At 73.3% G+C, this 225,284-nt stretch carries 202 protein-coding genes, 1 tRNA gene, 1 pseudogene and 1 riboswitch (2 of these 205 cut by a window edge); of the genes and pseudogenes, 97 read left to right on the top strand and 107 right to left on the bottom strand.

Features of this window, described 5'->3' with window-relative positions:
* The 3 genes in view from yicI to phsA are tightly spaced (at most 59 nt apart) and all read left to right on the top strand, a layout consistent with a single transcriptional unit that may run on beyond the window.
* A protein-coding gene (gene yicI, locus ACZ42X_RS16080) for an alpha-xylosidase (RefSeq protein WP_468289603.1) crosses the window boundary here: on the top strand, positions 1-1,455 show its 3' portion. 834 nt of this gene lie to the left of the window's left edge; only the last 1,455 of its 2,289 coding nucleotides appear in the window; the start codon falls outside the window, past its left edge; the stop codon is at positions 1,453-1,455.
* The gene (locus tag ACZ42X_RS16075) at positions 1,452-2,423 is read left to right on the top strand and encodes an RluA family pseudouridine synthase (RefSeq protein WP_468289601.1); all 972 of its coding nucleotides are present in this window, start codon (positions 1,452-1,454) and stop codon (positions 2,421-2,423) included. Before yicI ends, ACZ42X_RS16075 begins: the two co-directional genes overlap by 4 nt.
* A gap of 59 nt (positions 2,424-2,482) precedes the next feature.
* Positions 2,483-4,351 carry an O-aminophenol oxidase PhsA gene (gene phsA / locus ACZ42X_RS16070; RefSeq protein WP_468289598.1) on the top strand — a complete coding sequence of 623 codons (1,869 nt, stop codon included), beginning with the start codon at positions 2,483-2,485 and terminating at the stop codon, positions 4,349-4,351.
* Between the two features lie 68 nt (positions 4,352-4,419).
* Here phsA and ACZ42X_RS16065 read toward each other — a convergent pair whose 3' ends face one another.
* Complete coding sequence (locus ACZ42X_RS16065; RefSeq protein WP_468289595.1) at positions 4,420-5,886, bottom strand: amino acid permease; 1,467 nt, start codon at positions 5,884-5,886, stop codon at positions 4,420-4,422.
* Positions 5,887-6,100: 214 nt separating this feature from the next.
* Positions 6,101-6,802 (bottom strand): FadR/GntR family transcriptional regulator, encoded by a 702-nt coding sequence (locus tag ACZ42X_RS16060; protein WP_361422071.1) that lies wholly within the window; start codon positions 6,800-6,802, stop codon positions 6,101-6,103.
* 137 nt (positions 6,803-6,939) lie between these two features.
* Here ACZ42X_RS16060 and ACZ42X_RS16055 point away from each other — a divergent pair, with 137 nt between their 5' ends.
* From ACZ42X_RS16055 to ACZ42X_RS16040, 4 genes are all read left to right on the top strand, one after another.
* Positions 6,940-7,455: a gluconokinase gene (locus ACZ42X_RS16055; protein WP_468289591.1), complete on the top strand. Its 516-nt coding sequence runs from the start codon at positions 6,940-6,942 to the stop codon at positions 7,453-7,455.
* A 93-nt stretch (positions 7,456-7,548) separates the two neighbouring features.
* The gene (locus tag ACZ42X_RS16050; protein WP_468289588.1) at positions 7,549-9,000 is read left to right on the top strand and encodes a GntT/GntP/DsdX family permease; all 1,452 of its coding nucleotides are present in this window, start codon (positions 7,549-7,551) and stop codon (positions 8,998-9,000) included.
* A 54-nt stretch (positions 9,001-9,054) separates the two neighbouring features.
* Entirely contained in the window at positions 9,055-9,483 is a 429-nt protein-coding gene (locus tag ACZ42X_RS16045) for an ASCH domain-containing protein (RefSeq protein ID WP_468289585.1), read from the top strand.
* A gap of 56 nt (positions 9,484-9,539) precedes the next feature.
* Positions 9,540-9,926: a VOC family protein gene (locus ACZ42X_RS16040; protein ID WP_361422062.1), complete on the top strand. Its 387-nt coding sequence runs from the start codon at positions 9,540-9,542 to the stop codon at positions 9,924-9,926.
* Positions 9,927-9,947: 21 nt separating this feature from the next.
* Here the strand turns inward: ACZ42X_RS16040 and ACZ42X_RS16035 are convergent, their stop codons facing one another.
* Together ACZ42X_RS16035 and ACZ42X_RS16030 are read right to left on the bottom strand one after the other, a co-directional pair.
* Positions 9,948-10,553: a hypothetical protein gene (locus ACZ42X_RS16035; RefSeq protein ID WP_468289581.1), complete on the bottom strand. Its 606-nt coding sequence runs from the start codon at positions 10,551-10,553 to the stop codon at positions 9,948-9,950.
* 106 nt (positions 10,554-10,659) lie between these two features.
* Positions 10,660-12,315 (bottom strand): FAD-binding dehydrogenase, encoded by a 1,656-nt coding sequence (locus ACZ42X_RS16030; RefSeq protein WP_468289578.1) that lies wholly within the window; start codon positions 12,313-12,315, stop codon positions 10,660-10,662.
* An 87-nt stretch (positions 12,316-12,402) separates the two neighbouring features.
* Between ACZ42X_RS16030 and ACZ42X_RS16025 the strand changes: the two genes are divergently transcribed.
* Genes ACZ42X_RS16025 through ACZ42X_RS16015 form a run of 3 tightly spaced genes read left to right on the top strand, consistent with a single transcriptional unit; the run spans position 12,403 to position 13,760 of the window.
* On the top strand, positions 12,403-13,023 hold the full coding sequence (locus tag ACZ42X_RS16025) for an NUDIX domain-containing protein (RefSeq protein ID WP_468289576.1): 621 nt from the start codon (positions 12,403-12,405) through the stop codon (positions 13,021-13,023).
* 9 nt (positions 13,024-13,032) lie between these two features.
* Complete coding sequence (locus ACZ42X_RS16020) at positions 13,033-13,425, top strand: YidH family protein (RefSeq protein WP_468289573.1); 393 nt, start codon at positions 13,033-13,035, stop codon at positions 13,423-13,425.
* Positions 13,425-13,760, top strand: a complete 336-nt coding sequence (locus tag ACZ42X_RS16015) for a DUF202 domain-containing protein (RefSeq protein WP_361422047.1) — start codon at positions 13,425-13,427, stop codon at positions 13,758-13,760. Before ACZ42X_RS16020 ends, ACZ42X_RS16015 begins: the two co-directional genes overlap by 1 nt.
* A gap of 31 nt (positions 13,761-13,791) precedes the next feature.
* Here the strand turns inward: ACZ42X_RS16015 and ACZ42X_RS16010 are convergent, their stop codons facing one another.
* A complete protein-coding gene (locus tag ACZ42X_RS16010) occupies positions 13,792-14,727 on the bottom strand; it encodes an NADP-dependent oxidoreductase (RefSeq protein ID WP_468289569.1) in 936 nt (311 codons plus the stop codon).
* A gap of 117 nt (positions 14,728-14,844) precedes the next feature.
* On the opposite strand from ACZ42X_RS16010, the gene ACZ42X_RS16005 reads away from it, so the two are divergent.
* Complete coding sequence (locus ACZ42X_RS16005) at positions 14,845-15,144, top strand: hypothetical protein (RefSeq protein ID WP_468289566.1); 300 nt, start codon at positions 14,845-14,847, stop codon at positions 15,142-15,144.
* A 42-nt stretch (positions 15,145-15,186) separates the two neighbouring features.
* Here ACZ42X_RS16005 and ACZ42X_RS16000 read toward each other — a convergent pair whose 3' ends face one another.
* Entirely contained in the window at positions 15,187-15,687 is a 501-nt protein-coding gene (locus ACZ42X_RS16000) for a hypothetical protein (RefSeq protein WP_468289563.1), read from the bottom strand.
* 128 nt (positions 15,688-15,815) lie between these two features.
* Here ACZ42X_RS16000 and ACZ42X_RS15995 point away from each other — a divergent pair, with 128 nt between their 5' ends.
* The 3 genes from ACZ42X_RS15995 to ACZ42X_RS15985 all read left to right on the top strand — a co-directional run bounded on the left by ACZ42X_RS15995 (position 15,816) and on the right by ACZ42X_RS15985 (position 19,239).
* A complete protein-coding gene (locus ACZ42X_RS15995) occupies positions 15,816-16,727 on the top strand; it encodes an MBL fold metallo-hydrolase (RefSeq protein WP_468289561.1) in 912 nt (303 codons plus the stop codon).
* Positions 16,728-16,978: 251 nt separating this feature from the next.
* Entirely contained in the window at positions 16,979-18,007 is a 1,029-nt protein-coding gene (locus ACZ42X_RS15990) for a phosphotransferase family protein (protein WP_468289558.1), read from the top strand.
* Between the two features lie 8 nt (positions 18,008-18,015).
* Positions 18,016-19,239 (top strand): acyl-CoA dehydrogenase family protein, encoded by a 1,224-nt coding sequence (locus ACZ42X_RS15985; protein WP_468289555.1) that lies wholly within the window; start codon positions 18,016-18,018, stop codon positions 19,237-19,239.
* A gap of 10 nt (positions 19,240-19,249) precedes the next feature.
* Here the strand turns inward: ACZ42X_RS15985 and ACZ42X_RS15980 are convergent, their stop codons facing one another.
* The 3 genes from ACZ42X_RS15980 to ACZ42X_RS15970 all read right to left on the bottom strand — a co-directional run bounded on the left by ACZ42X_RS15980 (position 19,250) and on the right by ACZ42X_RS15970 (position 22,345).
* Positions 19,250-19,843: a TetR/AcrR family transcriptional regulator gene (locus ACZ42X_RS15980; protein ID WP_361422023.1), complete on the bottom strand. Its 594-nt coding sequence runs from the start codon at positions 19,841-19,843 to the stop codon at positions 19,250-19,252.
* Positions 19,844-19,922: 79 nt separating this feature from the next.
* Positions 19,923-21,581, bottom strand: a complete 1,659-nt coding sequence (locus ACZ42X_RS15975) for a class I adenylate-forming enzyme family protein (protein WP_468289551.1) — start codon at positions 21,579-21,581, stop codon at positions 19,923-19,925.
* Complete coding sequence (locus ACZ42X_RS15970; protein WP_468289548.1) at positions 21,578-22,345, bottom strand: SDR family oxidoreductase; 768 nt, start codon at positions 22,343-22,345, stop codon at positions 21,578-21,580. Before ACZ42X_RS15970 ends, ACZ42X_RS15975 begins: the two co-directional genes overlap by 4 nt.
* 161 nt (positions 22,346-22,506) lie before the next feature.
* Between ACZ42X_RS15970 and ACZ42X_RS15965 the strand changes: the two genes are divergently transcribed.
* The 6 genes from ACZ42X_RS15965 (at position 22,507) to ACZ42X_RS15940 (ending at position 27,802) form a co-directional block, all read left to right on the top strand.
* A complete protein-coding gene (locus ACZ42X_RS15965; RefSeq protein ID WP_468289545.1) occupies positions 22,507-23,754 on the top strand; it encodes an exo-beta-N-acetylmuramidase NamZ family protein in 1,248 nt (415 codons plus the stop codon).
* Positions 23,755-24,011: 257 nt separating this feature from the next.
* Positions 24,012-24,653 carry a hypothetical protein gene (locus tag ACZ42X_RS15960; RefSeq protein ID WP_468289542.1) on the top strand — a complete coding sequence of 214 codons (642 nt, stop codon included), beginning with the start codon at positions 24,012-24,014 and terminating at the stop codon, positions 24,651-24,653.
* A 153-nt stretch (positions 24,654-24,806) separates the two neighbouring features.
* Positions 24,807-25,535 (top strand): 3-keto-5-aminohexanoate cleavage protein, encoded by a 729-nt coding sequence (locus tag ACZ42X_RS15955; RefSeq protein WP_468289538.1) that lies wholly within the window; start codon positions 24,807-24,809, stop codon positions 25,533-25,535.
* A 106-nt stretch (positions 25,536-25,641) separates the two neighbouring features.
* Positions 25,642-26,712, top strand: a complete 1,071-nt coding sequence (locus tag ACZ42X_RS15950) for an RNA ligase (ATP) (RefSeq protein WP_468289536.1) — start codon at positions 25,642-25,644, stop codon at positions 26,710-26,712.
* 105 nt (positions 26,713-26,817) lie between these two features.
* Entirely contained in the window at positions 26,818-27,243 is a 426-nt protein-coding gene (locus ACZ42X_RS15945) for an Hsp20/alpha crystallin family protein (RefSeq protein ID WP_468290148.1), read from the top strand.
* 94 nt (positions 27,244-27,337) lie between these two features.
* Complete coding sequence (locus tag ACZ42X_RS15940; protein WP_468289533.1) at positions 27,338-27,802, top strand: DUF2267 domain-containing protein; 465 nt, start codon at positions 27,338-27,340, stop codon at positions 27,800-27,802.
* Between the two features lie 62 nt (positions 27,803-27,864).
* Here the strand turns inward: ACZ42X_RS15940 and soxR are convergent, their stop codons facing one another.
* Positions 27,865-28,356 (bottom strand): redox-sensitive transcriptional activator SoxR, encoded by a 492-nt coding sequence (gene soxR / locus ACZ42X_RS15935; protein WP_468289530.1) that lies wholly within the window; start codon positions 28,354-28,356, stop codon positions 27,865-27,867.
* Between the two features lie 108 nt (positions 28,357-28,464).
* Here soxR and ACZ42X_RS15930 point away from each other — a divergent pair, with 108 nt between their 5' ends.
* A complete protein-coding gene (locus ACZ42X_RS15930; protein WP_468289527.1) occupies positions 28,465-28,926 on the top strand; it encodes a MaoC family dehydratase in 462 nt (153 codons plus the stop codon).
* Here ACZ42X_RS15930 and ACZ42X_RS15925 read toward each other — a convergent pair.
* From ACZ42X_RS15925 to ACZ42X_RS15915, 3 genes are all read right to left on the bottom strand, one after another.
* Positions 28,917-29,561 (bottom strand): TetR/AcrR family transcriptional regulator, encoded by a 645-nt coding sequence (locus tag ACZ42X_RS15925; protein ID WP_468290146.1) that lies wholly within the window; start codon positions 29,559-29,561, stop codon positions 28,917-28,919. The two genes, ACZ42X_RS15930 and ACZ42X_RS15925, sit on opposite strands and share 10 nt — an antisense overlap.
* Positions 29,562-29,633: 72 nt before the next feature.
* Positions 29,634-29,921 (bottom strand): YiaA/YiaB family inner membrane protein, encoded by a 288-nt coding sequence (locus ACZ42X_RS15920; RefSeq protein WP_468289524.1) that lies wholly within the window; start codon positions 29,919-29,921, stop codon positions 29,634-29,636.
* Between the two features lie 75 nt (positions 29,922-29,996).
* Entirely contained in the window at positions 29,997-31,148 is a 1,152-nt protein-coding gene (locus ACZ42X_RS15915; protein ID WP_468289521.1) for an acyl-CoA dehydrogenase family protein, read from the bottom strand.
* A gap of 65 nt (positions 31,149-31,213) precedes the next feature.
* Here ACZ42X_RS15915 and ACZ42X_RS15910 point away from each other — a divergent pair, with 65 nt between their 5' ends.
* Genes ACZ42X_RS15910 through ACZ42X_RS15895 form a run of 4 tightly spaced genes read left to right on the top strand, consistent with a single transcriptional unit; the run spans position 31,214 to position 34,886 of the window.
* Positions 31,214-31,858 (top strand): TetR/AcrR family transcriptional regulator, encoded by a 645-nt coding sequence (locus ACZ42X_RS15910; protein WP_468289518.1) that lies wholly within the window; start codon positions 31,214-31,216, stop codon positions 31,856-31,858.
* Complete coding sequence (locus ACZ42X_RS15905; protein ID WP_468289515.1) at positions 31,855-33,201, top strand: HEAT repeat domain-containing protein; 1,347 nt, start codon at positions 31,855-31,857, stop codon at positions 33,199-33,201. The genes ACZ42X_RS15910 and ACZ42X_RS15905 overlap by 4 nt, the downstream gene beginning before the upstream one ends.
* 18 nt (positions 33,202-33,219) lie before the next feature.
* Positions 33,220-33,918 (top strand): ArsR/SmtB family transcription factor, encoded by a 699-nt coding sequence (locus tag ACZ42X_RS15900; RefSeq protein WP_468289512.1) that lies wholly within the window; start codon positions 33,220-33,222, stop codon positions 33,916-33,918.
* 32 nt (positions 33,919-33,950) lie between these two features.
* Complete coding sequence (locus ACZ42X_RS15895) at positions 33,951-34,886, top strand: DMT family transporter (RefSeq protein ID WP_468289509.1); 936 nt, start codon at positions 33,951-33,953, stop codon at positions 34,884-34,886.
* Here ACZ42X_RS15895 and ACZ42X_RS15890 read toward each other — a convergent pair.
* The 5 genes from ACZ42X_RS15890 to ACZ42X_RS15870 all read right to left on the bottom strand — a co-directional run bounded on the left by ACZ42X_RS15890 (position 34,883) and on the right by ACZ42X_RS15870 (position 41,195).
* A complete protein-coding gene (locus tag ACZ42X_RS15890; RefSeq protein WP_468289506.1) occupies positions 34,883-35,962 on the bottom strand; it encodes a Zn-dependent alcohol dehydrogenase in 1,080 nt (359 codons plus the stop codon). The genes ACZ42X_RS15895 and ACZ42X_RS15890 overlap by 4 nt on opposite strands.
* A 20-nt stretch (positions 35,963-35,982) precedes the next feature.
* The gene (locus ACZ42X_RS15885; protein ID WP_468289503.1) at positions 35,983-37,377 is read right to left on the bottom strand and encodes an aldehyde dehydrogenase family protein; all 1,395 of its coding nucleotides are present in this window, start codon (positions 37,375-37,377) and stop codon (positions 35,983-35,985) included.
* Between the two features lie 122 nt (positions 37,378-37,499).
* Entirely contained in the window at positions 37,500-37,979 is a 480-nt protein-coding gene (locus tag ACZ42X_RS15880; protein WP_468289500.1) for a DUF3574 domain-containing protein, read from the bottom strand.
* Between the two features lie 112 nt (positions 37,980-38,091).
* The gene (locus ACZ42X_RS15875; RefSeq protein ID WP_468289499.1) at positions 38,092-39,672 is read right to left on the bottom strand and encodes an amidohydrolase; all 1,581 of its coding nucleotides are present in this window, start codon (positions 39,670-39,672) and stop codon (positions 38,092-38,094) included.
* Positions 39,669-41,195: an APC family permease gene (locus tag ACZ42X_RS15870; RefSeq protein WP_468289497.1), complete on the bottom strand. Its 1,527-nt coding sequence runs from the start codon at positions 41,193-41,195 to the stop codon at positions 39,669-39,671. The genes ACZ42X_RS15875 and ACZ42X_RS15870 overlap by 4 nt, the downstream gene beginning before the upstream one ends.
* A gap of 133 nt (positions 41,196-41,328) precedes the next feature.
* On the opposite strand from ACZ42X_RS15870, the gene ACZ42X_RS15865 reads away from it, so the two are divergent.
* Entirely contained in the window at positions 41,329-41,967 is a 639-nt protein-coding gene (locus tag ACZ42X_RS15865) for a TetR/AcrR family transcriptional regulator (protein ID WP_468289495.1), read from the top strand.
* 145 nt (positions 41,968-42,112) lie between these two features.
* Here ACZ42X_RS15865 and ACZ42X_RS15860 read toward each other — a convergent pair whose 3' ends face one another.
* From ACZ42X_RS15860 to ACZ42X_RS15850, 3 genes are all read right to left on the bottom strand, one after another.
* On the bottom strand, positions 42,113-43,381 hold the full coding sequence (locus ACZ42X_RS15860; protein WP_468289493.1) for an MFS transporter: 1,269 nt from the start codon (positions 43,379-43,381) through the stop codon (positions 42,113-42,115).
* Positions 43,381-44,790: a CitMHS family transporter gene (locus ACZ42X_RS15855; protein WP_468289491.1), complete on the bottom strand. Its 1,410-nt coding sequence runs from the start codon at positions 44,788-44,790 to the stop codon at positions 43,381-43,383. The genes ACZ42X_RS15860 and ACZ42X_RS15855 overlap by 1 nt, the downstream gene beginning before the upstream one ends.
* A 123-nt stretch (positions 44,791-44,913) precedes the next feature.
* Positions 44,914-47,112: a molybdopterin oxidoreductase family protein gene (locus tag ACZ42X_RS15850; RefSeq protein WP_468289489.1), complete on the bottom strand. Its 2,199-nt coding sequence runs from the start codon at positions 47,110-47,112 to the stop codon at positions 44,914-44,916.
* A 407-nt stretch (positions 47,113-47,519) separates the two neighbouring features.
* Between ACZ42X_RS15850 and hmgA the strand changes: the two genes are divergently transcribed.
* From hmgA to ACZ42X_RS15835, 3 genes are read left to right on the top strand one after another with little or no spacing between them, the layout of a single operon-like run.
* A complete protein-coding gene (gene hmgA / locus ACZ42X_RS15845) occupies positions 47,520-48,851 on the top strand; it encodes a homogentisate 1,2-dioxygenase (RefSeq protein WP_468289487.1) in 1,332 nt (443 codons plus the stop codon).
* A 12-nt stretch (positions 48,852-48,863) separates the two neighbouring features.
* On the top strand, positions 48,864-49,613 hold the full coding sequence (locus ACZ42X_RS15840; protein WP_468289485.1) for a GntR family transcriptional regulator: 750 nt from the start codon (positions 48,864-48,866) through the stop codon (positions 49,611-49,613).
* A gap of 14 nt (positions 49,614-49,627) precedes the next feature.
* The gene (locus tag ACZ42X_RS15835; RefSeq protein WP_468289483.1) at positions 49,628-50,845 is read left to right on the top strand and encodes a type ISP restriction/modification enzyme; all 1,218 of its coding nucleotides are present in this window, start codon (positions 49,628-49,630) and stop codon (positions 50,843-50,845) included.
* A 10-nt stretch (positions 50,846-50,855) separates the two neighbouring features.
* Here ACZ42X_RS15835 and ACZ42X_RS15830 read toward each other — a convergent pair whose 3' ends face one another.
* Positions 50,856-51,563 carry a TetR/AcrR family transcriptional regulator gene (locus tag ACZ42X_RS15830; RefSeq protein WP_468289480.1) on the bottom strand — a complete coding sequence of 236 codons (708 nt, stop codon included), beginning with the start codon at positions 51,561-51,563 and terminating at the stop codon, positions 50,856-50,858.
* 62 nt (positions 51,564-51,625) lie between these two features.
* Between ACZ42X_RS15830 and ACZ42X_RS15825 the strand changes: the two genes are divergently transcribed.
* From ACZ42X_RS15825 to ACZ42X_RS15815, 3 genes are read left to right on the top strand one after another with little or no spacing between them, the layout of a single operon-like run.
* Positions 51,626-52,564, top strand: coding sequence for an ATP-binding cassette domain-containing protein (locus ACZ42X_RS15825; protein ID WP_468289477.1), 939 nt, complete (start codon positions 51,626-51,628; stop codon positions 52,562-52,564).
* Positions 52,561-53,343, top strand: a complete 783-nt coding sequence (locus ACZ42X_RS15820; protein WP_468289474.1) for an ABC transporter permease — start codon at positions 52,561-52,563, stop codon at positions 53,341-53,343. Before ACZ42X_RS15825 ends, ACZ42X_RS15820 begins: the two co-directional genes overlap by 4 nt.
* Positions 53,344-53,377: 34 nt before the next feature.
* On the top strand, positions 53,378-54,580 hold the full coding sequence (locus ACZ42X_RS15815) for a CaiB/BaiF CoA transferase family protein (RefSeq protein ID WP_468289471.1): 1,203 nt from the start codon (positions 53,378-53,380) through the stop codon (positions 54,578-54,580).
* A gap of 179 nt (positions 54,581-54,759) precedes the next feature.
* Here the strand turns inward: ACZ42X_RS15815 and ACZ42X_RS15810 are convergent, their stop codons facing one another.
* The gene (locus ACZ42X_RS15810) at positions 54,760-55,023 is read right to left on the bottom strand and encodes a hypothetical protein (protein ID WP_468289468.1); all 264 of its coding nucleotides are present in this window, start codon (positions 55,021-55,023) and stop codon (positions 54,760-54,762) included.
* 223 nt (positions 55,024-55,246) lie between these two features.
* Here ACZ42X_RS15810 and ACZ42X_RS15805 point away from each other — a divergent pair, with 223 nt between their 5' ends.
* On the top strand, positions 55,247-56,890 hold the full coding sequence (locus ACZ42X_RS15805) for a serine/threonine-protein kinase (RefSeq protein WP_468289466.1): 1,644 nt from the start codon (positions 55,247-55,249) through the stop codon (positions 56,888-56,890).
* Here ACZ42X_RS15805 and ACZ42X_RS15800 read toward each other — a convergent pair.
* Complete coding sequence (locus ACZ42X_RS15800) at positions 56,874-57,680, bottom strand: SGNH/GDSL hydrolase family protein (protein ID WP_468289463.1); 807 nt, start codon at positions 57,678-57,680, stop codon at positions 56,874-56,876. The two genes, ACZ42X_RS15805 and ACZ42X_RS15800, sit on opposite strands and share 17 nt — an antisense overlap.
* A gap of 611 nt (positions 57,681-58,291) precedes the next feature.
* Between ACZ42X_RS15800 and ACZ42X_RS15795 the strand changes: the two genes are divergently transcribed.
* From ACZ42X_RS15795 to ACZ42X_RS15775, 5 genes and pseudogenes are all read left to right on the top strand, one after another.
* Positions 58,292-59,119, top strand: a complete 828-nt coding sequence (locus tag ACZ42X_RS15795) for a glycosyltransferase family 2 protein (protein ID WP_468289460.1) — start codon at positions 58,292-58,294, stop codon at positions 59,117-59,119.
* Positions 59,116-60,135, top strand: a pseudogene (locus ACZ42X_RS15790) (glycosyltransferase family 2 protein); the annotation flags it as partial. The gene ACZ42X_RS15795 and the pseudogene ACZ42X_RS15790, both read left to right, overlap by 4 nt.
* 185 nt (positions 60,136-60,320) lie before the next feature.
* A complete protein-coding gene (locus ACZ42X_RS15785) occupies positions 60,321-61,121 on the top strand; it encodes a polysaccharide deacetylase family protein (RefSeq protein WP_468290143.1) in 801 nt (266 codons plus the stop codon).
* A gap of 41 nt (positions 61,122-61,162) precedes the next feature.
* The gene (locus ACZ42X_RS15780) at positions 61,163-62,257 is read left to right on the top strand and encodes a DUF5925 domain-containing protein (protein ID WP_468289457.1); all 1,095 of its coding nucleotides are present in this window, start codon (positions 61,163-61,165) and stop codon (positions 62,255-62,257) included.
* A gap of 21 nt (positions 62,258-62,278) precedes the next feature.
* Positions 62,279-62,746 (top strand): hypothetical protein, encoded by a 468-nt coding sequence (locus tag ACZ42X_RS15775; protein WP_468289454.1) that lies wholly within the window; start codon positions 62,279-62,281, stop codon positions 62,744-62,746.
* 17 nt (positions 62,747-62,763) lie between these two features.
* Here the strand turns inward: ACZ42X_RS15775 and ACZ42X_RS15770 are convergent, their stop codons facing one another.
* Positions 62,764-63,153 (bottom strand): GntR family transcriptional regulator, encoded by a 390-nt coding sequence (locus tag ACZ42X_RS15770; RefSeq protein WP_468289452.1) that lies wholly within the window; start codon positions 63,151-63,153, stop codon positions 62,764-62,766.
* Between the two features lie 82 nt (positions 63,154-63,235).
* On the opposite strand from ACZ42X_RS15770, the gene ACZ42X_RS15765 reads away from it, so the two are divergent.
* Positions 63,236-64,159: a GNAT family N-acetyltransferase gene (locus tag ACZ42X_RS15765; RefSeq protein WP_468289450.1), complete on the top strand. Its 924-nt coding sequence runs from the start codon at positions 63,236-63,238 to the stop codon at positions 64,157-64,159.
* A complete protein-coding gene (locus ACZ42X_RS15760) occupies positions 64,140-64,652 on the top strand; it encodes a ribonuclease FAU-1 family protein (protein WP_468289447.1) in 513 nt (170 codons plus the stop codon). Before ACZ42X_RS15765 ends, ACZ42X_RS15760 begins: the two co-directional genes overlap by 20 nt.
* A gap of 1 nt (position 64,653) precedes the next feature.
* On the opposite strand, the gene ACZ42X_RS15755 is transcribed toward ACZ42X_RS15760, so the two are convergent.
* From ACZ42X_RS15755 to ACZ42X_RS15740, 4 genes are read right to left on the bottom strand one after another with little or no spacing between them, the layout of a single operon-like run.
* On the bottom strand, positions 64,654-65,103 hold the full coding sequence (locus ACZ42X_RS15755; RefSeq protein ID WP_468289445.1) for a GNAT family N-acetyltransferase: 450 nt from the start codon (positions 65,101-65,103) through the stop codon (positions 64,654-64,656).
* Positions 65,100-66,596: a tripartite tricarboxylate transporter permease gene (locus ACZ42X_RS15750; RefSeq protein WP_468289443.1), complete on the bottom strand. Its 1,497-nt coding sequence runs from the start codon at positions 66,594-66,596 to the stop codon at positions 65,100-65,102. Before ACZ42X_RS15750 ends, ACZ42X_RS15755 begins: the two co-directional genes overlap by 4 nt.
* On the bottom strand, positions 66,596-67,108 hold the full coding sequence (locus ACZ42X_RS15745; RefSeq protein ID WP_468289440.1) for a tripartite tricarboxylate transporter TctB family protein: 513 nt from the start codon (positions 67,106-67,108) through the stop codon (positions 66,596-66,598). Before ACZ42X_RS15745 ends, ACZ42X_RS15750 begins: the two co-directional genes overlap by 1 nt.
* A complete protein-coding gene (locus ACZ42X_RS15740) occupies positions 67,105-68,088 on the bottom strand; it encodes a Bug family tripartite tricarboxylate transporter substrate binding protein (RefSeq protein ID WP_468289437.1) in 984 nt (327 codons plus the stop codon). The genes ACZ42X_RS15745 and ACZ42X_RS15740 overlap by 4 nt, the downstream gene beginning before the upstream one ends.
* 125 nt (positions 68,089-68,213) lie before the next feature.
* On the opposite strand from ACZ42X_RS15740, the gene ACZ42X_RS15735 reads away from it, so the two are divergent.
* The gene (locus ACZ42X_RS15735; protein WP_468289434.1) at positions 68,214-68,882 is read left to right on the top strand and encodes a response regulator; all 669 of its coding nucleotides are present in this window, start codon (positions 68,214-68,216) and stop codon (positions 68,880-68,882) included.
* A gap of 83 nt (positions 68,883-68,965) precedes the next feature.
* Here the strand turns inward: ACZ42X_RS15735 and ACZ42X_RS15730 are convergent, their stop codons facing one another.
* Complete coding sequence (locus ACZ42X_RS15730) at positions 68,966-69,760, bottom strand: hypothetical protein (protein ID WP_468289432.1); 795 nt, start codon at positions 69,758-69,760, stop codon at positions 68,966-68,968.
* Positions 69,761-70,129: 369 nt separating this feature from the next.
* Between ACZ42X_RS15730 and ACZ42X_RS15725 the strand changes: the two genes are divergently transcribed.
* Positions 70,130-71,173: a lytic polysaccharide monooxygenase auxiliary activity family 9 protein gene (locus ACZ42X_RS15725; RefSeq protein ID WP_468289429.1), complete on the top strand. Its 1,044-nt coding sequence runs from the start codon at positions 70,130-70,132 to the stop codon at positions 71,171-71,173.
* 67 nt (positions 71,174-71,240) lie between these two features.
* Here the strand turns inward: ACZ42X_RS15725 and ACZ42X_RS15720 are convergent, their stop codons facing one another.
* The 4 genes from ACZ42X_RS15720 to ACZ42X_RS15705 all read right to left on the bottom strand — a co-directional run bounded on the left by ACZ42X_RS15720 (position 71,241) and on the right by ACZ42X_RS15705 (position 77,888).
* Positions 71,241-72,290, bottom strand: coding sequence for an LLM class flavin-dependent oxidoreductase (locus ACZ42X_RS15720; protein WP_468289426.1), 1,050 nt, complete (start codon positions 72,288-72,290; stop codon positions 71,241-71,243).
* 10 nt (positions 72,291-72,300) lie between these two features.
* Positions 72,301-73,173, bottom strand: coding sequence for an esterase/lipase family protein (locus ACZ42X_RS15715; protein ID WP_468289424.1), 873 nt, complete (start codon positions 73,171-73,173; stop codon positions 72,301-72,303).
* A gap of 300 nt (positions 73,174-73,473) precedes the next feature.
* A complete protein-coding gene (locus ACZ42X_RS15710; RefSeq protein WP_468289421.1) occupies positions 73,474-74,433 on the bottom strand; it encodes a DNA polymerase Y family protein in 960 nt (319 codons plus the stop codon).
* The gene (locus ACZ42X_RS15705) at positions 74,430-77,888 is read right to left on the bottom strand and encodes a DNA polymerase III subunit alpha (RefSeq protein WP_468289418.1); all 3,459 of its coding nucleotides are present in this window, start codon (positions 77,886-77,888) and stop codon (positions 74,430-74,432) included. Before ACZ42X_RS15705 ends, ACZ42X_RS15710 begins: the two co-directional genes overlap by 4 nt.
* A 186-nt stretch (positions 77,889-78,074) precedes the next feature.
* On the opposite strand from ACZ42X_RS15705, the gene ACZ42X_RS15700 reads away from it, so the two are divergent.
* Positions 78,075-79,082, top strand: coding sequence for a DUF3533 domain-containing protein (locus tag ACZ42X_RS15700; protein ID WP_468289415.1), 1,008 nt, complete (start codon positions 78,075-78,077; stop codon positions 79,080-79,082).
* Between the two features lie 84 nt (positions 79,083-79,166).
* Here ACZ42X_RS15700 and ACZ42X_RS15695 read toward each other — a convergent pair whose 3' ends face one another.
* Entirely contained in the window at positions 79,167-80,240 is a 1,074-nt protein-coding gene (locus ACZ42X_RS15695) for a S1 family peptidase (protein ID WP_468289412.1), read from the bottom strand.
* Positions 80,241-80,486: 246 nt separating this feature from the next.
* Here ACZ42X_RS15695 and ACZ42X_RS15690 point away from each other — a divergent pair, with 246 nt between their 5' ends.
* Complete coding sequence (locus ACZ42X_RS15690; RefSeq protein ID WP_468290140.1) at positions 80,487-81,362, top strand: alpha/beta fold hydrolase; 876 nt, start codon at positions 80,487-80,489, stop codon at positions 81,360-81,362.
* Between the two features lie 11 nt (positions 81,363-81,373).
* Here the strand turns inward: ACZ42X_RS15690 and ACZ42X_RS15685 are convergent, their stop codons facing one another.
* The 6 genes from ACZ42X_RS15685 to ACZ42X_RS15660 form a co-directional block, all read right to left on the bottom strand.
* Positions 81,374-82,816 (bottom strand): MFS transporter, encoded by a 1,443-nt coding sequence (locus tag ACZ42X_RS15685; RefSeq protein ID WP_468289409.1) that lies wholly within the window; start codon positions 82,814-82,816, stop codon positions 81,374-81,376.
* A gap of 51 nt (positions 82,817-82,867) precedes the next feature.
* Positions 82,868-83,710 (bottom strand): SAM-dependent methyltransferase, encoded by an 843-nt coding sequence (locus tag ACZ42X_RS15680; protein ID WP_468289406.1) that lies wholly within the window; start codon positions 83,708-83,710, stop codon positions 82,868-82,870.
* Between the two features lie 54 nt (positions 83,711-83,764).
* Positions 83,765-85,360: a serine hydrolase domain-containing protein gene (locus ACZ42X_RS15675; protein ID WP_468289402.1), complete on the bottom strand. Its 1,596-nt coding sequence runs from the start codon at positions 85,358-85,360 to the stop codon at positions 83,765-83,767.
* A gap of 2 nt (positions 85,361-85,362) precedes the next feature.
* Positions 85,363-86,388 (bottom strand): LLM class flavin-dependent oxidoreductase, encoded by a 1,026-nt coding sequence (locus ACZ42X_RS15670; RefSeq protein WP_468289399.1) that lies wholly within the window; start codon positions 86,386-86,388, stop codon positions 85,363-85,365.
* On the bottom strand, positions 86,385-87,041 hold the full coding sequence (locus ACZ42X_RS15665) for an HAD-IA family hydrolase (RefSeq protein WP_468289396.1): 657 nt from the start codon (positions 87,039-87,041) through the stop codon (positions 86,385-86,387). Before ACZ42X_RS15665 ends, ACZ42X_RS15670 begins: the two co-directional genes overlap by 4 nt.
* 67 nt (positions 87,042-87,108) lie before the next feature.
* Positions 87,109-88,275 carry a DegT/DnrJ/EryC1/StrS aminotransferase family protein gene (locus ACZ42X_RS15660; RefSeq protein ID WP_468289393.1) on the bottom strand — a complete coding sequence of 389 codons (1,167 nt, stop codon included), beginning with the start codon at positions 88,273-88,275 and terminating at the stop codon, positions 87,109-87,111.
* Positions 88,276-88,948: 673 nt separating this feature from the next.
* On the opposite strand from ACZ42X_RS15660, the gene ACZ42X_RS15655 reads away from it, so the two are divergent.
* From ACZ42X_RS15655 to ACZ42X_RS15640, 4 genes are read left to right on the top strand one after another with little or no spacing between them, the layout of a single operon-like run.
* A complete protein-coding gene (locus tag ACZ42X_RS15655; protein ID WP_468289390.1) occupies positions 88,949-89,215 on the top strand; it encodes a phosphopantetheine-binding protein in 267 nt (88 codons plus the stop codon).
* Positions 89,216-89,233: 18 nt separating this feature from the next.
* Positions 89,234-90,616, top strand: a complete 1,383-nt coding sequence (locus ACZ42X_RS15650) for an alkaline phosphatase family protein (RefSeq protein ID WP_468289387.1) — start codon at positions 89,234-89,236, stop codon at positions 90,614-90,616.
* Positions 90,613-91,062 (top strand): type II 3-dehydroquinate dehydratase, encoded by a 450-nt coding sequence (locus tag ACZ42X_RS15645; protein WP_468289384.1) that lies wholly within the window; start codon positions 90,613-90,615, stop codon positions 91,060-91,062. The genes ACZ42X_RS15650 and ACZ42X_RS15645 overlap by 4 nt, the downstream gene beginning before the upstream one ends.
* A 46-nt stretch (positions 91,063-91,108) precedes the next feature.
* Complete coding sequence (locus tag ACZ42X_RS15640) at positions 91,109-92,482, top strand: alkaline phosphatase family protein (protein WP_468289381.1); 1,374 nt, start codon at positions 91,109-91,111, stop codon at positions 92,480-92,482.
* A 36-nt stretch (positions 92,483-92,518) separates the two neighbouring features.
* On the opposite strand, the gene ACZ42X_RS15635 is transcribed toward ACZ42X_RS15640, so the two are convergent.
* The 12 genes from ACZ42X_RS15635 to ACZ42X_RS15580 form a co-directional block, all read right to left on the bottom strand.
* Positions 92,519-93,460, bottom strand: coding sequence for an ROK family protein (locus ACZ42X_RS15635; RefSeq protein WP_468289379.1), 942 nt, complete (start codon positions 93,458-93,460; stop codon positions 92,519-92,521).
* Between the two features lie 26 nt (positions 93,461-93,486).
* Entirely contained in the window at positions 93,487-93,885 is a 399-nt protein-coding gene (locus tag ACZ42X_RS15630) for a VOC family protein (RefSeq protein WP_468289376.1), read from the bottom strand.
* A gap of 58 nt (positions 93,886-93,943) precedes the next feature.
* Positions 93,944-94,312, bottom strand: a complete 369-nt coding sequence (locus tag ACZ42X_RS15625) for an MmcQ/YjbR family DNA-binding protein (RefSeq protein ID WP_468289373.1) — start codon at positions 94,310-94,312, stop codon at positions 93,944-93,946.
* A gap of 210 nt (positions 94,313-94,522) precedes the next feature.
* A complete protein-coding gene (locus ACZ42X_RS15620) occupies positions 94,523-95,455 on the bottom strand; it encodes a transglutaminase-like domain-containing protein (protein ID WP_468289370.1) in 933 nt (310 codons plus the stop codon).
* A gap of 13 nt (positions 95,456-95,468) precedes the next feature.
* Positions 95,469-95,840, bottom strand: a complete 372-nt coding sequence (locus tag ACZ42X_RS15615; protein WP_468289367.1) for a hypothetical protein — start codon at positions 95,838-95,840, stop codon at positions 95,469-95,471.
* A gap of 25 nt (positions 95,841-95,865) precedes the next feature.
* Positions 95,866-96,969, bottom strand: a complete 1,104-nt coding sequence (locus tag ACZ42X_RS15610) for an LLM class flavin-dependent oxidoreductase (RefSeq protein ID WP_468289364.1) — start codon at positions 96,967-96,969, stop codon at positions 95,866-95,868.
* Positions 96,966-98,159: a Gfo/Idh/MocA family protein gene (locus tag ACZ42X_RS15605; RefSeq protein WP_468289362.1), complete on the bottom strand. Its 1,194-nt coding sequence runs from the start codon at positions 98,157-98,159 to the stop codon at positions 96,966-96,968. Before ACZ42X_RS15605 ends, ACZ42X_RS15610 begins: the two co-directional genes overlap by 4 nt.
* On the bottom strand, positions 98,159-98,932 hold the full coding sequence (locus ACZ42X_RS15600) for an SDR family NAD(P)-dependent oxidoreductase (RefSeq protein WP_468289359.1): 774 nt from the start codon (positions 98,930-98,932) through the stop codon (positions 98,159-98,161). The genes ACZ42X_RS15605 and ACZ42X_RS15600 overlap by 1 nt, the downstream gene beginning before the upstream one ends.
* The gene (locus tag ACZ42X_RS15595; RefSeq protein ID WP_468289356.1) at positions 98,932-101,238 is read right to left on the bottom strand and encodes an AMP-binding protein; all 2,307 of its coding nucleotides are present in this window, start codon (positions 101,236-101,238) and stop codon (positions 98,932-98,934) included. The genes ACZ42X_RS15600 and ACZ42X_RS15595 overlap by 1 nt, the downstream gene beginning before the upstream one ends.
* On the bottom strand, positions 101,231-102,343 hold the full coding sequence (locus ACZ42X_RS15590; RefSeq protein WP_468289353.1) for a radical SAM protein: 1,113 nt from the start codon (positions 102,341-102,343) through the stop codon (positions 101,231-101,233). The genes ACZ42X_RS15595 and ACZ42X_RS15590 overlap by 8 nt, the downstream gene beginning before the upstream one ends.
* A gap of 88 nt (positions 102,344-102,431) precedes the next feature.
* Positions 102,432-103,337, bottom strand: coding sequence for a PIG-L deacetylase family protein (locus tag ACZ42X_RS15585; RefSeq protein ID WP_468289350.1), 906 nt, complete (start codon positions 103,335-103,337; stop codon positions 102,432-102,434).
* The gene (locus tag ACZ42X_RS15580) at positions 103,334-104,230 is read right to left on the bottom strand and encodes a glycosyltransferase family 2 protein (RefSeq protein ID WP_468289347.1); all 897 of its coding nucleotides are present in this window, start codon (positions 104,228-104,230) and stop codon (positions 103,334-103,336) included. The genes ACZ42X_RS15585 and ACZ42X_RS15580 overlap by 4 nt, the downstream gene beginning before the upstream one ends.
* A gap of 537 nt (positions 104,231-104,767) precedes the next feature.
* Between ACZ42X_RS15580 and ACZ42X_RS15575 the strand changes: the two genes are divergently transcribed.
* From ACZ42X_RS15575 to ACZ42X_RS15555, 5 genes are read left to right on the top strand one after another with little or no spacing between them, the layout of a single operon-like run.
* Positions 104,768-106,312 carry an alkaline phosphatase family protein gene (locus ACZ42X_RS15575; RefSeq protein ID WP_468289344.1) on the top strand — a complete coding sequence of 515 codons (1,545 nt, stop codon included), beginning with the start codon at positions 104,768-104,770 and terminating at the stop codon, positions 106,310-106,312.
* A gap of 29 nt (positions 106,313-106,341) precedes the next feature.
* Positions 106,342-106,620: an acyl carrier protein gene (locus tag ACZ42X_RS15570; protein ID WP_468289342.1), complete on the top strand. Its 279-nt coding sequence runs from the start codon at positions 106,342-106,344 to the stop codon at positions 106,618-106,620.
* Positions 106,621-106,650: 30 nt separating this feature from the next.
* Positions 106,651-108,492, top strand: a complete 1,842-nt coding sequence (locus tag ACZ42X_RS15565; protein WP_468289339.1) for a B12-binding domain-containing radical SAM protein — start codon at positions 106,651-106,653, stop codon at positions 108,490-108,492.
* A complete protein-coding gene (locus ACZ42X_RS15560; RefSeq protein ID WP_468289336.1) occupies positions 108,479-109,369 on the top strand; it encodes a DUF4346 domain-containing protein in 891 nt (296 codons plus the stop codon). Before ACZ42X_RS15565 ends, ACZ42X_RS15560 begins: the two co-directional genes overlap by 14 nt.
* Positions 109,366-109,611, top strand: coding sequence for a phosphopantetheine-binding protein (locus ACZ42X_RS15555; RefSeq protein ID WP_468289333.1), 246 nt, complete (start codon positions 109,366-109,368; stop codon positions 109,609-109,611). Before ACZ42X_RS15560 ends, ACZ42X_RS15555 begins: the two co-directional genes overlap by 4 nt.
* Positions 109,612-109,641: 30 nt before the next feature.
* Here ACZ42X_RS15555 and ACZ42X_RS15550 read toward each other — a convergent pair whose 3' ends face one another.
* The 9 genes from ACZ42X_RS15550 to ACZ42X_RS15510 all read right to left on the bottom strand — a co-directional run bounded on the left by ACZ42X_RS15550 (position 109,642) and on the right by ACZ42X_RS15510 (position 118,603).
* Positions 109,642-110,193 carry a hypothetical protein gene (locus tag ACZ42X_RS15550; RefSeq protein WP_468289330.1) on the bottom strand — a complete coding sequence of 184 codons (552 nt, stop codon included), beginning with the start codon at positions 110,191-110,193 and terminating at the stop codon, positions 109,642-109,644.
* On the bottom strand, positions 110,190-110,918 hold the full coding sequence (locus ACZ42X_RS15545; RefSeq protein WP_468289328.1) for a phytanoyl-CoA dioxygenase family protein: 729 nt from the start codon (positions 110,916-110,918) through the stop codon (positions 110,190-110,192). Before ACZ42X_RS15545 ends, ACZ42X_RS15550 begins: the two co-directional genes overlap by 4 nt.
* Before the next feature lie 88 nt (positions 110,919-111,006).
* Entirely contained in the window at positions 111,007-111,846 is an 840-nt protein-coding gene (locus ACZ42X_RS15540) for an LLM class flavin-dependent oxidoreductase (RefSeq protein ID WP_468289325.1), read from the bottom strand.
* Positions 111,843-113,399, bottom strand: coding sequence for an aldehyde dehydrogenase family protein (locus ACZ42X_RS15535; protein WP_468289322.1), 1,557 nt, complete (start codon positions 113,397-113,399; stop codon positions 111,843-111,845). The genes ACZ42X_RS15540 and ACZ42X_RS15535 overlap by 4 nt, the downstream gene beginning before the upstream one ends.
* A gap of 39 nt (positions 113,400-113,438) precedes the next feature.
* Positions 113,439-114,197, bottom strand: coding sequence for a 4'-phosphopantetheinyl transferase superfamily protein (locus tag ACZ42X_RS15530; RefSeq protein ID WP_468289319.1), 759 nt, complete (start codon positions 114,195-114,197; stop codon positions 113,439-113,441).
* Complete coding sequence (locus tag ACZ42X_RS15525) at positions 114,194-115,402, bottom strand: cytochrome P450 (protein ID WP_468289316.1); 1,209 nt, start codon at positions 115,400-115,402, stop codon at positions 114,194-114,196. Before ACZ42X_RS15525 ends, ACZ42X_RS15530 begins: the two co-directional genes overlap by 4 nt.
* Positions 115,399-116,841, bottom strand: a complete 1,443-nt coding sequence (locus ACZ42X_RS15520) for a M78 family metallopeptidase domain-containing protein (RefSeq protein WP_468289313.1) — start codon at positions 116,839-116,841, stop codon at positions 115,399-115,401. Before ACZ42X_RS15520 ends, ACZ42X_RS15525 begins: the two co-directional genes overlap by 4 nt.
* A complete protein-coding gene (locus tag ACZ42X_RS15515; RefSeq protein WP_468289311.1) occupies positions 116,838-117,143 on the bottom strand; it encodes a hypothetical protein in 306 nt (101 codons plus the stop codon). Before ACZ42X_RS15515 ends, ACZ42X_RS15520 begins: the two co-directional genes overlap by 4 nt.
* A gap of 119 nt (positions 117,144-117,262) precedes the next feature.
* Positions 117,263-118,603: an alkaline phosphatase family protein gene (locus ACZ42X_RS15510; protein ID WP_468289308.1), complete on the bottom strand. Its 1,341-nt coding sequence runs from the start codon at positions 118,601-118,603 to the stop codon at positions 117,263-117,265.
* 709 nt (positions 118,604-119,312) lie between these two features.
* On the opposite strand from ACZ42X_RS15510, the gene ACZ42X_RS15505 reads away from it, so the two are divergent.
* From ACZ42X_RS15505 to ACZ42X_RS15475, 7 genes are all read left to right on the top strand, one after another.
* A complete protein-coding gene (locus ACZ42X_RS15505) occupies positions 119,313-120,860 on the top strand; it encodes a carbamoyltransferase family protein (protein WP_468289305.1) in 1,548 nt (515 codons plus the stop codon).
* A gap of 17 nt (positions 120,861-120,877) precedes the next feature.
* On the top strand, positions 120,878-122,542 hold the full coding sequence (locus ACZ42X_RS15500; protein ID WP_468289303.1) for an FAD-dependent oxidoreductase: 1,665 nt from the start codon (positions 120,878-120,880) through the stop codon (positions 122,540-122,542).
* A complete protein-coding gene (gene cysC, locus ACZ42X_RS15495) occupies positions 122,539-123,102 on the top strand; it encodes an adenylyl-sulfate kinase (protein ID WP_468289300.1) in 564 nt (187 codons plus the stop codon). The genes ACZ42X_RS15500 and cysC overlap by 4 nt, the downstream gene beginning before the upstream one ends.
* Positions 123,099-123,986 carry a sulfate adenylyltransferase subunit CysD gene (gene cysD, locus ACZ42X_RS15490; protein WP_468289297.1) on the top strand — a complete coding sequence of 296 codons (888 nt, stop codon included), beginning with the start codon at positions 123,099-123,101 and terminating at the stop codon, positions 123,984-123,986. Before cysC ends, cysD begins: the two co-directional genes overlap by 4 nt.
* Before the next feature lie 32 nt (positions 123,987-124,018).
* On the top strand, positions 124,019-125,341 hold the full coding sequence (locus tag ACZ42X_RS15485) for a sulfate adenylyltransferase subunit 1 (protein ID WP_468289294.1): 1,323 nt from the start codon (positions 124,019-124,021) through the stop codon (positions 125,339-125,341).
* Positions 125,338-126,762: an FAD-binding oxidoreductase gene (locus ACZ42X_RS15480; RefSeq protein WP_468289291.1), complete on the top strand. Its 1,425-nt coding sequence runs from the start codon at positions 125,338-125,340 to the stop codon at positions 126,760-126,762. The genes ACZ42X_RS15485 and ACZ42X_RS15480 overlap by 4 nt, the downstream gene beginning before the upstream one ends.
* A 100-nt stretch (positions 126,763-126,862) precedes the next feature.
* Entirely contained in the window at positions 126,863-127,891 is a 1,029-nt protein-coding gene (locus ACZ42X_RS15475; protein WP_468289288.1) for a methyltransferase, read from the top strand.
* Positions 127,892-128,016: 125 nt separating this feature from the next.
* Here ACZ42X_RS15475 and ACZ42X_RS15470 read toward each other — a convergent pair whose 3' ends face one another.
* From ACZ42X_RS15470 to ACZ42X_RS15460, 3 genes are all read right to left on the bottom strand, one after another.
* Positions 128,017-129,066: an aldo/keto reductase gene (locus ACZ42X_RS15470; RefSeq protein WP_468289285.1), complete on the bottom strand. Its 1,050-nt coding sequence runs from the start codon at positions 129,064-129,066 to the stop codon at positions 128,017-128,019.
* A gap of 45 nt (positions 129,067-129,111) precedes the next feature.
* Positions 129,112-130,173 (bottom strand): 3-dehydroquinate synthase family protein, encoded by a 1,062-nt coding sequence (locus tag ACZ42X_RS15465; protein ID WP_468289282.1) that lies wholly within the window; start codon positions 130,171-130,173, stop codon positions 129,112-129,114.
* A gap of 103 nt (positions 130,174-130,276) precedes the next feature.
* Complete coding sequence (locus tag ACZ42X_RS15460) at positions 130,277-130,966, bottom strand: siderophore-interacting protein (RefSeq protein ID WP_468289279.1); 690 nt, start codon at positions 130,964-130,966, stop codon at positions 130,277-130,279.
* A gap of 218 nt (positions 130,967-131,184) precedes the next feature.
* On the opposite strand from ACZ42X_RS15460, the gene ACZ42X_RS15455 reads away from it, so the two are divergent.
* On the top strand, positions 131,185-131,994 hold the full coding sequence (locus tag ACZ42X_RS15455; RefSeq protein WP_468289276.1) for a shikimate dehydrogenase family protein: 810 nt from the start codon (positions 131,185-131,187) through the stop codon (positions 131,992-131,994).
* Positions 131,995-132,421: 427 nt separating this feature from the next.
* Here the strand turns inward: ACZ42X_RS15455 and fxsT are convergent, their stop codons facing one another.
* The 4 genes from fxsT to fxsA form a co-directional block, all read right to left on the bottom strand.
* On the bottom strand, positions 132,422-136,366 hold the full coding sequence (fxsT, locus tag ACZ42X_RS15450) for an FxSxx-COOH system tetratricopeptide repeat protein (protein WP_468289272.1): 3,945 nt from the start codon (positions 136,364-136,366) through the stop codon (positions 132,422-132,424).
* Positions 136,350-137,681, bottom strand: coding sequence for an FxsC protein (gene fsxC / locus ACZ42X_RS15445; protein ID WP_468289269.1), 1,332 nt, complete (start codon positions 137,679-137,681; stop codon positions 136,350-136,352). Before fsxC ends, fxsT begins: the two co-directional genes overlap by 17 nt.
* 121 nt (positions 137,682-137,802) lie before the next feature.
* On the bottom strand, positions 137,803-140,010 hold the full coding sequence (gene fxsBH, locus ACZ42X_RS15440) for a radical SAM/SPASM protein FxsBH, inactivated beta-hydroxylase extension form (RefSeq protein ID WP_468289266.1): 2,208 nt from the start codon (positions 140,008-140,010) through the stop codon (positions 137,803-137,805).
* 41 nt (positions 140,011-140,051) lie between these two features.
* Positions 140,052-140,198, bottom strand: a complete 147-nt coding sequence (fxsA, locus tag ACZ42X_RS15435; RefSeq protein WP_403552487.1) for an FxSxx-COOH cyclophane-containing RiPP peptide — start codon at positions 140,196-140,198, stop codon at positions 140,052-140,054.
* 249 nt (positions 140,199-140,447) lie between these two features.
* On the opposite strand from fxsA, the gene ACZ42X_RS15430 reads away from it, so the two are divergent.
* Positions 140,448-141,347 (top strand): DUF4231 domain-containing protein, encoded by a 900-nt coding sequence (locus ACZ42X_RS15430; protein WP_468290137.1) that lies wholly within the window; start codon positions 140,448-140,450, stop codon positions 141,345-141,347.
* A gap of 9 nt (positions 141,348-141,356) precedes the next feature.
* Here the strand turns inward: ACZ42X_RS15430 and ACZ42X_RS15425 are convergent, their stop codons facing one another.
* From ACZ42X_RS15425 to ACZ42X_RS15415, 3 genes are all read right to left on the bottom strand, one after another.
* Positions 141,357-141,836: a hypothetical protein gene (locus ACZ42X_RS15425; RefSeq protein WP_468289264.1), complete on the bottom strand. Its 480-nt coding sequence runs from the start codon at positions 141,834-141,836 to the stop codon at positions 141,357-141,359.
* Positions 141,837-141,975: 139 nt separating this feature from the next.
* Positions 141,976-142,878: a S1 family peptidase gene (locus ACZ42X_RS15420; protein WP_361421835.1), complete on the bottom strand. Its 903-nt coding sequence runs from the start codon at positions 142,876-142,878 to the stop codon at positions 141,976-141,978.
* A 630-nt stretch (positions 142,879-143,508) separates the two neighbouring features.
* Positions 143,509-144,780 carry a DUF5685 family protein gene (locus tag ACZ42X_RS15415; RefSeq protein ID WP_468289261.1) on the bottom strand — a complete coding sequence of 424 codons (1,272 nt, stop codon included), beginning with the start codon at positions 144,778-144,780 and terminating at the stop codon, positions 143,509-143,511.
* 296 nt (positions 144,781-145,076) lie between these two features.
* Between ACZ42X_RS15415 and ACZ42X_RS15410 the strand changes: the two genes are divergently transcribed.
* Positions 145,077-145,511 carry a cell division protein SepF gene (locus ACZ42X_RS15410; RefSeq protein WP_355357055.1) on the top strand — a complete coding sequence of 145 codons (435 nt, stop codon included), beginning with the start codon at positions 145,077-145,079 and terminating at the stop codon, positions 145,509-145,511.
* A gap of 12 nt (positions 145,512-145,523) precedes the next feature.
* Here the strand turns inward: ACZ42X_RS15410 and ACZ42X_RS15405 are convergent, their stop codons facing one another.
* Both ACZ42X_RS15405 and ACZ42X_RS15400 read right to left on the bottom strand, forming a co-directional pair.
* On the bottom strand, positions 145,524-146,714 hold the full coding sequence (locus tag ACZ42X_RS15405; RefSeq protein WP_468289258.1) for an acyl-CoA dehydrogenase family protein: 1,191 nt from the start codon (positions 146,712-146,714) through the stop codon (positions 145,524-145,526).
* A 113-nt stretch (positions 146,715-146,827) separates the two neighbouring features.
* On the bottom strand, positions 146,828-148,540 hold the full coding sequence (locus ACZ42X_RS15400) for an MFS transporter (RefSeq protein WP_468289255.1): 1,713 nt from the start codon (positions 148,538-148,540) through the stop codon (positions 146,828-146,830).
* Positions 148,541-148,951: 411 nt separating this feature from the next.
* Between ACZ42X_RS15400 and ACZ42X_RS15395 the strand changes: the two genes are divergently transcribed.
* Complete coding sequence (locus ACZ42X_RS15395; protein ID WP_468289252.1) at positions 148,952-150,031, top strand: phosphatase PAP2 family protein; 1,080 nt, start codon at positions 148,952-148,954, stop codon at positions 150,029-150,031.
* Positions 150,032-150,105: 74 nt separating this feature from the next.
* Here ACZ42X_RS15395 and ACZ42X_RS15390 read toward each other — a convergent pair whose 3' ends face one another.
* The 5 genes from ACZ42X_RS15390 to ACZ42X_RS15370 form a co-directional block, all read right to left on the bottom strand.
* Positions 150,106-150,321: an I78 family peptidase inhibitor gene (locus ACZ42X_RS15390; protein ID WP_361421817.1), complete on the bottom strand. Its 216-nt coding sequence runs from the start codon at positions 150,319-150,321 to the stop codon at positions 150,106-150,108.
* Between the two features lie 273 nt (positions 150,322-150,594).
* A complete protein-coding gene (locus ACZ42X_RS15385) occupies positions 150,595-151,389 on the bottom strand; it encodes a hypothetical protein (protein ID WP_468289249.1) in 795 nt (264 codons plus the stop codon).
* Complete coding sequence (locus tag ACZ42X_RS15380; RefSeq protein WP_468289246.1) at positions 151,386-152,669, bottom strand: glycosyltransferase family 4 protein; 1,284 nt, start codon at positions 152,667-152,669, stop codon at positions 151,386-151,388. The genes ACZ42X_RS15385 and ACZ42X_RS15380 overlap by 4 nt, the downstream gene beginning before the upstream one ends.
* Positions 152,670-152,833: 164 nt before the next feature.
* Positions 152,834-154,129: an ABC transporter substrate-binding protein gene (locus ACZ42X_RS15375; protein ID WP_468289243.1), complete on the bottom strand. Its 1,296-nt coding sequence runs from the start codon at positions 154,127-154,129 to the stop codon at positions 152,834-152,836.
* Positions 154,104-154,643, bottom strand: a complete 540-nt coding sequence (locus ACZ42X_RS15370; RefSeq protein ID WP_468289240.1) for an MTB12 C-terminal domain-containing protein — start codon at positions 154,641-154,643, stop codon at positions 154,104-154,106. The genes ACZ42X_RS15375 and ACZ42X_RS15370 overlap by 26 nt, the downstream gene beginning before the upstream one ends.
* A gap of 93 nt (positions 154,644-154,736) precedes the next feature.
* Here ACZ42X_RS15370 and ACZ42X_RS15365 point away from each other — a divergent pair, with 93 nt between their 5' ends.
* Genes ACZ42X_RS15365 through ACZ42X_RS15355 form a run of 3 tightly spaced genes read left to right on the top strand, consistent with a single transcriptional unit; the run spans position 154,737 to position 158,668 of the window.
* Complete coding sequence (locus ACZ42X_RS15365) at positions 154,737-155,153, top strand: hypothetical protein (protein WP_468289237.1); 417 nt, start codon at positions 154,737-154,739, stop codon at positions 155,151-155,153.
* A 3-nt stretch (positions 155,154-155,156) separates the two neighbouring features.
* The gene (locus ACZ42X_RS15360; RefSeq protein WP_468289234.1) at positions 155,157-157,970 is read left to right on the top strand and encodes an ABC transporter permease subunit; all 2,814 of its coding nucleotides are present in this window, start codon (positions 155,157-155,159) and stop codon (positions 157,968-157,970) included.
* Positions 157,967-158,668 carry an ATP-binding cassette domain-containing protein gene (locus ACZ42X_RS15355; RefSeq protein WP_468289230.1) on the top strand — a complete coding sequence of 234 codons (702 nt, stop codon included), beginning with the start codon at positions 157,967-157,969 and terminating at the stop codon, positions 158,666-158,668. Before ACZ42X_RS15360 ends, ACZ42X_RS15355 begins: the two co-directional genes overlap by 4 nt.
* Here ACZ42X_RS15355 and ACZ42X_RS15350 read toward each other — a convergent pair.
* The gene (locus ACZ42X_RS15350) at positions 158,610-159,179 is read right to left on the bottom strand and encodes a transglycosylase family protein (protein WP_361421793.1); all 570 of its coding nucleotides are present in this window, start codon (positions 159,177-159,179) and stop codon (positions 158,610-158,612) included. The two genes, ACZ42X_RS15355 and ACZ42X_RS15350, sit on opposite strands and share 59 nt — an antisense overlap.
* Positions 159,180-159,320: 141 nt before the next feature.
* Between ACZ42X_RS15350 and ACZ42X_RS15345 the strand changes: the two genes are divergently transcribed.
* Together ACZ42X_RS15345 and ACZ42X_RS15340 are read left to right on the top strand one after the other, a co-directional pair.
* Positions 159,321-160,127 (top strand): hypothetical protein, encoded by an 807-nt coding sequence (locus tag ACZ42X_RS15345; RefSeq protein WP_468289227.1) that lies wholly within the window; start codon positions 159,321-159,323, stop codon positions 160,125-160,127.
* A 59-nt stretch (positions 160,128-160,186) separates the two neighbouring features.
* Positions 160,187-160,537: a hypothetical protein gene (locus ACZ42X_RS15340; RefSeq protein ID WP_468289224.1), complete on the top strand. Its 351-nt coding sequence runs from the start codon at positions 160,187-160,189 to the stop codon at positions 160,535-160,537.
* Between the two features lie 113 nt (positions 160,538-160,650).
* Here ACZ42X_RS15340 and ACZ42X_RS15335 read toward each other — a convergent pair whose 3' ends face one another.
* On the bottom strand, positions 160,651-161,478 hold the full coding sequence (locus tag ACZ42X_RS15335) for a trans-aconitate 2-methyltransferase (RefSeq protein WP_468289222.1): 828 nt from the start codon (positions 161,476-161,478) through the stop codon (positions 160,651-160,653).
* Positions 161,479-161,609: 131 nt separating this feature from the next.
* On the opposite strand from ACZ42X_RS15335, the gene tamR reads away from it, so the two are divergent.
* Positions 161,610-162,104: a MarR family transcriptional regulator TamR gene (gene tamR / locus ACZ42X_RS15330; RefSeq protein WP_355361846.1), complete on the top strand. Its 495-nt coding sequence runs from the start codon at positions 161,610-161,612 to the stop codon at positions 162,102-162,104.
* On the opposite strand, the gene ACZ42X_RS15325 is transcribed toward tamR, so the two are convergent.
* From ACZ42X_RS15325 to ACZ42X_RS15295, 7 genes are all read right to left on the bottom strand, one after another.
* Positions 162,066-162,959 carry a LuxR C-terminal-related transcriptional regulator gene (locus tag ACZ42X_RS15325; protein WP_468289219.1) on the bottom strand — a complete coding sequence of 298 codons (894 nt, stop codon included), beginning with the start codon at positions 162,957-162,959 and terminating at the stop codon, positions 162,066-162,068. The two genes, tamR and ACZ42X_RS15325, sit on opposite strands and share 39 nt — an antisense overlap.
* Positions 162,960-163,180: 221 nt before the next feature.
* Positions 163,181-164,335, bottom strand: a complete 1,155-nt coding sequence (galK, locus tag ACZ42X_RS15320; protein ID WP_468289216.1) for a galactokinase — start codon at positions 164,333-164,335, stop codon at positions 163,181-163,183.
* A complete protein-coding gene (gene galE, locus ACZ42X_RS15315; protein WP_468289213.1) occupies positions 164,332-165,297 on the bottom strand; it encodes a UDP-glucose 4-epimerase GalE in 966 nt (321 codons plus the stop codon). The genes galK and galE overlap by 4 nt, the downstream gene beginning before the upstream one ends.
* A complete protein-coding gene (gene galT, locus ACZ42X_RS15310) occupies positions 165,294-166,337 on the bottom strand; it encodes a galactose-1-phosphate uridylyltransferase (RefSeq protein WP_468289210.1) in 1,044 nt (347 codons plus the stop codon). Before galT ends, galE begins: the two co-directional genes overlap by 4 nt.
* A 113-nt stretch (positions 166,338-166,450) precedes the next feature.
* Positions 166,451-167,140, bottom strand: a complete 690-nt coding sequence (locus ACZ42X_RS15305) for a helix-turn-helix transcriptional regulator (RefSeq protein WP_468289208.1) — start codon at positions 167,138-167,140, stop codon at positions 166,451-166,453.
* Positions 167,141-167,514: 374 nt separating this feature from the next.
* A complete protein-coding gene (locus tag ACZ42X_RS15300; RefSeq protein WP_084899105.1) occupies positions 167,515-168,192 on the bottom strand; it encodes a TetR/AcrR family transcriptional regulator in 678 nt (225 codons plus the stop codon).
* Positions 168,189-169,181, bottom strand: a complete 993-nt coding sequence (locus tag ACZ42X_RS15295) for an acyl-CoA desaturase (protein WP_468289205.1) — start codon at positions 169,179-169,181, stop codon at positions 168,189-168,191. The genes ACZ42X_RS15300 and ACZ42X_RS15295 overlap by 4 nt, the downstream gene beginning before the upstream one ends.
* 230 nt (positions 169,182-169,411) lie before the next feature.
* On the opposite strand from ACZ42X_RS15295, the gene ppc reads away from it, so the two are divergent.
* Positions 169,412-172,141 (top strand): phosphoenolpyruvate carboxylase, encoded by a 2,730-nt coding sequence (ppc, locus tag ACZ42X_RS15290; RefSeq protein WP_468289202.1) that lies wholly within the window; start codon positions 169,412-169,414, stop codon positions 172,139-172,141.
* 68 nt (positions 172,142-172,209) lie between these two features.
* Here ppc and ACZ42X_RS15285 read toward each other — a convergent pair whose 3' ends face one another.
* From ACZ42X_RS15285 to ACZ42X_RS15255, 7 genes are all read right to left on the bottom strand, one after another.
* Positions 172,210-172,692, bottom strand: a complete 483-nt coding sequence (locus tag ACZ42X_RS15285; protein ID WP_468289199.1) for a hypothetical protein — start codon at positions 172,690-172,692, stop codon at positions 172,210-172,212.
* A gap of 78 nt (positions 172,693-172,770) precedes the next feature.
* Positions 172,771-173,367: an aminoacyl-tRNA hydrolase gene (pth, locus tag ACZ42X_RS15280; RefSeq protein WP_468289196.1), complete on the bottom strand. Its 597-nt coding sequence runs from the start codon at positions 173,365-173,367 to the stop codon at positions 172,771-172,773.
* A gap of 90 nt (positions 173,368-173,457) precedes the next feature.
* Positions 173,458-174,051, bottom strand: a complete 594-nt coding sequence (locus tag ACZ42X_RS15275; RefSeq protein ID WP_468289193.1) for a 50S ribosomal protein L25/general stress protein Ctc — start codon at positions 174,049-174,051, stop codon at positions 173,458-173,460.
* 205 nt (positions 174,052-174,256) lie between these two features.
* A complete protein-coding gene (locus ACZ42X_RS15270) occupies positions 174,257-175,234 on the bottom strand; it encodes a ribose-phosphate diphosphokinase (RefSeq protein ID WP_031068797.1) in 978 nt (325 codons plus the stop codon).
* 109 nt (positions 175,235-175,343) lie between these two features.
* Positions 175,344-176,795, bottom strand: a complete 1,452-nt coding sequence (gene glmU, locus ACZ42X_RS15265; RefSeq protein ID WP_468289190.1) for a bifunctional UDP-N-acetylglucosamine diphosphorylase/glucosamine-1-phosphate N-acetyltransferase GlmU — start codon at positions 176,793-176,795, stop codon at positions 175,344-175,346.
* A 112-nt stretch (positions 176,796-176,907) separates the two neighbouring features.
* Positions 176,908-176,980 (bottom strand) — tRNA-Gln (locus tag ACZ42X_RS15260).
* A 27-nt stretch (positions 176,981-177,007) separates the two neighbouring features.
* Complete coding sequence (locus ACZ42X_RS15255) at positions 177,008-177,865, bottom strand: hypothetical protein (protein ID WP_468289187.1); 858 nt, start codon at positions 177,863-177,865, stop codon at positions 177,008-177,010.
* 155 nt (positions 177,866-178,020) lie between these two features.
* Between ACZ42X_RS15255 and ACZ42X_RS15250 the strand changes: the two genes are divergently transcribed.
* The gene (locus ACZ42X_RS15250) at positions 178,021-179,334 is read left to right on the top strand and encodes a sensor histidine kinase (RefSeq protein ID WP_468289184.1); all 1,314 of its coding nucleotides are present in this window, start codon (positions 178,021-178,023) and stop codon (positions 179,332-179,334) included.
* A 127-nt stretch (positions 179,335-179,461) separates the two neighbouring features.
* A complete protein-coding gene (locus tag ACZ42X_RS15245; protein WP_468289181.1) occupies positions 179,462-179,947 on the top strand; it encodes a DUF1877 family protein in 486 nt (161 codons plus the stop codon).
* A gap of 153 nt (positions 179,948-180,100) precedes the next feature.
* Here ACZ42X_RS15245 and ACZ42X_RS15240 read toward each other — a convergent pair whose 3' ends face one another.
* Entirely contained in the window at positions 180,101-180,589 is a 489-nt protein-coding gene (locus tag ACZ42X_RS15240) for an SUKH-3 domain-containing protein (RefSeq protein ID WP_468289178.1), read from the bottom strand.
* A gap of 9 nt (positions 180,590-180,598) precedes the next feature.
* Positions 180,599-181,198 (bottom strand): YwqJ-related putative deaminase, encoded by a 600-nt coding sequence (locus tag ACZ42X_RS15235; RefSeq protein WP_468289175.1) that lies wholly within the window; start codon positions 181,196-181,198, stop codon positions 180,599-180,601.
* A gap of 228 nt (positions 181,199-181,426) precedes the next feature.
* On the opposite strand from ACZ42X_RS15235, the gene ACZ42X_RS15230 reads away from it, so the two are divergent.
* The 3 genes from ACZ42X_RS15230 to ACZ42X_RS15220 all read left to right on the top strand — a co-directional run bounded on the left by ACZ42X_RS15230 (position 181,427) and on the right by ACZ42X_RS15220 (position 185,901).
* Positions 181,427-182,413 carry an SMI1/KNR4 family protein gene (locus tag ACZ42X_RS15230; RefSeq protein ID WP_468289172.1) on the top strand — a complete coding sequence of 329 codons (987 nt, stop codon included), beginning with the start codon at positions 181,427-181,429 and terminating at the stop codon, positions 182,411-182,413.
* Between the two features lie 7 nt (positions 182,414-182,420).
* On the top strand, positions 182,421-184,898 hold the full coding sequence (locus tag ACZ42X_RS15225; protein WP_468289169.1) for an SUKH-4 family immunity protein: 2,478 nt from the start codon (positions 182,421-182,423) through the stop codon (positions 184,896-184,898).
* A gap of 136 nt (positions 184,899-185,034) precedes the next feature.
* Entirely contained in the window at positions 185,035-185,901 is an 867-nt protein-coding gene (locus ACZ42X_RS15220) for a cellulose-binding protein (RefSeq protein ID WP_468289166.1), read from the top strand.
* Positions 185,902-186,259: 358 nt separating this feature from the next.
* Here the strand turns inward: ACZ42X_RS15220 and ACZ42X_RS15215 are convergent, their stop codons facing one another.
* From ACZ42X_RS15215 to ACZ42X_RS15195, 5 genes are all read right to left on the bottom strand, one after another.
* The gene (locus ACZ42X_RS15215; protein WP_468289163.1) at positions 186,260-186,904 is read right to left on the bottom strand and encodes a hypothetical protein; all 645 of its coding nucleotides are present in this window, start codon (positions 186,902-186,904) and stop codon (positions 186,260-186,262) included.
* A 32-nt stretch (positions 186,905-186,936) separates the two neighbouring features.
* Entirely contained in the window at positions 186,937-188,448 is a 1,512-nt protein-coding gene (locus ACZ42X_RS15210) for an MFS transporter (RefSeq protein WP_468290135.1), read from the bottom strand.
* Between the two features lie 71 nt (positions 188,449-188,519).
* Positions 188,520-189,965 (bottom strand): DUF2079 domain-containing protein, encoded by a 1,446-nt coding sequence (locus tag ACZ42X_RS15205; RefSeq protein WP_468289160.1) that lies wholly within the window; start codon positions 189,963-189,965, stop codon positions 188,520-188,522.
* Positions 189,966-189,989: 24 nt separating this feature from the next.
* A complete protein-coding gene (locus tag ACZ42X_RS15200; RefSeq protein ID WP_468289157.1) occupies positions 189,990-190,406 on the bottom strand; it encodes a hypothetical protein in 417 nt (138 codons plus the stop codon).
* On the bottom strand, positions 190,399-190,902 hold the full coding sequence (locus ACZ42X_RS15195; protein ID WP_468289154.1) for a SigE family RNA polymerase sigma factor: 504 nt from the start codon (positions 190,900-190,902) through the stop codon (positions 190,399-190,401). The genes ACZ42X_RS15200 and ACZ42X_RS15195 overlap by 8 nt, the downstream gene beginning before the upstream one ends.
* Before the next feature lie 242 nt (positions 190,903-191,144).
* On the opposite strand from ACZ42X_RS15195, the gene mfd reads away from it, so the two are divergent.
* Positions 191,145-194,675 carry a transcription-repair coupling factor gene (mfd, locus tag ACZ42X_RS15190; protein ID WP_468289151.1) on the top strand — a complete coding sequence of 1,177 codons (3,531 nt, stop codon included), beginning with the start codon at positions 191,145-191,147 and terminating at the stop codon, positions 194,673-194,675.
* A gap of 69 nt (positions 194,676-194,744) precedes the next feature.
* Here the strand turns inward: mfd and ACZ42X_RS15185 are convergent, their stop codons facing one another.
* Both ACZ42X_RS15185 and ACZ42X_RS15180 read right to left on the bottom strand, forming a co-directional pair.
* The gene (locus ACZ42X_RS15185) at positions 194,745-195,218 is read right to left on the bottom strand and encodes a carboxymuconolactone decarboxylase family protein (RefSeq protein ID WP_468289148.1); all 474 of its coding nucleotides are present in this window, start codon (positions 195,216-195,218) and stop codon (positions 194,745-194,747) included.
* Between the two features lie 95 nt (positions 195,219-195,313).
* A complete protein-coding gene (locus ACZ42X_RS15180) occupies positions 195,314-195,970 on the bottom strand; it encodes a TetR/AcrR family transcriptional regulator (RefSeq protein ID WP_468289144.1) in 657 nt (218 codons plus the stop codon).
* A 279-nt stretch (positions 195,971-196,249) separates the two neighbouring features.
* Between ACZ42X_RS15180 and ACZ42X_RS15175 the strand changes: the two genes are divergently transcribed.
* The 3 genes from ACZ42X_RS15175 (at position 196,250) to ACZ42X_RS15165 (ending at position 201,459) form a co-directional block, all read left to right on the top strand.
* Positions 196,250-197,086 (top strand): SCO6745 family protein, encoded by an 837-nt coding sequence (locus ACZ42X_RS15175; RefSeq protein ID WP_468290132.1) that lies wholly within the window; start codon positions 196,250-196,252, stop codon positions 197,084-197,086.
* Between the two features lie 99 nt (positions 197,087-197,185).
* Complete coding sequence (locus ACZ42X_RS15170) at positions 197,186-197,950, top strand: HNH endonuclease family protein (RefSeq protein ID WP_468289141.1); 765 nt, start codon at positions 197,186-197,188, stop codon at positions 197,948-197,950.
* Between the two features lie 71 nt (positions 197,951-198,021).
* The gene (locus ACZ42X_RS15165; RefSeq protein ID WP_468289138.1) at positions 198,022-201,459 is read left to right on the top strand and encodes a hypothetical protein; all 3,438 of its coding nucleotides are present in this window, start codon (positions 198,022-198,024) and stop codon (positions 201,457-201,459) included.
* Positions 201,460-201,701: 242 nt separating this feature from the next.
* Here ACZ42X_RS15165 and ACZ42X_RS15160 read toward each other — a convergent pair whose 3' ends face one another.
* Entirely contained in the window at positions 201,702-202,439 is a 738-nt protein-coding gene (locus ACZ42X_RS15160; protein WP_468289135.1) for a hypothetical protein, read from the bottom strand.
* A gap of 252 nt (positions 202,440-202,691) precedes the next feature.
* Between ACZ42X_RS15160 and ACZ42X_RS15155 the strand changes: the two genes are divergently transcribed.
* The 3 genes from ACZ42X_RS15155 to ACZ42X_RS15145 all read left to right on the top strand — a co-directional run bounded on the left by ACZ42X_RS15155 (position 202,692) and on the right by ACZ42X_RS15145 (position 207,014).
* Positions 202,692-204,761: an N-6 DNA methylase gene (locus tag ACZ42X_RS15155; RefSeq protein ID WP_468290129.1), complete on the top strand. Its 2,070-nt coding sequence runs from the start codon at positions 202,692-202,694 to the stop codon at positions 204,759-204,761.
* A 130-nt stretch (positions 204,762-204,891) separates the two neighbouring features.
* A complete protein-coding gene (locus ACZ42X_RS15150) occupies positions 204,892-205,479 on the top strand; it encodes a hypothetical protein (RefSeq protein ID WP_468289132.1) in 588 nt (195 codons plus the stop codon).
* On the top strand, positions 205,476-207,014 hold the full coding sequence (locus tag ACZ42X_RS15145) for a protein kinase domain-containing protein (RefSeq protein WP_468289129.1): 1,539 nt from the start codon (positions 205,476-205,478) through the stop codon (positions 207,012-207,014). The genes ACZ42X_RS15150 and ACZ42X_RS15145 overlap by 4 nt, the downstream gene beginning before the upstream one ends.
* Positions 207,015-207,048: 34 nt before the next feature.
* On the opposite strand, the gene ACZ42X_RS15140 is transcribed toward ACZ42X_RS15145, so the two are convergent.
* Together ACZ42X_RS15140 and ACZ42X_RS15135 are read right to left on the bottom strand one after the other, a co-directional pair.
* Entirely contained in the window at positions 207,049-207,861 is an 813-nt protein-coding gene (locus ACZ42X_RS15140) for a class I SAM-dependent methyltransferase (protein WP_468289126.1), read from the bottom strand.
* A 10-nt stretch (positions 207,862-207,871) separates the two neighbouring features.
* The gene (locus tag ACZ42X_RS15135; RefSeq protein WP_468289123.1) at positions 207,872-210,346 is read right to left on the bottom strand and encodes a YfhO family protein; all 2,475 of its coding nucleotides are present in this window, start codon (positions 210,344-210,346) and stop codon (positions 207,872-207,874) included.
* A gap of 126 nt (positions 210,347-210,472) precedes the next feature.
* On the opposite strand from ACZ42X_RS15135, the gene ACZ42X_RS15130 reads away from it, so the two are divergent.
* The 14 genes from ACZ42X_RS15130 to ACZ42X_RS15065 all read left to right on the top strand — a co-directional run.
* Positions 210,473-211,456: a glycosyltransferase family 2 protein gene (locus tag ACZ42X_RS15130; protein WP_468289120.1), complete on the top strand. Its 984-nt coding sequence runs from the start codon at positions 210,473-210,475 to the stop codon at positions 211,454-211,456.
* Positions 211,453-211,908, top strand: coding sequence for a GtrA family protein (locus ACZ42X_RS15125; RefSeq protein WP_468289117.1), 456 nt, complete (start codon positions 211,453-211,455; stop codon positions 211,906-211,908). The genes ACZ42X_RS15130 and ACZ42X_RS15125 overlap by 4 nt, the downstream gene beginning before the upstream one ends.
* A gap of 90 nt (positions 211,909-211,998) precedes the next feature.
* On the top strand, positions 211,999-212,634 hold the full coding sequence (locus tag ACZ42X_RS15120; protein ID WP_468290127.1) for a SurA N-terminal domain-containing protein: 636 nt from the start codon (positions 211,999-212,001) through the stop codon (positions 212,632-212,634).
* Positions 212,635-212,643: 9 nt separating this feature from the next.
* A complete protein-coding gene (locus ACZ42X_RS15115) occupies positions 212,644-213,603 on the top strand; it encodes a nucleoside triphosphate pyrophosphohydrolase (RefSeq protein ID WP_468289114.1) in 960 nt (319 codons plus the stop codon).
* A gap of 30 nt (positions 213,604-213,633) precedes the next feature.
* A complete protein-coding gene (locus ACZ42X_RS15110) occupies positions 213,634-215,508 on the top strand; it encodes a tetratricopeptide repeat protein (RefSeq protein ID WP_468289112.1) in 1,875 nt (624 codons plus the stop codon).
* A complete protein-coding gene (locus ACZ42X_RS15105; RefSeq protein WP_468289109.1) occupies positions 215,505-216,782 on the top strand; it encodes a cytochrome P450 family protein in 1,278 nt (425 codons plus the stop codon). The genes ACZ42X_RS15110 and ACZ42X_RS15105 overlap by 4 nt, the downstream gene beginning before the upstream one ends.
* 165 nt (positions 216,783-216,947) lie before the next feature.
* Positions 216,948-217,889 (top strand): transglycosylase family protein, encoded by a 942-nt coding sequence (locus tag ACZ42X_RS15100; RefSeq protein ID WP_468289106.1) that lies wholly within the window; start codon positions 216,948-216,950, stop codon positions 217,887-217,889.
* A gap of 284 nt (positions 217,890-218,173) precedes the next feature.
* A riboswitch (cyclic di-AMP (ydaO/yuaA leader) is annotated at positions 218,174-218,343 on the top strand.
* A gap of 3 nt (positions 218,344-218,346) precedes the next feature.
* A complete protein-coding gene (locus tag ACZ42X_RS15095; RefSeq protein WP_361418291.1) occupies positions 218,347-219,054 on the top strand; it encodes a transglycosylase family protein in 708 nt (235 codons plus the stop codon).
* A 249-nt stretch (positions 219,055-219,303) separates the two neighbouring features.
* Complete coding sequence (eno, locus tag ACZ42X_RS15090) at positions 219,304-220,593, top strand: phosphopyruvate hydratase (protein WP_355361930.1); 1,290 nt, start codon at positions 219,304-219,306, stop codon at positions 220,591-220,593.
* Between the two features lie 103 nt (positions 220,594-220,696).
* Positions 220,697-221,194 carry an FtsB family cell division protein gene (locus ACZ42X_RS15085; RefSeq protein WP_468289103.1) on the top strand — a complete coding sequence of 166 codons (498 nt, stop codon included), beginning with the start codon at positions 220,697-220,699 and terminating at the stop codon, positions 221,192-221,194.
* A 14-nt stretch (positions 221,195-221,208) separates the two neighbouring features.
* Positions 221,209-221,739, top strand: a complete 531-nt coding sequence (locus ACZ42X_RS15080) for a DUF501 domain-containing protein (RefSeq protein WP_361418300.1) — start codon at positions 221,209-221,211, stop codon at positions 221,737-221,739.
* Entirely contained in the window at positions 221,736-222,656 is a 921-nt protein-coding gene (locus ACZ42X_RS15075) for a Ppx/GppA phosphatase family protein (protein ID WP_468289100.1), read from the top strand. Before ACZ42X_RS15080 ends, ACZ42X_RS15075 begins: the two co-directional genes overlap by 4 nt.
* A gap of 382 nt (positions 222,657-223,038) precedes the next feature.
* Entirely contained in the window at positions 223,039-224,427 is a 1,389-nt protein-coding gene (locus ACZ42X_RS15070; RefSeq protein WP_468289097.1) for an NAD(P)/FAD-dependent oxidoreductase, read from the top strand.
* 214 nt (positions 224,428-224,641) lie between these two features.
* Positions 224,642-225,284 carry the 5' end (the start) of a class I SAM-dependent methyltransferase gene (locus ACZ42X_RS15065; protein WP_468289095.1) on the top strand. Its footprint extends 665 nt past the window's final position, so only the first 643 of its 1,308 coding nucleotides appear in the window; it begins with the start codon at positions 224,642-224,644; its stop codon lies off the right edge, out of view.

Here is a 225,284-nt window from a genome sequence, read left to right as displayed (position 1 = left end):
TGCACGCCGTACGACGAGGAGACGGTGACGTCCTTCGTGGAGGGGATGGCGGAACGGGACATCCCGCTGTCCGTCTTCCACTTCGACTGCTTCTGGATGCGGGCGTACCAGTGGACGGACTTCCGGTGGGATCCGGACACCTTTCCGGATCCGGCGGGGATGCTCGCGCGGCTCAAGGAGCGCGGGCTGCGGATCAGCCTGTGGATCAATCCGTACGTCGCGCAGAAGTCGGCCCTCTTCGAGGAGGGTGCACGCCGCGGCTATCTGGTGCGGCGGGCGAACGGCGACGTCTGGCAGTGGGACCTGTGGCAGGCCGGGATGGCGCTGGTGGACTTCACCCACCCGGAGGCGCGCGCGTGGTTCCAGTCGAAGCTGCGGGGCCTGCTCGACCAGGGCGTGGACTGCTTCAAGACCGACTTCGGGGAGCGGGTGCCGACCGATGTGGTGTGGCACGACGGCTCCGATCCGGAGCGGATGCACAACCACTACGCGCAGTTGTACAACCAGTGCGTCTTCGAGCTGCTGGAGAAGGAGCGCGGGGCGGGCGAGGCGGTGCTCTTCGCGCGGTCGGCGACGGCGGGCGGGCAGCGGTTCCCGGTGCACTGGGGCGGCGACTGCTTCTCGTCGTTCACCGCGATGGCGGAGTCGCTGCGCGGCGGGCTGTCGCTGTCCCTGTCGGGGTTCGGGTTCTGGAGCCACGACATCGGCGGCTTCGAGGGCACGCCCGATCCGGGGGTGTTCAAGCGGTGGCTGGCCTTCGGGCTGCTGTCCTCGCACAGCCGGCTGCACGGGAACACGTCGTACCGCGTGCCGTGGGAGTTCGGCGACGAGGCGGTGGACGTGGCGCGGCGGTTCACCGAGCTGAAGCACCGGCTGATGCCGTACCTGTACGGGGCGGCGGTGGAGGCCCACCGGACCGGGGTCCCGCTGATGCGGCCCATGCTGCTGGAGTTCCCGGACGACCCGGGCTGCCGGACGCTGGACCGGCAGTACATGCTCGGCCCGGACCTGCTGGTGGCGCCGGTGTTCACGGCGGAGGGGGACGTCGAGTTCTACCTCCCGGAGGGCGTCTGGACGCACCTGCTGACCGGCGAGACGGTCACCGGGCCGGGGTGGCGACGCGAGCGGCACGGCTTCGACAGCCTGCCGCTGTACGTGCGGCCGGGCGCGGTGCTGCCGCTCGGCGCGGACGACCAGCGGCCGGACGGCGACTGGACGGCGGGCCTGACGCTGCTCGTCGCCCCGGGAGCAGGGGCCACGGCGGGCGGCCGGACGGTCGCGGTGCCGGACCACGCCGGGGCGCCGGCCGCCACGTACGGCGTCGAACGGACGGCGGACGGCGCGGTGCGGGTGAGGGCGCGCGGAACGGACCGGCCGTTCCGGGTGCGCGTGGTCGGCGGCGGGTCGGCACGCGGCTCGGGCGAGGTGACCGTACCGCTTACGGTGGGGCGGTGAGACGGAGAACGAAGCCCCCGGCGGCCCCGCTGCCGCAGCGTGCCGGTGTCGACCCGGTGCGGCTGCGGCTGCCCGCCGACCCCGACGGGAGCTGGGCGACCGTACGCGACCACCTGGTCGGGCGGTACGCGGCGGCGATCGGCGCCGGGCGGGTGGAGGCGATGCTCGCCGAGGGCCGGTTCGTCGGCGCGGACGGGGCGCCGGTCGCGGGGGACGAGCCGTACGCAGCGGGCCGCTACCTGTGGTTCCACCGGGACTTCCCCGCCGAGGAGCGGGTGCCGTTCGAGGTCGGCGTCGTGTACCGCGACGAGCGGATCGTCGTCGCCGACAAGCCGCACTTCCTGGCGACGACCCCGCGCGGCCGGCATGTGACCGAGACGGCGCTGGCCCGGCTCCGGCGCGCCCTGGACCTGCCCGCGCTGCAGCCCGCGCACCGGCTGGACCGGCTGACGGCGGGGCTCGCACTCTTCGTCGTACGGCCGGAGGACCGGGGCGCGTACCAGACGCTGTTCCGGGACCGGCGGGTGCGCAAGGAGTACGAGGCGGTGGCCCCGTACGACCCCGGCCTGGCCCTGCCCGTGACCGTGCGGAGCCGGATCGTGAAGGAGCGGGGTGTGCTCGCGGCCCGGGAGGAGCCGGGCGAGCCGAACAGCGTCAGCCGGATCGAGCTGCTGGAGCGGCGGGCGGGGCTCGGGCGGTACCGGCTGGTGCCGGAGACCGGCCAGACCCACCAGCTGCGCGTGCACATGAACAGGCTCGGCATACCGATCCTCGACGACCCGCTGTATCCGGTCGTCCGGGAGGACGGTACGGAGGACTACGCGCGGCCCTTGCGGCTGCTCGCGCGGGTGCTGGAGTTCACCGATCCGGTCACCGGCGACGAGCGGCGGTTCACCAGCCGGCTGACGCTCGGCGCGCTGTCCGCCCTGGGAAAGGTTTCGGCCGAAAGGGGCACCAGCGGAAACTGACCGGCGGGCCGGACCGTCCTCACGAGTGCAGGGCCACACCACTGCGCTACGGGGGAAACATGACACAGACTGTGGAGAGCCTCGCCCAGAAGATCGTCGAGGCTGTCTCGGGCAGCGCCGCCGCGAGGGACGGGGAGCTCGTCCCGTACGTCGACCCGCTGACCGTCCCGCCCGTCATCCGGCCCGACCAGCCGGACGTACGGCAGGAGATCGAGATCGCGCTCCGGCCCACGTGGGTGCGGATGCACTCCCAGCTGCCGCCGACGCTGATGTGGGGGTACGAGGGCAGCGTCCCCGGCCCCACCATCGAGGTGCGGCGCGGGCAGCGCGTCCGGATCGCCTGGACCAACCGCATCCCGCCGGGCAGCGAGTACCCGGTCACCGCCGTCGAGGTGGACCGGGTGGCGGGGCGGCCCGATCCGCACAACCGGCCCGGCCGGGAGGGCGCGGAGCCCAGCAAGGACGTGGCGGCGCTGCCGGCCTGGTCCGTGACGCACCTGCACGGCGCCCAGACGGGCGGCGGGAACGACGGGTGGGCGGACAACGCCGTCGGGTACGGCGACGCCCAGCTGTCGGAGTATCCGAACGACCACCAGGCCGTGCAGTGGTGGTACCACGACCACGCCATGAACATCACCCGCTGGAACGTCTACGCGGGGCTCGTCGGCACCTACCTCGTGCGGGACGACGAGGAGGACGCGCTCGGGCTGCCCTCCGGGGCGCGGGAGCTGCCGCTGGTCCTCGCCGACCGGAACCTGGACACCGACGAGGACGGGCGGCTGAACGGGCGGCTGCTGCACAAGACGACCAGGCTGGTCCGGGAGCACCCCGAGACGGGCAAGCCGGTGTCGCTGCCGTTCCTGGGCCCGTACACGACCGTCAACGGCACGATCTGGCCGTACCTGGACGTGGAGGACGGCTGGTACCGCTTCCGGCTGGTGAACGCCTCCAACGCCCGCGTGTACGACCTGGTGCTGGTCGACGACGAGGACAACCCGGTGCCGGGCGTCGTCCACCAGATCGGCAGCGACGGCGGGCTGCTGCCGCGGCCGGTCGCGGTGGACTTCGAGGCGGGTGAGCCGCTGACGATCGCGCCGGCCGAGCGGTTCGACCTGCTGCTCGACTTCCGGGGGCTCGCGGGCCGGCGCGTGCGGCTGGTGAACAAGGCGGCGGGGCAGGCGCCCGGCGTGCCGGACGCGACGCGGAACGTGCCGTACCCGCAGGTGATGGAGTTCCGGGTGGCCGAGGGCGCGGGCGCCGACACCTTCGAGCTGCCGCGGGTGCTGTCCGGGTCCTTCCGGCGGTTCGACCACGACCACATCGACCACGGGCACCGGCTGATCGTGCTGACGCCGCCCGCGACGGTGGGCGGCGGCGGCCACCCGGAGATCTGGGAGATGGCCGAGGTCAAGGACGTCGACGTCCAGGTACCGACGACGGGGATCATCCAGGTGAAGGGCCCCGACGGCACGGTGCGGACGTACCGGCGCACGGCCCGGACCTTCAACGACGGGCTCGGTTTCACCATCGCGGAGGGGACGTACGAGCAGTGGTCGTTCCTGAACCTGGGGGCGCCGCTGCACCCGATGCACATCCACCTGGCGGACTTCCAGGTGGTGGGCCGGGACGCGTACTCGGTCGCGGAGTTCGACCCGGCGCTGGGCGGGACGCGGGCGCCGGTGGCGTACGACCCCGGGCGGAAGATCCCGGTACCGGCCAACGAGCAGGGCTGGAAGGACGTGTTCCGGGTGGCTCAGGGCGAGATGGTGCGGGTGATGGGCCGGTTCGACGGGGCGTACGGGCGGTTCATGTACCACTGCCACCTGCTGGAGCACGAGGACATGGGCATGATGCGGCCGTTCGTGGTGATGCCGAGGGAGGCGCTGAAGTTCGACCACGGCTCGGGCGGCCACGGCGGGCACCACTGACGCCCGCACGACGAAGCCCCCGCCGGACGACGCTGTCCGGCGGGGGCTTTCAGATGACCGTGTGCGGGTCAGGCCTGCTGCCGCTCCGCGGCGAGGGCCAGGACGCGCTTGCGGACCAGGAACCAGCCGCCGACCAGCAGCGCGGCGATGACCGGCAGCAGGTTGACGGTCATGCGGCCGACGCCGCCGCCGTACCACATCAGGCCGAGGACGGTGGCGAGGAAGACCAGCGTCACGATCTGCGTGTACGGGGCCCAGGGCAGCTGGTAGGAGGGGCGGGTGACCCGGCCGTCCTTCGAGCGCGACCAGAACAGCAGCGAGCAGAGCATGATCATGCCCCAGGTGCCGAGGATGCCGATGGAGGCGAGGTTCAGCACGATCTCGAAGGCCTCGCCCGGCATGACGTAGTTCAGGCCGACGCCCAGCACACCGAAGGCGGCGGTGAGCAGGATGCCGCCGTAGGGCACGTGGCCCTTGTTCATGCGGGCGGTGAACTGGGGCGCGGAGCCGGACATGGCCATCGAGCGCAGGATGCGGCCGGTGGAGTACAGGCCCGAGTTCAGGCTGGAGAGGGCGGCGGTCAGGACGACCAGGTTCATGATGCCGGCCGTGCCGGGGATGCCCAGCTTGTCGAAGACGGTGACGAAGGGGCTCTGGTCCGCGGAGTACGAGGTGTACGGCAGGAGCAGCGCCAGCAGCACGACGGAGCCGACGTAGAAGAGGCCCACGCGCCACATGATCGAGTTGATCGCCTTCGGCATGATCTTCTCGGGGTTCTTGGTCTCACCGGCGGCGACGCCGCACAGCTCGACGGAGGCGTACGCGAAGACGACGCCCTGGACGACCATCAGCATCGGCAGCATGCCGGTCGGGAAGATCCCGCCGTTGTCGGTGATGGTGGCCAGGCCCGGGGTGTGGCCGCCGACCTCGTGCTGGGTGGCGACGAGGTAGATGCCGACGCACATGAAGATCACCAGCGCGGCGACCTTGACGATGGCGAACCAGAACTCCATCTCGCCGAAGTACTTCACCGAGATCAGGTTGGCGGTCAGGACGACGGCGAGGGCGATCAGGGCGAGGATCCACTGGGGGATGTCGCTGAACATGGCCCAGAAGTGGGCGTACGTCGCGGCCGCGGTGATGTCGGCGACGGCGGTGGTCGACCAGTTGAGGAAGTACAGCCAGCCGGCCGTGTAGGCGCCCTTCTCGCCCATGAACTCACGGGCGTACGAGACGAAGGCGCCGGAGGACGGGCGGTAGAGCACCAGCTCGCCGAGGGCCCGGACCACGAAGAAGGCGAAGACGCCGCAGACGGCGTACGCGATGGCGAGGGAGGGACCCGCGCCCGCCAGCCGACCACCGGCGCCGAGGAACAGGCCGGTGCCGATCGCGCCACCGATCGCGATCATGTTGATGTGGCGGGACTTGAGGTCCTTGCTGTAACCGGCGTCACCGGCGTCGATGTGGGGGGCGCCCGTCGCCGCCGGGGATGCGGGGCTCAGGGGGTCGGCCGCAGGCATGGTGCGGTCACTCATCTGGAAGTCGCCTTTGTGAGGGGGTCGTGCGGTATCAGCCGTACGCAGGTGATGAGGGTGGTCACCGGGGCACGCAGGCCAGGGGCCATAGTCACGGCAACGCTGCCGTTTTGGCTGTGGCCTATGTCACGTACGGGCGGATCTGAGGTGTTTTTGAGGTTACCGGCCGGTTAATCGGCTGCAGCAGTTTAAGGGCGCCGGCCGGGTGCGCCGGTCAGGGGGCGAGCACATCGAGCTCGCGCAGGGCGCCCTCCGCGATCTGCCGCGTCAGCTCCTCGGCGCGCGCCGCGTCCCGTTCCCGCACGGCCTCGGCGACCTGGACGTGGAGCGTGACGGCGGCCGGGTCGGGGTCCTCGAACATGACGTGGTGATGGGTGCGGCCGGCCAGGACCTCCGCGACGACGTCCCCGAGGCGGGCGAACATCTCGTTGCCGGAGGCGGCGAGGATGACCCGGTGGAAGGCGATGTCGTGCACCAGATAGCCCTCCAGCTGCCCGCCGCGCGAGGTGGCGACCATGCCGAGCGCCTGCTCCGTGAGCTCCCGGCACTGCTCGGGGGTGGCGTGGACGGCGGCGAGGCCCGCGGCGACGGGCTCGACGGCGGAGCGCAGGACGGTCAGTGACCGGAGCTGGCGCGGGCGGTCGCCGCCGGCCAGCCGCCAGCGGATGACCTGCGGGTCGTAGACGTTCCACTGTGCGGTCGGGCGGACGGTGACCCCGACGCGGCGTCGCGACTCGACGAGGTGCATCGACTCGAGGACGCGGACCACCTCGCGGATGACCGTACGGGACACCTCGAAGCGCTGCGCGAGCTCGTCGGTGCGCAGCACGCTGCCTGGCGGGTACTCCCCCGCGGTGATCGCCAGACCCAGGGTGTCCAGTACGTGGGTATGGAGCCCGCGGGCCGGAGTCGTCATGCACATAGCGTAACCGGCGCAAATAAGTATGACTTTTAAGTCACAGGGCCTTGAATATGTCGTACGCGATGCGTTTCAGTGTGCGGCGACAGTCAGTCGATGTCACGTGTCGAAGAGGACAGCGAGGCGCAGGCCCCATGCAGAACCCCCCAGTCGTCGTCGTGATGGGTGTCGCGGGCACCGGCAAGACCACCATCGGTCCGCTGGTCGCGGAGCGCCTGGGCGTGCCATACGCCGAGGGCGACGACTTCCACCCCGAGGCGAACATCGCCAAGATGTCGGCCGGCACCCCGCTGGACGACGAGGACCGGTGGCCGTGGCTCGACGCGATCGGGCGGTGGGCGCACGGCCGCGAGGGCCTCGGCGGGGTGGTGAGCAGCTCGGCGCTGAAGCGGTCCTACCGCGACCGGCTGCGGGCGGCCGCGCCCGGCGTCGTGTTCCTGCACCTGACCGGCGACCGGGCGCTGATCGAGGGGCGGATGGCGGCGCGCAAGGGCCACTTCATGCCGACGGCGCTGCTGGACTCGCAGTTCGCCACGCTGCAGCCGCTGGGCGCCGACGAGACGGGCGTCGCCGTCGACGTCTCCGGCGGCCCGGAGGCCATCGCGGACCGCGCCGTCGAGGCGCTGCGGCGGCTCGTGACGAACCGCTGACCCCTGGGACCCTCCCCAACCCCCGGGCCTGGCCCCCTCCCGGGCCCGGCCCCGGCCCCCCGCACTCCTTCCCCCGAACCCCGAGGACCCCCTGTGACCAGTCTCAACGTCGAGATGCTGGCAGCGGACGCCACCGAACCGATCACCTCAGCCGGCAACGCCCACCTGGGCTTCGCCGTCCTGGCGGGCATCGCCGTCATCGTCCTGCTCATCACCCGGTTCAAGCTCCACGCCTTCCTGGCGCTGACCATAGGCACCCTGGCGCTCGGCGCCTTCGCGGCCGCCCCGCTCGACGCGACGATCGCGTCGTTCACCAAGGGCCTCGGGTCGACCGTCGCCAGCGTGGGCGTGCTCATCGCGCTCGGCGCGATCCTCGGCAAACTGCTCGCCGACTCCGGCGGTGCGGACCAGATCGTCGACACCATCCTGGCGAAATGGGGAGGGGCAGGGCCGCAGGCCCTTCCGCAGAAGGGTGGCGGCGGGCGACGGGCGGGTGGGCGCGCCATGCCGTGGGCGATGGTGCTGATCGCCTCCGTGATCGGCCTGCCGCTCTTCTTCGAGGTCGGCATCGTGCTGCTGATCCCGGTGGTGCTGCTCGTCGCCAAGCGCGGCCACTACTCGCTCATGCGGATCGGCGTCCCCGCGCTCGCCGGGCTGTCCGTGATGCACGGGCTCATCCCGCCCCACCCCGGGCCGCTCGTCGCGATCGACGCGCTCGGCGCGAACCTCGGCGTCACGCTGGCGCTGGGTGTGCTCGTCGCCATCCCGACGGTGATCATCGCCGGTCCGCTGTTCTCGCGGTACGCGGCCCGCTGGGTCGACATCCCGGCGCCGGACCGCATGATCCCTGAGCGGGCCACCGAGGACCTGGACCGGCGGCCGGGGTTCGGCGCCACCGTCGCCACGGTGCTGCTGCCGGTGGTCCTGATGCTGGCCAAGGCGCTGGTGGACATCGTCGTCGACGACCCGGAGCACCACGTCCAGCGGGTCTTCGACGTCATCGGCTCGCCGCTGATCGCCCTGCTGGCTGCGGTCGTCGTGGGCGTCTTCACACTGGGCCGGGCGGCCGGGTTCACCAAGGAGCGGATCTCCTCCACGGTCGAGACCTCCCTCGCCCCCATCGCGGGCGTGCTGCTGATCGTGGGCGCGGGCGGCGGCTTCAAGCAGACGCTCATCGACGTGGGTGTCGGCCGGATGATCCTGGACCTCTCCGAGGACTGGTCGATCCCGGCCCTGCTGCTCGCCTGGCTGATCGCGGTGGCGATCCGGCTCGCGACCGGCTCGGCGACGGTGGCCACCATCTCGGCGGCCGGCCTGGTGGCACCGCTGGCGGCCGACATGTCGACGACGCACGCGGCGCTGCTGGTGCTGGCGATCGGCGCCGGCTCGCTCTTCTTCAGCCATGTGAACGACGCCGGGTTCTGGCTGGTGAAGGAGTACTTCGGGATGAGCGTCGGCCAGACCGTCAAGACCTGGTCGGTGATGGAGACGATCATCTCGGTCGTCGGCATCGTCGTGGTGCTGCTGCTGTCGCTGGTGTTGTAGAGGCGGCGGACATCGCGGGGCGTGGGCGGGGACACGCGTGCCAGACTGGCCCGCATGTCTTCCGCCCGCACCCCGCTGCCGCCGTATCTCCTCGCCTTCCCGGGGCCGTTGCGGGACCGGCTGGTCGCCGCCGTGCTCTCGGGCGAGAAGGTCTCGACGACCGGGCTGCTGGTCGAGTACGAGGCCGAGGGCGAGGAACTCCCGCCGGTGGGCGAGCGGTCGGCGCTCATCGACTCCGACGGCCGCGAGGTCGCGGTGCTGGAGCTGACCGAGGTGCGGGTGCTGCCGCTCGGCGAGGTCGACCTGCGGCACGCGCTCGACGAGGGCGAGGGCTACCGCTCGGTCGCCGAGTGGCGGGCCGGGCACGAGCGGTTCTGGCACAGCGCCGAGATGCGCGAGGCGCTCGGGGACCCGGAGTTCACGGTGGACGACACGACGATGATCGTCGCCGAGCGCTTCCGGGTGGTGGAGGTACGGACGTGACGGCCGCTTCTGCGTTCCGAGGGCGGGGCGCGGCCCGTCGGGCATAGGCTGCGCCCATGGTGCATGTACTGGGCAGCCGCATCCTGTTGAGCCCCGTGGACCCGCAGCGCTCACGCGACTTCTACGGCGGGGCGCTGGGGCTCGCGGTCTACCGCGAGTTCGGTACCGGGCCCGAGCGGGGCACGGTGTACTTCCTCGGCGGCGGGTTCCTCGAACTCTCCGGCCGCTCGGACGCCCCGCCCTCCCCCGGCATGCGGCTGTGGCTCCAGGTCGCCGATGTGCACGCCGCGTACGAGGAGTTGCGCGGGCGTGGAGTGGAGGTGCTGCGGCCGCCGCTGAAGGAGCCGTGGGGGCTGGTCGAGATGTGGATCGCCGACCCGGACGGGGTGCGCATCGCGGTGGTGGAGGTACCGGAGGACCATCCGCTGCGCTACCGGCCCTGACCGGGGGCGGGGGCGGGGGCGTCAGCCGCTGAGCGGAAGCTTCCAGCGGGCGGCTTCACGGCCCGGGTAGCCGTCGGTGACGGAGGTTTCGAAGACCACCGCGTCCGCGTCGGCGGAGACGTTGATCCGGACCGGTACCGTGACCTGCTCGCCTCGCGCGAGCGTCTCGGGGAACCAGTCCTCGCCGGTGCGGGGGGCCTCCTGGTTGACGGCCAGTTCGGCGCCGTAGCCCGAGGTGCCGCCCTGCTCCGTGATCTCGTCGAACGCGTCGATCCCGAGTGTCTTGTCGCTGTCGTTGGCGTACGTGACCGAGAACTCGAAGGTCACCTGACCCGGCCTGCGGTCGTCGTTCGGCACGGGCGGGATGCGCCGTGCCGCGCTGACGGTGGCGCGCACGCCGTCCTCGTACCGTGCCGTGTGCCCCGGCTCGAGGGTGTAAGGGGCGTCGCCCACCAGGTCGATGCTCGCCGCGTCCTTCGATGCCGCCAGGGACCACTCCAGGTAGACGGCTCCCGCCACGACCACGCACAGGACCGTGAGGACGGTGCCGCCGATCCCCCAGGCGAGGAAGCGGACGAAGGAACGCAGGGGCGTACGGGCCTCGGGGAGGACTGGGGCGTTGGTCATGCTGCAGACGTTAGGGGCGCGGCCGGGCCGCCGGCCTGCGGTGGAGTACTCAATTCCGCGTGGGCGACGTACTCAGGCGCCCTCGTGGGACGCCGGCGGACCGCCCTCAGCCGACCGCCCTCGCCGCCGCGCGGCCCGCCGTACGGCCGGAGAAGAGGCAGCCGCCGAGGAAGGTGCCCTCCAGGGAGCGGTAGCCGTGGACGCCGCCGCCGCCGAACCCGGCGGCCTCACCGGCCGCGTACACGCCGGGCAGCGGGGTGCCGTCCGGGGCGAGGACGCGGGAGGAGAGGTCGGTCGCCAGGCCGCCGAGGGACTTGCGGGTGAGGATGTTGAGCCGGACGGCGACCAGCGGGCCGGCCTTGGGGTCGAGGATGCGGTGGGGTGCGACCGTGCGGATCAGCCGGTCGCCGAGGTACTTGCGGGCTCCGCGGATCGCCGTCACCTGGAGGTCCTTGGTGAAGGGGTTGGCGATCTCCCGGTCGCGGGCGACGATCTCGCGGCGCAGCGCGGCCTCTTCGATGAGCGGTTCCCCGGTGAGCGCGTTCATGGAGCGCACCAGGGAGGGCAGGTCCCGCTCGACGACGAAGTCGGCGCCGTGGTCCATGAAGGCCTTGACCGGCCCGGGCACGTCGGCGCGGGCGCGGTCGAGGACGCCGCGTACGGACTTGCCGGTCAGGTCCGGGTTCTGCTCGGAGCCGGAGAGGGTGAACTCCTTGCCGATGATGCGCTGGTTGAGGACGAACCAGGTGTGGCCGTGCCCGGACCGCATGATGTGTTCCAGGGTGCCGAGCGTGTCGAAGCCGGGGAAGAGCGGCACGGGCAGGCGGCGGCCGCGGGCGTCCAGCCACAGGGATGACGGACCGGGCAGGATGCGGATGCCGTGCCGGGCCCAGATGGGGTTCCAGTTCTCGATGCCCTCGGTGTAGTGCCACATCCGGTCGCGGTTGACGTGGTGGGCGCCGGCCTTCTCCGCGATGCCGAGCATCAGGCCGTCGACGTGGGCCGGCACGCCCGAGAGCAGCTTCTCGGGCGGGGTCCCGAGCCGCTCCGGCCAGTGGGCGCGGACGAGGTCGTGGTTGCCGCCGATGCCGCCCGAGGTGACGATCACCGCCTGGGCCCGGTACTCGAACGCCCCCGTGACGCCGCGGCTGCTGGCGGTGCCGCGCTCGGCGTCCGACGGCTCCAGGATCTCGCCGCTGACGGTGTCGACGGAGCCCGCGGTGCGGCCGAGGGCGGTGACGCGGTGCCGGAACGCCGGCCGTACGAGCCCCTTGGCGACGCCCGCGCGGACTCGGCGCTCGAAGGGGGCGAGGAGGCCGGGGCCGGTACCCCAGGTGATGTGGAAGCGCGGCACCGAATTGCCGTGGCCGGTGGCGTCGTAGCCGCCGCGCTCGGCCCAGCCGACGACCGGGAAGAACCGGACCCCCTGCCGGTACAGCCAGGGGCGCTTCTCGCCGGCCGCGAAGTCGACGTACGCCTCGGCCCACTTGCGGGGCCAGTGGTCCTCGGGGCGGTCGAAGCCGGCCGTGCCGAGCCAGTCCTGGAGGGCGAGGTCGCGGCTGTCCCGGATGCGCATCCGGCGCTGCTCGGGCGAGTCGACGAAGAAGAGGCCGCCGAAGGACCAGTGGGCCTGGCCGCCGATCGACTGCTCCGGCTCCTGGTCGATGAGGATGACGCTGCGCCCCGCGTCGACGAGCTCGGCGGTGGCGGTCAGGCCGGCGAGGCCCGCCCCGATCACGATCACATCAGCGTCGTACGCCATGGGCCTCTTCCTTGTCGGCGCCGGCAGGTGTTCCGATCTTCGGTACGCGCGAGTAACACGTCAACCGCACGGACCGATAATGTCCCCATGACTCCCGAGACACCCGCGACTCCGGGGACCCCCGCACCGCCCGCGACGCCCGCGACGCCCGCGACCTCCGCGACCTCCGCGACCTCCGCGACCTCCGCCGACGAGATCCTGGACGTCGTCGACGAGAACGACGTGGTGGTGGGGCAGGCGCCGCGCGGCGAGGTGTACGCGCGGGGCCTGCGCCACCGCTGCGCGTTCATCCTGGTGCGGGATGCCGAGGACCGGATCTTCGTGCACCGCCGGACGGCCACCAAGCTGGTCTTCCCCTCGATGTACGACATGTTCGTCGGCGGTGTCGTCGGCGCGGGCGAGAGCTACGACGAGGCGGCGCTGCGCGAGGCGGAGGAGGAGCTGGGCGTGCGCGGCCTGCCCCGGCCGACGCCGCTCTTCCGGTTCCTGTACGGGGAGGGCGGCGGGCACGGGTCCTGGTGGTCGGCCGTCTACGAGGTGCGGTGCACGCTCCCTGTGGCGCCGCAGCCGGAGGAGGTGGCCTGGCACGCCTTCCTGCCGGAGGAGGAGGTGCGGGCGCGGCTGGCCGACTGGCCGTGGGTGCCGGACGGCGCCGCCGCGTACGCGCGCCTGCTGGCCCATCGGGCGGCCGACGACCCGGCCCGTTAATGTGATCATGTGAGCGATTTCGTGCGAGGACTGCGGCTGTGGATCTCGCCGCGGCGGATCCGGGACGAGGGCGACACGCCGGACTACCGCTTCTCCCTCGCCAACGAGCGCACCTTCCTCGCCTGGATACGCACCGCGCTCGCGCTCGTCGGCGGCGGCTTCGCCGTCGACCAGTTCCTGCCCGATCTGCGGTGGGGCGTACGGGTCGGGATGGCGCTCGCGCTGCTGGCCGCCGGGGCGCTGTGCGCCCTGCGGGCGGTGAACCACTGGGTGCGGTGCGAGCGGGCGATGCGGCGCGGCGAGGACCTGCCGATGAGCCGGTTCCCGGCACTCCTGAGCATCGCCGTGGGGGTGGTCGCCGGCGCGATGGTGATGGTCGTGCTGTTCGGCTGGCGGGGCTGATGGCGGCGCGCCCCGGGGCGGCGGGTGAGGCCGAGGAGCGGGACCCCGGCCTGCAGCCGGAGCGGACGCGGCTCGCATGGCGGCGTACCACGCTGTCGGCGACGGTCGCCGCGGTGCTGGCCGCCAAGCAGGCGCTGCACGACGACGTCACCGCGGGCGGCCTGGTGGGGGCGGCCCTGTCGCTGCTGGTCTGGCTGGCGTTCCTGGGTGTGGCGCACCGCCGGATGCGGGCCCTGGACGCCGTCCGGCCCCGGTCGCTGGCGCCGCGGGGCGCGGTCGCGGCGGCGGTCTGCACGGTCGCGCTCGCCGCGTTCGCGGTGGCGGTGGTGGTGTGAGGGGCCGCTCCGCCCTGTCGGTCCGGCCGTCCTACTCCGTCCAGTCCACGGTGACGACGACCTTGCCGCCGAGGCCGCCCTCCCTGTTCGCCCGCTGCGCCTCGGCGGCCTGCTCCAGCGGGAACGTCTTGGCGACCCGTACGGCCAGCGCCCCCTGGTCCGCCAGTTCCGCGAGGGCCGCCAGGTCCGCCGGGTCCGGGCGCACCCAGCAGTAGCGGCCGCCCAGGCCGACCACCTCGCCGTCCGCGATGGAGGCGAGGCGCCCTTCGGGGGCCAGCAGGTTCGCCGAGTCCTTGAGGGCCTGGCCGCCGAGGGTGTCGAAGGCCGCGTCGACGCCGTGCGGCGCCAGGGCCTTGACCCGGCGCGTGAAGCCGTCGCCGTACGGCACCGGCTCGGCGCCCAGCTCGCGGACCCGTTCCTCGCCCGGTCCGCGTGCGGCGCCGATGACGCGGGCGCCGAGGTGGCGGGCGATCTGGACGGCCATGGAGCCGACTCCCCCGGAGGCCGCGTGCACCAGCACGGTCTCGCCGGGCCGCACCTGGAGGGCCCTGGTCAGCACCTGGTAGGCGGTCAGTCCGGCCAGCGGGAGGCCCGCCGCCTCTTCGAAGCCCAGGCTGCGGGGCTTGCGCGCCAGGGTCCGTACGGGCGCGGCGACGTACTCGGCGAAGGTGCCGTGCCACAGGACGTCCTCGCGGACGTACCCCATGACCTCGTCGCCGACCCCGAACTCGGTGACGGCGATCCCCGGCTGGACGACCACACCGGACACGTCCCACCCGGGGATCACCGGGAAGACGGCGTCCATGGCCGTGTCCATGTAGCCGGCCTGCACCTTCCAGTCGACCGGGTTCACGGCCGCGGCGCGCACCTTGACGAGCACCATGTCCGGCCCGACCTTGGGGTCGGGATGCTCACCGAACTCCAGGACCTCGGGGCCGCCGTAACGGCTGTAGCTGATCGCCTTCATGATCCGACCCTCGGGTCCGCTCCGCGCCCGCGCAAGCCGAAACAGACCGACTATGACAAAACGGATTAGCCTGGAAGTGTCATCGACCCTCCGCACAGGCTCCCCGGGGGTTCCGCCATGACCGTCCCGCCCCACCACGAACACCTGGTCCACGAGCACGCGCACAGCCCGGCCTGCGGGCACGAGGCCGTCGCGCACAACGACCATCTCGACTACGTCCACGACGGGCATCTGCACCGCGAGCACGCGGGCCACTGGGACGAGTGCGAACCCGGCGAGCACATCGCCCACAGCGGGCACGCCCACGAGCACGGCAGGGGCTGCGGGCACCCGGCCGTCGCGCACGGCGACCACGTCGACTACGTCCACGAGGGGCACCGGCACGCCGCCCACGGCGGGCACTGGGACGACCACTGACGACTACCGAGGGAGCGCCCGGGTTGCCAGGTGCGGGTGGGGTCAGCGGTGGGCGGGGGCCTCGGTGATCCTCACCCGCTGCGGGGCGTCCCGGGGGAACGTCCAGATGCGGCCCGCCGCGCTGGTGGCGGTCACCGAGGCGGCGTCCAGGGCGACTTCGGTGAACGGGTCGGAGGAGCAGGAGACCGCCAGCCACTCCAGGGCGCCCTCGTCGTCGTCCCGCGCCAGGGCCACCCAGCCGATGCTCCCGTGGTCCACCCCCTCGCCGCTCAGGGCACGGCTTCCGCCGTAGGCGCACGAGGCGAGCGTGCTGTCGATGCTCGTCCAGTCCACCGGCGTCCACGCGGTGGCGCGCAGGACCTCCCACCACCGCCAGTCCTCGGCCCGGGGGTCGTCCCGCCGGTCGGGCGGCGAGAACCGCATCAGGGTCATCACCGACAGGGAGCCGTCGGCGAACACGATGAAGTCCCCGTAGGGCGCCTCGCGCGCACTCCAGCGTTCGGGTACCTGGTTGGTGCCGGCCATCGCGTCGAAGGAGCTCACGCCCACCATGATGGCAGCGTGTGGCGGTTCGCCGGACGAGAGGGCTCCGGCCGGGGCTCTCTTCTCCGTGTCCGGGGTCAACTGGCAGGCTCTGTCCGAGAAGTCGGCCACGACCCCTGGAGCGCCCGGTGCCCGCCACCGATCCGTACACCGTCCCACTCGCCCCCGGCGTACACGCCTACGTCCAGCCGGACGGCGGCTGGTGCCTCAACAACGCCGGTTTCGTCAGCGACGGCGAGACCACCGTCCTCGTCGACACCGCCGCCACCGAGCGGCGCGCCCTGTGGTTGCGCGAAGCGCTGCGGGAACACGGTGCCCCGCTGCCGCGGTTCGTGGTCAACACGCACCACCACGGGGACCACACGTACGGCAACTCCGTCTTCACGCCCGGCGCGACGGTCGTCGGCCACGAGGCCTGCCGGCGGGAGGTGCTCGCGGCGGGGAGGCAGCTGCACCTGGTGTGGCCGCAGACCGACTTCGGCGACATCGACGTCACCGCGCCCTCGCTCACGTACGAGGACCGGCTCACGCTGCACGTGGGGTCCACGGAGGTGGAGCTGATCCATCCCGGCGTGGCGCACACGCCCGGGGACACGATCGTGCATCTGCCCGGGCAGTCCGTCGTCTTCACGGGCGACCTCGTCTTCGAGGGCGGTACGCCGTTCCTGGCGTCCGGCTCGCTGCGCGGGTCGCTGCGCGCCGTGGAACTGCTGCGCTCGCTGGGTGCGCGCACCGTGGTGCCCGGGCACGGCCCGCTCACGGATGCGTCGGCGTACGACGCGACCGAGCGCTATCTCCGGTACGTCGCCGAGCTCGCCGAGAAGGGGCGGACGAAGGGGCTGACGCCCCTGGAGGTGGCCCGCGAGGCGGATCTGGGCGAGTTCGCCGCGTGGCGCGAGAGCGAGCGGCTGGTGGCGAACGTGCACCGGGCGTACGCGGAACTCGACGGCGAGCCGGAGGGCTCGCCGCTCGACATAGCCGCCGTCTTCGGGGACATGACGGCGATGAACGGCGGCGTGCCGGTCGCCTGCCACGCCTGAGCGGGGACGGCGCGGGGCCGCCGGTTCACCGGCGCGGCACGGGGGCGTGACCCACATGGGGTCGACTCTCCGCGTCGTCGCGCTCGTGCAGCGTGCCGTCGTCGTCCAGCCGGCGGCGTGTGAAGCGCCGCCGGGCCAGAGGTCAGGCAGGCGCTTTCGGACCCCGACGGGCCCGGCACTGGACGACATACCGACTGGTCGGTCATGCTGCTCCGTACGACACCGGTTCCTTCGCCCCGGAGGTGCGAACGATGAGCGCAGTCCATCCGCCAGGTCTCGACCCCGAGCAGTTGCGCGGCTTCCTCGACCGCGAGCGGCCCGGACTGGTGAGCGGACCGCTCGGCGCCCGCGTCGTGGAGGGAGGCCGGTCGAACCTCACGTACGTCGTCACCGACGGCACCGGCCAGTGGGTCGTGCGCCGACCGCCCCTGGGGCACGTCCTCGCCACCGCGCACGACATGAAGCGCGAACACCGGGTCATCAGCGCCCTGCACCCGACGGCGGTGCCGGTGCCGGAGCCGGTGGTGCTCTGCGAGGACGAGTCGGTGCTCGGAGCGCCGTTCTACGTCATGGAGTTCGTGAGCGGCACGCCGTACCGCACGGCGGAGCAGCTCGCCCCCCTCGGCCCCGAGCGCACGCGCGCCGCGCTCCTCGGGCTCGTCGACACGCTGGTCGAGCTGCACGCCGTGGACCCGGAGGCGGTGGGCCTCGGCGACTTCGGACGTCCCGACGGCTTCCTGGACCGGCAGCTGCGCCGCTGGGGCAAGCAGCTGGACGCCTCGCGCAGCCGCGAGCTGGCCGGGATCGACGAGCTGCACGCCACGCTGGGGCGCCGGCTCCCGGCCTCGCCCGCCGCCACCGTCGTCCACGGCGACTACCGCCTCGACAACGTCCTGCTGGGCGAGGACGACCGCGTCAACGCCGTACTGGACTGGGAGATGTCCACGCTCGGCGACCCGCTCACGGACGTGGGGCTGCTGTCGATGTACAGCGTCCGGCTGGACCTGCCGGGCTCGCCCATCTCCACCACGGCCGCCGCCCCCGGCCACCCCTCGCCCGCCGAGCTGATCGAGCGGTACGCCGAGCGCTCCGGCCGCGACGTCTCCGCCCTCCCCTGGTACACGGCGTTCGCCTGGTTCAAGCTCGCCGTGATCCTGGAGGGCATCCACTACCGCTACACGCTCGGGCAGACCGTCGGGGCCGGCTTCGACCGGATCGGCGAGCTGGTCCCCGTCTTCATCGAGCACGGCCTGACCACCCTCCGCCGCCAGGAAGGCTGACGCACCCCATGGACTTCGCATTCGACACGCGCACCGAGGAGCTGCGGGCCAGGCTGCTGGCCTTCATGGACGAGCACGTGTACCCGGCCGAGGCCGTGGCGCACGCGCAGCGGGCGGAGCTCGCCTCGCCGTGGGACACCCCGCCGGTCGTGGAGGAGCTCAAGGCGGAGGCGCGCAGGCAGGGCCTGTGGAACCTCTTCCTGCCGGACACCGAGTACGGGGCCGGGCTGACGAACCTGCAGTACGCGCCGCTTGCCGAGATCACCGGCCGTTCGCCCCAGCTGGCGCCCACCGCGCTGAACTGCGCGGCGCCCGACACCGGGAACATGGAGGTGCTGGCGCAGTTCGGCGACGAGCGGCAGCGGAAGCAGTGGCTGGAGCCGCTGCTGGCCGGGGAGATCCGTTCCGCGTTCGCGATGACGGAGCCGGAGGTGGCCTCGTCCGACGCGACGAACATCGAGACCCGGATCGAGCGGGCCCCCGACGGAGCGGCCGAGTACGTCGTCACCGGCCGCAAGTGGTACATCTCCGGGGCGATGAACCCGGACTGCAAGATCTTCATCGTCATGGGCAAGACCGACCCGGACGGCGAGGACATCCGGCGTCAGCAGTCCATGATCCTCGTCCCGCGCGACACCCCCGGTGTCCAGGTGCGGCGCGCGATGCAGGTGTACGGGTACGAGGACCACTCCCACGGCGGCCACGCCGAGGTGGTCTTCGACGGCGTCCGCGTCCCGGCCGCGAACCTCATCGGGGAGGAGGGCGGCGGCTTCGCCATCGCCCAGGCGCGGCTCGGGCCCGGCCGGATCCACCACTGCATGCGGCTGATCGGCATGGCCGAGCGGGCCATCGAGCTGATGTGCCGCCGGGCGGTGTCCCGTACGGCCTTCGGCAAGCCACTGGCCGCGCAGGGCCAGGTGGGGGCGTGGATCGCGGACGCCCGGGTGACGGTCGAGCAGCTGCGGCTGCTGGTGCTGAAGACGGCCTGGCTGATGGACACGGTGGGCAACCGGGGGTCGCACACCGAGATCCAGGCCATCAAGATCGCCACCCCGCGCGCGGTGGTGGACATCATCGACAAGGCCGTCCAGCTCCACGGCGCGGGCGGCGTCAGCCAGGACTTCCCGCTCGCCGAACTGTGGGCCGCGGCGCGGACGCTGAAGCTGGCGGACGGGCCGGACGAGGTGCACCAGCGGTCGCTGGCCCGCCGGGAGCTGAAGAAGTACGCCTAGGAGACCCGGTTTACGGCCGCAGGGCCCTCAGCAGGAGGTCGGCCAGGTGGTCGGCCACCTGCTGGGGGGTGAGCGGCCCGTCCGGGCGGTACCAGGTGGACAGGTGGTGGACGGAGCCGAAGTGGTAGTCCACCACCAGGTCCGCCGGGGTGGCGGAGGAGAAGACGCCGGCGGCCTGTCCCTCCTCGATGAGCGCCCGGAACCGCTCGTGGTAGCGGCGCCGCTCGGCCCGTACCTGCTTGTTCTTCTCCGGGCTCAGGTGGTGCATGGAGCGGAAGAAGATGGACGCGTCGTCGAGGTTCTCGATGGTGGTGACCACCACGTCGGCGGCGGCGTCGCGCAGCCGCTCCTCCACGGGCGCGTCGGCGTCCGCGAAGGCGTCCAGCCGCTCCTGCTGCAGCCGCAGCACGCGTGCGTAGACCTCCTGGAGGAGGTCCTCCTTGGAGCCGAAGTAGTGGTAGAGCGCGCCCTTGGTGACGCCGGCCGACTCGACGATCTCCTGGACGGAGGTGCGGTCGTACCCCTGCTCGGCGAAGAGCCGGGTGGCGGTGGCCAGCAGCCTCTGGGGGACGGGGGTGCCGCTCCCGTCCGTCGTCCTGGCCATGTGCCGCCACCTCTCTCGTGTCACTCGGGTCGCTCGGGTCTCTCGGCTCGTCCGTCGGATGTCCGGATCTCGACGGCGCCTACGCGGGTGAACGCAGTTCCCGCCTGAGGATCTTCCCACTCGTCGTCTTGGGCAGCTCCGGCAGGATCTCGACCTCGCGGGGATATTTGTACGCCGCCAGGCGCTGCTCGCAGTAGGCGGAGAGCTCGGCCGGCTCGGCGGCGGCGCCCGGGCGCAGGCTGACGTACGCCTTGACCGTCTCGCCCCGGTACGCGTCGGGGACGCCGACGACGGCAGCCTCGCGCACCGCGGGATGGCCGTAGAGCACGTCCTCGACCTCGCGCGGCCAGACCTTGAAGCCGGACGCGTTGATCATGTCCTTCTTGCGGTCGACGACGTACAGCCAGCCGTCCGGGTCCATGAAGCCGATGTCGCCGGTGCGCAGTTCGCCATCCGGGAAGGCCTCGGCGGTGGCCTCGGGGAGCCGCCAGTAGCCGGGGACCACCTGGGGGCCGCGCACGGCGATCTCGCCGGGCTCCCCGAACGGCACCTCCCGGCCGTTCTCGTCCAGGATGCGGACGACCGTGTCGGGGCCCGGGACGCCGACCGAGAGGGTGCCGGACGCCGGGTCGACGGGGGCCTCCTTCTCGGGGGGTACGGAGGCGCAGGGGGCGGTGCACTCGGTCAGGCCGTAACCGTTGCGGATGTACGGGCCGAAGCCGGCGCGGAACTTCTCGACCAGGGCCGGGGGCAGCGGCGCGCCGCCCGAGGAGATCACCCGGAAGGAGGCGAAGTGGTCCGGCGTGGCCGAGGGGTGGGCGGCCAGCGCCATGAAGGCGGTGGAGGGGCCCACGGTGTAGGCCGGGCGGTGCTCGGCGAAGGCGTCGAGGACGACGCCCGCCTCGAAGCGGTACGTGAGGACGAGGGTGCCGGCGTTGGCGACGCAGGCGCCGAGTTCGCAGACCATGCCGGTGATGTGGAACAGCGGCGCGAGCGCGAAGTAGGCGGCGCCCTCGGCGATGGGGTGGCCGGCGCGCTGCCGTTCGGCGTTGTACGTGATGCCGCCGTGCAGGTTCATGGCGCCCTTGGGCGTGCCGCTGGTGCCGGAGGTGTAGCTGATGAGCGCCACGTCGGCGGCGCCGAGGTCCCGCCCCTCGGGCGCCGGGTGGCCGGCGCGGGCGACGGCGGTGAGGTCGTCGGTGTCGGCGGGCGCGGGGAGCCGCTCGAATCCGAGCACCCGCGGGTCGTCGCGGGTCTGGAGGTCCTTCTCGCACGCGGTGAGGGCGACGCGTACGGAGGAGCCGGCGGCCGTGTCGCGCAGGTACGCCTCCCAGGCGCGGTCCGCGCAGAGCAAGGCGGTGGCCCCGGAGTCCTTCAGGACGTGGGCGACCTCGGCGGACTTGTACATCGGGTTGAGCGGGACGACGGTGGCGCCCGCCTTCCAGGCGCCGAGCAGCGCGAGCACGAAGTGCGGGGTGTTCTGGAGCATGATCGCGACCCGGTCGCCGTGCCGTACGCCGCGGGCGGCGAGGAATCCGGCCACCGAGTCGGAGAGCTCGTCGGTCTCGCGGTAGGTCAGGCGCCCGTCGAAGTAGGCGAGGGCGGTGTGCTCGGGGGCGCGGGCCACGGCCGCGCGGAAGGCGTGTACCACGGTCGGCGCGGGGTCTGTCGGGGCCCGCTGGGCGTCGCTGAGCTGCGCGAGCCACGGCTTGGCCGCGTAGATCGAGGTCGCGGTCACTGTCCGGTGCCCTCCCACTTCTGCTGGATGTGGCTCATATTGTTCAGCCAGCGCTCCGGGTCGCTCGCCCGGGCCCGGTAGTAACCGGCCACCTCGGGGTGGGGCAGGATCAGGAACCGGTCGGCCTCGATGCCGTCGAAGAGCGCGTCGGCGACGTCCTCCGGCTCGATGGCGGTGGGCGCGAGGACGAGTTGGCCGGCCGTTCCGGCGGCGGTGAGCATGTCCGTACGGACGCCCTGCGGGCAGATGGCGTGGACCTTGAGGCCGCGGTGGCGGTAGGTGAGGGAGAGCCATTCGGCGAACGCGTACGCGCCGTGCTTGGAGACGCTGTACGGGGCGGCGCCGACCATGGTGAGCAGCCCGGCCGCGGAGACGGTGGAGACGAAGCGGCCCGCTCCGCGTTCCAGCCAGTCGGGCAGCAGGGCCCGGGCGGCGCGCACGTGGGCCATGACGTTGACGTCCCAGGCGGCCGCCCAGACCTCCTCGTCGGCGAAGGCGTCGCCGGGCGAGGCGAGTCCGGCGTTGGCGCAGTAGACGTCGACGGTGCCGCCGAGCGCCTCGCGGGCCTCGTCGACGATCGCGGAGGCGTCCCCGGGAACGGGCGTGGCACCGATCTCGTCGGCGATGGCCTTGGTGCGGCCCGGGTCGATGTCGTTGACGACGACACGCGCGCCTTCGGCGACGAACCTGCGGGCGAGCGCGGCACCGATGCCGCCGCCCGCTCCGGTGACCACCACGCCCGCGCCCTGGACCGTCGTACTCATCGAGACCCGCCTCTCCGTCGTGATTGTTCGCTGCTCCGAGTCGACAGACTAACCAGTCGGTATGTTCGCTGGGAAGGCCGTGTCGCCCGCCTCGTTCCCTGGGCCGGGTGGGCGCGCTAGCGTGCGAGACCGGATCGGTCGAACGGCACGGAGGTGTGCGGATGAGCGTGTCCAGACGGGGTCTGCTGATCGCCGGCGGCGCGGCGGGGGTGGCGGCGGCCACCGCGCCCGGCAGCGCCACCGCCCACGAGGGCGGCCGCCGGGTGCGGACCGGGTTCGACCGGCTCGCGGCGGACGGGTACGCGGCGCTGGCGGGACAGCGCGTGGGCGTGGTGACCAACCCGACCGGGGTCACGGCCGAGGTGCGGCACATCGTGGACGTGATGCACGCGGACGAACGCGTGGACCTGGTGGCCGTCTTCGGCCCCGAGCACGGCTTCCGGGGGACGGCGCAGGCGGGCGGTTCGGAGGGCCGGTACGACGACCCGGCGACGGGGCTCCCGGTGTACGACACGTACCTGAAGAGCGGGCGGGCGCTGGCGGACGTCTTCGCCGCCTCGGGCGTCGACACGGTGGTGTTCGACATCCAGGACGTGGGCGCGCGCTTCTACACGTACATCTGGACGCTCTACGACTGCATGGTGGCGGCGGAGCTGGCGGGGAAACGTTTCATGGTGCTGGACCGGCCGAACCCGGTGACCGGGCGGGCGGCCCTCGGGCCCGTACTGGACAGGGCGTTCGCGACGTTCGTCGGGCGCGAGCCGATCGCACAGGCGCACGGGATGACGGTGGTGGAGCTGGCGCGGCTGTTCAACGGCGAGTTCCTCGCGCGGCCGGTGGAGCTCGCGACCGTACGGATGGCGGGGTGGCGGCGCAGGGACTTCTTCGGCGCGACGGGCCTGCCGTGGGTGCCGCCGAGCCCCAACATGCCGACGCCGGACACCGCGCTGGTGTACGCGGGGACCTGCCTGTTCGAGGGGACGAACCTCTCCGAGGGGCGGGGCACGACCCGCCCCTTCGAACTGCTCGGCGCGGAGGGCGTCGACCGGCGCTGGGCGGAGGCGGCGAACGCGCTGGAGCTGCCCGGAGTGCGGTTCCGGGAGGCGTACTTCACGCCGACCTTCTCCAAGTTCCAGGGGAAGACGGTGGGCGGGGTGCAGCTGCACGTGGACGACCGGGAGGCGTTCGACCCGGTACGGACGGGGGTCGGACTGCTGGTGACGGCGAAGCGCAGCTGGAGCGGCTTCGCCTGGCGCCCGGACCACTGGATCGACAAGCTCACCGGCTCCGCGAAGGTGCGCACACTGATCGACGCGGGCGCGGGGACGGACGACGTCGTGGCTGCCTGGGAGGCGGACCTGGCGGCCTTCCGGGCGGTACGGCAGCGGTACTTGGCGTACCGCCGGTAGGGGATCCTCCCGTCGGCCGTGCCCCCTGGGCAGCCCCCTGCCCGTCGGCAGGAGCCCTCCGCCCCAGGACGAGGCGGGCGTCGGCAGGTGACCGGCCGTCACCTCGCGGCGCCGAGGCCGCCCCATGCGGCGCGGCGGGCACGTTTCGCGCCAGATGTACCGATGATGGCTCCCATCCGTTTTTCGATGGAGCCGATGCGGGCACTCGTACGTCCATTCATCGACGCCGAAGTACGAGCGACGGAGGTGGCAGTGCGATGGCCGGTTTCCGCAGTCTTGCGAGACAAGTACGCGACCCGGGATGCGATCTGGCGCTGCGGCGGTATTCGCTGCGCAAGTGCCTGGAGCGGTTCGCCCCTTACGGGCACCGCGCCACATGGGACCACCTGTGCAGCAGGCACAGGTTCGGGCCCGAGGACCGGGCGCCGGATCCGGCGCGGCTGGTGGCCGCGCTCGACGAGGTGGAGGAGGCGCGGGCCGTGTGGCTCGCGTACGAGGAGGAGTTCGCGGCGCGCCGCAAGCGCGAGAAGCACGACGGGCTGCGCCGGCCGGGCTGGTTCGACGACTGGCACCGGCGCACCTGGGGCGGTAACGGCATCCTCCGGTGCGACGATCCGTCGCTGCATCCGGTCCTGCCGATGGCGGACGGCCTGCGCCGGCTGATCGCGGCGCTGGAGTCGGCGCCCGGGGACGACTGCCCGGTGTGCGCGGACGACCGGATCGTGTGGCGGCCGGAGCTGAGCGCGGAACCGTGGTTCGGGCCCGTCTGCACGGGCTGCGGGATCGTGGTGCCGCAGCCCGTGCTGACTTCCGAGGCGCTGGCGGCGGCCAAGCGGCGGATGCGGCCGGGGGCACGGACGGAGTCGCGGCCGCGCAGGGAACTCGTGTCGGTGGGGTGAGACGATCGGACACAACGGGGCAACGGGGGATACACGGGGTACGGGGGCGCACGGCCGCGGGGGCGTGGTGCGCCGGGCCGGGGTGGGGTCCCGGCACCGGCGGCGACGCCGGTGCACCGGTCCGTTGTCAGTGGCGGGTGCCACCATCGAGACATGATCCAGGTCTGTCTCAACGGGGCCCGCGGAGCCGGTGATTCCGCGGCCGTGCCCATGTCTCCGGCGTCCATGGCCGAGTCGGCGGCCGGTGCCGTGGCGGCCGGCGCCGCCGAGGTGCACGTGCATCCCAAGACTCCGTGCGGCCACGACACGCTGTCGGCACGCGTGCTGGCGCCCGTCCTCACGGCGATACGGGACGCGGTGGACGTACCGGTCGGGGTGACCACCGGCGCGTGGGCCGAGCCCGACCCGGTGCGCCGCGTGGAGCGGGTGCGCTCGTGGACGGTGCTGCCCGACCACGCTTCGGTCAACTGGGACGAGCCCGGCGCCGAGGAGGTCGCGGCCGCGCTGCTGGAGCGCGGAGTGGGCGTGGAGGCGGGCATCCGGTCGGGTACGGACGCGGCACGCCGCTTCCTGGCCTCTCCCCTGGCGCCCCGCGTGACGCGGGTGCTGGCCGAGGTGGCGGACCCGGACCCCACGACCGCGCCGGCCACGGCCCGGGCCCTGCTGGACGAGCTGGGCGCGGCCCACGGCGTACCGGTGCTGCTGCACGGCGAGGACGGCGGGGCGTGGCCCGTGGCGCGGCTGGCGATACGCCTGAGGCTGGACACCCGCATCGGCCTGGAGGACACCCTGCTCCTGCCGGACGGGCGGCCCGCCCGGTCCAACGCCCAGCTGGTGGAGGCGGTTCGGCGGCTGCGGCTGCGGCTGCCCGGAAGCGCGTGACGCTACCAGCGGGAAAACCGCTGGGCCAGCCGATTCGGCGCCGGAACAGTGTGCGGCGATGCGAAAACACCACTGAACGCACGACGCACCCCGAGGAGCCGCCACCATGTCGACGCTGCGTGTCACCGCCGAACTGCTGACCGTCCACGAGCATCCGAACGCCGACGCCCTGGAGCTGGCCCAAGTGGGCCTGTACCGGGCCGTCGTCGCCAAGGGCGCCTATCGCAGCGGCGACGCCGCCGTGTACATACCGGAGCAGGCCGTGCTGCCGCCCGAGCTCATAGCGGAGCTGGGGCTGACGGGGCGTCTGGCGGGCAAGGCGTCCGACCGCGTCAAGGCGGTGCGGCTGCGCGGGGAGCTGTCGCAGGGCATCGTGTGCCGGCCGCGCGCGCTCGCGGACGTGGACCTGGTGCGTGCCGCCGCCGAGGGGACGGACTTCGCGGAGCTGCTGGGCATCACCAAGTGGGTGCCACCGGTGCCGACGACGATGGACGGCGAGGTGGAGGCGGCGCCCGACCTGCTGCCGTGGGTCGACATCGAGAACGTCCAGCGGTACCCGGACGTCTTCGAGCCGGGCGAACCGGTGGTGCTCACGGAGAAGGTCCACGGCACCGCCTGTCTGGTGACGTACGTCGCCGAGGACGAGCGGGTGTACGTCTCCTCGAAGGGATTCGGCGCCAAGGGGCTGGCGTTGAAGGAGGACCCCGGCAACCTGTACTGGCGGGCCGTGCGCGCGTACGGCGTCCCGGCGGTCGCCGCGCGCCTCGCCGCCCGTCTCGGCGCCACGCGGGTCGGGATCTTCGGCGAGGTGTACGGCGCGGGGGTCCAGGACCTGGCGTACGGCGCGAACGGCCGCGCCGAGCAGGGCGTGGGGTACGCGGTCTTCGACGTGTCGGCCGAGATCGACGGCCGCGTGCGCTGGCTGGGCGCGGACGAGCTGCCGGCCGACGAGCTGCCGCTCGTACCGCGGCTGTACGCGGGGCCGTACGACATCGCGACCGTGCTGGAGCTGGCGACCGGCCGGGAGACGGTGTCGGGGCGGGAACTGCACCTGCGGGAGGGCGTGGTGATCCGGCCGGCCGTGGAGCGGTACAGCCCGGTCGTGGGCGGGCGCGCCATCGCGAAGGCGGTCAGCCCGGCGTACCTGACACGGAAGGGCGGCACCGAATATGAGTGAGGTTTCTTGAGTCTCCTCTTGTCAACTTCGGGATGGCGCGCTATAGAAGGAGATGTAACGGTCAGCACCATCTGTGAGGACATGGAGCAGACAGAGGAGGGACCGATGATGCTGATGCGTACCGACCCCTTCCGTGAGCTCGACCGGCTCACCGAGCGGCTGATGGGCACCGCCGCGCACCCCGCGGCCATGCCGATGGACGCCTACCGCGAGGGAGACGCCTTCGTCGTGCGGCTCGACCTCCCGGGGGTCACACCGGACAGCATCGACCTGGACGTCGAGCGGAACGTCCTCACCGTCCGGGCCGAGCGCCGTACGGCCCCGGAGGAGGGGGCCGAGATGGTGATCGCGGAGCGGCCGGCCGGCACCTTCAGCCGCCAGCTCTTCCTCGGCGAGACCCTGGACACCGACCGTATCGAGGCGTCGTACGACATGGGTGTCCTGACGCTGCGGATCCCGGTCGCCGAACAGGCGAAGCCGCGCAAGATCTCCATCAGCGGCGGCGGCGACCGCAAGGAGATCAGCGGCTGAGCCGGGCGGCGGCCACACCTCACCGTACGGGGGCGGTGGGCCCCTCCCGGCCCCACCGCCCCCGGCCCACCGGTCGAAAGGCCCAGGGAGAACCATGCGCATGCAGTGGGACGCGTTCCTGACGTCGGTGCAGGAACGCGGCGAATACCCGTCACAGCGGGAGGCCGATCGCGCCACCCGCGTCGTCCTCGCCCTGCTGGGCGCACACCTGGTCGGCAACGAGCGGGCCGAGCTGGCCGCCGGGCTGCCGGAGACGTGCGCCCTGGTCCTGCTCAACCCGCTCACCGCTGCGGAGCCCCTCAGCCCGGAGCGGTTCGTCCGCGCGACCGCCGCGTGGATAGAGGGCGCCACCGAGGAGACCGCCACGTGGGACATCGGCGCCGTGCTGAGCGTCGTGGCCGACACGGCGGACGAGGACCTGATGCGGCGGATCCTGCTCCAGCTGCCGCCGGGCTACGACCTGCTCTTCGGCCGGCCCGGCATGACGGAGCGGGAGCCCGACCAGCAGCCGTACCAGGACCGGACCGAGCGGCCCGAGCGGTTCGCGGCTTCCGAGTAGGCGGCCCGCTCCGCGGTCCGGTCAGCCGCCCGATCCCCGGCCGGCACCTTCAGCCGTCCGTTTCAGCCGTCCGTTTCAGCCGGCGCGGGCTTCGGGCGGGCGGCCTCGGGCATGAGGCGGGAGCCGGCCAGGCGCTCACCGAAGACGTCGTCCGGGTTGGACAGCACGCACGTCTTCAGTGACAGGCAGCCGCATCCGATGCAGTCGGTGAGGTGGTCGCGCAACCGGCTCAGCTGTGTGATGCGCTCGTCCAGCTCCGAGCGCCAGGCCTCGGAGAGGCGGGCCCAGTCCTCCCGGGTCGGCGTGCGTTCCTCGGGGAGTTCGGCGAGGGCGTCCCGGATCGTGGCGAGCGGGATGCCGACGCGTTGCGCGGCGCGGACGAAGGCCACGCGGCGCAGCGCGTCCCTGCCGTACCGGCGCTGGTTGCCGCTGGTGCGCCGGCTGCTGATCAGGCCCTTGGACTCGTAGAAGTGCAGGGCGGACACGGCCGCGCCGCTGCGCGCGGACAGCTGTCCGACCGTGAGCTCGTGGATCTTCTCTGGAATCTTCGGCACCCGTCGCACCCTACTGGCCGTGCCGGAGCGTCCGTTGACAGGAGCCCTCTCCCCCGACCATGCTGAGCAAGCGCTTAGACAACCGAGCCAGGTCAGGGGAGCTGGGACATGGCAGAGCCGAGGATCTTCACGTCCGCCGACGAGCTGCGCGCCGCGGTCGGCGAGCAGCTGGGCCACAGCGACTGGCTGGAGGTCGACCAGAAGCGGATCGACCTCTTCGCCGAGGCCACCGGCGACCACCAGTGGATCCACGTGGACCCGGAGCGGGCGGCGACCGGCCCGTTCGGCACGACCATCGCGCACGGCTACCTCACCCTGTCGCTGCTGCCGCTGTTCGTGCCGCAGGTCCTGCGGGTCGAGGGCGTGAGGATGGGCGTCAACTACGGGACCAACAAGGTGCGCTTCCCCGCCCCCGTGCCGGTCGGCTCGCGGCTGCGCGCGACCGCCGCGCTCCAGGGCGTCGAGGAGGCGGGCGGCGGCGTGCAGGTGACCGCGCTGGTGACGGTGGAGCGCGAGGGCGGCGACAAGCCGGTGTGCGTCGCCGAGTCGGTGTCCCGCTACTACTTCTGAGCCCGGGGCGTCCCCGGGGCCCCCACCATGCGCAGGACGAGGTCGGCGTAGAGCGCGCCGACCTCGTCGGGCGTCCGGCGCCCCGTGGTGTTGAACCAGCGGGCCACGTCGATGCAGAGCGAGAGCACGGCGAGGGTGGTGCCGGAGACGTCGGGCACGTCGAACTCACCCGCCGACACGCCGTCGTTGATGATGCGGCGCACCACCGCGTCGCTCTTGCGGCGCAGCTCGTGGATTTCGGCGCGGTGCTCCTCGCTCAGCGAGTCGAGCTCGTACTGGACGACGCGGGCGGTGGTGCGCCGCCCGGCGTGCCAGCGGACGAAAGAGCGCACGGCGTCGGCGAGCCGCTCCGCGGCGGTGCCGGGGCCGCTCTCCGCGGCCTGGAGGATCTTCAGGGCCTTCACGTGGCCGATCCGGCTGATCCGGTGGAGCAGCTCTTCCTTCGTCTTGTAGTGGATGTAGAGCGCGGCCGGGCTCATCCCGGCGCGGCTCGCGATGTCACGCGTGGTGGTGGCGTGGTACCCGCGCTCGGCGAAGGCGTCGACGGCGGCGACCAGCAGCCTCCTGGCCGCCTCCGGTGTGACCTCGTCCCACGGCGTGTCCTCGCCGCCGGCCGTCTCCTCCGCCGTGCTCATCGCGTGCGCCCCTTCCATGACCTCCAGGACGAACACCATACCGCGACGGTGAGCAAGCGCTTAGAGCGCGCCTCAGAGCTTCTGGAAGGGGTCGTGCTCGGCGAGGAGCTTTTCCAGGCGGGCCTGGTCGACGCGGCTGACGATCTGACCGGCCTCCTGGCGGTCGCGGACGACCTTGGCGAGGGTGAACGCGGAGGTCGTCAGGTACAGGACCGCGATGGCCAGGAAGGCGCGGACCCAGGCGTCCGCCTCCAGGTTGAAGATGCCGATGGCCACCGCGCCCAGGGCGAGTGCGAAGGAGGCCACGGCCTGGCCGTAGTAGGCGGCCGTGTTCTGCTGCTTGACCGGTGTGTCACTCATGCGGGAAAGCATGCGCGGGCTGTGGCCGGGGCCACATCCGCTCCCGTACTCAGAAGCCGTACTCAGAAGCCGTACTCAGAAAGCGGAGACGCCCGTCAGCGCCCGCCCGATGATGAGCTTCTGGATCTGGCTGGTGCCCTCGTAGAGCGTCATCACGCGTGCGTCGCGCAGCAGTTTGCCGACCGGGTACTCGTCGATGTAGCCGTAACCGCCGAAGACCTGGAGGGCGTTGTTGGCGCACCGTACGGCGGCCTCGGAGGCGAAGAGCTTCGCCTGGGAGGCGGCGGTGGCGAACTCCTCGCCCCGGTCGACGAGATCGGCCACCCGCCAGGTCAGCAGCCGGGCCGCGTCGACGTCCACGGCGATGTCGCTGATCAGTTCCTGCACGAGCTGGTACGAGGCGATCGGCTTGCCGAACTGCTCGCGCTCGCCCGCGTACCGCACGGCCGCGTCCAGCGCCGCCTGCGCGATGCCGACGCACCCGGCGGCGACCGACATGCGGCCCTTGGCGAGCGCCGACATCGCGATCGAGAAGCCCTTGCCCTCGGGGCCCAGGAGGGCGGAGGCGGGCACCCGCACGTCCTCCAGGATCAGTTCGGCGGTGGCCTGCCCGCGCAGGCCGAGCTTGCCGTGGACGGTGCGGCGGGTCAGGCCGGGGGTGTCGGCCGGTACGAGGAAGGCGGAGACGCCCCGGTGGCCGGGGGTGTCGTTGGTGCGGGCGAAGAGGAGGACCACATCGGCCCAGGTGCCGTTGGTGATGAACATCTTGCTGCCGTTGACGACGTAGTCCTCGCCGTCGCGCACCGCGCGGGTGGTGAGGCTGCCGGCGTCGGAGCCGGTGCCGGGTTCGGTGAGGCCGAAGCAGCCCAGGGCGTCCCCGGCGGTGAGGCGGGGCAGCCAGTGACGCTTCTGCTCCTCGCTGCCCCAGGCGGCGATGGTCTTGGTGACCAGGCCGAGCGAGACCGAGACGATGCCGCGGACGGAGGAGTCGCCGCGCCCCAGCTCCTCGGTGACCAGGCAGTACGCGAGGTGGTCGCCGCCACTGCCGCCGTACTCCTCGGGGATGGTGAGGCCGAGGAAGCCGACCTCGCCGAGCTTCTTCACGATCGACCGGTCGACGCTCTCCGCGCGGTCCCAGGCGACGACGTGCGGGGCGATCTCGCGCCGCACGAACTCCTCGGCGAGCTGCCGGACGACCGCCTGCTCCTCGCTCAGCTCCAGGTCCACGGCGCGACACCCTCCCGTTAACTATCACTGCTAGTTTCTTTTCGGCAGGGCCTACTATGTGCCGCATGGCCCGACCGCGCAAGCCCCTCCTCAGCAGAGAACGCATCGTCACCACGGCGCTCGCGCTCGTGGACGCGGAGGGCCTCGACGCGGTCTCGACCCGCCGCCTCGCCGCCGAACTCGGCGTCAGCGGGCCCTCGCTCTACAACCACTTCCGCAACAAGGACGAGATCCTGGACGCGGTCGCCGACTCCGTCAGCGCCCAGATCGACCTGTCGATGTTCGACGAGGCCGACGGCCGCGACTGGCGCACGGCCCTGCACGACTGGGCGGTCTCCTACCGCGCCGCGCTCGCCGACCATCCGCACATCGTGCCCGTCCTCGCCCGCGGCCCCGGCCGCCGCCCGGCCGGCCTGCGCGTGGCCGACGCCGTCTTCGGTGCGATGGTCCGGGCGGGCTGGCCCCCGGCGCACGCCACCCACATCGGCGCGCTGATGCGGTACTTCATCACCGGCTCGGCCCTCGGCTCCTTCGCGCGCGGCTTCGTCGACGACGAGACGGCGTACGACCCCGCCGACTACCCGCACCTGGGCCAGGCGCACCTGCTCGCCGAGCACCAGAAGCAGGTCGACGAGGGCGCCTTCGAGACGGGGCTGCGGGCGCTGCTGGACGGGCTGGCGGTGCGGTACGAGGGGGTGGCACGCCGATGATCGGCGCGGACCTCGCAACGGCGGTACGGGCCGGGGACGCGGAGGCCGTACGGTCCCTGCTGGAGGCGGGCGCCGACCCGGACACGCCCGGCGAGGACGGCCTGCCGGTGCTGTGCGCGGCCGTGGCGGCATACGACGAGCCGGTCGCCGGTGCGCTCGTGGAGGGTGGGGCCGACCCGGACCGGCCGCTGCCGGACGGGACCACGCCGCTGCTGCGTGCCGTCGACCTCGGCTCACCCGCGGTCTTCCTCGCCGTGCTCGGCCGGGAACCGCGGCTGCGGCTCCCCGAGCCCTCCCGGGAACGGCTGCTCGCACTCGCCCGCAGCTGGTGCGAAACCGGCGCGGTCGCCGAGCTGCGGCTCCGGACCGGTGCGACGAGCCCGGCCCGGATGGTCCGGGTCGAGGACGACGAGTGGGACCACGTCGAGCAGGTCTCGCTGGGAGGGCTCACCGTGCGGGCCGGGCACGGCGCGATCCTGACCCATCTGGAGTGGGCCTTCCGCATCCTGACGCCCGTCGAGGAGTTGGTCGCCCGCGCGCTGAAGCACCGCGACGACCGCCACGTGGACTGGTCGGCGGCCCGTTCCGTCCTCGGCGAGCGGCGCAGCCGGGAGACCAGGAACGCCCTGACGGCCTTCCGGCACCACCCCGACCCGGCCCACCGCCGCTTCGTCGTCGCCGTGCTGTGGCTGAGCTCGGTGCTGGGCGGTTCCGACACGGCGTACGACGAGGAGAACGGTGAACTCCTCGCCGCGTGGGCGCTCGAGGAGACCGACAGCGCTGTCCTCGCCGAGGTGCTGGACGCCTTCACCGCATACGGGCATCGCGACCAGGAGGCCATCGGGCTCCGGTACGCCGACCACCCCGACCCCCGTGTCCGCAGGCACGTTCCCTACGCCTTCGGCCCCTACGGTCCGCCCCTGACGCCGGAGGGCCGCGCCGCCCTGCTCGGCCTCGTACGGGATCCGGACCCACGCGTGCGCATTTCGGCGTGCCAGGTGCTCGGACGGCACGACACCACCCCGGAGGCGATCGAGGCGCTGCGTTCCGTGCTCCGGGACGCGGATTCGGGTGTGCGCGCGAGTGCCGCGGCCGCGATCGCCGCCTCCTCGGACCTTACGCCCGCCGTGGCGGACACGCTGGTGGGCCTGCTCGACGACGAGGAGCAATCGGTGCGCCTGGAGGCCGCCTACGGCCTCGCCGAGCGGGACGATCCGCGTACCGGGGAGGCGTACGGACGAGTGGGCGTCTTGGGTCCCGAGTTCTCGGAGGATCACCGCTGGAACGCGTTCTGGCGCTGGGAGTGGCGCCGGCAGGACGGTTCGGCCGCCGCCGAACAGTAGGTGCCCCATCCTGGGGGCATGGCCCCCCAAGACCTCGCCGCGTTCGCTGCGCTCTTCGCCGATGAGACGCGTGCCGCCTTCTGCCTCGCCCTGCTCGACGGGCGGGCCTGGACCGCCGGGGAGCTGGCCCGGCACGCGCGGGTGGCGGCGTCGACCGCCAGTGAGCACCTGGGGCGGCTCGTCGCGGGTGGGGTGCTCGTGGAGGAGCGGCAGGGGCGGCACCGGTACGTACGGCTGGCCGGGGAGCGGATCGCGCACCTGGTCGAGGACCTGGCGGCGCAGGCGGCGGGCGGGCGGGAGCCGCGGGCGCCGCGCTCGCTGCGGGCGGCGAGCGTGGACAGCGCCATGGCGCGGGGGCGCACGTGTTACGACCACCTCGCCGGGAGGCTCGGCATCGCCGTCACCGAGGCCATGACCGTACGGGGGCTGCTGCGGCAGGACACCGGGTTCGCGCTCACCGACGCGGGGGTGGACTGGTTCGGCGCGAGGGGGATCCCGCTGGAGCCGAAGGGGCGGCGCCCGATGGCGCGCGGCTGCCTGGACTGGACGGAACGCAGGCCCCATCTGGCGGGGGTGGCGGGCGCGGCCCTGTGCCGGCACGCGCTCGACGCCGGCTGGTGCGTACGGATCGGGTCCGAGCGGGCCGTGAAGGTGACGGCGGACGGCGAGCGGGCGCTGCACGCGCTGCTCGGGATCGAGCCCGTGACACTTCGGTGAGCGCCGAACGGTTCCGGCCGTACGGTCGGCCCATGACCGACTCCCCGAAGTCACCGTTCCTTCCGCTCGCCGCCGCCGGTGTCACCGTCGTCTTCTGGGCCTCGGCCTTCGTGTCGATCCGCAGCGCCGGCGCCGCGTACTCCCCCGGCGCCCTCGCCCTGGGGCGGCTGCTCGCCGGCGCGCTCACCCTCGTATGCGTGCTGCTGATCCGGCGTGAAGGGCTGCCGCCGCGCGCCGCCTGGCCCGGGATCCTGGTGTCGGGCCTGCTCTGGTTCGGCGTCTACATGGTGGTGCTCAACTGGGGCGAGCAGGAGGTCGACGCGGGCACCGCCGCGATGATCGTGAACATCGGGCCGATCCTGATCGCCCTGCTCGGCGCGCGCGTGCTGGGCGAGGCGCTGCCGCCGCGCCTGCTGGCCGGGATGGCGGTGTCGTTCGCGGGCGCGGTCGCCGTGGGCCTGCCCATGTCCGGCCGGGCCGGCGCGGGGCACGCCTCCGTCCTCGGAGTGCTGCTGTGCCTGCTGGCGGCGATCGGGTACGCGGCCGGGGTCGTGGCGCAGAAGCCGGCGCTGGCGCACGCGAGCGCCCTCCAGGCGACGGCGTACGGCTGCCTGACCGGCGCGGTGCTGTGCCTGCCGTTCGCCGGACAGCTCGTCGACGAGGCGGGCCGCGCGCCGCTGTCCGCCACACTCAACATGCTCTACCTGGGCGTCTTCCCGACGGCGCTGGCGTTCACGACATGGGCGTACGCGCTGGCCCGTACGACGGCGGGGCGGCTGGGCGCCACGACGTACGCCGTGCCCGCGCTGGTGGTGCTCATGTCGTGGCTGTTCCTCGACGAGCTGCCCGGCGCCCTGACGCTGGCCGGTGGCGCCCTGTGCCTCGCGGGTGTGGCGGTGTCGCGCTCCCGGCCGCGCGGGGCACGGCCGGGAGGTGCGAAGCGGGACCAGTCCCAGGGGCGGGGCTAGAAGACGACCAGCGCCCGGCCGCCCTTGCCCGCGATCATGTTCTCGAAGGCGGCCGGGATGCCGTCCAGCCCGATCCGCTCGGTCACCAGGGCGCCCAGGTCGAGGCGCCCGGCCCGGATGTGCCCGGCGAGGAGGGGCAGGTCCTCGGCGGGGTTGGAGTTGCCGTACACGCAGCCGGACAGGGTGCGGCCCCAGTGGAAGATCTCCAGGGCGTTGAAGGTGACCTGCTGGTCCTTGCCGCCGATGCCGACGACCGTGGTGCGGCCGCCGCGCCGGGTGGAGTCCCAGGCGGTACGGATGGCGGTGGCGCGACCGGCGCACTCGATGGCCACGTCGGCGCCGTGCCCGCCGGTGAGCTTGCGGATCTCCTTGGCGGTGGTCTCGGAGACGACCACGTACTCCGTGGCGCCGGCCCGGCGGGCGAGCTCCTCCTTCTCCGGCGACACGTCGACGGCGATGAGGGGTCCCGCACCCGCGATCCGGGCCGCCTGGAGGGTGGCGAGGCCCACGCCGCCGATGCCGAACACGACCACCGACTCGCCCGCGCGGACGCGGGCGGAGTGGTGGACCGCGCCCCAGCCGGTGAGGACCGCGCAGCCGAGCAGGGCGGCGTCGACGAGCGGGACGCCGTCCGGCACCGGCAGGACGCAGTTGGCGGCGACGACGGTCTCCTCGGCGAACGCGGCGACGTTCAGGCCCGGGTGGAGCTCCGTGCCGTCCTCGGTGACGGCGTAGACGCTGCCCGCGCCGGTGAGGGCGTCGGCGCAGAGCCACACCTCGCCGAGTGAGCAGGGGTGGCAGGAGCCGCAGGACGGCGCCCAGTTGAGGACGACGCCGTCGCCGGGGGCGACATGGGCGACGCCCTCGCCGACGGCCAGGACGGTGCCGGCGCCCTCGTGGCCGAGGACGGCGGGGACGGGCACGCGCATGGTGCCGTTGGACAGGGACAGGTCCGAGTGGCAGACACCGGCGGCGGCGAGGCGGACCCTCACCTGGCCGGGGCCGGGCTCGGGGAGCTCGATGCCGGTGATCTCCAGCGGAGCACCTATGGCGGGCAGGACGGCGGCGCGGACCACGATCTTCTTCTCCCGGGCGGTCAGAACTGGAGGGACTTGGTCTGGAGGTACTCGGCGAGGCCGTGGGTCCCGAGCTCGCGCCCGACGCCCGACTGCTTGTAACCGCCGAAGGGGGCCAGCGGGTTGAACCGGCCGCCGTTGATGTCGACCTGGCCCGCCTCCATGCGGCGCGCGAAGGCGACGGCCTCCGCCTCGTCGCCGGCCCACACCGCACCCGCGAGGCCGTAGACCGTGCCGTTGGCGATGCGCAGGGCGTCGTCCTCGTCCTCGTACCGCAGGATCGACACGACGGGGCCGAAGATCTCCTCCTGGGCGATGGTCATCTCCGGGGTGACGTCCGCGAAGACGGTCGGGCTGACGTAGTAGCCCCGGTCGAGGGGCGCGTCGGCGCCGCCCGTGACGAGCCGTGCGCCCTCTTCGACGCCCTTCTCGATGTAACCGCGCACGCGCTGGAGCTGCTTGGCGTTGACCATCGGCCCCAGCCGGTCGCCGGGGGTGTACTTGGCGACGGCCTCCGCCGCGATGGCGACGGCCTCGTCGTACTGGTCCTTGTGCACCAGGACGCGCGTGAGGGCGCTGCACCGCTGGCCGGAGTTGGACAGGGCGTTGGCGATGCCGACGGTCACCGCCTTGGCGAGGTCGGCGGAGGGCAGGATGACGTTGGCGGACTTGCCGCCGAGCTCCAGCGCGACCTTCTTGACGGCGGCGCCCGCGATGGCGCCGATCTTCCGGCCGACGGCGGTCGAGCCGGTGAAGGAGACCAGGTCCACCCCGTCGTGCTCGGCCAGGGCCTGGCCGGCGACCGGGCCGAGACCCGTCACCAGGTTGAACACCCCGGCGGGGAAACCGGCGTCGTGGACGGCCTCGGCGAACAGCTGGGCGGTCAGCGGGGTGTCCTCGGCGGGCTTGAGGACGACGGTGCACCCGGCGGCCAGGGCGGGCGCCACCTTGGCGACGAGCTGGTGCAGCGGGTAGTTCCAGGGCGTGATCGCGCCCACCACACCGACCGGTTCGAGCAGCACGGTGGAGTTGCCCACCTTCTCCTCGAACGGGTACGAGGCCGCCATCTCGGCGTACGTGCCGGTGACCAGGACCGGCAGGCCGACGTGCACCTGCTGGGCGAGCTGCGGGGGCGCGCCCAGCTCCGCCGTCACGGTCTCGGCGATCTCCTCCGCGCGCGCGGTGAGCGCGTCGCGCAGGGCGGTGAGCCGGGCGGCCCGCTCGGCGGGCGCGGTCGCGGCCCAGGCCGGGAAGGCCGCGCGGGCGGCCCGTACCGCGGCGTCGACGTCCTCGGCCGTGCCGGCCGGGACGTGGGCGATGACCTGCTCGTCCGCCGGGTTCACCACGGCGATGGTGTCGGTGCCGGCGGCGGGCCGCCACGCCCCGCCGATGTACATCCCGTCGTGGGCCTTCATCCGCTTCTCCTTATGTGGGCCTTCGGAGCTGTGCCACTGGGCTGTGCCACTGGGTCGTCCGACACCCAAACTAGCGGTGGTAGTTTTCTGGCGCCAGAGGATGCCGGACCGACCACATCACATCAGAAGTCCACGGAGGTGCGTTCGTCGAGGCGGGCCACCGACTCCTGGCCGAAGGCGAGCCGGTAGGCGTCGCGGATGCGCTCGATCCTCGGATCGCGGGCCTTGGCCTCCGCCACCGGGTACAGCAGGATCAGCTCGTACGACCGCTCCCGCTCGATCCGGCCGCTCGCGTCCCGCCACTGCCCGCGCCCGTCCTGCACGGTCAGCCCCTCCGGGAAGGCGGGCGTGACCTCGCGGTCGACGAACGCCGTGAACTGCTGGTCCGTGACGTCCGGGCCGCCGTCGGGCCGCTCGGTCCCGAAGAGCAGGCGCGTCTCCAGATAGGCCGCACCCCGGGTGGTGGCCGCGCCACCGGCGTCGCGCCCGGAGACGGTGTCGAGGTTCGCGTACGCGGCGGGGGCGCCGGCCGCGAGCAGGACGGTCGCCGTGGTGACGGCCAGGCGGGCGCGGGTGCGGGTGGCGGCGGCGAGGATCGGCATGGCGGGCCCTTTCGTACGGGGGGGGCGAGCGCCGATCACTCTGGCAGTCCGCCGTCGCGCGATCCGGTCGAAACTCCGAACTCGACCGGATCCGCGCGTCGGTGGCGACGTCTTACAGCTCCCGGTGCGTCACCCGCCCCGCCGCGACCGTGAGCCGGACCGGCGCCTCGGCGACCTCGCCGGCCGGCGCCTGCACCGGGTCCACCGCGAACGCCGTCAGGTCGGCGCGCAGGCCCGGCGCGACGCGGCCCGCCACGGACTGCTCGCCCGCCGCGACCGCCGCGTGCGTGGTGCACCCCTCCAGGGCCATCAGCCCGGTGAGCCCGCGGCCCGCCGAAGCGGCCCCGCGCGGCGCGCGGGCGGTGGCGAGCACCTGCCGGGCGTCGTAGTGGGCGATCGGCCAGTCGGAGCCGAGCGCGAGGTACGCCCCCACGTCCCGCAGGTCGCGGCAGCGCCAGGCGCGCGAGGCCCGCTCGTCGCCGAGGCGCCTGGACCACTCGTCGGTGTGGTCGGCGCGCGTGTACGCGGTGTGCGGCGGCTGCATGGAGGCGATGACGCCGAGGTCGGCGAAGCGGGCGAGCTGATCGGCGGGGAGCGTCTCGATGTGCTCGATCCGGTGCCTGAGGCGCCCGCTCTCCCCCAGTGCCTCGACGGTGTCGAGGACGTGCCGTACGGCGGCGTCACCGATCGCGTGGGTGGCGGTCCGTACGCCCGCCGCGTGGAGCCGGCGTACGGCGGCGCTGTACGCGGCCGGGTCCGGCCAGAAGGCGTCCGTGCCCTGGCCGTGGCAGTCGGCGTGCTCCAGCCAGGCCGTGCCGCCCTCGACGGTGCCGTCCATGAAGAACTTCACGCCGCCGACGAGCCAGTCCCGCCCGCGCAGCCGCTGCAGGGCCACGAGCTCGTCCAGCGCCTCCTCGTCGGCGCCGGGCATGCACCACGGGGCCAGCCGCAGGCGCAGCGGCAGGTCGGTCGCCTCCTCGACGGAGGCCAGCAGTTCCGGTACGTCGCCGTCGCCGAGGTCCATGACGTGGGCGCCGGTCAGGCCGGTCGCGGCCATGGCGGACAGCAGCTCGACGAGCCGGGCGCGCCGCTCGGCCCGGGAGGGCTTCGGCACCACCGCGGTGACCAGCGCCATGGCGGCGTGCTCGATCAGATGGCCGGTGGGCCGCCCGTCCGCGTCGCACACGATCTCGGAGCGCTGGTCGAACGAGCGGGGCCCGTCGACGCCCGCGGCCCGCAGCGCGGCCCCGTTGGCGAGCGCGGAGTGGCCGTCGTACAGGCGGATGAAGACGGGGACGCCGGGCAGCGCCTCCTCGATGAGCGCCCGGTCGACCGGGCGGCCGCCGAAGGTGTTGTGGTCGAGGCCGTACGCGACGACCCAGCCGCCGGTGCGCTCGGCGCCGCGCAGCGCCGCCCGCAGGCCGTCCAGGTCGGTGACGGCGGAGAGGTCGAGTCCGGTCGCCATCTCCAGGCCCCAGACGGGGTGGCTGTGGGAGTCGGTGAGGCCGGGGGTGAGGGTGGCTCCGGCGAGGTCGACGGTCTCGGTGCCGGGGCCGGTCCACTCCGGTACGTCGGCGGCGTCGCCGACGGCGGCGATGAGGCCGTCCCGTACGGCCACGGCGGTGGCGTGCGGGCGGGTGGGGTCGAGGGTGCGGACCCGGGCGCCGGTGAGGACGAGGTCGGCTGCGGTCACGTGCGTACTCCCTGCTCGATGTCGGTGGTGTCCGCCGGGTCGGTGGTGTCCGCCGGGCCCTCCGGCTCCTCGGCGAAGCGCGCGTACACCTCCGGGCGGGTGCGCCGCAGCCGGAAGGCGAGCAGCACACCGAGGACGAAGACGGCCGGTACGAGCGCGACCAGGATGGTGTTGACGGTGGTGGAGGCCCCGGTGAACACGTCGATCTTCGAGACGACCAGTCCGATCGCGGCGGTGAGCAGCACGGCCGCGGCGACGGGCGCGATCACCGTCCGTACGACGCCCTCGGTGTGGCGGACGCGGCGGAAGTAGAACGGGATGGCGAGGGCGGCGAGCAGCTGGAGCGCCATCAGGCCGAGGCCGCCGGGGGTGTTGAGCCAGAGCAGGAGCTGGGTGTACGGGTCGGCGCCGGCGAGCGCGAAGGCGAGGACCAGGGCCAGGCCGAGGACGGTCTGGGCGGCGCCGACGACGTACGGCGAGCGGTGGCGCGGCTGCACCGTGGCGAAGGCGCGGGGCAGGACGCCCTCCTCGGCGAGGGCGAGGCCGTAGCGGTTGATGGCGTTGTGGAAGGCCAGCAGGGAGGCGAGGATGCTGGTCACGATGAAGACGTGCATCAGGTCCGCGGCCCAGCCGCCCACGAAGGTGGTGATGGCGGCGAAGAACAGCCCGCCGGGGTCGTCGCCCGCCGCCTCGACGACCTGCGCGTCGCCGAAGGCCTGGATCACGGTCCAGACGATGAAGGCGTAGAAGAGCCCGAGGAAGCACACGGCGATGTACGTCGCCCGGGGGATGGTGCGGCCGGGGTCGCGGGCCTCGCGGCGGTAGATCACCGTGGACTCGAATCCGGTGAAGGCGGTGAACGCGAAGGCGAGGACGGCGGCCGTGCCGGGCACCAGGAAGCTGTCCGGCGCGAAGGACGCGAGCGAGAGCCCGTGCGCGCCCCCCTTGAGGAGTACGCCGCCCGCGAGGAGGACGAGTATGCCGGTCTCGGCGACGAGCAGGACGCCGAGGACCTTGGCGCCGAAGTCGATGGAGCGGTAGCCGCCGTACCAGATGAGCAGCAGCCCGGCGAGGGAGACCGGCAGCCACGGGACGTCGACGCCCCACAGGGCGTGGGCGGTGTCGGCGGTGGCGGTGCCGAGGAGCCCGTAGACCCCGATCTCCATGCCGTTGTAGCCGATCAGGGCGAGGAGGGCGGCGCCGACGCCGGCGGGTTTGCCGAGGCCCTGGCTGATGTACGCGTAGAAGGCGCCACCGCTGCGGACGTGGCGGCTCATGGTGGTGAAGCCGACGGCGAAGACCGCGAGGGTGACGCCGGCGATCAGGTATCCGACGGGGGCGCCGATCCCGCCGAGCACGATGGCGATGGGTGCGACGCCCGCCATGACGGTGAGCGGGGCGGCGGCGGAGATGACGAAGAAGGCGATGTCGGAGGTTCCGAGCGTGCCGGTACGGAGCCGGACGGCGGGCGACGCGGGGCCGCCGGCTCTCTCCGGGGACGCCTGGTCGGAGGTCACGGACATGGGTGTGCTGAGCCCTTCTGCGTACGGGAGCGGGGGCTACGGCCTGGGGGAACCGGAAACCTAAAGGCTTTCGGTTGCGGCAATGTAGCCTCCGTGGGGGCATCCGGGAAGACCTCACGAAGGGGACGCGACGATGGGACGGCCGCGCACGCCACTGCTCGACCGGGCGCGCATCACCACGACGGCGCTCGAACTCGTCGCGGAACAAGGGGAGTTCAGCGTTCCGCAGATCGCCCGGCGACTCGGCGTGCAGACGGCCTCGGTGTACCACCATGTGGACGGCCGGGACGGCATCGTCGAGCTGATGCGTGAACGGGTGTGCGCGGCCGTCGACACGGCGACCCTCGAAGCGGCCCCGTGGGACGAGGCCCTGATCGCCTGGGCCCGCTCCTACCGCGCCGCCTTCGCCACGCATCCGCGCGTCATCCCGCTGCTCATGACGTCACCGGTGCGCGCGCCCAAGGTGCTGGAGCAGTACGAGCAGGCCGTCGGGCTGCTGCTGGGCGCGGGCTTCGCGGCGAAGGACGTCATGCCGCTGCTGACCGGCCTGGAGAACCTGGTCCTGGGCTCGGCGCTCGACCTGTCGGCGCCCGAGGCGATGTGGGAGCTGCCCGACGAGACGAGCACGCCCCGGCTGGCGCTCGCCCTGGCGGCGGTGGGCGCGGGGCGCGCCGAGGCGGCCTTCGAGGCGGCGTTGGAGGGGCTGGTGGCGCACTGCCGGAAGGTGCTGGCGGCGACGAAGGCGGCGGCCGCGGAGGGGGGCGGGGCCTAGGAGCGTGGCGGGGCGGGGCTCGGGGGCCTGACGGGGCCTCGGAGCCGCGCGGTGCCCGGGAGCCGAACGGAGCTCCGGAGCCGCGCGGTGCCCGGGAGCCTGACGAGGCCCAGGATCCGCGCGGTGCCCGGGATCCGCGCGGGCCTCAGCGGGACGGTTGACGTACGCCGCGGCGGCGGGCGGCCCGTGCCGGCTCGGCCTCCGCCGGTTCGCCCTCCGCCGCGCCGGGCTGCCGCCCGACCCGTACCCCCAGGGCCGCCGCCACCAGCAGCAGCCCGCCGAGCACCACGAACGGCGCGGCCGGGCCCGCCACGCCCGCCACCAGGCCCGCCGAGGCGGGCGCGGCGACCTGGCCGAGGCGGTTGCCGGTCAGGCGCAGGGCCAGCGCGGTGGACCGGGCCCGGTCGGGGGCGGCCCGCACCACGGTCGTCATCGACAGCGGCTGGCCCACGCCGAGGCAGAAGCCCAGCACCGCCAGCATCGCCGCGAGCACGGACACCGGGACGGGCAGCGCGATCGCCGCGCACAGCAGCCCGGCGAGCAGACAGGTGACGGTCAGCAGCACCGTGCGGCCCAGCAGCCGGATCATCGGCGTCATGACCAGGCGGCAGGCGATCGTGGCGGCGGCGCGCAGGCTCAGCAGCAGCCCGATGGTGGCGGGGGCGATGGAGCGGTGCTCGCCGATGACCGGCAGGTAGGCGGTGAGGATGTCCGTCGCCGACAGGACGGCGAGGCTGATGAAGATCCCGGCGGGCACGCCGCGCGTCCGCAGGATCCGGTGCACGGGGACCTTGTCCGCCGCGTCGCGCGCCCGCGGCCGTTCCGTACGGTGCTCGATGCGCCAGAGCGACGCCAGCGACACCGCTCCGACGGCCGCCGACACGACGAGGGCGAGGGCGCTCGTACGGCCCAGGGCGCCGTCCTCGCCGGAGATCAGCAGGCCCGCGGCGACCGGCCCGACGAGCTGGCCCAGCGAGGCGCCGATGGTGAAGTACCCGAAGTTCCGGTCCTGTTCGGCGGCGGCGGGCGGGGACTGGCGGGCGACGATCGACTGGGCGCCGATGACGAAGCACAGGTGCCCGAGCCCCATGACGCCGCTCCACGCCGCCATCGCGGGCAGGGACCCCGCCGTACCGCTGAGCGCGCAGCCGCCCGCTATCAGCACCACCCCGGCGGGCAGCAGCGGCGCGCACCGCCCCCGGTCGGTCCTGCGCCCGAGCGGTACGGCCGCAAAGAGCGGCAGCAGGGCGTACCCGCCCGCGATGACGCCGACCGCGCGCTCGTCCGCGCCCAGGGAGAGGGCGCGGTACGAGACGGCTGGCCGCGCCATCGACACCGCCGCCTGCGCGAAGCCGAAGGCGATGACGAGGCGCAGCAGCCAGTACCGGTGGGGCCGCGTGGGCTGGGGCCGCATCAGATGATGCCGAAGAGGATCCCGGCGCCGAGCACCACCAGCGAGGTGAGCGCGGCCCACTTCACGGTGAAGCGGGTGTGGTCGCCGAACTCGACCTTCGCCATGCCGACCAGGACGTACACCGCCGGCACCAGCGGGCTCGACATGTGGAGGGCCTGGCCGACGAGCGAGGCGCGGGCGATCTCCAGCGGCGACACGCCGTGCGCGGCACCGGCCTCGGCGAGGACCGGCAGGACGCCGAAGTAGAAGCCGTCGTTCGACATGAAGTACGTCAGCGGGAGGCTGAGCAGGCCGGTGACGAACGCCATGTGCGGGCCCATGCCGTCGGGGATGGCGCCGACGAGCCAGTCGGCCATGTGCTTGACCATGCCGGTGCCGGTGAGGACGCCGGTGAAGACGGCCGCGGCGAAGACCATGCCCGAGACGTTGAGGACGTTGTCGGCGTGGGCGGCGATACGGGCCTTCTGGTCGGGCATGTGGGGGAAGTTGACCGTGAGGGCGAGGGCCGCGCCGATGAGGAAGAGCACCGGGATCGGCAGCAGCTCCATGATCATGGCGGCGAGGAGGGCCACCGTGAGGGCCGCGTTGAACCAGTACAGCCTGGGCCGGAGGGTGGGCCGGTTCGGGTCGAGCCCCTGGAAGCCGTCCTCGGCCTGCGGCACGTCCGCCTCCGGCCCGTCGCCGGTGCCGCCGCCGGTGCCGCCGCCGGCGGCCGTCGTGGGCCGGCCCTCTCCGCCGCCGGTGGCGACCAGCACGGTCTCGGCCTGCGGCTCCAGCGCCTCGTCCAGCGTCAGGTAGCCCAGCCGCTTCCGCTCGCGCCGCCCGAGGACGTACGCCAGGGCGAAGACGAAGAGCAGACCGACGCCGAGGGCCGGGATCATCGGTACGAAGATGTCGCCGGCGTCCAGCTTGAGGGCGGTGGCGGCGCGGGCGGTGGGGCCGCCCCAGGGGAGGGTGTTCATGACGCCGTTGGCGGTGGCGGCGATACCGGTCATGACGACGAGGCTCATCTTCAGGCGCTTGTAGAGCGGGTACATCGCCGAGACCGTGATCATGAAGGTGGTGGAGCCGTCGCCGTCGAGCGACACGATCGCGGCGAGCACCGCCGTGCCGACCACCACGCGCATCGGGTCGGCCTTGCAGAAGCGCAGGATGCCCCGGACGATCGGGTCGAAGAGGCCGACGTCGATCATCACGCCGAAGTAGACGATGGCGAACATCAGCATCGCGGCGGTGGGCGCGAGGTTGCCGACCCCTTCGATGACGTAGTCGCCGAGCTGCGCGCCTTGTCCGACGAGGACGCAGAAGAGTGCGGGGATGAGGACGAGCGCCGCGATCGGCGACATCTTCTTCAGCATGATCAGGACCAGGAAGGTCGCGATCATGGCGAAGCCGAGGATTGTCAGCATGGAGGACACCTAACGTTCACCCTTGAACTCCACCGGGGGGAGCGGCGGTCCGGATGACGTTAGGTGGCCCGTTCTGCCGTTAACAAGGTGTTGACGCGTGAGCAATACGAGCAAAACCCCAGGTCACCGGCCGGGTGTCACCTCCACGGGGAAGCCGTTGAGCACGGCGGTGCCGGACAGCGGGTCGAGCAGGGTGCCGTCGAGGAGCTGGTTGACGTTGACGCCGGGGCGCGCCCCGGCGACCGCCATGCGGGTGCCGGGCCGGTCGTGGCCCCAGCCGTGCGGCAGGCTCACCACTCCCCTGCGTACCGCGTCGGTGATCTCCACCGGGACCTGAAGCTCGCCGCCGGCGCCCTTGACGCGGGCGGGGGCGCCGTCGGTGAGGCCGAGGCGGGCGGCGTCGTCGGGATGGACCTGGAGGGTGCAGGTGTTGCTGCCGCCGTTGAGGGCGGGGATGTTGTGCAGCCAGCTGTTGTTGGAGCGCAGGTGGCGGCGGCCGACCAGGACGAGGGAGTCGCCGCGCGGCTCCAGGGCGGCGCGCAGCCGGGGGAGGTCGGCGGCGATCGGTTCCGGCAGGAGCTCGACGCGTCCGCTGCGGGTCTTGAGGACCTGCGGGAGGCGCGGCTTGAGCGGGCCCAGGTCGATGCCGTGCGGGTGCTCCCGGAGCCGGTCGAGGGTGAGGCCGTCGTACGGGCCGAGGCGCAGCATCAGGTCCAGCCGCCGCTCCGGGCCCGTGCGGCCGCCGAGCCGGGCCGCGTACTCCTCGGGGTCCTCGCCGTACGCGGGCGAATGGGGCTCGGTCACGGCCTTGGCGAGGGTGCGCCGTATGGCCATGTCGTCGACGGCGCCGGGCTCGGCGCCGTGCATGCCGGTGACGGCGAGGATCAGCCGGGCGTGGATCTCGCACTCGTCCATGCGGCCGGGCTCCAGCGGGACGGCCGCCGGGGTGTAGCGGACCTGGTCGCGAACGGCGAAACCGTTGAAGGCGAAGTCGAAGTGGGCGCTCTGCGCGGGCGGCGGCGGGGGCAGGATCACGTGCGCGTGCCGGGAGGTCTCGTTGAGGTACGGGTCCACGCTGACCATGAAGTCCAGCTCGGCGAGCGCATGGTCGAGGCGGTCGCCGTCGGGCGCGGAGAGCACCGGATTGGCGGCGATGGAGATCAGCGCGCGGACACGGCCGTCGCCCGGGGTCGTGATCTCCTCCGCGAGGGCGGCGAGCGGCAGTTCGCCCTTGGCCTCCGGGTGCCCGGAGACCCGGCTCGCCCAGCGGCCCAGTGCGAAGCCCTTGCCGGGCCCGGCGGGGCGGGGCGCGGGCGCGGTGGCGGAGAGCGGGAAGAGGGCGCCGCCGGGCCGGTCGAGGTTGCCGGTGAGGACGTTGAGGACGTCGACGAGCCAGTTGGTGAGGGTGCCGTACGCGACGGTGCTGCCGCCGATCCGCCCGTACACGGCGGCCGAGGGCGCCGCCGCCAGCTCGCGGGCGAGCTCCCGGATGGTGGCGGCGTCCACGTCGCACGCGGCGGCGACGGCCTCGGGCGTGAACTCACCTACGGCCGCCTCGACTTCCTCGACCCCCTCGACCTGCCCGGCGAGCGGTCCCGGGTCGGTGAGCCCCTCGGCGAAGAGCACCTGGGCGACGGCGGCGAGCAGCAGGGCGTCCGTGCCGGGGCGGATGGCGACGTGCCGGTCGGCGAGGCGCGCGGTGCGGGTGCGGCGCGGGTCGACGACCGTGAGGGTGCCGCCGCGCCGGCGCAGGGCCCTCAGCCTGCCGGGGAAGTCGGGGGCGGTGCACAGACTGCCGTTGGACTCCACGGGGTTGGCGCCGATCACCAGCAGGTGCGCGGTGCGGTCCAGGTCCGGGACGGGGATGGCGAAGGCGTCACCGAAGAGCAGCCCGCTGGAGACGTGCTTGGGCATCTGGTCGAGCGTGGAGGCGGTGAAGAGGTTGCGGGTGCGCACCGCGCCGAGCAGCACGGGCGGGTAGAGCGCGCCGGCCATGGTGTGGACGTTGGGGTTGCCGAGGACGACCCCGAGCGCGTCGGAGCCGTACCGCTCGATGAGCGGCGGCAGGCGGCGGGCGATGGTGTCGAACGCCTCGTCCCAGCTCGCTTCCCGCAGGACGCCGTCCTCGCGGAGCAGCGGTGTGCGGAGCCGGTCCGGGTCGGCGTCGATCTCGCCGAAGGACGCGCCCTTGGGGCAGATGAAGCCCTCGCTGAACACGTCGTCCCGGTCGCCTCGGGCGCCGGTGACGCGGGGGCCGTCGAGGGTGAGGGTGAGCCCGCAGGTGGCTTCGCAGAGCGGGCAGATGCGCAGGGCGGTGGGCATGGAGGCCTCCGGGACAGCGGCGGTGACGCGCGGGTGCCGCGAGCATACCGACCGGTAGGCACGGTGGCGATGGCCTTGCCGCCGCACCGGGGCGGCGGGGCGGCGGGGCGGCCGGCTCACGGCCAGGCGCTCGGCGCTGCGCCGCTGGACGGGCGTGCGGCGGAGGGAGCCGGTCCGGCCGGGCTGGGGCACGCGCCCCGTCATGCCGCCGCCCCCCGGGCCGCGTCCGCCGGGAAGCGCACCCGGCTCCACAACCGCGCCGGACACCGCGCGGCCGCACCGGAACCGTGCTCGCGCCGGAGCCGTCCAAGCCGCACCTCTCCGGCCATTGCACCGTTGACGGGGGGCGCCATGGAATCCTACGGTCTTACATAGGATTCCGGATTCCCTCTGAGCAGGAGCGGGCGATGACGATCAACGACACCGAACGGGCGGCCCGGGCGCGAAAGCTCGCCGACGCCCTGGAGTACTCCCCCGGCTTCGGCAACGAGCACAGCTCCGAGGCCCTGCCCGGCGCGCTGCCGCTCGGACGGAACTCCCCGCAGCGCGCGCCCCTCGGCCTGTACGCCGAGCAGCTGAGCGGCACCGCGTTCACCGAGCCCCGCGCCCACAACCGCCGCTCGTGGCTCTACCGCATCCGCCCCTCGGCCGCGCACCCGCCGTTCGTACGCACCGACAACGGCGCCCTGCGCACGGCCCCCTTCACCGAGACCGTCCCCGACCCCAACCGGCTGCGCTGGAACCCGCTGCCGGACCCGGCCCCCGGCACGGACTGGCTGGCCGGCCTGTGGACCCTGGGCGGCAACGGCGACGTGACGCAGCGCACCGGCATGGCCGTGCACCTCTACCACGCGAACGCACCCATGGACCGGGTGTTCAGCGACGCCGACGGCGAGCTGCTGATCGTCCCCGAGCGCGGCGGCCTGCTGCTGCGCACGGAGTTCGGCGTCCTCGCCGCCCGCCCCGGCGACGTGGCCCTGATCCCGCGCGGCGTCCGCTTCCGCGTGGAGCTGCTGGACGAGACCGCGCGCGGGTACGTGTGCGAGAACTACGGCCAGCCCTTCCAACTCCCCGACCTCGGCCCCATCGGCGCCAACGGCCTGGCCAACCCCAGGGACTTCCGCGCGCCGGTCGCGGCGTACGAGGACGTCGAGGGCGACGTCGAGGTGGTGAACAAGTACTGCGGCAACCTCTGGACCGCGACGTACGGCCACTCCCCGCTGGACGTCGTCGCCTGGCACGGCAACCACGTGCCGTACGTCTACGACCTGCGCACCTTCAACGTCCTCGGGACGATCTCGTACGACCACCCCGACCCGTCGATCTTCACCGTGCTCACCTCGCCCTCCGACACCCCCGGCCTCGCGGGCGTCGACTTCGTCGTCTTCGCACCGCGCTGGCTGGTCGGCGAGGACACCTTCCGCCCGCCGTACTTCCACCGCAACGTGATGAGCGAGTACATGGGCCTGATCGAGGGCGCGTACGACGCCAAGGCCGAGGGCTTCGTGCCCGGGGGCGGCTCGCTGCACAACATGATGTCCGCGCACGGCCCGGACCGGGAGACCTTCGACAGGGCGAGCGCCGCCGAGCTGAAGCCGCAGAAGATCGACGACGGTCTCGCCTTCATGTTCGAGACGCGCTGGCCGGTCACCACCACCGCCCAGGCGGCGAACGCCGACCACCTTCAGCGGGGCTACGACGACGTGTGGCAGGGTCTTGAGCGCCACTTTCGGCCGTAGTACGGAGTACACGTGACCGCCTTCGCCCCCGACTCGCTCGTCCTGAACCGGAAGCTCCCGCTCTGGTACCAGGTCTCGCAGTCCCTGCGCGCCTCCATACTCGGGCGCGCGCCGGACGCCTCCCTGCGCCTGCCCACGGAGGAGCAGCTCGCCGCGCACTACGGCGTGAGCGTGCTGACCATGCGGCAGGCGCTCAAGGAGCTGGAGGCGGAGGGCCTGATCAGCAGGCACCGGCGGCGCGGCACCTTCATCGAGCCGGGCGCCCGGCGCAGCAGTCCGCGCCGGCTGCTCGGCTCGATCGACGCCATCGTGGCGCAGCAGTCGGGCGAGCTGACCACGATCCTCGGCCACGGTGAGGCTAAGGTCCCCGTCGAACTCGCCGAGCACTTCCCCGACCTGACGGAGGTCGTCACGTACAAGCGGCTGCGCCGCGACGGCGAGAGCGGCGAGCCGACGAACTGGGCGGAGAACGCCGTCCGCCCCGAGGTGGCGGCCGGCATCGACCTCGCCGACCTGGAGCGCTGGCCGATGACGAAGGTGCTGCGCGACGCGGTCGGCGTGCGCATCAGCCGGATCACCGACACCGTCGAGGCGCGGCTCGCGGACCCGGAGACGGCGGAGCTGCTCCAGGTCCCGCTGCTGTCGCCGATCCTGCACTACACGGGTGTGACGTACGACGACGAGGGCCGGGTGGTGGACGTGGCGCGCATCCGCTACCGCGGCGACCGGTTCTCCTTCACGGTCACGGTGGAGGCGGACTGAGCGCGGTCACTAGCATGCGGGCCGTGACCGATGACGTGCCGCTGCTCGACGACCTGATGCCCTGGTCCGTGGCGCCCCTGCGCCTGGGCCGGTCCTGGGTCGTCGCCCCGGACGTACGTACGCTGCGGGCCCGCTGGGACGCGCTGGTACGGGCCGAGGGCGGTGACCGGGAGGCCCTGTTCCGGCCCAGCCGGGCGCGGACGCTCACGACGGCGGTCCCCGCGCTGCCGGGGCAGCGGACCGGTACGGCCCGGTTCGCGCGGGAGACGGGTCCGTGCCCGGAGCCGGTGCGGCTGGCCCACGGGCCCTTCGACGAGCAGTGGCTGCTGCCGGACCACCGCCTGCTGGACGCGGCCCGCCCGGAGCTGTGGCGGGTGGCGGACGACCGGCAGCTCTTCGCGGTCGAGCAGGGGTACGTGCCCCAGGGCCACGGGGCTCCGGCGCCGGGCCCGGCGCTGCTGGTCACGGCCGCACTGCCCGACGGCCGCTCCCCGGCGGGCCGCCCCGGCCGCATCAGGCCGCTGTACCGGCGGCCCGGCGGCCGCGAGCCGAACGTCGCGCCGGGGCTCCTCGCGGTGCTGAGCGCCCGGTACGGCTCCGAGGTCACCGCCGCGGACCTCCTGGCCTGGGCGCTGGCCGCTGCCCGCCCCTCGCCCGCCGGGTCCGCCGTCCCGCTCCCCGCCGACCCGGCCGTGTGGGCGTCCGGCACGGCGCTGGGCCGTCGCATGGCGGAGGTCCAGCTGCGCGGCGCCCGGGGTGGCGAACGCCCCCGCCTGCCCGGCGGCCGCCGGCCCTACGTCCGCGCCGCGCTGCCGCCGCGCCCGACGACGCTGGCGTACGACGCGGAGGGCGAGGCCCTGCTCGTCGGCGACGGCGGCCGCATCGCGCCCGTACCGGCCGAGGCGTGGGAGTACCGGGTGGGCGGGGTCCGGATGCTGGAGCTCTGGTTCGAGCAGCGCACCGCCCCGGCCGCCGAGCCGGGCTCCCTGGAGGCGATCCGCCCTCCCGCGTGGCCGCAGGAGTGGACGTCCGAGCTGCTGGAGCTGATCACGGTGCTGGCGCTCCAGGCCGGGCTGGAGGCGCGGCGGCCGGACCTGTCCGGCGCGGACCTCATCTCCCGGGCCGAGCTCCGCGCGGCCGGGGTGCTCCCCGTTCCGGCCCCGGCGCGCCGTCCCGCGTCCGTACTGGACCGGGAGGAAGAGGGCCCCGAGGGCCAGCTGGCGCTGCTGTAGCCGCCCGGCCTCAGCCGAAGGAGTCCAGCACCCGCCGCAGCGTGCGCTCGAAGACGGCGTCCGCGTCGCCCGGCGCCTCCGCCTCCGCGAGGAGCGCGGCGAGGCGCGGATACGCGCCGCTCGACGCCTCCCGCACCAGGTACGCCGTGCGGACGGCCTGCTCCCGCTCCTGGGACCAGGGCAGTCCGCGGCTGCGCTCCGCCATGGCGAGCTCGTTCGCGACGGTGGCCATCACCGTGCCGTTGACCATCGCGATGAGCTCCATCTTGGTGCCGCCCGGCGCGTCGAGCGGGGCCAGGACGCCCAGGCAGTGCTCCAGGTACCGCAGGGCGTTGGGGCCGAACGCGTACACCGACGACATCACCCGGGTCAGCCAGGGGTGCCGGTACATGATGGCCCGGGCCTGCCAGCCCAGTGCCAGCATGTCGGCCTTCCAGTCCCCGCTCGGCGTGCCGGGCAGTTCGTACTCGCCGCTGACCGCGTCGACCATCAGCTCGTACAGGTCCTCCTTGCGCGGCACGTAGTTGTACAGCGACATCGTCCCGCAGCCCAGCTCGGCCGCCACGCGCCGCATGGACACCCCGTCGATGCCGTCGGCGTCCGCGATGCGCACCGCCGCCGCCGCGATGTCCGCGCGGCTGTACGCCGGTCTGGGGCCGCGGCCCGTGCGCTCGGGGCGCGCCCAGATCACTTCGGGTTCGGCCGCTCGGCCCGCCATGGATCATCACCTCGCCCCCATCCTAGTTACGTACACCGTACGTAGTGCGCTATGGTCGCGCCATGACGACTACGTACGCTGTACTTAGTGAGGGCCTGGAGAAGCGCTACGGCGAGGTGCGCGCACTGCGCGGGCTCGACCTGGCGGTCCGGGAGGGCACGGTCTGCGGGGTCCTCGGACGGAACGGCGCGGGCAAGACCACCGCCGTACGGGTCCTCACCACGCTCACCGCGCCCGACTCCGGCAGCGCCCGGGTCGCCGGCCACGACGTGGTGCGCGAGCCCGCCGCCGTACGCCGCCGCATCGGCGTGACCGGCCAGTACGCCTCCGTCGACGGGGACCTGACGGGCGCCGAGAACCTGCGGCTGTTCGCCCGGCTGCTGCGCGCCCCGCGCGCACGCGCCGACGAGCTGCTGGAGCGATTCGGGCTGGCGGCGGCGGCCGGGCGTCCGGCGCGCACCTACTCCGGCGGCATGCGCCGCCGCCTCGACCTGGCCGCGAGCCTGCTCGTCCGGCCCGCGGTCCTCTTCCTCGACGAGCCGACCACCGGCCTCGACCCGCACAGCCGCAACGCCATCTGGGACGCCGTACGGGGGTTGGCGTCCCAGGGCACGACCGTGCTGCTCACCACGCAGTACCTGGAGGAGGCCGACCGGCTCGCCGACGACATCGTCCTCGTCGAGGGCGGCCGGGCCGCCCACCGCGGCACACCGGCCGAGCTCAAGGCGATGATCGGCGGTTACGCCGAGGTCGTCGTCGGCGACCCGTCCGGGCTGCACGCCGCCGCGGCCGTCCTGGACCGGCTCACCGGCCACGAGCCGGTCCTCGACGCGGAGGCCCGCACCGCGGGGGCCGTCACGAAGGACCCCACGCTCACGCTGCCCCGGATCGTCCGCGAGCTGGACGCCGCGGGCGTCCTGATCGTCGACGCGGCCCTGCGCCCGCCCACCCTCGACGAGGTCTTCCTCCGCCTGACCGACCGCAAGGAGCCCGCCGCATGACCGCGCTCGTCCACGACGGGGCCGCCGTCCTCGGCCGCCACCTCCAGCGGATCAGGCACGCGCCCGCGATGCTGGTGATGACCCAGACGATGCCGATCGTCTTCCTGCTCTTCTTCGGGTACGTCTTCGGCAGCGCGCTCGCCATGCCGGGCACCGAATACCGCGCCTACCTCGTGCCGGGGCTGCTGGTGGCCACGGCCGCGAACGGCATCATGACCGGGATGTTCACCGCCGCCCAGGACGCGCACCGGGGCGTGATGGACCGGTTCCGCACGCTGCCCATGAGCCGGGCCGCCGTACCCCTGGGCCAGGCCGCGGCCGACCTGCTGACGACGGCCGTCGGGCTGGTGCCGCTGCTGCTGGTGGGGTTCGCGATGGGGTGGCGCGTCGAGAGCGGCGCGCTTCGGGCGGCGGGCGCGTTCGGACTGCTGCTGCTGTTCCGGTTCGCGACGACCTGGGTCGGGATCCTGCTGGGGCTCGCCTCGCGCAGCGAGGAGGCGGCGGGCCAGCTGGGCAGCGCCACGTTCATGCTGCCGCTGCTGTCCAACGCGTACATCCCGACCGACGGGATGCCCGGCTGGCTGCGGACGGCCGCCGAGTGGAACCCGATCTCGGCGGTGACGACGGCGGTGCGGCACCTGTTCGGCAACGCCCCCGTCCCGGAAGGCGCCGCCTGGCCGGTGGCCCACCCGGTCGCGGGCGCGGTGTGCTGGTCGCTGCTGCTGGTGGCGGTGTGCGCGCCGGCGGCCGTGCGGAGCTACGCCTCCCCCAAGGGGTGACAAAGGTGGTACGTACACGATAGGTACGGCTGTCATGAGCACTCAGCCGCTGCCCCTGCCCCTCGAAGGCGTCACCGTCGTCGCCGTCGAGCAGGCCGTCTCCGCCCCCTTCGCCACCCGCCAGCTCGCCGACCTCGGCGCCCGTGTCATCAAGATCGAGCGCCCCGACGGCGGTGACTTCGCGCGCGGCTACGACACGGCGGCGGCGGGCCTCGCCTCGCACTTCGTCTGGTGCAACCGGGGGAAGGAGTCGGTGGCCCTCGACCTGAAGGACCCGCGCGGCCTGGAGGTGGCACGCAAGCTCGTGGCCGGTGCCGACGTGTTCGTGCAGAACCTGGCGCACGGTGCGGCGGCGCGGCTCGGCCTCGACGCGGCGACGCTCTGCGCGGCGGACCCCCGGCTGATCGCGGTGGACATCTCCGGGTACGGGGCGGGCGGGCCGTACGCGCACAAGCGGGCGTACGACATGCTCGTGCAGTGCGAGGCGGGCCTGGTGTCGGTCACCGGCACGCCGGAGCAGCCGGTGAAGGCGGGCATCCCGGCGGCCGACATCTCGGCGGCGATGTACGCCTTCTCGGGGGTGCTGGCGGCGCTGCTGCGGCGGGCGGCGACGGGGCGCGGCGGGCCGGTGGAGATCTCCATGCTGGAGTCGCTCGCGGAGTGGATGGGGCATCCGCTGCACCACGGGATGCACGGGGGCGAGGCCCCCGCGCGCACCGGGGTCGCGCACGCCGTCATCGCGCCGTACGACGCGTACGCGACGGCCGACGGTGGCCAGGTGCTGCTGTCGGTGCAGAACGACCGCGAGTGGCGGCGGCTGGCCGAGCGGGTGCTGGGGCGGCCGGAGCTGGGCGACGACCCGGCGTTCGCGACGAACACGGCGCGGGTCGCGCACCGCGAGAAGACGGACGCGGTGGTGGCGGAGGCGCTGGCGGGGCTGGGGACGGCGGAGGCGGTCGCCCGGCTGGAGGCGGCGGGCATCGCCTGCGCCCGCCTGAACACGGTCGCCGACGTGGCGGCCCACCCCCAGCTCGCGGCCCGCGACCGCTGGCGCGAGGTCCCCACCCCGGTGGGCCCCCTGCGGGCCATGCTGCCGCCGATCACCCTCGCGGACGGCCCGGAGCCCCGCATGGGCGCGGTCCCGGACCTGGGCGAACACACCGACGCGGTGCTGGCGGAGCTGGGCCTCACAGAGGAGACCCGGGCCCTGCTGCGGCGGGAGGGCGTGGTGGCCTGAGGCCGGGCGGGCCGGGCGGGGACGGGCCGGTGGCCGTGGGGTGCGGACAAATGTTCCGCAGGGCGGAACGTTTGGGCACGACGGGCCACCGGGCCGCGGGCGGACGGGAGTTCGGGGCGAAGCCCCGACGTGGGACCTGGGACGCCGGGGGCGGGGCTACGGGGCCTGCGGGCCGGGGCTCAGCCGTGGTTGCCGAAGAGCGAGCGCCGCAGTCGGCGCAGCGGCGCGAAGAGGCGCACACGCGCGCTCTTGCTCGCGCGGGTGTGCACGACGTCACGCGTCGTCAGCTCCCGCATGAGCAACGTCGCCTCGGCCGCCTCCCGCCGCGGCACCGCCGGGCCGCCGAGCACCGAGAGATGGCGGTCGAGGCGCGAACTCGTCGCGCTGCTCCCGCAGGTGATGGCAGGCACACGCGGCCTGCTGCGCACTGTTATCCGTTCCATGACACTCCCCACCCGTACGAAGGCACCCGGCCCGGGCAGGTTAACCCTATCGTTCCCGCAACTCACGCGTGTATCCCGGTGGCGTGATTCACCACCCATGTACGGGTGTTGACGATTACTCTCCGAATACGTGTGATTCCAGGGCGAGTTGGACACATTCCCAGAGGGGCCGACTTCGGCTAGCTTGGAGTGGTTTCCGCCGCATCGTCTGAAGGGGGCGCCGGTGACCGAACAGACGGGCGGGGAAAGGCTGGTGGCGGGCCGTTACCGGCTCGCGGGTCCGCTCGGTGAAGGCGGCATGGGCGTCGTGTGGCGGGCCCGTGACGAGGTGCTGGGGCGCGAGGTCGCCGTCAAGGAGGTGCGCGCGCCCGCCGGCCTCGGCGCGGCGGAGGTGCGGCGGCTGTACGCGCGGCTGGAGCGGGAGGCGTGGGCGGCGGCCCGCGTGACGCACCACAACGTGGTGACGGTCTACGACGTGGCCACCGAGGACGACCGGCCCTGGATCGTGATGGAGCTGGTCCGCGGGGTGACGCTCGCCGAGGCCCTGGACGCCGACGGCCCGATGCCACCCCGGCGGGCCGCGCGCGTCGGGGCGGAAGTGCTGGCGGCCCTGCGCGCCGCGCACGCGGCGGGGGTGCTGCACCGGGACGTCAAGCCGGCCAACGTACTCCTGGCCAACGACGGCCGCGTGGTGCTGACGGACTTCGGCATCGCGGTGGTGGAGGGCGCGTCGAACCTCACCATGACGGGTGAGCTGATCGGCTCGCCGGAGTTCCTCGCGCCGGAGCGCGCCCTGGGGCAGACGCCCGGGCCGGCGTCGGACCTGTGGTCGCTGGGGGTGCTGCTGTACGCGGCGGTCGAGGGCAATTCGCCGTTCCGGCAGAACACGCCGCTCAGCACCTTGCGCGCGGTGGTCGACGAGGAGCTTCCGCCGCCGCGCCGCGCGGGGGCGCTGGAGCCGGTGATCGAGGGACTGCTGCGCAAGGACCCCGCCGAGCGGCTTCCGGCCGAGGAGGCCGAGCACCTGTTGCGGGTCGTGGCCGCGGGCGGCAGCGCGGCACGGACGGTTCCGTTCGCGCCGTCGGAGCCGTACGCGCCGACGGCCGTGGGCGGCGCGGGCGAGGGGCCCGGAGGGCAGCCGGTCCCGGCGGCGGAACCGGAGGAGCGCCGGGAGCCTGGGGAGCGGCACGCGCGGTCCGCGGTCGGCTTCCTCGCGGTCGGCGTCGCCGTACTGCTGCTTGCGGTGGCGGGGCTCACGTACGCACTGCTGCGCGACAGCGGCAGGGACGGGAACGGGAACGGCAAAGGCGGCCCGGGTGCCGCCACCGGCACGACCAGCGCGTCAGCGGGCGTCCCCACGCGTACGGCGCCGAGTCCGACGCCGTCCACGGAGAAGCCGACAGCCACACCCACGCCCCAGCAGTCGGTGCTGGTGTACGCGCGTGCCGTACGCGGTGCTTACAGCGGGCCCTGCCCGCCGCCGGCCGCCGAGGCTCCGGCGGTCTCGGGGACGGTGACGGTGGGGCGTACGCCCGCGCGCGTCGAGTACCGCTGGGTCACCGAGGGCGGTGAGGGCTCCGGCTGGACGTCGCTGGAGTTCGCCGCGGGCGGCCGCGAGGAGCAGCAGGTCCGCCACACCGTGGAGGCGCACCGGGAGGGCGCGACGTACCGCGACCGGGTCCGGATGGAGGTCCGGAGCCCGGTCGTGGCACGGTCGAACTGGGTGGGGTTCTCGGTCACGTGCCACGACACGAGCCCCACGGACGGCGGGTCTCCGAGCGGTCCCGGCGGATCACCGAGCGGATCGCCGGGCGGGTCACCGAGCGGATCGCCGCCGTCCGGTCAGAGCGTCACGCCTTCGCCCTGAAGACGGGCAGGTAACCGCTGGACTGGCCGGTGGCGGTGGGGTGGTACGACTCGCCGATGTTGAGCCAGTTGACGCTGTGCAGCCAGGACGCTCCCGAGCAGATCTCATGGCCGGTGAAGGCCCCGGTGACGCTCGCGAAGGTGTAGCCGTGGTCGGCGGCGCGCTTGGCGATGGCCGCGTTGAGGTGGTCCGAGCCGCCGTTGATGGCGCGGCGCTCGTTCTCGGTGAGGCCGGCGATGCAGCTGCCGCTCAGTTGGTAGAAGCGGGGGTAGCCGAGGACGACGACGCGCGCCGACGGAGCCTTGGCGCGGATCGCCCGGTACAGGGTGTCGAGGCGGCCCGGGAGCGTGCTGTCGACGTATCTCTTGGCTTCGTCGACGCGGGCGATGCAGGTGGCTTCGGACTGGAGGACGCAGGTGGTCATGACGTCGGCGAAGCCGGCGTCGTTGCCGCCCACGGTGAGGGAGACGAGGTCGGTGGCGGCGGAGAGCGGGCCGAGCTGGCTCGCGGACACGTCGGTCGTGCGGGCGCCGGAACAGGCGGTGAACGCGAACGACGAGGGGGAGTTGGCGGTCGCCCACAGCGCGGGGTAGGCGCGGGGGGTGCGCTTGCAGTCGCCGCTGGCGCTGTCGTAGTTGCCGGCGCCGACTCCGGAGGAGTACGAGTCGCCGAGTGCCACGTAGTCGACGGCTGAGGACGAGGCGGCCGATGCCGCCCCCGCTCCGGTCAGGGCGAGGACGGCGCTCAGGAGGAGTGAGGACGAGAATGCCGCGGCTCGGGACAGTTTCATGGAACCTCCCTTGAGCAGTGTTTCTGCCTGACTTGGTGGTAGCAGCCTGGAGTGTCCATGCCAAGACATGCGGGAGGCTCCCGGGTGGCCGGCGGACGGCGCACAGAAGCACGGGAGTTGGCGAGCGGGCCTCCGTCAGCCGTCACCGGGCGGCATGAACCGCGCGGAATCCCATTTCGCCCACGGAAGGATCTCCACCCGTTTTTACGGGTGTTACGGCTGTTACGGTCAAGGCACATTTCTCTCGACAAAGAAGCGAAAAGGTGAGCCTCAACCCAGGCCTTGCCATACAGTCCACATCATCAATACCGTCGTACATCCACCCGCAACGGACCATCACGTATATCGGCTCTGGGGAGGGCTCGTGGCCGCGATGGATCCCGGGGCGGGCGTGGGGGGGCTTTCGTAAAAGGCCCTCTGGGGGGGAGTGCCATGCTCGGTGATGCCCTTGTGCCGAGGCGCATTGCCGCGCGCGGCCGGAAAGACCGACTCATCCATTCCGTACGGAGATCCATTCCGTGCCGGCCGGGGTGAGAACCCCCCTTTCGCACCGGACATTCAGCCGGGCCGCCCGGGGGCGGGCGGTCCACCGGACGAGAGGGAAACGACTCATGAGCGACTCCTTGGTCGCGTCCGCCGATCACGACCGGCGTGCGGCGGGCCGAATACCCGTCCGCTACCGGGCGATCACCTCCCACCTGGCCATCGCGCCACCGGTGAGCGTCGTCATCCCCGCCATGAACGAGGCGGAGAACCTTCCGTACGTCTTCGAGAGCCTGCCCGAGTGGATCCACGAAGTCGTCCTCGTCGACGGCAACTCGACGGACGGCACGGTCGCCGTCGCACGCGCCCTGCGACCGGACGTCAAGGTCGTCCGGCAGGCCGGCAAGGGCAAGGGCGACGCCCTGATCAGCGGCTTCGCCGCCTGCACCGGCGACATCATCGTGATGGTCGACGCGGACGGCTCGGCCGACGGCCAGGAGATCGTCAGCTATGTCTCCGCCCTCGTCGGCGGCGCCGACTTCGCCAAGGGCTCCCGCTTCGCCAACGGCGGCGGCACCGACGACATGACCCTGGTCCGCCGGCTCGGCAACCGCGTCCTGTGCGCCGTCGTCAACGCCAAGTTCGGCGCCCGCTACACCGACCTCTGCTACGGCTACAACGCCTTCTGGCGTCACTGCCTCGACGAGATCGACCTGGACTGCACCGGCTTCGAGATCGAGACGCTGATCAACATCCGGGTCGTCAAGGCGGGCCTGCGGGTCCAGGAGGTGCCCAGCCACGAGTACCTGCGCATCCACGGCGTCAGCAACCTCAACGCCCTGCGCGACGGCCTGCGCGTCCTGAAGGTGATCCTCCGGGAGAAGGGGGCCCGGCGTGCCGCTCGCCGTCGCACCGCGAGCTTCTCGGTTAGTGTGCCCCGAGGTGAGATTTCTTGAGTGACCGTCAGTTCTCCGTGGTGATCTGCGCGTACACCGAGGACCGCTGGGAGGACATCCTCGCGGCGGTCGCCTCGGTGCGGCGGCAGTCCCGGCCGGCCCTGGAGACGCTGCTCGTGGTGGACCACAACGCGGCGCTGCTGGAGCGGCTCGGCCAGGAGTACGAGGACGCCGGGGAGAAGGTGCGGGTGCTCGCGAACGCGGGCCCCCGCGGCCTCTCGGCCGGCCGCAACACCGGCATCGCCGCCGCCCGCGGCGACATCGTCGCCTTCCTCGACGACGACGCCGTGGCCGAGCCCGACTGGCTGCGGTGGTTCGACGAGGGGTTCGACGACCCCCGGGTGATGGCCGTCGGCGGGCGGACGGTGCCGGCGTGGGCATCGGGGCGGCGGCCGGTGTGGTTCCCGGAGGAGTTCGACTGGGTCGTCGGCTGCACCTACCGGGGGCTGCCCTCCGGGCGGGTGCGGGTGCGCAACATCCACGGCGGCAACGCCTCCTTCCGGCGTACCGCCTTCGACGCCGCGGGGGGCTTCGCCACCGGCATCGGGCGGGGCGGCGACAAGCGGCCGCTCGGCGGGGAGGAGACCGAGCTGTGCATCCGGCTCGGCCGGGCCCTGCCGGACGCGGTCCTGCTCATGGACGACCGGGCGGTGATCCACCACAAGGTGCCGCCCGCGCGCGAGCGGTTCGGCTACTTCCGCACTCGTACGTACGCCGAGGGGCTGTCCAAAGCGCTGGTGGCCCGGAGCGTGGGCGCGGGCAAGGGGCTCGAAACGGAGCGCCGCTACACCACCCGCGTGCTGCCCGCCGGAGTGGCACGCGGCCTGCGCGACCTCGTACGCGGCCGGCCCGGCGGCGCGGGGCGCGCCGGCGCCATCGTGACCGGGGTGTCGGCCGCGGCGCTCGGGTACGCCCGGGGGACGTGGCGGGCGCGGCGCGGCGGCGGTGCGGCGTTCGCGTACGGGCCGATCGGAGAGAGTCCCCTCGGAGGCCGGCCGACCGGAGACGGACGGTCCGGAGACCGGTCGGCCGGAGACGGACGGACCGGAGACCGGCCGACCGGAGACGGACGGTCCGGAGACCGGTCGGCCGGAGACGGACGGACCGGAGACCGGTCGGCCGGAGACGGACGGACCGGAGACCGGTCGGCCGGAAACGGACCGACCGGAGGCGCGTCGTGACCGAGCCCGTGCCGATCCTGATGTACCACGCCGTCGGGCACCGGCCCGCGCAGGCGGCGTACGGGCTGTCCGTCGCGCCCGAGGCGTTCGCGGCGCAGATGGCGCTGCTCTCCGAGCGCGGGTTCACCCCGGTCACGGCCGCGGAGCTGGGTGCGGCCTGGCGGGGCGGCGTGCGGCTGCCGCCGCGGCCCGTACTGATCACCTTCGACGACGGCTACGAGGGCGTGCACCGGTACGCCCTCCCCGTCCTCGCCTCGCACGGGTTCGCCGCCACGCTGTTCGTCACGACGGGCTGGCTGCGGGGCGCGTACGAGGAGGGCGGCGCCCTGGACACCATGCTCGACTGGAGCCAGGTGCGCGAACTGGCCGCCGCGGGCACGGAGATCGGCGGCCACACCCACACGCATCCCCAACTGGACCAGCTCGACGACGCGCGGCTGCGGTCGGAGACCGTACGGTGCCGGGAGATCATCGCCGCGGAGCTGGGGGCCGCGCCGGTGTCCTTCGCCTACCCGTACGGCTACTCCACCCGGCGCGTGCGAAGTGCGGTGCGCGAGGCCGGCTTCGCGCAGTCGCTCGCCGTGGGCAACGCGCTGGCCCGGCGGTCGCAGGGGCCGTACGCGCTGCGCAGGGTGACCGTACGGCGCGGCACCCGCATCGAGACGTTCGAGCGGCTCGTGGAAGGGCGGGCGATCGGGCGGACGTTCGCGAAGGACCGGGCGCTCACGAAGGGGTACGCGGTGGTGCGCGCGGTACGGCGCGCCGGGACGGCCTTGGGGGGCGGCCGCGGGATCCGTGGCATCCGTGGCATCCATACATAAACGCCGTGCGGCGCGGCCGCGTGTGCCGGATCATGGGGGGCATGTCTGCCAACCCGCACGAGGCCCTGCCGATCCGGCTCAACGTCGACGACAGCGACTCCCCCGCCGACGTCGTCGACGCGCTGTTCCTGGGGCGCTTCGCGACGGGCGAGCAGCCGTACGCGCGGAGCACCACCATCGACCGGGTCAAGCCCGGCGCGGAGCTGTTCCCGCCGGGTGGTGCGGTGCTGCGCGCGGCGCGCGACGACGACCGCAGCGCGACCCTCGCCGAGGGCGACGGCTGGACGCTGCTGGTCTCCCGCTGGAACCGCGGCGCCGACGTCACCGTCACGGCGACCGACGCCGAGCTGGCCGAGCGGATCCTCCAGCAGGCGACCGACGGCGCGCAGGACGAGCCGGAACCGCAGCCCGACAACGTCACCATGGGCTTCTGGTACGTGTCGCCGCGGCGCGGCCCGCACCGTACGACGCGCCGGATCGCGGCGGGCACGTGGGAGGAGGTGCGGCCCAACTACACGGCGCCGGTGGCCGAGGCGATGGACCGGCTGATGAAGGTCACGCCGGACGACATCGCGGGCCGGCTGCTGCTCCTGCACGGCCCGCCGGGCACGGGCAAGACGTCCGCGCTGCGCACGCTGGCCCGGTCGTGGCGGGACTGGTGCCAGGTGGACTGCGTGCTGGATCCGGAGCGGCTGTTCAACGACGTCGGCTACCTGATGGACATCGCGATCGGCGAGGACGAGGGCACCGCCAACGGCCGCTGGCGGCTGCTGCTCCTGGAGGACTGCGACGAACTGATCCGGGGCGAGGCCCGGCACACGGCGGGCCAGGCCCTGTCCCGGTTGCTGAACCTGACGGACGGTCTGCTGGGCCAGGGCCGCAACGTCCTGGTGGGCGTGACCACCAACGAGGACCTGGAGCGCCTCCACCCCGCGGTGGTCCGCCCGGGCCGCTGCCTCGCCCGCATCGAGGTGGGGCCGCTCACGCGCGAGGAGTCGGTGGCCTGGCTCGGCACCGAGGAGGGCGTCGGACGCGACGGCGCGACCCTGGCCGAGCTGTACGCCCTGCGCCGCGGCACGGGCCCGGCCTCGGTCCCGGACCAGCCGAAGGGCCGCGACGCGGGGCTGTACCTGTAGCGGCCGGTAGCCTCGGCCGCCATGGGGATACAGACCGAAGTAGTGGCGGCTTACCCGATCAACGACGAGGTGGAGAGGGTGCTCGGGCTGGCCGAGGCGGTCGGCGAGCCCGTCACCGTCACGTTCGTGTGGGAGGGGCCTGGAGAGCCGGAGCACGCCGTGCTCGTGCCCGCGGCCACGCTGGCGCTCTGGGAGCATTGGGCGCCCGCGGCGTACCCGATGAGTGACACCGGGGACGAGAGCGGGGCCGGAGCGGAACGGCCGGAACTGGCCCACCCGGCGGAATTCGGGCCGTTCACGCTCTTTCGCCGTCGCGTGGGAGGGCGCACGGCGGTCGCTCGCGGAGGCGTGGTGGTCGCCGAGCTCCTGGACCCCGCCGAGGCGCGGTGGCTCGAAGAGCAGGCCCGCGATGTCCGCCAGGGCTTCATGGACCCGAAGCAGAGGGCGGCGTTCGAGGAGTTCCTCGCCCGGCAGCGGCCCGGCGCCTGACGGAGAAGCACCAGTTCCTACGGATGGCGGTACTGGTCGCCGTACGCCGCCCGCAGCGCGTCCGTGATCGCCGCGATGGCCTCGGCGTGGGTGAGGCCCAGGCGGTGGGCCTCCGTCGCGTACGCGGTGGCGGCCGTGGCGGCCTGGCGGGCGGCGGCGTCGGCCGCCGGGGCGATGAACGTGCCGCCGCGGCCGCGGGTTTCGATCACGCCGTCGGCCTCCAGCACCCGGTACGCCTTGGCGACCGTGTTCGCGGCGAGGCCCAGCTCCTCCGCCAGGCCGCGGACGGTCGGCAGCCTGTAGCCGACCGGGAGGCGGCCGGAGCGGGCCTGCTCGGAGATCTGGGCGCGGAGCTGTTCGTACGGGGCGGTGGAGGAACCCGCGTCGATGGAGATCGTCAAGGTCACGGGGCCGATTGTCCCCCACCTCTCCCCCGGGGCGCGGAAATGGGGAGGCGGCCGTCGCCGGACCGCGCGTAGCGTCGGCCCCATGACTGTGATCGTGCGCGATTTCCGACCCGAGGACGCCGAGGCCGTGAGCCGGTCGCGGCGCGTGACCGTGCCTTTCATGGCGGTGACGCCCCGCTCCGTGCTCTTCGACGTCGAGACGGCGAACCCGGCCGAGAAGATGCGGCTGCTGGTCGCCGAGAAGGACGGCGAGATCATCGGCACGGCCTATGCCGGCATCGCGTACGACAGCAGCGACCCCGGCCAGTCCCATGCCACTCCGCAGGTCCATCCCGGTCACCGGGGCCAGGGCGCGGGCGCGATGCTGCTGCGGGCGGCCGAGGAGCACCTGGCCGCCGAGGGCGCCACGGCGGTCTACAGCTGGGTGCTGGACGAGCCCGGGAGCCGGGCGTTCGCCGAGAAGCGCGGCTACCGCCCCACCCGGACCGCGCACTTCCAGCACCTGGACCTGGCCCGCGCGGCCCTGCCCGAGCTGCCGGGCGCCCTCCCGCCGGGTGTCGAGCTGCGCACCGCCGCGGACTACGAGGCCGACCCGCGCCCGATGTTCGAGGCGGACGCGGAGGCGACGTCGGACGAGCCGAGCGACATCGACACCGACCTCGACGACTACGAGGACTGGCTGGCGACGATCTGGAACAACCCGCTGCTGCACCGCGGTCTGTCGACCGTCGTGACCGTGGACGGCCGGGTGGCGTCGTACACGGCCGCCTACACGGACGAGGAGACGCGGTACGTCTCCGGTATGACCGGCACCCTGCGCGCGTTCCGCGGCCGGGGCCTGGCCAAGCTGGCCAAGACGGACTCGCTGCGCCGCGCCCGCGCGGCCGGCTTCACCGACGCGTACACCAGCAACGACGGCGAGAACGGGCCGATGCTGGCCATCAACAAGTGGTTCGGGTACGAGATCTGCGCGACGGAGGTCCGGCATGTCCGCACGCTCGGTTGACATCCGCCTCGTCAAGGCGGGCCGTACGAAGATCCGTTACCCGGCGGAGCTCGTCACCGACGACGGCACCAGGCTCACCGTCCGCGCGCCCTGGGCCGTGGACGGGGTGCGGGACTTCGGCTTCGTACGGTTCGAGCCGGGCGACGTCTTCACGGAGCACTACTGGCGGGACCGGTGGTACGCGGTGAAGGAGGTCCGGGACGGGACGGGCGCCCTCAAGGGCTGGTACTGCGACATCACGCGGCCCGCCGTCGTCGACGGCGGCGAGGTGGTGGTGGAGGACCTGGACCTCGACCTGTGGGTGTCGGGGGACGGAGCCGAGGTCCTGCGCCTGGACGAGGACGAGTTCGAGGCGAGCGGCCTGGCGGAGCGGGACCCGGAGGCGGCGGCCGCCGCCCGTGAGGCGCTGGACGCGCTGGAGGTCCTGGCCCGCGAAGGCCGCCTGCCGGGCGGGGGCCGGGGACCCGGGCGGGGGCCGGCGCCGGGGGCGTAGGTCAGGAGACGGGCTTGCGGTAGTGGATGCGGTCGTACGGGCCGTCCAGGCGCCGTTCGACGACCTCGTAGCCGTACCGCTCGTACATCTTCTGGTTCTCCCACATCATCGCGTTCGTGAGGAGCCGCACCTCGGGCAGGCCGAGCTCGCGGGCGCGCTCCTCCACGAAGGCGAGCAGGCGCCGGCCGAGGCCGGTGCCCTGCGCGTCGGGGTGGACGGCGAGGTTGTCCAGGTACAGGTGGTCGGCCTCGGTCCGCACCACGGCGAGGCCGGCCACGGGGGCACCGGTGACGAACACCCTGCCCGCCGCGACGTCGGCCGCGTGGTCCGCCTCCATCGGGGCCGGTACGAGACCGATCCGCGCGATGTAGTGGTGGTAGGCCGCGTCGGTGACGGCCTTCACGCGGCCGGTGTCGGCGGGGGTCGCGAGCCGGATTTCAAGATCGTTCATGCCCGTACGTTACGGCGGCGGAAGATCACCTTCCTCAGCAGGGGCCAGGCGAGCAGGAGCACGATCACGGCGTAGACGGCTACCGAGAACGGCGTGTCGACCAGGCCGGTGACGCTGCCGTCGCTGATCTGGAGCGCGCGGCGCAGCTGCTGTTCGGCGGCCGGGCCGAGGATGACGCCGATGACGGCGGGCAGCACGGGCAGGCCGTAGCGGCGCATGCCGAATCCGATGAGCCCGATGACCAGCAGGACGACCAGGTCCAGGGCCTCGCCGCCGACCGCGTACGCGCCGACCGCCGCGAAGAAGAGGATCCCTGCGTACAGGTAGGGGCGCGGGATGCGCAGCAGCTTGGCCCACAGGGGTGCGAGGGGCAGGTTCAGCGCGAGCAGCAGCACCATGCCGACGAAGAGCGAGGCGATCAGGCCCCACACCAGCTCCGGTTCGCGCTCGAAGAGCAGCGGTCCGGGCTGGATGCCGTACTGCTGGAAGGCGGCGAGCATCACGGCGGCGACGGCCGTGGTCGGCAGCCCGAGGGTGAGCATCGAGACCAGGGTGCCGGCCGCCGAGGCGGACGCCGCCGACTCCGGTCCGGCGACGCCCTCGATGGCGCCGCGCCCGAACTCGTCCTTGTGCTTGGACAGCCGCTTCTCGGTGACGTACGACAGGAAGGTCGGGATCTCGGCGCCGCCGGCCGGGATCGCGCCGAACGGGAAGCCGATCAGCGGTCCGCGCAGCCACGGCTTCCAGGTGCGCCGGAGGTCCGCGCGGCCGAGCCAGGGCCGGCCGACGGGGATCGCGTTGCCGCCGGTACGCCGCAGGTGGGCGGCGACCCACAGCGCCTCGCCGATCGCGAAGAGGCCGACCGCGACGATGACGACGTCGATGCCGTCGGCCAGTTGGAGCGAGCCGAAGGTGAGCCGCTGCTGGCCGGTCATCTGGTCCAGGCCGACCAGGCCGAGGGTGAGGCCGATGAGGAGGGAGGCCAGGCCCCGGATCCGGGACGAGCCGAGGACCGACGTCACGGCGATGAACGCCAGCACCATGAGGGCGAAGTAGTCGGGCGCGCCGATGTCCACCGCCAGGTCGGCGACGGTCGGGGCGAGGGCGACGAGCAGGATCGTGCCGATCATGCCGCCGGCGAAGTGGCCGCCCGCGGCGGCCGCGAGCGCCTGCGCGCCGCGCCCGGCCTTGGCCATCGGGTTGCCCTCGATGGCGGCGACGACGGCGGCGCTCTCGCCCGGGGTGTTGAGCAGGATGGAGGTGGTCGAGCCGCCGAACATCGCGCCGTAGTAGATGCCCGCGAACATGATGAACGCGCCGGTGGGCTCCAGCCCGTACGTCACGGGCAGCAGCAGCGCGACGGCCATGGCCGGGCCGATGCCGGGCAGGACGCCGATGGCGGTGCCGAGCAGGACCCCGATCGCCGCCCAGAGCAGGTTCATGGGGGTGAGGGCGGTGGAGAAGCCGCCGAGGAGGGAGTTCAGGGCATCCATCAGAGCACTCCCATCAGCGGTCCGCCGGGGAGCGGGACGCCGAGCAGGTGGGTGAAGACGAGGTGGGTGAGGACGGAGAGGACGGCCGCGACGAGCGGGTCCCGGTCGAGGCGCCGGCTGCCGAGCGCGTACGCGGAGCCCCAGAAGAGCAGCGCGCCCGCGAGGGGGAAGCCGAGCGGGTCGATGAGGACGGCGGCCGCGAGGAAGACTCCGGCGAGGAGGAGGACCGTGCGCCAGTCGCTCGGCTCGGACAGGTCGACGTCCTCGCCGCCCTCGGCTTCGCCGCGCCCGCCGCGCAGGACGTCGACGGCGAGGAGGACGGCGACGGCGAGGAGGCCCGCGCCGACGACGAGGGGGACGGTGGTGGGGCCGACGGGCCCGCGCTGCGCGAGGTCGACGTCCATCGTCAGGGCGTCGGTCAGGACGAGTACGCCGATGACGGCGAGCAGCAGGCCGACGCCGAGCTCGGAGTGCTCGCGCAGCCAGGAGCGGCGGTCGGTGGGCGTGGTCACAGTCCCAGCTCCTTCAGGACGGAGTCGACCCGGCGGTCCTGCTCGTCGAGGAAGGCGCCGAACCGGTCCCCGGCGAGGAAGGCGTCCGTCCAGCCGTTCTTCTCGAGGGAGGCGCGCCACTGCGGGGAGTCGTGCAGCGCGGTGACGAGACCGATGAGCTTGTCGCGCTCGGCGGCGGAGAGGCCGGGCGGTGCGACGATGCCGCGCCAGTTGGTGAACTCGGTGTCGAGTCCCGCCTCGCGGAGGGTCGGCGCGTCGAGGCCGGGGACGCGCTGGGGGCCGGTGACGGCCAGCAGCCGCAGTTCGCCCGCCTTGATCTGGTCGAGGTACTCGCCGACGCCGGAGACACCGAAGGCGACCTTGTCGCCGAGGATGGAGGCGAGCAGCTCGCCACCGCCGTCGAACGGGACGTAGTTCACGGATTTCGGGGCGATCCCGGCGGCCTGCGCCATCAGCATCGGCGCGAGGTGGTCGGGCCCGCCGGGCGACGACCCGCCGCCGACGGGCAGCTTGCCGGGGTTTGCGCGCCAGGCCGCCAGCAGGTCCTGGATGGTCTTGTACGGGGAGTCCTTGCCGACGACCACGATGTCCTGCTCCTCGGTGAGCCGGGCGATGGGCGTGGTGTCGGCGAGGGTCGCCGGGGTCTTGTTGGTGTGGACGGCTCCGACGACGCCGAGGCCCATGGACATGGCGAGCTTGCCGTTGCCGTGCTCGCCGACGAGCCGGGTCAGGCCGACGGTGCCGCCGGCGCCGGGCAGGTTGAAGACCTCGATGTCCTGGGTGAGGCCCGCGTCCTCGGCGTTCTTGGCCGCGGTGCGCGCGGTGATGTCGTACCCGCCGCCGGGGGTGTTGGGCACCATGAGGCGCAGGCCGGGGATCCGGGTGCCGGTGTCGGAGCCGCTGCCCGGGGTGAGCAGCGGCGGTCCCAGGAGGACCAGCAGCGCCGCGCCGAGCAGGGCGAGCGGGGTGCGCGATCGCAACGGAGCCGCCTTTCGTGTCGGAAGGGTGTGAGGTGGCCCACATGTTGCCCGTGCGTGAAGAAGCTGTCTCCCTTCCGCAACCAACGGACGTTGTGGTCGTTGTGGTCACGACCTAGCGTGTCGCCGTGACGAAGGTGCTGGTGGTCGACGACGACTTCATGGTCGCCAAGCTGCACTGCCGCTATGTCTCCGCCGTGGAGGGCTTCACGGTCGTGGGGGCCGCGCACACCGGCGCGGAGGCGCTGCGGGCGGCCGATGCCCTGCGCCCGGACGTGGTGCTGCTGGACGTCTACCTGCCCGACATGGACGGGATCGCCGTGCTGCGCGCGCTGCGGGCGGCGGGGCACGGCGTGGACGCGCTGTTCATCACGGCGGCGCGGGACGCGGGCACGGTCCGCTCGGCGCTGCGCGCCGGGGCCCTGCACTATCTGATCAAGCCCTTCAGCCAGGCGGCGCTGCGCGATCAGCTGCTGCACGTGGCGGCGGTGCGGAGCCGTCTGGACGCGTTGGACGAGGCGCGCCAGGAGGACGTGGACCAGATCTTCGGCACGCGCCCGCCGGGCTCGCGCGAACTCCCGAAGGGCCTGGCGCCGCACACGGCGGAGCTGGTGGACCGCATCCTGCGGGCCCATCCGGGAGGCCTGTCGGCCGCGGAGTGCGCGGAGGCGGGCTCGCTGTCGCGCGTGAGCGCCCGCCGGTACCTGGAGTACTTCGCGGAGACGGGCCGCGCGGAGGTGACCCTGCGGTACGGCGGCACGGGCCGGCCGGAACGGCGGTACCGGAGGGTGGGCTGAGACACGACGAGGCCCGTCTCGCCCACGGTGGGCGGGACGGGCCTCGTGACGGGGTCCGGCGGGGAGGTCGGCCGGGCGGGGCCTCAGCCGCCGAGCTTCTCCGCGTCGATCACCTCGTCGGCGGGCGGCGCGGTGATGGTGAGGGGCTTGTCGAAGTCGCTGAGCTCGATCGGCCCGGGGTCCTCGCCCCCCTCGGTGACGCCCTTCAGCAGGTACGGCTGTCCCGTGGTGGCGACGTAGAGCGTGATCGTCTCGTCGCCTTCCTTCTTGGACAGGACGGCTGCGGGCTGGCCGTTGACGGTGCTGTCGGCGCCCCTGGCGAAGCCCGTGCCAGCCTCGTCGGCCGGCGCCAGCATGGCGTCGATGTCACACATCGCCGCCATCTCGTCCCCCTCCATCTCCGAAGCCGGCACCTTCATCCAGCGGCCCTTGGTCAGCTCGACCACGGCATCGATCTCCTCCTGGGAGGAGCCGTCCTCCTTGAGCGACTGCCCCCAGAACTTCGCGTCGCCCTTGATGTAGTACGCCTTGCCGACCTTGCGGAGCTGGGCGGTCGCCCCCGCCTCGGTCGTCGTCCCTTCGCAGTCACCCGTCTTGCCGATGGTGACGCCGACCACCGTGGGCGGCTTCTGCGAAGCGTCCGTGAGCTTCACCTTGACGGAATCGACGGTCTTGGTGACGTCCAGCGACTTGTCGGCGATCTGGTCGGCCGTCATCCCCGCGAAGGGGTCGACCGGCTTCGCCGGCGACGGCGACGCGCTCGGGGTCGCCTTGCCGGCCTTGTCGGACGTGCCGCCGTCGCTCTTCGAGCAACCCGTCAGGGTCAGGGCCACGGCGGCGCAGACGGCCGCGCTCACCAGCGTCTTGTTGATCGCCATACTTGTCTCCTCATTCGCGTGCGCTTCAGCGCGTCATGCCAGACCCCCGAGGTCGTGCGAGGGATGTACGCGTCGAAACGTGATGTCCGCCACTCGTCTGCCACTCGACCTGCCAGGCCGGGCGCATGGCTGAGCGGGATCCGGAAGGCCGCTTCCTGATCGTCTTCTTAGCGCTCCCTTAAGCGGAGCATAAGAATCCCCATCCACCGCTCCCTGCAGGCCTTTTCGGGGTTTCGAGGGGCTAGCTTGCTGATCACCGGGCTGGTCCGGGCCGTCGGCGCCGAGCTCATCGGGGGGCTGCGCCGCCCGTCCGGATCCGGTTTCCGTAGCCACCCCCCACAACGCCGTCCCTCGAAGGAGTACGTCACCATGAGCTCTCGCCGCCGTACGGCCGCCGCAGCCGCCGTCCTCGGAGCCGCGCCGCTCGCGCTGGCAGGACTGGCCGCCGCCCCGGCCGCCGCGCACGGGACGTTGACGGACCCCGTCAGCCGGGTGTCCGCCTGTTACGCCGAGGGGCCCGAGAGCCCCGACTCCGCGGCGTGCAAGGCGGCGGTCGCGGCGAGCGGGGCGCAGGCGTTCTACGACTGGAACGAGGTCAACATCGCCAACGCCGCCGGGAACCACCAGCGGCTGATCCCCGACGGCAAGCTGTGCAGCGCCAACCGCGACAAGTACAAGGGGCTCGACCTGCCCCGCGCGGACTGGCCGTCCTCGCCGCTCGCCGCCGGCAAGCACACCTTCCACTACAAGGCGACCGCGCCGCACAAGGGCTCCTTCGAGCTGTACATCACCAAGGACGGCTACGACCCGTCCAAGCCGCTGAAGTGGTCGGACCTGGAGGCCAAGCCGTTCGCGAAGGTGACCAACCCGAAGCTGGAGAACGGCGCGTACGTCTTCGACGGCGTCGTCCCGGCGAAGTCCGGGCGCCACCTGGTCTACTCGATCTGGCAGCGCTCCGACTCCCCCGAGGCGTTCTACACCTGCTCCGACGTGGTCTTCGGCAAGGACAGCGGCGGCTCCGCCCCGGCGCCGACCGCCTCGGCCCCCTCCGACCAGCAGATCGAGGACGGCGCCGACCAGTCGACGGTCGACCACGGCGGCCACGGGGGCGACGAGCACCGCACCCCGCAGCCGTCCGCCCCTGCGTCGGCCGCCCAGCCGCCGAAGGACACGAAGACGCCCGGGGCCGAGGCGCCCGGGGCCAACGCTCCCCAGGCGAACGACGCGAGCACCCCGTCGCCCGCCGCCGCGCCCGCGACCGCGGCCGGCGGGGACAACCTCGCCGAGACCGGTGCCGACGGCACGACCACGTACGTGGCGGTCGGCGGCGCGGCCGTCCTGGCCCTCGGGGCCGCGGTGCTGTTCGGTGCCGCGCGCCGCAAGTCCGCCCCGGCGGGGCGGCACGGCCGCTGACGGCGGCGTACAGACCGACGGTGCCGGGGTCCGCGCGGAGGCGGGCCCCGGCACCGTCATGCCACGCTCACTCCCACACCGGCATGAGGTGGTCGTGGATCAGGCGCAGCTGCGTGTCCACGTCCGCGACGCCCTCCAGGTCCCGACCGGTGAAGGCCCGCACCAGCGCCCGGTCCGTGACGGCGCAGATCATGTGGTTGACCCCGCTCGGCTCGATCTCGCGGCGGATCTTCTCCAGGCACTCCTCGGGCGTGCCCGACACCGACAGCTTCTCCGCGATCTCCGGCGAGGTCAGCTCGATGCCCCGGGCGAGGTCGCCGGCGCCGATGGCGTCGATCACCGGCTTGAGCTCGGCCGGGTCGACGCCGTTGCGGCGCAACTGCTCCTCCGGCATGGCGGAGGCGTAGATGCCGACCATGGAGCGGGCGGCCTCCTTGGCCTTCGCCCCGTCGGGTCCGGTGGCGAAGACCACCCACGCCCCGATGTCGAGGGACCGCCAGTCCTTGCCCGCGCGCTCGGCGCCGGCGCGGATGCGGCCGACGGCGTAGTCGTACGCCTCGCGCGTGTAGCTGAGCGCGTGGTGGCAGCCGTCCGACAGCTCGCCCGCCGCCTCGAAGGACCTGGGTCCGCGCATCGCGCCCAGTTTGACCGGCAGGTGGTCCTGTACCGGCCGGGCGAAGGTGAACAGCCCGTCGTACCGGAAGAACTCGCCGTCGTACGTGAGGGTGCCCTCGTCCAGCAGGGTGCGGATGACGTGCAGCGCCTCCTTGGTGCGGGACAGCGGGCGCTGCGCGGCCCAGTCGATGCCGTACTGGGCGAGGAGGCCGAAGTTCCCGCTGGAGATCACGCCTTCGGCGCGTCCGCCGGACAGTTCGTCGAGGGTGGCGAGGGACTGCGCGATGAGGGTGGGTTCGCGCAGGACGACGGAGGAGAGGCTGGGCCCGAAGCGGATGCGGCTGGTCTGTCCGGCCGCCGCCGCGAAGAGCAGCCACATGTCCTTGTGCCAGGTCTCGTCGGCGGCGTAGCAGGCGTGGAAGCCGAGTTCGTCGGCGAGCCTGATGGAGGCCAGGGAGTCGGTCAGCGGGTAGTCGGGAAGGAGCACGTAGCTGAACTTCACTTCAGTCCCTTCAGTTGACGACTGACGCGCACGTGGTCGGTGTCGCGTGCGCCGGATCCAGCGCGTTCACGACCTCGTGGAACACGATCCGGTCGGTCAGCCCTATCGCCACGTGCTCGGAGAAGTCCAGGGGGCACAGGTCCTGGAGGAGCACGTTTCGGACACGCGGGCCGTCGAGGAACTGGGAGCGGTACGGCGTGACGACCTGGTCGTACCTGGTGGCGATGACGGTGTAGTCGACGCCGGGGACGGTGTCGCCGCCCTCGTTGAGCTTCGTCAGGAACGGCGAGCCGGCCACCTGGTCGGCGAGGGCCGGGGTCTTCTCGTTCAGCAGGTGGGCCACGCCGGGGAAGTACGGCAGCAGCGCGGTCAGGCCGAGCAGCGTGGTGCCGTGGTTGTCGGGGGCGATGCCGACGAGGGCGTTCACCTTGTCGGCGCCGCCGAGGAACTTGAGGTAGTGGCGGGGCATCATGCCGCCCTGCGAGTGGCCGACGAGGTCGGCCTCGGCGGCGCCGGTCGCGGCGAGGACCTCGTCGACGTACGCGTCGAGCTGTTCGGCCGACTTCTCGATGGGGCCGAGGCCGTGGACGAACGGCACGCCGGGCAGCTGCCCGTAGTCGAGCGAGAAGACGCAGTAGCCGCGCCGCACCAGGTACGGCGCGAGGCCGAGCCAGTTGTCGACGGAGTTGGCGAACGTGCCGTGGACGAGCACGACGGGCCGGGGGTGGGCCGCGGACGGCTTGCAGGAGTAGTCGTTCCAGCCGCTGCTGGGCGCGGTGGCGGCGTGGGCGGTTCCCGTGGCCGGGGTGAGGGTCGCGGCGACGGTGAGGGCGAGGGCGGCCAGCGCCGCTCTGAACGCGCGGCGGAGGGGTGAGGGCAGCATCGAGTGGTCTCCCTGCGGCTCGAGGAATGGGTGGGGCGTCGGCGGGACGCCCCGTGGCCCGGACCACTGATGGGGGACGCGGCATGGGGATTGCCGCGTTCATGCCAAGTTACGCAGGGGTGGCGGGGCAGGGGAAGTTACGCGTCGGTAAAAAAGCGGCCGCGTGACGCCGCGCCGCGTTACGTGCGACTGGGCCCCGTTACGCCGCGCCGCGTTACGCACCCTTTCGGCCACGCCACGCGGCCTGTTACGCGCGACCCGGCCGCGCCACTCGGCCCCGTTACGCGCGCCTCGGCCGCGTTACGCCGCCAGCGAGCCCGGGCCGATGATGCCCGGCCCGAACCGGGCGCGCGCCTTGTCCGCCACCGCCTCCAGCCGCCGCGCCTTCTCGTCCGCCGCGTCGAAGGAGAGCTGGTGCGCGGCGTGTTCGGCGGGCATCAGCCCCTCCGCGCGCAGCCCGACGGCCCGCACCCGGGCCCGCTGCAGCCCGAGCGCCTCGTGCATCGCGTACGCGGTGGCCGCCAGGTCCGCCGAGTGGGCGCTCGGTTCGCGCAGGGTACGCGTCCGCGTGGTCGCGGTCCGGTCGGCGTACCGCACGGTCAGCGTCAGCGAGCGGCACACCTGTCCCTCGCCCCGCATCCGCGCGCCCAGCTCCCCGGCGAGCGACAGCAGGGCGCGCCGGTGCCGCTCCCGGTCCAGCTCGTCGCGGTCGAAGGCCCGCTCGGCCCCGACGGAGCGGGAGGCGGCGTTCGGGACGACGGCCGTGCGGTCGACGCCCCGGGCCCGCTCCCACAGTTCGCGCCCGGCCCGCGCGCCGACGATCCGCTGGAGCACGGCGAGCGGCGCGGCGGCGACGCGCCCGATGGAGTCGAGCCCGTACGCGCAGAGCGTGCGCGCGGTGGCGGGGCCGACGCCGTACAGCGCGGCGACCGGCTTGTCGCGCAGGAACGCCTCGGCGTCCTCCACCACCAGCGTCGTGCCGGGTGCCGCGTCCCGCGCCGCCATGCGGGCGAGCATCGGGTTGGGCCCGGCGCCGATGGCGCACTCGACGCCGTACAGGGCGAGCGCCCGGACCCGGATCACGGCGGCGAGTTCGGCGGGGCCGCGCCCGAAGTACCGTACGGCTCCGCGGACGTCGGCGAGCGCGGCGTCGGGCGGGGCCGCCTCGACGACGGGCGTGAACTGGCCGAGCATGCCGACCAGTTGCGGCAGCATCGCTTCGTACATCGGCTCCAACCGGAATCGTACGTAGAGGATCATCCCGCGCTCCCCTGACTCTGGTGCCACAGCTTCTTCGGGACCTTCGCCGCCCCCTCGCCCGCCGGGCGCAGGTCGGCCCAGGGGTTCATCTCGTAGCCCGTCGGCATCGTGATGCGCCGCCCGCTGTCGGAGGACGACGGCGGGACGCCGTCCGGCGCCGGCTCGGCCAGCCGCGCCGCGACCGCGTCCAGGCCGCCCTCGCGCCGCAGCTCCACCAGTTCGGCGAGGTTCCAGGCGGCGGAGGCCACCACGCTGAAGCTGCGCGGGCCGCGGCGCTGCACCACGCCGCGTACGAGCAGCAGCCAGGAGTGGAAGACGGTGTGCGCGCACCGCTCGTGGCTGTCGTCGAAGAAGGCGAGGTCGACCAGGCCGGTGCCGTCGTCGAGCGTGGTGAAGATGACGCGCTTGCCGGACCTGATGGGCGGGGTCTGGGTGGCCGCCTTGGCGCCCGCGACGAGCACGGTCTGCCCGTGCGGGGCCGCGCGCAGCCGCTGCGCGGAGACGACGCCCAGCTCGGCGAGGAAGGCGTGGTGATCGCTCATCAGGTTCCGTGAGGCGTCCATGGACAGCACGCCCAGTTCGGCGCTGAGCCGCTCCTCCTCGGTGAGGTCCGGCAGCCCGATCGGCGCGGACTTCCGGCCGCCCGCGAGCGGCAGTTGGTCGCCGTAGGAGCCGGAGCCCCGCTGCATGCGGTGGAGTTCGGAGAGGTGCAGCAGCAGGTCACGGCGGTTGCCGCCGAAGGCGTCCAACGCGCCGACCTGGGCGAGCCGTTCGGCGACGGGACGGCTGGGCCGGGCCCGCTCCCAGAAGTCGAGCAGGGAGGCGTACGGCTGCCCGGCCTCGATGCGCGCCGCCTCCGCCTCGCTCATCCCGTGGACGTCCGCGAGGGCGAGCCGCAGGCCCCACTTCCCCAAAGAACCAGACACCAGTTCGATACAGTGGGCGACCGCCGACCGGTTCACATCCACCGGCAGCACCGGCACCCCGCGCCGCCGCGCGTCCGCCAGCAGCAGCCGCTTGGGATACATACCGGGATCATGCGTGAGCAACCCGGCGTAGAAGGCGGCCGGGTAATGCGCCTTCAGCCACGCCGACTGGTACGTCGGTACGGCGAAGGCCACCGCGTGCGCCTTGCAGAAGCCGTACGACCCGAAGGCCTCGACGATCTCCCAGGTCCGGGCGACCACGTCGTCCGCGTACCCCCTCTCCTTGGCGTGCCGCTCGAACCAGACCTTGATGCGGCCCTGCGACTCGGGGTCGGACAGCCCGCGCCGCACCGCGTCGGCCTCCTCGCGGCCGCAGCCGGTCATGATGTCGAGGATCTTGATGATCTGCTCGTGGAAGACGACGACCCCGTACGTCTCCTTCAGCGCGTCCTCCAGGTCCGGGTGCGGATAGCGCACGGGCACCCGGCCGTGCCGCGCCTCGATGAACGGCCGGACCATGTCGGCCGCGACCGGCCCGGGCCGGAAGAGCGAGATGTCCACGACCAGGTCGTGGAAGGTGGACGGCTGGAGCCGCCCGACCAGGTCGCGCTGGCCCGGTGACTCGATCTGGAAGCAGCCGAGCGTCTCCGCCGACTGGATGAGCCGGTACGTGGCCGGGTCGCCGGGCCGCACCCGCTCCGGGTCGTCGATGTCGACGACCTCGCCGCTCGCCCGCTCGACCTCGGCGACGGCGTGCGCCATCGCCGACTGCATCCGCACGCCGAGCACGTCGAGCTTGAGCAGGCCGAGCTCCTCCACGTCGTCCTTGTCGAACTGGGACATGGGGAAGCCCTCGCCGCTGGTCGGCACCACCGGCGTGCGCCGCAGCAGCGAGGCGTCCGAGAGCAGCACCCCGCACGGGTGCATGGCGACGCCGCGCGGCAGCGCGTCCAGCGCCTCGACCAGCTCCCACAGCCTGCCGTACCTCTCCTTCTCCCCCGCCAGCGCGCGCAGCTCGGGCAGCTCGTCCAGCGCGGCGCGGGCGTCGCGGGCGCGGATGTGCGGAAATGCCTTGGCGATCCGGTCGATGTCGGCCGGGTCCATCGAGAGCGCGGCGCCCACGTCGCGTACGGCGTGGCGCACCCGGTACGTCTCGGGCATGGCGACGGCGGCGACCCGCTCCGGGCCGAAGCGGTCGAGGATCGCGCGGTAGACCTCCAGGCGGCGCGCGGACTCCACGTCGATGTCGATGTCGGGCAGCGCGGGCCGCCGCACGGAGAGGAACCGCTCCATCAGCAGGTCCTGCTCCACGGGGTCGGCGTGGGCGATGCCGAGGACGTGGTTGACGAGCGACCCGGCGCCGGAGCCGCGCGCGGCCACCCGGATGCCCATCTTCCGGGTGTCCTCGACGACCTGGGCGACGGTGAGGAAGTACGTGGCGAAGCCGAGCCGCTCGATCGTGCGCAGCTCGTCGTCCAGGCGGGTCCAGTACGCGCGCTTCCGGTCGTGGCCACGCAGCACCATCCCGGCGGCGCAGCGCGAGCGCAGCACCCGCTCGGCGGTGCGCCGGTCCGCGCCGACGAGGTGCGCCTCGGGGAAGTGCACGCTGCCGATGCCGAGGTCGTCCTCGGGGTCGACGAGGCACGCGGCGGCGGTCTCCTCGGTGAGGGCGAGCAGCCGGTGCGCGGTGTCGCGGCGGAAGCCGGCGGCCTCGGCGACGCGCTCGGCGGTGGCGGCCATCGCGGCCGGATCCTTGAGCCAGCGCTCCCCGCTGTCGAGGCCCTTGCGCGGGTCGATCGGCACCAGGCGGCGGGCCGCGTCGAGGACGTCGGCGACCGGACCGAGGCCGGGGTCGGCGTACCGCACGGCGTTGCTGAGCACGGCGCGGACGCCCTGCTCGGCGGCGAGGCCGAGGGTGCGGGCGGCGTGCCGCAGCGAGCCGGGGCCGGTTCCGGTGCGGCCGTGGTGGACGACCTCCAGGCGCAGGGCGTCGCCGTACGCCTCGCGCCAGGGGGCGAGGAGCCGGGCGGCGCGGTCGGGCCGTCCGGCGGCGAGGGCGCGGCCGACCTCGGAGTCGGGTCCGAGCAGGACGGTCACGTCGTCGCCGTGGTTGTCCCGCCACGGCAGCAGCGGCGTGGGGCCTTCGGCGGCGTGCGCGGCGGTGATCAGCCGGCACACGGTGGCCCAGCCCGCCCGGGAGCGGGCGAGGAAGAGGGCGCGGGGCGCGGACTCGTCGACGAAGGCGCCGCCGCGCACGGGGGTGCGGCGCCGCTCGGTCGGCGACCCGCCCTGCGGCCCGTCCTCCCGTGCCGGCGCGCCGGTTGCGAGGTCGACGCCGAACAGGGGGCGGACGCCCTCCTTGGCGCAGGCCAGGGCGAAGCGGACCGCGCCCGCGACGGTGTCGCGGTCGGTCAGGGCGACGGCGTCCATGCCGCGCTCGGCGGCGCGCGCCGCGAGCCGCTCCGGGTGGGAGGCCCCGTACCGCAGGGAGAAGCCCGAAACGGTGTGCAGATGCGTGAAGCCTGGCACCCGCACCTCCTGGATCGATCCGCTCTCACCTCCCCCACTCACCACCATAGACCAATTTCGAACGTCTGTACGACACGCTTTCCGAACGCCTCACCGAACGCCCCCGCCGGGCGCCCCCGCCCCGCCGGGTCCGCCATTCAGCCCACCCCACCTGCGAAGACGCGGGCCGCCCCGGAGCGTGGGGGCATGAAGTTCGCCGACGAGGTCAAGAACGCCGTCACCCCGCGGGCCGCGCTGCTGGTCATCGGCGTCCTCGCCCTGCAGCTGCTCTTCATCGCCTCCTACGTGGGCGCCCTGCACCATCCGAAACCCCGGGACGTGCCCTTCGGCGTGGTGGCCCCCGGCCCCGCCGCCGCCCAGGCCGCCGACCGCCTGGGCCGGCTGCCGGGGGACCCGCTCGACCCCCGGGTGGTCCGCGACGCGGCGGAGGCGCGCCGGCAGATCATGGACCGGAAGATCGACGGCGCGCTGATCGTCGACCCGCGGGGCAGCACCGACACCCTGCTGGTCGCCTCCGGCGGTGGCGCCGCCCTCGCCAACGCGCTCACCCGGATCACCACCGACGTCGAACAGCACCAGCGGCGCACCGTCCGCACCGTGGACGTCGCCCCCGCGTCCCCCGGGGACTTCAACGGCCTCTCGGCCTTCTACCTCGTCGTCGGCTGGTGCGTGGGCGGCTACCTGTGCGCGTCGATCGTCGCGATCAGCGCCGGCTCCCGCCCCTCGAACCCCCAGCGGGCGATCATCCGCCTCGGCGTCGTCGCGCTCTCCGGAATCGCCGGCGGCCTCGGCGGGGCGCTCATCGTCGGGCCCGTGCTCGACGCGCTACCAGGCAGCATCCTGGGCCTGTGGGGTCTGGGCGCCCTGGTGGTCTTCGCGGTCGGCGCGGCCACCCTCGCGCTCCAGGCGGTCACCGGTGTCGTGGGCATCGGCCTGGCGGTCCTGCTCATCGTGATCGCCGGGAACCCGAGCGCGGGCGGCGCCTTCCCGGCCCCGATGCTGCCGGACTTCTGGCGCGCGATCGGCCCGGGCCTGCCGCCGGGCGCCGGTACGTGGGCGGCGCGCTCGATCGCGTACTTCCGCGGCAACGCGGTCTCCGGCCCGGCGCAGGTGCTCGCGATCTGGGCGCTGATCGGCACCGTGATCACACTGGTGGCGTCGGCGGTACGCAAGGAGCCCGGCCAACCTGCGTGAGCGGCATGACAAGGCCCCGGGCCTCCACCAAGAGGGCCCGGGGCCTTGTGCCCGTGTCGGCCGAACCGCGCCGGCCGTCCCGCGTCAGCCGATCCGCGCGCCGTACGCCGTCAGCGCCTCCGTCACCGGCTGGAAGAAGGTCGTCCCGCCGGAGGAGCAGTTGCCGCTGCCGCCGGAGGTCAGACCGATCGCGGTGTCGCCCGCGAAGAGCGAGCCGCCGCTGTCGCCCGGCTCGGCGCAGACGTTGGTCTGGATGAGGCCGTGCACGATCTGGCCGTTGCCGTAGTTGACCGTGGCGTTGAGGCCGGTGACCTCGCCCTCGTGCACCTGGGTGGTCGAGCCGCTGCGGGTCACCTTCATCCCGACGGTCGCCTCGCCCGCCTTGGTGATCTTCTGCACGCCGCCGTTGTAGAGGTTCACCTCGCTCGGCTCCGGGGTCATGCTGTGGTACCTGACCAGCGAGAAGTCGTCGCCTGGGAAGCGCGAGTCGACCATCGTGCCGATCGCGGGACCGCCCGCGGTCGCCGACCAGCGGCTGCCGGCCTCGCCGCAGTGGCCCGCGGTGAGGAAGTGCGGCTGGCCGTCCTTCACCACGTTGAAGCCCAGCGAGCAGCGCCCGCCCCCGCTGTGGATGGCGTCACCGCCCCGGAGGAACGGCGTGAACACACCCGGGGTGCGCCGCAGTTCCGCCTTCGAACCCAGGCTCCGCACCACGCCCTTCAGCTTCTCCCACGACGCGCCCTTCACGGTCCCGTCCGCCGTGACGACCACCTTGTTCGTCACCGGGTCCAGGGCCCAGGAGGTCCCCGGCATGGTCGCCCGGTCCGTCAGGGTCCGCCGGGCGTCGGCGAGCTCGGCCAGGCTGTGTTCGACGACTCTCGCCTTGCCGCCCGCCTCGCGCACGGTGTCGGCCGCGTCCTCGTCGACCACGTTGACCACGAGCGCCCGGGACTTCGCGTCGTAGTACGCGCCGGCCGCGTCACCGCCGAGCCGCTCGGTGAGCGTCGAGGCGAGGTTTCCGGCCGCCGTCACGGACAGCGGCCTCACCTCCGCGTCACTGGCGTTCGCCGTCTGGAACGTGATGCCCGCGCCCAGCAGGGCCACCGCGGCTCCGCCGGCCAGCGCCGCACGCCTTTTGGGTATGCGTCGATGCTTCAACTTGGACCTCCTGTGGGGGGCCGTACCAGGACAAGTGGGGTGACCTGGCACGGAGGATGGGAGTCCACTATCCCGACGCAAACAGGTAGCACACAAGGTCGACTTCGGGACGCGCACGCGATTTTCACTATGCGCCCCCGGCGCTCCCACGCCGGTAAGGCGACAATGCGTCCCCCGCGCGCCCCCTCTGATGGGTCATCATCAGACCTGGGACCCAGCGGAGGAGGCGGGGGCTTGCGACGTCGCATACGCACGGCGGACGGCCGGCATCTCATGGTGGAGCGCCTAGGGGACCCTCGGGGCCGTCCCGTCTTCCTGCTCCACGGCACACCGGGCAGCAGACTCGGTCCGGCACCCCGCGGCATGGTGCTCTACCAGCGCGGCATGCAACTCATCGCGTACGACCGGCCGGGCTACGGCGGCTCGGACCGCCTGCCCGGCCGGAGTGTGGCGGACGTGGTCCAGGACGTGACGGCCATCGCCGACGCGCTGGACCTGGAACGGTTCGCGGTGGTGGGCCGTTCCGGCGGCGCCCCGCACGCGCTGGCCTGCGCGGCGCTCATCCCCGAGCGGGTGACGCGCACCGCGGCGCTGGTGACGCTGGCGCCGCGTGACGCGGACGGGCTCGACTGGTTCGAGGGCATGGCCGCGTCGAACGTCATCGAGTACACGGCCGCCACCATCGACCCCGACGGCGTCGCCGCCCGCCTCACCCCCCGCGCCGACGCGATCCGCCAGGACCCGGTCCGGCTCCTGGACGACCTGCGCCGTGAGCTGACCGCCTCCGACCGGATGGTCGTCTCCGACGCGGGCGTCCGCTCGATGCTGCTGCGCAACTACCAGGAGGCGCTGCGGACGTCCGCGTACGGCTGGATCGACGACGCCCTGGCCTTCTGCAGCCCGTGGGGCTTCGACCCGGCGGACATCCCGGGCGAGGTGCTCCTCTGGCACGGCGAGCAGGACGTCTTCTCACCGGTGGGCCACTCGCGCTGGCTGGCCCAGCGCATCCCGGGCGCGACGGCGGTGCTGGAGCCGTCGGCCGCGCACTTCGACGCGCTGCACGCGCTGCCCCGCGTGCTGACCTGGCTCCTGGAGGAGCCCCCGGCCCGGCCGGTGCCCTGACGGGCCGGGGGTCACGGGGCCGCCGGGCTCCGCGGCGACCTGGGCAGCAGCACGATCAGCGCCATGCTCAGCACGATGGCCACCCCGGACCCGAAGAATGCTCTCGCATAGCCCGAGGTCAGCGCCTCCAGGCTGGTCCCGGCCGGGCCGGTGCGGCTCGCGGCGAGGGACGACAGGACCGACAGTCCGAGTGCGCCGCCCATGGTGCGCGAGGTGTTGACGAGACCTGCCACCACCCCCGCCTGCTGCGGGGGCACGCCCGTGGTGGCGAAGACGGACTGGAGGGTCATCATCACACCGGCGCCGAAGGAGAACGCGATGCCGGGGCCGAGCAGGGTGACCAGGAAGGTGCCGTCGGCCTTCATGGCCGCCTGCCAGAAGAAGCCCGCCGCTGTCAGCACGCCGGCGAGCGTGAGGAGCGCGCGTCCGCCGATCCAGCGCGTCATCCGGGGCGCGAGCTGGGCGGAGAGGATGACGGCGAGGGTGTGCGGCAACAGGGCGAGCCCGGTTTCCACAGCCGAGTACTTCAGCACGTTCTGCATGTACAGCGACAGGAAGAACCACATCGCGTAGAAGGCCATGCCGCTGACCAAGGTGATGACGTTGGCCACGGACACCGACCGCACGCGGAAGACCCCGAGGGGGGTCAGCGGTTCGGGCGCACGGCGCTCCACGGCGATGAACGCCCCGAGCGTGACGACACCGAGGAGCAGGAACGCGAGGGCCGGTGTGGAGCCCCAGCCGTGCGACTCCGTCTGGGAGATGCCGTACGCCAGGCAGCCCGCGCCGAGCGTCGCGAGGGCGGCTCCGGGAACGTCGAGCCGGCGGCGGCCCGCCTGCCCGGTCCTGCCCTCGGCGAGCCACAGCGCCGCCGCCGCGATCACGATCAGCCCCAGCGGAACGTTGATCAGCAGGACCCAGCGCCAGGAGAGGTAGTCGGTGAGCACGCCGCCGATGACCCCGCCGGCCGCGCCGCCTCCCGTTCCCACGGCCGTCCACGTCGCAATCGCACGGACGCGTCCGGTGCCCTCCGGGAAGCTCGTGGTGAGGATCGTGAGGGTGGCGGGCGACAACACGGCCGCGCCGAACCCTTGCAAGGCGCGGGCCACGATGAGCATCCACGGCGAGGTCGCCAGCCCGCCCAACAGGCTGGCCGCCGTGAAGACCCCGAGCCCGAAGACGAACACACTCTTGCGCCCGAAGAGGTCTGATGCGCGGCCGCCCAGTAACAGGAACCCGGCGAAGGTGATCACATAGGCGTTGACCACCCACTGCAGGCTTCCGGCCCCGATGCCGAGGCCCCCGCGGATGGACGGCAACGCCACGTTGATCACCGAGATGTCGAGGACGACGACGAACTGTCCCACGCACGCGGCGAACACGGCGATCCACGTGGCTCCGCCATCACGCTGCTCGCCCCGGGCGGAATCCGGTTCGGAAATCATGTGTGACATGACTCGCCATCCTGCCGGTGCCTCCGGAGCGGGCGACTGCATCCCGCCATCTCAGCGAACGGGCCGCACGGCCACGACGAGCAGATGACCGAACTCCTTGACGTCCGTCATGTCCGCCGGATTGAACTGCTCGACCAGCTCTCCCCCGTAGTCGGCGGCCAGTTGCTGTGCGGAGCTGCTGATCCGCGCGGACAGCTCGATGAAGGTGCGGCGCAGGGTGGGCTCACTGATGTCGGTCAGCTCCTCGAACCACAGCCCGGCCTGGCGCAGCAAGGGCGGGTAGTCCTCCGCCTGGACCATCGTCATCATGAACTCGCGCAGATACCGCTCGACGGCGGGCCGCCCTGTGTCGGGGATCGGCGCGCGTTCGAAGAAGTCGGTGAGCACCAGCCGCCCGCCCGGCCGCAGCACCCGGGCCACCTGGCGCAGGACGTGGGCGCGGTCGGGCATGTGGATGATGGATTCCAGGGCGATGACGGCGTCGAAGGACTCTTCGGTGAACGGCAGGTCCATCGCGTCGGCCCGTTCGAAGCGGACCCGGCCCCCCAGGTCGTGTTCGGCTGCCAGCGCCGTGGCCCGCTCGACCTGTTTGTGGCTGATGGAGATGCCGGTGACGTCCGCCCCGGTGCGGCCGGCGATCCGGAGGGCGGGGCGTCCCGTGCCGCAGCCGAGGTCCAGCACCCGGGAGCCGGGGCCGATGCGCAAGCGGTCCGTCATGAGGTCGGTCAGCCGGTCGGTCGCCTCCTCCAGCGGGACGGGGCTGTCCGGGGTGTCCCAGTATCCGAAGTGCAGATTCTCGCCCAGTGTGGCACTACCGAGGTCGGTATAGCGGTCGTAGAGGCGGCCGACCTCGTCGGGGACGGGAAGGGTGGGCGGAGCGGGCTGCTGTGCCATCGGACGCCTTTCTGGAGTGACGGGAAGCCGGGGCTGTGGAGGGTTGCTGTGGTCTCAGGTGAGTTTGAGGTCCTGGTAGACGGCGTCGGCGATCCGCAGGATGCGTTCGCGGTGGCGCTCGTGCTCCACCTTGCCGTTGAGGTGGACGGCCACGGTGAGGCGGGCCTCCGGGTCGGCGAAGACGACGGCGGTCCACAGCCCGTCGTGGCCGAAGGCGCGCGGGGAGGCATGACGCGAGAAGCTCGTGTACTCGGGGCCGAGCGAGCGGCATTCGAGACGGAGACCGAAGCCCCAGTCGGCGTTGCCGTACCGGTCCGTCAGTCCGGTGCGGTGACGGGCGGTGAGAGCGGCCACGGTCGCCGGTGCCAGGACGCGTCCGCCGGGGGCGGTCCCGCCGTCCAGCAGCATCTCGAACAGGTGGCCGAGGTCGCTGAGGGGGCCTCGGGTGTTCACTCCGGGGACGCAGCGGGTGGTGGCGCCGCGCGTCGACCAGAAGTAGGTGGGTTGCGGTGCGTCACCCAGATTGGAGACATGGATGAGCGGGAGCCGGTCGCCGTACGCGGCATAGTCCTCGGGGGTCAGACACACCCGGGTGTGCTCCATGCCGCAGGGGCGCAGGATCTGCTGTTCGACGTAGGGGACGTAGTCGCGGCCGTCGATGGCGGGAAGCAGGCGGGCCAGCACGAACCAGGCCCACCACTGGCTGTAGTTGATGCCCGGACGGTCCCCGGGGGGCCTGGGCGGGACCTGCACGGCGAGGGCGCGCCGCAGCCGTTCCGCTTCCGGGCCCGTCACCACCCCGTGCAGCGGGTCCAGGCCCGTGGGCACCGGTCCGGTGTGGCAGAGCAACTCCATCGAGGTGATGCGGGACTTGCCCCCGGTGCCGAACTCCGGCAGGTAGTGGGCGACCGGGCGATAGGGGTCGAAGTCCCCGGCCTCCCACAGCCGGCCGAGCGCGACCGACAGCAGGGGCTTGGCACAGCAGTACCACAGGGGTGCGGACCGCGCGGTCATGGCGACGCCGGGCCTGGCCAGGCCGAGGCCGACGTCGGCCAGGACCCTGCCGTCCTGGGAGGCGTAGAACTGTGCTCCCGGGGTGGACGTGCCCACCTCGCGGCGCAGCTCCCGCAGGGTGCCGGGGAGGGTGTCGGCGGCCCGGGCGAGGGCCTCGCGGCCGGTCTGGGATGTGCCGGTCCCCGCCTCCTCGGTCTTCGGTTCGTCCCACGGCACGTGTCCCGGGGGTGCGGCGGTGCCGGCGCGCAGGGCGGCGACATGGCCGCTGCGGTCGCGTTGCAGCGCCGCGTCGATGAAGAACAGCAGGCTGAAGTTGCCGGTGATCGTGACGTCGCCGCCTTCCAGCAACTCCGCGCGGGGCCGAGCGGCACCGAGGAGAAGGATGTACGCGGCTGTGTACGGGAGGGTGAGCAGCAGCCCGGGTGGCTCTCCGGTGGCCGGGGTGACCGCGAGCCGGCCGGCCTCGAGGTCGACGCGCACGTCGACCGTGGCGTGGACGCCGGGGGGCGGGTCGGTGACCGTCAGGCGGAGGGCGACGGTGCTGCGCCGGCCGGGGTCGGGTGCGGGTTGCAGCCCGGCGGCCAGGGATAGCCAGGCGTTCGTCAGATAGCCGGCGGTCGCGGTGGGCGTCGGCACGTCTACGCCTCCTCGGTGTCCGTGCCGTGGGCCGGCGCCGGCAGCCGCGGTGCGACGTCCTCGGCGAACCGGCGCAGGCTCTCGGTTTCCGGATAGTCGCGGAACCACAGGACGAACTCCGTCACCCCGGCGGCGGTGTAGCGCCCGGCGCGTTCGAGGATCTGCTCGACGGTCCCGTACAGACTGCGCCGGGCCAGCAGGTCGGGGTGGTGGCTCCAGAACGCCACCACGTGCGGGGTGGCGAGCCACCGGTCCCGGCTCAGCCGGTCCTCGAAGACCCGGCACTCGGCCACCAGCGCATGCTGCGTCCCGGCGGGGTCCAAGCCGAGCTTCTCCCGTCGCAGCCGGAACTCCCGGACGGCACGCGCCACTTCACCGGGCTCGCCCTGCCACTGCACGGCGGCGCACTGGCGGACCACCTCCTCCGGCAGCAGGCCGGTGGCGTCGGGGTGGGCCGCGTCCACCCGGATCACCAGGGGCAGTCGGGGCTGGACCGGGACGGGCACCGCGTGGGCACCCGCGAGCGTGAACGTTTCGCCGACGACGCTGGTGCGGGTGCCGGACCACAGGGCCCGCAGCGCCTCGATCGTCTCGGCGAGGGCGGGCCTGGTCTCGGCCCCGGAGCGGGCGGTGCCCGCGGCGACGTGTTCCGGCAGGTGGGGGGAGGTGGGCAGTCCCAGGGTGAAGCGGCCGCCGGAGATGATGTCGACGCCTGCCGCCTGCTTGGCGAGCAGGAGGGCGTTGCGGTGCGGCGGAGCCGCGCTGAGCAGTCCCAGGCCGATGTCCGGGACGGTCGCCGCGAGGGCGCCGAGCGCGGTCCAGCACTCGGTCACCGGCTGCAGTTCCCGGCGCGGCAGGGTGTCCGTGCGGTCTTCCAGCCACAGCGTGTCGTATCCGCAGGTGCGGGCCAGCGCCGCGGTGTCGGCCAGGGTCCGCCAGGCGGCGGCTCCGTCGAGCCCGGCCAGTTCGAGGTTGGTGCCCTGCGGGGCGACGACGCTGAAGCGCGGACGTGGGGCTTCGGTGCTCATCGGGCCGCCCCGCCGGGGACGAGCGCCAGCAGATCGGTGGGACGCTCCAGGACGAAGTCGGGGCGCTCCGCGCGCAGGGGATCCGGTGCGGTCTCCCCCCACAGCGCCGCCGCGGTGGCCGTTCCGGCGGCCCGGCCGCTCTGGATGTCGATGACGGCGTCCCCCACCATCACGGCGTCCTCGGGCCCGGCGCCGAGTCGGCGCAACGCCTCGCGGACGATGTCGGGCGCGGGCTTGGGCCGTGGAACCTCGTCGCTGCCGACGACCGTGTCCAGCAGCGGGAGCAGGCCCACCACCTCGAGGACGGTGCGCGCCCGTGCCCCGGACTTCCCGGTGGCGATGCCGGTGCGGATGTCGCACTCCCGCAGCCGTTTGAGCAACAGGGGTACGTCCGGGTACACCTCGACCTCGGCGATGAGCCGGTGGCTGGCCTCGACGAAGGGCTGCTCCATCTGCGGGGGCAGACCCATCAGGCGCATGATGTCCGGGAAGTAACGCCCTTGGTGGGTGCGGTACTCCGCGAACGGCGGCTCTCCCTCGCCCACGACCTCCCGGTAGGCGATGGCGAACGCCTGGCGCATGACCGCGAAGCTGTCGATGAGCACGCCGTCCAGGTCGAAGACCACCGTGCCGAACTCACGCTGAGCCGTCATCTGCTCCCCGTTCCGTGATAGGCCTGACAGAAGCGTCCATGTGCGCGGCGGATCGAGCCGCCGCGCCTCAGGTCCGGGCCACGACCTCGGCGAACACCTCGGCGAGCCGGTCCACGGTGGCGGCGTCGGCGAGCAGCACCCGGTGGTGCAGCCACACACAGTCGCCGCCGATCTCCTCGGCCACCGGGCAGCGCTTGCCGATCTCGTCGGCGTCGCCGGAGTACGGGCCCTGCCAGTAGCCGGCGGTGCGGTAGACCGGGGGGAAGCCGATGAACGCGGGGACGCCGTGCGCGTTCAGCGCGTCCACCACGGCGGTGCGGCGCTCGGGCGTCACGCCGGGGAGCCGCACCATGGCCATGTAGTGCGACTTCACGTCACACCGGTCGTCCCGGCCCTGCGGCACCACGCCGGGGATCCGTGCGAGCGCCGCCGTCAGTTGGCGGGAGCGCTGCTCGCGTACGGCGATCTGCGCCTCCAGACGGGTCAGTTGCGCCCGCAGGACGGCCGCCGAGAACTCGTTCATGCGGTAGTTGGAGCCCTGGGTGAGGTGAGCGTAGACCCGGTCGCCCGGCGGGCGTCCGCAGCCGTGCCGCAGATACGCCTGCCGGTGGCTCTCCTCGTCCGGCAGCAGCAGGGCGCCCCCCTCACCGGCCGTCATCAGCTTGCCGTTCTGGAAGCTGAACGCCGCCATCCAGCCGAACTCGCCCATGCGGCGGCCCTGCCAGCGGGCCGCGTGCGCATGTGCCGCGTCCTGGAGGACGGTGACTCCGGTCGCCTCGGCGAGTTTCGCCAGCGCGTCGAGATCCGCGACCTGGCCCGCCATGTGCACCGGCATGACGGCTTTGGTACGCGGGGTGATGAGCCGTGCCGTGGCCTCGACGTCGAGGCAGTAGGTGTCGGGGTGGACGTCGGCGGGCACCGGGACCGCCCCGAGCCGCTGGACGGCGAGCGAGGAGGCTATGAACGTGAAGGCGGGCACGACGACCTCGTCGCCGGGGCCCACGCCGAGGACGGACAGCGCCAGTTCGAGGGCGTGCGTGCCGTTGGTGGTGGCGACCGCGTACGGCGCCCCGTGCAGCTCGGCGAACTCCCGCTCGAAGGTGTCCACTTCGCTGCCGCCGTTGCGCCACCAGCCCTCCTGGTTCAAGGCGCGCAACAGACCCTCGCGTTCCTCGGCACCGGCTTGCGGCCACGCGGGGAACGTCAGGGTGGGCTGGGCCGGATCGGATGACATAGGTGTGCCTCTCGTCGTCTCGGTCGGTGTGCAGCGCGCACGGTCCGGCGACGACTCCCCGGGCGGCGTACCGGTCCGGCGGTGCACACGAGTCCCGGGCCGGGGGGCGAGCCCGTCGTTCGCGGCGCTGAGGCGGGGCCTCTCGTGGCGTCGCGCTGACGAAGGAGTCCGGGTCGGATTCCGACCCGTCGAGCTGCGCTGACGGAAACGGGCAGACGGTGGAGGGCGATCGGGGTCGCCCGGCGGTCCAAATCCTGCAAGCTCCACTGAACGGCGTCAACACCACGATGGAAGGGGCGAGTCCGCCGCGGTCCGCACGGTTGCTTTTCTGCCACCCCCACGGCCGCCGGACCCCGCCCGGGACGCCGCTGCACACCGGGGCGGGGCCGGTGTTCCCCGCCGTCGTACCCGCGTCGGAGGAATGGCCAGAATGCACACCTGATCCGAAATGCAAATCGCCTATCGTGGTGCCCCACCAGGAAAGCCGACGATGCCCCGGGCACATTTCCATGCCGCCTGCTCGCCGTTCCCCCAGGCCGGCCATTGTTCCGGGCCGGTCGACGGCTCGCACCGAGGGCGGCGCCCGCGCGGGCATCCCTGCTGCTCTCCTTCTGCCCGCCTTCCCCCGCACTCCGCTCGTCCGGTTCGCGTTTCCCCGAAAGGACGCTCCGAAGTGGAAGAGACAAAGGCCCGGTTGCGCAAGGTGCTCGTGGACTCCCTGGAACTGTCCGTCGAGCCGTCCGACATCCCCGACCACGGGCTCGTACAAGCGCTGGGACTGGACTCGATCAACACGATCGAGTTCCTGATCTGGGTCGAGAGCGAATTCGGGGTGGAGATCGCCGACGAAGACCTCTCGATCAAGCTGATCGACGACCTCGACCTGCTGGCCGCCTACGTCAACGACCGCGTGGACCGCAGCGGCACGCCCACCGCCTGACGAACGGAGACAGCAGACATGGCCGAGCGCGCCCTGATCATCGGGCTCGACGGAATGCCGCGCACCCTGCTGACCGAGCTCGCGGCGGAGGGGACCCTGCCTCGTATCGGCGAGCTGCTGGGCGAGGGGCACTGTGCCGAGCTACGGGCTCCGGTGCCGGAGATCAGCTCCACCTCCTGGGCCACCTTCCTCACCGGGACCAACCCCGGCCGGCACGGCATCTTCGGCTTCACCGACCTCGTGCCCGACGGGGACTACCGGGTCCACTTCTCGAATCTGCTGCAGCTGCGCCAGCCCCCGCTGTGGGCGCTGACCGCCGCGGCGGGCGGCCGTACGGTGTGCCTCAACGTGCCCGGCACCTACCCCGCGCCGGTCGCCGACTGCGTCGTGGTCTCCGGCTTCGTGGCGCCCCGGATGGAGAACGCGGTCACCCCGGCCCGGCTGCTTCCGGTGCTGCGCGGCTTCGGCTACGAGCTGGACGTCGAGGTCGGTGATGTGGCCCAGGACCCCGCAGGGTTCCTCGCCCGGGCGGTACGGGCGCTGCGGGCCCGCACCGACGCGATGGAGCACCTGCTCACCCACGAGCCGTGGGACCTGGGGGTGGCGGTCATCACCGAGACCGACCGGGTGCACCACTTCCTGTGGCGGGCCGTGGCCGACCCCGCCGACCCGCTGCACGGAGCCGTGCGGGACTTCTACCGGCTGGTCGACTCCTGCGTCGGCCGGCTCGTCGACCTGTGCCGGAACGAGGACGAGCTGTTCCTCGTCAGCGACCACGGATTCGGCCCCGTCGACCGGCAGTTCTACGTCAACTCCTGGCTGCGGGAGGCCGGTCACCTGGCCCCGCCGAGCGCCGCGCCCAAGCTCGCCGACGGACTCGACGCCCGCACCGGAGCCTTCGCCCTCGACCCCGCGCGGATCTACCTGCACCGCAAGAGGCGGTTCCCGGGAGGGGGGCTCACCGACTCGGAGGCGGACGAACTGGCCGAGGAGATCGCCGCCGAACTGACCGCGCTGCGCTGCGACGGGGAACGGGTCGGTGCCGATGTGGACGGGCCCCTGCTGGTCTCCGCGGTCTACCGGTCCGAGGAGCTGTACCACGGCCCGCTGACCGGCCATGCGCCGGATCTGCTGGCGCTGCCCGCGCCGGGCGTGCAGCTGCGCGGCGGCTGGGAGGGCACGGCCCAGGTGCGCACCGACACGCTGACGGGCACCCACACCCGCGACGACGCGGTGTTCTACCGGCGCGGCGCCCATGCCCCGCAGGCCGCCGACGGTGTGCCGCAGGAGCCGTACGACATGGTCGACGTGGCGCCGACCGTGCTCGCCTCGATCGGCATCCGGCCGCTGGGGCTCGACGGCGCGGTCGTCCTCGGCGTCGGCGAGGGGGAACGGAAATGAGCCATGTGCTGTTGCTCAACGGTCCCAACCTCGGCACGCTCGGCACCCGTCAGCCGGAGATCTACGGCACGACCACGCTGGCCCAGATCGAGGCCGAGGTGGCCAAGGAGGTCTCCGCCCGCGGCTGGGAGCTGGTCGCCGAACAACGCAACGGGGAAGGCGAGTTGATCGAGCTGCTCCAGCAGCACGGCGACGCGGTCGGCGCCCTGGTCAACCCCGGGGCGCTGATGATCGCCGGCTGGGGCCTGCGGGATGCGCTGGCCGACTTCACGCCGCCCTGGATCGAGGTGCACCTGTCCAACGTCTGGGCGCGCGAGAACTTCCGCCACGTGTCCGTCACCGCCCCGCTCGCCGCAGGCGTGGTCATGGGCATGGGCGCGCTCGGCTACCGCGTCGCCGCTCAGGCCCTCACCCAGCTCGTGCCCTCGGCGGGCGAGCCGGACTGACCCGCTGCCCCCGCCCCGACCCCGTCCCCCAGAGAGGGAGGAATGGATGCCCCAGCCCGGCAGGGTGGCCGTGATCGGACTCGACTCGGCGACGCCCCAGCTCGTGTTCGACCGGTTCGCCGAGGACATGCCCGTCCTCAGTGCCTTGCGGCAGCGCTCACTGTGGGGCCCGATGCGCAGCGTCGACCCGCCCATCACCATGCCGGCCTGGTCGTGCATGATGTCCGGCCGCACGCCGGGCGAACTGGGGGTGTACGGCTTCCGCGACCGCGCCGCCCACGACTACGGGCCGCTCGCCTTCGCCACTTCGCACAGCATCAGGGCGCCGCGGATCTGGGACGAGATGACGGCCGCGGGCCGGGACAGCGTGGTGCTGGGCGTGCCCGGCACCTACCCGCCGACCCCGATCCGCGGCGCGATGGTGTCCTGCTTCCTGGCTCCGTCGACCCGCGCCGAATACACCTCGCCGCCCGCGCTGCGTGACGAGTTGGAGAAGCTGACCGGCGGCTACGCACTCGACGTGGAGAACTTCCGCTCGCCCGAGCTGGAACGGGTCTCCCAGCAGATCTTCGACATGAGCGAGCAGCGCTTCCGGGTGGCCCGGCATCTGGCCACCCGCCAGGACTGGGAGTTCCTGTCCTTCGTCGACATGGGACCGGACCGGCTGCACCACGGCTTCTGGAAGTACTGCGATCCGGCGCACCCCCGCCATGAGCCGGGCAACCCCTACGAGAACCTGTTCCGCGACTACTACCGTGCGCTGGACCGGCACATCGGCGACTTCCTGGAGTGCCTGCCGGAGAACACCTCCGTCCTGGTGGTCTCGGATCACGGAGCTCAGCCCATGGTCGGCGGGCTGTTCATCAACGAGTGGCTGCGGCGCGAGGGGCTGCTCGTCCTGGCGAAGGAACCGGACGGGCCGACGCCGATGGCCAAGGCACACGTTGACTGGAAACGAACCACGGCATGGGCGGAGGGCGGCTACTACGGCCGAATCTTCCTCAACGTGGAGGGCCGCGAGCCCGAGGGCGTGGTTCCGGCGAGGGAGTACGACGACACCCTGGACCGCATCGCGAGCGCGCTGGAGCGGCTGCCCGACGACCAGGGCAACCCCATGGGCACCCGGGCCCTGCGCCCCCAGCAGCTCTACCCGGAGGTCAACGGCATCGCCCCCGACCTGCTGGTCTACGTGGGCAACCTGCGCTGGCGCGCGCTGGCCACCCTCGGCATGGGCGAGGGGCTGTACACCACCGAGAACGACACCGGCCCCGACCACGCCAACCACGGCGACACCGGCATCTTCGTCCTCGACTCCCCCGGCGTCACCCCGGGCCGGGCGGACGGGCTGTCGCTGTACGACGTGGCTCCGGCGCTACGGGAGCTGCTGGGCCTGCCGGGAGGCGGACGGCTGCCCGGGTGAGCCGGAAGGGCCAGGACCGGGAAGGGCCCGGGCCCGTCAGGACGACGGCCGGCCGGCACGGGAGCCGGCCGGCTGCGCCGTCCCTCCGGTGCGGGCCAGCAGGACGGCTCCGTGCAGGGAGGCGTCGGCGCCGTGGGCGGCGCGGCGGATCGCAGGGGGGTCGACGCCGGGGCGGGCCAGCCGCCGGGTCTCCGCACGGATGCGACCGAGCAGGCCCGGTGTGCCGTGGCCGAAGCCGCCGCCTATGCGGATCTGGCGGCACTGGAGGAGTTCGCCGAGGTTGACTGCCGCGACCGCCAGCGCCTCCGCCGTCCGCCGCAGCGGTTCGGTGGCCCAGGGGCGGTCCTCGGCGAGCCCGGTGCGGAAGGCCGCCGCGTCCACCGGGGCGCCGCGCAGGGCGGCGGCCCGGGCGAGGGTCGCGGTGCCCGAGGCCACGGCCTGCAGGCAGCCGGCCCGCCCGCAGACGCAGGCGGCGCCGCCGGGATCGATCACCATGTGCCCGATCTCGGCGGCGCCGCCGAACGGGCCGGTGTGCAGCCGTCCCCCGAGGACGATGCCGCCGCCCACTCCGGTGCCCAGGCCCAGATAGGCCAGGTCGGGCACGCCGGTGCGGGCGGCCTCCGCGAGGGCGGCCAGGTTTCCGTCGTCCTCGTGGAGCACGGGGATCCCCGGCAGCACCCGCCCCAGCAACGCGTCGAGGCGCAGCCCGGTCCAGCTGGGCCGGGAGGGCCAGGCGGTGATCCTGCCCTCCCGCACGGTGGCCGGCAGCGCGAGACCGGCCGCCCGTATCCCGGCGAGCCCCTCGGATGCGGCGTCGGTCGCGATCCGGGACACCGCGGAGGCGAGCGCGTCCAGATCGTCGTCGGCGCCGCCGTGCCGGGGCCAGGTGAACCTGAGCCGTGCCGGGGGCGCGGAGCCGGACCGCTCCAGGAGCAGCGCGACCTTCGTGCCGCCGATGTCGATCCCGAGGTAGGGCACCGACCGGCTCCCGCGGTGGCGGACGGTCAGCCGGCCAGCGGTGCGAACAGGTCGACCGCTGTGCCGTCGGGGTCGAGGACGATGGCGTAACGCTGGCCCCAGACGGCGTCCCAGGGCGCGACGTGCCCGACGTAGCCCGCGTCGACCAGCTCGGCGTACTTCGCGTCGACGGCCTGCGCGTCGGGGAACTCGAAGGCGACGGCGAACCGGTGGCTGCCGTTGGGCGCCTTCCACTCGGGGTCGTAGCTGCGGACCGTGTCCACGGTGTCCCAGGCGAGCCGCACCCCGCCGGGCAGCACGGTCTCGACGTGCGGCTGCGCGTCGGCCTCGGCGGGGATGTCCATCCCGAGGCGGCGGTAGAACGCCAGGGCCTTGGGCATGTCGTCGACGACGATTCCGAAGAGGGACAGCTGAGGGACTGCCATGAGTGGTGCTCTTTCCTTTGGAGTCGGGCGAGTGGGGTGGGCGCGGGCGTTCCGGCGGTCAGCCGCGCTGGAGCCGCAGGCGCTCGCGCACCGCCTTCGGCAGGCCGGACACCACACGGTCGTAGGAGTGCTCCACCATCTCCTTGAGTTCGGGCGTCGGGACGGTGGAGTCGAGCAGGACCGTGTTCCAGTGCCGCTTGTTGACGTGGTAGCCGGGCCCCACGGCGGGGTACTGGTCGCGCAGGTGCAGTGCCAGGTCGGGTTCGCACTTCAGGGTGACCTGTGCGGGCCGCGCGTCCGTGGCGTCCTGAAGGATGGCGAACACCTTGTCCTCGACCTTGAACACCGTGGCGCCGGGGCCGAAGGCCTCGTCGTCCTTGGCACTCGGCAGGTCCAGGGCGAAGTCCGACAGTTCTTCAGGCGTCATGCCCGTCCTCTCGTCGCGGATGGGGTCGGCGACGTGCCGGGGCGCACGCAGCCGACGGAGTCCGGCACTCCGGTGGCGTCCGCCAGCCTAGGCCTTCCCCGCGGCCGTCGCGCCCAACGCGCCTGCGGTCCGAGCACGATGACCGAAAAAGACCGGCACTGCGCCGGGAGTCCGCGATCCTTCGCCCGGACGCCGCCGCACCCGGCCCGGTCAGTCGGTCCGTTCCGTCGGCAGTGACACCTGCGCCCAGATGCCACCGTGGCTCACCACCTTGGTGAAGCGGCCGGTGAGGCGGTGGAAGAGGGCGCCGGGGGTGTCGTCGGGAGGGAAGGCACCCGGGTCCAGTCCGGCCCACTGGTTCAGGGCCCGGACGAGGAGTGGGTCGACCGGCACCCAGACCCCGTCGATGCGGAACTCCGCCCAGCAGTGCGGCGTGGAGTACGGGGTGGCCACCAGCAGGCCGAAGGAGAACCGGGTCTCCAGGCCGCGCCGGCCGCCCTCGTGGACCAGCCAGGCCGCGGCGCCACCGCAGTCCGACATGCGGGTGCGCCACATGAACTCGGGGTCCCAGCGCACCGCCTCGGGCAGCAGGAAGAACCCGATGTCCGCCACCTCGCGGAGCAACTCCTGTACATCCGCCGGAAATGCGGGCCAGGCGCGGGTGGCGGGGGCCGCATGGAGCTCCCCGAGCCGGGCCTCCGCCGCGGGCCCTACGACCTGGCGCCGCCGGCCGTCGAGCAGGACGCCGTAGCGGCAGGTGCCGGGGTGGCCCGGGGCCGGGCAGGCGGAGACCACCTGGACGCGGTGGCCCGGCGTCTGGTCGAGCGCGGTCTGCCAGGCCTTGGCCCACGCGCGCATGGACCGGCGCTGCACCGAGAGCCGACCCAGGTGCAGGGCCGCGTTGCCGAGGTCGTAGGCGTCGTAGAGCCGTTCCTCGCCCACGCCGACGTGCGGGACGCCGGCGGCGGTGAGGGCGGCCAGCAGGTCGGGGCGGATGCCGTGCACACGTCGGGCCTGCGCGGGCGTGACCGAAAAGCGCCGCTGCCGGTCGGGCACCTGGCGCAGGCGCCGCACGAGGTCCTCGATGCGCTCGGGTTCGGGGAGCTGCCGCTCGCGCGGATCGCTGCTGACGGGCGTCACCATGGGCCGGCCTCGGTCAGTCGATGTAGCCGAGGGCTTCGAGACGGCGGGCCACCTCGTCCTCCTCGTCGGGGCTGTAGGGGGCGGCGGGTGCCGGCGGCAGCCCGTGCCGCTCCAGCTCCCTCAGGAGGCGGTCCAGCGGATCCGGCTCGCCGGGCGGGACGACGATCGGCTCGGCGCCGCGCGGCCCGCCGGTCACCTCGACGACGAGGCCGGCGGCGTCCGGGCCGAGGGCGGCGCGCAGTTCGGCGGGCACGGCCGGGCCGGTGAGGACGGTCGCCCGGGCACCGCGCTGCGCGACGACGTCGGTGAGGCGCCGGGCGAGCGCCTGGCGGGCGGCGGTGTCACCGTCGGCGAAACCGACCAGGACACCGTCGCGTTCGGTCATGGAGGGCAAGGCTGATCCCTGGGGTTCAGGAGACGGCGACGCTCGGTTCGGCCGTCTCGGTGGGCTGGTACGGGGAGAACGCGGCCAGCTGCGGGACGACGTCCCGGGCGAACAGCTCCATGGAGCCGATCGCCACGTCGCCGGTGATGTCACCGAAGACGAATTCGCCGAAGAGCGTGTTGAAATGCCCCTCGCGGGCGGCCTCGGCGAGGCGGTCGGCGACCGTGCGCGGGGAACCGACGAAGATCAGGTTGTGGTCCATCAGGAACCGGAAGTCGTGGCAGCCGGCGAGGATGTCGGCGGTGCTCAGGCCGCTCGCCGGGGCGGGCCGGTCGGCCGAGCGGCGCACCGCGCCGTAGCGCAGGGTCTCGACGAAGGTGCGGGTCGCCTGCTCGGCCGCCCGGGCCTCGGCCTCGGCGTCCGTCTCGGCCACGTGCACGAGGCTCCAGTAGCCGATGTTCGGCACACCCGGTTGCCCCTCCTTGCGCCACCAGTCGACGTAGTGGCGGTAGACGACGCCCATGGCCGCCCGCGGCACGATCATGGTCGAGCAGGTGTGGCCTCCGGTCTTCGCCAGGTAGCGCAGGGTCGCGCGGTCCGTGGTGGGGATCCACAGCGGCGGGTGGGGGCTCTGCTCGGCGCCGAACGACAGGTTGACGTCGCGCAGGCGGTGCACCGGCCCGTCGAAGTCGAAGGCACCCTTGCTGGTGAACGCGGCGCGCAGCAGGTCGGCGCACTCCCGGGTGCGCTCCTTGCGGCCGGCGAAGTCGGCGCCGAAGGGCCTGAACGGCTGATCGCTGACCCCGGAGGCGAGTCCCACCTCCAGCCGGCCGCCGAGCAGGTGGTCGAGGGTGGCGGCCTGCTCCACGATGTGCAGCGGGTGGTGCAGCGGCGGCACCCAGCCCATCGGCCCCACCCGGATGCGCTCGGTGCGCAACGCCGCGCCGGTGCAGAACACCGCGGGCGAGGACATCCAGCTCTCCTCCGGGGTGCAGTGGTGTTCGACGGAGAAGGCGTAGTCGAAGCCGAGCCGGTCCGCCGCCTCGACCTCCTGCCACAGTTCCTCGTACCGCTGACGGACGGTGAGGTTCTCCCGTCCCCATACGTGGGTGAAGTACGCGAATTTCATGAGGCACTCCGGGTTTCCGGGGTCGTCGGGGCAGGGCCAGTGCGGCCGGCCGCCGCGTAGAGCCGGTCGACGCAGTGGGCGAGTACGCCGATCTCGGCGAGCGAGCCGCCCGCCCCGGTCGCGGAGCGCGCGGGGTCGGTGAGCCGCCGGGCCAGGTCGTCGACGAGTCGTTCGTACTCGATGCCGACGGGTTCGTCCGGCAGCGGTACCTCGGTGCGTTCGCCGCGCCGCAGCACGGTCAGAGAGGAGCGCGGGACGCGGTGCGGGCTGAAGCCGAAGGTGCCGCGCAGGACGGCGACGCCCTTGGTGCCCTCGACGGTGAGGGTGGTGCTGTCCACCGCCTGGTGCGAGGCCCAGCGTGCCAGGACGGAGACGGCGACGCCGGTGTCGGTGAGCAGGAACCCGCGCGCGGTGTCCTCCACCGGGTCACCCGCCGTGCGGGCCGAGGTGTCGCGGTCCCGGCCGCGCGGGCTCCAGTCGGCGGTGGCGCCGGTGTCCCCGAGCCAGTCGCCGGAGACGGCACCCAAGGCGGCCGTCACCCCCGGCCGTCCGAGCAGGTCGAGGCCGACGTCCAGCAGATGCCAGCCGAGGTCGAGCAGGGCGCCGCCGCCGGCCAGCCGGCGGTCGGTGAACCAGCCGTCGCGCTGCGGGATCCCGGACGCCCGGGTCCAGTCGAGGCCGAGGGCGCGCAGATCGCCGAGCGAGGGCAGCAGCGCCGCGAGTGCCTGCACGTCGGCGCGATGGCGGGCCGCGCTCCCGGCGTACACGCCCGCACCGCCTCGGGCGGCCTCGGCCAGGGCCCGCGCCTCGGCGGCGGTGCGACAGACCGGCTTCTCCACGAACACCGGGACACCGCGGCCGAGCAGGGTGCGGGCGACGGGCACATGGAGGTGGTTGGGCAGGGCGACGACGGCGAGGTCCAGGGGCAGGCCGATCAGGTCGTCCGGGCCGGTGCCGACGACGACGGCGCGTCCGGGCGGTACCAGGGCACGGGCCGCGGCCGGGTCGGCGTCCACGAGCGCCGTCACCTCGAACGCGGGGTGCGCCTCGAGCAGCGGCACCCAGACCGTGCGCGACACCCAGCCCGCGCCGAGGACGGCCGTGCGCAGGCGCGGTGCATCGGCCGTGCGCGGCTGGGGACGTTCGGTGGCCACGGTGGGGCCGGAGGGTGCGTGGGCCGTGCCGGACATCAGAAGCGTGCACCGCCGTCCACGACGAGGGTGTTGCCGTTCACGTACGAGGCCGCCGGGGAGAGCAGGAACGAGACCGCCGCGGCGACCTCCTCGGGTTCACCGAGCCGCCCGGCGCCGATGAACTTCAGCACGAGGTCGCGCTCCTCGGGCGAGAAGTCCATGACCTCGGCCCGGATGGCGCCCGGTGCCACCACGTTGACCGTGATGCCGTGCTTTCCGACCTCGCCGGCGAGCGAGGCGGCCCACGGCTGCAGGGCGCCCTTGGTCGCCGCGTACGCGCTGTGCCCGGGCAGGCCGCTGGTGCCGGCCCGGGAGCCGAAGAGGACGATACGGCCGTAGCGGGCACGCATCATCGGCTTCAGGCAGGCCTTGGCGAGGTTGACCGAGCCGGCCAGGTTGACGTCGAGCAGTTCGGTCAGGGTGTCGGTGTCGGTGGCCATGGCGAGGCGCCGGGTGCGCAGTCCGGCGGCGGCGACGAGGCCGTCGATCCGGCCGAACCGGTCGAGGGCGGCCGAGACGAGCGCGGACGGGCCGCCGGGCGCCGACAGGTCGGCCCGGACGGGCACGAGCGTGCCGCCGGCCTCCTCCACCTGGGCGGCCAGCTTGCCCACCCGGTCCTCGCCGCTGTGGTAGCCGGCCACCACGGTGGCGCCGAGTTCGGCGAGATGGCGGGCGCAGGCGCTGCCGATGGTCCCGGACGCTCCGGAGACCACGACGACTCGGCCGCGCTGTCCCATGGTTTCGGCGATACGGACGAGGGGATCGCCCATCAGTCGGCCTCCTTGGCTAGGACGAGATGGCAGGGGGAGCCTTCGAAGTGCAGGTCGCGGACGAGGTCCGCGCCCGCTTCGGCCAGGGCGGCGGTGAGCGCCGCGAGGGTGGGCCAGCGGGTGCCGCCGTGCGTGAGCCAGTCCAGCGCCAGTTCGGCGCCTTCGCCCGGCTCGCCGCCGGCGGTGCCGGAGGGCAGGAAGACATCGTCGACCAGGAGCAGGCCGCCGGGCTTCAGGGTCCGCAGCAGCGGCGCGAGGCGGGCGCCGCCGGCCGGGTCGTGGACGCTGTTGGCGACGACGCAGACGTCGGCGTCGCCGTGCGGCAGCTCCGGCCCGGTCGTGACCCGGCCGTCGGTGACGGCCGCGCGCACCGCTTCGCACACCGGGCCCGCGAGCCGGCCGGTCTGCCACAGGTGGCCGGTGGCCGTGGGGTCGGCGGCGAGCAGCCGCTCCAGGTAGCGGCCGGGTCCGGCGCTGACCTCCACCAGCCGGGTGCCGGGGCGCGGCCGGACCAGACGCAGCCCGACGGCGGTGCGGGCACGGGCGGAGGGACCGCTCATGGCACCTTGGTAGACACGCACCAACTCCGCGTCGTGCGGGCGCTGTTCGAACGGCCGGTGGGATACGCCCGTACGCGCCACGGCGGCCAGCGCCTCCCGGCTCACAAGATCGCGGGAGAGTCGTTTCTCCAGCTCCACGAAGGCGGCGAGTTCGTCGGCGGGGACCGCGGGGCCGTCGGGGTCGGGAGCGGTGGAGAGCAGGCCGAGGGACGTGGCGGTGTCCAGCAGCAGCTCCAACGCTCTCGTGTCGCAGCCGAGTTCGGTGCTGATGTCGGCGAGTTCGGCGCCCTGGGCCAGGGCGCTCAGGGCACCGAGGTCGTGGAGCGCGAAGAGCAGCTCGGACGCCTTGTAGGCGCGGGCGGCCCGCAGCGCGCGCGGGGTGAGGCGGTAGCGGACGGGGGCGGCGGCCTTGCCGGTGGCGGTCTTCGGCAGGGCGGTGCGCAGCACGAAGGTGTCAGGCACCTTGTAGGGGGCGAGGTGCCGGGCCGCGTGGAGGCGCAGCTCTTCCTCGCCGGTCGTGTCGTCGGACACGACGACCTCGGCGACCAGTCCGTCCTCGCCCTCGTGGGACCGGCGTCGGGCGGCGACCCGTACGTCCTGTACGCCGCCGTGGGTGCGCAGCACCGACTCGATCTCCAGGGGCGCCACCCAGCGGGCGCCGCGCCGGATGGCGGTGCCCTCGCGGCCGAGGATGCGCCAGTGGCCCTGCTCGGGCACGGCCAGGTCGCCGGTGTCGTGCCAGTCGGGCAGCACGTCGGTGCGGATCTGGAGGATTCCGGGGCCGTCCGCGGTCACGGCACGGGTGGTGCGGTCCAGGAGGCGGACACCGACCCCGGGCAGGGGGGTGCCCACGCACAGCGGCGGCAGCCCGGCCGGGCCGGAGAGGACCGCGCCCAGTTCGGTGGAGCCGTAGTTGCGGGCGAGCCCCACGCCGTAGGCCTCGCGGAACAGCGCGTCGAGAGGGCCGTCGACCGGACCCGCGCCCGCCATGGCGAGCCGCAGCCGGGGGGCCGGCGGGGCCGCTTCGGGTCCGGCGCGGCGGGCGCGCAGCCGCTGCCGGGTGGCCAGCAGCCGTGCGGTGGCGGGCACCAGCGCGACGACGGTGGCCCCGGTGGCGAGTGCGCGTGCCGTCTCGCCGAGTCCGGTGGGCGGTACGGGTTTCAGGGTGGCCCCGGTGAGCAGCGCGCCGCACATCCACCCGAGGGCGTAGGCGTGCGAGAGCGGTACGGGCAGCAGCAGGACGTCCCCGGCGGTGACGCCGACGCCGTCGCGGTAGCGGCGGGCCTCGGACAGCCAGCTCGCCTCGGGGCGCCAGACCAGTTTGGGGGCGCCCGTGGTACCCGAGGTGGGCAGCAGGACGCCGGGGCCGTCGTCGGCGGGGGCGCCCGGGGTGCCCTCGAGCCGGGGCGGCCGGCCGGGCCCGTCGGCGGGTGTCAGCACGCGTCCGCCGCCGGCCAGCTCCAGCAGTCTGCGGACCTCGGGGTCGGGGGTGTCGGATGCCACGGGCAGCGGCCGGGCGCCCGCGGCGAGCAGGCCGAGGAAGTGCACCACCCAGCCGGGTCCGTTGGGCAGCCGGAGCGCCACCGCCTCGCCCTCGGCACCCTGGGCCTTGAGCGCCTCGGCGAGCCGCTGCGCCTCGGCCAGCAGCCCGGCCGCGGTGCGGCCGGGCAGTACCTCGGTGTCCGGGGCGAGGCGCCCGACGGCGTCCAGGAGCGTGTCCGGTGCCCCTTCCGTGCCCTCAGCCATCGCTGCTCGCCAGGTAGTCGGCCTTGGCGCGCTCGATCATGCCGCGGATCCGGGGCGGGGCGTAGGTGGGGGCGGCACACAGCTCGTCGAGGGTGATCTCGTCCTCGAAGTACATGGAGAGCGTGTCCCAGGGGGTGAAGCAGCCGTGGCAGGCACCCAGCCTCGGTTTGGGCGCCAGAAGGGCCTGGTAGAGGCCGCTGGAGCCGAGCCGGTCGAGCAGGTGCTCGGACTCGTCGCCGAGGACGTTGCCCATGTCGGAAAACCAGATGTTGGGGCAGGGGGTGACGACGCCGTCACTGAAGCTGGAGACGACCAGCCGGGGCAGATGGCAGCGGAAGGTGCGCCTGCCCTCGTGGTAGAAGCTGAGCAGCCGGTCGAAGTAGGCGCGCGGCGGCAGGATCCGGCTGAACTCGGCGTGGCGCTCGGCGAGTTCCTCGATGTGGCCGATCTGGTCGCGGCGGACCGCGAACTTCTCGGCGTCCGGGCCGCGGACCGGGAAGGGGAAGAAGGTGGGCGCGGTGTCGAAGGCGGCGAGCCAGCCGGCGAAGTCGGACAACTCGCCGACGCTGCGGTCGTTGAGGACGCCGTAGATCTCCACCGGCAGGCCGGAGTCGAGGATCCGGCTGACGGCTCGGATCACCTTGGTGTGCAGCGACTCCGACTGCACGCGGTAGCTGTTGCCCGGGTAGAGGTGGCTGTCCAGGGAGACCTGGAGGACGACGTTGCCCCAGGACCGCATGCGTGCGAGGTGTTCGTCGGTGACCAGCACGCCGTTGGTCTGGATAACGAGGACCTCGTACCGGGAGGACTGCTCCTGGAGGAAGTCCATGATGCCGCGGACCAGGAAGATCTCCCCGCCGGTGACCTTGAGCAGCGGCAGGTCGAAGCGGTCACCGAGCCGGTCGGCGACGGTGTTGATGCGCCGGCCGAGGCCCGAGTCCGGGGAGTAGTGGTCGCGCTTGGGCGGGTCGAAGATGAGCTTGAGGGAGTGGCCCTCCTTGAGGTTGCTCTGCCCGGTCAGGCAGTAGGTGCAACTGAGGTTGCACGAGTCCTCGTTGATGACCAGGTCGTTGCCGATCAGCGGAAGCGGAGCGAGGGGCGGCATCTGCGGGTCCTTTCACGGTCGTCCGACGGGGCACGTGACGCGCGGTCGTACGCGGGGCCGGGGCACCGGACCGGTGGACTGCCAGGCCCTAGGGGCCGTCCGGCTCGGCGCCCAGCCAGTGACGGTCGGCGTGCGGTGTCCCCGCCTCGGCTCCATGGGCGCGGGCCCGGGCGAGCAGGGCCCGGTGCAGCCCGTCCGCGCCGCCGAACAGAGCCTCGGCCTGGCTGGCGTAGTGCAGGGCGGCGGCCAGCCAGCGCTCGACCTCGGCGTCGGTGAGGGGCTGGCAGCGGGCTACGAAGCCGTGGTGGTCCCGGCTGCGCACGGGGTAGGGGAAGTCCTCGTACCAGGCGGTGCCGGGCGCGGCGAGCCGCTCCACGGCGGCCCGGGACACCACGTGGTCGACATGCCGGCCGGCGGCCAGGGGGCCGTGCACCCGGGTCCCGGGCGGGCACAGCGGGCGCAGGGCGTCCCGGATCGCGCGGGGCAGATCGTCGTCGTCCGGGTGGCGCGCGGCGAAGAGCCGGGGCGCCGAGCGGTAACGGTATCCGCCGTCCGTGGTGCGCAGCGCGGCGTCGGTGAAGCCGAGCGAGACATGCTCGACACCGAGTTCGCCGAGCGCGGCACGGTCCTCACGACGCCGGACCGCAGGCCGGGCGACGTACCGCCAGGCGTCGGGGTCGTCGGGCGGGGGCGAGCCGGGGGCCGGGCGGCGGCGCACGGGGGGAGCGGCGTGCCGCCGGGTGCCGGGGGCGGCGGAGCGGTGCGCGTCGGCGGCGTCCGGTGGCGCCTCCTCCGGCGCGGAGCCGGGTGCCGGCGCGGCCGCCGGACCGGCCTCCGGCTCCGGCTCCGGCTCCGGTCCGTCGAAGACCGTGACCACCGTGACCGGGAACCCCTGCGCGACCCAGTGGGCGAGCCGGCCGCCGAGAGACCACACCGCGTCGTCCGGGTGCGGGGAGACCACCAGCTGGGCGCGGGCCTCGGGCTGCGCGCTCATAGGGTGCCGGCCGGCCGGGCCCCGGCCGCCTCGGCCCGGACGGCGGTCACATAGCGCTCCGGGGTTCCGTCGGGGCCGAGCAGGGCGGTCAGGGCGCGTACCGCGGGCAGGGGATGCAGCATCGTGAACCGCTCCATGTTCCGTCCGTGCTGGTCCCAGCGGCCCGGCCGGGCGTGGCTGAGATGGATGCCGTACGCCTCGGGCACCAGGGCGCGCCGCAGCCCCGCGGCGTGCAGCCGCACCCCGAACTCGATGTCCTCGCAGCCCCAGTCACGCCCGAACCCCTCGTCGAACCCGCCCACGGAGCGCCAGACCTCTCTCTCGACGGCCGAGTTGGCGCCGACGAAGCCGAGCCAGGCGGCGACGTCCGGCAGGGTCCCCGCGTCCATCGCCTCGACGGCGCGCTCCAGGGCGTTCGCCATCGTGCGGCGCAGGGGGTCCCGGCCGCGGGCGTCCGGAGCGGATCCGGTCAGCTCGGCGGCGGTCCGCTGGATGTCGGGCCAGGGCGCGTCCGCCAGCGCCGTCACCAGTCGTGCCGCCATGGGGAGTTCGCGCATCCGGCCGTGCAGGAAGAACCCGGGCCGGGCGGCGTCGGCGTACGCCCGCAGGAAGCGGGGGCCGACGACGACGTCGGCGTCGAGGAAGACCAACCAGGGGGCCTCGGCCACGCCGGCACCGGTGTTGCGGACGGCCGCCCGCCCTCGTCCGGGACCGGGCACCACGCGCAGCGGCAGCCGGTCGCGCGCCTCGGCGAGGACCCCGGCGAGTGCCGGACGCCCCTCGGGCGCGTTGTCGTCGACCACGATCACCTCGTGGGCGGGTGCGTCGGTCTGGGCTGCGAGACAGGCGAGCGTGAGGCGCAGCCGCTGGTGATCGCCCCGGGTGGGGATCACCACCGCCAGGGTGAGCGGAGCGGATGGCAGGGGCGGGGACATGCATCGGCCTTTCCGTCGGCAGGGGAATCAGCGCTGCCCGGCACATCGCGGCGCGTTCCGGAACGCGGGAAACCGGGCGGGTGCCCTGCGGAAATCGACGTGAACGACAGAGGAAGACGCGGGATGACGCCGGATCGTCCGTGAAGAGCCCGCCTTGGAAGGCTCCATCGACGAAGCCGGGGAAGTCAACCGGGCATGCGGAATTTCGGAAAGCAGTCTGCCCGGAAAGCGCGCGCGGACACCGGAGCGATCACTCCTGGCGATTCGTTTTGGCCATAACGACACGGAAGCCGGATCCGTGTCCGGCACATCCGGAAGGAGCTGTTCATACGCGTCGTCGGTCTCTCCGAACCGAACGGCGGAACACGACCGGAACGGCGCCCGAGCCTCGGTTTTCGGTCAAGGTGCTCCTGACAAAGGTCTTTCGCAGAATGCCGGTCTGCTTCAGTGTTACGGTCAAGTCCGATCACCGGCGACACTGCTGGAGGCAATCACGTGCCACCCTCGCCGCTCGCCCTCGTCATCGGAATCGACGGGGGCACGTTCGATCTCATCGACCCCCTGGTCGAGCGGGGACTGATCCCGAACATCGGAAGTCTCCTGGCCGCCTCGGCCAGCAGCAGGACCACCTGCACCTGGCCGGCCCACACCGCTCCCGGCTGGTCCACCTTCGTCAGCGCGGCGGACCCCGGCAACCACGGCATCTACCAGTTCTACGACACCCAGGACCCCGGCTACGGCGCCCGGATCACCCAGGCCGGTGACCTGGGGCGGTCCTCGGCATGGGACTGGCTCGCGGCGCAGTCGTACACGCTCGGGCTCGTCAACATCCCCATGTCCCACCCGCCGGCCGACCTCCCCGGTTACCAGATCACCTGGCCCCTGGAGCGCACCCTGCGGCACTGCCGCCCCGACTCGCTGCTGCGCGAACTCGCCAGGGCCCGGGCGCACTTCCAGTCCGACCTCGCCACGATGTTCCGCGGGGACATGGGCTATCTGGATCAGGCCGAGCGCAATGTCGAGGCCCGGATCCGGTCCGTGCGGCATCTGATGACCACCCGGCCCACGGACGTCGTCATGGTCGTCCTGACCGAAGCCGACCGGGTCGGGCACCACTACTGGCACTACGAGGACGCGGGGCACCCCCGGCACGAGGACGCCCCGGCGGACAGCGGCTGGGAGCGAGCTCTCACCCGGGTCTACCAGGCGTTGGACACCGCGGTGGGCGAGCTGCTGGAGCTGGTGGACGAGGACACCGTGGTGACGCTCGTCTCCGACCACGGTCTGGGCCGGGGCCGGTACGCGTTCTCCGTGCACCAGGTGCTCGAGGAAGCGGGCCTGCTCGCCACCGAGCCCGGCGAGGGGCCCGCCGAGGGCGCCGCGAGCTGGTTCGCCGACGGCGGGCGGCGGGTGGACTTCTCCCGGACGGCCGTCTACATGCCGGTCCCCGGCTCCTACGGCCTCAACCTCAATCTCAAGGCGCGGCAGCACCGGGGCACCGTCGCCCCCCGGGACCGGGACCGGGTCACCGCGGAGGTGACCGACCTGCTCGGCACGCTGAAGGGACCCACGGGTGACCCGGTCTTCCAGGCGGTACTGCCCCGGCAGGAGGCCTATCCGGGCGGCAACGGCGAGCGCGCGCCCGATCTGCTGCTGGTCCCGGCGGACGAGTCCCTGCTTCCGGTCACCTCGTTGACCGGCGCGCTGTGGACTCCCAGCGCCCAGAGCGGACTCCACCGGCACGAGGGCATCTGGGCGCAGCGCTCACCACGCGTCCGGCCGGGCCGGCTGCCCGGCACGATCCCGCTGACCGACGCGATGCCCACGCTGCTGACGGACCTCGGGGCCGCCTGGCCGCAGGACGTCGACGGCCGCCCGCGCACCGAGGTGTTCACCGAGGACGTGCCGGTCCCCGCGACGGACCGGTCCCTGGCCCTGCGGGACGCCGCGCCGTCCGCGCCCGGCCCGGCGGACACGACGGAGGACACGGGCGAGGACGACTACACCAGCAGCCGGCTGCGCGAGATGGGCTACCTGTGAGCGACCACCGACACGAAGGGATGCGCGACATGGAACCAGAGGAGATGAAGGCCCGGCTGCGCAAGGTGCTCGTCGACTCCCTCGAACTGTCCCTCGAGCCGTCCGAGGTCCCTGACAAGGGGCTCGTCCAGGCCCTGGGACTGGATTCGATCAACACCATCGAGTTCCTGATCTGGGTGGAGAGCGAGTTCGGAGTGGAGATCGCCGACGAAGACCTCTCGATCAAGCTGATCGACGACCTCGACCTGCTCGCCGAGTACGTCAGCAGCCGGGTGCAGACGGGCGAGCCCGCCAACGAGCCGGTCTGAGCGCCCGGCCCCCGCCTCCTGGGAGAGTCGATGATTCAGGACGTCACCCTCGAAACGCGTAGCCCCCGGCGGAAACCGGGAGAGTTCGAGCTCTCGCTGGACCCCCGTGTCACCGATCCCGCCTCGTTCAAGGTCAGCTTCCTCATCCTGCTGGACGGCGATCTCGTGATGTCGCCGGAGCACCTCGGCGTCGCCTACATGGCCAGCGTGCTGCGGCACGTCGGCTTCACCGCAGAGATCCGGGAGGTGGAGCACGGCGACGAGCACCATGCGGCGGCCGTCGCCCATCTGCGGGAGTACCGTCCGGATCTGGTGTGCTTCACGCTGATGAGCCTCAATGTGACGAGCTGCGTCAGCCTGTGCCGGCAGTTGCGCGAGGCGCTGCCGGACACCCCGATCGCCTGCGGCGGCCCGGCCGGTACGTTCGCCGGCCAGGACGTGCTGCGCAACAACCCGTACGCGGACATCGTCGCCGTCGGCGAGGGCGAGCCCACGATTCTCGACCTCGCCCAGCGGCTCTACCTCAAGGAGCCGCTGACCGACTGCCCCGGCATCTGCTACCGGGACGAGGAGGGCGGCATCCGGCAGAACCCGGCCCGGCCCCTCATCCACGACCTGGAGGTGCTGCCGTTCCCGGCCCGGGACCAGCTCAGCCAGCACGGCGACAAACTGGAGTACGTACGGGTCAGCACCAGCCGCGGCTGCGTCGCCAACTGCGCCTTCTGCTCGGCACCCCATCTGAAGAACCGGGTGCAGGCCGGCAAGGCGTGGCGCGGACGCGGGCCCGAGCAGATCGTCGAAGAGGTCGCGCAGATCGTCGAACGGCACAACTTCCGCACCTTCGACTTCGTGGACTCCACCTTCGAGGACCCCGACGGCGGCCGGGTCGGCAAGAAGCGGGTCGCCGCCATCGCCCAGGGCATCCTCGACCGCGGGCTGGACATCTACTACAACGTCTGCATGCGGGCCGAGAACTGGCACGACACCCCCGAGGACCACGCGCTGCTCGACCTGCTCACCGCCTCCGGCCTGGAGAAGGTGAACGTCGGCATCGAGGCGGGCACCGCCGAGGAACTGCTGCTGTGGGAGAAGCGCGCCACGGTCGAGGACAACGTCACCATCATCCGGATGCTGCGCGAGCACGGCATCTACCTGGCGATGGGCTTCATCCCGTTCCATCCGTACGCGACCGTCGACACGCTGACGGCCAACGCCCGGTTCCTGCGGGACAACGCCGGGCACAACCTGCGCCGCATGACGGAACGGCTGGAGATCTACCCGGGTACGACGATCGTGCGCCGCCTTGAGTCCGACGACCTGCTCGACCACAGCTACCACGACAGCCTCGACCCGTACGGCTACTCCTTCGCGGACGAGAAGGTCGGTCTGCTGGCCAAGCATTTCGCGCGGCTCTACAACAACGAGGACTACCACCGGCGCGGGGTCATCACCGAGCAGTCCGCGGTGTTCGAGTTCGAGACCTACAACGTGGTCCTGCAGACCTTCATCTCCCGGCTGCAGCGCCGCTTCCGCAAGCTGCCCGGCGTGGAGGAGGTGATGGAGGAGTTCAAGGAGCGGGTGCACGCCATCCGCCAGGAGATGGGGCAGTTCAACTACGCCTTCTTCATGTCCAACCTCGAAGCGGTGCTGAACGACTCGCTGGACGCCGACAAGCAGGAGCGCCAGGTCGTGGAGGTCGAGCAGTACTTCCGCGACCGGCTCGACCAACTGCGCTCGGAGCAGCTGCGGGTGGGCAAGCGGCTCACCCGGCTGGGAGCCCGGGTGACCGAGATCAGCTCCACGCTGCCTCCGGTACGTCCGGGCGGCCTGCCGCGCACGTACACCGGCGAGGGCACCGGTGCCACGTGGTGAACCGGCCCAGGAGGGCGAGGTCGCGGTCTGCAGCCTGAGCAGCCGGGAGCTGGTGGAACCCCTCTCCGCGCTGCCGGGCGTGGCGCTGGCCGGCACGCTGATGACGGCCAACCTCGGGATCGAGGAGCTGCTGCGCACCCTCGCGCGCCGGCCCGGGATCCGGGGGCTGGTCGTCTGCGGCCGGGACTCGCCGCGCTTCCTCGCCGGACAGAGCCTGCTGGCCCTCTTCCGGGACGGGGTCGATCCCGAGCGCCGCAGCATCGTCGGGGCGGCGGGCTATCTGCCACTGCTCCGTTCCGTCCCGCTGCACGAGGTGGAGCGGCTGCGCGCCCGGGTGGAGGTCGTGGACGCCCGGGGGGAGTGCGATCCGCTGGTGCTCGGTGAGATCGTGCAGAAGCTGCGGGCCCGCCTCTGCGCCGCGCCGCGGCCGACGCCGGGCGGCCGGACGCCCGCCGACGGCCGGACGACCGCCGACGGCCGGACGACCGCAGGAGACGGCCCGGGCGGCCCGGTGCCGGGCTTTCACCGGCTGCGGGCCGGGGGCAGGCGCGTGGGACTCAGCCAGGTGCTGGACGGGTTCGTGGTGATCAGCCTGGACCGGCGGGCCCGGCGGATCGTCCTGCGGCACTACGACAACGACCTGACGCCCCGGCACGAGATGACCGGTGTCCGGGCCGAGTCCATGCTGCTGGGGCTGTTGCGCGCCGAGGTGATCACCGACCCGGCCCATGCCGGCTACCTCGGCGGCGAGCTGACCAAGGCCGAGACCGCCCTGCGCCTCGGCCTTCCCTACGTCCAGGACCTGCCGCTGCGCGCACCGGGCCGCCCCGGGAACGCCGTGCTGCCGGTGTACGAGCGAGAGGAGCCCCAGCCGTGACCGACGCATCGCCCGACCGGCCGAGTATGGCGGAGTTCATGACCGCTGTCGTGACGGGACTCGGGCTGGAGGGTACGGAACTCGACCCGGACGTCCCGCTGGGCACCCAGGTCTCCGTGGAGTCCGTCCGCATGATCGAACTCGCCATCCTCCTGGAGGAGGAACTCGGCCTGGACCTCCCGCCCGACCTGGACCTGCGCACGTGCAGCCCCCAGGAGCTGTACGCGGGCCTGACGGGCTGACAGCCGGAACACCCGGCCCGTGAGGAGCGCTCACGCCGGCCAGATACGCAGTTCCTCCTTGATCAACCGGGCCGTGACCGGCAGGCCCCGGGCCGGGTCCCAGGCGTCCGGGCCGAGGAGGCGGGCGGTGAAGCCGTCCGGGGACAGCCGCTGCCAGGCGCCCACGGCACCCGCGTCCGGGTCGGTCAGCAGCAGGGTGACCGGACACGGCAACGGGTCGCCGGAGGGCGCCGTCGCGTCCTGGGGACCGCGCGCCGGCCCCGGGCAGAACAGCACCCGGGCCGGTGGTGTTCCGGCCGCCTGCGCCGCCCGCACCGCCTGGGCCACGGCGGCCGGCAGGGTGGCACACCCGGGCCCCCCGTCCGCTACGGCGAGCAGCGCCCAGGGCAGGCCCTCGGCCGTCCCGGAGACAGGCGGCAGCGGCTCCTGCGGGGTGGCCGGCAGCACCGCGGTCTCCGGCCGCAGTGCTGCCGGCAGCTCCGGCCCGAGGACGCCGGCCGGGTCCAGCACCACCAGCCGCAGCACCGGATCCGGGCCCGGCTCCTGCAGGAACCGGCCGACGTCCATGGCCGCCGCGCTCATTCGAGACCGTCCGCGAGTCCGAGGGCGAAGTAGTTCTCGAAGCCCAGCAGCCGCCGCATCCGGGCGTCGCTGCGCTCGACGACCTCCGGCCGCAGCCCGGCGAAGAAGTTCTGCTGCTGCCGGACGTAGCCGCGGCAGTAGTAGTTCAGGATGCCGTGCCGGGGCCGGTCGGTGACGTTCGCGCCGGTCTGGTGCCACAACCGTCCGTCGAAGATCATGACGCTGCCCGCCGGGGCGCAGACCGGGATCGTCTCCACGTCCCCCTCGCCGCGGTCGTAGTCCGGCTGCCGGCCGAGCAGATGGCTGCCCGGGACCAGCCGCGTGGCGCCGTTGTCCTCGGTGAAGTCGTCCAGCATCCACATGCTGTTGGCGACGAGCGCGTACGGCGGCCAGGGCGGCCGCGCGAACGTCTGGTCCGCGTGGACGTTCATGGCGGCGCCGCCGGGGCCCGCGATGTTGGCATGGGTGCTGGACAGCAGGAAGTTGAAGCCCAGCACCTCCTCCATCAGATCCAGCACCAGGGGGTCGCGAACGCTGCGCTCGAATTCCTCGCCCTTGTTGAGCAGACTGAACACCCGTTGGTTTCCGCCGTCGTAGAGAAAGGCGCTGCCGTCTTCCCGTTCCTTTTTCGCGACGTCGAGGAGGCGTTTTCTGAGCTGCTTGAACTCCCGGTCCGAAATCGGGCACTCAAGGAGGCAGTAGCCGTATTCCTGAAGATCCTCCACTGCCTTCAGCTTATTGCTCGTTAGGGTGGCAGACATGAAACCGAATTTAGCAGGGGGCGGGGATGCGCGAAAGAGACGGATACGGGATTCAGGACAGCAGGACCTCGGCGAGCCGGTCCACCTGCGTGAGCCGTGCCGCGGTCGGATGGAAGATCACCTCGTCGAATCCCGCGGCGGCCAGCCGGTCCACCTGTTCGCGGATTCCTTCCGGTGTACGCGGGGTTTTCGCGACAAAGGACTCGGCCTCGTCCCCGAGCACCCCGAAGTACTGCCGGACGAATGCGGCGGCCTCCTCGGCCACGTCCTCGCCGAGCCAGAACCGGGAGAGCGCGACGAGCCGGGGCCGCCCGGTGCGTCCCGCGCGGTCCCAGGCTGCGCGGACCTCCTCGGCCCAGGGCGCCACCCGCTCCGGCTCCAGACCGGGCGCGGTCCATCCGTCGGCCCAGCGCACCGTCCGCCGTACGGCGGCCCGGCTCACGCCGCCGACGAGCAGCGGCGGTACCGTGCCCGGCAGGTCACCGGTATCGCCCTTCGCCCGGAGCCGGGCCAGTTCGGCGAGCTGGGCGTCGAACACCGCGGCCCGGCTCGCGAAGTCCCGCCCGGCCGCCTGGAAGTCGTCGGCGCGCACCCCGGGCCCGAGGCCGAGGGTGACCCGGTCCCCGGCGAGGGAGGCGACGGTGGCGGCCTCCTTGGCGAGCACCGCGGCGGTGGTCAGCGGGGCCACGAGGATGTTGGTGGACAGCGCGATGCGCGAGGTGACGGCGGCTGCCGCGGCCAGCACGGCGAGCGGCTCGTGGCCGGGGTAGCACAGCCGGTGGGTTGCGGCGGCCGACGAGAAGCCGCACTCCTCGGCCCGCACCGCCCACCGGGTCTGGAGAGCCCCGGAGGCGCCGGGGACCGTGTTGGGGAAGGCGATGCCGATCTTCACGGGGTACTCCACGGACGGGACACGGCCGGCGGCCGGTCGGAACCGAGCAGGTGGTAGGGGGTCGGGGTGAGGCCGGGTGGTCCGTCGGTGCTGTCGACGACGACCTGGCGGCGGCGGTACGCGTCGAGTTCGTTGGTCACCCGGTCCCAGGCGGTCCCGGCCGGGCCGCTCCCCTCAGGGGGCAGGTCGAGGTCGACCAGCCGGTAGTCGTTCACCCACACCCGTTCGGCGTGCAGGGCCTCGGCGACCGTACGCGCGTGTCCGGCGTCCGCCGACCAGACGCCGGCGCTCAGCCCGTACCGGGAGGCGTTGGCGACGCGGACGGCGTCGGCGTCGTCGCGGGCCCGCAGGACGGACAGCACGGGGCCGAAGATCTCCTCCTGGGCGACGGCGTCGTCGGGCGACACGTCCGCGAGCACGGTCGGCAGGAAGTAGGCGCCCGGGTCGAGCCCTGCAGGCAGTTCCCCGGGCTCGGGCATCCGGCCCCCGCACACCAGCCGCGCGCCCTCCGCGAGACCGCGCTCGGTGAAGTGCCGGGCGGTGCGGGCCTGGTTGCGGGAGACCAGCGGCCCCAGGTCGGTGTCCGGGTCGAGCGGGTTGCCGAGGCGCAGGGCCCCGGCCCGTTCCCGGACCCGGTCGACGAACTCGTCGTACACGTCGGTGTGCACCACGGCCCGGGAACCGGCCATGCACACCTGCCCGTTGTGGAGGAAGATGCCCCAGGCCACGCCGGCGGCCGCCCGGTCGAGGTCGGCGTCGGCGAGGACCACGTTCGGGGACTTGCCGCCGAGGTCCAGCCGGGTGTTCACGCCGGTGGCGGCGGCGCCGCTGCGCACGCTCTCCCCCACGGCGTCCGAGCCGGTGAACGCCAGCAGGTCGACCCCGGGGGCCCGGACGAGGCTGTCCCCGGTCGTACCGCCGGGGCCGGTGACGATGTTGACGACGCCGGGGGGCAGGCCGCACTCGTGCATCAGCCGGACCAGTTCCAGGGCCGTGAGCGAGGTGAACGACGCCGGTTTGACCACGCAGGTGTTGCCCGCCGCGATGGCCGGGGCGATGCGCCAGGCCGCCAGCAGCAGCGGCAGGTTCCAGGGCACGATCGCGGCGACCACGCCGAGCGGCTGCCAGCGCAGGTAGTGCGGTGACCGGTCCTCGGCGGCGCCGGGCCGGGCGAGCCGTGCGGGCAGCCGCTCGGCCCACCAGGCGCTCCAGGCGAACGCGGCGCGCGCTCCGGGGACGTCGGCGCCGAGGGCCTTGCGCAGGGTGGTGCCGTTGTCACGGACCTCCAGCTCGGCGAGACGGCCGGACTCCGCGGAGAGCCGCTCGGCGACCCGGCGGAGCACCGCGGCGCGTTCGCCGGGAGCCATCCGGGGCCAGGGGCCCAGGTCGAAGGCGCGGCGGGCCGCCGCCACCGCCGTCTCGACGTCCTCCGCGCCGCAGCGCGGCACGTCAGCGAGGTGGCGACGGGTGGCCGGCTCGAACGTGCGGAAGGTCGCGCCGTCCTGGGCCGGGGCCGGACCGCCGTCCACGTACCTCGGGAAGTGCTCTGCCATCTGCCTCCTCCTCGTCGGGCTGGTCCTGCTCTCGGTGCGTCAGAGTGCCGCCAGGTCGCAGCGCCGGCCCCGCCCGGCCATCGGTCCGCTCTCCAGCAGTTCGCCGACGGTCACCCGGCGGACCGTCAGTGCGCCGGGGCGCGTGCCCGGGGGCAGGGCGACCGCGGCACGGTAGGGGGCGGGCACACAGTCCAGATCCCACACCCGCCACAGCCGCGAGTCCGGGCCCCGCACGGCCGCCGGGCCCGGGTGCGCCGGCTGGACGGAGGCCCGCAACCCCTCCCGCAGCCGGCCGCCCCAGGCCTTGACGCAGGCCTCCTTGCGCACCCACAGCCGGAAGAACAGGTCCCAGGCCTCGTACCCGGACAGGGCCGCGACGGCGGCGGCCTCGTCGGCGGGGAAGTACCGGGCGGCGATCCGCGCGGCGGCGACCCGCCGTATTCGTTCGACGTCGGCGCCGACCGGTTCGCCCCGGGTCACCGCCAGCAGGGTCAGGCCCGCCGTGTGCGAGAGGTTGAAGGCCAGGCCCGAGCCCCGGCCGGTGCCGGCCACCTCGGGCTTGCCGTTGTCCTGCCGGGTGAACCGCAGGGCCTCGGGGGCCTTGCCGGTGAGGGTGCCCAGGCACCGGCGCAGCACGGCCTGGCTGAGGGCGAACGCGTCCTGGTCCGTCCGGGACTTCAGCCGGGCCATCCGCTCCCGGTCGGCCGCGGGCAGCAGCAGCCGCGCGGTGCGCACCACCCGGTTCGGGGCCCGGGTGGAGACGCACCACAGCAGCACGGGCACGGCCTGCGCGCTCACGGTGCCGTGTCGAGCCGTACGGGCAGGGCCGCGACCGCGAGCGGCAGCAGCTGGGAGGTGTGCTCCACCTCCTCGGGCGCCACCGCCAGCCCGATACGGGGGTGGGCGGCGAGCAACTCGCCGATTCCGGCGGCGTGCTGGACCAGGACCAGGTCCGTGGCGGGGCACCGGTGGGGTCCGGCGCCGAAGGCGAGCGTGGGCGTCTGCGGCCGCTCGACGTCGAGTTCGCCGGGCCGGCCGACCACGCGCGGGTCCCGGCAGGCGGCCGAGACCAGGGGCAGTACCGCGGCGCCGGCCGGGATGCGCACCCCGGAGAGCTCGACGTCCTCGGTGGCCATCCGCAGCAGGCCGTCGTTGCTGGACGGGTAGAACCGCAGCAGCTCGGCCACGGCGCCCGGGAGCAGCTCCGGCCGCCGCACGAGCCGGTCCCGGATGCCGGGGTCGGCCAGCACTCCGTACAGATGGCGGGCGAGCAGGTCCCGCACCCCGATGAAGCCGGAGATGACCAGCCCGTGCAGCAGGAGGACGCGCTCCTCGTCGGTGAGTTTCCCGCCCTCGGCGTCCGGGTCGTCCAGTCCCAGCAGGACTCCGGCGACGTCGTCGCCGTCGCGCGCCCGGCGCTCCTGAAGGAGGCCGGCGAACGCCTTGGCCAGCCGGGTCCGGCAGGCCTCCTGCTCCGGTCCGCCGGCGCCGCCGGACATCAGCAGGGTCTCGACGTCGCCGGTGATCTCCCGCCACCCGTCGCCGTCGAACCCCAGCAGCTCGCAGACGACCCGGCCGGCGAACGGTGCGGTGTAGGAGCCCACCAGGTCGACGGGCTCCGGGGTGTCCCGGAGGGACGCGGCCAAGTGCGCGGCGATCTCCTTGATGCGGGCCCTCCACCGGGCCGTGCGCTCGGCGGAGAAGGCCGCGGCGACCGGGGTGCGGAAGGCGGTGTGCCGGGGCGGGTCGAGGTCCACGATCCCGGTGCTCTGGCCCCGCCCGAGGCCGGTGCCCGGCAGGGCGGCGGCCCGGGCCCGGCTGAACACCGGGTCGGTCAGGACGGCTCGTACGTCGGCGTCCCGGGTGACGAGCCAGATGGCGCTGCCGTCGGCGAGCCGGACCCGGGAGACCGGCTCCTCGGCGAGCAGCCGCGCGTACTGCGGTGGAACGGTGCCGCCGGGGCCCGCGGGATAGGGGAACACCTCGCCCGCGGTGGCGCTCACCGGGCCGCCCCCAGCGGATAGGCGGGGGTGGCGCGCCGTACCGACGGTTCCATCGGCTCGAAGGGGAAGTCCTGGGCGAGCACCTGGTTGTCCAGCTGGTGTTCCACCACGATGGTGCCGGCGCCGTAGTCCTCCGAGATCTGCTCGACGTCCTCCGCCGTGACCAGCCCGTCCGGCCGGCCCAGCAGCTCGGCCACGCCCCGGGCAGGCGCGAGCAGTTCGAGGGCGAATCCGCGAGCCAGGTGCTGGCGGTGGGTGTGCGCGGCGACGATGAGGAAGTCGGGGTCGTTGTCACAGATGAAGTGGCAGATGGCGCGGGCCTGGAGGAAGCGGCGGGGCCGCTCGGTGTAGCGCCGGCTGGAGACCAGCACCGGTCCCTGGGCGCCCTCGCGGCGGCCGAAGGCGACCAGTCCCCGGTCGACGTACGGCGTCTGCTCGGTGACGTAGGTGAGCAGCGCATCGGTCTCGAACCGCTCGGTGTCCGACACCCCCGCCCAGGCACGGACCCGGCGGGCGAGTTCGTAGCCCAGGTGCCAGGCGTTGTCGAGGCGGCCCGGGGCGAAGAAGGTCTCGCGGACGTCGGCGCACACCTCGCGGAGTTCGGCGACGGCGGGATCGGCCGGGCGGCCGGCCGGCGCGGTCCCCGCGACCTCACGGGCGCGTTCGAGCCAGGCGAGCTGGTCCGTGATGCGCTCGGGTCGCACGCCGTTGAGGAAGTCGAAGGCGTGCAGCTCGGGCAGCTCCCGCACCACCCGCCGGATGGCGTCGGCGTGGGGTGCGGCCTCCGTGTAGGGGTCCAGGCCGAGCCGGGCCGCGGCGCGGCAGAACGCGGCCTCGTCCTCACCGGTGCCGCGCAGCGCGGTCCATTCCTGCTGGAGCGGGGTGTCGTCGACGCCCCACTCGGTCAGCCGGGTGACGACGGCGTCCACGAAGCCGCGCAGGGTCTCGGCGAGCGCCTCGGAACCGACGACGAGGTTGCCGCGGGCGAGATAGCGCGGGCCGGGCCGGGGGTCGGGACCGCCGTCCGGCATCCACACGATCCGGGTCTGCCGTCCCTCGGGCACGAGCAGCACGTCCGGCCAGCGGAATCCGTCGCAGGCGGCCCGCATGACGTGCCGCCGCGACCGCTGCCACCAGGAGCCGCGCTGGTCGCCGACGCCGTTCTTGTAGGCGAAGCGGAGCTGGGAGATCTGGGTGCCGGGGCGGGCGTCGGCCGTCAGCGACCACCAGTTGAAGGCGATCCACTCGGCGAGCGGGTACAGCGAGCCGGTCGTGTACGGCCGTACCGTGCCGGTGGCCGGGTCCTCCACGGTGGTCAGCGGGGTGTGGGTGCCGATGCTCATCTCCACATCGGCCCAGGTCACGGTCCGCTCGTCACGGACGTCCGTGGGCGGTTCCTGCCATTTCCAGACGAGCGAGAACTCGGGCAGCGTGCTCATGCGAGTCCCTCCGGCCATTCGCTCGGGTGCAGGGTGTAGCCGGTGTAGCGGCCCGGATCCGCGCCGGCCAGCCGGAACTCCTGGACGACGTCGCCGGTGCGGTACCAGGCGTACCGCGGGAAGTCGCGCTCCCAGGGGCCGCCCAGCGCCCCCTCGGTGAGCGCGGCGCGCAGCAGCTCCTCCGGGGTGCGGCCGGCCGGCACCGCCGAGGGCAGTGTGTCGGCCGAGCGTGGCTCCCATGCCACATAGGCCGCCTGGCGGGCCAGCGCCTCCCGGTCGACTCCGGCCGGGGGTTCGGTCACGGTCCGGCGCCGTTCGCGCCGCCGTCGGGGTGGTCGTATGTCGCGCATGCGCGGGCCTCCAGGGGAAGGGGACGAAGCGGACGGGAGGACGGACGGTCGGCCGTAGGCTCGTCGGACGTTCAGGCGGAGGTGCCCAGCGGGCGGCCCGGCCAGTCGGCCGGGACCGGGCGGCCGTGGAGGGTGGCCAGGGTGGCCGGGATGTCGACCGGGGCGGCGGGGGCGTCGTCGGTGTGCCCGGGGAGGAAGCCGGGCCCGAGCCCGGCCCAGTAGGACTCTCTGCGGTGCCAGCCGCTCTGCCAGGTCCGGTGGACGTGGCCGGCCCACTGCGGGTCGCCGAGCGGGAGGTAGCGCCAGTCGGCGGGTTCCAGGATCAGGTCGGGCGCCCCCGCGGTCGCCGTACCGGGGTACACCTCCTCGCGGGTCCGCACGTCGGCGAAGTACGGCCGCCCGGTCCGGGGGTTGACGGTGTCCAGCAGCAGGCCGCGCACCTCGTCGCGGACCTGCTCGTACTCGCCCTGGCCGACCGTGCCGTGCTTGTACCGGTCACGGACGTTGATGTTGATGCCGTGGGTGCCCTGGACGGCCTCGAAGGCGCGGGTGCCGGACCAGTCGATGCGGCCGTCCGCACCGGGGGCGAGGAGACCGGCCTCGGCCAGGTGGTCGTTGATCGAGCAGTAGGCGCGCAGCGGTCCGAAGCCGATCTCGGAGAAGGCCAGTACGTCGGTGTGGTCGTCGGCGGCGGCGAGGGCGTCCTGGATCACCTGGTCGCACGTCCGGTACGCGGCGAACACCGCGCTGTCCTGCTCGTGTTCGGGGCCGAGTTCGAGCTCCTGCCAGTAGATGTGCGAGGTGCGGTCGATGCTGGTCAGGTTGACGAGGACGACGTCGGACTCGGGCAACAGCGCGAGGGCGGCCTTGCCGCGCTGCCGGTCGGCCTCCAGCAGCTGGGGCAGCAGTTGCTCCCGTGGCTGGCCGGTCCAGAAGATGGAGACGTCGTGCACGGGCCGGATGCCCTGCTTCGCCAGCCGGCGCTGCAGGTCGCGCGGGTGGCAGGCGTGCAGGGTGGCGTACATCGGATAGCTGATCAGCGCGCCGTCCATCGGCTCGACGGGATGGGTGCCGAAGAGGCCGATACTGGCGAACCTGAGCCCGGCGAACGCCTGGTGGTGCCAGAGCAGCGGGTGGCGGCGGTCCTTGGAGCCGAGGACCTGCGGGGAGTACTCGGGGTCGTGGCAGGTCCAGTACGAGAAGAAGCCGTGGTCGGCGGCTCGCCTGCCGGTGAGCACGCTGAGCAGGCCGGGTGGTTCGTAAGGGGTGCCTTCGGCGGAGAGGGGGCCGTGCGCGCCCTCGCGGCGCAGCCGGGCGAAGCCGGGAAGAGCACCCGCTTCGCACCAGCGGTCCAGCAGGGCGGGAGCCGCGCCCTCCGTGATGATCACTATCGTTCGATGCTGCTTCGTCACCCAGCACTCCCTCGTCCAGACGTACAGGGGATCGCCGCTTGCGGAGTGGGAACGGTTGTGAGCCGCGCTTCGGGCACCGGGCGGGGCCAGGGGGGACGGGTCGTGCCGCACGTCCGGGTGCCATGCCGACAGCACTGCACGGTACATGCGGATCCGGGTGTCGTATGCCCCGCCGAATGATGATGGCCGAAAGGAATTCCCCCTGCCGCTCGCAGAAGGCCGCAACCAGGCGGCGGCGGCCTCGGAACGGCCCTCGAACGGCTGCTGGAGATGGGTGTTTCAGTCAACTAGGGGTGGCGGAGGGGACGCCTCCTTGACAGTGCTCGACGCCGGTTGATTACAGTTCGGCTGTCCGTTCGCTTTCCCGATCTTCCGTTGACCGCCGTTTCCCGCGGAGCGCCCCTCTCGCCGTCCGCAGGCTGTCCCGTACGTCGCTCACGCCCTGCGCGTTCTCAGCCGGGCCGGTGCATGCGTCGCGGACCGGTGGCACGTGCGTCCCCTTTTCGACGCGGGGCGGAACGTTCGACCACCGTCCGGCCGCCCAGGGCGACTCCCCGGCTCGGGCGTCAGCCGTCGCATGTCCCGACGATGTCCCTCACACCGGAAAGGACAGGATATGACCGTGTTGGGCTTAGGTGGATCCGGGCACGACTGGGCCTCCTGCGCCACCGACGGCAGCCGGCTTGTTGCAGTGGACGAGGAACGGCTCATGCGCAGCAAGTACGGCCTGGGAGCGGATCTGCTGGCGGGCGTCAGCCGGCAGGCGTGTCTGGCGCAACTGAACACCACCGCGGCCGAGGTGGAGCACGTGGTCGCCTGCGAGCTCGTACCCCGGCCCTTCTACCACTCCTTCCGGCGACGGGTCACGGTGATCAACCATCATCTGGCCCACGCCTACAGTGCGTTCGGAGCCTCCGGCATGTCCCGGGCCGCGGTGCTGGTGTGCGACAACTCCGGCAGTCTCACCGTCGGCGACAAGTCGGGGGCCACCGCCCGGGAGGCGGAGACCATCAGCTCCTTCGTCGCCGACGAGCAGGGCATACGGCTGCTCGACCGGGTCAGCGGGGCGCATGTGGTGGACGCCGGTTCGGAGAGCGCCTACTACCAGCCCGGCGAGACCGACAACTCGCTCGGGCATCTGTACCGCACCGCGAGCCTCGCCATCGGGCTCGCCTACACCGGACCCAAGACCCGCTTCCCGGTCAGCGAGGACGGCAAGACCATGGGCCTCGCGCCGTACGGCGACGAGCGGTTCGTGGACGACCTGGCGGAACTGGTCACCCTGCTGCCCGGCGGCGGCGTCAGCATCTCCGCGAGCAAGGTCGCGCACCTGCTGGGACGGCTGGCGCAGGACGCCGACTTCGACACCCGGGCGGCCATCGCACGCGCCGCCCAGGAGGTGCTGGAGCGGGCCCTGGTGCACTGTGCCCGCGCGCTGCACGAGCGGACCGGGCTGACCGATCTGTGCATCGCGGGCGGTGTCGGCCTCAACAGCGTCGCCAACGGCCGGATCCTGAAGGAGACCCCGTTCGAGCGGCTCTTCGTCGTGCCCGCCGCGGGAGACAACGGCATCAGCCTCGGCTGCGCCTACTACGGGCTGCACGCGTTGGAGGGCGTGCCGATGGCGGAGCTGCCCGCCCTGAGGAACGCCTACCTGGGTCCCGAGTACCCGCGCTCGCGGGCCCGCGCGGCCGTCGCCGCCTCGGGGCTGCCCGCCCGCACCCCCGAGGACCTCCCCGGTGAAGTCGCCGCGCTGCTGGCCGAGGGCCGGATCGTGGGCTGGTGGGACGGGCGCAGCGAGTTCGGTCCGCGGGCGCTCGGGCACCGCAGCATCTTCGCCGCCCCGTTCCCGGCCTCCGTGCGCGACCACCTCAACGAGAACGTCAAGTTCCGCGAGTGGTTCCGGCCGTACGCGCCGGTCATCCGTGCCGAGCGCAGCGGAGAGTTCTTCGACCTCGGGCAGCCCTCGCCGTACATGCTGATCGTCACGAAGGTCACCCGTCCCGACGCCATCCCGGCGGCGGCCCACGTGGACGGCACGGCCCGGCACCAGACGCTGGAGGAGCACCAGAACCCGGCGGTGTACCGGCTGCTGGGCGAGTTCGAGCGGCTGACCGGCTGCCCGGTGCTGCTCAACACCTCCTTCAACGTGGCGGGCCAGCCCATCGTGGAGACCCCGGAGGAGGCCGTCGAGGCCTTCGCGGCCATGAACCTCGACCATCTGGTCGTCGGCGACCAGTTGGTGAGCAAGGCCTGAACGGAGGGGCTGCGGCCATGACCGTACTGGTCGTCGGGGGTGGGCCCACAGGACTGGCGACCGCGCTCTTCCTGGCCCGCGCCGGGGTCGCGGTGCGGCTCGTGGAACGCCGGCCCCACACCTCCACCCTGCCCCGCGCCACCCATGTGACGCGGCGGACCATGGAGTTGCTGCGCGAGGCCGGGCTCCAGGAGGCGATGACGGCGGCCGGGTTCGAGGTGGTCGCCGGCGACGATCCGCGCGTGCTCACCGAGCCGGACCGGGTGCTGCCCCGCACGGTGATCGGCGTCCCCTCGCTGTCCGGTCTCGACGCCGCCGAGGTGCTGGAGACCGGGGCGGAGGAACTCTCCGTGCCGGGACCGTGCCCCCCGCTCTGGTGCGGACAGCACCGCACGGAACCGCTGCTGCGCGAGGCCGCCGTACGGGCGGGCGCGGACGTCCGGTTCGGACAGGAGCTGAGCGGGTTCTCGGTGCACGACCACGGTGTGGTGGCGCGGGTCCGGAGCGCGGACGGCCGTACGGAGACCGTGACCGCGCGGTATCTGGTCGCCGCGGACGGCGCGCACGGATGGATACCCGAGGCCGCCGGCATTGCGCGCGGCGGCCTGGGCACGATCGCGCGCCGCACCAGCATCCTGTTCCGGGCCGACCTCGCCCCGCTGCTGAAGGGCCGCCGGTTCTTCATGAGCATGATCGACAACCCGGGGTTCACCGGTGCGGTCATGCAGCTCGACGCGGACGACCGGTGGGCGGCGGCCGTGGAGAGCGAGGCCGTCGGCGGCCTGGGCCGGGAGCCCGACCCCGGCCGCTGCCTGGAGCTGGTGCGGGCCGCACTCGGGACCGACGACATCCCGGTGGAGCTGACGGCGACCTTCCACTGGCGGGCCCGGCACCGGATCGCGGAGCGCTTTTCCGAGGGCCCCGTCTTCCTCGTCGGCGACGCCGCCCATCTGCATCCGCCCGCCGGCGGCTACGGCTCCAACGCAGGCATCCAGGACGCGCACAACCTGGCCTGGAAACTCGCCGCGGTCCTGCACGGCTGGGCCGGTCCCGCGCTGCTCGACAGCTACGACGCCGAACGCCGCCCGGTCGGGATCGCGACCGCCGAACAGGCACTGCTGCTCGACGGCGTCCCGGGCGACCGGCTCGGCGCCGAGATGCGCGATCCGCGCACCATCATCATGGGCTACCGCTACCGTTCGGCCGCGGTGATCGGCGGTGCCGCCGGGCCCGGCGGCCCGTTTCCCGCCGACTTCGAGCTCTCCGGGGCCCCCGGCACCCGGCTGCCGCACCTGCCGCTCGGCCCTGCGCCGGACGGCGGCCCCGGGCAGGGCTCCGTCCTCGATCTGTGCGCGCCGGCCACCACCGGCCCCCGGCTGCTCCTGCTGTGCGGCGACGACAGCTGGCGGCAGACGGCGGCCGAGGTCGCCCGGGAGTTGGCGGTCCCGGTCACCGCCCGGGTCCTATGCCCCCCGGTTCCCCTCGCCCAGGCCTGCGGCACCGGCCCGGGCGGCGCCCTGCTGGTGCGGCCGGACGGCTTCGTGGCCTGGCGCTGCACCGCCGCCGCACCCCCGACCGGGGCCCGGCGGCACCATCTGCTGGCCACGGCCGTACGGAGGATCCTCCGCCCGGTCGCGGCCCGCACCGGCACCCATCCCCTGACGTTGCGGAGTGGCCGATGAAGCACTCAAGCCCCTACTGCACCTGCTGGCCCGGTGGAACCGTGTGGCTCACCGGGCTCCCGAGTGCCGGCAAGTCGACCATCGCCAGGGAGCTGGCCCGCCGGCTGACGCCCCAGGGCCGCCGGGTGGAGATCCTCGACGGCGACGAGAACCGGGCCCTGCTCACCGCCGACCTGGGGTTCAGCCGGGAGGACCGGTTCGCCAACGTCCAGCGCGTCGGCCTGATCGCCGAAGTCCTGGCCCGCAACGGCGTCCTCGCGCTGGTGCCGGTGATCGCCCCCTACGCCGACGCCCGGGAGGCCGTCCGCAAGCGCCACGAGCAATCCGGCACCCCCTATCTGGAGATCCATGTCGCCACCCCGGTCCAGGTGTGCGCCGAGCGGGACGTGAAGGGCCTGTACGCGCGCCAGGCGGCGGGCGACCTGGTCGGGCTGACCGGCGTGGACGACCCGTACGAGGCACCCCGCACACCCGACCTCGCCATCCCGGCCCACCGACAGCGCCCGGAGGAGTCGGCCGCGGTGCTGCTCGGTCTGTTGAGGGAGCGGGGGCTCGCGTGAACCACACGGACCAGCTGGAGTCGGAGGCCGTCCACATCATCCGGGAGGCGGTCGGCGAGCGCGAGCGGCCCGTCCTGTTGTTCTCCGGCGGCAAGGACTCCGCCGTCGTGCTCCATCTCGCGCTGAAGGCCTTCGCCCCCGCCCCGCTGCCGTTCCCCCTGCTGCACGTGGACACCGGGCACAACTTCCCCGAGGTGATCGCCTACCGCGACCGGACGGTGGCCCGGTACGGGCTGCGGCTGCACGTGGCCTCGGTGCAGGAGCACATCGACAGCGGCGAGCTGGCGGAGCGCCCCGACGGCAGCCGCAACGCCCTGCAGAGCCCCTGCCTGCTGCGTGCGATCGAGGCCCACCGCTTCGACGCGGTGTTCGGCGGTGCCCGGCGCGACGAGGAGAAGTCCCGGGCGAAGGAACGGGTGTTCAGCCTGCGCGACGAGCTGGGCGGCTGGGATCCGCGGCGGCAGCGTCCCGAGCTGTGGGAGCTGTACAACAGCCGGCACTCCCCGGGCGAGCACGTCCGGGTGTTCCCGCTGTCCAACTGGACGGAACTGGACGTCTGGCAGTACATCGGCCGTGAGCACATCGAGCTGCCGGAGATCTACTTCGCCCACCGCCGCGAGGTGTTCCGGCGCGACGGCATGTGGCTCACCGCCGGCGACTGGGGCGGGCCCAGGCGCGGGGAGACGGTGGAGAAACGGCAGGTGCGCTACCGCACGGTCGGCGACATGTCGTGCACCGGGGCCGTCGACTCCGCGGCGACCACGGTGGCGGACGTCGTCCGGGAGATCGCGGCCTCCCCGCTGACCGAACGCGGCGCCTCCCGCGCCGACGACAAGGTCTCCGAGGCCGCCATGGAGGACCGCAAGCGGGAGGGGTACTTCTAACCGTGCCGATCACTACGCTCCCCGCTGACGCAGTGCCTCACCCCACCGACACCGCGCTGCTGCGCTTCGCCCTCGCCGGCAGCGTGGACGACGGCAAGTCCACGCTCGCCGGGCGCCTGTTGTACGACTCCGCGAGCGTTCTCGCCGACCAGCTCGCGGCGATCGACCGGCCCTCCGGTGGGGCCGGCCCGGACCTCGCGCTGCTCACCGACGGGCTGCGGGCCGAGCGTGAGCAGGGCATCACCATCGACGTGGCCCATCGCTACTTCGCCACGCCCCGGCGCCGGTTCGTCATGGCCGACACCCCGGGGCACGCGCAGTACACCCGCAACACGGTCACCGGCGCGTCCACCGCCGACCTCATGGTGATCCTCGTCGACGTCCGCAACGGCGTCGTCGACCAGACCCGCCGGCATGCCGCCGTGGCCGCGCTGCTGCGGATCCCGCACGTCGTCCTCGCCGTCAACAAGATGGACCTGGTCGGCTACGGGGAGGAGGAGTTCACCGCGGTCTCAAGGGAGTTCACCGAGACGGCGCGCGGACTGGGCATCCCCGAGACGACCGCGATCCCGATGTCGGCCCTCCTCGGCGACCAGGTCGTCACCCCCTCTGAGCGGCTGTCGTGGTACGGCGGCCCCCCGTTGCTGCATCACCTGGAGACCGTGCCGCCGGCCCGCGAACCGGCCGGCGCGGCTGCCCGGTTCCCCGTCCAGTACGTCATCCGGCCGCGCACCGCGCAGCACCCCGACTACCGGGGCTACGCGGGCCGGATCGCCGCGGGCACGTTCAGCGTCGGCGACCGGGTGACCGTGCTGCCCTCCGGATCGACCACCACGATCAGCGGCATCGACGCCCTCGGGGTACCGGTGGAGCGGGCCTCGGCGCCGCAGTCGGTCACGCTGCTGCTCGCCGACAGCCTCGACGTGGCGCGCGGCGACCTGATCGTGCCCGCCGGGCAGGAGCCGCCGCTCACCCGCACCGTCGAGGCCACCGTCTGCCATCTGCACGAACGCCCGCTGCGCCGGGGCGCCCGGGTCCTGGTCAAGCACACCACCAGAACCGTGCGGGCCCTGGTCGCCGACCTCCCCGCCCGGCTCGGCCCGAGTCTGCTGGAGGAGGAGCCGGCACCGGACCGGCTCGACGCCGGCGGCATCGGGCGGGTGGTGCTGCACACGGCCGAACCCCTCGCTCCGGACGCCTACCGGGACTCCCGGCGCACTGGCTCATTACTGCTCATCGACCCGGCCGACGGCAGTACGCTCGCCGCCTGCATGGCGGGCCCCGGGCCGGTGTACCGCACGGGTGCCGCCCGCACCCGCACAGCGTCGGACGACGAGGAAGAGGAATGCCAGTGAGCGAGTTGCACCCGGCGAACGAGGCGGCTTTGACCCCGGAGGACCTCCGGCGGCTCACCGAGGACGTCAAGGGCTCCGTGTTCCTGCCGGGCGAGCCCGGCTACGCCGAGCACATCGACGGCTTCGACCGGGCGGTCGAGCACCGGCCCGCGCTGGTCGTGGCCGTGGCCAACGCCGACGACGTGGTGACCTCGGTCCGCTTCGCCCGCGAGCACGGGCTCGGCGTCGCCGTCCAGGCCACCGGGCACGGTGCCTGCCTGCCCGCCGACGAGCGCTCGGTGTACCTGTCCACCCGCGCCATGAACGGCGTCCGGGTGGACCCCGGGCAGCGCACCGCACGGCTCGAGGCCGGTGTGCTGTGGCAGGACGTCATCCCGCTCGCCGCCGAGCACGGGCTCGCCCCGCTGAACGGCTCGGCCCCCTTCGTCGGTGCCGTCTCCTACGTGCTGGGCGGCGGCATCGGTGTCCTCTCCCGGCGCTACGGCTACGCCGCCGACCACGTCCGGCGCATCGAGGTGGTCACCGCCGACGGCGAACTCCGCGTCGCCGACCAGCACGAGAACCCGGACCTGTTCTGGGCGCTGCGCGGCGGCAAGGGCAACTTCGGTGTGGTGACCGCGATCGAGGTCGAGCTGATGGAGGTCGCCCGGCTGTACGGCGGCGGCCTGTGGTACCCGGCCGAGTCGGTGCGGGACGCGCTGCACCTGTACCGCACCTGGGTCACCGAGATGCCGGAGGAGATGGCCTCCTCCTTCTTCATGCTGGACTGGCCGGACGTGGACGGCGTACCCGAGGAGCTGCGCGGACGGTTCGCCCTGCACCTGCGGCTGAGTTACGTCGGCGACCCGGCGGAGGGCGAGCGTCTGATCCGGCCGCTGCGCGAGGTGGCGCCGATCCTGCTGGACACGGTCACCGACATCCCGTACACGCAGGTCGGCACCATCCACAACGACCCGCCGGTCCCGGGCTCCTACCACATCAACAACTTCCAGCTGAGCGGGCTGGACGAGGGCACGGTCGAAGCGATCCTGGGGCTGGTCGGACCGGGCACGAAGAGCGCGGTCAGCCTGGAGGTCCGCCATCTCGGCGGCGCCCTGGCCCGCCCGCCGCAGGTGCCCAACGCGGTCGCGCACTTCTCCGAGGCGCGCTTCCAGGTGTACTCGGCCGGGGTCCTCGGCACCGGCGAGGACGAGGCGGTGTACGAGGGCCACGACCGGGTCGTGGCGACGCTCGCGCCGTGGTCGACCGGCACCCGCATGCTCAACTTCATGGCGGGCGTCGCCCACACCGACCCCGCCGATGTGCGGGAGGCGTACACGGCCGAGGCGTACGAGCGCCTGGTCGAGCTGAAGACGGCCTGGGACCCGGGCAACATGTTCCGCTTCAACCACAACATCCCGCCGCGGGCGACCGGGAGCTAGGGCCTGTCTTTCGGATCAGGCCCTAGGCCTGATCGTCCCGCCGCCCGCGCGCCCCGCTCTGCCCAGCCGATCACACCGACGAGCGATTGCGGAGATTGCCATGACCGAACACGTCAAGACCGTGGACCGGAGCGTCAACCGGCAGATGGTGGAGCTGCTGCAAGGGGCGTGGCGGGCGCGGGCCGTTCATGTCGCCGCCGAACTCGGCATCCCCGACCTGCTGTCCCAAGGCGAGCGTACGGTGGCCGACCTGGCCGAGCGCACCGGCACGCACGCACCGACCCTGGGCCGGCTGCTGCGGGTGCTGAGCACGTTCGGGGTGTTCCGGCGGCTGCCGGACGGGCAGACCTACGCCCAGACACCGCTGTCGGCCGTGCTGGTCACCGAGCCGGGCAGTCCGGAATCGACGGACGCCCGGTTCATGGCGGCGAACTGGCACTGGGCCGCGTGGGGCGACCTCCTGCACACGGTGCGCACCGGGGAGTCGTCCTTCGAGAAGGCGAACGGTATCTCCTTCTGGGAGCTGACCAAGAGCGACCCCGACGCCAAGCAGCGGTTCAATGCGGCGATGAGCACGGTGTCGGAGGCGGAGAGCGCCGGCATAGCCCGCGCCTACGACTTTCCGCCCGGGGCGCACGTGATGGACGTCGCCGGCGGACTCGGCAGTCTGCTGGCGGCGGTCCTCACCGAGCACCCGACGGTCCGCGGGACCGTCCTGGAACGTCCGGAGATCGTGCCGCTGGCCGAGGAACTCCTGGCGAAGGCCGGCGTCGACGGGCGGTACGAGACGGTCGCCGGAGACTTCTTCGAGGAGATACCGGCCGGCGCGGACGTGTACACGATCAAGCGGGCGCTGCACGACTGGGACGACGACACCATCGTGCGCATCCTGACCCGGATCCGGGAGTCCATGCGCCCCGGCGTACCGCTGCTGATCATGGAGAGCATGGTGGACGAGACCTCCGACCAGGAGGCGCTGTTCCGGGGACTGTTGCTGACGGTGCTGGTCGGCGGCCAGGACCGGCCCGAGTCGGACTACCGTGAACTGGCCGAGCGAGCGGGTCTCACGGTGCGGCGCAGCATCCCGGTCGGCGGCGATCTGCGGATCCTGGAGACGGTCCGGGCCTGAGCGCCCGAGAGGCCGGCGCCCCTAGGGAGTGTCCGCAAAGCAGCGTCGTCCGCCCGGAGGGCGGGCAGGCGGGACTTTGCGGACACGACCTGACGGACCTCCCGGTTCCGTAGGGGCGCCCTCGTTCAGCGGCGGGCCTTCTCCGGGCGCGACCCGCGGGGGCCCGGCCGCCGGCGTCGCGCCGTGTCGGCGAGCAGTCGCCGCACGGCGTGGTTGTCGGCGGGGTTGACGTCGCCGCCGGGCGGCACGATGTCGTCGATCCGGTCGAGGATCTCGTCGTCCAGGACCGTCCCGGCACCGGCGAGCAGGCCGGTGAGCTGGTCCACGGTCCGGGGACCGATGATCACCGAGGTCACGGCCGGGTGGGCCTGGACGAAGCCCAGGGCGAGATGGGCGAGCGGCATCCCGGCCTCCGCCGCCAGCGCGCGCAGCCGGGTCACCGCCCGTGCCTTCGCCGCGTTCGCGGGCACGGTGGGGTCGAACCGCTGCGGTTCCAGGACCGTCCGGCCCTTCCCGGGTGTGGCGTCGCGGTCCGAGAGCCAGCCCGCGCTCAGCGGGCCCCAGGCGAGGGCGCCCATGCCGTGGCGCTGTGCGGTCGGCAGGACGTGCATCTCCACGCTCCGGCTGAGGATGGAGTACGCGCACTGCTCGGAGCGGAAGTGAACGTGGCCGCGGCGCTCGGCTGTCCAGCGGGCCTCGACCAGCTGGTCGGCGGGGAAGTTGGAGGTGCCGATCGCCCGGACCTTCCCCGCCCGCACCAGGTCCGACAGCGCGGAAAGCGTCTCGTCGATGTCGGTGTCGGGGTCGACTCCGTGCACCTGGTAGAGGTCGATGTGGTCGGTGCCGAGCCGGCGCAGGCTGTCCTCGACGGCCCGCATGATCCAACGCCGTGAGTTCCCGCGGTGGTTGGGGTCCTCGCCCATGGGGCCGTGGAACTTGGTGGCGAGGACGACGTCGTCGCGGCGGCCCTTGAGGGCCTCGCCGACGATCTCCTCGGTGCCGCCCTCGCCGTAGATGTCGGCGGTGTCCACCAGGTTGATCCCCGCGTCCAGGGCCATGCCGATGACCGTGCGCGCCTCCTGCCGGTCCGGGTTGCCCCAGGAACCGAACATCATGGTGCCCAAAGCCAGTTCGCTGACCGAGATCCCGGTACCGCCGAGGATGCGCCGTTCCATGCGTCTTTCGTCCTCCGGTCGTCTCGACTGCTGATCAGGGCAGAATCAGGACACGCCTCGCCACGGCCGCCCGGTGCGGGGCATGCCGGCGAGCGTGCGGACCACCTCGGCCTCCGGTACGTCCTGCACCAGTTCCACACCGCCCGGTCCGTCGAGCACGAAACTCAGGCCGCGCGTCGCCTTCTTGTCGAGCCGCATCAGCGGGACCAGGGCCGCGGGGTCCACGTCTGCGGGCAGGGCGTCGGGCAGCCCGTAGGCGCGTACGACGTCCTCGTGCTCCGCGACCCGGTCGGGCCCGATCCGTCCGAGGGCACCGGCGAGGCGCCCCGCGAACACGGTGCCGATCGCCACGCACTCACCGTGCCGCAGCGCGTAGTCGGTGGCGCGCTCCAGCGCATGGCCGAGGGTGTGACCGTAGTTGAGCGTGTGCCGCAGACCCGCGTCCCGTTCGTCCGCGGCCACCACGGAGGCCTTCAGACGTACGCTCGCGGCGATCTGCTCGGCGAGCGGCAGCCCGCGCAGATCGCCGGCGCCGATGAAGTGGCAGCGGGCGATCTCGCCGTAGCCGTTGCGCCACTCACGCTCGGGCAGGGTGCGCAGATAGTCGGTGTCGCAGAGGACCGCGGCGGGCTGCCAGTAGGCACCGAGGAGGTTCTTGCCCTGGGCGAGGTTCACCGCCGTCTTGCCGCCGACGCTCGCGTCGACCTGGGCGAGCAGGGTCGTGGGCAGGTGGATCACGGGAACGCCACGGTGGTACAGGGCAGCCGCGAGGCCCACGGTGTCGGTGGTGGTCCCGCCGCCGCAGGAGATCACGACATCGGTCCGGGTGAGCCCGAAGTCGGCGAACGCACCGCACAGCCGTTCCACCGCGGCCAGTGTCTTGTTGTCCTCGCCGTCGGGCAGCGGCAGCCGCAGGGCCGGAACGCCCGGATCGGGCGCTTCGATCGCGCGCTGGGCGGTGACGACGGCGGCCCGGCGTGCCCCGAGGTCCCGGACGAGCCCGGCGAGCAGGGCGCGGACTCCGGGGCCGATGTGCACGGAGTAGGAGCGCGCTCCCAGCGACACGTCGATGCGCTGTACCCCAGCTGCGTGCCGTGTACGTGTCATGCGCTCTTTTATAACGCGTCCCGTCCGCCCCACGCGAGAGTGCCTTCCGGCCCCTCTCCCCGCCTCGGTCCCCCCTCGGTCGCCCTGCCTGAGTGGCCCTGTCTCAGAGGATGCCGGTCCGCCCCGCCGCCCAGTGGACCTGGGTCTTCACCGCGTAACGCGGCCAGGCCCGCTCATCGCACAGATGGCGCACCACGGCTCGGCAGGTCATCGCCTCACCCGCGACATAGGCGATGCCCGGCTCGGGCGGCAACCGCAGCCGCCGTACGGCCTCCAGGAGCACCCGCGACCCCACGGCGGAGGCGCGGCCCCGGTGCACCCAGGGAAGGCCGCGCGGACCGTACGGGGCGGAGAACTCGCCCTCCGGCCCGCTCGTCTCCAGCACTCCACAGGCCGTCACCCCGGCGGGCAGCGCAGCCAGCATGGTCAGCAACGGTACGGAGCCGGTCTCCTCGCCGATGAAGACGTGATAGCGGGCCCGTGGCTCCAGCGTGATCCGATTGCGCGGCACACCTACGCGGGTCCTGGCCCCCGGCTCCGTCGAACCCGCCCACCGGCTGCCCGGCCCGCCGGGCTGGTGCAGTGCGATGCGGAGCGTCAGCGTGGCGCGCGACGGACTGTGCGCCCACACCGAGTACGTCCGCAGCCGCGGTTCACCGTCCACGTCCGGCACCTCCAGCGGCAGGTGCGCGCCCGGTTTGCTGCGCAGGGCCGCGAGTGCGGGCCCCGTGAGGATCAGCTCCCGCATGTCCGGGGTGACGTCGCGCACCTCGGCGACCTTCACATCCAGCATCCGGGTGTCATGGAACCGCCGACTCCGCCCCGCGCCGCGCCGGGGCACGTCAGAGAAGCTCAACCGTCCCGCCCTCCTCGGTTCCTTCGACTGGCCGGGCCTCGCCGCCGTTCAGTATGCCCGCACACGGGGCCCCGTTGTTCCCTCGGCCGCCCACGGTTATGGTTCCCGGGATTCGGGGTGCACCGGGACCTGGCCAAGATGTCGGAGGGTTCGGTATGACGACGGAACACCAGCTCATCACCGGCGGTACCCGATTGTTCGCCGTGATCGGAGATCCGGTCGAACAGGTGCAGGCGCCCTCGATGATGAACGCGCTGTTCGCCCGGCTCGGCATCGATGCGGTGCTGGTGCCGGTGCACGCCACCCCCACGCGACTCGCCGCCGTGGTCCGGGGACTGCAGAGCACCGAGAACGTCGACGGGCTCCTCGTCACCGTGCCGCACAAGAGGGCCGTCCTGGACCTGGTCGACGAGGTGAGCCCCACGGCGGCGCTCAGCAACGGCGCGAATGCGATGCGCCGGCTCCCGGACGGCCGGTGGCGGGCCGACAACTTCGATGGCGAGGGCTTTGTGCGGGGGTTACGCGCGGCTGGACACGAACCGGCGGGTCGGCACGTCTGGCTCGTCGGCGCGGGCGGGGCGGGCAGTGCCATCGCCGTCTCCCTGCTGTCGGCCGGTGCCGAACTCACGGTCACCGACCGGGACGAGCACCGGGGCCGCACACTTGTCGAGCGGCTGTCCCCGCACTTCCCGGGGCGCCTTTGCAGCGCCGCGGGCCCCGTGGCGGCGGATCTGGCGGTGAACGCGACCCCGCTGGGCATGCACCCCGAGGATCCTCTGCCGTTCGATCCCGCGCTCCTTCCCAGGAGCACGGTGGTGGTCGACATCGTGATGAAACCCCGACGCACCGCGCTCCTGCGAGCGGCCGAGAAGCACGGCCTCATGGTGCACTACGGTGCTGCGATGCTGGCCCGCCAACTGGACCTGTACGTGGACTTCTTCTCCCTCTACGGACAGCTCGGCTGAACCGGTTATGGGTGTGCGGCGGCAACGCTCCGGCACCCGAGGTCGCGTCAGCCGTCACTAAAATGTGGGCATGACATCCTTACGGCGTGCGTCCGGGCGGGTTGTTGACCTCTTGGCCCGGACCTATGGGGCTATGGGTGGATCCGGTACCAGGAAACCACCCACTCCCGTACAGCAGTTCGCCGCTCGTCGCCCCGCTCTCCTGGCTCTGTTCCTGGGGACACCCGTCGGACTCATCGTGGTCCTTGCGAGTTGGCGCACCATCCATACGAGCGGCGATGTCTTGTTGGTGCTCGCCACGTGCGTCGCCGTGTACCTCGCCTTCGGCTTGGCGGCTTGTGCGGAACGCGTGCGACAACGGCATCTCCAACAGACCGGCTCGTGCTCTACGCGGCGGTAGGCCACCCGTCCTCTGAGCGGACCGGCCTCACACCGCCAGCGGCTCCAGGTCCCGGTGGACCCGGCGCTCGTCGCGGGCCAGGCGCGTGAGCGCGTGGTCCTCGCCGAGCTGGCGCGACAGCTCCTCCGCGGTCTCGGCGCGCAGGTGGGCCGCCTCGTCCTTGCGGCCCAGCGCGCCGAGCGTGACGGACATGTTGGAGGCGACGGCCAGCACCTCCGGGTGGTGGCCGCCGAGCACCTCGCGGAGCAGGCCCACCGTGCGCCGCTCGATGCGCAGCGCCTCCTCCAGCTCGCCGAGGTCCGCCTTGGCGTTGGCGAGGTTCACCGTGCAGAACAGCACGTGCGGGTGGCGGTCGCCGAGCACCTCGACCAGCACTCGCAGCGTGTTCCGGAGGGTCTGCTCCGCGGTGTCGGGCATCCCGCAGCCCCACTGGTAGATGCCGAGGTTGTTGAGCGCGGCGAGGGTGTACGGGTGCCGCTCCCCCGGCACCTTCATGTACTGGTCCACGACCTCCTGTGCGAGGTCCCGCGCCGCCACCGGCTCCCCGGCGGCGTACAGGTCCGCCGCCAGGTTGAGGTCGCAGGCGAGGGAGTCGGGGTTGGCCGAGGTGTACTTGGCGCGGTACCGGTTGCGCGTGGCGGTGGTGAGCCGCCGCGCGTCCTCCAGGCGGCCGGCCCGCCGCAGGGACACGGCGAGCGACTTGGCCGCCGCGAGCGTGCCGGGGAAGGCCCGTCCGAGGGTGTCCTTGTAGATCTCGTACGTCCGGCTCAGCAGCGTCACCGAGTCCTCGTACCGCCCGACCTCCCGCAGGTCGCGAGCGAGCGAGGTGGCGGACGACAGGGTGTACGGGTGCTCGGGTCCCAGGACCTCGGTGCGGCGGTCGAAGACCTCCTGGTCGATCTCCCGGGCCCGGGCGTACTGCCCGACCATGCGCAGGTTGAGCGCCAGGTTGTTGGCGGCGGCCAGCGTCCTCGGGTGGGCCTCGTGGAAGATCTGTCCGAAGCCTTCGTGCGCCTCGGTCGCCAGCTCCATGGCCCTGCCGTACTCGCCCAGCGTGCCGAGGTCCATGGCGAGGCCGCTGGTCGTCATGTACGTGTGCGGGTGCGAGGGTCCGAGCACCTCCCGCTGCCGCTCCAGGGTGACCTCGTCGAGCTCCCGGGCCTCCACGTAACGCCCCTGCGAGCGCAGGATGTTCGACAGGTGGAAGCGCAGGTACAGGTACTGGAGGTCGTCGTTGCCCAGCATCTCGCGCCAGGCGTCGCGCAGCTCGGTGCCGAGCGACCACGCGGTCTGCCAGTCGCCACGCTTCCACAGGTAGCGCACGCGGTCGATGAGCAGCCGCCGGGTCTCGGGGTCCCGGCACAGGCGCGCCTCCGACGGGCCGAGGTGGGGCCAGATGGTGGCGAACCGGGGCCAGGTCTCGGGGTTGTCGATCGGCTCGTCGTCGTCGGGCCGCGCCCCGGCGAGGATGCGGTGGACGGCGTGCCGGGCCTCCTTCTGCTCCTCCTCCGTCAGCTGGGAGCGGATGACGGCCTGCACCAGCCGGTGCACCTGGATGGAGTTGGAGACCTGGTCGACCTTGGCGAGGGCGAACCGTCCGATCTCCCGGATCACCCGCCCCAGCACCAGCTTCTCCTGGAGCGACGCGTCGTACGGCTTGAGCGCCTCGATCATCTGCTTGCTGTACAGCAGGTTGGCGTGGATCGGCTCGGGCGCGAAGAAGGCGCACAGCTGCAGCAGCCGCACGGCGGCCGGTGAGCGTTCCTGGAGCCGTGCGATGGAGACGTTCCAGGTGGCCGCGACCGGCTCGGGGTAGCCGGCCGGCTGGTTGAGGGCCAGTGTGCTGGCGGCGGCCTGTTCCAGCTGCTCCAGGTAGGCGGAGACGGGCGTGGCGGTCTCGGCGATCCAGGCGGCGGCCTGCTCGACGGCGAGCGGCAGGTCGCCGACGGCGGTCGCGACCTTGTCGGCGTCCTCGGCGGTCAGCCCCTTGGCACGGCGCTGGAGGTGCTCGATGGACTCCTCGCGCAGGAACACGTCGACGGGCAGCGCGTCCCCGTACTGCGACCAGGTCTGGTTCCGGGAGGTCACCAGGATGTGGCCGCCGGTGGGGAAGAAGCGCTTCAGCGCGTCGGGGTCGTCGGCGTTGTCGAAGACCAGCAGCCAGCGGTTGGTGGGCACCCCGCGCCGCAGCAGGTCGATGGCCTCCTGGGACGCGGAGGCCATGTCCTCGCCGACCTGCGCGCCGAGCCGTACGGCGAGCTCGGCCAGCGAGGCGATGACGTCGTCCGTCTGCTCGGCGGAGACCCACCACACCAGGTCGTAGTCGGCCATGAAGCGGTGCACGTACTCCAGTGCCACCTGCGTCTTGCCGACGCCGCCGAGCCCGTACAGGGTCTGCGGCTGCGGCAGGACGACGGCGAGGCCGCCGCCGAGCTGGTCGCGCATCCGCTCCAGCACCATCGACCGGCCGGTGAAGCCGGGGTTGCGGGGCGGCGCGTTCCAGATCTTCGGCACGGTGCCGGGGAACCGCGGCCCGGGCGGCACGCCCTCGTTGAGTTTGACGGGCCGGTCCAGGGCGCGCAGCAGCGCGGCGGTGGCGCCCACCTCGTCGAGCCGGTACAGGTCCACGGGGTTGCGGTCGATGTACGGGGCGGTGAGCCGGACGTCGCCGACGCGCAGCGGCAGCAGCTGCCGCCGCCCGCCGCCCGGGTCCTCGGCGGCGGCCCGCTCCCAGACCTGCACGGCGCGGGAGGACTTCAGGTACGCGCTGGAGAGCAGGACCACCGTGCGGGCGGCGCTCTCGGCGGCCTCCAGGGGGTCGCTGCCCGAGACGGCGGGGTCGGCGGAGACGTCGCGGGGTACGACGCGGAAGCCGGCCCGGGTGAGGACGGACTCGATCCAGTCGGCCCACATCCGGTTCTCGGCGACGTACGACAGGAACAGGTCGGCGGGCTGGGCGGGGCGGCGGCGGGTGAAGGCGTCGCGGATGCGCAGCCGCACCTCGTCGTTGACGGACGGCATGGCGGTGACCTCGCCGTCGGTGATGACGGCGGTCAGCCGCTCGAAGGCGGAGAGCAGCGAGTTGGCGATGCCGGCGTCGTCGCCGAAGGTGGCGAGGGTCTCCTCGTACGCGTAGTAGGGCCGGTACGGGATCTCGACGGCGCCCCAGTAGGAGGCGAGCTCCTCGCCGGTGAGTCCGCTCGGGAAGCCGTCGAACTTCAGCCGGGCCAGGGCGCGGCCGGCGTCGGCCTTCTCCTTCTCGCCCTCGTCGATGCGCATGGGCACGGGGAATATCCGGATGCCGCGGCCGCCGTACCGCTCGTCGATCTGCCGGGCGACGGCGGCGGCGCCGTCCATGGACTGGTCGCTGAGGGTGAAGCAGTCGACCAGGGCGTCCGGGAGGTGGACGGTGCAGATGTCGGCGATGTCGGAGAGGCCGGTGCGGCTGTCGATGAGGACGTAGTCGTACGTGGCCTTCATGTCGTCGCGCAGGGCGTCGAAGAAGTGCCCGCCGCCGAGGCGGTCGTAGAAGTTGTCCCAGTCGAAGGTGGAGACGGTGGCGGAGTACTCGCGGTTCTGCCGTCCGGCGGAGACGAAGTCGAGGGTGCCGCCGTCGGGGAACTGCCAGCCGAGCGCCTCGGGGGTGAGGGAGACGGCGTGCGGCTGGATGCGCGCGTAGTCGCGGTGCCAGTCGTCGGGCCGCTGGACGGGGCTGGTGGCGGCCCAGGCGTACTCGGTGATCAGGTCGATGACACCGGTGGTGGCGCCGAGCGTGGACGGATCGAGGAAGGGGTGGAAGAAGCGGTGCAGCCCGGGCGCCTCCAGGTCCCAGTCGACGGCCAGGACCCGCTTGCCGTTCGCGGCGAGGATCCAGGCCGTGTTGGCCAGGGCCATCGTCCGTCCCGTACCACCCTTGTACGAGTAGAAGGTGACGATGCGTCCGTCACGGCGTCCGTCACGACTGGCGGTCATCCAAGTCCTCCGCATCGGGCGCGATCTCGTGCGTCTCGGGGGTGAAGTGCGTGGTGGCGTACTCGGCGGCCATGGGGCCGCGCAGCCGCGGGCGCTCGGTGTGGCGGCCGCCGGCGGGCGGGTAGACGGCGGCGTGCCGCAGGTACTGCTGGGCGGCCGCCTCGACCACCTGGGGCAGGATCTGGCCGAAGGCCTCCATGCTCGGTACGCCGCGGGCGGCGGCGCGGCTGGCGGCGCGACCCTGGCCCATCTTGACGGGCATGGTCGCTTCGAGCTTCCCGGTGAGCTCGGTGTCGGCGGCGCGGCTCTGGTAGTCCATGTGGTTGCGGGGGACGACGACGCTGACCCAGGGCCGGTGCTCGGCGTCGAAGGCGGCGAGCCGCTCGCGGCGTTCCTCGTCCTGGAGGGCCCAGCGGTCGACGAGGAGGATCTCGGGCCGGGTGGGGGGCTGCTTGGCGTCCAGCGGCCCGGTGTCGTGGTCGAAGGAGGCGACCGTGGCCTGGTAGTTGAGCGCGCGGACCAGGTCCTGGGCGACGTAGGCGAGGGGCCGGGAGGATTCGGGGTGGTACGGGTTCCAGTCCTGCGGCAGGTCGCCGTAGTACTCGGGGGCGCGGCCCTCGGGAAGGTCGTGGCGGGTGGGGGCGGCGACGGTGACCTGGATGGGGCGGGGACCGCCGCCGGGCTGGCCGAAGGCGCTGGGGGCGAGGCGGTAGTCGACGGGGCGGCCGGGGCCGATGGCGGTGGAGTCGGCGACGGAGACGATGCGCTTGGCCAGTTCGTAGACGGCTCGCTCGTACTCCTCGGCGAATATCCGGAGTTTGATCAGGCCGTACAGTCCGTCGGTGACATAGCGGTCGCCGAAGGCGCGGTGGTTGAACTGGAGCCGTTCTGCGGGGCCGGGGAGTTGTTCCGGGGGGACGGGGACCCAGAGGGCGGGGACGATGGCGTCGGCGGGTCTGTTGTGTTTCGCCTGGTGGTAGATGGCGCGCTGGGCGAAGGCGAACCATTCCTTGCCGCACATCTCGCTGGCGAAATAGCGCGGCGAGAAGAGCGGGACGAAGACCCGGCAGTTGGCCAGGACCTCGCCCAGCCGTTCCGACCAGCCTTCGCCGGAGCGTATCTCCCGGTCCATGAATCCGGCTTCGGCTCCGGCCGGCAGATCGGTCATGGCCATTACATGGCCGCACAAATCGCGGAACAGCCGTTCCACCCACATGTCGGGATCGGGGCCTCCGGCTCCGTACCTCGGCGTGTGGGCGTAACTCAGAAAAAAGTACGGCCGATGGTCCGCCCCTCGCCGTTGCGGTGACGTCACGCGACCCCCGTCCTGTGTGAACCACTCGCATCAAGGATGGGAAGGATACGAGCGAATCAATCATTCCGGAGCAGGTTCGCTCCGCCCCCACGACGTTCAGTCAATCAACGCCGCTTTTCAGTCATCCGCGGCCACGGCACAGCTCTTCCCGCAGGGCGGCCACCAGCGCTTTGCCGCTGACGGTGAGCTCGGCGGCACCTTCGAGCCGGTCCAGGGCCCGCTCGGCGTGCGCGGCGTGGACCGGGTGGCCGGGTTCGTACGCCGCGAGGCCGGTGCGTTCGTACGCCCCGGCGAGCAGCGCGGAGACCGGGACCGGCGCCTCCTGCCAGGGTGCGGGGTGGCTCCAGGCGCCGTCCAAGGCGTAGAGGTCCGTCACGTCGAGCAGCGCCCGCAACGTGGCGCGCCGGAAGCCGCGCAGCAGCGCCAGGGCCAGCTCACCGGGGCCGCCCCGCAACGGCAGGCCGAGCGCGCCGTAGCCGTGCCGGCCCACGCGGGGCGCGGTCCCGGTGAGCGGGGTCAGGGTGGTCAGCCGGGCGGCGGCCTCGGCGGCCTGGCCGGGCGCGGCGTGCCGCAGCAGCCGCCAGGCTGCCTCCAGGCGTCCGCTCCAGTCGGCGGCGTCGGCGGCGGTGAGCCGCCCGGTGGCGGGGGCGGCGAAGCGGTCGCGGTACGGGTCGAGGTCGTCGAGCGCGCGGCCGTCGCCCGGGTGGCGCCGCACGGGGAGCCAGCGGGGGCCCTCCTCGCCGAGCCGTTCGACGCGCTGCTCGGCGCCGCCGGCCCGTACGACGAAGCCGTCCCCGGTCGCCCGTACCTCCGCGGTGCCGGCGGCGGGGACGGTGAGCGCGCCGAGCGTGGGCAGGTGCAGCGGGCCGCCCGGGTGCGGGACGCGGACCGGGGCGTCGACCCGGCCGCGTACGGCCGCGGCGGCGACGTACCGCGGCAGCTGCCGGGCGAGGGCGGGCGCGGTGGGGCGGTCCTCGTGGAGGGCGTCGAGGCAGTCGAGGAGCCAGGTGCGGGTGTAGGGGTGGGCCAGCACCTCGTCGAGGCCGTCGGAGCGCCGCTCGACGGTGGAGGCGAGCTCCCAGGCCTCGGCCCACGGCTCGCCGCCGCGCCCGTCGAGGCGGTGGTGCAGCTCGGCGAGGAGGACGCGGGTCAGGTCGTGCTGTTCGGCGGCGAGGGCGGCCGGGTCGGTCACGGCGGGGGACGCCGTACGCGCCGCCGTGCGGTCCTCGATGCCGCGCACCAGGGCTTCGAGGTCGGCGCAGTAGACGGAGGGGTTGGCGAAGCCGGTGCCGTCCGCGCGGTAGCGGTGGGTGTAGAGCCCGCCGCCGCAGGAGCGGACCACGGGGCAGTCGCGGCAGGTGGCGCTCACCCCGGCGAGCCCGAGCTGGCGGACGCGCACGCCGGGGTGGGCGGCGACCTCGTCGAAGGAGTGCCGGTAGACGTCGAAGCCGGTGGCGGCGGCGCCGTCGTAGGCGCTCTTGAGGGAGTCGACCTGTTCGAGGGTGCCGTCGGTCTCCACCACGACGAGGTCGGTGGGGGCGAGGCCGAGGGATTCGGTGAGGCTGGGGCCGCCGCCGAGGGTGGAGAGCACCGACTCGAAGAGCCGCACGGGCAAGGGCCTGCCCTGCCGGTCCCACCGGTCGAAGGCGGTGAGGATCCAGTCGGCGTACGCGGTGGGCGAACCGTCCGGGCGGGGCGGCGGGTTCTGCCAGGTGGCGTGCGGCAGCAGGAAGTCGATGCGCGGCGGTTCGAGCGCGGCCAGCGCGTCGTAGACGGCAACGGGGTCGTTGGCCACGTCGATGGTGCAGAGCAGCCCGAGGTCGAGGTGGCGGTAGCGCTCCTGGCGCAGCAGGCCGACGGCCCTGAGGACGAGGGGGTGGCTGGAGCGGCCGTCGGCGAAGCGGCGGTGGCGGTCGTTGGCGGCCTTGTCGCCGTCGAGGGAGATGCCCACGCGGACGCCGTACTCGGCGAAGAGGTCGAGGTAGCGGGGGCCGAGCTGGAGGCCGTTGGTGTGGATGCGCAGGTCGAGCGCGGTGTGGGGGCCGAGCGTCCGGGTCAGTTCCTCGCAGACGCGCCGCAGCCGGGCCGGCCCCGCCAGCAGCGGCTCCCCTCCGTGCAGGATCACTGTCACGGAGGGCAGGGCATGTTCCTTCGCATGCTCGGCCAGTCGCAGAGCTGTCCAGGAAATCGCCTCGTCAGAGATTGCCTTAGGGCGGGTACGCCAGCTCTGATCAGCGTGTTCGTACACATAGCAGTGGTCGCATGCGAGATCGCACCTGCTGTGCACTTTCAGAACGATCTCGCGGAAAGGGACCAGCGGTCCGGTCATTCCGCCAGTTTAGAGCTACTTCAGGGCTGTTTTCGGCCGCTTCAGAGCGCGGAGTTGAACGTCGCCCCGCGTCCGGTACGGTCACCGATGGCGGGCAGCACCCGGCTGATCTTCTTGGCCGCTTCCGCCGCCCGGACGTCGATCTCGGCGAGCGGAACACGATTCTTCTTCGCGACAGCGAATGTCATAGAGGTCTGAAAGCTCACGGCGGCCGTCCTTGGGCATATGTGGCGATCTGAGGGGAACCGCACCGTTGCAGTGTCGGCGGCACGACTTTACTCTCGTGGCCACCCACGGCAAATCAGCGCGAACACATGAAGGAAATGCGTTGCGCCAGTATTCCCCGACCTCCCCGGAACGATCCATTCCACCGAAAGAGTGACACAAAACCGCAGACGGGGGTGCGTATGACCGGGTATCAGGGCCCACTGCAGAGCATGGTCTTCCGGAACGAGGATCTGCCGGCGCTGTTCCACCGGGCGGACGAGACGGCCATCACCCGGCAGCGCGAGGCGGTGAGGGACACCCGGACGCAGCTGCTCCTGCTGGTGCTCGGCGCCTTCCTGGCGGCGGTGCCCGGCGGCTGGCGGATCGGAGACACCTTCCAACTGGCGGGCGCGCTCAGCGCGTCGGCGTACGCCGGCGTGCTCCTGGCCGGCTACCGCGCCTCCAGGCGCCGTGCGAAGTCGCATTGGCAACTGAACCGGTCAGCCGCCGAGTTCATCAAATCGATGTGCTGGAGGTACGCGGTCCACGGCGCGCCCTTCGACGCCGACTCCCGCGACCCGGAGGGGGAGTTCCTCCTGCGCCTGGAGGAGGGACTCGGCGAGCTGCGCAAGGTCGGCTGGCTGGACCCCCGGGAGCAGGGGCACGACCCCGGAGCCGACCTCATCACCCCGGCCATGCGGATGCTGCGCGACAAACCCTTCCGGGTGCGCAAGGAGACGTACGTACGGGACCGGCTGATCGAGCAGCGCAACTGGTACCACCGGCGGACGGAGGTCTCGCGGCGGGCCACGGGCCTGTGGCGGGCGAGCACCGCCGTGCTCACCCTCGTCGCCTTCCTCCTCGGGCTGTTCCAGACCTTCTCGGCCGGCGGGTCGGCCGTGCTCGCCGGCCTGCTGTCCGCCACGGCGGCCGCCGGTGTCGCGTGGAGCGAGATCCGCCGCCACCAGCCGCTCATCGCCGCGCACTCGCTGGTGGAGGAGGACCTGGCGGCCATGCACACCGCGATGGAGACGACGGTCGGCGAGGACAGGTGGCCGGCGGCGGTGTACGAGACCGAGCGCATCGTCTCGCCGCAGCACACGGACTGGCTGGTGCAGCACCGCAGGTAGCCGCGTCCGTCAAGGGCGCTCGACGCCCGCGCGCCAGATGACCGTCACCGGTTTCCCCAGCTCGCGGGCGTACCGCACGATGTCCCCCGTACCGCCCAGGCCGCGCGCCGGGCGGCCGTCCCAGACCGCGAGCAGCCGGTCGCAGTGGTCGGCGATGTACGTGCCGGCCGCGTAGTACGCCTCGTCGGTGGAGTGCGGGAACGCCATCCGGACCTCCCGGGTGGCGCGCTTCCTCAGGCCCCGGTAGCGGGCCAGTTCGGCGTCGTCCGCGAAGCCGTCCTCGTAGTCCCCGCTGGGGATGACGGCGACCAGCTCGGCCCCGCAGGCCAGCGCGATGTCCGCGAAGAGCTGGTCCGCCCCGGTGGCGAGGCTGGAGAGCGCCTCCAGGGCGCCGTCGTGCCCCAGGAACGCGGCCCGCATCGCGGCGCGGACATGGGCGTGGAGCTCGTCGGGGATGTCCCTGTGGCCGGTCACTCCGATGCGCTTCATCCGCCCCCGCTCCCCTGTGCCCGACCGTTCTCACATCCCCTCGAATGTGGACGACCACGGGCAGTGCGTCGAGTCCCCCGGCCGGATTCCGGCCGGGGGACTCACCGAGCTCACACGGAAGGGTGGTTCGGCCTGCAGGTCAGTAGACGCTGACCCCGTACGCGCTCAGCGCCTCGGTGACCGGCTGGAAGAAGGTCGTCCCACCGGAGGAGCAGTTGCCGCTGCCGCCGGAGGTGAGGCCGATGGCGCGGCTGCCGGAGTAGAGCGGGCCGCCGCTGTCGCCGGGCTCGGCGCACACGTTCGTCCGGATCATGCCGTAGACCACGTCGCCGCCGCCGTAGTTGACCGTGGCGTTCAGGCCGGTGACGGAGCCGCTGTGGGTGCCGGTGGTGGACCCGCGGCGCGTGACGGACATGCCGACGGTGGCGTTGGCGGCGCTGGTGATGTCCACGCTGCCGACGGTGCCGGACTTGGTGATGGAGCTGTTGGTGTAGCGGACGATCCCGTAGTCGTTGTTCGGGAAGCTGGACCCGGACGTGGACCCGAGCACCGTGGTGCGGCCGGAGTTGGCGTACCAGGTGCCCACGCCGTCGGTGCAGTGCCCGGCGGTGAGGAAGTAGTACGCGCCCGCGCTGTCGCGGACGTTGAATCCGAGGGAGCAGCGCGAGTTGCTGGAGTAGATGGCGTCGCCGCCGGAGATGAGCTTGGTGAACTTGCCCGGGGTGCGCTCGATGCGCAGGGCACCGGCGTTGGCGCCGGCTTCGCGCTTGATCTTCGCGATCTCGTCCTGGGAGACGGTCGAGTCGGCGGTGACGACCAGGGTGTTGGTCTTGCCGTCGACGTGCCAGGCGGTGCCCGGTACGTCGGCTTCCAGCACGGCGGAGCCTGCAGCGGACAGGTCGGACGCGCTGTAGGTCCGGGGAGAGTCCGCGTTCGCGGCGGGGACCGCGAGGGCGGCGGCGGAGACCAGACCGACGGAGACGGCGAGCAGACGGGTGCGTCTGGCTATGCCGTCGCGGGGGGTGGTGCGCTTGATCCTCACTTACGTTCCTCCGAGGGAATCGGGGGCCCGCCGTGGGGTGTCGGGCCCGTGAGGCGCAGCCAGGGTTTCTTACGCGTTCGGATTGCGAACACGTCGTGCCCCTGACAAGCGCTGCTCCGGGAGTATTCGCGGGATCAACTACCCCGCGCAAGGGTGTCTTTCGGCCGTACCCGATCAGTGCGGCAGGTTACGGGAAGGAGCGGATGACGTGCTCCGGCGAAGGCGCGCGGCGGCAGCGGCGCGCGGTCGCGGTCGACCGGAACGCTGCCGTCGGGCGCGGGCGGGCGCGGGAAGCGGTACGCGTCCCGGCCACTGGTGGCGTCGGCGAAGACGCCCGCGACGAGCCGCCTTCCTCGACCGCGACGCGCGGCGCGTGCGCGGCACCGCCGGGCTCGAAGGCGAGCTCCCCGGCCAGGGCCGGCCCACTCGCGGCCGTCGGCGTTCAGGGGGCGGACGCCCGCGTCACGCCAGGCACCCGGGCGGCCGGAATTCGACCTTCCGGGAGGTCGGCACCGCGACGGGGGCGACGCGCTGGTCGTGCCGGCGCCGCCCGTCGCGGCGCCCCCGCCGCCCCCGCTGCTCCCGCCGCCCTGCGGTGCGTCCCGGCTCATGCGCCCCCGGGTACGGGCGTCAGCAGCCGTCGCAGGGGCAGCAGCAGTCGCAGCTTCCGACGTTGCAGTCGCAGTCGCGGCAGCATCCCTCGCGCTTCTTGCGCGACCAGGGGCCCTCGTACTCCTTGGCGCAGCAGATCTGGCAGGTGCAGAAGAGCCAGGTGAAGGCCGCGCACCCGGCCAGGAAGCCGCGGGGCGGCTTGGGCCGGGAGGGCTCCCCGCCGCCGGGCCCGCCGCCGAAGCCGGGCGGCATGCCGCCGCCGGGGCCACCGGGGTACCCACCGCCGTACGGTCCCTGGCCACCGCCCTGGTGCGGACCGGCCTGGTAGGGCCCGCTCTGGTACGGGCCGGCCTGGTAGGGGCCTCCGGGCTGGCCGCCGTACGGGTTGGGCTGGCCGTACGGGTTGGGCGCGCCGTGCCCCTGGTGCGAGCAGGTCGCCGTCCCGAACGCCCGGTCCACCGACCGGCGCAGCTCGTGGGCGAGCAGCACGTGCAGCAGCTTGTCGTCCGCGAACTCCGCGTCCCGCAGGGCCAGCCGTATCCCGTGCAGCGCGTCGTCCGCGAGGCGCCGTGCCTCGGGGAGCGGCGTGCCGGTGGCGGTGAGGGGGTTCCAGGCGCCGGAGGCGGCGTCGGCCTCGCGGTCCTCGACGGCGTCGAGGAGGTGCGCGAGGCGTCCGAAGAGCCGGCCCGCCTCGGCCAGCGGCTCGGCGTTCGACGGCCTGCCCGCGAGGACGGCGGTGTGCGCGAAGGCCGCGGCGGTGGCGGTCTCCGTGGGCTCGGTGATCGCGAGCAGCGGCGTACCGGGGCCCGCCAGCGCCTCGATGCCGGTCTGCCGGTCCACCGCGTCGACCAGGACCGCCGTGTCGAAGCCGAGCTCGCGGCCGGCCCGCGCGCCGGCCCGGTCCCAGCCCCGGGCGACGCGCCGCGCGGCGGCGGCCATCGGGCGGCGGGCCAGCAGCCCGTCCCGGTCGGCGACATGGTCCCGCACCTTCGCCGAGGCCAGCACCAGCGAGACGGCGGCGGCCAGCCGCGCACCCTCGCCGCGCGCGACCGGGGCGGTGCGCATCGCGCGCAGCGGGCAGGGCCCTGCGGTGCGGCGTGCGGCCGGGTCGCGCTCGGCCTGAGCCTCCGTCAGGACGGAGATGATGAGGCCGTCGTAGTTGGTGGCGACCCGGGCGAACTGCCCGTGATCCGCCCTCAGGGCCAGGCAGAGGCCGCAGAGATGGGCCATCCACTCCGTCTTGAGCCCGTCGGTGAGCCTGTGCGTGCAGGGCCTGACGATTCCGAACACGTGCTTTTCCCGCTCCCCCGTGTGTTGTGCGACTGTGCGGCGGGCATCGTATCGGCCTGATCCGTTCACCCGTACGTCCGCTCGCTCACCCATCCGGCCCGAATGTCATATATGAGTTGCGGAAGCCCTCCTTCAGGGGCCGTATGCCCGCAGAATCTTGACGAATCGCCACATCCTCTGCACCAGTACCGTCACGAATCGCCTGCGCGGCGACTATCCACTTGGCGCGCGATCCGCATGATGGTCGACGATAGGGATAGCGGAACCACAAGTGACCGCGACGAAAGGAGGCGTCCATGGGATCGGTGCGCAAGGCGAGTGCATGGCTCGGTCTCGTCGAGGACAACGACGAGCGTTACTACGACGACGAGTACGCCGGGAGCGACCGCGACGGCGACGCCTGGGTGACCGACCCGCGGGTGCGGGTCGCCTCCGAGACCGCGCAGGAGGAGGGCCGCAGGATCGCCACGGTGTCCCCGGACGGCTTCCGGGACGCCCGGGCGATCGGCGAGCTCTTCCGCGACGGCGTGCCGGTCATCATGAACCTCACCACCATGGAGCCCGCCGACGCCAAGCGCGTGGTCGACTTCGCGGCCGGCCTGACCTTCGGGCTGCGCGGCTCGATCGAGCGCGTGGCGACCCGGGTCTTCCTGCTGACGCCCGCGAACACGGAGATCGTCAACGGCGAGGCCGGGTCGCGCACCGAGGACGGCTTCTTCAACCAGAGCTAGGGCAAGGCCCGCTTACCGGAAGGCGTCGAGTCCGGTGAGCGCCTTGCCCAGCACCAGCTGGTGCATCTCCACGGTGCCCTCGTAGGTGAGCACCGATTCCAGGTTGGTGGCGTGCCGCATGACGGGGTATTCGAGCGAGATCCCGTTGGCGCCCAGGATGGTGCGCGAGGTGCGGCAGATCTCGATCGCCTCCCGCACGTTGTTCAGCTTGCCGAAGCTGACCTGCTCGGGGCGGAGCTTCCCGGCGTCCAGCCGGCGCCCGAGGTGGTGGGCGAGCAGGACCCCCTTGTGGAGCTCCACGGCCATGTCGGCGAGCTTGGCCTGCGTGAGCTGGAAGCCGCCGATGGGCTTGCCGAACTGCTCGCGGGTCTTCGCGTACTCCAGCGCCGCCTCGAACGACGAGCGCGCGGCGCCCATGGCGCCCCACACGATGCCGTAACGGGCGTGGCTCAGACAGCTGAGCGGCCCCTTCAGCCCGGTGACGCCCGGCAGCACCGCGTCGGCCGGGAGCCGTACGTCGTCCATGACCAGCTCGCTGGTGACGCTCGCGCGCAGCGACCACTTGTGGGTGATCTCCGGCGCCGAGAAGCCGGGGGTGTCCGTCGGGACGGCGAAGCCGCGGATGCCGTCGTCGGTCTGCGCCCAGACGACCGCGACCCCGGCGACCGAGCCGTTGGTGATCCACATCTTGCGGCCGTTGAGGACCCAGTCGCCGCCGTCCTTCTTGGCGTACGTCCGCATCGCGGCCGGGTCGGAGCCGTGGTCGGGCTCGGTCAGGCCGAAGCAGCCGATCGTCTCGCCCGCCGCCATCGACGGCAGCCAGCGCTGCTTCTGATCCTCGGAGCCGAAGCGGTGGATGGCGTACATGGCGAGGGAGCCCTGGACCGAGACCAGGGAGCGGATGCCGGAGTCGGCGGCCTCCAGCTCCAGGCAGGCCAGTCCGTACTGGACGGCGCTCGCGCCCGCGCAGCCGTACCCCTCCAGCGACATGCCGAGCGCGCCGAGGGAGCCGAGTTCACGGGCCAGCTCACGGATGCCGGGCAGCTCGCCCTTCTCGTACCACTCCGCGATGTGCGGCAGCACCCGGTCGGCGGCCCAGCCGCGGACGGTGTCGCGGATGGCGAGGTCCTCGGGTTCGAGGAGGTCGTCGATGCCGAGGGGGTCGCTGGGGTCGAAGGGCGGGAGCTTCGCGGGTGCGGACACGACGGGACCTCCGGAGGGCCGGCCACTAAAACTAACGCCGTTAGGTACGGCTCGGCGCCGACGTTACGACGCGGTGAGCGGCGGCGTCCAGCCCCGGCCGTCCCGGCGCGGGCTCAGTGTGCCGTACGCCCGGACCTGGCCGGCTCCGCGGGCTCGCGCCGCGCGGGCACGTGCAGCAGCTCGCACTCCTGCGACGGCGCCGGGCGCGCGCCGGGCACGGTGTCCGGACGGCCCTCCGGCTCGGGCGCGGGCTCGGGCGCACCGCCGAGGCGGGCGTCGAGGTCCGCCTGCGACTCCATGACGCGCGGCAGGCGCAGCGCCATCGCGGCGCCCGCGAGCAGCAGTCCCGCGCTGACGACGAGCGTGACGTGCAGGCCGTGCACGAAGGAGTGCCGGGCGGCGGTGCGCAGGGCCTCGCCCCCCGCGCCGCCGAGCTGGGCGGCCACCTGGTACGCCTCGCCCAGCGAGTTGGCCGCCGCGGCGCCGGCGGCCTCGGGCACGCCCGGGACCCGCGCCAGGCCGGGCGCGTACGCGGCGTTCATGACGCTGCCGAGGAGCGCGATGCCCATGCCGGCGCCGAGCTGGTAGGAGGTCTCGCCGATGGCCGCCGCGCCGCCCGCGCTGTGCGCCGGCGCCTCGCTGAGCATCGACTCGTACGCGCCGAAGAGCGTGGTCTGCAGGCCGAAGCCGAGCAGCACGAAGCCGGCCGTGAGCAGCAGCGGGCGGTCCTGGTGCCCCATGAGCACCAGCAGCAGCACGGCGCCGGCCGTGAGGACGAAGCCCCAGCCGACCATCCGGCGCGGCCCGACGCGGCGCAGCGTGTACGAGCCGGTGGCCCCGGCGGCCATCGCGGCGAAGGTCAGCGGCAGCAGCCGCAGCCCGGTCTCGACCGGGCTGAGCTCCAGCACCAGCTGGAGGTACTGGACGGCGATCAGCTCCAGGCCGACCAGCGCGAGCATGGCCAGCACGATGCAGCCGACGGACGTGGTGAAGGCGGCGCGCGAGAACATCCGCATGTCGATCAGCGGGTGCGGCCGGCGCCGCTGCCGCCGTACGAACAGCACCAGCAGCGCGGCGCCCACGAGCAGCGGCCCGACCGTCCCCGGGCTCAGCGGCGAGTCGTCACCGGCGCCGAGCCGCTTGACGCCGAGGACCACGCCCATGATCCCGGCCGCGGCCATGAGCGCGCCGAGGACGTCCCAGGGGCCGTCGCCGCTGCCCTTGGACTCGGGCAGGAGCCAGCGGCCGGCGGGCAGGATCACCGCCATCAGCGGGATGTTGATCAGGAAGACCGAGCCCCACCAGAAGTGCTCCAGCAGGAAGCCGCCGAGCACCGGACCGGTCGCCGCGCCGACGGCGGCGACGGCGGTCCAGATGCCGATCGCGGTGGCGCGCTCGCGCCGGTCGGGGAAGACCGCGCGGAGGATCGACAGCGTCGCCGGCATGATCATGGCGCCGCCGATGCCCAGCAGGGCGCGCGCGGCGATCAGCACGTGCGGTGTCTCGGCGAACGCCGCGACCGCCGAGGCCACGCCGAACAGTCCGTAACCGGCCAGCAGGACCCTGCGCCGCCCGAGCCGGTCACCGAGCGTGCCGAAGAGGATCAGCAGCGAGGCGCACACCAGCGGATAGGCGTCCACCATCCACAGCAGCGCGGTGGAGCTGGGGCGCAGGTCCTCGGTGACGGCGGGCACGGCGACGTGCAGCACGGTCGCGTCGAGCGCGACGAGCAGCAGGCTGACGCAGAGGACGAACAGGACGACCCAGCGGTTGGCACCGCCGCCGGCGGCACGGAGTCGTGCCGAGGCCGTGGTCGTCCCGAGCATGTACGTACCTCCCACAGATGAATCCCTCGCGCTCGGTGGGCACTGGCCGGGGGGAGGGACGCCCCCGGACGGCCCGGCATCGACGGGCGAGTGAGCCGTCAGCGTACGCGAGTCGGGGCGGGTGGCGCGTGGTCCACCTCTCACCGGGGCGCGCGCGGGCGTGTGGCGTACGCCACTCGGGACGCGCGGCGCGCCGGGGTGAATTCCGGGCGACCGTACTCCGCACGCTTTTCCGCGCCCGCTGATCGCCGTTCCCGCGGGGGCCTCGGGCGTAAATACGACACACGACCTGCACGCTTTATGGATAAGCATGGAATAAGCAGGTGGCTGAGACACACTCCACATCACATCGTCATCACGAAGAGACCGGATCGGCCTGAACGGCCCCTCACTCGCTGTAACGTCGATTGGGTGCGTACCGACATCTTCGCCCGGCTGGACCGGGAGCCGGAACCGCCGAAGATTGAGATCCCGCGGATGAGCCGCACCCGTCTCGCCCTCTTCGGCGGGACGGCGGCGTTCTATCTCGCGATCGTGGTGGCCGTGCTCGTCTCGTCGTGGCTCGTGACCCTCGACTGGAAGGTCATGCTGTTCCGGCCGTATCAGCAGTGGCCGGAGGTGCACGCGACGCTCGACTACTTCGTGGTGCTCGGCCAGCGCGGCCCGACCGCGGTGATGGTGGCGGCCTGGCTGGGCTGGCGCTCCTGGCGCCAGCACACGCTGCGGCCGCTGCTGGTGCTGGGCGCCGCGCTGCTGCTGCTGAACGTCACGGTCGGCGCGGTCAAGATCGGTCTGGGCAGGCTCGGGCCCCATTACGCGACGCAGATCGGCTCGGCCGAGCTGTTCGCGGGCGGCGATATATTCCCTTCCGGACACACCGCCAACGCGGTCGTGACCTGGGGAATCCTCTCCTACCTGGCCACCACGCCGCGGGCCCGGCGCCATCTGTCGGCGCTGTCGGCCGTGGTCGCCCTCGGCGTCGGCCTGACCACCGTCTACCTCGGTACGCACTGGCTGAGCGATGTGCTGCTGGGCTGGGCCGCCGGTCTGCTGATCCTGCTGGCGCTGCCGTGGTGCGAGCCGCTGATCGCCCGCGCCGAGGCGCTGATCCTCGGGGCGCGCGACCGGCTGCGCGCGTCCCTGCGGGCCCGGCGGCGCCGGGTGCCGTCGGTGCCGGTGGCGGCGGGCGGGCCGCGGCCCGCGATGTTCCCGCAGCGCGCGGGCGCGGGCACGGTGGCCGCACCGGTCGACGAGGAGCCGGTCGCGGAGCCGGAGCCCGTGGGCGCGGGTGCGGGCGCGGAGCCGGTGGGTGCGGGGGCCGGCCCTGCGGCGGGAGCCTCGGCCGGCGGCCGGGCGGCGAGCGTGCGGGCCACGCTGGCCCAGCCGCGGCCGCACGCGGTGGTGCGCTCGGAGCGGACGCCGGTCACGCCGGCCGGCAGCCGCAGGCCACCGCACGCGCGGCCGCACGACGGGCGCCTGACGGGCGGCTGACCCGCGTGACGTGTACGGCGAAGGCCCCGGCTGCTGATGCGGCCGGGGCCTTCGCCGTATGCGCGGACGGGGCGTCAGCCCACCCAGCAGCGGGTGACCGTGTGGTCGTCCACCTCGAAGTTGATCCGGCCCGCGAGGAACTCCATGGTGATGATCGCGCCGGGCGGCAGCGAGCGCACCGTGGTCCAGCCACGGGAGCGGGCCACCTGCTCGGCGTCGCGCTCGTCGAGGCCCACGTAGGACTCGGGGGTGTCGTCGGGCTGTGCGGGAGGGGTCGGAATCGGTGCCATGCCCTTCACCGTAGGCGGCGCCGCACAGTGACGGAAGCGGGGCCGCCCGGCCCCACCAGACACATGTCCCCCACCGGTCACGCTTCTGTCACAGAACCACGACACATGTTTGGGGGGAATTCTTCACCCCCCAGGATGCCGTTCCTGCCGGATTGTTCCGGATGACGCACACCGTCTCGCCAGGCCGCGGAGCCGAATTCCAGAAGCCTCCGATTTCCCTTTCGGCATATCACCCGGAAATCGCCGCGGCATGGAAATAGGCGCCTTCGCGCGTCACGCCGTCACGCGCACGCACAGGGTGTTGTCGCTCGTGTAGCAGGGTGCCGCCCGGAAGCCCTCGCCCCGGTGCGCGGGGTAGACGAAGACGCTCTTGCGGTCCCAGACGTCGTCGAGGATCCGCGAGACGCGCACCGCCTCGGCGTCCGCGTCGGGGCGCAGCCACAGCTCCCACAGCAGCTGCCCCTCGACCGGGGGCTCCTCGGCGAGCGGCGCGTAGGGCAGGGTGAAGGCGAAGGCGCCCTTCTCGCCGGCGGCCGGCACCCGGTGCACCCGCTCCCCCAGCCGCGCCTCGGCGACCGCGCCGGGGCCGAGGTCGGCGCCGTACAGCGTGCCCTCGACCGTGCAGGCGGCCTCGCCGAAGGAGAGGTCGCCTGCCTCGGCGTGCGGGCCGCGCACCCAGCTCCGCACGGCGAGCCGCCCGTCGGCCGTCGGGTGCGGGATGCGGACCGCGACCGGGCCCCCCTCGTCGGGGACGCGGTCGACGAGCGCGCGCAGGTCCCGCATGCCGGGTTCCACCGGCCGCTCGCCCAGGTACACGTCCCAGCGGCCCTCGGGGAGCTCCATGGTGCTGGGCAGCACGGCCCGCAGATGGCCCGCGCTCGCCGGGGTGAGCGGCAGCCGGGCCTCGTCGGCCGGGCCGCCGGCGCGCCCGCGCCGGCGCAGGTGGAGGACCGGCTCGGCGGTGTCGACGACCGCGATGTCGAAGGTGATGCCGCCGGCGGCGTCCGCGACGCAGTCCGCGCGCGGCGGCTCGCCGGGCGCGGGGGCCGGGGTCGTGGTGTCGGTCATGCGGACTTTCCCTTCCGGAGCACGTCGGCGGCCTTGTAGCGCACGGTGAACGCGGCGTCGAGGACCGCGCCGCGGGTGCGGTGCAGCAGGTCGCGCACCCGGCTGCGGGAGCGGCCGTTGGTGCCCCGGGCGACCAGCTCGGCGAAGATCGCCTCGTGGCGCTCGGCGATGGCGGCCGGGTCGAAGCGCCGGGAGGCCGCCAGCGCGGCCTCACCGGTGCGGCGACGCAGCTCGTCGTCCTGGATCAGGGCGAGCAGCGCGCCGGCGATGGCGTCCACGTCCCCGACGGGCACGAGCCGTCCGTCGACGCCGTCCTCGATGATCTCGCCGGGGCCGTGCGGGCAGTCGGTGGAGACCACCGGCAGGCCGCAGCGCATGGCCTCGACGATGGTCATGCCGAAGGCTTCGAGGCGGGAGGTGACGGCCGCGATGGAGCCCTTGACCCACTCGGGCTCCAGCGGGTTCGCCGGGCCCATCAGGTAGACGTGGTTGTGCAGGCCGCGCTCCTCGATGAGGGCGCGCAGCGCGTTCTTCTCGTTGCCGGTCGCGTCGCCGGAGCCGTAGATCCGCAGCCGCCAGTCGGGGCGGGCGGCGGCCACCTTGGCGAACGCCTCGATCAGCACGTCGTACCGCTTGACCCGGGTGAGGCGGCCGGCGGCGACGACCCACTTGGCGGTGGTGTCGGAGGGTTCGACGGACGGCGCCGGGACGCTGTTGGGGACGGCGTCGATGCGTACGCCGGGCAGCTTCAGCTTGGCGCGGTAGGAGCGGGCGTCGGCCTCGGTGACGGTGGTGACGGCGTCGAGCAGGGCGTAGCGGTGGCCGATCTCGCGGCGCAGCCGGTAGCCGTGGCTGTCGAGGGTGAGGTGCTCCTGGCCGACGCGGACGGGGCCGCGGCGGGCCTGGCGGGCGATGTGCACGTTGAGGCCGGGGCGGGTACCGACGACGACGTCGGCCTCCAGGCTCCTCAGATGGGCGCCGATGCGGGCGTCGGTGAGGCGGCTGTACTGCTTCCAGCGGCCGTCGCCGCGCGGGAAGACCGTGGCGGGCCGCCGGTAGTCGGGGTGGTCGCCGTCGTACGTGGGGCTCTTCTTGCGCAGGTCGACCAGGTGCTTCATGGTCACGCCGGCGGGGGCGTCCAGCGTCGGCTCCTCGCGGTGGCGGAAGACGGACACGATCTCGACGTCGTGCCGCTCGGCCAGGGCCGCGGCGAGGTTGAACGTCGTGCGGATCGTGCCGCCGATCCCGTACGCGTTGTGGAGCAGGAATGAGATGTGCATCGCGTCGCCGCGTCCCCCAGGTCCAGCAGTTTCGGATGGTCGTCAGGCATGGACTGTACTTGGGATTGAGGACGCGGTTTCCGGCACGCGGGTTCAGGACGCGGGTCGGCTGCCCCGGTTTGCGGGCCCGGGCCGGGGCGCGGGTTCAGGGTCAGGGCGTGGGTTCAGGGCCGGTAGCCGAGCTGGGGGACGGTGGCGCAGTTGCGCTCCATGTCACCGCCCTGGGTGACCCAGCCGCGGCCGTCCTGCCAGCGGGCGACGGACAGGCAGGTGCGGCTGGTCTTCGGCGGCTCGGGGAGCCGCCGGAAGACGGCGGGCAGGAGCAGCCCGCGGGCGGTGTACCCCTCGGGCCGGTTGAGGAACCGCTCGACGCACGCCCGCGTGAGGTCCGCCCCGGCGCACGAGCGGGCCGCGTCCGTGAACCACATGGCGGCGGCCCACCCCTCCAGCGCCCACTGGGAGAGCGGCCGGTCCCCCATGGCGTCGCGGAACTCCCGTACCGCCGGGTGGGACGTCTCGTCGTGGTTGCGGCTGGCGCCCGTCGCCCACAGGGCGTTGCGGCAGCGCGGGGCGTCCTTGAAGTCGCGCGGCACGCCCTCGTTCCAGTTCTGGACGTTGGTGACCTTGGCGGTGACGCGTACGCCGACGGCGTCCATCGCCTCGCACAGCTGCGCGTTGCCGTGCGTGTCCAGGGCGTCGAAGACGACGTCGACGCCCTGTTCGCGCAGGTCGGCGGCGACGGCCCGGTAGTTGGGCAGTGCGAAGTCGACCTGCGCGCCGACGACCCGGTACCCCTCGGTCCGCAGGCCCCGCTCCACGTAGGCCGCGTACCGGGCGGAGTCCGCCTGGTTGTACGCGACGACGGCCGCGGTCCGGGCGCCGAGCTCGCGCTTGAACCAGCGGTAGACCTCGGTGCCGCCGTACAGGACGCCGCCCCAGCCGGGTTCGCCGGTGCGCGGCGCGGAGCTGCCGTAGATGCCGTACAGGTGCGGATACGTGTCGTACGCCGGGCCGATGGGCTGGCCGCCGATGTCGGGGACGCCGGCGGCGGCGACGCGCGGGGCGCCGGCGTAGTCGAAGGCGGTGGTGGCGACGAGGGCGAAGACCTTCGCCTCGTCGACGAGTTCGTGGACGCACTCGTTGTTGCCGACGCCGCTGCCGCCGTCGTCACAGGTGAGCACCTCGACGCGGCGGCCGTCGAGGCCGCCGCGCGCGTTGAGGGCGGCGAAGTACGCCTGGGCGCCGTCGCGGGGCCCGGTGAACGCGGCGCCGCCGACGGGGCTGGTGGCGCTGGTGATGATGCCGATGCGGATCGGGGGGCCGCCGGCCGTCGGCGCGGGGCGCCGGGCGGTGAAGTCGCTCTCCGGCAGGCGGCTGCCGCAGGCGGCGCTCAGCAGCAGGGCGAACAGCAGGAGCACCGCCGGCAGCAGGGATTCAGCAGCCCGGCACGGCTGTCGCATCGGGGCTGAGCTTGACCAGCGCGCACAGCGTCTTCACGGACACCTTCCAGGTGTCCTGCTGGTGCACGGCGGTGCCCTTGGAGTTGGACAGCGCCGGGGTGCCGCCGACCATCAGGTCGTAGGTGACGTCGGCCTGGGTCGCCGAGGTGAAGGCGACGTCGTCGACGCTGGCGGACGTCTGCGCGGCCTGCGGGTTGGCCGCGAAGGCCTGGAGGACGGGCCGCATCCGGTCGCCGTTCTCCAGCAGCTTGACCTTCTCGTCGAGCGGCGTCTTCGGGTTGAAGAAGGCCGCCCAGTTCTTCTCGATCTGCTGCCGGGCCGCGGTCGGGTCCGCGGGCTGGTCGCCGGTCGGCGAGGCCGCCGTCGCGGTGGGGGTCGGGGACCTCCCCGCTTCGCCGTTGCCGTTGCCGTCGCCGCAGGCCGCGGTGGTCGGTACCAGGATCAGGACCGCGGCGGCCGCCAGGGCCGCCGTGCGGGGGTGCTTGCGAAGACTCGTACGCGTGGTGTGGACCATATGGCTCACCGCCGGTTTCCGGGGTCTGTGCCTTTTTTGTCCTTCTTGGGCATAGTGCAAGGAATCGCCCTCTCTCGCCAGCGGAGGCCCGTGATGCCGACATCGCGACTGCTGTGGTGGGGCGGGGCCGTGGCCGTCGCCGTGGGCGCGGTGCTGTGCGTGGTGGGCTGGTACGGGGTGTCGGGCGAGCGGTTCGCGGAACGGCAGATCCCCTACCTGGCGTCGTGCACCGTGCCGGGGGCGGCGCTGATCGTGGCGGGCGCGGTGCTGCTGGGCACGGTGCCGCCGAGCGGGCCCGGGGCGCGGTACGGCACACCGGAAGCGGGCCCCGGCCCGGAGGAGCCCTCGGTCACGGACGACCGGCCCTCGTCGGACGCTCCGCCGCTGCGGGTCCCGGGCGGGACGCTGGCCCACCGCCCGGACTGCCCCCTGGTCGCCGGCCGGGCGGACGCGGTCCCCGTCGGGGACGCCCGGCTGGACCCCTGTCCGGTGTGCGATCCCGAGAGCTGACCCGTGTCCTCGCTGACGTACGAACTCTTCCTCGCCGGTCTCGCGGTCGGCGGCGCGGCGGCCCTGACCGGCATCGGCCTGCTCGTCACGTACCGGGCGACGGGCGTGCTGAACCTCGCGCACGGCGCGGTCGCCATGGTCTGCGCGTACGTGCTGCGGCAGCTGGTGGTCGAGTGGGGCTGGCCGCTGCCGCTCGCCGCGTGCGTGACGCTGCTGCTGGTCGGGCCCGGTATCGGGCTGGTGCTGGACCGGGTGGTGTTCCGCCCGGCGGCGGTGCTCGGCTCGGACCCGGCGACGACGCTGGTGGCCTCGATCGGCGTGTTCGTGCTGCTCGTCGGCGCGGCGGCGCTGCTGTGGGGCGGCGGGGCGCGGGACGACGCGCCGGTGCTGCTCGGCGACCACCCGTGGCTGCACCTCGGGGCGGCCGTCCTGCTGGCGGTCGCGGTGGGGGCGGCCACCCGCTGGACGCGGCTGGGGCGGGAGCTGCGGGCGGTGGTCGACAACCGGGAGCTGGCGGCGCTGGGCGGCATCGACGCGGACCGGATGTCGGCGGTGGGCTGGGCGTTCGGGTCGTTCACGGCGGGTCTGACGGGGGTGCTGCTCGCGCCGTACGTACGGCTCGACCCGTACGGGCTGCCGCTGCTGGTCGTCGAGGTGATCGCGGTGGCGGTGGTGGCCCGGATGCGGAGCCTGCCGGTGGCGGTGGTGACGGCGCTGGCCATCGGTGTGGGGCAGGCGCAGCTGACCCGCTTCCACCCCGCGGGCTGGTCCGGTCCGCTGGTCCAGGCCGTCGCCGCGAACCTCTTCGTCGTCGCCCTGCTGGTCGCCGCGCTGGTCCTGCCGGGCGTGGGGGCGCGCGACGCCCTGCCGCGCGCCTCGACGGCGGGGGCCCGGGTGCCACCGGGGGTGTGGGGGGTGGCGGGCGTGCTGTTCCTGCTGCCGCTCGGCTTCGCGGGCACGGACCTGCACACGGCGATCCAGGTTCCGGCGCTCGCCGTGATCCTGCTGTCCCTGGTGGTCGTCACCGGCCGGGGCGGCCAGATCTCGCTGGGCCAGGCGGCGTACGCGGGCCTGGGCGCGCTGTTCACGGCGCTGCTGGCGGCGGGCCGCTTCCCCGGCCTGCCCCGGCTGCCGGAGCTCACCGCCCTGGTGGTGGCCGTCGTACTGGTCGCCCCGCTGGGCCTGCTGACGGGGTGGCCGGCGATCCGCCGCCGCGGGCTCGCCCTGGCGCTGGCGACGCTGGCGGTCGGCGTCGCGGTGAGCCGCTTCGTCTTCGCGCAGCCGTACGCGACGGCGGGCCTGGCCCCGGCGCGCCCGGCGGGCTTCGCGTCGGACCGCGCCTACTACGCCCTGGAGCTGGTGCTCCTGGCGTCCGCCCTGCTCCTGGTGGCCGCCATGCGCCGGGGCCGTACGGGCAGGGCGCTGGCGGCGCTGCGCGACCACGAGGCGGGCGCGTCGGCCGCGGGCGTCCCGGTCCCCGCCCTGAAGGTGCTCGCCTTCATGGCGGGCGCGGCCCTCGCGGCCCTGGGCGGCGGGCTGCTGGCCATGGGCCTGCGGGCCTTCGACCCGGCGGCGTACGACCCGGTACGGGGCCTGCTCTGGTTCGCGGCGGTCCTGGTCCTGGGCGCGGACAGCCTCCTCTCCCCGCTGGCCGCCGCGGCCCTCCTGGTGGGCCTCGACGCGGGTGCCCGGGGCGGCGCGGCGGCGGCCCTGATCGGCCTCCTGGCCGCCCTGACGTCCCGCGTCCCGCCGCTGATGTCGCTGCTGCCGTCCGCCCCTCGCCGCCAGGCACCACCCGAGGGCGTCCCCCGGGCCCCGGCAGGGGCCCACGCGGGCCACCGCCCCGCCGACTCCCCTCGCGCGCTCACCGACGGCCGCCACCCATCCGCGGCCGGGCCCCAGGGCGGCCCCCGGGCCCCGGCACGGGCCCACGCGGGCCACCGCCCCGCCGACACCCCTCGCGCACCCACCGACGGCGGCCACGCGCCCCCGACCGGGCCCCGCAGCGGCCCCGCAGTCGCCGACGGCGGGCAACCCCCGGCAGGGGACCCGCACCCGAAGCGCCGGCCCGCATGGGCGGTGCGGGTGGCGACCCGTGGCCCGGCCGGGGGCCGGGCGCGCCTCCACCGGTCCGTACGGGGCCACGGCGAGCAGCGCCCCGTGCCCGAGAGCGCCCGCGGCCTCGCGGCCCACCACCTCACCCTCCACTACGCCGGAGGCGTCAGCGCCCTCGACCACGTCACCCTCCGCCTCCCGCCCGGCCGCCTCACCGTCCTCGTCGGGCCCAACGGCGCGGGCAAGAGCACCCTCTTCCACTGCCTCGCCGGCACCGCGCGCGCCGGTTCCGGCCGCGTCACCCTCGACGGCGTCGACATCACCGCGCGCCCCGCCCACGCCCGTACCCGCCTGGGCATCGCCCGGACGTTCCAGGAGCTCGCGGTCTTCGCGTCGCTCACCGTCGAGGAGAACGTCCGCGTCGGCGCGGAACACGGCCGCGTCCGCGACCCGCGCCACGTCGAGCAGATCCTGCGCCTGCTGGGCCTCACCGCCCTACGGCACGTGCCCGCCGCCGGGCTGGCGACCGGCACCCTGCGCCGCGTCGAGGTGGCCCGCGCCCTCGCGGGGCGGCCGCACACGCTGCTGCTGGACGAACCCGCCGCGGGGCTCGACGCCGCCGAGACCGCCGCACTCGCCCGCGTACTCAAGGCGCTGGCCGCCGACGGCATGGCGGTCCTCGTCGTCGAACACGACCTCGACCTGGTCGCGGACATCGCGGACGCGGTCCACGTCATGGAGGCGGGGCGGATCGTGTCATGAGCATCGAGATGCGACTCCGCGCCGCCCGCGTGCGCTACGGCCCCCTGGAGGCCCTGCACGGCATCGACCTGCCCGTCCCCGCCGCCGCCCTCACCGTGCTCCTCGGCCGCAACGGCTCCGGCCGTACGACGGTGCTGCGGGCCCTCGCCGGCGCGGTGCCGCTCTCCGCCGGGCGCGTCCTGTGGCGCGGCGCCGACGTCAGCCGCCTGCGCGCCCACGACCGTGCGCGCCGTGGCCTGTGCTTCGTACCGGACCGGGGCGCCGTGTACCCGGGCCTCACCGTCGCCGAGAATCTCGGGCTCGCCGCCCCTCACAGCCCGGCCACGCCGGCCCTCGACGCGTACCCGGAGCTGCGCCCGCTGCTCGACCGCCGCGCCGGTACGCTCTCGGGCGGCGAGCAGCGGATGCTCGCGCTCTCCCGCGTGGTGCTGTCGGGCGCCCGTGTCGTCCTCGTCGACGAGCCGGCCCTCGGCCTGTCCCCGCCGGTCGCGGCGCGCACGTACACGCTGCTGGCGGAGCTGGCGGGCACCGTCGCCGTCGTCGTGGCCGAGCAGCGCCTTCCGCCCGGCCTGCCGCCGGGCACGCTCGTGCACGAACTGCGCCGCGGCGCGCTCGCCTTCAGCGGTCAGGCGGCGGAGCTCACTCCGGAAGGGACAGCATCATCCCCGGGCGGATCCGGTTCGGATCGGCCCCGATGACGGTCTGGTTCGCCTTGTGGAGGGCCTTCCAGCCGCCCTTCACCTTGAACCGCCGCGCGACGGCGGACAGCGTGTCCCCGGGCTGGACCACGTGCGCGCGTCCGGACAGTCCGTACCGCTTCGAACACGTCGGCCAGGCGCCCCAGCCCTGCTCGCGGAGGACCTCCTCCGCGACCGTGATCTGCTGCTGACGGCTCGCCAGGTCGGCGCGCTGGGCGTACTTCAGCCCGCCGTACGCCTCCCACGTGGACTGCTTGAACTGCAGCCCGCCGTAGTAGCCGTTGCCGGTGTTGAGGTGCCAGCGGCCGCCGCTCTCGCACGCGGCGACGCACCCCCAGGGCCACTGGTCGGCGGCGCAGTCGGCGAGCGGGGACGCGGGCCCCGGCCCGGGCCTGGGCGGCGGCGGATGGTGGCCGGCGGCCACCGCGGCACCTGCACCCGCCCCGGCACCCTGCATGAGCAGCACCGCCGCCGGCACCACGACCGACGGCCAGAAACGGTTCTTCAGCACCGGCCCACGCTAGGCACCGCCCCACCCCGCACCCGCGCCGCCGCGCGCGTGACCCCGGCCCCGGTTCACCCGTTGAGCTCTTCATGAGACGAGCCGGGAACCGCCCGGCCTCGAAACGCACACGACTCCGAGGAGCCACCCGTGCCGCGCATGCTCGACGTCAGCGAGGACGTACGCGCCGAGATCGGCGACGAAGAAGCCGACCGGCTGCTCGCCGGCGAGAACGCCCCGGGCAGCTACGACTGCACCTCCTGCCGCACCTCGGGCGACTCCGAGCAGGAACGCACCAGCACCGTACTGTTCGTCGGCGAGGAGACCGCCGTCCTCGCCTTCGCTCACGCCACCTGCATCCCCTCCCAGGTCGTGAGGGTCGCCGAGGAGCAGCTCCAGGGCGCCGTCCGGTCCATCACCGGCGCCCCGGCGCCCGCCGCCCCCGCCGTCTCCGTACCGGCCCAGTCCCCCGCGCCCGCCGGCGAGCAGGCGGTCCTCGGGGTGACCAGCGGTCTCGTCCTGATCGACGGCGAGCTGCACCCGGCGCTGGTCGTCGAACCGACCGCGCCCATCGCCCGCCCCGGCTCCACCGCCGGCGTCGACGAGTTCCTGCCGCTGCTGATGGAGCACGGCTTCCTCCCGGTCACCGACGTCAACCAGAAGCCGGGCCCGCTGCACGGCTGGTCGGTGCTCCTCGCCATGGGCCAGCTGCACGCCATCCTCCAGCCGGGTACGGCCGGGGGCGGCCCGGTCGCCTGGTGGCAGGCGCACCAGCCGCTCCAGGTCACGGAGGGCTGGCGGGCCGCGGCGAACAAGTCGCACACGGTCCTCGTCTTCGCCGCGCCGGTCGGCTCCATCGGCCAGCAGCCGCGCGAGGACCTGCTGCGCGACGCGCTGGAGAAGGCGTCGGCCGACGGACGCCTGGTGGCCGCCGCGCTGCCGCTGGCGGGCACGTGACCGCGAGGCACGTCACGGCGAGGCCGCATCCGACGGGCGGCGAGGTCGTTGGCACCTACGTGCACGCATACGAGCCCTCCCGCTACGAGTCCGCCCGCTACGGGTCCTCCCGCCAGCCGTACCACCAGATCCCCGCGATGCGCCCGTCGCAGGACGGTACGTCCGGCGCCTCGGCCACGCCGATCTACGACGCGCTGTACTCCGAGTACCTGCGGACGTTCAGGACGCTTCCGGGTGACCGTAGCGGCGAGGAGGACCTGGGCTTCCGGTCCTTCGCCGCGGTGGCGGGGGCGCAGCGCCCGATGAGCGCGACCACGACCACGACGGCGTACACGGGGATGTGGCAGCGGCAGCACCACCCCGTCCACGTCCCGGCGGCGCTGCCACCGGCGCGCAGGGGCGGCCTGTGATACGCGCCCATGACGACGGCGGGGGGGGGGGGGGGGGACCCCCCCCCCCCCCCCCCCCCTGCCCCCCCCCCCCCCCCCCCCCCCCCCCCCCCTCCGTGTTGCTCCCGGGCCCGTCACCCGGGCTTGCGGGCGACGGCGAAGATCCGGCGGAACGGGAAGACCGTGCCGTGCGGGCCCGGCGGGTAGGCCTTGCGCAGCAGGTCGCGGTACTGGGCGAGGAACTCGGCGATGGCCTCGTCGTCGCCTTCCAGGGCGGTGAGGACGGGGCGCAGGGCGGTGCCCTTGACCCAGTCGAGGACGGGGTCCTCGCCCTGGAGGAGCTGGGAGTAGACGGTCTCCCAGACCTCGGTCCGGCAGCCGAGGTCGGTGAGGCGGGCCAGGTAGTCGGCGGAGGTGAGGATGTGGACGAAGCGGCGGCCGTGGTCCCCGAGGCGGTCGCGCCATTGCGGGGACTCGCACAGCTCGCCGAGGAGGGCGTGGCTGGGCGCGGTGAAGTTGCCCGGGACCTGGAAGGCGAGTGTGCCGCCGGGGGTGAGGCCGTCGATCCACAGGGGCAGGGATTCGGGGTGGTTGGGCACCCACTGGAGGGCCGCGTTGGAGACGATCAGGTCGTACGGTTCGTCCGGCGTCCAGTGCGCGGCGTCGGCCGGGCGGAAGTCGAGCCAGCCGCCGCCGGGGGTGGTGCCGGCGTAGCGCTGTTTGGCCTGCTCCAGCATCTCGGGTGAGAGGTCGAAGCCGGTGATGTGGGCGTCGGGCCAGCGGTCGGCGAGGAGCGCGGTGACGTTGCCGGGGCCGCACCCGATGTCGGCGATTCGGGCCGGCCTGCCGTGCGCGGTCGCGGGCAGCTCGGGTATGCGGTTGAGCAGGTCGATGAACGGGCGGGTGCGGTGATCGGAGTGGCGCAGGTACTGCTGTGGATCCCAGATTGGTGCGGAATGCATGGACAAGCCCCCTTGCTGGAACGGCGTACCGAAGCGGAACAGAGTCCCGGCCCCGTCATGCCCAATGGTCAAGGCGAGTATTTCTTGACGTCAAGAGACTTCACGTCGACAGAGCGCCTACACTGATCGCCATGGAGGACGAGGTCGATCGACTGGTCGCAGCATGGCGCCGCGAGCGCCCCGACCTCGACGTGGAACCGCTCGAGGTGCTCAGCCGTGTGTCCAGGCTGGCCCGGCACCTCGACCGCGCTCGTCGGCTGGCGTTCTCCGAGCACGAGCTGGAGCCGTGGGAGTTCGACGTCCTGACGTCGCTGCGCCGCGCGGGCGCCCCCTATCAGCTCTCCCCCGGCCAGCTGCTCACGCAGACGCTCGTCACCTCCGGCACCATGACCAACCGCATCGACCGGCTCGCCAAGAAGGGCCTCGTCGAGCGGCTGCCCGACCCCAGCGACCGCCGCGGTGTCCTCGTGCGCCTCACCCCCGAGGGGCGCGACCGGGCCGACCAGGCGCTCGCGGGGCTGCTGGACCAGGAGCGGGCGATCCTCGTGGAGCTGTCCCGCGCGCAGCGGGCCGAGCTCGCCGCGCTGCTACGCCAGCTGACCGCCCCGTTCGACAACATCCCCTAGCTTCGGGCCGAGATCGGCCGGGCCCACGCCCGCCCGGCGCGCCAGCGCGACGGCCGCCAGCGTGGAGTGCACGCCGAGCTTGCCGAGCACGTTCTGCATGTGCGTGCGCACGGTGTGCGGGGAGAGGAAGAGCCGTTCGGCGACGGCCTTGCGGCCGAGGCCCGCGACCATGCAGCGCAGCACCTCCCGCTCGCGCGGGGTCAGGGACTCCACCAGCCGCTCGCTCTCGGTGCGATGCTTGCGCGCGGCCGTCAGCTCGCGCAGCACCCCGGTCAGCAGGGCCGGCGGCAGGTGGGTCTCGTCGCGCAGCACGCCGCGGATCACCGCCAGCAGCCGCTGGAGCGAGCAGTCCTTGGCGACCCAGCCGGAGGCGCCGGCCTGGAGGGCCAGCGCGGCGCGGCGCGGGTCGTCCTTCTCGGCGAGCACGACGGTCCGCACGGTGGGCTGGGTGGAGCGGACGCTCGTGACGAGCGAGATGCCGTCGGCCGGTTCCTCGCCGTGGGCGCCGTGGCCGCCGTGGGCGCCGTGGTCCGGGACCGCGTGCGGCGGGACGGCGGGGTGCGGAGCGGTTGCGGAGAGGACGGCCGGGGGCGAGGCGTTCCGGGGGGCGGGCACCCGCACCGGCGGGCTCGCGGCGGTGAGGCCGCCCGCGCCGAGGTCGGCGTCGATCAGCAGGACGTCGAACGTGCGGCCCTCGGAGGCCGCCCGCTCCAGGCAGCGCAGCGCGGCGGGGCCGCTGCCGGCCGCCGCGACGTCCACGTCGGGCTCGGCGGCGAGGGCCGCCGCGAGCGACTCGGCGAAGATGCGGTGGTCGTCCACCACCAGAACCCGGATACGGACCACTGACACCCCCATGTGTCGCCGCTGTGTCGAGGAAGGCGGAGCAGCCGCGGGTACGGCGCCCGGAGAGGAGGTCCCGTGGTCGTCGCACGGCCGCCGCCGTGCAGTGACTGTTACCCCGCCCCGGGTGCCGTACCCGACTGTCTCGCCCCTGATCAGCGCCGGCCCCCACCGGCACCGTGCATCAGAGTACGGCCGGCGGACCGGAGGGGAGGGCGGTTTGCGGAACTGACCGTTTACGCGAGGCGACGCGCTCCCGCCGACGGGACCGCCGGGAAGACGCGCGGAGCCGTGAACCCGGCCCCGGTGAAGGCCGTTTGGACGGCTTTCGTCACGGTTTCCTCGCCGTCCGCCTCGATCAGGACGATCGCCGAGCCGCCGAAGCCGCCGCCCGTCATCCGCGCGCCCAGCGCGCCCGCCTCCGTCGCCGCGGACACCACCAGGTCCAACTCGGGGCAGGAAACCCGCAGATCGTCGCGGAGGGACGCGTGCCCCTCGGTGAGCACCGGCCCCACCGCCCGTACGTCGCCGGCGTCGAGCAGCGCGATGGTCCGCCGTACGCGGTGGTTGTCGGAGACGACGTGGCGGACGTACGAGCGAATCGTTTCGCCGGGCAACCGCCGCAGGGCGTCGGATAGTTGCACGTGGTCGACGTCGCGCAGCGTGCGCACGCCGAGCGCCCGCGCGCCCGCCTCGCACCCGGCGCGCCGCTCGGCGTACGCGCCGTCGCCGAGTGCGTGCTTCACCCGGGTGTCGACGACGAGGAGGCGCAGCCCCCGCGTGGCGAGGTCGAACGGCACCTGGCGGTGCGACAGGTCGCGGGTGTCGAGGTGGAGGGCGTGCCCCTCGGTGCAGCACGCCGACGCCATCTGGTCCATCACGCCGCACGGCACGCCCACGAAGGCGTTCTCCGCGCGCTGTGCGAGCACGGCCACCTCCTCGCGGCCGAGCCCGAGTCCGTACAGCTCGTTCAGCGCGAGCGCGGTGACGACCTCCAGGGCGGCCGACGACGACAGGCCGGCGCCGGTCGGGACGGTGGAGGCGAGGTGGACGTCGGCGCCGGTGACGGGGTGCCCGGCTTCGCGCAGCGCCCACACCACCCCGGCCGGGTAGGCGGCCCAGCCGGTGCCCGAGCGGGGGACCAGCTCGTCGGGCGCGAGCTCGACGACCCCCTGGCCGACGTCGGCGGAGTGCACGCGCAGCCGCCCGTCGGAGCGCCGCGCCACCGCGGCGACGGCGGCGTGCGGGAGGGCCAGCGGCAGCACGAAGCCGTCGTTGACGTCGGTGTACTCGCCGATGAGGTTGACCCGGCCGGGCGCGGCCCACACGCCCTCGGGCGCGTACCCGTACAGCCGCCGGAAGTCGCGCGCGACACCGTCCGCGACGCTCACGCCCCCGCCTCCCGCTTCTGCGCGAACTCCCACGCGTCCGCCACGATGCGCGCGAGGCCGGGGCGGGAGGGCTGCCAGCCGAGCCGCTCCCGGGCGGTGGCGGCGGAGGCGACCAGCACCGCCGGGTCGCCGGCGCGGCGCGGGGCGACGACCTCCGGGACGGGGTGGCCGGTCACCTCGCGGACGGTCTCGATGACCTCGCGGACGGAGAAGCCGTTGCCGTTGCCGAGGTTGCAGATCAGGTGCTCGCCCGGGGCGAGCGCGTCGAGGGCCAGCAGGTGCGCCTCGGCGAGGTCGGCGACGTGGATGTAGTCGCGGACGCAGGTGCCGTCGGGGGTCGGGTAGTCGTCGCCGTAGACGGAGATCGACGGGCGCTTGCCGAGGGCGACCTGGAGGACGAGCGGGATGAGGTGCGACTCGGGGTCGTGGCGCTCGCCGCACTCCCCGTACGCCCCGGCGACGTTGAAGTAGCGCAGCGAGGCGGCGGCCAGGCCGTGGGCGGCGGCCTCGCCGGTGAGCATGTGGTCGACGGCGAGCTTGGAGGCGCCGTAGGGGCTGGTGGGGGCGGTCGGGTCGGTTTCGGTGAGGGGCGTGGAGACCGGTTCGCCGTAGGTGGCGGCCGTGGAGGAGAAGACGAGGCGGCGCACGCCCGCGTCGCGCATGGCGGCGAGCAGCGCCATGGTGCCGCCGACGTTGTTGGCCCAGTACTTCTCGGGGTCGGTGACCGACTCGCCGACCTGTGAGAAGGCGGCGAAGTGGAGCACGCCGTCGTACGAGGCGTCGAGGTGGCGCGCGGCGTCCTGGACGCGGCCCTCGATGAAGCGGGCCCCGGCCGGGACGCCCGCGCGGAAGCCCGTCGACAGGTCGTCCAGGACGGTCACCTCGTGCCCCGCCTCCAGCAGGTGTGCGGCGACCACACCGCCGACGTAGCCGGCTCCGCCCGTCACCAGGTACTTGCTCACTCGCTCGCCACCTCTCGCAGTCGCCGGGCCGCGGCCTCCGGCGGTACGTCGTTGATGAACACACTCATGCCCGACTCGGAGCCCGCCAGGAACTTGAGCTTGCCGGAGGTGCGCCGGATGGTGAAAAGCTCCAGATGCAGGGCGAAGTCGGCGCGCCGGGGGTCATGCAGCGGCGCCTGGTGCCAGGCGGCGATGTACGGCGTGGAGGGTTCGCCGGGGCCGAAGATCCGGTCGAAGCGGCGCAGCAGCTCCAGGTAGACGCCGGGGAACCCGTCGCGCGCCGCGTCGTCCAGGGCCCGCAGGTCGGGCACGCGCCGTGTGGGGTGGAGGTGCACTTCGTACGGCCAGTGCGCGGCGTACGGCACGTAGGCGATCCACTCGTCGGTCTCCAGGACCACCCGTTCGGCGTCGGCACGCTCGCGGGCGAGGAGGTCGTCGAAGAGGTTGCGGCCGGTGGCGGCGCGGTGGGCGTCGAGGGAGCGGAGCATCGCGGCCGTGCGGGGGGTGGTGAAGGGGTACGCGTAGATCTGGCCGTGCGGGTGGCCGAGGGTGACGCCGATCTCGGCGCCGCGGTTCTCGAAGCAGAAGACCTGCTCCACCTGCTCCAGCGCGGCGAGTTCGGCGGTGCGGTCGGTCCAGGCCTCCAGGACGAGGGCGGCCTGCTCCTCGGTGAGGTCGGCGAAGGAGGCGTCGTGGTCGGGGGTGAAGCAGACGACCTCGCAGCGCCCGGAGTCGCCGGCGAGGGAGGGGAAGCGGTTCTCGAAGACGACGACGTCGTAGTCGGCGTCGGGGATCTCGCTGTGCCGGCCGTCCCGGGAGGGGCACAGGGGGCACTCGTCGGCGGGCGGGTGGTAGGTGCGGCCCTGGCGGTGCGAGGCGATGGCGACGGAGTCACCGAGGAGGGGGTCGTGCCGGATCTCGGAGGTGGTGGAGACGGGGTCGAGGGGGCGGGGGTCGACGGCGTCGCGTACGGCGTCGTCCCGCCGGTCGTAGTAGACCAGCTCGCGCCCGTCGGCCAGCCGGGTCGACGTCTTCTTCACTACGGGCTCCTGCCATGTGCCGTTCAAACACAACCACACACAAGGAACCACAACCAAACATCGCAGTCAATGCCGACGCCCCGCCCCGGCCGGGGGCGTCTCAGGGACTGTCCTCAGTCGGTGGGCTGCGCCGCGTGGCGCAGGGCCGCCCGGTCCAGGAGGCCCGTACGGGCGGCGAGGGCGGCGGCCTCCAGGCGGGAGCCGACGCCCAGCTTCATCAGCACCCGCTGCACGTGCGTGCGCGCCGTGCTCGGCGCGATGTGCATGCCCGCGGCGATCAGCCGGGTGTCCTCGCCCTCCGCGACCCGGACGAGCACCTCCACTTCCCGCGGCGTGAGCATCCGCAGCAGCCGCTGGCCCTCGTCGTCGGGCTGCGCCGCCGGGTTCAGCAGTTCGGTGAAGGCGCCCTGGAGCAGCTGGGGCGCGACCGCCACCTCGCCCGCCCTGGCCTTGAGCATCGCCCGCTCGACGCCTTCGATGCGCTCGTCGTGGCGTACGTAGCCGGACGCGCCCGCGGCGAACGCCGCCGCGATCCCGCGCGGGCTCGGCACGGGGCCGAGGATGACCACCGCCACCTGCGGGCGGTCCTGCTTGATGCGGACGACCGGGTCGAAGGCGCCCGGTTCCGCGGGGGCGGCCGTGCCCAGCAGGCAGACCTCGGGCGCGCGGCTCACCACCAGCTCGGCCGCGCCGGCGGCGGGTGCGGCGGCCGCGAGCACCCGGTGGCCGCGCAGTTTCAGCGCCGAGGCGAGCGCCTCGGCGAGCAGGCGGTGGTCGTCGACCACCATGAGCCGCACGCCCATCGAGCAATCCCCCATCCCCGCCGGCCCCGGCTCCCCGCCGGCTCCGGCCCCCCGCCGTCCCCGGCACTGTTGACCCGGCAAGCTACACGCTTGTTCGACATTGCGCGCCCCCTACTTGTCAGAAGCCCCCCGGAATGTCGAATTCTTCGCTGATAAGGGCTACTTGAGGCCCTTTATGCTGACGGCCCGGGGGGGGGGGGGGGGGGGGGGGGGGGGGGGGGGGGGGGGGGGGGGGGGGGGGGGGGGGGGGGGGGGGGGGGGGGGGGGGGGGGGGGGAGGGGGGGGGGGGGGGGGGGGGGGGGGGGGGGGGGGGGGGAGGGTGGGGTTCCCCCCCCCCCCCCCCCCCCCCCCCCCCTCCGCCGGTACCAGGGTGATCAGCTCTTGCGGTGACCTATCAGCCGCGGCTTCGGCTCCAGCCCGTCCAGCCCGTGCCAGGCCAGGTTCACCAGGTGCGCGGCGACCTCCGCCTTCTTCGGCTTGCGGGCGTCCAGCCACCACTGGCCCGTCAGGGCCACCATCCCCACCAGCGCCTGCGCGTACAGCGGCGCCAGCTTCGGGTCGAAGCCCCGGGCCTTGAACTCCAGGCCCAGGATGTCCTCCACCTGCGTGGCGATGTCCGAGATCAGCGAGGCGAACGTACCCGTGGACTGCGCCACCGGGGAGTCCCGGACCAGGATCCGGAAGCCGTCCGTGTACGTCTCGATGTAGTCCAGTAGCGCGAACGCCGCCTGCTCCAGGAGCTCACGCGGGTGCCCCGCGGTCAGGGCGCCGGTCACCATGTCGAGCAGCTGGCGCATCTCGCGGTCCACGACGACCGCGTACAGACCTTCCTTGCCGCCGAAGTGCTCGTACACCACCGGCTTGGACACCCCGGCCTTCGCCGCGATCTCCTCCACCGACGTGCCTTCGAAGCCCCGCTCCGCGAAGAGGGTGCGGCCGATGTCGAGCAGCTGCTGGCGGCGCTCGGCTCCCGTCATCCGGACCCGCCGACCGCGCCTCGGTTTGTCACTACTGCTGGTACTGCTGCCGTCGATCGCCACACCGTCCATCATGCCGCGTTCGCGGCGCGGTCCTGGCGGCGGGCTTCGATCCGCGAGGCGCTCGGCCAGCGCACGTCGTACGCCCAGCCCAGCTTCTCGAACCAGCGGATCAGCCGCGCGCTGGAGTCGATCTGCCCCCGCATCACACCGTGACGCGCGGACGTCGGGTCGGCGTGGTGCAGGTTGTGCCACGACTCACCGCACGACAGCACCGCCAGCCACCACACGTTCCCCGAACGGTCCCGCGACTTGAACGGCCGCTTGCCCACCGCGTGGCAGATCGAGTTGATCGACCACGTCACGTGGTGCAGCAGCGCCACCCGCACCAGCGAGCCCCAGAAGAACGCCGTGAACGCACCCCACCACGACATCGTCACCAGGCCGCCGACCAGCGGCGGGATCGCCAGCGAGAGCACCGTCCAGCCGATGAAGCCCCGCGAGATCGCCCGGATCGCCGGGTCCTTGATCAGGTCCGGTGCGTACTTGGCCTGCGGGGTGCGCTCCTCATCGAACATCCATCCGATGTGCGCCCACCACAGGCCCTTCATCAGCGCCGGCACCGTCTCACCGAACCGCCACGGCGAATGCGGGTCGCCCTCCGCGTCCGAGAACTTGTGGTGCTTGCGGTGATCCGCCACCCACCGCACCAGCGGGCCCTCCACGGCCAGCGAGCCCATGACCGCCAGCGCGATCCGCAGAGGACGCTTCGCCTTGAACGAACCGTGCGTGAAATACCGGTGGAAACCGATCGTGATGCCGTGGCAGCCGATGAAGTACATCGCCACCAGCAGCCCGAGGTCCAGCCAGCTCACGCCCCAGCCCCACGCCAGCGGCACCGCCGCGAGCAGGGCCAGGAACGGCACGGTGATGAACAGCAGCAGGGCGATCTGCTCGATCGAACGCTTGGAGTCCCCGCCGAGAGTGGCGAGGGGCAGATCCGGAGAGGCGGCAGCGCTGGTGGCCGGGTCCGCGGTACGGAGCGTGTCGGGGCTTGTGGTCATAGGGTCCCCAGGGGGTGAGGGATACAACGGAAAACCGGGTCCCGGGTACCCGATTCCTACGGTCCCGTAACCTACGGCGTCGTAAGTATGTCAGCGCGCGGGCGCGCGGCAAGGGGGCAGTGGACGGCGCCACACCAGGCGACACCTATCCTGGGAGTCGTCGGACAGCGCGGTCCGCGAGCTTTCAGTACCCCTCCAGACGTGCTCAAACACTGCAAGGAGCCGCACCTGTGAGCAGTGCAGACCAGACCTCCACCGCCAACGCCGAGCTGCGTTCCGACATCCGCCGACTGGGCGACCTCCTCGGCGAGACACTCGTGCGCCAGGAGGGCCCCGAGCTCCTCGAGCTCGTCGAGAAGGTCCGCCGCCTGACCCGCGAGGACGGCGAGGCCGCCGCCGAGCTGCTCGGCGACACCGACCTCCAGACCGCTGCCAAGCTGGTCCGCGCCTTCTCCACCTACTTCCACCTCGCCAACGTCACCGAGCAGGTGCACCGCGGCAAGGAACTGCGCGAGAAGCGCGCCGCCGAAGGCGGCCTCCTCGCCCGCACCGCCGACATGCTCAAGGACGGCGACCCCGAGCACGTACGCGAGACCGTCCGGAACCTCAACGTCCGGCCCGTCTTCACCGCACACCCCACCGAGGCCGCGCGCCGCTCCGTGCTCAACAAGCTCCGCCGCATCGCCGAGCTCCTCGAAACCCCGGTCATCGCCTCCGACCGGCGCCGCCACGACCTGCGCCTGGCCGAGTCCATCGACCTCGTCTGGCAGACCGACGAGCTCCGCGTCGTCCGCCCGGAGCCCGCCGACGAGGCGCGCAACGCCATCTACTACCTCGACGAGCTGCACGCCAACGCAGTCGGCGACGTCCTGGAGGACCTCGCCGCCGAGCTGGAGCGCGTCGGCGTCGAGCTGCCGCCCGGCACCCGCCCCCTCACCTTCGGCACCTGGATCGGCGGCGACCGCGACGGCAACCCCAACGTCACGCCCGCCGTGACCCGCGAGGTGCTGATCCTCCAGCACGAGCACGGCATCACCGACGCCATCGAGCTGATCGACCAGCTCCGCGCGCAGCTCTCCAACTCCATCCGCTACGCCGGCGCCACCCAGGAACTCCTCGACTCCCTCCAGCAGGACCTCGAGAGCCTCCCCGAGATCAGCCCCCGCTACAAGCGCCTCAACGCCGAAGAGCCCTACCGGCTCAAGGCCACCTGCATCCGCCAGAAGCTGCTCAACACCCGCGAGCGCCTCGCCAAGGGCACCCCCCACCAGGAAGGCCGCGACTACCTCGGCACCGCCGAGCTGCTGAGCGACCTCACCCTGATCCAGACCTCCCTGCGCGAGCACCGCGGCGGCCTCTTCGCCGACGGCCGCCTCGACCGCACCATCCGCACCCTCGCCGCCTTCGGCCTCCAGCTCGCCACCATGGACGTACGCGAGCACGCCGACGCCCACCACCACGCCCTCGGCCAGCTCTTCGACCGGCTCGGCGAGGAATCCTGGCGCTACGCCGACATGCCGCGCGACTACCGGCAGAAGCTCCTCGCCAAGGAGCTCCGCTCCCGCCGCCCCCTCGGCCCCCAGCCCGCCCCCCTCGACGCGGCCGGCACCAAGACCCTCGGCGTCTTCCTCACCATCAAGGACGCCTTCGAGCGGTTCGGACCCGAGGTCGTCGAGTCCTACATCATCTCCATGTGCCAGGGCGCCGACGACGTCTTCGCCGCCGCCGTCCTCGCCCGCGAGGCCGGACTCATCGACCTGCACGCCGGCTGGGCCAAGATCGGCATCGTGCCGCTCCTGGAGACCACCGACGAGCTCAAGGCCGCCGACGTCATCCTCAACGACATGCTCGCCGACCCCTCCTACCGGCGCCTCGTCTCCCTGCGCGGCGACGTCCAGGAGGTCATGCTCGGCTACTCCGACTCCTCCAAGTTCGGCGGCATCACCACCAGCCAGTGGGAGATCCACCGCGCCCAGCGCCGCCTGCGCGACGTCGCCCACCGCTACGGCGTACGCCTCCGCCTCTTCCACGGCCGCGGCGGCACCGTCGGCCGCGGCGGCGGCCCCACCCACGAGGCCATCCTCGCCCAGCCCTGGGGCACCCTGGAGGGCGAGATCAAGGTGACCGAGCAGGGCGAGGTCATCTCCGACAAGTACCTCATCCCCTCCCTCGCCCGGGAGAACCTGGAACTCACGGTCGCGGCCACCCTCCAGGCGTCCGCCCTGCACACCGCGCCCCGCCAGTCCGACGAGGCCCTCGCCCGCTGGGACGCGGCCATGGACACCGCCTCCGAGGCCGCCCACACCGCCTACCGCAGGCTCGTCGAGGACCCCGACCTCCCGGCGTACTTCTTCGCCTCCACCCCCGTCGACCAGCTCGCCGACCTCCACCTCGGCTCGCGGCCCTCCCGCCGCCCCGACTCCGGCGCCGGCCTCGACGGCCTGCGCGCCATCCCGTGGGTCTTCGGCTGGACCCAGTCCCGCCAGATCGTCCCCGGCTGGTACGGCGTCGGCTCCGGCCTCAAGGCCCTGCGCGAAGCCGGCCTCGACGCCGTACTCGACGAGATGTACGAGCAGTGGCACTTCTTCCGCAACTTCCTCTCCAACGTCGAGATGACCCTCGCCAAGACGGACCTGCGGATCGCCCGCCACTACGTCGAGACCCTCGTGCCCGAGAACCTCCGGCACGTCTTCGACACCATCCAGGCCGAGCACGAGCTCACCGTCGCCGAGGTCCTGCGCGTCACCGGCGGCGAGAAGCTCCTCGACTCCAACCCCGTCCTCCAGCAGACCTTCGCCATCCGCGACGCCTACCTGGACCCCATCTCCTACCTCCAGGTCGCCCTGCTGGCCCGCCAGCGCACCGCCGCCGAGCGCGGCGAGGAGCCCGACCCGCTGCTCGCCCGGGCCCTGCTGCTCACCGTCAACGGCGTGGCGGCCGGCCTGCGCAACACCGGCTGACGTACCGCGACACCGCAACGAAAGGGGGGCGCCCGGGATCACCCGGGCGCCCCCCTCGCGTACCGGCCTCAGAGCGCGAAGAACGTCCCCACCAGCAGCACCGCGCCCCCCAACGCCGCCGCCGACGCCAGCCGCGGCAACCGCAGCCCGCCCCCGATCACCAGCGCCGCCAGCAGCAGCGCCCCGCCCAGCGGCAACCACGCGTGCAGACCCCCCGCCCAGCCCGTACGCACCAGCTCCGTCGTGTCCGGCTTCACCACCACCGGATAGACACCGTCCTCGCGCACCGCGACCGAGTGCGCTATCGACATGTCGGTACGCGGACCCGCCGGGCCCTCCGGGTCATACCGGCCCGTGCAGACGTCCGCCGAACAGCCCGTCACCGTCAGGACGCCGTGCTCCCGCCCCTTGGACAGCAGAACGTGCTGCGCCGTGCCCCACGACGCCCAGACGCCCGCCACCACCAGCAGCAGGGCGACCAGAGCCATGGCGGCGGCACGGGCGAACGGGAGGAACGCTGAGGTCCGCTTCTTGCGCGAGGGCTTGCTCATGGGGCGCGATCCTCGGTGATACGACCGCGCCCGGTCAATCTCGGTCGAGAACGGTCAGGAGACCGGTCGCGAGCATGCTCAGGAGTTGTACGCGGACTGAGCCCGCTCCAACCCCTCCGTCACCAGACACTCCACCGCGTCCGCCGCCCGGTCCACGAAGTAGTCCAGCTCCTTGCGCTCCGCCGACGAGAAGTCCTTCAACACGAAGTCCGCCACCTGCATCCGCCCCGGCGGCCGCCCGATACCGAACCGCAACCGGTGATACTCCGGCCCCATCGCCTTCGTCATCGACTTCAACCCGTTGTGCCCGTTGTCCCCGCCACCCAGCTTCAGCCGCAGCACGCCGTAATCGATGTCCAGCTCGTCATGGACCGCCACGATGTTCGCCGTCGGCACCTTGTAGAAATCCCGCAGCGCCGTCACCGGACCACCCGACAGATTCATGTACGACATCGGCTTCGCCAGCACCACCCGCCGGTTCGCCGGACCCACGGGCCCCATCCGGCCCTCCACCACCTGCGCCTGCGCCTTCTGCGCACGCTTGAACTTCCCGCCGATCCGCTCCGCGAGGAGATCGGCCACCATGAACCCGACGTTGTGCCGATGACCGGCGTACTCAGGCCCCGGATTGCCCAGACCCACGATCAGCCAGGGGGCGCCGGCGTCCGTCGTCATGTCGTCACGTCTCCTCGTACACGTACCGGAACAGGGAAACGGGGCGGCGGGCCACAGCCCACCACCCCGTCAAGCGGAACCCGAAAGGGCTCAGGCCTCGGCGGCCTCGTCACCCTCGGCGCCCTCAGCGGACGGCTCCTCGGCCTGCGCGGCCAGGACCTGCAGGACGACGGTGTCGCCCTCGACCGCGAGCGAGGTGCCCTTCGGCAGCGGGATGTCCTTCGCCAGGACGGAGGCACCGGCCTCCAGGCCCTCGACGGAGACCGTCAGCGACTCGGGGATGTGGGTGGCCTCGGCCTCGACCGGAAGCGCGTTCAGCACGTGCTCCAGCAGGTTGCCGCCCGGGGCCAGCTCGCCCTCGGCGACAACCGGGATCTCGACGGTGACCTGCTCGCCACGCTGCACCAGCTGCAGGTCGACGTGCTCCAGGAAGCCCTTCAGCGGGTCACGCTGCACGTCCTTCGGGATCGCCAGCTCGGTGCTCTTGCCGTCGATGTCCAGGGAGATCAGGACGTTCGACGTACGCAGCGCCAGCAGCAGCTCGTGACCCGGCAGCGTCAGGTGGATCGGGTCCGAACCGTGGCCGTAGAGAACACCCGGAACCTGGTTCGCGCGGCGGATGCGACGGGCCGCACCCTTGCCGAACTCGGTACGGGTCTGCGCGGTGATCTTCACCTCGGACATATGCACTCCTCGTAAGTGTCAGACGGATCGACGGTCGTGGTTACCCGGCCACGACTGGACTTGGCCTGCTACGAAGAGCGCGTCGATAACGGACCGCCGTACCGGATGAACGGGTACGGCCTCCCTCGCCGAGCAACTACACCAGCTTAACCGAAACGAAAAGGCCGCCCCGACACACGGTCGGGACGGCCTCATCACACTGCTGTCAGCCCTGCTCCTCGAAGAGGCTCGTCACCGAACCGTCCTCGAACACCTCACGCACCGCACGGGCGATCGTCGGCGCGATCGACAGCACCGTGATCTTGTCGAGCTCCAGCTCACCCGGCGTCGGCAGCGTGTTCGTCAGCACGAACTCGCTCACCTTGGAGTTCTTCAGACGGTCCGCCGCCGGACCCGACAGGATGCCGTGCGTCGCCGTCACGATCACATCCTCCGCACCGTGCGCGAACAGCGCCTCGGCCGCGGCACAGATCGTGCCACCCGTGTCGATCATGTCGTCCACCAGGACACACACCCGGCCCTCGACCTCACCGACGACCTCGTGCACCGTGACCTGGTTCGCCACGTCCTTGTCCCGCCGCTTGTGCACGATCGCCAGCGGCGCGTCCAGCCGGTCACACCAGCGGTCCGCCACCCGCACACGACCCGCGTCCGGAGACACGATCGTCAGCTTGTTCCGGTCGACCTTCGCACCCACGTAGTCCGCCAGCACCGGCAGCGCCGACAGATGGTCCACCGGGCCGTCGAAGAAGCCCTGGATCTGGTCCGTGTGCAGGTCCACCGTCAGGATCCGGTCCGCACCCGAGCACTTCAGCAGATCCGCGATCAGACGCGCCGAGATCGGCTCACGACCACGGTGCTTCTTGTCCTGCCGCGCATAGCCGTACGACGGGATGATCACGGTGATGCTCCGGGCCGAAGCCCGCTTCAGAGCATCGATCATGATCAGCTGCTCCATGATCCACTTGTTGATCGGAGCCGTGTGGCTCTGGATCAGGAAGCAGTCCGCACCGCGCGCCGACTCCTGGAAGCGGACGTAGATCTCACCGTTGGCGAAGTCGAACGCCTTGGTCGGCACGAGACCGACACCCAGCTGATGTGCGACCTCCTCGGCCAGCTCGGGGTGGGCGCGGCCGGAGAAGAGCATCAGCTTCTTCTCGCCGGTCGTCTTGATCCCGGTCACAGCACTGTCTCCTCAGACGTGTTCCCTGGCCGCGAGCCACTTCCGCGCGAACCAGCCGAATTTGTGTGCACGTATCACGGTACGCCGAGTTCGACGCACCTGTTTCCGGTCAGTCCTCGCGTCGAGCCTGCTCGGAGGCCTCCGCCGCAGCCTGCGCGGCGGCACTTCCAGGACGCTTCCGCGCCACCCAACCCTCGATATTCCGCTGCTGGCCACGGGCGACGGCCAGCGAACCCGGCGGCACGTCCTTCGTGATCACCGAGCCGGCAGCGGTGTAAGCCCCGTCCCCCACCGTGACAGGAGCCACAAACATGTTGTCCGAACCGGTCCGGCAGTGAGACCCGATCGTCGTGTGGTGCTTCGCCTCACCGTCGTAGTTCACGAACACACTCGCCGCGCCGATGTTTGAGTACTCACCGATCGTCGCGTCACCCACGTACGACAGATGCGGGACCTTCGACCCCTCACCCACCTGCGCGTTCTTCATCTCGACGTACGTGCCCGCCTTCGACTTCGGCCCCAGGACCGTGCCGGGACGCAGGTACGCGTACGGGCCCACCGACGCCGCCTCGCCCACCTCCGCGCGGTCCGACACCGTGTTGTCCACCCGGGCCCCACGGCCCACGCGGGTGTCCTTCAGTCGGCTGTTCGGGCCCACCTCGGCGTCCTCCGCCAGATGCGTGGCACCCAGCAGAATCGTGTTCGGATGCACCAGCACGTCCCGCTCGAACGTCACCGTCGCGTCCACGAACACCGACGCCGGGTCCACCACCGTCACCCCGGCCATCATGGCCCGCTCCAGCAGCCGCTCGTTCAGCAACCGCCGCGCCTCCGCCAGCTGCACCCGGTTGTTGATCCCCAGGATCTCCCGGTGATCCGGCGCCACCGACGCGCCCACCCGGTGCCCGGCCTCCCGCAGGATGCCGAGGACGTCCGTCAGGTACTCCTCGCCCTGGCTGTTGTCCGTCCGCACCTGACCCAGCGCCTCGCCCAGCAGCTTCCCGTCGAACGCGAACACCCCGGAGTTGATCTCCCGGATCGCCCGCTGCTCGTCGGTCGCGTCCTTGTGCTCCACGATCGCCGTCACCGCGCCGGTCCCGGCATCGCGCACGATCCGCCCGTAGCCGGTCGAGTCCGGCACCTCGGCCGTCAGCACCGTGACGGCGTTGCCGTCCGCCGCGTGCGTCGCCGCCAGCGCGCCGAGCGTCTCGCCCGACAGCAGGGGCGTATCCCCGCACACCACGACGACCGTCCCGTCCAGCGCCCCGGCCCCAAGCTCCTCCAGCGCCATGCGCACGGCGTGCCCGGTGCCGTTCTGCTCGTACTGCACGGCGGTCCGGGTGCCCGCGTAGTACGCGTCGAGGTGCGCGGTGACCTGCTCGCGCGCGTGCCCGACGACGACGCACAGGTGCTCGGGCTCCAGCTCACGCGCCGCCGAGACGACGTGGCCGACGAGCGAACGCCCGCAGATTTCGTGCAGGACCTTGGGGGTCTTCGACTTCATGCGGGTGCCCTCACCCGCTGCGAGGACGACGACGGCTGCCGGGCGGTTGGCGCTCACGGGAATGCCCTTCGGCTTTCGGGTGGTGGACAACCGCAGGATACCGGGGGGTTTCGGGGAGGAAACGAGGGCGGGTCCTGACCGTTAGGCCAGGACCCGGCAAATATGGCGGCTCCCCCATCAGGATTTGAACCTGAACAGACGGTACCAAAAACCGCAGTGCTGCCTGATTACACCATGGGGGATTAAACCCGACCAAACCGGACATTAAGTCAGTCTGCCGGGGCGGCAGCCCCTACTATGCCGTACCAAGCCCCTTCCATGCGACGGTACAGATCGGCGCTTTTGGTCACGTAGATCACCAGGCAGCCTCGGTAGGCATCGGTCGTGTTCTTCCGTGTCGTCCTGGGGTTGTGCTTTTTGAGCGTCGCCCGCTGGAAGGTCGAGGCATCGATGCCGATGAGATCGGCCCAGAACTGCTCAGCTTCGGCGACGTCTGCCGACTCGTGGATGCTCAGGCGGAAGCGCATTCGCTCGCGTGGCACCTCCAGTAGAGCAAGCCATCTGAGATAGAGGGTGATCACGTTGGGGTCGCTGTTGATGAACTGCAGAGATTCGCGGCGCTGATACGGCTTGTCCTTGGCGCCTTCGGCCCAGTAGAGCGTGACCCCGGCGATGAATAGCTCACGGTCCGAAAGCTGCCCGATCGCGTCGCGCGCTGAGCGCTTGGTTGCCTCGCGCTCTTGGTCTTCCGTCGCGCGGAGATGGGCGAGGCCCGCGTTCATGAGGTCGCGGCGCTCCTCGTCCGTGTAACGCGGCTTGGGTTTCGGCAGGTCCCGCACCCACAGCGAGATCGAGCTCTTGGAGCAGCCGAGCTCCATCTGGATCTGGTCGTAGGTCATGCCCTGGAGCCGCAGCTCGCGGGCGCGGGCCCGGAGGTCGTCCTTGGCGCGGGGGCGCTTGGTCCAGTCGGGGGGTGGCTCGCCCTTCACGAGCCGGTTGAGGATGTCGTTGTTGTAGACGCCCAGGCGGTCGCGGATCTGGCGAAGGCTGAGGCCTTCCCTGCGGAGGGCAATCGCCTGCTCGCGCAGGCTCTCGAAGTCGGCGTACTTGCCGATGGCGGTGGTCACGCGGACAGCTTCGTCCGGAATGCGGACGTCCGGGTCGAATGTGCGGGCGATTCACGTGTTCGAGGGATCGGCGTGCGTTTCGCGTGCGGAGTGTCCCGTTCTGTGCTGCTGGACTCGCCGGAAAACGGGTGGCCGCCGCCCGTAGGCTGGGAGACATGACCACAACGGGGGCACACCAGGACGCTGCGGGCACGACCGCCCGTGGCTGGTGGTGGTGGGGGAGACGGCGCAGTGCCGTGCTGGATGTGGCGCTGGCGCTGGTGTCGGCGTTGGAGTGTGCCGGCGAGGGGGTCGGTTTCGCGGAGAACGCGGGGCTGCCGGTGCCGGTGGGGGTGCTGTTCGGGCTGGTGGCCGGGGCGGCGCTGCTGGTGCGGCGGCGGTGGCCGATCGCCGTGGTGCTGGTGTCGATCGCGATCACGCCCGCCGAGATGGGCTATCTGATGTCGATCGTCGGGCTGTACACGCTCGCGGCTTCGGAGGTGCCCCGGCGGATCACGGCGGCGTTGGCGGGGATGTCGCTGGCGGCGGTGTTCATCGTGACGTACGTGCGGGTGCGGCAGGACGTCGCGGCGGCGGACTTCGAGACGTCGTCGTGGTACGTGCCGCTGGTGTCGGTGATGCTGTCGCTGGGGCTGAACGCCCCGCCTGTGTTGTTCGGGTTGTACATAGGGGCGCGGCGGCGGCTCATGGAGAGTCTGCGGGAGCGGGCCGACAGTCTGGAGCAGGAGTTGTCGCTGCTGGCGGACCGGGCGGAGCAGCGGGCGCAGATGGCGCGGGTGGAGGAGCGGACGCGGATCGCGCGGGAGATGCACGACGTGGTGGCGCACCGGGTGAGTTTGATGGTGGTGCATGCGGCGGCGTTGCAGGCGGTGGCGTTGAAGGATCCGCAGAAGGCGGTGAAGAACGCGGCGCTGGTGGGTGACATGGGGCGGCAGGCGTTGTCGGAGCTGCGGCAGATGCTGGGGGTGCTGCGGGCGGAGGAACAGGAGCCGGTGGCGCCGCGCTCCGCGTCGGTGCCGTTGGAGGCCGTGGGGCGGGCGGCCGCCGCTGCCGCCGAGGCGGCGGCCGAGGACGGGCCGTGTCTGGACGCCTTGGACGAGCTGGTGGAGCAGTCGCGGCAGGCGGGCATGGCGGTGGAGCTGCGGGTGATGGGTGAGGCGCGGTCGTATGCGCCGGATGTGGAGCAGACGGCGTACCGGGTGGTGCAGGAGGCGTTGACGAACGTCCACAAGCATGCGGCGGGTGCGCGTGTGGTGGTGCGGTTGGCGCACCGGGGCGATGAGGTCGCGATGCAGGTGGAGAACGGTCCGTCGGATGGTGCGGTGGCGGATGCGGGTCTGCCGAGTGGGGGGAACGGTCTGGTGGGGATGCGGGAGCGGGTGACCGCGCTGGGTGGTGTTTTCGTGTCGGGTGCGACGGATGGGGGTGGTTTCAAGGTGTCGGCGGTGTTGCCGGTGAGGGCCGCCTAGGCCGTGTGCCGAAAGGCCTGGCAGATGGCGCGAGTCGGTCTCGACGGCACATGGCTGTCAGTGCCCTGGAGTAGGTTCTGTCCGTTCGGCCCGACAGGTGGGTCGTCGGTCTGAGGGATTCGTCGTAGTGAGCATCTACCTGCACTTTCGTGCCGTGGCGGAGTCCGAGATCCGGGACGACCACACGTGGCTCGCCGCGTTCATGTCCAAGGCTTGGGACGACGACGAGGCCGAGTACGCAGCAGGCGTTGCCCACTCGATCAACAAGGGCTGGGACGCTGTCAACGACTTCTATGCCGCGGCCGGTGCCCTCTCCACAGACCCCGACGAGCCTTGGGTACTGCCGATCTATGGTGGCCGCCCCGTGCCCCACAGCGCTGATGCGGACCCCTCCGATCCACCGCTGATGCTCCTGGAGCCGTCTGGAGTGTCACAGGCCGCGCGTTTCCTTGCGACTGTTTCCTTCGACGATCTGTGGAACGTGGTCGGTGCCAGGTTCACTGCCCTCGGCTGGACCAGGCAGGAGCACCTCGAACATCACCGGGCCTTGCAAGAGTTCTACGGGCGGGCGGCCTCGGCAGGTCACGCCGTGGTCAAAGCGGTGTGGGCTTGAGGCGTACCCACGTGCCGGTCATAGCCATGCGTTGATCGCTGCAACCCGGATGGTGCAGTGGATCCCTCGGCGGCACAGGTAGGCACGGTTCTTGGGCACGTCCCGCCACGGAACATCGATACACGGCCTTAGGCCGATCCGCCGTGGAGGGGCTCAGGGGGAGGTGAGGCGGGTGGGCAGGGTGCCGGTGATGAGGGTGGCGAGGGCGTGGTCGATGTCGGGGCCGAGGTACCAGTCGCCGGCGTGGTCGAGGCTGTAGACGCGGCCTTCGGTGTCGATGGCGAGGATGGCCTGGTGGTCGGCTTCTTCGCCGAGGGGGGCGATCTCGGTTTCGAGGGCGCGGCCGAGGTCGGCGAGGCTGCGGGCGAGGTGGAGTCCGGCGAGGGGGTCGAAGTGGATGGGGGTGGGGGCGATCTGGCGGCCGGGGCCGGGGCCCGCGATGTGGAGGCCGCCGAATTCGGCCCAGGCTTCGACGGCGGCGGGGAAGACGCTGTGCCGGTGTCCGGCGGGGGAGACGTGTGCCCGGAGGGCGTCGGCCCAGTGTTCCGCCTGCTTGATGTCCCAGCGGCCGGGTTGCCAGCCGGCTTCGCGGAGGGCGGCGTCGACGGCGACGGGGAAGCGGGTGGTGTTGAGGTCGGGCATGGGGGTGGGTCAGCCGTTCCGGTCGGTGGTCGTCGGGTCGACGGGGCGTACGCCGAAGTGGGCGAGGAGTGCGGCGCAGGAGCGGCAGGGTGCGGTGTAGCTGCCGTGGAGGGGGTCGCCGTCTTCGCGGATGCGGCGTGCGGTGAGTTTGGCGTGTTTGAGGGCGCGGCGGGCTTCGCTGTGGGTGAGGGGTTTGCGTTGGGCGCGTTTGGAGCGGTTGGTCTCGGTGGCGGTGAGGTGGCGTGAGAGGAGGATGGCTTCGGGGCAGCGGCCGGTGAAGCGTTCGCGTTGGCCGCTGGTGAGGGTGTCGAGGAAGTCCTGGACGAGGGGGTGCAGGGCGGGTGGGCGGTTGCCGCGTCCGGCGGTGCAGGTGAGGGTTTCGCCGCGTACGGAGAGGGCGGCGCCGACGGTGGGGAGTATGCCGTCGCGGCGGTGGCGCAGGGTGGGGGTGCGGTCGGGGGTGCTGCTGCTCCAGGTGAGGCGGGGGTCGCCGGTGGCGGGCGTCCCGCTGGTCCCGGCAGCCCCGGCGGTCCCGGCTGCCCCGGTGGTACCGGGAGTCCCGCCGGTCGTGGCGACCGCGGGTGTGGTCGCTGGTTGCGCTGTGTACATGGTGCTTGTCGTCCCCTCTGCAATCCCCCGAGTTGCGATCAACAGCCTGCCAAATGGGTGAGGTGATGGGGAAGCGGGGGCGCTGAAACGTGTGATCGGTGTGTCGTGGGGTCGCCAGTGGGTCACCTGGGGGTGACGTCGGGTCACTGAAACGGAGGACGGGTTCCCCCTGTTGCCCCACCGCATAGGCTGTGCGGACCAAGCCAGCAGCAGCAGGGGGCAACCGCCATGACGACAGGTCGGCTCGGGCAGCAGCATGCCGCGCCACCGAACGCGGCCTACGCCGGGCAGGTCGTGCATTTCCCGGACCCGGTGCGTGCCGCTCGGCACCCCAGGGGTGTGCGGGTGGACGAGCACGGGCGTCCGGTCTTCTCGCCGTACGCGCGTGCGGCCGCGGAGATCGCCGAACCGCCGGAGGGTTTCGGTGTCGACGAGCTGCGGCTGACGGACTACGTGTCGGCGAACGCGGCGCTCGCGGCGTCGGGGCACGAGCTGTGGGACACGATTCCGGCGGTGGCGACGCCGCACGGCTGGACGTGGCACCACGTGGCGGGCACGCGCCGTATGGAGCTGGTGCCGGTGGAGGTGAAGGCGCTGCTGCGGCACCACGGCGGGCTGGCGACGGCCGCGGTGGACCACGGCAAGCGCGGTACGCGGCCGCTGCAGGAGACCCGTCCGGCGCATTTCGGGTTGCCGAAGGGTGCGCTGTCGGTGTCCGAGGCGCAGGTGCAGGGCGTGGAGGAGGACCTCGGTTACCGGTTGCCGGGTGCGTACCGGTCGTTCCTGAAGGCGGCGGGTGGCTGTGCGCCGGTGGGTGCGGCGCTCGACGCGGAGCTGGGGCTGCTGGTGGACCAGCCGTTCTTCACGGTGCGTGAGGAGGCGGCGGTCAATGACCTGGTGTACGTGAACAAGTGCCTGCGGGACCACCTGACGAAGGATTACCTGGGTGTCGGTTTCGTCCAGGGCGGGATCCTCGCGGTCAAGGTGAGGGGCGCAGGTGCGGGGTCGGTGTGGTTCTGCGCGTATGACGACGCGCGGGATCAGGACGGCTTGACGGTGCAGGAGCGCGTGGAGCGGTTGCTGTTGCCGTGTGGTGCGGATTTCGACGAGTTCTTGCAGCGGTTGGCGGGCAATCCGCCGGAGCTGGAGACGGTGGCGAACCTGATGGTGGACGGCGGCTTCGCGCGGGCCGTCCCGGTTTCGGACGAGGGGTGACGGTCCGGTGGTGACCTTCGCGCAGGCGCAGGAGCGCGCGGAAGAGTGGGTCAACGGCGACGTGCCCGCGTACCAGCACCGTGAGGTGCGGGTGCGGGAGTTCGAGCTGGGGTTCGTGGTGTGGGCGGAGGACCGTGAGGAGGGGCCGACGTCGGACGGCGGCCGCCAGCGGCTGGTGATCGCCCGGGACAGCGGCGAGGCCACGCTGTGGCCGGGGTTGCCGGTGGGTGAGGTGATCCGCCGGTACGAGGAGGAGTACGGGGCTCCGCCGGCCGACGCGGCCCCGGCGGCGGCGCCCGCGCCGGAGCGCATCGACTTGAACCAGACGTCGTTCCTGCTGACGCCGCCGGAGTGGCTGCAGGACGCGGCGGACAGGCGGGGCATTCCGCGGGCGGAGCCTTCGGAGCCCGCGCCTGCGCCCGCGCCCGCGCCCGCTGCGGGTGCTTCGGTGAGTGCGCCTGCCGAGGACGTGTGGGCCCCTCCGGCGGGCGGAGGTACGCGCGGGGGTGTGGTCGACTACGAGCCGACCGCCTCCGACGGCGTACCGGCCGCGCCCGCCACGCCGTCGTGGAACGACACCAGTGGGGGGAACGGCAGCGGGGACGATGGGTCCGTGCCGTTGCCCGCGACCGTGTTCGCGCCGCCGTTGACCGGGGCGGACGATGACGAGACGCCGCCGCCGGCGGTCGGCGCCGACGCGCCGACGGCGCTGCTGCCGGGCGGCAGCCAGCTGCCGCGTACCGCCATCGCGCCCGCGGTGGACCCGCAGTCCCTGCCCGATGCCGCGCCGGGTGCGCCGGGGCTGTCGGCGGGTGAGGTCGCGGACGCCGCGACCAGCAAGGCCGTCCTGCCGCCGCGTGCCGCGCGCGCCTCGCGGGGTGCCGGTGCGACGCCTCCGCCGCCGCCTGGTGCGCCTGGTGCGCCGGGGGTCAGGCCGCCCGCGTCGGGCCCGGGTGCTCCGGGTGCGCCGGCCGGGGGCTACGTACCGACGCAGCTCGTGGCGCAGTTGGGCCCCGAGGGTCCGAAGCCTCCCGCGCCGCCGGCTCCCCCCGCGCCGCCCGGGTCGACGCCGCCGCCGGGGGGTGGGGTGCACCACGCCGCGACGATGCTGGCGCACCCGGGTCCCGGGGGGCCTGGAGGGCCTGGGGGTCCGCCGCCGCCTCCGGCGCCGCCGGGGCCGGTCGGTGGCGACGCGCACCATGCGGCGACGATGCTGGCCCATCCGGGGCCGGGCGGGATCGGTTCTGCAGCCGGTACCGGTGGTGCGGGTGGTCCGCAGCCGCCGGCTCCGCCCGGGCCTCCCGGGGCTCCCGGGGCGCCGCGGCCGCCGGGTGCCACGCCGCCGCCGGGCGGTGGGGTGCACCATGCGGCGACGATGCTGGCGCAGCCGGGGCCCGGCGGGCCGCAGCCTCCGGCGCCGCCCGCGCCCGCGCCCGCCGCGCCGGCGTTCCCGCAGCCGCAGCCGCCGATGGGCCAGCCCATGGGTCCGCCCCCGGGGCAGCCGACCGGGCAGCCGACCGTCGGTCCGGGCTACCAGGCCGTGTTGCGCTACCGCGCGCCCGACGGCTCCGAGCAGCAGCTCATCCGTCGTTCGGCGCCCGGTACGCCGCACCCCGAGTGGCAGATGTTCCATGAGCTGCGTGCCATGAACATCCCGCCGGACCAGGTGCTGGAGCTGCACACCGAGCTGGAGTCGTGCGATCTGCCCGGTGGTTACTGCGCCCGGATGATCCGGGAGACCTGGCCGCAGGCGCGGATCACGTCGATCGCCTCGTACGGGCGTGACCACGCGAGCCGTCAGCAGGGCATGGCGCAGCTCATCGCGCACCACGGTGAGCTGCACCAGGTCGCGGACGGTCCGGCGCGCCCGGCTCCGCTGCGTGCTCCGCTGCCGCCGGTGCAGCCCGCGCCGCCGATCCCGCCGGAGGGCATCGCGCAGGAGCTGGCGGGGGCGTTCGGGCCGCAGGGCATCTGCCGGTTCGACCAGCGGGCGGTGTCGCGGCAGGGGGTGCCGGAGCTGGTGGCGCGCACGCTCGTGTGGGCGGGGCTGCCGGCGGACTTCGGGCCGTTCTTCTGGGCGCAGCCCGCGCAGCCGGTCGTGCCGACGCTCGCCGAGCTGGCGGCGCAGCGGCAGGTGCAGCCGGCAGGTGACGCGGGTTCGTATCTGGTGCTGGGCTCGGACTTCGGTCGGGCGCTGTGTGTGCAGTACGGGACCGCGCACATCGTCGCCGTACCGGTGGAGGCGGGGCCGGGTGGTCAGCCGGTGGCGCCGCAGTTCGTGAACAGCGGGTTGCCGGAGTTCACGCGGTGCCTGGCGTTGCTGGGGCGGATGTGGCGGCTGCGGTTCGGGCTGACGCCGGAGCAGGCGGGGCGGTGGACCGTCGACTTCCAGGCGCAGCTGGCGATGCTGGACCCGGCGGCGCTGGCGTCGCCGGAGAGCTGGTGGTCGGTGCTGCTGGAGCAGATGTGGGACGGCTTGCTGTGAGGTGAGCCCGGAGGGCGTTGGGGTGACCGGCTTGCACCCGGCAGGCCGGTCATTACGTCCCTTTTTGTGATGATTGACGCATTCTGGGCCTATGAGTCCTGACACTGCATCAACATCACCGCACGGGTTCGGGGTCGTGGCCAAGGGACGGGGCTACCGCCCGAAGGACGTCGACCACTACATCGGCCAGCTCTCGGCGGACCGCGACGGCGCGTGGGAGCGCGCGGCGCGGCTGACCGTCCTGGCCAAGGAGATGGACAAGGAGGCCGCCCGGCTGCGGGAGGTCGTCGCCGGGCTGAAGCCGCAGCGGTACGAGTCGCTCGGGCCGCAGGCCCAGCAGCTGCTGGTGCTCGCGGAGGAGGAGGCCGGGGCGGTACGGGCCGGGGCGGCGGCCGAGGCGCAGGCCATGGCCGACGCGGCGGACGAGGCGGGGCGGCAGGCCCGGGACGCGGCGCGCGAGGCGGCGGACGCGCTGCGCGCGGCGGCGGAGGAGGAGGCCGCGCAGATCCTGCTCGCGGCCCGGGAGAAGGCGCAGGAGGTACGGGCCGAGGCCCGGGCGGAGGCCGAGCGTACGCGCGGCGAGGCGCAGGCGGAGCTCCGGCAGGTGCGGGAGCGCACGGAGGCGCTGATGGCGGCGCAGCAGAAGGTGCACGCGGAACAGCGGGACACGGCGGAGCAGGAGCTGGCCGAGCGGCGCGCGGAGGAGAAGGAACGGCTGGCGGGGCTCATCGCGGAGGCGGAGGGCCACTTGGCGGAGGCCGAGAAGGTGTTCGCCGAGGCGGAGGAGATGGCGCGTCAGCGCGAGCGCGAGGCGGAGGCGCGGGCGGCGGAGCTGCTGGCCGAGGCGCGCGTGGAGGAGCAGCGCGTGGAGCAGGAGACCGAGCGGCTGCTGCTGGAGCACGCGGAGACACGCGAGGGGCTGCGGGAGCACATGGCCCACGTGCGGGAAAGCCTCGCGACCCTGACGGGCCGCCCGGCGGATCCGGACCCGGACGCGGCGTGAGCCGTACGCGGCAGGCGGGCCCCGGCCCCGGGACCGGGTGCGTACGGGCCCCGCGGCTCCCGGCCTTCGTGGCGGCGTGGGCGCGGGACGTACGCGCCCCGGGGCTCGCGGCCCTCGTAGTGGCGTGGGCGCGGGACGTACGGGCCCCGGGCTGGGACCGCACCGGGGCCCCGGGGCTCGCGGCGGGGCGGGCCCCCCGCGGCGGGGCCCGCGGTCCCGGCGCTCGCCCGTGGTGGGCACGCGGGCGACAGCCCCTGCCCACACGGTCCCGCGCCCGCACCGCCCTCCGGGCGGGTGCCGTGCGGCGGCCCCGGTGCACCCGGGCGGGGCTGCGGGGGCTGACGCCCGCCGCCCCGCCCTACCCCGCCGCCGTCCCGGGTGACGGCGCGCGCCGGGTCGTCACGTAGCGGTGGACGGCCCAGGCGGCGCCGGTCGCCGCGGCCGTCCAGACGAGGGCCTCGGCCACCACGATCTGCGGGGTGAGGGCGGGGCCCGGCCGGGGCGGGAGCAGGAGCATCTGGGCGGCCGCCCCGACCGGTACCGTCAGCGCCGCGAGCAGGCCGGCCGTCCCGGGGCGCCGGATCGACGCGCCCACGGCACCGAGCGCGGGCCCGAGCAGCACGCTCGCCGCCCACCACAGGCCCAGGTCGCCCGCGTACGAGGTGAGCGGCTCACCGCGGACCACGGAGTCCGTGAGGTAGTACGTCGTCGTCGCCGCGAGCAGCGCCAGCGCGCCGGTCACCGCCCCGCGGGCCGGGCTCGCGGCCGCGAGGCCCATCAGCACCGCGAGGGCGGCCCAGGCCCAGCCGACGTCCATCAGCAGGCTGAGCACCTTGGCCGCATCGCCCCAGACGGTGCCCGCCAGAGGGGCGCCGAGCCCGACGTACGGGGAGGAGAGCGCGTTGACGACAGAGGTGGCCGCCCCGAAAACCGCCCCACCCGCAGCCCCACCCGCGAGACCCACCACGATCGTCTTCATGCCGAACCGCATCCCGAACGTCATGCCGGAGAAGATGCGTTCCGCCCCCGGCGCGTTCACTCGTCGGCCGACAGAACCGGGAAGCGGCGCGGCGCGAGGATCAGCAGGACGAGCAGGGCGAGGAGCGCGGCGCCCGCGGCGGCGGTGAAGACGTGGTCGACGGCCGCGTCCACCGCCCGGGGCGTGAGCGTCGCCGGGTCGTTGAGGTCGCCGGAGGGCAGGCGGGCGGTGAGTACGGCGTTGGCGAGGGCGCCGAAGAGCGCGGCGCCGAGGCTCTGGCCGACCTGGCGGCAGAAGAGCACGGACGCGGTCGTGGTGCCGCGCTCGGACCAGGGGACCGTGGACTGGACGCCCACGATCAGCGGCAGCTGGAAGAGGCCGAGCGCCCCGCCGAGCAGCAGCATGATCAGGGCGGGCTGCCACGGCTCGCCGGGGTAGGGCAGCAGGGGGAAGGCCAGCAGGATGAGCATGGCCAGCGTGATGCCGGTGACCGCGGTGAGGCGGAAGCCGATGCGGGTGTAGAGGCGGTTGGAGAAGGCCGCGGTGATGGGCCAGGACAGGGTCATCGCGGAGAGGACGAACCCGGCGGCGATGGGGCCGAGCCCCAGGACGGTCTGGGCGTACGTGGGGACGAAGACGGTCGGGGCCACCATCAGCAGGCCCAGCGCGCCGAGGGCGAGGTTCACGGCCGCGATGGTGCGGCGGCGCCAGACCCAGCCGGGGATGACCGGGGCGGCCGCCCGGCGTTCGATGACGACGGCCAGCGCGGCGAGCAGCGCGGCGCCCGCGAAGAGCGCCAGGGACGGGGCGGAGAGCCACGGCCAGGCGACGCCGCCCTGGACGAGGGCGGTGAGCAGGAGCGTTCCGGTGGCGAAGACGGCGAGGGCGCCGGGCCAGTCGACGCGTACCGGCGGCGTACGCGGACGGGCGGGCTCCACCAGGTGGCGGGCGACCAGCCAGAGGGCGAGGGCGCCGACCGGGAGGTTGACGAGGAAGATCCAGCGCCAGTCGGCGTAGCCGGCGAGCAGGCCGCCCACCGCGGGGCCGGCGACGGCCGAGGTCGCCCAGACGGTGGAGAGCCGCGCCTGGATCCTGGGGCGCTCTTTGAGCGGGTACAGGTCGGCCGCGATGGTCTGCACGGTGCCTTGGAGCGCTCCGCCGCCGAGCCCCTGGACGATGCGGAAGGCGATCAGGGAGGCCATGTTCCAGGCGGCGGCGCAGAGGAGGGAGCCGACGAGGAAGAGGATGATGCCGGCGATGAGGACGGGCTTGCGGCCGAAGGTGTCGGAGAGCTTGCCGTAGACGGGGAGGGTGACGGTCGCGGCGAGGAGGTAGCCGGAGAAGAGCCAGGAGAAGACGGAGAGGCCGCCGAGGTCGCCGACGATCTGCGGTACGGCGGTGGCGATGACGGTGCCGTCGAGCGCGGCCAGCGCCATGCCGAGCATGAGCGCGGCGACGACCGGGCCGCGTCGGCCGCGGGGGCCGGGCGGGGCGGGGGCGGTGGGGCCCGTGTCCGGGGACGCGGCGTCGGGTATCGCGTCGGTCACCGAGTCGGGTCCTTTCCCTATGCATGTATATCCGTCGGCCCAGCTTCTCACCCGGCCCGCGGATGGAGAAGCCCCGGCGAGCCCTCCGGTGGTCAGGCGCGGCGTTCGAGGAGTACGAAGCCGGCCGCCGTGCCCGCCGCGTGGTAGCGGGCGTCGGGGTGGAGCCGCTCGGCGTAGGCGAGCGGGTCGCGGACCCAGCCGGAGGCGTTGTCGATCGCGATCCACTCCGGGGCGGGGTTGCGCGGGTCACCGATCCACAGGACCCGGCAGCGGCCCGCGAGGCGGCTGATGGGGCCGACGTTCGCCTCCACGGTGGCGCCGTCCGGGATCCGGGACAGGAGCTGTTCGGCGGCGACGGCCCGGGGTGGTTCGCGGTAGGTCCGCGCCTCGGTGAGCGACGCCAGGGGCAGCGTGGTGGTCAGGGCGAGCGCGGCCGCGGCGGTGCAGGCGGGCAGCCGGTCCGCGTACGTACGCAGCCACGGGCGTGGGCTGCGGCGGGCGATGTCGACGGCGTCGGTGAGGGCGAGGAAGAGCACCGGCATCAGGACGGCGCTGTAGTGCCACGCGGTGGACCAGTAGTGGGGGTCGCCCGAGAGGAAGCGCCAGCCGAGGGTGGGGGCGGCGGCCAGGAGGAGCGGGGAGCGCAGGGCGAGCAGGCCGCTGGTGGGCAGCAGGACCCAGGCGAGGGTGCGCAGTTTCGTCTCGGCGCCGGCGAAGGGGCCGGGCCCGTCGCCGAGCTTGGTCCAGTAGTCGTAGCCGCCGGTCGGGTTGAAGGCCGGGATGACGGCGGTGAGGGTGAGGAGGGTGGCGGCGGCGCCGAGGAACGCGACCCCGAGCGCGTACACGGCGGTACGCGGCGCGGTGCGCCGGGCCCGCCAGGCGACGACCAGCGCGAGGGCCGCGAGGGTGGCGCCCAGGTCCTCCTTGACCAGGACGAGGGGCGCCGCCCACAGCAGGGCGGCCCGCCACCGGGCCCGGAGCACCGCCTCCAGGGAGAAGGCGATCAGCGGGACGGCGAAGCAGATCTCGTGGAAGTCGAAGTCGGCCGCCCGCTGGATGCCCCACGACAGTCCGTAGGCGGTGCCGATGGCGAGTCCGGGGCCCCGGCCGAGCAGGCGGGTCGCGGCGCGTGTGACGGGGATGGCGGCGAGCGCGAACAGCGCGGCCTGGGCGACGAGGAGGGTGACGGGGGTGGGGAAGAGCCGGTAGGCGGGGGCCAGCAGGGCGGTGACGGGGCTGAAGTGGTCGCCGAGGACGTTGGCGCCCGGGCCCTTGAGGTCGGCGACCGGCGCCTGGAGGTGGGCGTAGCCGCGTACGGCCTGCTCGAAGATGCCCAGGTCCCAGGAGCGGGTCTCCATGCGGCGGTAGCGCAGGACGGAGAGCGCGGTGTACGCGGCGAAGAGCGCGAGGGCGAGGAGGTGGGGGGTGCGGCCGCCCGCCGGGTCGGGTCGCGGGGCGGGCGGCCGGGGTATCGGCTCCGGCTTCGGTAGCGGTCCGGTGCGGTCGGTGGGGTGCGGGGCGACGGCGACTCCACGCATGCGTCGGGGGCTCCTTCGGGTCACTTACGGGTTGCGGGACCCGATGGGCGGTGGCGGCACGGACGAGGGAAAGGCGGTCGGGGTGAGGGAGGGCGTGGGGGTGAGGGTGGGCGTGGAGGTGGTGGCCGGGTACGAGGGTGAGGCCGGGTACGAGGGCGAGGGCGCGGGCGGGTACGAGGGGGAGGGGGAGGGCGCGGGCGACGGCGGTGTCGCGGGCGCGGCCGGCGGGTCGGGCCGGAGGGCGAGCGCCGTGAGGGTGCCCGTCACGGCCAGGACGCACACGGCGGTCGCCGCCGCGGCGGCCAGCGTACGGCCGCGTCGCCGCCGTCCCCGTGCGACCACCTCGGCGGGCGGCGCGGGCACGGCGCGGCGGGCGCCCCGGTCGGCGGCCCGCTTCAGCGCCGTGGCGAGGGCTTCGTCCCCGTGCTGCTGGTCAGACACCGTGCTCCTCCTCTGTCAGGGCCTCGGTGAGGTGGGGCGCGAGGGCGGCCCTGGCCCGGGACAGGTGCGTCTTGACGGTCCCGGTGGCGATGCCGGTCTCGGCGGCGACCTGCTCCACGGTCAGGTCGCACACGTAGTGCAGGACGGCGACGCGCCGCTGGCGTTCGGAGAGCGTGCGCAGCGCGGCCACCAGGGCGACCGGTCCGGCGTCGGGTGCGGGCGCGGTGTCCCGCAGCCCGGCGCCGTGGCGGCGCCACGCCTCGGCGGCCCGGCGCCCGCGCCGCCACCTGCTGACGGCGAGCCTCCACGCCACGGTGCGGATCCACGCCTCGGGCCCCGCGTCGCGTACGAGCCGCGACCGGCGCCCCCAGGCCCGTACGAACGCCTCCTGGACCACGTCCTGGGCCTCGTGGAGGTCACCGGTCATCAGGTAGAGCTGGCCGACGAGCCGCGTGACGGAGTGAGCGTAGAGGTCGTGGAACTCCTCTTCGGTCAATGCGGCTCCCAGCGGCGGGGGTGGAATCGGGTGGAACGGGTTTCGTGACGTATACGCAGGGGGACACGGTTTCGGTTGACACCGGGGTGGGACGTGTCCGGGACCGGCCGGGGGTTGTTTCGAACGCGGGTGTGCCGACGACGTCGTAGGCTGGGAACCCCCGGCCCGTGAGACGTGTCGGGCGGTTCGCGTTGCCCCTCGCCCCACACGTCGGGGCCCCATACCTCGGGATGGAAGCCTCCATGAGCCTGCACGGTCTGCTCGACGCCGTCGTCAAGGACCCCGCCCTCGCCGAAGCGGTGAAGGCGGCGGCCGACGGTCACCGGAGCCATGTCGACCTGGTCGGCCCGCCCGCCGCGCGCCCGTTCGCGCTGGCCGCGCTGGCCCGGGACGCGGGGCGGCCGGTGCTCGCCGTGACGGCGACCGGGCGGGAGGCCGAGGACCTGGCGGCGGCGCTGCGCAGCCTGCTGGACCCGGACACGGTCGTGGAGTACCCGGCGTGGGAGACGCTGCCGCACGAGCGGCTCTCGCCGCGTTCCGACACCGTGGGCCGCCGGCTGGCGGTGCTGCGGCGCCTGGCGCACCCGTCGGCGGACGACCCGGCGGCCGGCCCCGTCTCGGTGGTGGTCGCGCCCGTGCGGTCGGTGCTGCAGCCGCAGGTGAAGGGGCTCGGCGACCTGGAGCCGGTGTCGCTGCGCACCGGGCAGCAGGCGGACCTGAACGAGGTGGTCGAGGGGCTCGCGGCGGCGGCGTACGCGCGCGTGGAGCTGGTGGAGAAGCGCGGCGAGTTCGCGGTGCGCGGCGGGATCCTGGACGTCTTCCCGCCGACCGAGGAGCACCCGCTGCGGGTCGAGTTCTGGGGCGACGACGTCGAGGAGATCCGCTACTTCAAGGTGGCCGACCAGCGGTCCCTGGAGGTGGCCGAGCACGGGCTGTGGGCACCGCCGTGCCGGGAGCTGCTGCTGACGGAGTCGGTGAAGGCGCGCGCGGCGGCGCTGGCAGAGGAGCACCCGGAGCACGGCGAACTGCTCGGCAAGATCGCCGAGGGGATCGCCGTGGAGGGCATGGAGTCCCTGGCGCCGGTCCTCGTGGACGACATGGAGCTGCTGCTCGACGTGTTGCCGAAGGGCTCGATGGCGGTGGTGTGCGACCCGGAGCGGGTGCGTACGCGGGCGGCGGACCTGGTGGCGACCTCGCAGGAGTTCCTGCAGGCGTCGTGGGCGGCCACGGCCGGCGGCGGCGAGGCCCCGATCGACCTGGACGCGGCGTCGCTGTGGGGGATCGCGGACGTCCGGGACCGGGCGCGCGAGCTGGGGATGATGTGGTGGTCGGTGTCGCCGTTCGCGGCGGACGAGGAGCTGGACGACGACACGCTCAAGCTGGGCATGCACGCCCCGGAGTCGTACCGCGGTGACACCGCCCGCGCGCTCGCCGACACCAAGGGCTGGCTGGCGGACGGCTGGCGCACGGTCTTCGTGACCGAGGCGCACGGCCCGGCGGCCCGGACGGTGGAGGTGCTGGGCGGCGAGGGCATCGCGGCCCGCCTCGACGGGGACCTGACCGGCATCTCGCCGTCCGTCGTGCACGTGGCGTGCGGCTCGATCGACTATGGCTTCGTCGACCCGGGCCTGAAGATCGCCGTCCTGACCGAGACGGACCTGTCGGGGCAGAAGGCCGCCGGCAAGGACGGCCAGCGGATGCCGACGCGGCGCCGCAAGACGATCGACCCGCTCACGCTGGAGACCGGCGACTACATCGTCCACGAGCAGCACGGTGTCGGCCGCTACATCGAGATGGTGCAGCGCACGGTGCAGGGCGCGACCCGCGAGTACCTGCTGGTCGAGTACGCCCCCGCCAAGCGCGGCCAGCCCGGCGACCGGCTGTACATCCCCACCGACCAGCTGGAGCAGGTCACCAAGTACGTGGGCGGTGAGGCGCCGACCCTGCACCGGCTGGGCGGCGCGGACTGGACGAAGACGAAGGCCCGGGCGAAGAAGGCGGTCAAGGAGATCGCCGCCGACCTGATCAAGCTGTACTCGGCCCGGATGGCCGCGCCCGGCCACGCCTTCGGTCCGGACACGCCCTGGCAGCGGGAGCTGGAGGACGCCTTCCCGTACGCGGAGACGCCGGACCAGCTGTCCACCATCGCCGAGGTGAAGGAGGACATGGAGAAGACGGTCCCGATGGACCGGCTGATCTGCGGTGACGTCGGCTACGGCAAGACGGAGATCGCGGTGCGCGCCGCGTTCAAGGCGGTGCAGGACGGCAAGCAGGTCGCCGTGCTCGTCCCCACGACGCTGCTGGTGCAGCAGCACTTCGGGACCTTCTCCGAGCGGTACTCGCAGTTCCCGGTCGTCGTGCGGGCGCTGTCCCGGTTCCAGAGCGACGCGGAGGCGAAGGCGACGCTGGAGGGGCTGAAGGACGGCTCGGTCGACGTCGTCATCGGCACGCACCGCCTCTTCTCGTCCGAGACGAAGTTCAAGGACCTGGGGCTGGTCATCGTCGACGAGGAGCAGCGCTTCGGCGTCGAGCACAAGGAGCAGCTGAAGAAGCTGCGCGCCAACGTCGACGTGCTGACGATGTCCGCGACCCCCATCCCCCGGACGCTCGAGATGGCGGTGACCGGCATCCGCGAGATGTCGACGATCACCACCCCGCCGGAGGAGCGGCACCCGGTCCTGACCTTCGTCGGCCCGTACGAGGAGAAGCAGATCGGCGCGGCGATCCGCCGCGAGCTGCTGCGCGAGGGCCAGGTCTTCTACATCCACAACCGCGTCGAGTCGATCGACCGCGCGGCGGCCCGGCTGCGGGACATCGTGCCCGAGGCACGCATCGCCATCGCCCACGGCCAGATGTCGGAGGCCGCCCTCGAACAGGTCGTGGTCGACTTCTGGGAGAAGAAGTTCGACGTCCTGGTCTCCACGACCATCGTCGAGTCGGGCATCGACATCTCCAACGCCAACACCCTGATCGTCGAGCGCGGCGACAACTTCGGCCTGTCGCAGCTGCACCAGTTGCGCGGCCGCGTGGGCCGTGGCCGGGAGCGCGGGTACGCGTACTTCCTCTACCCGCCGGAGAAGCCGCTCACGGAGACGGCCCACGAGCGGCTGGCGACGATCGCCCAGCACACGGAGATGGGCGCCGGTATGTACGTCGCCATGAAGGACCTGGAGATCCGCGGCGCGGGCAACCTGCTGGGCGGCGAGCAGTCCGGCCACATCGCGGGCGTCGGCTTCGACCTGTACGTCCGCATGGTGGGGGAGGCGGTCGCGGACTACCGCGCGTCGCTGGAGGGCGGCGTGGAGGAGGAGCCGCCGCTGGAGGTCAAGATCGAGCTGCCGGTCGACGCGCACGTCCCGCACGACTACGCGCCGGGCGAGCGCCTGCGCCTCCAGGCGTACCGGGCGATCGCCTCGGCGAACTCGGAGGAGGACATCAAGGCGGTCCGCGAGGAGCTCACCGACCGCTACGGCAAGCTCCCGGAGCCCGTCGAGAACCTGCTGCTGGTGGCGGGCCTGCGCATGCTGGCCCGCGCCTGCGGCGTCGGCGAGATCGTCCTCCAGGGCCCCAACATCCGCTTCGGGCCGGTGGAGTTGCGCGAGTCGCAGGAGCTGCGCCTCAAGCGCCTGTACCCGCGCACGGTGATCAAGCCGCAGACGCACCAGGTCCTGGTCCCCCGCCCGACCACCGGCAAGATCGGCGGCAAGCCGGTGGTGGGCCGCGAACTGCTGGCGTGGACGGGGGAGTTCCTGACGACGATCCTGGGCTCGTAGGGCTCATAGGGCTCATAGGGCCCATGCGGCCGGGGGCGTGGCCCCCTTCGTGGCGGCGCGCGTGGTGGGTCAGCCGAACTGGCCCACCACGTAGTCGCCGGCCGGCTGCCGGGCGATCACGTTCAGGCGGTTGTAGGCGTTGATGAGGGCGATCAGGGACACCAGCGCGGCGAGCTGCTCCTCGTCGTAGTGCTGGGCGGCGTTCGCCCAGGCCTCGTCCGTGACGCCGCCGGCCGCGTCGGCGATGCGGGTGCCCTGCTCGACGAGCTCCAGCGCGGCGCGCTCGGCGTCGGTGAAGACGGTGGCCTCGCGCCAGGCCGCGACCATGTTCAGGCGCAGGGCGGTCTCGCCGGCGTGGGCGGCCTCCTTGGTGTGCATGTCGAGGCAGGGGCCGCAGCCGTTGATCTGGCTGGCCCGGATCTTCACCAGCTCCTGCGTCGCGGCCGGCGGGGTCGAGTCCGTGATGACCTTGCCCGCCGCGCCGAGGTACTTCATGAGCTGGGGCGCGAGGGGGCTGCTGAAGAGGTTGAGGCGGGCGTCCATGGTGTTCTCCTTGCCGTGTCGACGGTTACACGGCAAGGACGGAGCGGCCCGGCGCGGATGTGACATGCCGGCGGGCCGGAGGCGTGTGACGTGCGTCACGAGAGACCGGCGGGTCCGGGCCGGGCGGCGGCGCCCTGGAACAGCAGCCCGGTCAGGGACCGGAACACCTCCTCCGGGGCACGGTCGCCCACCGGGTCCGTCAGGTTGTGGGTGAGGAGCAGTGTCGCGAACCCGTGGGCCAGGGACCAGGCCGCGATGCCCGCGAGGCGTGCGTCGTCGGCGGTCTCCTCCGTGCCGGTGCCGGTGCCGGTGTCGGTGCCGGAGGCGTCGGAGAGGCCGGAAGTGACGGGGGTGACGGCCGCGCGGAGGCGGTCGCCCGCGCGGGTCCTGGCCCGCTGGAGCTCCGGGTCGTCGGGGTGGTGCAGGTCCGGCTGGAACATGACCTGGAAGTGCGCCGGGTGGTCCATCGCGAAGCGGACGTAGCGCACGCCCGAGTCGGCGAGGTTCGCGGCGTCTTCCAAGGTCTCGGCGAGCAGGTCGTAGCCCTCCGCCGCGATGGCGGTCAGCAGGCCGGCGCGGTCCTTGAAGTGGTGGGCGGGGGCGGCGTGGGAGACGCCCGCGCGGCGGGCCAGGTCGCGCAGGCTCAGGCCGGCCGGTCCGTCGGTGCGGATGACGTCGAGGGCGGCGGCGAGGACCGCGCGCCGCAGGTCGCCGTGGTGGTAGCCGCGCTGGGGGGTGGGTGTGCTGCTCATGCGGTCAGCGTAGGCGCCATCTAGGCGTTGACAAGTTCGGGAGGGGGGTGGAGGCTGGGGCAGTCCAATCTAGGCAGTGACTAGATGAGGGGGAGTGGTTCCATGTCCGAGATCGAGGCCCAGACACGGGCCGGGCAGGCCCGAATCCAGGGTCAGGTCCAGGGGCAGGTCCAGGCCCAGATCCAGGGCCAGATCCAGGGCCAGATCCAGGGCCAGGTCCAGGTCCAGCGGGCCCGGTTCCAGGCCGGGTTCCGGCCGGACCCGGCGCGCGTACGGCAGATGTGGCATCTGCTCGAACCCCTGCACGCCGTCGTCTACTACGCCCCCGAGACCTTCGAGGAGGCCGCCGCGCTCGGGTACGCCACCGGGGAGCGCTGGCCGAGCTACTTCGCCTGGCGCGCCGCGCCGCTCGGCGCCGTGGGGGCCGGGCCGGTGGCGTCGGCGTTCTACAGCTTCAGCCCGGAGATGGTCGCCCGGTACGTGGCCGGGGCGTGGGAGACCGCCGCTCCCGGCGACGTGCTGGCGGCGCGGCTGCGGGGCGTGGACCGCTTCTACCGGCGGCTGCTCGGGGACGCGGTGGACGGCGAGGAGCTCGCCGAGGCGGCGGAGCTCGCGCGGCGCGCCGCCGAGGCCGCCGTGACGGCGGGGCGGCCGCTCGCCGCCGCGAACGCCGCACTGGAGTGGCCCGAGGCGCCGCACCTCGTGCTGTGGCAGGCCGCGACCGTACTGCGCGAGCACCGTGGCGACGGGCACCTGGCGGCGCTGCTCGTCGCGGAGCTGGACCCGGTGGAGGCGCTGGTGTCGTTCGCCGCCGTCGGCGCCGCGTCCGCCGAGACGTTCGAGAGCCGCGGCTGGAGCGGGGGCGAGTGGGCCGCCGCCCGGCAACGGCTCGCCGCACGCGGGCTGGTGGCCCTCGAGGGCACGGCCACCGACGCGGGACGCGCCCTCCGCGCGGAGGCCGAGCGCCGCACGGACGACCTGGCCGCCGGCCCCTGGGCGGCGCTCGGCGACGAGCCCATGGCCCGGCTCGCCGAACTCCTCGGCGGCGTATGGGTCGCGGTCCTGGGCAGTGGGCTCCTGCCGCGCGAGAACACCCTCGGGATCGGCAAGGTGTAGCACCGAGGGGCCCGGCTCCCTGCGGCTGACGGGCCCTCGGGATCGGCAAGGTGGAGCGCGCGCGGGGCCCGGCTCCCGCTCAGCCCCTACGATTCGGGCATGCGTACGCCTCGAAGGGTCCTGCCCGCCGTGCTGCTGGCCGCCGTCGCGACGTTCGCCGCCGGGTGCGGCCCCGGTGCGAACGACGGCGCGGACGGCGGTGCGTCAGGCCCGCCGGGCTCCTCCTCGCGCGCAGCCCGCCCGCTCGACAACCCCGACGGTACGAAGCCGGGCCTCGCGCCCCTCACCTCCGAGGGCGAGCGCGCCGAGGCCCGGCGGCTCCTGGAGCGCGTGGCGGTGAAGGGGCGCGGACCGAAGACCGGGTACGACCGCGACGAGTTCGGCTACGCCTGGATGGACACGGCCGACGGCGTACCGCTGGCCCGCAACGGCTGCGACACCCGCAACGACCTGCTGCGCCGCGACGGGCGGCAACTGCGGTTCCGCGAGGGGTCCGACTGCGTGGTCATGGCGATGACACTGGCGGACCCGTACACCGGCCGGACCATCGAGTGGCGCAAGCAGGACGCCGCCGAGGTGCAGATAGACCACGTGGTGCCGCTGTCGTACAGCTGGCAGATGGGCGCCTCCCGCTGGCCGGAGAGCAAGCGCGAACAGCTCGCGAACGACCCGCTGAACCTCCTCCCGGTCGACGGGCGCGCCAACTCGGCGAAGGGCGACTCCGGTCCGGCGTCCTGGCTGCCGCCGGACAAGGGGATCCGGTGCGCCTACGCCGTGCGCTTCTCGCAGGTGGCCGTCAAGTACGCGCTGCCGGTGACCGCGGCGGACAAGGAGGCGATGCTGCGGCAGTGCGGCGAGGGCTGAGCCCCCGTGCAGACGCCGGTAACCCGATAATCAGTGCGGCGGGGTGGGCCTTTCGGGACACAATCACCCCCATGTCTCGTACCGCCGCACGCCTGCTCGCCGACCTCGAACCCCTCCCGCACGCGCAGCGGTTGCGGCACCTCGGCCACGCGGCCCGCGATCTGGCGCGGGACGGGGGACTGCCCGAGGTGCTGGCGGAGTGGGACGGCCTCGGCGGCAGCGAGGGCCCCTACGCGCGGCGGCTCGCGGCGATGGCCGCGCTGGCCGGGCGGCAGGCCGACTTCCTCGCGGAGCGGCTGACCGACCCCGACGAGGTGGTGCGCGGGTACGCGCTGCGCGCCGCCCGTACCTTCCCGCTGCCGGACGCCGTGATCGAGGCCGCGTACGGGGACGCCTCCGAGGCCACCCGGCGCGCCCTCACCCGCGTCGTACAGCGGGGGCGCCGCACGGCGCTCGCCGAGCACCTGGTGGAGCGGCTGCGCGAGGAGTGGGGGGACGCGGAGGCCGCGCGGCTGCTGTCCGTGTGCTCGGCGCCGTTCGTGGCGCGGACGCTGCCCGCGCTCGCGTACGCCGTCGAGTCGTGGACGCAGCTCGGCCGCCGTCACCCCGACGCCGTGCTCGACCATGCCGCACGCGAACTCGCCGTGCAGCCCCTCCATCTGCGCGCGGCCTGGTGGCAGGCGCACGCGCGGGGGATCGCGGCCGCCGCGCCCGCCCGGCCGCTGCGGGTGCTCGCGCTGCTGGAGGCGTACGGGCCCGGCGTCCTGCCGGCGCCGCTGTGGGACAAGCTGGGCGTACTGGCGGATGCCGACGCCGAGCGCGTCGTACGGTGGCTGATCTCGCCGGAACGGCCGGCGCAGCGCTACGAGCCGCTGCTGCCGGCTTCGGTGCTGCGGCGGATCGCGCGCGCCGACCCGCCCTCCCTGCCCGCGCTCGCCCGCCACTGGGTGCGCCGCACGGAGCAGTTCGCCGCGCTGCTCAAGGCGGTGGCGCCGGGGCGCCGCGGTGAGCTCCTCGACACGGCGATGGAGGGCACGGACGGCAGGGTCACGATCGCGGACGCGGTGCTCGCCGTGCTCCCGCGCGAACGGCGGTGGGCGGAGGCCCGCCACTGGGTGCGCACGGGCCGCGAGGAGGGGTGGTACTGGACCGAGATCCTGGAGACGCTCGCCCAGTGCCCGGTCGCCGAGGCCCGCCCCGAACTGCTGGAGGCGCTGCGGCGGCCCGACGCTACCGAACGGGCGCTGGTCTGGCCGCTGCTGGCCGCCAACGTGGACGCGTCCGGCGACGCCGCCGACGTACGCGACCTGCTGGACCTGATGAGCACACGGCTCCGCAACGAACAGGACCCGGTGCGTGCGGCGGCGCTCGAAGCGCTCGCCGGCGTACGGGCCGAGCTGTTCACGGCGGAGTGCGCGGGCGCCCTCGACCAGGTCGTGCGCGACGCGCTGGAGGCGCGCGACGGCTCCCCGCGCACCCGGGGCGCGCTGCGCCGCCTCGCCCTCGCGGTGCTGCGCGCCCACGTGCCGGACGGCGACGCGGCCCTGCGCGACTGGGCCCTGTCCGCGCTGGAGCGGATCGCCGGGCACGTGGGCGTCGGCGACCTCGGCGCACTCCACCGCGGCCTGCCACGCGGCCAGGAACAGCGGCTCTTCGAAGCCCTGCGGCCCTGGCTGGAAGCCGCCGCGCACAAGGGCGACCACCGCCCGCTCCTCGCGCTGGTCCAGGCGCTCGGGCCGCGCGCCCACCGGATGGAGACCCTCCAGCGGATGCTGGAGGACGCCCTGGCGTCCGGCGACGACAGCGCCTTCGAGACCGCGGCGCGGCTGTGGCTCGAACCCGCCGCGACGCGCGACGAGCGGGCCGGGCGGCTCCTCGCCCTCGAACCGTCGGCGGCCGTCCTGCCGTCCGTGCACCACGTGCTGGCGGCCCGCCGCACCGACCTCCTCGACGCCGTGACCGGCCGGACCCCGCCGTACGGGCGGTTCCTCAAGCCCGGCACCCGCCGCCCCCTGCCCCTCTTCGGGTACGCCCACCGGTGGCTGCCCCGCCAGCAGGCGGCGGCGGCCCGGCTGGCCGCCGAGGCCGTCGCGGACGCGACCCTGCCGCTCCACGAGCGGGCCGCGGTGCTCCGGGCGTCGGCCGCGTTGCCGGTGCACGGGCGGGCGCTCGCGCTGCGGTACGCGCGGGGAGCGGAGGGGGACGGGCCGGCCGAGGTGGTGCTCGTCGAGGCCGCTCTCGGCGCGCTGGTGTGGACGGAGCAGCCGCAGCTCGCCCTGCCGCTGCTGCTGGCGCACGCCGGAGGCGACCGCGCCCGGGTCGCCGTGTACGCCGCGGGGCGCGCCGCCCGCTATGCCGCGCCCTCCGAACTGGACGGCCGGCTGCGGGCGTTGCTGACCGCGAGCGACGGCGTGAAGGTGACCAGCCGCAAGGAGGCCGTCCGGCTCGCGGCCCGCCACCTGCCGCCGCACCGCGCCGCCGCGCTACTGGCGGCCGCGTACCGCGCACCCGGCGCCCACCCGGACGTCCAGGCGGCCGTGGTCGCCGCCAGCACCGGACTCCTCGGGCGCGAGGAGGCGTGGGCGGTCCTCACGGAGGCCGCGCGCGACGGCGCCGAGCAGGTGCTGCGGGCGCTGGTGTGGGCCGAGTACGGGGCCGTGCCGGCCGCCCACCGGGCCCGGTACGCGCGGCTGGTGGGGGAGGTGTGCCGGTCCGCCGACCGCGATGTCGCGGCGGCCGCGCTGGAGAGACTGCCGCGCTGGGCCGCGGACGCACCCGAGGTGGCGGACGTCCTGGTCGGTACGGTCACCGCTCTGGAGGAGCGCGTCGGAGCGGGCGGTTGGCAGCGCCCGTGGCGCGCTGCCGCGCAGGCCGTCACGACGCTCGCCGTCTCCGGTCTGCCGCACCCGCTGGGCGGCGCGGCGCCCGGGAGCCTGCTCCACGACACGGTGGACCGACTGCTCACGGCCGTCGCGGCCGGGGAGTACGAGGCGCTGGAGGACCGCGACCTGCCGGCCCGGCAGCGGCTGCTGTCCCTGGTGGACAACCTGCCCGCGGACCAGGGCCAGGGGGCCGGCGCCCGCCTTGTGGCGGAGGCGGTCGCCGCGCAGCTGGCCACCGAGCCGTCCCTCGCGGCCGCCCGGGCCCAGCTCCTCGTGAGCCTCGTGGACCTCGATGCGGAGCCGTCGGAGCTGACGGCCCGGCTGCGCGCCGTCGCCGACGCCGTCGACGGCAGGCCGGCGCTCGCCGCCCGGATCGCCGGCCGGCTGGGCTCGCGGGTCGCGGTCATGCACCGGGCGCAGGACCCGGCGCCGCTGCTGGCCGCCGCCGAGGGGTGCGCGGCGGCGGGCGACCCGGGTGCCGGACTGCTGGCCGTCGACCTGGTGCACACCCTCGGCGTCCGCCTCGGCTGGCCCGCGCCCTGGCGGGCCGCCCTGCGCACCCTGCGCCGCCACCCGGTGGCGGACGTCCGGGACGCGGCGCTGACGGTGACGGTGGAGCGGGAGTGAGGCTGGCGGGGGCGAGGCGCCCCGGGGGATGAGGCGCCCGGGGTGCCCGGGGGTGAGGCGCCGTGCGTGCCCGGAGGTGAGGCGCCCCGGGGGTGAGCCGGCGGAGAGGTTTCCGGGAGGGGGCGCCTGGGGGCGAGGTAGCCCGGGCGAGGCACCTGGGGCCGGGGCTTCCGGGCGGGAGACCCCTGGAGGGAGGCTCCTGGGGCCGGTGCCGGGAGCGGTGCTTCCCGCAAGGGGAGGCGTCAGCCCGTCTTGACCCAGTCCTTGCAGCCGGTCGTCTTGAAGTACGCGTCGCTCGCGGTGATCTTCACGATGGCCGTGCCGGAGACGTTGTCGTTGGCGAGGATCGCGTCCGAGCTGTGGGAGGCGTCCTTCGCGCGCTCCCAGTAGCACATGTCGTCCTCGTTGCCCGTGGACTTGTACGTGCCGGGGGCGAGGTCCGCGCCCACCTTGTACATGCCGCCGTCGCCCTTCGCCTCCGCCTTGGGCGTCCCGGCGGCCTTCTCGTCGACGGCCTCCCAGTCCTTGCAGCCGGAGGACTTGAATACCTTGTCGCTCGCCTTCAGGAGCACGTAGCTCGTGCCCGTGACGTTGTCGTTGGCGAGGATGGAGTCGGTCTCGCCGGTGGAGTCCTTGGCGCGCTCCCAGTAGCAGAGGCCGTCGTCGTTGCCGCTCGTGCGGTACAGGCCGGGCTGGATGTCCTTGCCGACCTCGTGGTCGCCGTCGCCCGCGATCGAGGGCGCCTTCTTCGCCTCCTCCGGCTTGGCCTGCTGCTCCTGCTTGCCCTTGGTGTCGCCCGACGCCGTCTTGGGGGACGAGTCGTCACCGCCCGAGCCGACCGCGGAGGCGATCGCGACGACCACGACGACCGCGCCCAGGCCGGTGAGGACCTTGTGGCGGGCGAACCAGCCGCGCTTCTTCTCCGGCCGGCCGTGCTGCGGCTGCTGGGGCTGCTGCGGGGCGTACATGGACTGAGACATGGCTGTGGCACCTTCCCGGGCGCTGGAGTTGCTCCGTTGTTCGATGGGTCAATCACAGCAGAGCTTGTGAACCGAGTCAACAGAGTTCACGGAAATCGGATCGGCTCACACTGTGAACCGTTGGATCGGTATGCTCGTTTCTTCAGCGCGGTGAGAGCGCGGACGAGGGGAGACGGACACGTGCCGCAGGAACGCACAGCAGGCACAGCAGGCACAGGGGGCACCCCGGCAGCGGCGCACGCGGTAGCCGCGGTGGGTGCGGCGGCCACGAGTGCCCCGGCAGCCGCGCCGGAGGTCACCGCCGCCGGTATCGCCCGGCTCGCGGGGGTGGGACGCGCCGCCGTCAGCAACTGGCGCAGGCGCCACGCCGACTTCCCCAAGCCCGTCGGCGGCACCGAGACCAGCCCCTCCTTCGCCCTCGCCGACGTCGAGCGATGGCTGCGCGACCAGGGCAAGCTCGCCGAGGTACCGCTGCGCGAGCGCGTCTGGCAGCAGCTCACCGCCCACCCCGCCGGGCCCCTCACCGCCCTCGTCCACGCGGGCTGCGCCCTGCTCCTCGTCCACGAGCGGCCCACCGGCTGGCTGGAGCGGTCCGCCCTCCCGGACGACCGCCTCGCCGACGCCCTGCCGACCGCCCTGGAAGAGGTGCTCACCGCCCGCTTCGGCACCCCCCGCTCCGTACGCACCCCCACGGCGGCCGACCTCGCCCCCTCACTGTCGCTGCTGCGCGGCGCAGCCGAACTCGCCGCCCAGCTCGGCGGGGCGCGCCAGGCGTTCGAGTTCCTGCTCGGACGGCACCTGGACGCCAACCCCCGCCAGTACACGCTCACCCCGCCCGGTCTCGCCGAGCTGATGGCCGCCCTCGTCGGCCCGTCCCCGCGGACCGTGCTCGACCCGGCCTGCGGCACCGGCGGGCTCCTGCGCGCCGTCGACCGTGCCGTCGACCGGGCCGACACCCTCCACGCCCAGGACGCCGACCCCGATCTCGCCGCGCTCACCGCGCTGCGCCTCGCCCTGCACACGTCGGCCGAGATCCGCACGGCCGCCGCCGACACCCTGCGCCGCGACGCCTTCCCCGGCCTCGCCGCCGACGCCGTCGTCTGCCACCCGCCGTTCAACGAACGCGACTGGGGCCACGACGAGCTCGCCTACGACCCCCGCTGGGAGTACGGCTTCCCGGCCCGTACGGAGTCCGAACTGGCCTGGGTCCAGCACGCCCTCGCCCGTCTCCGCGACGGCGGCACCGCCGTCCTCCTGATGCCCCCGGCCGTGGCCTCCCGCCGCTCCGGCCGCCGCATCCGCGCCGACCTGCTGCGCCGTGGCGCCCTGCGCGCCGTGATCGCCCTGCCCGCCGGGGCCGCGCCCCCGTACGGCATCCCGCTGCACCTGTGGGTGCTGTGCCGGCCCGGCGCGGACCAGCGACCGGACCCCGAGCTGCTGTTCGTCGACACGACCGGGCTCGTCCCGGACGGCGGTCGCGACAAACTGCCCTGGCCCGCGCTCCAGTCGGCGGTGCTCGACGCCTGGCGCGGCCGCGGGGACCACCCCGGCGTCCCGGGCGTGAGTCGCTCCGTACCCGTCATCGAACTCCTCGACGACGACGTCGACCTCGCCCCCGCCCGCCACCTGCCCGTCCCCGCCCCCGGCGGCTCGGCGGCCGGCCTCGAAGCCGTACGCGACCGCCTCGGGGCCACCCTGCGCCGCACCATGGAGCTCACGCCGCCACCCGCCGCGCCCGCCGGGAGTGCCGCCGCCCGGCCCCTCACCACGGTCGGCGAACTCGCCCGCGCCGGAGCCCTCCAGCTGCGCGCCGGCGGCGCCGGCACGGCCCCCTCCGGCCACCCCGTCGCGGTCCTCACCGAGCACGATGTGCTCGCCGGCACGGCCCCCTCCGGCACCCTCCCCGACGGTCCCCCGGAAGAACCGGTGCTCACCGAGGAGGGCGACGTCGTCGTCCCCGTCCTCGGCGGCGGCTCCGTCGCGCGCGTCATCGACGCCGCCACGGCCGGCGCCGCGCTCGGCCGCAACCTCCAGCTGCTGCGGCCCGACCGCACCGCACTGGACGCCTGGTTCCTCGCCGGCTTCCTGCGCGGCACCGCCAACAACCGCCGCGCCAGCAGCTACGCGTCCACCGCCACCCGGCTCGACGTACGGCGCCTGCGGCTGCCCCGGCTGCCCCTGGCCGAGCAGCACCGCTACGGCGAACGCTTCCGCGCCCTCGCGGAGTTCGAGGACGCACTGCGCCTCGCGGGACGGCTCGGCGAGCAGCTGGTGCAGGGCCTGTACGACGGTCTGGCGGACGGCACGGTGCTTCCCGAGTGAGCTGAGCGAGCCGAGTGATCAGCTGGTCGGCCGTTTCGTACAACCCTGGGGCGGCTGTCGGTGTCGGTGTATACGCTCGAGTTCCTCTGATCCGCACCCCCTGGAGCGACGTATGCACGGGCACGCGCCCATGACGCCACCGCGTCCCGCCGTGACGGCGGGCGTGATCGCCGTGCGCGTGATCATCTGCATGCTGATCGTGCTGACCCTGGGCATGCTCGCCTGGGTGGCCATGCTCCGGATCGCGATCGTGCGCCGCACGGGCCGTGACTGGACGCTGTTCTGGTGCCAACTGGCGTTGAACATCGGCTGTCTGGCGAGCCTGGAGCAGCGCTTCGCGGACCACTGGATCTCGAACGTCGGCATGGCCGGGCTGCTGCTGCAGATGGTCGGCGTCGTCGTGTACTACCTGATCGTCGACATCCACCACCGCGGGCGCGTGGCGGCGCAGGCGGCGCCCTTCCACCCGGCGCCACCCGTACCGCCCGTACCGCACATGCCTCCCTACGGCCCGCCGTCGCCGCAGCAGCCACAGCAGCCGCAGCCGTACGGATACGGCCCGCCGCCCGCGCAGCCCCAGCCGCCCACACCCCCCGCGCCACCCCAGCCCCAGCAGCCTCAGCCGCCGCCCCGCATCGACCAGGTCCGTGCCGAGCTCGACGAGCTCAGCCAGCTGCTCCGCCAGGACCCCGGGAACGGCGGGGGCGAGCGCCGGTGAGCGGACGGATCATCGCCGACCGGTACGAACTGTCCACCGTCATCGGCCAGGGCGGCATGGGCCAGGTCTGGACGGCCTACGACGGCCGCCTCGACCGCCGCGTCGCCGTCAAGCTGCTGCGCCCCGACCACATGGCCGCCGCCACCGCCGCCGAGGAGATGCGCCGCCGCTTCGTGCGCGAGTGCCGCGTCACCGCCCAGGTCTCCCACCCCGGCCTGGTCACGGTCCACGACGCGGGCAGCGACGGCGACGACCTGTACCTCGTCATGCAGTACGTCGAGGGCGCCGACCTCGCCGACCACCTCGCCGAACACGACCCCTACCCCTGGCAGTGGGCCGTCGCCGTCGCCGCGCAGCTGTGCGCCGTGCTCGCCGCCGTGCACGCCGTGCCGATCGTCCACCGCGACCTCAAGCCCCGCAACGTGATGGTGAAACCGGACGGCACCCTCACCGTCCTCGACCTCGGCGTCGCCTCCGTCATCGACACCGACACCACCCGCCTCACCCACACCGGCTCGCCCGTGGGGAGCCCCGCCTACATGGCGCCTGAGCAGGCCATGGGCGGCGCCGTCGGCCCGTACACCGATCTGTACGCCCTCGGCGTCCTCCTCCACGAACTCCTCAGCGGCAACGTGCCCTTCGCCGGCTCCACCGCCCTCGGCGTCCTCCACCGCCACCTGTACGAGCCGCCGCTGCCCGTGCGCCGCCTCCGCCCCGAGATACCGGAGGCCCTGGAGACCCTGGTGCTGCGGCTGCTCGCCAAGGACCCGCAGCACCGGCCGTCCGGAGCGCAGGAGGTGTACGAGGCCCTCGCGCCGCTGCTGCCCGTGCGCGGCACCCCGGCCGGGCCCCTCGACCCGACGCGCCCCTTCCTGCGCCCGTACGCGCCCTGGCCGGACCGCGCCGCCACGCCCCCGCCGCCACCGCGCCCGCCGGTGCCGCCCGCCGCCACGCGGCCCGACGTGGCCGCAGCCGTGGACGAGGTCAAGCGGCTGCTCGGCGAGGGGAGCATCACCCAGGCCGTGGACATCCTCGGCGGCATCCTCCCGGCGGCCGCCGCCGAGCACGGCGAGCACTCCCCGGTCGTCCGCATCCTGCGCAAGCAGTACGCGACGACCCTGATGGACGACGGCCAGTACCGCCGCGCCCTGCCCGAGCTGCGGCGCCTCGCGGACGACCGGGCGGCCGAGGCCGGTCCGGGGGACCCGCAGACGCTCCAGTTCCGGTACGACGCGGCGCTCTGCCTGGAGCAGCTCGGCGAGACGGCGGCCGCCCTCGCCGAGTACCGCGCGCTCCTCCCGTACTACGAGAACGGCACCGGCACCCAGACGACCGGCGCCCCCGACTCCGGCCGCGCCTTCGACCTGCGCCACCGCATCGGCCACCTGTTGCTGGCGATGGGCGACCACTCGGCCGCGTACCAGCAGCTGCAGAGCCTGCTGTACGACACCGAGCGGGTCTACGGGCCGTACCACCCACAGGCGGCGGAGCTGCGGCGCGCGCTGGAACGCCAGCAGCAGATACGCACCTTCTAGCGGGGGTACGACGACGACTCGTCAGGCGGACGACCTACGCGTCCGCCCGGCAGTACACCGAGTCCGCCACCCGCCCCAGGCCCGTGAGCTCCGCGGGTCGCGGCTGGTCGCCGAGGACCACCACCGCGCCCGGTGCGGCGAGTTCCCGCGCCGCCGCCGCGTCGTGCCCGTCGCCGTTGAGGACGATCACGCCGTAGCGCCGGTCGCCGACCTCGTCCCGTACGGCCGCCTCGGCGAAGGAGCCCCGCACCAGGCGTGCCGTGTCGCCGGCCGGGTGCCCGCCGCCGAGCGCCAGGTTGCCGCGTACGACGTCCTCGCGGGCGGGCGGGCCGTCCAGCGGGTCGACGACAACCGTCAGCCGCGCGTCGAGGCCACCGCGCTGGAGCATGCGCCGCAGCGCCGCCGCGAACAGGCCGTGCCGCGTGCCGAGCTCCAGGACCTCGCCGTTCGGCGGCGCGAGGAGCGGCACGGTCGCGAGCCGTCCGCACACGTCGGACAGGGACCCGCCGAGCCCGCCGGCGCCGAGCGCCTCCAGCGCGACCAGGTGGCGGTACGCGACGGTGATGTCGTGCCGCACGCGCTCGCCGCGCTCCCCGGTGACGGCGGCGACCTCGCGCACCAGCGTGTCGACCTGCGTGGCGGTCGGCATCCGGTCGCCGTCCCGCCCGGCCCGGTCGAGCAGCAGCCCGAGCCCGTAGCTCTGCCGCCGCAGGTCCGCCACCTCGTGGTGCAGGGCGTCCAGATCGGACTGGAGCGCGGTCGTGGCGCGCTCCAGGCGCTGCTCGACCAGGGCGAACGCGGGCTTCAACACCCGCTTCGCCAGCCGGTTGCTCAGTAGAGAGGGCATGCGCCGCAAGCTACGCCGCACCGCCCGCGCGCGGGCCACGGGACGGTGCCGCTCCGGTGAAGTCTTGGTGGCGCCCAGTGGGCCGCCCGTACCGTCGCCGCCGCAGCCGTACGACCGCCCGGCACGTCCAGCCCGCCCAGACCGCCCACACCACCGTCGCCGCCGCGCCGACCGCCGCCCCGGCCCGCAGCCCCGGCGGCCGGAAGGTACAGCTCACCGACGCCTGACCCGCCGTCACCGGTACGGCGACGAGCCCCAGGTACGCGTCCGCCGGGCGGCCCTCGCACCGCCAGCCCGCGATGCGCGGTGCCGCCAGGACCGCCGTGCCGGCGGTCCGGGTGCCCGGCGGCAGCTCCGCGCGCACGCCGTCGGGCGTGACGTCGACCGCCACCGCCGCGGTCGCCCGCAACCGCGCGACGGCCGCCGTGAGCCGTGCCCGGTCCAGGCACCCGACGCTGCCGGAGGGCGGCACGGAGCCGCGGCCCTCCAGCACCACCCGCGCGCCCGCCGTGCGCTGCGTACCGAGCGGCGCCATCGCCGCGCGCCGCTTGGGCAGGCCACCGCGCAGCTCCACGGGCGGGCTCACGGGCGGGCCGCCCGCGTCGCCGAGCCGCGCCGTCCCGGTGAAGTCGGGCGCCCACACGAAGACCTCGCTGCCGACCGGGCACGCGCCGTCCTCGGGGAGGTCGTAGACGCGTGACCCGAGCAGCAGTTCCTGGTTGCGGAACGCCGAGTCCCCGTACCGGAGTTCCGCACTCCGGGGCCGGACCGTCACCAGCGGCAGCGCGCCTCCGTCCCGCCGTACGGCATCCGGCCCCCGTACCCGCGCGCCCACCCCGAACAGCGCGTCCGTCACCGGGTTGTCCAGGGACTGCACGCTCCGCCCGTTCGAGGTCCAGCCGCCGCCGAGCGCCGCCAGCGTGCGCGTCAGCACGGCGGGCGTGTGGCTGCTGTAGTACGCGGCGCCCTGCCCGCCGACCAGCAGCGGGTCGTTCCCGGTCAGCTGCGGCCGCCCGGGGTCGGTGCGGTACCGCGGCCACCCGTCCGCCCCGGCCACCGCCGCCGCCCGCGCCGCGTGCTCCCCGCCCCACGCCGGGTAGTCGTCCAGCCGGGCCGGCCGCTCCCGGTCGGCGTACGCCGTGGTGGCCGCCGCCTGCACGACCAGCGCGCCCGCCAGCAGTACGGCCCCGGCCACCGCGCCGCCGGACGGCCGGCGGCGTACCAGCGCGAGCGCGCCCACCGAGGCCGCCAGCCCGCCCGCGAACAGCGCATACGACCACCGCGTCGCGGAGGTCCCGGACACCGAGGCCGCCGCCACCACGCCCAGCACCAGCGTCCCGCCGAGCAGCGCCCGCCGCCCGGGCCAGCCGTACGACACGGCCGTCCACGCCGCGATGACCACCACCCCGGCGAGCACGAACGTCTGGCGGTACGGGCTGCCGTTGGGCGTGGCGAAGACGTGCCACACCAGGTGCGTGGGCTCCCACTGCAGCGACAGCAGGACCCCCGCCACCAGGCCGGAGAACACCCACCGCTCACGCACCGGCACCGCGCGGTGGAAGGGGAGCGCCGCGGCGAGCAGCAGCGCGCCCGTCCCGACGAAGAGCGCCGGGGTGAAGAAGCCGTACGTCGCCGGGAGCGTGCGCGCCGCCACCTCCGCCCACCCGGCCGCCCGGAACTCCCGCGTCCACCCTGGGTACGCGTGCCGCGACCCCAGGAACACCGGCACCAGCACGGGCGCCGCCAGCCCGATCCCCAGCAGCACGGTCCCGGCGGCCCGGCCGAGGGCGCGCCACCCGCCGACCCCACGCGCCAGCAGCACCAGCGCGGCGCCGAGCGTGGCCATGTACGCGGTGTAGAAGTTCGCCACCCAGACCAGGGCCACCACCAGCGGCCCGAGCAGCGGGCGCCGTCCCGTGCGGACCCACTCGCCCACCAGGCACAGCAGCGGGAAGCCGATCAGCCCGTCCAGCCACATGGGGTTGTACGACGCCTCGACGACGGCCCAGCCGCACAGCCCGTACGACGCGCCGAGCACGCCCGCTCCCCACCAGGGGCCGGTGGCGCGCAGCGCGAGCAGCAGGACGGCCATGGCGCCCGCGGCGACCGCCGTCTTCAGGACCGTGATCACGTACACCGCGAGGTTGATCTCGTCGCGCGGGAAGAGCGCGACGAGCGGTGCGAAGGGGCTCGACAGATACGTGCCGAGGTCCGGCAGGAGGGCGGTGCCGTACCCCGACCGCCAGTTCAGCAGCAGCCCGCCGTCCGCCCGCCCGTGCAGCAGGTCCCACAGGTGGGCGTGGAACGGCACGAACTGGTTGCCGAGGTCGTTGACCGCGCGCGTACGCGGGCCGAAGGGGAAGGTACGGGCGACGGCGTCACCGGCGCAGACCGCGAGCGCGGTGAGCAGCCCGGCGAACACACCGGGGAGCGCACCGGCGAACACACGGGGGAGCGCACGCGCCCGGAAGGCGTCTCTCTGCATGATGGCGCCGAATATGCCAGCGCCCCGGCCCCGGAAAGTGGGCTTCGTACGCCAGTTCACGCAATGGTCGCCGGGCCGCCATGCGAAGCGACCGCCGGCGACACACGGGTCCGTTGTCGTACTTCCGTGCTGATCTCGATTGTCGTGCCGTGCTTCAACGAAGAGGAGATCATCGGCCGCTTCCACGCCCGCGTGACCACGGAGCTCGAACGCCTCGAAGCCGAGACCGGGACGGGGTTCGAGCTGGTCTACGTGGACGACGGAAGCCACGACCGTACGCTCCCGCTGCTTCAGGAGACGGCCGCCCGCGACGCCCGCTCCCGTACGCGCTACGTCTCCTTCAGCCGGAACTTCGGCAAGGAGGCCGCCATGCTGGCCGGCCTCCGCCACGCGACCGGGGACGCCGTCGTCGTCATGGACGCCGACCTCCAGCACCCGCCCGAGCTGCTGCGCCGCATGCTGGAGCTGCACGGCGAGGGCTTCGACCAGGTCGTCGCGCGCCGTACCCGCAAGGGCGACCGCGTCACCCGCACCCTCGCCGCCCGCGCCTACTACCGGCTGGTCAACCGCCTCGTCGACGTCGAGCTCGTGGACGGCGTCGGCGACTTCCGCCTCCTGTCGCGGCGCACCGTCGACGCGGTCCTGGAGCTCACCGAGTACAACCGCTTCTCCAAGGGCCTCTTCGCCTGGGTCGGCTTCCGCACGACGACGCTCGCGTACGAGAACGCGGCCCGCGAGCAGGGCCGCTCGAAGTGGACCTTCCGCCGGCTCCTCAACTACGGCCTCGACGGTCTGCTGTCCTTCAACGACCGACCGCTGCGCGCCGCACTCCACCTCGGCCTGCTGCTCGTCTCCCTCGCCGCCGCGTACGCCGCCTGGATCGTCGGCGCGGCCCTGGTGAAGGGCGTCGACACCCCCGGTTACGTCACCCTCCTGGTCACGGTGACGGCGCTCGCGGGGGTCCAGATGGTGATGCTCGGGGTCGTCGGGGAGTATGTGGGGCGTATCTATTACGAGGTGAAGCGCCGCCCGCACTTCCTGGTGAAGGCGTCGAACACCACCGCGCCGCCACCCCGGCGTGACCGTTCAGGGGAGCTCGTACGCCGATGACCGTCCAGGGCCAGAGCCGGGGCCGGGTCCAGGGCAAGGTCCGGGGCCAGATCGTCAGGTTCGCGCTCGTGGGCGTGGTGAACACCGCCACGTACTACGGCTTCTACCTGCTGTTCCTGTCCCTGAGCCTGCCCTACGTGGCCGCGCACGTCGTCGCGTTCCTCCTCTCCATGACCGGCTCCTTCTTCCTGAACAGCCACTTCACCTACCGCACCCGGCCGACCTGGCGGAAGTTCCTGCTGTTCCCGCTCACCAACGCCGCCAACTTCGTCATCACGACGAGCGGCGTCTGGCTCCTGGTCGACGTGGCCGGCCTCTCCAGCCGCTACGCCCCGCTCCTCGCCGCGGCCGCGGCGATCCCGATCACCTTCGTCGTCTCGCGGACGATCATGCTGCGGCCCGAGACCCCGCGCACCGGTGAGTCGTTGACGGAAGCAGTGGCCTCGAAGTAGTGGCCTGAGCCACATTCACTGCCTACCATCGATCATCGCAAGGTCGTTCCACTGACGCACGACCCACGCCGGGAGGCTCCTTTGCACCGCCTGCATCGACGCCGTCGCACCGCGCTCTCCGTCTCCGCCGCACTCCTCGTGGCCGGGCCCCTGCTGGCGGGGTGCGGGAGCCAGGCGCATCCAGGGGCCGCGGCCGTCATCGACGGGCAGCGGATCGAGGTGGCCGCCCTCCAGGCACAGGTCAAGGACGTGCGCAGTGCGCAGGAGGCGTCGCCGCAGGCCGCGGAGCTGGTGAAGGCGACCGGGGACCTCAACCGCGAGAAGCTCAACGGCATGATCTTCGACCGGGTCGTGGAGAAGGTCGCCGCCGACCACGGCATCACCGCCAGCCGCAAGGAGATCCAGGAGACCCGGCGCTCGGCGGCCCGGCAGACCGGCGGCGAGGAGCAGCTGGCCGCGATGCTGCTCCAGCAGCAGGGCGTGGCGCCCGACGAGATCGACGCCGTCGTCCGCCGCAACGTCCTCATGAACAAGATCGCCGAGAAGCTCGGGGCCACGAATACGCCCGAGGGGCAGAAGAAGCTCACCGAGGTCTTCGCCGCCGCCTCCAAGGCACTCGACATCGAGGTGAACCCCCGCTACGGCACCTGGGACAACGACAAGATCCAACTGGGCGAGTACCGGGCCCCCTGGATCCGGGAGCTGGGCGCCCAGCAGCAGATGTAGGTTCGTGGGGTGAACGCTGACACCCCCGGCCGTATCGTCCTGCTCACCGCCAGCCACCGCGTCGCGCCCGGGCTGCTGTCCTGGCCCGCGTGGCAGACGCTGCACGCCGCCGACCGGGTGCTGTGCGCCGACGCCGACCACCCGCAGCTGCCGTACCTCCGCGAGGCGGGCGTCGCCGTGGAGATCACCGCGCCCACCGCGCAGGAGCTCGTCGACGCCTGCGCCGGCGGCCGCACCGTCGTGGTCGTCCCGTCCGGCGAGGGCGACAGCGCCCTCACGGACGGGCTGGCCCGCATGGCCGGCTCCGGCCGCGTGGCCATGCCCGACCTGGAGCTGCTCCCCGGCTCGTACGACCTGCCGGGCGCCCGGCTGCTGGACCTGGTCGAGGTCATGGACCGCATCCGGCGCGAGTGCCCCTGGTCGTCGCTCCAGACCCACGAGGGCCTCGCCAAGTACGGCATCGAGGAGGCGTACGAACTCGTCGAGGCCATCGAGGACGGCGACCGCGACGAGCTGCGCGAGGAGCTCGGCGACGTCCTCCTCCAGGTCGTCTTCCACGCCCGCATCGCGCAGGAGCACGACGAGGAGCCGTTCTCGATCGACGACGTCGCCGGCACCATCGTCGACAAGCTCATCCACCGCCACCCCCACGTCTTCGGCGAGGAGCGCGCCGAGACGCCGGAGGAGGTCAAGGAGCACTGGCTCCGTACGAAGGCGATCGAGAAGCAGCGCGAGTCGGTGACCGACGGCGTCCCGCTGGGCCAGCCGGGCCTCGCCCTCGTCGCCAAGCTCGCGAGCCGCGTGCGCAACGCCGGACTGGACGTGCCGCCGCCGTCGGGCGAGGGCATCGGCTACGAGCTCCTCGCCCTCGCGGTCCGCGCCGAGGCCGAGGGCGTCGACCCGGAGGCGGCGCTGCGGGCGGCGGGGCGGGCGTACCGGGACGCGATCCGCGCGGCGGAGGGGCGGTAGGTTTCCTCACGGGACGAACGGGGCGGGGCCATGGACGAGGAGACGCGGGCGGCCGAGGTCGCCGCCGTGCGCAATCAGGTGTCCGGCGGCGGGTTCTCGGCCGTCGTCCAGTCCGGCTCGATCGGCGCCGTCCACGTCGGCGCTGCCTCGCCGCCCGATCCTTTCCTCTGGCTGCCGGTCCGCGAGACGGACCCGGTGGCGCTGGGCGGCCGTCACTATGACGGCACGTACGTCCTCCGGGACCGCGACGCCGAACTGGCGGAGCTGAGCGGGCTGGTCGTCGTCACCGGCGAGCCGCTGTCCGGCAAGACCACGACCGCGTGGGCGGCGATGGTCCGCGCTCTGCGGGACCACCAGGTGTGCGTCCCCCCACCGGGCGCGGACCTGCGCCCCCTGGCCCGGCACGAGGGCGGCCCGTGGGTGCTGTGGCTCGACGACCTGGAGGGCCACCTCCACGAACGCGGCCTCGACGCGGGGCTGCTGGCCCGGCTGACCAGCCAGGGTGTGCCGGTGCTCGCCACCATGTCGGACGCGGCGTACGACGAGCACCGCTTCGGCTCGTCGGCGTACGCGCGGGTGCTGAGCCGGGGCAGGACGGTGGAGCTGAGCCTCGCCTGGAGCGCCGATGAACTCGCGCGGCTGGCGGTGAGTGGCGACCCCCGTCATGGGCGTGCACGGCGGTGGCGCGGAACGAGCCCAGTGACCCAGTACCTGGGCCTCGGTCCCGACCTGTGGGCGGAATGGCAGCGCGCCCGCCGCCCGGCCAACCACCCCCGTGGCCACCTGGTGGTGCGGGCGGCCCTCCAACTGGCGCTGTGCGGGCTCATGGCGCCGCTGCCGGTGGAGCTGCTGCGTAAGACGTACGAGTTGTACGGCCCCGACTCCTCGGGCGAGTCCTTCGAGGACGCCCTCGCCTGGGCGGCCCGACCCCGGCTCGGTATCACGGGCCTGCTTGTCGAGACGGGCGACGGGTGGCGTCCGTACGGCTCGCTGATCGCGGACGCGCTGCGCTCGGACGCCGTGCCGGCGCCCTCGGACGCGGTCTGGGACGCTGCCCTCGCGTACGACCCTGAGACCGTCACGCCGGTCGCGCGCGTGTACTACCAGGAGAGGGCGGAGGAGGGGTACACGGAGGCGATGTACCGCCTCGCGCGGCTCACCGACGACGAGGCGTGGCTCCGGAAGGCCGCCGACGCGGGCCACACCGGCGCCTGTCGGGAGCTGGGCCGGTCGCTCGCCGGGCGTGGTGAGATTCGCGAGGCGGAGCGGTACCTGGAGGCCGCCGCCGGAGCGGGGGACGCGGAGGCGGCGTTGGAGTTGGGGAAACTGCTCCGGGAACGGGCAATGGAGTGGCTGACCACGGCCGCGGACGCGGGCAACCCGGAAGCGGCGCACGACCTGGGGGACCTGTGCTTCGGGTCAGGGCAATACGGCAAGGCCTTTTCGCGGTATGAGCAAGCGGCCGAGAGCGGGTACAGCCAGGTGGCCGGCAGCCTGGGCGCGATGCACCGTTACCGCAACGAGGAACTCCTGGCGCGGGTCTGGCTCCAGCGAGCCGCCGATGCAGGGGACACGCGGCGCGAGAAGGAACTGCCGGAGTACAGGGTGGACACCGTCGAGGATGCTGAGGAGTGGTTCCTCGAGGCCCTGTGGCCCCAGGACCTCGCCAACCTCGGCGTGTTCCTCGAAGAGGACGGCCGCGTCGAGGAGGCCCGCGGGCGCTACCTCCAGGCGTACGAATCCGGCGACCCCTACGGCGCCTTCCGCCTCGCCCGCCTCCTCGCCAAGGAGGGCAAGCCGGAAGAGGCACGCGCCTGGATGCGTAAAGCCGCTGACGCCGGGCACCCCGGTGCCGTGAAGGCACTCGCCGCCGAGGGGGACGGGGCGGATACCGTCGAGGGGTGAACGCCCCGAACCATCCGAACACGCCGCCCGAGCTCTTCACCTGGGAGTTCGCCACCGACCCCTACCCCGCCTACGCCTGGCTCCGGGAGCACGCCCCCGTGCACCGCACCAAGCTGCCCAGTGGGGTCGAGGCGTGGCTCGTCACCCGGTACGCGGACGCGCGGCAGGCGCTCGCCGACCAGCGGCTCAGCAAGAATCCGGCGCATCACGACGAGCCCGCGCACGCCAAGGGCAAGACCGGCATTCCGGGGGAGCGCAAGGCGGAGCTGATGACGCACCTGCTGAACATCGACCCGCCGGACCACACCCGGCTCCGGCGCCTGGTGTCGAAGGCGTTCACGCCGCGGCGGGTGGCGGAGTTCGCGCCGCGGGTGCAGGAGCTGACGGACCGCTTGATCGACAACTTCGCTACAAAAGGGAGCGCCGACCTCATCCACGAGTTCGCGTTCCCGCTCCCCATTTACGCGATTTGCGACATGCTCGGCGTCCCGCCCGAGGACCAGGACGACTTCCGGGACTGGGCCGGGATGATGATCCGGCACGGCGGGGGGCCGCGTGGCGGGGTCGCGCGGTCGGTGAAGAAGATGCGGGGCTACCTCGCCGAGCTGATCCACCGCAAGCGCGAGGATCTCGGGGACGACCTCATCTCGGGGCTCATCCGGGCGAGCGACCACGGCGAGCACCTCACCGAGAACGAGGCCGCGGCGATGGCGTTCATCCTCCTCTTCGCCGGGTTCGAGACCACGGTCAACCTCATCGGCAACGGCGTGTACGCCCTGCTGCGCAACCCCGGCCAGCGCGCCCGGCTGCAGGAGTCCCTCGCGGCGGGCGAGCAGGGGCTGCTGGAGACCGGGGTCGAGGAGCTGCTGCGGTACGACGGGCCCGTGGAGCTCGCCACGTGGCGGTTCGCGACCGAGCCGCTGACCATCGGCGGGGAGCGCATCGCGGCGGGGGACCCGGTGCTGGTGGTGCTCGCGGCCGCCGACCGGGACCCGGAGCGGTTCGCGGAGCCCGACACCCTGGACCTGGCGCGGCGCGACAACCAGCACCTCGGGTACGGGCACGGCATCCACTACTGCCTCGGCGCGCCGCTCGCCCGCCTCGAAGGGCAGACCGCGCTGGCGACGCTGCTGACCCGGCTGCCGGACCTCCGGCTCGCGGTGGATCCTGCCGATTTGCGGTGGCGTGGGGGGCTCATTATGCGGGGACTGCGCACGCTCCCGGTCGAGTTCACCCCCTTTGCGGGGCCCTCGGATATGACGATCCGTCAGTAATGTGATCTTCGCGTAATCTCCGCTGCATCGACTTGTGACTAGCGTTCGAATGCCGCTACGTTCACCGTCACCTCAGCAGTCACGCGAAAGGCACACCGCATGCGCTCCGGGAACGGCAGGCACCGTCGACCCCGTCAGGCCCCCGCCATCGTTGTCGCGGCAGGGGTGACCGGATCCGCCATCGCCCTTCCGCTGCTCGGCGCCGGCTCCGCGTCGGCCGTCGACGCCCACACGTGGGACCGGGTCGCCGAGTGCGAGTCCGGCGGCGCGTGGAGCGCCGACATGGGCAACGGCTTCTACGGCGGACTCCAGCTCTCGCAGGAGACGTGGGACGCGTACGGCGGCAAGCAGTACGCCCTGCGCCCCGACCTCGCCAGCCGCGCCCAGCAGATAGCCGTGGCGGAGCAGGTCTACGCCGCGACGGGCGTCAAGACCTGGGAGACCTGCGCCCCCATCGTGGGCCTGGGCGGCACCGACGCCGCGCCGGCGAAGGGCGCCACGCCCGACGCGTCCACCGACGCCGCGACGCCCGAGGCCACGCCGGACGCCGCTCCCGAGACGCCCGCCCCGGCCGAGTCCGACGCCACGCAGCCGGTGGAGCCCACGGAGCCCGTGGCCCCGGCCGACCCGGTCGAGAGCCTCCTGCCGACCGAGCCCGCCGCGCCCGCCGCGCCCGCCGAGCCCGCCACGCCCACCACGCCGGACGCCGCTCCGGATGCGGCCGCCCCGGCCGCCCCGCCGGCCCCCGGCACCGGAAAGCACCGCGGCGCGCCCGACCCCGCGGAGCCCCCGGCGGCGACGGACCTGGCGGCCACGGACCCGGCCGCACCGGAAGGTGACGCCGCCACCGGCGCCGACAATTCGGTCAGCGGGCGCGAAACGGACGGCCATGCCTCGCGGAGTGACGGCGCGGCACGCGACCTGGCGGACGCCCAGCCGGGCGCGTACACCGTCCGCCCCGGCGACAGCCTCTCCGCCATCGCCGCGGAGAGGGACCTCGAAGGCGGCTGGACCGCCCTCTACGACGCCAACCGCCAGACCGTGGGCGAGGATCCGGACCTCATCCTCCCCGGCCAGAGCCTCGATCTGGCTCCCGCGCAGCCCTAGTTGACCGGGGCCAGGCAGGGGCTATTGGTGCCTCTATGTCCGGGTCTGCGCCAGTGAGACATGAGTCTCTTTGTGCCAACTGGCGCCTCACGAACGCACGATGTGTCCGTTCCGCCCCTCACCTGCGCAAACGTCCGTCAAGCCGCGGGCGGTAGGGGCGGATTGACCCGGATGTCCGTCTTTGAACTTCAGTGGGCTCTGTGTTTACGGTCGTCATCGCTCGCCACCGCGGGCCCCTTCGACCGGTACGCCGAATCCTGCCGCCGGCCGTGAGGGAACAGTCGTCGCGTGATGCGCCGAAGGCAGGAGCGGGGGACCCAAGGTAGGTGCCGGCCCCCGGCCGTCGGATGACGGTACGTGAGCCGGCTTGGGGTGAGGCCGCGCGAGAGCGCGGCGGGGCAGCTCATCAGCCCTAACCCGACAGCTCACCTCGTAGGCGTCGGTGAGGAGATGCTCCATGCTGTTTTCCAGCAAGGTTTCCGGCAAGGCCAAGCACCGTCGCCCGTCCAAGGCGGTCCGTTTCGCCGCGTTCGCCGGCATCACCGGCGTCGCCGTGGCCGCCCCGCTGATGGGCGCCACCTCCGCCTCGGCCGCCACCTCCGCCGAGTGGGACAAGGTCGCCCAGTGCGAGTCCGGCGGCAACTGGTCCATCAACACCGGCAACGGCTACTACGGCGGCCTGCAGTTCTCGGCCTCCACCTGGGCCGCGTACGGCGGCACCGCGTACGCCTCCACCGCCGACCAGGCCAGCAAGGCCCAGCAGATCGAGATCGCCGAGAAGGTCCTGGCCGGCCAGGGCAAGGGCGCGTGGCCGGTGTGCGGCGTGGGCCTGTCCAACGCCGCGTACAACGGCGGCGCCGCCGAGCGCACGGCCGAGCAGCCCACCACCCGCAGCGAGCAGCGCACCGCGCCGAAGGCCGCCCCCAAGGCGCCGAAGGCCGCCGAGTCCGCGCCGAAGGCCGCGTCGAAGACCGTCACCACCCCGACCGGCAAGAAGGTCGAGAAGGGCGACGGCGAGTACAAGGTCCAGGCCGGTGACACGCTCAGCACCATCGCCGCCGAGAAGAAGGTCGCGGGCGGCTGGGAGAAGCTGTTCGAGCTGAACAAGGACATCGTCGACGACGCCGACCTCATCTACCCGGGCCAGCAGCTCCATCTGAGCTGACCCCCCGAAGGCCCCGGCCCGCCGCTCACAGGGCGGGCCGGGGCCTTTGTGGTTACCCGCAGGTAAACCTTGCGGGGTTTTGCCCCGCATTCGGGGCCCTCGGGTCGTTTTTCGTCCCACGAGGCGGGCGTCGGCTGGCCCCGGCCCCCCGGCCGGTTAGGCTCTTGTCGCACGGCGCAAGGCCAAAGAGACCCTGCACCCTGCACCGCTCGCGTCACAATTCGCGTCACATCCCAGAAGGAGATGCTCGTGCCGTCCATCGACGTCGTCGTAGCCCGGGAAATCCTGGACTCCCGAGGCAACCCCACGGTCGAGGTCGAGGTCGGCCTCGACGACGGCAGCACCGGCCGTGCTGCCGTTCCGTCCGGTGCCTCCACCGGTGCGTTCGAGGCCCTCGAGCTCCGCGACGGTGACAAGGACCGCTACCTCGGCAAGGGTGTCGAGAAGGCCGTCCTCGCCGTCATCGAGCAGATCGGCCCGGAGCTCGTCGGCTACGACGCCACCGAGCAGCGGCTGATCGACCAGGCGATGTTCGACCTGGACGCCACGCCGGACAAGTCCTCGCTCGGCGCCAACGCCATCCTCGGCGTCTCCCTCGCCGTCGCGCACGCCGCCTCCGAGGCGTCCGACCTGCCGCTCTTCCGCTACCTGGGCGGCCCGAACGCGCACCTGCTGCCCGTTCCGATGATGAACATCCTGAACGGCGGCTCGCACGCCGACTCCAACGTGGACATCCAGGAGTTCATGATCGCCCCGATCGGTGCGGAGTCCTTCTCCGAGGCCCTGCGCTGGGGCGCCGAGGTCTACCACACCCTGAAGAAGGTCCTGAAGGACAAGGGCCTCTCCACGGGCCTGGGCGACGAGGGCGGCTTCGCCCCCAACCTCGACTCCAACCGCGCCGCCCTCGACCTCATCCTCGAGGCCATCAAGCAGGCCGGCTACACCCCGGGCAAGGACATCGCGCTGGCGCTCGACGTCGCCGCGTCCGAGTTCTACAAGGACGGCGCCTACGAGTTCGAGGGCAAGTCCCGCTCGGCCGCCGAGATGACCGACTACTACGCCGAGCTCGTCGAGGCGTACCCGCTGGTCTCCATCGAGGACCCGCTGTTCGAGGACGACTGGGACGGCTGGAAGACCATCACCGAGAAGCTGGGCGCCAAGGTGCAGCTGGTCGGCGACGACCTGTTCGTCACCAACCCCGAGCGCCTCGCCCGCGGCATCGAGGAGGGCGCGGCCAACGCGCTGCTCGTCAAGGTCAACCAGATCGGCTCGCTGACCGAGACCCTCGACGCCGTCGAGCTGGCCCAGCGCAACGGCTTCAAGTGCATGATGTCCCACCGCTCCGGCGAGACCGAGGACGTCACCATCGCCGACCTGGCCGTCGCCACCAACTGCGGCCAGATCAAGACCGGCGCCCCGGCCCGCTCCGAGCGCGTCGCCAAGTACAACCAGCTGCTGCGCATCGAGGAGATCCTCGACGACGCGGCGGTGTATGCCGGCCGCAGCGCCTTCCCGCGCTTCCGCTTCTCGGGCGAGTAAGGCCGATAGGCCCTCAGTAGCCCGGTTACGTACGTCCCCGGCCACGGTCCCGTACCGTGTCCGGGGACGTACGTACGTAACGGGGTGCAGGGGAGGAGCGAGGATGGCCCGGGACCGGTTCTCCACCGCGACCAGGCTGCGGCTGCTCGGCGAGCAGACCGCCGCCCGCGTGTACCGCTCCCAGACGCGCCGTCAGGACCGCCGCTCCCGGCTCACCGGCCGCGCGGCCTTCCTCGCGCTCGTGGTCTGCTCGATGGTGGTGGCCCTGGCGTACCCGATGCGCCAGTGGGTCTCCCAGCAGAGCGAGATCGCCGAGCAGGAGCGGCTGGCGGCCGAGGCGGCCGAGCGCGTCGAGCGGCTGCGCGACGAGAAGGCGCGGCTCCAGGACGACGCCTACATCAGGCGCCTCGCCCGCGAACACCTGCACTACGTACGCCCCGGGGAGACCGGTTACACGGTCATCGACCCCGACGCGGTGCGCCAGCGCCGCACCGACCAGGGCGCGGCCGACCGCGCCTGGTACTCCAACCTCTGGGACGGCGTGGACTCCGCTGACCGCACCGACGGCACGGACCGCGCCGTTCGCACCGACCGCAAGTAGAACCCAAGGCAGGCATGGAAACGCCCCCTCCGCAGACCGAACGCACCGAGCCCACCGAGGCGGACGTCGCGGCGTTCGAGGAACAGCTCGGCCGCCCGCCGCGCGGCCTGCGCGCCATCGCGCACCGCTGCCCGTGCGGCAACCCCGACGTGGTGGAGACCGCGCCCCGGCTGCCGGACGGCACGCCGTTCCCGACGACGTACTACCTCACCTGCCCGCGCGCGAACTCCGCGATCGGCACGCTGGAGGCGAACGGCGTCATGAAGGAGATGACCGACCGGCTGCAGTCCGACCCGGAGCTGGCGGCCGCCTACCGGGCCGCGCACGAGGACTACATCGCGCGCCGGGACGCCATCGAGGTCCTGGAGGGCTTCCCGAGCGCGGGTGGCATGCCGGACCGCGTGAAGTGCCTGCACGTGCTCGTCGCGCACTCGCTGGTGGCCGGCCCGGGCGTGAACCCGCTGGGCGACGAGGCGCTGGCGATGCTGCCGGAGTGGTGGGCCAAGGGCCCGTGCGTCGGCGCCCACCGGGAGGACGCGCAGTGACGACCCGGGTCGCCGCCATCGACTGCGGTACGAACTCCATCCGCCTGCTCGTCGCCGACGTCGACCCGACCACCGGTCAGGTCACCGACCTGGACCGGCGGATGACGATCGTCCGTCTCGGCCAGGGCGTCGACCGGACCGGCCGGCTCGCCCCCGAGGCGCTGGAGCGGACCTTCGCCGCCTGCCGCGAGTACGCCGGCGTCATCGAGGAGTACGGCGCCGAGAGGCTGCGTTTCGTGGCCACCTCGGCCTCGCGCGACGCCGAGAACCGCGACGACTTCGTGCGGGGCGTGCGGGAGATCCTCGGCGTGGAGCCCGAGGTCGTCACCGGCGATCAGGAGGCGGAGTTCTCCTTCACCGGGGCCACCAAGGAACTGCCCGGCACCGGGGAGGAGTACCTGGTGGTGGACATCGGCGGCGGCTCCACCGAGTTCGTCGTCGGCACCGAGCACGCGCGCGCGGCCCGCTCCGTCGACATCGGCTGCGTCCGGCTGACCGAGCGTCATGTCCGCAGCGACCCGCCCTCGGAGGCGGAGGTCGCAGCGATCCGGGCGGACGTCGAGGCGGCCCTCGACCTCGCGGAGGAGACCGTTCCGCTGCGGGGGGCCGGGACGCTGGTCGGGCTCGCGGGTTCGGTCACCACGGTGGCGGCGATCGCGCTGGGGCTCAAGGAGTACGACTCGGCCGCGATCCACGGCTCGCGCATCCCCTACGAGCGGGTCGCGGAGGTCACCGGGCGGCTGGTCGCCTCCACCCACGACGAGCGCTCCGCGATCCCGGTGATGCACCCGGGCCGGGTGGACGTCATCGCCGCCGGGGCGCTGGTGCTGCTGGCCGTGATGGACCGGATCGGGGCGCGGGAGGTCGCGGTCTCCGAACACGACATTCTGGACGGAATCGCCCTCTCGCTGGTCTGACGCGGGACCGCCGGACGGCCGGCCGGAAGGGTCGCCGGACGGCCCGTCGGGAAAGTTCGTGAAGTTCTTCACAAGGAAAAGGGCCCTGAGGGGTGTCCTGGAGGCCTTTCGGGGCCTCCAAGGGCCCCTTCGGGGCCCTTTCCCGCCCCCGCGAGGGGCACCTCACCTATGTTTCGCAGGCGTGAACTCCGGTGCGGTCCACCGTTGCAAGGTGCTCTCTGTCCCAGTTCAACGGGGGTGAACAACGTCTTCTGTTACACCGCGGTTCCCCTGCGGCGCCATGACCTCGGTCACGTGGGCGGCGGAGTGTAGCAGAGGTGCCCCGGAAGCTTGTGAAGGGGCGCACGAGCGACCCCCCTCCAGCGGGTGGATACTCGATGGCATGAGCACCACGGAGCGTCCCAGGATCCTCGTAGTAGGCGGTGGGTACGTAGGCCTGTACGCAGCTCGGCGCATTCTCAAGAAGATGCGCTACGGCGAGGCGACCGTCACGGTCGTCGACCCCCGGTCGTACATGACCTACCAGCCCTTCCTGCCCGAAGCCGCCGCCGGCAGCATCTCGCCGCGGCACGTCGTCGTCCCGCTGCGACGCGTGCTGCCCAAGGCCGAGGTACTCACCGGCCGGGTCACCAGCATCGACCAGGACCGCAAGGTCGCCACGGTCTCGCCGCTCGTCGGCGAGGCGTACGAGCTGCCGTTCGACTACCTGGTCATCGCGCTCGGCGCGGTCTCCCGCACCTTCCCGATCCCCGGCCTCGCCGAGCAGGGCATCGGCATGAAGGGCATCGAGGAGGCCATCGGCCTGCGCAACCACGTCCTCGAGCAGCTCGACAAGGCCGACTCGACGACCGATGAGGAGGTCCGCCGCAAGGCGCTGACCTTCGTCTTCGTGGGCGGCGGCTTCGCCGGCGCGGAGACCATCGGCGAGGTCGAGGACCTGGCGCGCGACGCCGCGAAGTACTACAAGAACGTGAAGCGCGAGGACATGCGCTTCATCCTGGTGGACGCCGCCGACAAGATCCTCCCCGAGGTCGGCCCGAAGCTCGGCCAGTACGGCAAGGAGCACCTGGAGAGCCGTGGGGTGGAGATCTACCTCAACACCTCCATGGACTCCTGCGTCGACGGCCACGTGGTGCTGAAGAACGGCCTGGAGGTCGACTCCAACACCATCGTCTGGACCGCCGGTGTGAAGCCGAACCCGGTCCTCTCCCGCTACGGCCTGCCCCTGGGCCCGCGCGGCCACGTCGACACCGACGTCACCCTCCAGGTCAAGGGCAGCGACTACATCTGGGCCGCCGGCGACAACGCCCAGGTCCCGGACCTCGTCGGCCGCAAGGCGGGCAACGAGAACGCCTGGTGCCCGCCGAACGCCCAGCACGCGCTGCGCCAGGCCCGGGTCCTCGGCGACAACGTGATCTCCGGCATGCGGGGCTTCCCGCAGAAGGAGTACAGCCACGCCAACAAGGGTGCGGTCGCCGGTCTCGGCCTGCACAAGGGCGTCGCGATGATCGTCATGGGCAAGATGAAGATCCGTCTCAAGGGCCGTCTCGCCTGGTACATGCACCGCGGCTACCACGGCATGGCCATGCCGACCTGGAACCGCAAGATCCGCGTCTTCGCGGACTGGACGCTCGCGATGTTCCTCAAGCGCGAGGTCGTCTCGCTCGGCGCCATCGAGTCGCCGCGCGAGGAGTTCTACGAGGCGGCCAAGCCGGCGCCGCAGGCGTCGTCCTCCTCCGCGACGCCGCCGCAGAAGGCCAAGGCCTCCTGACGCACGCTCAGCGCTGAGCCGGACCGGCCGTAAGTCCGGCTCCCGAGGGGCCGCCCGCCATCCGTGGTGCGGGCGGCCCCTTCGCGTTGCCCGCGCGCCGGGCCGCGCGCTTCTTTGCCCTTCCATTGCGTCGTTCCGGGACTGTCACCCGTCGCTGTCGGTGTTTACGTGGTGACGAGCATTTCTGGGATCGAACGTCACGGAGGTGTGCACCATGGCCGACGCCGCGTCGCGGCTCACGACTCTCGCCGAGGACCTGCTGGGAGTCCCCCTGCCGGTCCGGATCCGGGCCTGGGACGGGAGTGAGGCGGGGCCTCCGGGTGACGTCCCCGTGCTCGTCATCCGCAGCCGGCGGGCCCTGCGGCGGATGCTGTGGAAGCCGGGGGAGATGGGCCTGGCGCGGGCGTGGGTGGCCGGCGAGCTCGACGTCGACGGCGATCTGTACGAGGCCCTCGACCGGCTCGCCGGCTTCATCTGGGAGCGCGGCGCCGACGCGAAGGACCCCGTCCACGCCATACGCGACCCGCGGGTACGGGCGGCGATCCGCGGGCTGGTGAAGATAGCCGGCCCCTGGCCGCCGCCCGCGCCACCCGCCGAGGAGGTCCGGCGGCGGACCGGGCCGCTGCACACCAAGCGGCGCGACAAGGAGGCCATCAGCCACCACTACGACGTCGGCAACGACTTCTACGAGCTCGTCCTCGGCCCGTCGATGGTCTACTCCTGCGCGTACTGGACGGAAGGCGGCACCCTGGAGGACGCCCAGCGCGACAAGCTCGACCTGATCTGCCGCAAGCTCGGCCTCCAGGAGGGCGACCGGCTGCTCGACGTGGGCTGCGGCTGGGGCTCCATGGCCATCC

This window comes from Streptomyces sp. NPDC030862, from assembly GCF_055571835.1.
This window is presented reverse-complemented; position numbering and strand designations above follow the sequence as displayed.

Excerpts from the sequence above, each read along its gene's own strand:
- ACZ42X_RS15500 (WP_468289303.1), top strand. The coding sequence starts at position 120,878 with ATGACCGTACTGGTCGTCGGGGGTGGGCCCACAGGACTGGCGACCGCG.
- ACZ42X_RS15300 (WP_084899105.1), bottom strand. The coding sequence starts at position 168,192 with ATGATGGACGGTGTGGCGATCGACGGCAGCAGTACCAGCAGTAGTGAC.
- fxsBH (WP_468289266.1), bottom strand. The coding sequence starts at position 140,010 with ATGACCGGACCGCTGGTCCCTTTCCGCGAGATCGTTCTGAAAGTGCAC.
- ACZ42X_RS15640 (WP_468289381.1), top strand. The coding sequence starts at position 91,109 with ATGCCCCAGCCCGGCAGGGTGGCCGTGATCGGACTCGACTCGGCGACG.
- ACZ42X_RS15125 (WP_468289117.1), top strand. The coding sequence starts at position 211,453 with ATGACCGTCCAGGGCCAGAGCCGGGGCCGGGTCCAGGGCAAGGTCCGG.
- ACZ42X_RS15760 (WP_468289447.1), top strand. The coding sequence starts at position 64,140 with ATGTCCGCACGCTCGGTTGACATCCGCCTCGTCAAGGCGGGCCGTACG.
- ACZ42X_RS16015 (WP_361422047.1), top strand. The coding sequence starts at position 13,425 with ATGGCGGCGCGCCCCGGGGCGGCGGGTGAGGCCGAGGAGCGGGACCCC.
- ACZ42X_RS15660 (WP_468289393.1), bottom strand. The coding sequence starts at position 88,275 with ATGTCATCCGATCCGGCCCAGCCCACCCTGACGTTCCCCGCGTGGCCG.
- ACZ42X_RS15965 (WP_468289545.1), top strand. The coding sequence starts at position 22,507 with ATGAGCGTGTCCAGACGGGGTCTGCTGATCGCCGGCGGCGCGGCGGGG.
- ACZ42X_RS16055 (WP_468289591.1), top strand. The coding sequence starts at position 6,940 with ATGCAGAACCCCCCAGTCGTCGTCGTGATGGGTGTCGCGGGCACCGGC.
- ACZ42X_RS15785 (WP_468290143.1), top strand. The coding sequence starts at position 60,321 with ATGTACCACGCCGTCGGGCACCGGCCCGCGCAGGCGGCGTACGGGCTG.
- cysC (WP_468289300.1), top strand. The coding sequence starts at position 122,539 with ATGAAGCACTCAAGCCCCTACTGCACCTGCTGGCCCGGTGGAACCGTG.
- ACZ42X_RS15825 (WP_468289477.1), top strand. The coding sequence starts at position 51,626 with ATGACGACTACGTACGCTGTACTTAGTGAGGGCCTGGAGAAGCGCTAC.
- ACZ42X_RS16065 (WP_468289595.1), bottom strand. The coding sequence starts at position 5,886 with ATGAGTGACCGCACCATGCCTGCGGCCGACCCCCTGAGCCCCGCATCC.
- ACZ42X_RS15380 (WP_468289246.1), bottom strand. The coding sequence starts at position 152,669 with ATGCACATCTCATTCCTGCTCCACAACGCGTACGGGATCGGCGGCACG.
- ACZ42X_RS15180 (WP_468289144.1), bottom strand. The coding sequence starts at position 195,970 with ATGAGCAGCACACCCACCCCCCAGCGCGGCTACCACCACGGCGACCTG.
- ACZ42X_RS15520 (WP_468289313.1), bottom strand. The coding sequence starts at position 116,841 with ATGAGCACGCTGCCCGAGTTCTCGCTCGTCTGGAAATGGCAGGAACCG.
- ACZ42X_RS15295 (WP_468289205.1), bottom strand. The coding sequence starts at position 169,181 with ATGACCACAAGCCCCGACACGCTCCGTACCGCGGACCCGGCCACCAGC.
- ACZ42X_RS15910 (WP_468289518.1), top strand. The coding sequence starts at position 31,214 with ATGGCCCGACCGCGCAAGCCCCTCCTCAGCAGAGAACGCATCGTCACC.
- ACZ42X_RS15620 (WP_468289370.1), bottom strand. The coding sequence starts at position 95,455 with ATGGTGACGCCCGTCAGCAGCGATCCGCGCGAGCGGCAGCTCCCCGAA.
- ACZ42X_RS15085 (WP_468289103.1), top strand. The coding sequence starts at position 220,697 with ATGGCCCGGGACCGGTTCTCCACCGCGACCAGGCTGCGGCTGCTCGGC.
- ACZ42X_RS15595 (WP_468289356.1), bottom strand. The coding sequence starts at position 101,238 with ATGGCTGAGGGCACGGAAGGGGCACCGGACACGCTCCTGGACGCCGTC.
- ACZ42X_RS15970 (WP_468289548.1), bottom strand. The coding sequence starts at position 22,345 with ATGAGTACGACGGTCCAGGGCGCGGGCGTGGTGGTCACCGGAGCGGGC.
- ACZ42X_RS15955 (WP_468289538.1), top strand. The coding sequence starts at position 24,807 with ATGATCCAGGTCTGTCTCAACGGGGCCCGCGGAGCCGGTGATTCCGCG.
- ACZ42X_RS15165 (WP_468289138.1), top strand. The coding sequence starts at position 198,022 with ATGTCTCGTACCGCCGCACGCCTGCTCGCCGACCTCGAACCCCTCCCG.
- ACZ42X_RS15610 (WP_468289364.1), bottom strand. The coding sequence starts at position 96,969 with ATGAAATTCGCGTACTTCACCCACGTATGGGGACGGGAGAACCTCACC.
- ACZ42X_RS15775 (WP_468289454.1), top strand. The coding sequence starts at position 62,279 with ATGGGGATACAGACCGAAGTAGTGGCGGCTTACCCGATCAACGACGAG.
- ACZ42X_RS15465 (WP_468289282.1), bottom strand. The coding sequence starts at position 130,173 with ATGACACGTACACGGCACGCAGCTGGGGTACAGCGCATCGACGTGTCG.
- ACZ42X_RS15630 (WP_468289376.1), bottom strand. The coding sequence starts at position 93,885 with ATGGCAGTCCCTCAGCTGTCCCTCTTCGGAATCGTCGTCGACGACATG.
- ACZ42X_RS15830 (WP_468289480.1), bottom strand. The coding sequence starts at position 51,563 with ATGGCGGGCCGAGCGGCCGAACCCGAAGTGATCTGGGCGCGCCCCGAG.
- ACZ42X_RS15725 (WP_468289429.1), top strand. The coding sequence starts at position 70,130 with ATGAGCTCTCGCCGCCGTACGGCCGCCGCAGCCGCCGTCCTCGGAGCC.
- ACZ42X_RS16005 (WP_468289566.1), top strand. The coding sequence starts at position 14,845 with ATGACCGTCCCGCCCCACCACGAACACCTGGTCCACGAGCACGCGCAC.
- ACZ42X_RS15410 (WP_355357055.1), top strand. The coding sequence starts at position 145,077 with ATGGGATCGGTGCGCAAGGCGAGTGCATGGCTCGGTCTCGTCGAGGAC.
- ACZ42X_RS15780 (WP_468289457.1), top strand. The coding sequence starts at position 61,163 with ATGTCTGCCAACCCGCACGAGGCCCTGCCGATCCGGCTCAACGTCGAC.
- ACZ42X_RS15670 (WP_468289399.1), bottom strand. The coding sequence starts at position 86,388 with ATGAGCACCGAAGCCCCACGTCCGCGCTTCAGCGTCGTCGCCCCGCAG.
- ACZ42X_RS15110 (WP_468289112.1), top strand. The coding sequence starts at position 213,634 with ATGGACGAGGAGACGCGGGCGGCCGAGGTCGCCGCCGTGCGCAATCAG.
- ACZ42X_RS15475 (WP_468289288.1), top strand. The coding sequence starts at position 126,863 with ATGACCGAACACGTCAAGACCGTGGACCGGAGCGTCAACCGGCAGATG.
- ACZ42X_RS15470 (WP_468289285.1), bottom strand. The coding sequence starts at position 129,066 with ATGGAACGGCGCATCCTCGGCGGTACCGGGATCTCGGTCAGCGAACTG.
- ACZ42X_RS15160 (WP_468289135.1), bottom strand. The coding sequence starts at position 202,439 with ATGTCTCAGTCCATGTACGCCCCGCAGCAGCCCCAGCAGCCGCAGCAC.
- ACZ42X_RS15945 (WP_468290148.1), top strand. The coding sequence starts at position 26,818 with ATGATGCTGATGCGTACCGACCCCTTCCGTGAGCTCGACCGGCTCACC.
- ACZ42X_RS15215 (WP_468289163.1), bottom strand. The coding sequence starts at position 186,904 with ATGACGTTCGGGATGCGGTTCGGCATGAAGACGATCGTGGTGGGTCTC.
- ACZ42X_RS15185 (WP_468289148.1), bottom strand. The coding sequence starts at position 195,218 with ATGGACGCCCGCCTCAACCTCTTCAGCAGCCCCCTCGCGCCCCAGCTC.
- ACZ42X_RS15650 (WP_468289387.1), top strand. The coding sequence starts at position 89,234 with ATGGCCGAGCGCGCCCTGATCATCGGGCTCGACGGAATGCCGCGCACC.
- pth (WP_468289196.1), bottom strand. The coding sequence starts at position 173,367 with ATGACGACGGACGCCGGCGCCCCCTGGCTGATCGTGGGTCTGGGCAAT.
- ACZ42X_RS16030 (WP_468289578.1), bottom strand. The coding sequence starts at position 12,315 with ATGGCGTACGACGCTGATGTGATCGTGATCGGGGCGGGCCTCGCCGGC.
- ACZ42X_RS15865 (WP_468289495.1), top strand. The coding sequence starts at position 41,329 with ATGGGACGGCCGCGCACGCCACTGCTCGACCGGGCGCGCATCACCACG.
- ACZ42X_RS15235 (WP_468289175.1), bottom strand. The coding sequence starts at position 181,198 with ATGTACACAGCGCAACCAGCGACCACACCCGCGGTCGCCACGACCGGC.
- ACZ42X_RS15710 (WP_468289421.1), bottom strand. The coding sequence starts at position 74,433 with ATGATCCTCTACGTACGATTCCGGTTGGAGCCGATGTACGAAGCGATG.
- mfd (WP_468289151.1), top strand. The coding sequence starts at position 191,145 with ATGAGCCTGCACGGTCTGCTCGACGCCGTCGTCAAGGACCCCGCCCTC.
- ACZ42X_RS15140 (WP_468289126.1), bottom strand. The coding sequence starts at position 207,861 with ATGCCCTCTCTACTGAGCAACCGGCTGGCGAAGCGGGTGTTGAAGCCC.
- ACZ42X_RS15900 (WP_468289512.1), top strand. The coding sequence starts at position 33,220 with ATGGCCCCCCAAGACCTCGCCGCGTTCGCTGCGCTCTTCGCCGATGAG.
- ACZ42X_RS15150 (WP_468289132.1), top strand. The coding sequence starts at position 204,892 with ATGACGCCACCGCGTCCCGCCGTGACGGCGGGCGTGATCGCCGTGCGC.
- ACZ42X_RS15585 (WP_468289350.1), bottom strand. The coding sequence starts at position 103,337 with ATGAGCGCGCAGCCCGAGGCCCGCGCCCAGCTGGTGGTCTCCCCGCAC.
- ACZ42X_RS15430 (WP_468290137.1), top strand. The coding sequence starts at position 140,448 with ATGGTCTTCCGGAACGAGGATCTGCCGGCGCTGTTCCACCGGGCGGAC.
- ACZ42X_RS15810 (WP_468289468.1), bottom strand. The coding sequence starts at position 55,023 with ATGGAACGGATAACAGTGCGCAGCAGGCCGCGTGTGCCTGCCATCACC.
- ACZ42X_RS16025 (WP_468289576.1), top strand. The coding sequence starts at position 12,403 with ATGACTCCCGAGACACCCGCGACTCCGGGGACCCCCGCACCGCCCGCG.
- ACZ42X_RS15665 (WP_468289396.1), bottom strand. The coding sequence starts at position 87,041 with ATGACGGCTCAGCGTGAGTTCGGCACGGTGGTCTTCGACCTGGACGGC.
- ACZ42X_RS15795 (WP_468289460.1), top strand. The coding sequence starts at position 58,292 with ATGAGCGACTCCTTGGTCGCGTCCGCCGATCACGACCGGCGTGCGGCG.
- ACZ42X_RS15170 (WP_468289141.1), top strand. The coding sequence starts at position 197,186 with ATGCGTACGCCTCGAAGGGTCCTGCCCGCCGTGCTGCTGGCCGCCGTC.
- ACZ42X_RS15205 (WP_468289160.1), bottom strand. The coding sequence starts at position 189,965 with ATGCGTGGAGTCGCCGTCGCCCCGCACCCCACCGACCGCACCGGACCG.
- ACZ42X_RS15605 (WP_468289362.1), bottom strand. The coding sequence starts at position 98,159 with ATGTCCGGCACGGCCCACGCACCCTCCGGCCCCACCGTGGCCACCGAA.
- ACZ42X_RS16045 (WP_468289585.1), top strand. The coding sequence starts at position 9,055 with ATGTCTTCCGCCCGCACCCCGCTGCCGCCGTATCTCCTCGCCTTCCCG.
- ACZ42X_RS16010 (WP_468289569.1), bottom strand. The coding sequence starts at position 14,727 with ATGAAGGCGATCAGCTACAGCCGTTACGGCGGCCCCGAGGTCCTGGAG.
- ACZ42X_RS15455 (WP_468289276.1), top strand. The coding sequence starts at position 131,185 with ATGACGACGGAACACCAGCTCATCACCGGCGGTACCCGATTGTTCGCC.
- ACZ42X_RS15305 (WP_468289208.1), bottom strand. The coding sequence starts at position 167,140 with ATGGGCGTGCGGCTCATGGTGGTCGACGACCACCGCCTGCTCGCCGAG.
- ACZ42X_RS15355 (WP_468289230.1), top strand. The coding sequence starts at position 157,967 with ATGAGCATCGAGATGCGACTCCGCGCCGCCCGCGTGCGCTACGGCCCC.
- ACZ42X_RS15070 (WP_468289097.1), top strand. The coding sequence starts at position 223,039 with ATGAGCACCACGGAGCGTCCCAGGATCCTCGTAGTAGGCGGTGGGTAC.
- ACZ42X_RS15880 (WP_468289500.1), bottom strand. The coding sequence starts at position 37,979 with ATGCCGATCCTCGCCGCCGCCACCCGCACCCGCGCCCGCCTGGCCGTC.
- ACZ42X_RS15920 (WP_468289524.1), bottom strand. The coding sequence starts at position 29,921 with ATGAGTGACACACCGGTCAAGCAGCAGAACACGGCCGCCTACTACGGC.
- ACZ42X_RS15950 (WP_468289536.1), top strand. The coding sequence starts at position 25,642 with ATGTCGACGCTGCGTGTCACCGCCGAACTGCTGACCGTCCACGAGCAT.
- ACZ42X_RS15375 (WP_468289243.1), bottom strand. The coding sequence starts at position 154,129 with ATGCGACAGCCGTGCCGGGCTGCTGAATCCCTGCTGCCGGCGGTGCTC.
- ACZ42X_RS15800 (WP_468289463.1), bottom strand. The coding sequence starts at position 57,680 with ATGAAACTGTCCCGAGCCGCGGCATTCTCGTCCTCACTCCTCCTGAGC.
- ACZ42X_RS15990 (WP_468289558.1), top strand. The coding sequence starts at position 16,979 with ATGAGCGCAGTCCATCCGCCAGGTCTCGACCCCGAGCAGTTGCGCGGC.
- ACZ42X_RS15755 (WP_468289445.1), bottom strand. The coding sequence starts at position 65,103 with ATGAACGATCTTGAAATCCGGCTCGCGACCCCCGCCGACACCGGCCGC.
- ACZ42X_RS15930 (WP_468289527.1), top strand. The coding sequence starts at position 28,465 with ATGGCAGAGCCGAGGATCTTCACGTCCGCCGACGAGCTGCGCGCCGCG.
- ACZ42X_RS15860 (WP_468289493.1), bottom strand. The coding sequence starts at position 43,381 with ATGCGGCCCCAGCCCACGCGGCCCCACCGGTACTGGCTGCTGCGCCTC.
- ACZ42X_RS16035 (WP_468289581.1), bottom strand. The coding sequence starts at position 10,553 with ATGACCAACGCCCCAGTCCTCCCCGAGGCCCGTACGCCCCTGCGTTCC.
- ACZ42X_RS15590 (WP_468289353.1), bottom strand. The coding sequence starts at position 102,343 with ATGCCGCCCCTCGCTCCGCTTCCGCTGATCGGCAACGACCTGGTCATC.
- ACZ42X_RS15240 (WP_468289178.1), bottom strand. The coding sequence starts at position 180,589 with ATGCCCGACCTCAACACCACCCGCTTCCCCGTCGCCGTCGACGCCGCC.
- fxsA (WP_403552487.1), bottom strand. The coding sequence starts at position 140,198 with ATGACATTCGCTGTCGCGAAGAAGAATCGTGTTCCGCTCGCCGAGATC.
- ACZ42X_RS15275 (WP_468289193.1), bottom strand. The coding sequence starts at position 174,051 with ATGTCCGAGGTGAAGATCACCGCGCAGACCCGTACCGAGTTCGGCAAG.
- ACZ42X_RS15550 (WP_468289330.1), bottom strand. The coding sequence starts at position 110,193 with ATGAGCGCGGCGGCCATGGACGTCGGCCGGTTCCTGCAGGAGCCGGGC.
- hmgA (WP_468289487.1), top strand. The coding sequence starts at position 47,520 with ATGACGATCAACGACACCGAACGGGCGGCCCGGGCGCGAAAGCTCGCC.
- ACZ42X_RS15325 (WP_468289219.1), bottom strand. The coding sequence starts at position 162,959 with ATGGGGGTGTCAGTGGTCCGTATCCGGGTTCTGGTGGTGGACGACCAC.
- ACZ42X_RS15625 (WP_468289373.1), bottom strand. The coding sequence starts at position 94,312 with ATGACGCCTGAAGAACTGTCGGACTTCGCCCTGGACCTGCCGAGTGCC.
- ACZ42X_RS15370 (WP_468289240.1), bottom strand. The coding sequence starts at position 154,643 with ATGGTCCACACCACGCGTACGAGTCTTCGCAAGCACCCCCGCACGGCG.
- tamR (WP_355361846.1), top strand. The coding sequence starts at position 161,610 with ATGGAGGACGAGGTCGATCGACTGGTCGCAGCATGGCGCCGCGAGCGC.
- ACZ42X_RS15835 (WP_468289483.1), top strand. The coding sequence starts at position 49,628 with ATGCGGGCCGTGACCGATGACGTGCCGCTGCTCGACGACCTGATGCCC.
- ACZ42X_RS15700 (WP_468289415.1), top strand. The coding sequence starts at position 78,075 with ATGAAGTTCGCCGACGAGGTCAAGAACGCCGTCACCCCGCGGGCCGCG.
- ACZ42X_RS15080 (WP_361418300.1), top strand. The coding sequence starts at position 221,209 with ATGGAAACGCCCCCTCCGCAGACCGAACGCACCGAGCCCACCGAGGCG.
- ACZ42X_RS15680 (WP_468289406.1), bottom strand. The coding sequence starts at position 83,710 with ATGGCACAGCAGCCCGCTCCGCCCACCCTTCCCGTCCCCGACGAGGTC.
- ACZ42X_RS15600 (WP_468289359.1), bottom strand. The coding sequence starts at position 98,932 with ATGGGCGATCCCCTCGTCCGTATCGCCGAAACCATGGGACAGCGCGGC.
- ACZ42X_RS15750 (WP_468289443.1), bottom strand. The coding sequence starts at position 66,596 with ATGGATGCCCTGAACTCCCTCCTCGGCGGCTTCTCCACCGCCCTCACC.
- ACZ42X_RS15715 (WP_468289424.1), bottom strand. The coding sequence starts at position 73,173 with ATGCTGCCCTCACCCCTCCGCCGCGCGTTCAGAGCGGCGCTGGCCGCC.
- ACZ42X_RS16040 (WP_361422062.1), top strand. The coding sequence starts at position 9,540 with ATGGTGCATGTACTGGGCAGCCGCATCCTGTTGAGCCCCGTGGACCCG.
- ACZ42X_RS15095 (WP_361418291.1), top strand. The coding sequence starts at position 218,347 with ATGCTGTTTTCCAGCAAGGTTTCCGGCAAGGCCAAGCACCGTCGCCCG.
- ACZ42X_RS15175 (WP_468290132.1), top strand. The coding sequence starts at position 196,250 with ATGTGGCATCTGCTCGAACCCCTGCACGCCGTCGTCTACTACGCCCCC.
- ACZ42X_RS15645 (WP_468289384.1), top strand. The coding sequence starts at position 90,613 with ATGAGCCATGTGCTGTTGCTCAACGGTCCCAACCTCGGCACGCTCGGC.
- ACZ42X_RS15870 (WP_468289497.1), bottom strand. The coding sequence starts at position 41,195 with ATGTCCGTGACCTCCGACCAGGCGTCCCCGGAGAGAGCCGGCGGCCCC.
- ACZ42X_RS15855 (WP_468289491.1), bottom strand. The coding sequence starts at position 44,790 with ATGCTGACAATCCTCGGCTTCGCCATGATCGCGACCTTCCTGGTCCTG.
- ACZ42X_RS15570 (WP_468289342.1), top strand. The coding sequence starts at position 106,342 with ATGGAACCAGAGGAGATGAAGGCCCGGCTGCGCAAGGTGCTCGTCGAC.
- ACZ42X_RS15135 (WP_468289123.1), bottom strand. The coding sequence starts at position 210,346 with ATGCAGAGAGACGCCTTCCGGGCGCGTGCGCTCCCCCGTGTGTTCGCC.
- ACZ42X_RS15615 (WP_468289367.1), bottom strand. The coding sequence starts at position 95,840 with ATGACCGAACGCGACGGTGTCCTGGTCGGTTTCGCCGACGGTGACACC.
- ACZ42X_RS15685 (WP_468289409.1), bottom strand. The coding sequence starts at position 82,816 with ATGTCACACATGATTTCCGAACCGGATTCCGCCCGGGGCGAGCAGCGT.
- ACZ42X_RS15460 (WP_468289279.1), bottom strand. The coding sequence starts at position 130,966 with ATGCTGGATGTGAAGGTCGCCGAGGTGCGCGACGTCACCCCGGACATG.
- ACZ42X_RS15895 (WP_468289509.1), top strand. The coding sequence starts at position 33,951 with ATGACCGACTCCCCGAAGTCACCGTTCCTTCCGCTCGCCGCCGCCGGT.
- ACZ42X_RS15505 (WP_468289305.1), top strand. The coding sequence starts at position 119,313 with ATGCGCAGCAAGTACGGCCTGGGAGCGGATCTGCTGGCGGGCGTCAGC.
- ACZ42X_RS15385 (WP_468289249.1), bottom strand. The coding sequence starts at position 151,389 with ATGACCGACACCACGACCCCGGCCCCCGCGCCCGGCGAGCCGCCGCGC.
- ACZ42X_RS15390 (WP_361421817.1), bottom strand. The coding sequence starts at position 150,321 with ATGGCACCGATTCCGACCCCTCCCGCACAGCCCGACGACACCCCCGAG.
- ACZ42X_RS15925 (WP_468290146.1), bottom strand. The coding sequence starts at position 29,561 with ATGAGCACGGCGGAGGAGACGGCCGGCGGCGAGGACACGCCGTGGGAC.
- ACZ42X_RS15885 (WP_468289503.1), bottom strand. The coding sequence starts at position 37,377 with ATGAAGGCCCACGACGGGATGTACATCGGCGGGGCGTGGCGGCCCGCC.
- ACZ42X_RS15565 (WP_468289339.1), top strand. The coding sequence starts at position 106,651 with ATGATTCAGGACGTCACCCTCGAAACGCGTAGCCCCCGGCGGAAACCG.
- ACZ42X_RS15960 (WP_468289542.1), top strand. The coding sequence starts at position 24,012 with ATGGCCGGTTTCCGCAGTCTTGCGAGACAAGTACGCGACCCGGGATGC.
- ACZ42X_RS15425 (WP_468289264.1), bottom strand. The coding sequence starts at position 141,836 with ATGAAGCGCATCGGAGTGACCGGCCACAGGGACATCCCCGACGAGCTC.
- ACZ42X_RS15820 (WP_468289474.1), top strand. The coding sequence starts at position 52,561 with ATGACCGCGCTCGTCCACGACGGGGCCGCCGTCCTCGGCCGCCACCTC.
- ACZ42X_RS15765 (WP_468289450.1), top strand. The coding sequence starts at position 63,236 with ATGACTGTGATCGTGCGCGATTTCCGACCCGAGGACGCCGAGGCCGTG.
- ACZ42X_RS15400 (WP_468289255.1), bottom strand. The coding sequence starts at position 148,540 with ATGCTCGGGACGACCACGGCCTCGGCACGACTCCGTGCCGCCGGCGGC.
- ACZ42X_RS15230 (WP_468289172.1), top strand. The coding sequence starts at position 181,427 with ATGACGACAGGTCGGCTCGGGCAGCAGCATGCCGCGCCACCGAACGCG.
- ACZ42X_RS16060 (WP_361422071.1), bottom strand. The coding sequence starts at position 6,802 with ATGACGACTCCGGCCCGCGGGCTCCATACCCACGTACTGGACACCCTG.
- ACZ42X_RS15730 (WP_468289432.1), bottom strand. The coding sequence starts at position 69,760 with ATGGCGATCAACAAGACGCTGGTGAGCGCGGCCGTCTGCGCCGCCGTG.
- ACZ42X_RS15535 (WP_468289322.1), bottom strand. The coding sequence starts at position 113,399 with ATGGCAGAGCACTTCCCGAGGTACGTGGACGGCGGTCCGGCCCCGGCC.
- ACZ42X_RS15905 (WP_468289515.1), top strand. The coding sequence starts at position 31,855 with ATGATCGGCGCGGACCTCGCAACGGCGGTACGGGCCGGGGACGCGGAG.
- ACZ42X_RS15335 (WP_468289222.1), bottom strand. The coding sequence starts at position 161,478 with ATGCATTCCGCACCAATCTGGGATCCACAGCAGTACCTGCGCCACTCC.
- ACZ42X_RS15985 (WP_468289555.1), top strand. The coding sequence starts at position 18,016 with ATGGACTTCGCATTCGACACGCGCACCGAGGAGCTGCGGGCCAGGCTG.
- phsA (WP_468289598.1), top strand. The coding sequence starts at position 2,483 with ATGACACAGACTGTGGAGAGCCTCGCCCAGAAGATCGTCGAGGCTGTC.
- fxsT (WP_468289272.1), bottom strand. The coding sequence starts at position 136,366 with ATGACCGCCAGTCGTGACGGACGCCGTGACGGACGCATCGTCACCTTC.
- ACZ42X_RS15365 (WP_468289237.1), top strand. The coding sequence starts at position 154,737 with ATGCCGACATCGCGACTGCTGTGGTGGGGCGGGGCCGTGGCCGTCGCC.
- ACZ42X_RS15980 (WP_361422023.1), bottom strand. The coding sequence starts at position 19,843 with ATGGCCAGGACGACGGACGGGAGCGGCACCCCCGTCCCCCAGAGGCTG.
- ACZ42X_RS15285 (WP_468289199.1), bottom strand. The coding sequence starts at position 172,692 with ATGAGCAAGCCCTCGCGCAAGAAGCGGACCTCAGCGTTCCTCCCGTTC.
- ACZ42X_RS15850 (WP_468289489.1), bottom strand. The coding sequence starts at position 47,112 with ATGCCCACCGCCCTGCGCATCTGCCCGCTCTGCGAAGCCACCTGCGGG.
- ACZ42X_RS15815 (WP_468289471.1), top strand. The coding sequence starts at position 53,378 with ATGAGCACTCAGCCGCTGCCCCTGCCCCTCGAAGGCGTCACCGTCGTC.
- ACZ42X_RS15250 (WP_468289184.1), top strand. The coding sequence starts at position 178,021 with ATGACCACAACGGGGGCACACCAGGACGCTGCGGGCACGACCGCCCGT.
- ACZ42X_RS15940 (WP_468289533.1), top strand. The coding sequence starts at position 27,338 with ATGCGCATGCAGTGGGACGCGTTCCTGACGTCGGTGCAGGAACGCGGC.